Here is a 169,699-nt window from a genome sequence, read left to right as displayed (position 1 = left end):
GGGCAGCTGAAGGAACAGGCCGCCGTCAAGGCAGGGGAACTGAAGGCGAAGGCGGCCCAGGCGGGTCGCGTCTGGCAGGACAGGGCGCCCGACTCGGTGCGGCGGACGGCCGCTCAGGGGGCACGACTGGCGCAGGCCGACCGCAAGGTGCTGCTGGCGGTGGCGGGTGCGGCCGTCGTGGTGTGGGTGGCCTGCCGCCGCACGGAGGGATGAGCGGGTGAAGGTTTCGAAGATCGCTTACAAACCGGTGGGGCTGGCTCTCGGCATCGCCGGCGGGGCGGCCGCGGGAGCGCTGTTCAAACAGGCGTGGAAGCTGCTCGGCCACGACGAGGACGCCCCGGACGCCACCGACGAGGACCGGTCCTGGCGCGAGGTGCTGCTCGCCGCGATGCTCCAGGGCGCGATCTTCGCCGTGGTGAAGGCGGCCGTCGACCGTGCGGGCGCCACCGGGGTCCGCAACCTGACCGGGACCTGGCCCGGCTGACGCCCGGCACCCGCGCCGACGGCGAACGCCCCCGAACCCTCTGCGGGCCGGGGGCGTTCGGCGTGCCCGGGGTGACTTCCGGTCAGCCGCGCGGGCGTTCGAAGGTCAGCAGCAGGCCCTCCACGGCACCGGGACCTATGCGGCCCTTCACGTCGGCGGACGTGATGGCCTTGAGGGCCCAGCCGTCCTCGGCGTGCTTGTTGAGCACCTTCTCCAGCTTGTCGCTGTCCAGCGCGTCGCCGATCAGCGACTCCCGGAAGGTGACGACCTTGTATTCGTACGTGTAGGCGCTGCTCATGACTTCGGGGTCCTCCTGGCGGCCGGGCCGGGTCGGTGTGGAAGTGGCCAGGGCAAGACAATCATCCCGGGCGCCGCCGCGTACCGCTGGCCCCGGTTTTCCCGTCAGGGGCGGTCCACGCGGAAGTGGTAGCAGCCGTACTCGACGGCCCGCACGTGCACTTGTGCGGTCGTGGGGTCGGCGAAGGCTTCCGCCAGGGCGAGTTCGAGGGCCGCGTCGGCGTCGCCGGGCAGGTCCAGCATGCGCCCGCCCGTGATGTGTCCCCGGCTGTCGTAGCGGCGCAGGACGCGCAGGGCGCCGGGACGGGCCCAGGGATAGCCGGGGCTGTCGTCGGCCGGGCCGCCGCACTCCTCGGCGTGGATGAAGACCGGCCCCTGTTCGTCGTAGGCCCCCGGGTCGGCGTGCGTCCGCGCGGCCCAGCGGCGCAGGGGGGCGTACGAGACGAGGGTGATCCGCTCGCCGACGGTGCTGGAGCGCAGACAGCACCGCAGTGGTGCGTCGCCCTCGTCGTCCGTGTACGGGCGCGGCGGGCTTCCGGCGTCGTCCCGGATCCGGAGTTCGGCGAGGGCCGTCGGGGCGATGGGCTCGGCGTGGAAAGTGGTGGTCATGCCGTTCAGCCTGGCCCGGGGCGGTCCGGGGTGCTGGCGGGAACCGGACGTCGTCCTGCCTGCGGCCCCGGACCGGGTGACGGCCGGAGCTACTTGGCCGGGGGTGCGTCCTTCAGGCCGGTGGCCATGGACTTGGCGGCCGCGTCAAGGCCCGCCACGGCGGCCTTGGGCAGTGCTCCGGCCACCTTGGTGGCCAGGTCACGGGAGGGCGCGGGGGCGGTTCCGTCCGCGTGGGCCGGGGCGGCGACAGCGAGGCCCGTCAGAGCGAGCGCGGCGGCGGTGACGATCTTCTTCATGTCCTGAGGAACGACCGTCTCCGCCGTGGGACACGCCCCGGCAGCGCGGAAGCCCGACGCGGGCCCCAGGACCGGGGCTCCGCTGCCGTCGGGTTCCGGGGCCCGCCGGGGCTTGCCCGGGCCGGGGCGTGGCGCATGCTGGTAGGCACACGTCAGGGGCAGGGAGGTACGGGGATGCGGTGGTGGGCCGGTGGGTATGCGATCGCCGCGGTGCTGGTGCTGGCCGCGTGCGGCACGGCGGGCGGTGGCGGGGCGGCGGGCGGCCCGTCGAGCGACCCCTCGGCGGGGTCACCGGCCGGCACTCCGGGTCCCAGGTCCGCGCCGCCCTCGACCGCTTCCGCGTCCGCGCCGCACCCGTCCGGTCCCTCGTCGGCGAGTCCGGCCCCGGCCTCGCCCTCGCGGTCGGCGGCTCCTTCCGCCGGCGGCTGTGCGGCGGGGCGGGTGGAGGTCTCCGTCGCGCCGGGGGACGCGGTCCGGCGGCAGTTGTGTGTCCGGCCGGGAACCGTGATCTCACTGGTCCTGCGGCCCCGGACGGACGACAGGCGCTGGACGGGAGTGGCGAGTTCCGCGCCGGGCCTCCTCCTGGTGTCCGCCTGGCGGGTGGACGCGGACGGCACGGCCCACGCCTCGCTGCGGTCCGCGGGCACCCGGGGCGGCGGCGCCCGCGTCACGGCGGCGGCGAAGGCACCGGACGTGGCGGGTGCGGCGCGGGTCGCGTTCACGCTGGAGGTGACCGTCACCCCGTACCCGCGGGAGGGGTGACCCCGGCGGACCGGGGTCACCCCTCACCTCACCGCGGGGCGCGCGTCAGTGGCAGTCGCGCACCTTGACGGTGTAGATGCCCCGTCCGTGCGTGGCCGCGTACAGCGTGCTGCCGTCGGGGCCGAGCTTCAGCTGGAGCACGGCGACCGCCGGGAGCGAACCGACGCGCTCCCACCGGGTGCGGCCCGGAGCGCGGTAGACGACACCGAGGTCGGTGGCGACGGCGAGGCCGCCGTTCGGGGTGACCACGGCGGAGTTGGTCGGTACGTCGGGCAGGTTCGCCGAGATGTCCTTCCAGGTGGTGCCGCCGTCGGTGGACTCGAAGACGTGTCCGACGCCCGCGCCGGGGCCCTCGGTCCAGTGCCGGGAGAAGCCGTTGACGGCGAGATAGACGTGGTCGGCGTTCTTCGGGTCGACGGCGAAGCCGCTGAGGTAGCGGTTCGGCACGGTCCCGTCGACCGGCAGGGTGATGTCGTGCCAGCCGGTGCCGTCCGCGTTGCCGACCGAGATGCCGCGGGCGAAGCCCTGGTTGTTGCAGGGCCCGCACCAGGCCGCGTAGACCTTGCCGCCCGAGGCGGCGACGGCGGTCGCGGTGCGTCCGGCGCCGAGGTCGTACACGCTCTTCCACTCGGAGCCGCTGCGGATGGCGTAGCCGTGGGTCTGCACCCAGACGTGCCGGCCGCCCGCGATCCAGGTGTCGCTGTCCTTGGCGTCCGTGGCGAGCGGGGCGATGAACCGCGCCTCGCTGGTGGCGTTGTCGGCCGGGGCGACGTTGTACGACGTGGCCTTGGTGGCGTCGGTGGTCCAGCTGCCGTCGTTGACCGCGCAGTTCTGGGTCACCTGGACGGCGAGGTACACGTACTCCTCGGCCAGGTTGCAGCCGTTGGCGGGGTCGGTGAGGGTGTCGCCGCCGTCGCCGCCGAAGTCGGAACCCATGACCGTGTCGTTGCTGCGCAGGATCGACTGGCCGTTGTCCTGGAGGCCGCCGGTGACGGAGACCCCGCCGTGGGCCAGGTCCTTCCCGATGCCCACCGAGTAGTACTGGAGGGTGTCGATGGTGCCGTCGTTGAGGGAGGTCCAGTCGGTGGCGTGGCCGGAGGCGTCCTGGGAGCCGTTGACCGGGCGCTTGTAGACGCCGCCGTCGTTGCCGACGTACACGAAGCTCTTGCCGTGGTAGCGGCCGATGGCGACGCCGTGCTGGTCGGAGTGGGTGGTCTGGTTGCAGTCACCGGTCTGCTTGGCCGGGTCGATGGACCAGCAGGAGAAGCCGAAGTTCCAGTACGGGCCGACGGTGGACCAGGTGGTGCCGCCGTCCTTGGTCTCGTAGACCTCCTCCAGGCCCGCGTACACGTGCTTCGGGTCGCTCGGGTCGACGGTGAGGAACTGGTTGTACCAGGCCTGGACGCCCGGCATGTAGCCGCTGGAGGTCAACGCCGAGCCGTCCGCGGCCAGTTGCTTGTAGTCGGCGATCTTCGTCCAGGGCCCGGACGGCGAGGCGGCACTGTAGACGCCCTCCAGGCCGCTGTCGGGGTTGGTGTTCAGCTGCTCCGGCGACTGGTCGATCGCGTAGTAGCGGGAACCGTCGGCGGAGCGGGCGAAGGTGACGTTGCCGACGTCGTCCGGGTCGGTCGGCAGGTCGCCGAAGCCGCTGCTGATGCGGGTCCAGGCGCCGTTGACCTTGGTGTAGAAGCCGTTGTAGTCGTCACCGCTGCGCCATCCGACCGCCAGGATCACCTTGCCGGGGTCCTTGGGGTCGATCGCGATGTCGTTGGCGATGTTCTTGTACGCGGCGGAGTCGTCGTTCGCCTTCGAACCGCCGGGCAGGTAGTCGGGGTTGGGTGCGAACTCCAGTTTCCAGGCGCCCTTGAGGGTCTTCGTGGAGTGGCTCCACACGCCCTCGCTGGTGGCCGCCCACACCTTGCCGCCGCCGAAGCGGAGTTCGTGGATGGTGGTGGACTCCAGTTCGTCGCCGCCGACCCTGCCGCGGGACGAGAAGGTGCCGTGGTGCGGGTCGGACAGGACGTAGACGCCGCTGCCGAGGTAGGCGTCCGCGTTGGTGGTGGCCTCGCCGGTGCCCAGCCACAGCCGCCCCGACCCGTCGAGCGCGAGGGCGCCGGTGGACTGCGAGGAGAGCTTGTCGCTGATGGGCTTCCAGTGCCCGCCGCCCCGCTGGGACCGCCACACACCGCCGCCGGCGCTGCCGGCGTACACGTAACCGTCGTTGTCGGCCGCCATCGCGGCCATGCGGCCGGTGACATCGCCCGAACCGCCGCTGGAGTTGGAGTCGATGTCCCGGTAGCGGGAGTCGTCGGAGTTGTACGGCAGGTCGGTGATGTTGCGCCAACTGCCGCCGGTCGCGGGCAGGTCGGTCAGGCTGCTCCAGGCGGCGCCGTACGCGCCGGGTGCGACGACGCCGGGCGAGGTGCGGGCCTCGGCGTACTGGTCCGCGCCCTCCGCTATCTCGTCGGCCTCGTTGCCGTCATCGTCGTCCTCGGCCTTCACCTTGGGGTCGACCGCGCCCACCGACCGGTCGCGTTCGGAGGCGAGTCGAGCGAGGGTGCGGGCCCCGAACGGGGACGTGTTCCTGCCGGGCGCGGCGCCGGCGGGTGTCGCGACGAGTGCGGCGGACGCGGTGATGGCACAGATCGTGAGCCATCGTCTCTTGCGGGTTGGTGCTGACACCGGATCCTCCCGAAAGGGCCTTGATTCAGCCGTCGTGGGAGACCCGATCACAAGCGGGCGGAGGAGTCCGTCATTTGGACTGCCCTTGACTCGAACCTGTCATAACCGGCGGGTGCGGCTCCGGGAAGCGGGCGGCGCGCAGCAGGGACATCCGGACCTTCGTTGACGAGCGCCGCGCCCCGGCCGGGCTCGCCGACGTGCGGGAATCGGTGGGCGCAGACCTCGGACGCCCTGCGCCCGATCGCCGTCGAACAGCGCGTCAGCGGCGAGACGGTGGGCGTGGTGGGCGCGGCCTCCCTGAAAAACGGTCCGCCGCGCCGAAGGCGTGGGCCGTGGCGTGCCCTTCACCCACTCGCGCCTCACGCGCCGCCGCTCCTCCCACCACCGCATGGCCGACCGTGCATCCGGGAAGCAATCCGGCATTTCGACGCCACCGTCGGCCACCGAGGGAGCAACAAGTGAGCGATGTCGTCTTCACGGCCGATTTCACCTCCGAACGCCAGTGGGTCGCGGGACGTTCCTGGGCCTATCCCGACGGCGGCCCGACCAACCCGGGCGACAACAAGCTGGACTGGCTGACCACGGACCCCGCCTACTCCCGCTCCGGCACGTTCCGGGCCACCCGCCGGGCGGACGGCTGGTGGAAGAGCGGGCTGCTCACCACGGAGGGCAGCGCCGAAGGCTTCCAGGTCCGCACCGGGGACCAGCTCCGGGCCGAGGTCTGCCTGCCCACCGGAGCGGGTGCCTGGCCGGCGATCTGGACCTGGCGGGACGGCGGCAACGAGGTCGACGTGTTCGAGTACCACCCCGACAACCCCGACCTGCTGGAGCTCACCAACCACGTGCGCGACGGGCACACCTACCTCCGCCATCCGTCGGTACGCCCCGGTGCGACGGTCGTCCTCGGCGTGACCTTCGGCCGCCGCAGCGTCGTCTGGACGCTCGACGGCACCCAGGTCTTCGCCGACGGGCGTGGGGTCGGCTCCGGCTGGCACGCCTACCTGATCGTCAACCTCTCGGTGTGCGCGGGCCGTTACCACCCGCGTCCGGATCCGGCGGTCGCCGAGCTGTCCTTCCGGGTGTCGAACCTGGTGGTACGCCGTCCCGGGCTGTCGCATGCGACGGAGCCGCACGCGGAGACCGACTCGGAGACCGACTCGGAAGCCGACTCGGAAGCCGACTCGGCGGCCGACGCGGCGGCCGAGGCGGTGGGCGAGGCGGTGGGCGAGGCAGAGGTCGGCGCAGAGGCTGACGCGGTGGCCGGCGCGGCGGCCGAGGCGGACCCTGTCTGAGGCCCGGGGCGCCGGTGGGCTCCGCACCGTCAACCGGCGGGCGGCGGCGGGCTCATGGCCCAGCGGATGGTGCGGGTGAGCAGGTGGCCGGCCGGGCGGACCGTGACGTCCTCGACGACCCCGAGACGCGGCAGCCGCAGCAGGGACCGGGCCCAGGAGGGCAGCAGCGTCAGGGCGTTGGCGGCCAGGACGCCGTACAGGGGGCGGACGGGCAGCGGCAGCGGGGGTTCCAGGAGCAGGAAGCGGGCCGCCGCGCGCGCCTCGGGGGTGGCCCTGAGCTCGGGCCGGTAGGCGGCCAGCCGGGCGGACAGGGCGCGCCGGTCGCGCGGCGGGTCCGGCACGCCGAGCGCCTCGGCCACCCGCGCGGTGTCGGCGACGTAGGCGTCGTACCCGGCCGGATCCAGCGGGCCGGAGCCGTAGCGCTCGTGGGCGCGCAGGAAGCACTCCGTCTCGGCGGCGTGCACCCAGCCCAGCAGCCGGGGGTCGGCCGCGTGGTACGGCTCCCCCTCCGGGGTGGTCCCGCGCACCTGCTCATGGATGTGCCGCACCTGGTCCACGGCGGCCTGCGCGTCGTCCGCGACGCCGTAGGTCGTCACCGCCAGGAAGGCGCTGGTGCGTTGCAGCCGGCCCCAGGGGTCCCCGCGGTATCCGGAGTGCGCGGCGACGGCGGCCATGGCGAGGGGGTGCAGGGACTGGAGGAGGAGGGCGCCGAGTCCGCCGACGAACATCGAGGCGTCGCCGTGGACGACGCGGATCGGGCGCCCGGGGGCGAACCAGCGCGGGCCCGGTGTGTCGTGGATGCGGGCGCGGACCGCCGGTCCGTCGGGGCCCGCCACCCGGCGGAAGAGCATCGCGCCCAGGGACGCACGGACATCCGGCACCACGGCTGCCACCCTTCCTCACCTCCTGCATGCTTTCACCGGCCACCGGGCCTGTCACCCCCCGTCCGACGGTGCCCGGCTTGTGAAGGGGATGTGGGGGCAGACGGGATGCATGCTGCTGAGAGGAGACTGAATCATGCTCGGCCTGGTGGGGGCGGCGCTGTTCTTCATCGCCTTCCTGATCAACGCGGGGAACATCGGTACCAACGATGTGTTCACGTCCACGAACCTGATGCTGCTGGGACTGACCGCCCTGGCGCTGCACATGGCGGGCGTCGGCGCGGGGTGGAGGTACCGCGGCCGACGCTGACAAGGACGCAGGTCCCGTTGCGGATCCCGCCGGCGGGCTCAGCCGCAGCTGAGCCGGCCGGCGTTCGCCTTGGCCGTCAGGACGCGGTGCACGGAGGCCGCCACCTTGGCGCGGAAGGCCGCGTCCGTCGCCATCCTGGACTGCACCGCCTGCGCCATCGCCGGCACGGTGGACGGCTTGACCGTGAGGATCATGTCGCCGCCCGCGGACAGGAAACCGACCGCCCGCTGTGCCGGGGTGTAGGCACGTACCGCGACCGCCTGCCCGATGTCGTCCGAGATGACGACTCCCTTGAACCCGAACTGGGTGCGCAGGAGCTTGTTGATCACGGTCGGGGAGAACACCGCCAGGTGCGCCGAGTCGATCTTGGTGTACTTCGCCGAGGAGATCATGACGAAGGGCGCGCCGGCCGCGATGCCGCTGCGGAACGGCGTGAGGCTGGCGCTGGAGGTGGTGGTGACCGAGTCGACGACGTTCGCCGTGGTGTCGGTGTTCCCGATGACCTGGCCCAGCCCCGGGAAGTGCTTGAAGGTGGTCATGACGCCGGCCGCCGCGAAGCCTGCGGCGAACGCACCGCTGTGCGAGGTCACGACGGCGGGGGTGTACCCGAACTCACGGTGGTAGCGGCCGATGGGGGCGTTGCGGGTACCGAGGCCGGCGGGCACCACGTCGGCGACCGGCGCGAGGTCGAGATCGAGACCCGCCGCCTTGAGCTGCTTGGCCCAGGTGGTGGCGCGGCTGCGCAGGGTGGTCGTGCTCCAGGTGCCCTGGGTCAGGGCGGCGGGGATGACCGAGAAGCCGGGACCGTTGAGGACCTGGACCTGTCCGCCCTCCTGGTCGGTGGAGACGATCATCCCGACCTGCCGGCCGCCGACCGTGTCCGCCTGCTTGCGGATGTTGTCGACGATCTTCCTGGTGGCCGTGGTTCCGGCGGAGCTGCGCCCGGTCAGCATGACCGACCCCACGTGGTAGGTGCGCAGTGTGCGCAGGTCCGTGGCGCTGGGGGCGTTCGCGGCGACCCCGCCCATGAAGAGCTGGCCGACGCGCTGGGCCGTGGTCATCCCCGCGTAGACCGTGTCGGCGCAGGTGGCGGCGGCCGTCGCCGTCTTCTGGGGCGCCGCCCGCCCTGCCGGGGTGCCGGTGCGTGCCTCGGGAGCTCGGTGGGCGTCCTCCCCCGCGGCCGGCCCGGTGCACGCGCAGGTGGCGAGCAGGGTCGTGGCGAGGCCGACGGCGGTACGCCGGACCGCGGAGCGGCCGCCCGAGCGCCGACGGGCAGGTGTAACCATGGTGCGCTCCTGACTCCTGGGGGTGCAGGACACGGGCACGGCGGACCGGCACCGATCCGAGGCCGTACCCCGCCCGGCGCCACCGCCACGCTCCCACACGCTACGCCGAACGGGTGGCGTCTGCGCGCTGTGGCGGGGCCCGCCAGGCGCGCCCCCGGTGTACTCCCGGCGCGTCAGTAGGCGCGCCGGCCGGGGGCGTCCCCGTGCCGGTGGTTCACAGCGTGGCCGTCGTGCCCGATCCGGACGCGCTGCCGGCCAGCCACTGGGACCAGTCGACGTTGAAGTCGGCGTAGCCGTTGTCGGCGGGGGCCTTGCCGCGGGGGGAGCCGGTGATCGTGACGGGGTCGCCCTGCTTGATCTGGCCGTAGAACCACTTGGCGTCCGCCATGGACAGGTGGACGCAGCCGTGCGAGCCGCGCGCGCTGCCGCTGCCCGGGTAGGGGTCGCCGGTCGAGTAGTGCACGTACGTGCCGGACTGGGTCAGGTGGACGTCCCAGGGCAGCGTCAGGTCGTAGTAGTTCGGGCTGCCCTTGTCACAGCTGATGCCTACGCTGCACGAGGTCATGTGGACCTTCTCCTGCTTGTCGATGACGGCCATCGTGCCGTCCCACGTCGGGTACTCGGCGCTGCCCGCGTTGATCGACAGGGTGCGCAGCGTCTGGCCGTTCCGGGTCACCTTCATGGTGTGGCCGGTCACCGAGACGTCGGCGCGGACGTCGTCGCCGATCGTGAAGGTGTGCGTGTAACTGTGCACGCCGTAGCGGCCGTTGCCGTTGCTGACGCCGGTCATGTCGGCGTCGATCCGCACCTTCGTGCCCGACGGCCAGTAGGTCTTCGGCCGCCAGTCGGCGCGCTTGTCGCCCATCCAGTGCCAGGCGCCCTCCACCGACTGCGAGGCGCTGACCTTCATGTGCTTCTCGACGGTGGCCCGAGCCTTCTCCGCCACCGGGTTCGTGAAGATCACCGAGATCGGCATGGCCACGCCGACCGTGGTGCCGGTCTGCGGGGTGATCGTCTCCAGCAGCATCGGCGGCCCCGCCGGCTTCGTGGGCGAGGGTGACGTACTCGCGCTCGCACCCGGCTTGCCCGACGCCTTCGCGTCCTGCCCGCTCGCGTTGTCACTGCCCCCGCCGCAGGCGCTCACGCCCACCAGCATCGCGACCGTACCGAGTGCGATTCCTATGCCGCCCCTGCGCCGTCCCACGCCCTGCCTCACTGTTCTCGCTCATTTCGCTCCGCGGTCCCGGGAACCCCCACTGGTCCCGAAGACCCCCACTTTCTGTGGGACCCGCCGGCACGGGCCGCGGTTCCGTGCGGCGCGTAAAGCATGGATCAAGAATCCGTACGCGCCCCCGGAACGTCGACGGATGCCTGGGGCCCCCAGGGTGTGCGACGGCGCACTTTTCGCCCAATCCGCGCCACCCCGCGCTCCCATAATGCTTCATCACCTCCTCGGTGGAGATCCCACGGTCAGGTCCGCGTGCTGTGGATCGCCTGTGGCGACCCTGGTCGTACCTCTGGCGGCCGACGCCCACGCCGGGGACCATGGCGCCTGATCACCCACGTCGACGCGCGAGATGCCGTCCCGGACGACCGGCGCCACCGCCTTCTCCCCACTCGACCGTCGCACGGCGTCCGGTCGCCCGAACCGCTCTTCCCCGCACGCGGTCCGTCGCACGCCGGGCCCGGGCCACCGCAGGAGGTGCCGACATGTCCCCCGACTTCCCCGAGTTACCCGCGGCCCAGTCCTCGTACGACCGTCCGCTGCCCAGCTGGTCGAACGGCCAGGAGCCGGCCGGCGCCCTGGTGCCCCGGCCGCGTCCCGGGGCGCACCGCACGCTGCGGCTGCTGCGAAGGGCGTACCGGTGGCACCGGCGGGTGGCGGCCATCACCGCGCTCGGCTACTTCGTCGCCTTCCTCACCCTGACCGTGAAGGCCCCGGCCCTGATGGCCCGTCCGGGCCCCGGCGGCCTGCCGACCGGTCTCCTCCTGGCCCTGGCCCAGATACCCGTGACCTGGCTGGCGGTGCTCGTCCACGAGGCCGCCGCGCGCCGGTTCGTGGATCCCCTCGCGCGCCGGGCCCGCCGGCAGGCGCGGGTGGCGGTGCCGGACCGGGAGCAGGCGCTGTGACCGGGTTCAGCGGTCCGGCCCAGTCCTGGTCCCTCGTCGCGTTCTGCTCGGTCGTCGCCCTGACCCTGCTGCTGTGTGTGCTCACCGGCCCGGAGGCGGACGACCTCGCCGAGTTCTACACCGGTTACCGGACCCTCTCGCCGCTGCGCAACGGCCTCGCCGTCGCCGGTGACTACATCTCCGCCGCGACCGTCCTCACCATCGGCGGGATCATCGCGCTGTGCGGCTACGACGGGATCGTGCTGGCCCTCAGTGCCCTGCTCTCCCTGCTGTTGCTGATGTTCCTGCTGGCCGAGCCCCTGCACAACACCGGCCGCTACACCATGGGCGACGCGCTGGCCCACCGTCATCCGGCGCGTTCCGTACGCGTGACCGCCTGTCTGGTCACGCTCGCCGCGCTGGTGCCGATGATGGTCGTGCAGCTCGCCGGGGTCGGTGAACTCCTGGCCTACGTCCTCGGGTTCGACGACCCCGCCATGAAGGAGGGGTGCGTCGCCGGGGCCGGGGTCCTCATGATCAGTTACGCGGCGCTGGGCGGGATGCCCGGCACCGCGCTGGTCCAGATCTTCAAGACCGTGGCGCTGCTGGGCTCCGGGCTGGTGGTGAGTTTCCTGCTGCTGCGCATGTTCGACTGGCAGCCCCAGGCGCTGTTCCACGCGGCGGCCCGGCACAGCGGGGCCGGGCCCGCCTATCTGACCTGGGGTCTCCAGTACTCCAGCAGTCCGCATCCCGCACTCGACATGGCCAGCACCCAGTGCGCGGTCGTGCTGGGCGGTGCCTGCCTGCCGCACGTCACCATGCGGATGTACACCGCGGGCACCCCGCGCCAGGTCCGCCGGGCGATGTCCTGGGCGGTCTCCTCGGTGACCCTGTTCATCCTGATGCTCACGCTGATCTGCACGGGTGCGACCGCGCTGGTCGGCCATGAGCGCATCGCCGCCGCCGACGCGCACGGCACGACCGCCTACCTCCTGGGCGCCCGCGCCGCGTTCGGTACGACGCTGTCGCGGCCGGAGAGCCTGCTCTTCGCCACCGTCACCACCGCCGTCTTCCTCACCCTGCTCGCCTCGGTCGCGAGCATGACGCTGGCCTGCGCCAACACCCTCGCCCACGACCTGACCGCGTCCCGCGCGAAGCCCCTGGCACCGTCCAGGGAACTCGGCCTCGCCCGGTTCAGCGCCCTGGCCGTCGGAGTGCCCACGGTCCTGCTGGCCGCCCTCGCCCAGCACCGCAGTCTCCAGCCCCTGGCGACCGTCTCCTTCACCCTCGGGGCGTCCGCCATCGCCCCCGCGCTCCTCTACAGCCTCTTCTGGCGCCGCTACACCCGCAAGGCGCTCGTCGCCACCCTCGTCGTGGGCTCCCTGAGCGTCCTGGCCCTGACCCCGGGCACCACCCTGGTCTCGGGGACACCGCTGTCCGCCTTCCCCGACGCCGACTTCGCCTGGTTCCCCTACAACACACCCGCCCTGGCCTCCGTACCTGCGGGCTTCCTGGCCGGCTGGCTGACCACCGTGCTGTCCGGCCGGCGGGCCACCGAGCGCGAGCGCAGCCGCTACGAGGCACACGAACACCATCTCCTCACCGGCACGCCCCCACGGCCCTAGGCGACCGTGGAGGCGTCCGGCGGGGCCGTCACTGGTTGCTGAACGCGGCGTCGAAGGAGGCCTTCGGGGTGGGCCACAGCAGCGAGCGGACGAAGGTCACCGCCTCGGCGGCGCCGTGCAGGCGGTCCATGCCGGCGTCCTCCCACTCGATCGAGACGGGGCCGGTGTAGCCGATGGACTCCAGGGCACGGAAGGCGTCCTCCCAGGGGACGTCGCCGTGTCCGGTGGAGACGAAGTCCCAGCCCCGGCGCGGGTCGCCCCACGGCTGGTGGGAGCCGAGGACGCCGGCGCGGCCGTTGCGCGGCCGCAGCCGGGTGTCCTTGCAGTCGACGTGGTAGATACGGTCCTTGAAGTCGGTGATGAACCCGACCGGGTCGATGTTCTGCCACATCATGTGGCTGGGGTCCCAGTTGAAGCCGAAGGCCTCGCGGTGGCCGATCGCCTCCAGGGCGCGGACGCTGGTCCAGTAGTCGTAGGCGATCTCGCCGGGGTGGACCTCGTGGGCGAAGCGCACGCCCTCGGCGTCGAACACGTCGAGGACCGGGTTCCAGCGGGCGGCGAAGTCCTCGTAGCCGGCGTCGATGACGGAGGCGGGGACCGGCGGGAACATCGCGACGTAGGGCCAGATGGAGGAGCCGGTGAAGCCGACCACGGTGTCCACGCCGAGTTTGCGGGCCACCCGGGCGGCGCGCTTCATGTCCTCGGCGGCGCGCTGCCGGACCCCTTCGGCGTCGCCGTCACCCCAGACGTACGGGCGCAGGATCGCCTGGTGGCGGAAGTCGATGGGGGCGTCGCAGACCGCCTGGCCGGCCAGGTGGTTGGAGATGGCGTGCACCTGGAGGCCGTGCCGGTCGAGGATCTCCAGACGGGAGGCCGCGTAGGCGTCGTCCTCGTCGGCGCGCTTCAGGTCGAGGTGGTCTCCCGAGGCGGCGATCTCCAGGCCGTCGTAGCCCCATCCGGCGGCGAGCCGGGCGACCTCCTCGAAGGGCAGGTCGGCCCACTGGCCGGTGAACAGGGTGACGGGGTGGGTGGCTTCGGTGGCCGCGGTCATGCGGGGTCCTCCGTCTCGGGCGGGGTCTCGGTCCAGGTGCCGTGCCGGGCGGCGGAGGCGAGCACGGCCTCGGTGAGCCGGGCGGCGCGCAGGCCGTCGGCGAACGTCGGCATCCCCTCGGGGGTCTCGCCCCGGACGGCACGGTATACGTCGGTGACGAACGCGGTGAACGCGTCCTGATAGCCCAGGGCGTGTCCGGGCGGCAGGACCGACAGGCGCGCGGAGTCGGGGGCGGCGGTGGCGGGGTCGCGCAGGAGGAGCTGGGAGCCCTCGCGGCCGCCGATCCACAGTTCCTCGGGGCGTTCCTGTTCGAAGCGCACGCTCCGGCGGGTGCCGTGGAGTTCGAGGGTGAGGCTGTTCTTGCGGCCGGGGGCCAGCTGGCTGACGAGCAGGGTGCCGAGCGCCCCGTCGCCGAGTTCGACGAGGAGCGCGGCGGTGTCCTCGTTGGTGACCTCGGTGTCGCCGCGCCGGCCGAAGACGGTGCGGGTGCGGGCGGCGAGGCGGTGGATGCGCTGTCCGGCGACGAACTCGACCAGGTCGCACAGGTGGGAGCCGATGTCGGCGAAGGCCCGGGAGGCACCGCCGGCCCCCGGGTCGGCGCGCCAGTTGGTGTCGCCGGGGTCCAGGAGCCAGTCCTGGAGGTAGGCGGCGTCCAGCGTGAGGACGGTGCCGATCCGGCCGTCCGCCACGAGGGCGCGGGCCTGGCGTGCCATCGGGTGGTAGCGGTAGACGAAGGGGACCGCGCCGATCCGGTCGGCGGCGTGGGCGGCGCGGACCAGTTCCGCGGCGTCCGCGGCCGTGGTCGCCAGGGGTTTCTCGCAGATGACGTGGGCGCCGGCGGCCAGGGCCGCCAGGGTGTGTTCGCGGTGCAGGCTGTTGGGACTGCACACGTGGACGATGTCGAGGTCACCGGCCGCGGCGAGGCTGCGGGCGTCGGGTTCGGCCCGTTCGACGCCGAGTTGCCGGGCGGCCTGCTCGCCGCGTGCGGCCGTCGAGCTCGCGAGGGCGACCTGACGGCCGCCGGCGGCCCGGCTCGCGCGGGTGTGCACGGCCGCCATGAACCCCCCGCCGATGAATCCGGCGCGCACCGGCCCGGCCTGCGAGGGAACCGCAGGCGGCTGACCGGCGGGGCGCAGAGCGGCGGGTGGCAGGCCGGTGTGCGGCAGCTCCTCCCGCGGCGCACCGGCGGGTGGCAGGCCGGCCCCCGACGGGTCGGCTCGCGGTGGACCGGCGTTCGGGGAGCCGGGGTGCTGCGGCTCGGTCACAGGGTGGCTCCGTAGGGGTCTCGGTCCTCGGGGACGAGCGGTATCTCGGGGGCGGCGCTGGTGACTTGGACGCTCTCGCCGGAGCTGACGGCTTCGTCGATGGAGATCATGACGTCGAGGACGTGGTGGCCCAGGGCTCCGCTGGCGATGTGGGGATGTCCGCCGCGGACGGCCCGTGCCATGTCGAGGACGCCGAGACCGCGGCCCGCCTCGGTACCGACGGGCGTGAGGGTCTCCCACTCCGCGTCCCGGCCCCGCTCCGGCACCCGCGTGATCCGTACGTCGCCCGCGAAGGTGTTGGGGTCGGGCAGGACGAGCGTGCCCTCGCTGCCGGTGATCTCGACGAACCCGGTGCGGGTCAGCGGGGAGTCGAAGCTGAACACGCTCTGCCCGACACCGCCGCCCTCGAACTGCGTGAGCGCCGAGACGTGCGTGGGCACGGCGACGGTGAACTCGGTGCCGGCCCGCTCGCCACTGCGCACCGTACGGACCGTGCGGGCGGTCGAACCGAGCGCGGCGACCCGGGAGACCGACCCGAACAGGCAGACCAGGGTGGTGAGGTAGTAGGGCCCCATGTCGAAGAGGGGACCGGCACCCCTGGCGAACAGGAACTCGGGGTTCGGGTGCCACAGGTCGGGGCCCGCGTACTGCATGACGGTCTGCGCGGACAGCGGGGTGCCGATGTCGCCGCGGGCGATCGCCCGCAGGGCGGTCTGGAGGCCGGGGCCGAGGATCGTGTCGGGGGCGACTCCGACCCGCAGGCCGGCCGCGGCCGCCTGGTCGAGGACGGCGCGTGCGTCGGCCCGCTCGACGGCGAGGGGTTTCTCCGACCATACGTGCCTGCCCGCGGCCAGGATCGCCGAGCTGACCTCGGCGTGCACGGCGGGAACGGTCAGGTTGACGACGAGCTCGGTGTCCGGGTGGGCGAGGACGTCCGCGGCGGTGCCCCACCGTTCGACGCCGTACTTGCGGGCCTGGGTCTCGGCGCGAGCGGTGTCGAGGTCGCCCACGACGGTCACGCGCAGGTCGGGGAAGCGGGTGAGGTTGGCCAGGTACTGGTCGCTGATGTTGCCGGCGCCTATGACGCCGACTCCGACCGGGTGGTGTGCCGTCATCAGGCGATGCCCTTCCCGTTCAGGTAGGAGACACCGGTGGCGATGCCCTCGAAGACGTCACCGTCGTAGTGGTCGAACTCGAGGACGGCGTACTCGGCGTGCGGGGCCGCCGCCAGCGCGGCGGCCAGCGGGATCTGCCCCCGGCCCGCGGCGACCTGGCCGGTGTCGGCGGGGTCGAAGGGCGCTCCCGAGGTGAACGGGTCGTCGATGACGGGTCCGTCCTTCACGTGCAGGGCGCGGACCCGGGAACCCAGGCGGCCGAGGAGGGCGACGACGTCGTTGCCGCCGGCCGCGGCCCAGAACAGGTCGATCTCCAGGGCGACTTCCGGGGCGAGCAGACCGGCGAAGTGGTCGAAGGCGTTGACGCCCGCGACGGTGTGCACGAACTCCTGGGAGTGGTTGTGGTAGCCGACCCGCAGTCCGTGCTCGGCGGCCCGCTCGGCGGCCTCGTTCAGGAGCGCCGCGGTGCGGGCGATCTCCTTCTCGTCGGCCCACCGGGCCGCGGGCACGAACGGGTCGAAGAGGATCTCCACCCCCAGCCGCCGGGCGGCCCGGAACGTGTCGTCGAGGTCGGTCGCGGACGCGCCGTCGGGCGAGAGGAAACCGGCGTGTCCGGTCTTCGCGGCCAGGCCGTGCCGGGCGAGCGCGTCGGCGAGTTCGGCCGCGCGGTGCACGAAGCCGAAGGCCTCGACGGTGGTCAGTCCCAGGGCGGCCAGGCGGCCGAGGGCGGCGTCTTCGTCGGCCTCCAGGGCCTGGCGTACGGAGTAGAGCTGGACCGACAACTGTGGTGTCGACAAGGGGAACTCCTCTCGTGGCGGACGGCCGGGAACAGAATACCGACAGGGCTGATGGTTTCTATAGGTCGTTAGCATCTCGTTCATGGCAAGGGAAACAACGCGGGACGCGGCGGCTCCCCGGAACTACCCCAAGGGGGAGCGCCGGCGTGCCCAGATCATCGAGGCCGCGTTCGCCGCGTTCGGACAGGTGGGCTACCGCAACGCGAGCATGGTCCAGCTCGCCGCCGCCTGCGGAGTCTCGCGCGCGGGACTGCTGCATCACTTCCCGACCAAGGAGTCGTTGCTGGAGGCGGTCCTGGACGCACGCGACCGGCAGGACGGCGAGCACTTCCTCGAGTCGGGCGCGCTCAGCCAGGACGGCGTGGCGTACTTCGCCGCCATGATCCGGCTCGTCGCGCACAACCAGGCCAACCCCCTCATCGTGAGCCTGTTCGCGGTGCTGTCCAGCGAGGCCACCGCGACGGACCACCCGGCGCGTCCGTACTTCGTCGCGCGCTACGAACGGACCCGTCGCGAGATGCAGTCGGCCGTCGACGACCTGGTGCGGCGCGGGCTGCTGCGTCCGCACGTGGACGCGTCGCGGCTGGCGGCCGACCTGGTGGCGTTCCTCGACGGCCTCCAGGTCCAGTGGCTGCTCAGCCCGGACGAGATCGACATGCCGGAACACCTGCGCGCGATGCTGCGCAGCTTCATCAGCGTCGAACTTCCTTAGTGTCGAACTTCCTTGGTTCTGACCGCAGTTCCGCGAAAGGTGGAGTCGGCGTGGATGTGTACGAGGCGGTGGACAGCCGCCGGGCCGTACGGGCGTTCAGTGACCGGCCGGTGCCGCGTGAGGTCCTCGAACGGGTGCTGGCCGCGGCGGGGCGGGCGCCGTCGAGCGGGAACCTCCAGCCCTGGCAGGTGTACGTGGTGTCCGGGGAGCCGCTGGCCGAGCTGAAGCGGCGGGCGACGGCGAGAGCGCTGGCGGGCGACCCGGGCGACGAACGGGAGTTCCCGATGTACCCGGCCGAGCTGGCCGCGCCCTACCCGGAGCGGTTCGCGGCCGCGGCCGCGCAGCGGTACGCGGCACTGGGCATCGACCGCGACGACCCGGACCGGCCCGTGAGGATCGCCGCGCTGAACTCGGGGGCCTTCGGGGCGCCGGTCGTGCTGTTCTGCTACCTCGACCGGGCGATGGGCCCCGGCCAGTGGGCGGACGCCGGGATGTATGTGCAGACGGTCATGCTGCTGCTGCGGGCGGAGGGGCTGCACAGCTGTCCGCAGGTGATGTGGACGACGTACCGCAGGACGGTCGGCCGGCTGGTCGGCGCGGGGGACGGACCGGTGCTGCTCTGCGGGGTCGCGGTGGGGTACGAGCGGGAAGGGGCGCCCCGGGTGCGGACCGGGCGGGCCCGTCTGGCGGAGACGGTGACCTTCGTCGGATCGTGATCGCGGGCCCGTGAGCCCGGCGGCGGGGGTGTGTTTGAATGCCCGTCATGGACGGCTCCGCCCGCATCTGGATCGGCCCGATCCCCCCGCTGGACCCGGACGCCCGAGAGGTGGTCCTGGACCTCGACCGCACGTCCGCCGACCCGGCCGAACGCATGGTCTGCGTCCTGCTGAACCGAGGGCACGAGGGCGAGGAGGGAGTGTTCTACCTGCTGCCCGAGGACCTTTCGGCCCGCTACGAACGAACGGGCGACCGGCTCCGGGTCTCCCTGCTGGCCCGCCGTGACGCCCTCGCCGAGGATCTGGCGTCCTACCGGGACGATCTGCGCGCGCATCTCGACGGACTCCCCCGCGACCCCTTCGACGACGACCGGGTCGTGCTGGTGAGCCGTGCGACGGTCACCGACTTCGAGCCCGCCGAACAGGACGGCTGCCGGCAGCCCGTCGTGCTGATCGACCACACCGGCGGGCCGGCCGGCCTGAGCGAACTGGTCGCCCTGTTCGAGAAACAGGAGGCGGGCGTCATCGTCGTCGCCGCGCCCGCGTGTCCGCGGACCTGACCGCCACCGGGCGGCGCCCGCTCATATGCCGAACAGCCGGGCCGCGTTGTCGTGGCACACCGCGCGCAGCCACTCCGGCCCCAGGCCGAGGCGTTCCAGGGCGTGCAGCTGGTGCACGTACGGATAGGGGATGTTGGGGAAGTCGGTGCCGAGCAGGACGCGGTCGCCCAGCGCGGAGATCCTCGGCAGGGCCCGGCGCGGGAACGGCATGAACCCCTCGGTGAAGTCGGTGAACGCCATCGTCGTGTCCAGCCGCACCTGCTCGTACCGCTCGGCGAGGCCGAGGAACTCCTCGCACTCGGGCATCCCGAGGTGGGCGACGATCAGCCGGAGCCGCGGGTGCCGGGCCAGCACCCGGGCGATCGGCCCGGGTCCGGTGTGCCTGCCCGGAGCGGGTCCCGAGCCGCAGTGGACGACCACGGGAGTTCCGGTGTCGGCCAGCAACCCCCACGTCTTGTCGAGGAGTTCGTCGGCCGGGTCGTACGCCCCCACCTGGACGTGCGCCTTGAACACCCGGGCGCCCGCCTCGACGGCCTCGCGGACGTAGGTCTCGACGCCGGGCTCGGGGAACAGCGTCGCCGTGTGCAGGCAGTCCGGGGTGCGGCGGGCGAAGTCGGCCGCCCACGTGTTCAGCCAGGCGGCCATGCCGGGCTTGTGCGGGTAGAGCATCGAGGTGAAGGCACGGACGCCGAACTCCCGGAGGATGGCCGCCCGTTCCGCCTCCGCCCTGCGGTAGGTGATCGGCCACCGGAGACCGCCGATCAGTGGCCCGTTGGTGTCGAAGTAGTTCCAGACCTTGTGCAGGACCCGCTCGGGCATGAAGTGCGTGTGGACGTCGACCAGTCCCGGGAGACCGAGCCGTTCCCGGAAGCGGCGGACCTCGGCCGACTCCTCCGCCGAGGCGGCGTCGCTCACGGGTGTGTGCCGGGCAGCGCCGGCCGGTGCCGATCGGTGATCGTTCATGACACCCACGATCGACGCCGGGGGCGCCCCCGGTCCAGCCCCTGTCGGCCGGGCGCGGTTTTCAGGACAGGTAGCCCTCCACCTCGGACGCCGGACGGACGTTCGCCCCGCCCGGGTCCTGCCCCGCCTCGATCCTGGCCCGGCGCTGCCGCAGCAGATCCCAGCACCGGTCCAGTTCGGTCTCCAGGCCGGCCAGGCGGGCGCGCTCGGTCGGCTCGTCGATCTCCTGTCGCGCCAGCCGTTCGCGCAGGTCCTTCTCCTGGCTGATCATTTCCGTGATGTGGCCGAGGATCTTCCGCTCGGCCTCTGAACCTGACATGGCTGCCCCTCTCCGAACAACACGAGGCATCCCCCGTCTCCCCTCCCCACCTTCTCTCACCCGGGCCACAAACGCATCGGCCGACGGCCTCGGCACGGTGTACGGTGGCCCGCGGACCGATAGAAAGCGGTTGCTACAGGTCAGGGCAGGGGCAGGGCACGTCAGGGCAGTCAGGAACACAGGAGGATCACCACCGATGGCGTCGACGTCGGAACGGCCGCTCGACCACCGCTACCGGGGCGAACACCCCGTCCGGACCCTCGCCTACCTGCTGCGCGCGGACCGCCGCAAGCTGGTGGCCGCGGTCGGCGTGTTCACCGTCAAACACAGTCCCATCTGGCTGCTGCCGCTGATCACCGCCTCCGTCGTGGACACGGTCGTCCAGCACGGGCCGGTCTCCCGGCTGTGGACGTCCGTAGCCGTCATCATGGCGATCCTGCTGGTCAACTACCCACTGCACGTGCTGTACGTACGGCTCCTCTACGGCAGCGTCCGCCGGATGGGCACCACGCTGCGCTCGGCGCTGTGCACGCGGATGCAGCAGCTGTCCATCGGCTACCACTCCCGGGTCAGCGCGGGCGTGCTCCAGGCCAAGGTCGTCCGGGACGTCGAGACCGTCGAGCAGATGGTCCAGCAGACCGCCGAGCAGGGGCTGGGCGCACTGACCGTGCTGGCCGGCGGTCTGGTCATCATCGGTGTCCGCACACCGGAGTTCCTGCCGGTCTTCCTCGTCGTGGTGCCCGCGGCGACCCTGCTCGTGGCCCGGCTGCGGGCCCGGCTGCGGACCCACAACGAACACTTCCGGCACGAGGTGGAGACGCTGTCCTCACGGGTGACGGAGATGACGCGGCTCATCCCGGTCACCCGCGCCCACGGCCTGGAGGGCAAGGCGCTGCGCCGGATGGACGGCACCCTGAGCCGGCTGCTCACCTCGGGGATGCGCCTGGACCTGGTCAACGGCCGCTTCGGCTCGCTGGCCTGGGTGGTCCTGAACGTGATCGGCGTCGCGGTGCTGGCCGCCGCCGCGCTGGTGTCGTACTACGGCGTGTGGGGTGTCACGGCCGGCGACGTCGTCATGCTCAGCGCCTTCCTGACCACGCTCACCAACTCCACGACGACGCTGACGAGTCTGGCGCCCGTCATCACCAAGGGCCTGGAGTCGGTGCGTTCGGTGGGCGAGGTGCTCCAGGCGCCCGAACTGGAGGACAACGAGGGCCGGGAGCAGGTCACCGCCGTCCGTGGCGCGGTCACCTTCGAGCGGGTCGGCTTCGGCTACGAGGACGGCGGACGCCCGGCCGTGGCGGAGTTCAGCCTCGACGTGGTCCCCGGCGAGACGGTCGCCCTGGTGGGTGCCTCGGGGGCCGGCAAGTCCACCGTGCTCAACCTCGTGATCGGCTTCATCCGGCCCACCTCGGGCCGGCTGCTCCTGGACGGCACCGACATGAGCGGTCTCGACCTGCGCACCTATCGGCGGTTCGTGTCGGTCGTGCCGCAGGAGTCGATCCTCTTCGACGGCACGGTCCGGGAGAACGTCGCCTACGGCATGGAGGACGAGGCCGACGAGGAGGCGGTGCGGACGGCACTGCGGGACGCCAACGCCCTGGAGTTCGTGGACCAGTTGCCGCACGGCCTGGACACCGTGGTCGGCGAGCGCGGTGCCCGGCTCTCCGGCGGTCAGCGGCAACGCCTCGCCATCGCACGGGCGTTGATCCGGGACCCGCGCGTGCTGGTGCTGGACGAGGCCACCTCGGCGCTGGACACCCGCTCCGAGGCGCTCGTGCAGCAGGCGCTGGCCCGCCTGCTGCACGGCCGTACGACGTTCGTGGTGGCCCACCGGCTGTCCACCGTGCGGGGTGCGGACCGCATCGTGGTGATGGACGAGGGCCGGATCCGCGAGATCGGCACGCACGAGGAACTGCTGCGCCGGGGTGGTGCCTACACGGCGCTGCACGGCGGCCAGGTGGCCTGACGGTGACGGGAGGTCAGCGCCGGGCCGTGGCGTGCGACGGGCCGGCGGCGGGTGCCGGACCGGCGGCGGGTGCCGGACCGGCGGCGGGTGCCGGGCCGGCGGCGGGTGCCGGGCCGGCGGCGGGTGCCTGGTCATCGGCGGGTGCGTGGTCGTCGGCGGGTGCCTGGTCGTCGTCCAGGGAGACGTTCTTGGTCTCCTTGGAGAGGAGCAGCGCGACCAGGGTCAGGACGGCCATCGCGGAGAGGTAGACGCCGACCAGCCAGGGCGAGCCGTCGCCGGCCTTCCAGAGGGCGACCGCGATGAACGGGGCGACGGCGGCACCGAGGATCGAGCTGACGTTGTACGAGACGCCGGACCCCGTGTAGCGCACGCTCGTCGGGAAGAGTTCGGGCAGCAGCGCGCCCATCGGCCCGAAGGTCATGCCCATCAGGGTGAAGCCGAGCACCAGCCACAGCACCACGCCGGGCGTGCCCAGGCCGATCAGCGGCACCCAGACCAGCCCGAACACCACGATCGCGGCCGTGATCCAGATCAGGGTGGTACGCCGGCCGAACCGGTCCGCGAGCGGGCCCGAGACGAGGGTGAACACGGCGAAGAACAGCACACCGAAGATCATCATCAGGACGAACGTCGTGTAGCCGTAGCCCAGTCCGGGCACGGCCGCGTCCTCGGCGGTGCGGCCGTAGCTCAGCGAGAACGTGGTCATCAGGTAGAACAGCACGTAGGTCGCCAGCATGATGAAGGTGCCGAGGACCAACTGCTTCCAGTGGCCCCGGACCACCGTCGCCAGCGGCAGTTTCCGCACCTTCCCGGCCTCACGCGTCCTGGCGAACACGGTCGACTCCACGAGCCGGGAGCGCACCCACAGGCCGATCGCGACCATCACGGCGGAGAACAGGAACGGGACGCGCCAGCCCCAGTCGGTGAAGGCCTCGGAGGGCTGGGTGGGGTCGGAGCCGGCCGTGGACGGCAGCAGCGCGCCCATCACGAGGAACAGGCCGTTGCCGACGATGAAGCCGAGCGGGGCTCCGAGTTGCGGGAAGGTGCCGTACAGGGCGCGCTTGCCGGCGGGGGCGTTCTCGGTGGCGACCAGCGCCGCGCCGCTCCACTCGCCGCCGAGCGCGAAGCCCTGGGCGAGCCGGGCGAGGACGAGCAGCGCGGTGGCGGTCCAGCCGGCCTGCGCGTAGGTCGGCAGCACACCGATGAGGAAGGTGGCGACGCCCATCGTCAGCAGCGAGGCCACCAGCGTCTTCTTTCGGCCGAGCCGGTCTCCGAGGTGACCGAAGAAGACGGCCCCGATCGGACGGGCCACCATCGCGGCGCCGAAGACCGCGAACGACGACAGCAGGGCGGTGGTCGGGTCGCCCGCCGGGAAGAAGAGGGAGGGGAAGACCAGGACCGCGGCGGTCGCGTAGATGTAGAAGTCGTAGAACTCGATGGTGGTGCCGATGAGGCTGGCCATCAGGACCCGGGACCGCGGATTGACGGGTGCCTGGGAGGTGGGGCCGGTGGCTGGTGCGGGCATCGCTGGGTCTTTCGCGCGAGGTGCAGATCGGTCGTCGGACCCGCACGCGGCGCGCGTCCCCCTCGCGACAGGACGGCGATACATGTACGGGCCATGTAAACGATCTCAAGCCGTCTTGGTTTCCGGAAATCGGATACCACCATGTGAGACGAGCGGGCTAGCAGGGGGCAGCCGCCGGCCGGGGGCGCCGGCTGTTCGAAGGAGGCCGAAACGTCGGCGGCCGCTGGGCCCTGGCGCCGGTCGACGGCACGTCCGGACCGACGCTCGGATGATCCGAACGAGCGGCTTGGCCGCAGGATCCGAGCGAGCGGCCTGGCCGGATGATCCGAAGGAGCGGCTCAGCCGGACCCGCGGGCGCGGACCAGGAGGTACAGGAAGTACGGGGTGCCGATGACCGCCGTCGTCAGGCCGGCGCCCAGCTGGGCGGGGGCGATCGCGGTGCGGCCCACGAGGTCGGCGGTGCCGACCAGTGCCCCGCCCAGCAGCACCGCCACGGGCAGCACCCGGACGTGCCGGCGGCCGGCGAGCGCGCGGGCCGCGTGCGGCGCGATCAGGCCGACGAAGCCGATGGTGCCCGCCGCGGCCACGGCGGTGGCGCTCAGCAGCACACCGACGGCCAGGAACAGCAGCCGGGCCGGGGCCGGGCGCAGGCCGAGCAGCCGCGGGGTGTCCTCGTCCAGGGAGACGAGGTCCAGTTCGGTCCGCCGGGCCGTGGCGACCACGAGGCCGATCAGCAGCGCGGCCGCGACGGGCAGGCTGTCGGGCAGGGTGCGGCCGTAGGTGGAGCCGGACAGCCAGGTGAGCGCCTTCGTGGCGTTGAACGGGTCGGTGACCACGATCAGCAGGCTGACCAGCGCCGACGTGGCCGTGGAGACGCCCACGCCGACGAGCACCAGCCGGTGCCCCGCGAAGCCGCCCCGCGCGGCCAGGCCGAACACCACGACCGCGGCGCCGGCCGCGCCCGCGAAGGCGGCGCCCGCCACACCCCAGGAGCCCGCGGCGGGCACGGTGGTGACGCACAGCACCGCGCCCAGTGCGGCACCGCCGGAGACCCCGAGGGTGCCGGGCTCGGCGAGCGGGTTGCGGGTGACGGCCTGCACGAGGGTGCCGGCCAGCGCGAGGGCCGCGCCCGCGAGCACGGCGGCGAGGACCCGCGGGACCCGGGTGTCCAGCACGAAGGACACGGACCGCGCGGCCCGCCCCTGGACCCAGTTGGCCACGTCGCCCAGCAGCAGCACGGTGTCGCCCAGCAGCACTCCGGCGACCACCACGGCCGCCAGCAGGGCGCACAGGGCCCCGGTGGTGGCCAGGAAGACGGTCCGGCTCGGGACGCGCATCCGTTCGGCGGTGCCGTCGGCCCCGGGGTCGCGCAGCCGCACGGCCGTGACGACCAGGAACAGCGCGCCGAGGAGGCTGGTGACGACTCCGGTGGGCACGGCGACGGCGTCCTCGGCGGAGACCAGGGCGCGCAGCAGGACGTCCGAGCCGAGCACCAGAGCGGCACCGGCCAGCGCCGCCACCGGCAGGCCCGCCCGGACCCGGGTGAACGGCCGGACGCGGCGCGCGAGGGGCCGTACCAGCGCGGGGGCGCACAGGCCGACGAAGCCGAGGGGGCCCGCCAGGGTGACGGCCGCCGCCGAGAGGAGCGCGGCGCACATCACGGCGGTCGTACGGGTGGCGCGCACCGGGACGCCGATGCTGCGGGCGGCTTCGTCACCGAGCGCGAGGGCGTCCGTCCGGCGTGCCGCCGACAGCAGTCCCACGAGGCCCGCGAGGACCACGGGGGCCAGCTGGACCACACCGCCGAAGCCGTTCTGGGCGATGCTGCCCTGGCTCCAGGCGTAGAGGCCCTGGGTGCGCTCGGGGAACAACAGGAGCAGTCCCTCGGTGACGGCGGACAGGCCGAGGGTCAGGGCGCTGCCGGCCAGTACCAGTCGTACGGTGCCGGTGCCGGGGCCGGACAGGGCGAGGACCACGGCGGCCGCGCCGAGCGCACCGGCGAACGCGGCGCCGGAGGACGCGAGCAGCGGCACCGAGATGCCGGTGGCGGCCAGCAGGCCGAGCGCCAGGTACGAGCCGGCGTTCACGGCGAGGGTGTCCGGGGCGGCGAGCGGGTTGCGGCTGACCGTTTGCAGGGCGGCGCCCGCCGTGCCGAGCGCGGCGCCGACCAGCAGGCCCGCGGTCATGCGGGGCAGCCGGGAGGCGATGACCACGGAGGCGTCGGCGGGGTCGGCGTGTGCGGTGAGGGCCTTCCAGACCTCCGCGGGGCCGACGGCCGCCGTGCCCTGGGTGATGTCGGCGACGGCGAGGGCGGCCACGAGGAGGACGAGGACGGCCGTCACGGCCGCCGCGGCCGCCCTGCCGCCGGGGGCGGACGCGGCCTCGGAGGTGGCGGCCGGTGATGCGGTGAGGGTCATGGCGCTACTTGGTCAGCGCGGCGACGACGGCGTCGACGTACGCCTGCATGGACCTGGGGCCGCCGAACATCCAGATGCCGTCGGGCAGTCGGTGCACGTCGCCCTTCTTCACGAACGGCAGGGACCTCCACACGGCGTTGTCCTGGAGGTCGTCGGCGAAGGGGTCGTCGGCCTCCTCGCCGTTGCCGATGTAGGCGAACTCGACGTCTCCGAGGCCGGTGAGGCCCTCGACGTCGGTGGCGCCGAGGCCGTAGCTCGCGTCGCCCTTGAGGGTCCAGGCGTTCTTCAGGCCCATGGCCTCGTTGACGGCGCCGATGAGCGAACCTCCGGTGTAGGGGCGGACGGAGACCTGGTTGCCGGTGACCCAGCCGTCCGCGAACGCGATCCGCCGCCCGGCGAGGCCCGCGGCGGCCAGCGCCTTCTTCCCGTCGGTGACCTTGGCGTCGAAGGTCTCCTCGGCCGCCGCGGCCTTGGCGGTGGTGCCGGTGGCCTCGGCGATGAGGTCGAGGTTCTCCTTCATCTGCCCGATCTGGTCGGCGGACCTGGCGGAGCGCACCTGGAGCACCGGGGCGATCTTGCGCAGCTGCTTGACGGCGGCGGCGGACAGGTCGGTGGTGGCGACGACGAGGTCCGGCGAGAGGGCGGCGACGGTGTCCGTGCTGGGTTCGCCGCGGGTGCCGATGTCCTTGGGGGTGCCGGTCAGCGGAGCGGCGGTGTCCCAGCTCTTGTAGCCCTTGACGTCGGCGACGCCGACGGGGTCGACGCCGAGCGTGACGAGGCTCTCCACCACGTTCCACTCGGTGCCGACGACCCTCTTGGCGGGCCCGTCCAGCGTCACCTTCGTACCGCTCGCGTCGGTCAGGGTGATGGCCCTGGTGCTCGCTCCGGTGCTGCTCGCGGCCGGTTGCGTGGTACCGCAGCCCGCCAGGGCGACAGCTGCGGACACGGCGGCGAGGGCGATCAGGGGGCGTCTCATGAAGTGGTGCCGAGCCTTTCGGTGCGGGTGTGGTGGCGGCCGATCGCGCGGGTGCGCGGCCGGCCGGTCAGCGGGTCGGTGTCGGTCTCGATGCGGATGCCGTACGTCTCGGTGAGGCGTGCGGCGGTCAGGACGTCCTCGGGCCGCCCGTCGGCGACGATCCGGCCGGCGCGCAGCAGCGCGATCCGGTCGGCGACCGCGGCCGCCTGGTCCAGGTCGTGCAGGACGACGCCGACCGCGATGCCGTGGTCGTCGGCCAGATCCCGTACCAGGTCGAGGAGTTCGACCTGGTAGCGGAGGTCCAGGTAGGTCGTGGGCTCGTCGAGGAGCAGGACTCCGGTGTCCTGGGCGAGGCAGCCCGCCAGCCAGACCCGCTGGAGCTGGCCGCCGGAGAGCTGGTCGACGGGCCGGTCGGCGAGGACTTCCGTGTCGGTCAGCGCGAGTGCCCGGCGCACGGCGGCGGGGCCGCCCGGGTCGGGGCGGCCCCAGCGGCCCCGGTACGGGTAGCGGCCGAACTCCACGACGTCCCGTGCGGTCAGGCCGCCGGGCGCGGCGCGCCCCTGGGTCAGCAGGGCGACCCGGCGCGAGAACTCACGGGCCGTCAGGGCGAGTCCGTCGACGCTCACGCCGTCACCGGCGGCGAGTTCGAGCGTGCCCAGGCGGGCCCGCCGGAGTCGGGCCAGGCCACGCAGGAGCGTGGACTTGCCGCTGCCGTTGGGGCCGACGAGCACGGTCACCTCACCGGGCCGGAGGCTGAGCGCGGCATCGTGCACGACGTCCGTCCCGTCGTACGCCACGGTCAGGTTCCGGGCGGTCAGCCCCTGACCGCGGGCAGGGGAGGGCTCGGTCGTCTCTTCTCCAGAACTCACGAACTAAGGTTAGCCTAACCTTATAAAGACGATCACCGTGAGGGCACCCTGGAGAGCGCGGCGGCAACTCGCGAGCCATGTCGCCCGATTGAATCGTTGTCGTGACTATTGACCTCACCTCAGAGCCCGGATTACGGTTCCCGCGCCTACGGTGATTGAAACGATTCAACCGATGGCTCGTCCGTGACCACCCTTGGGACCACGTGGGGTTGAACCATGCTCGAATCCTCCTCTCGGCGCGGCGGCGTGACCCGTCGGTCAGTGCTCGCGGCCGGGCTGTCGGCCGGTGCGCTCGCCGCTCTCGGACCGGCGGCGGGCGCCGTCGCCGCACCCGGCGGTGCCGTCGCCGCCGGAGCCGCACCCGCCGCGGACTGGTTCACCGGACCGGCGAGAGCCGTCCGGCCGAGGTTCCGCTGGTGGTGGCCGGACGGACTGGTGGACCCGGCCGAGATCGCCCGGGAGATCGACCAGATGGCCGACGCCGGCTTCGGCGGCGCCGAGATCGCCGCCGTGCACCACAGCATCACCGACACCTCCGTGCTCGACACCGCCCACCACGGCTGGGGCAGCGCCGCCTGGCGCGACGGCGTGAAGGCCGCGCTGCGCCAGGCGGCCCGGCGCGGACTCACCGTCGACCTCACCCTCGGCCCGAGCTGGCCGGTCGCCGTCCCGGGCGTCACCCCGGACGACGACGCGGCGGTCAAGGAACTCGCCTACGGCAAGGTCACGTTGACGGCCGGGACCGGCTACGACGGTCCGGTGCCCGCCCCGGTCTACGCCGCCCCCTCCTCGGTGACGGTCCAGAAGCTGTTCGCGGTACAGGCCGCCCGCGTCAACACCGCCTACTCCAGCGGCAAGGCGACCGGCCTCGACGCCGACAGCGTCACCGATCTGACCGCCCAGGTGTCCGAGGGGAAGCTGGCGTGGACCCCGCCGGACACGGCGACCTGGGTGATCCTCTCCTACTGGCAGCGGGGTTCGGGCCAGCAGCCCGAGGCGGGACCGCACTCCTCCCCCGCCGCGTACGTCGTGGACCACTTCAGCGCGGCGGGGACCGCTGCCGTCACCCGCTACTGGGACCGCGAGATCCTCGACACCACCCTGCGCGGCCTGCTCCGGGCGGCGGGCGGCACCTTCTTCGAGGACTCCGTCGAACTGGAGACGAAGGGGCTTCAGTGGACGCCCGCGCTGCCGGACGCGTTCCGCGCGCACACCGGGCGCGACCTGCTGCCGTACCTGCCGGCCGTCGTCCTCGACAACGGCAACCAGATCTTCGCCTTCGAGGCACGGCTGACCCAGGAGATCCGGCACGACTTCTGGGAGACCGTGTCGAACCTGTTCAACGAGCACCACCTCGGGGCGCTGCGGGACTGGGCGCACGGGCACGGCATGAAGCTCCGCTCACAGCCGTACGGCCTCCAGACCGACGCCATCGCGTCGGCGGCCGTCCTCGACGTCCCCGAGGGGGAGTCGCTCGGCTTCAAGAACCTGGACGACTACCGCTGCCTGGCCGGCGGGCGGGACATGGCGGGACACCGCGTCCTGTCCTGCGAGGCGGGCGCCTACGCGGGCGGCGCCTACAACACGACCTGGGACAAGTTCCTGCGCACCATGGGCGGCGCGTACGCGGCGGGCGTCAACCAGACCGTGCTCCACGGCTTCTCCTACGCGACCGCGCCGGGCGTCGCCTGGCCCGGTTTCGCCGCGTTCAGCCCCTACAACGGGGCGGTCGGGTACGGCGAGTCGTGGGGACCGCGGCAGCCCACCTGGCGGCACGTCCCGGACATCGCCGGGTACCTCGGCCGGGTGCACCAGGTCCTCCAGTCCGGCACCGTCCGCGCCGACGTCGCCGTCTTCCGGCAGACCGGCTACACCGCGACCGGCATCGGGGCGTCCTGGCTGACCTCGACCGGTGTCCCGCTGGGCTGGACCCACCAGTTCCTCAGCGGACCGCTCCTCGACCTGCCGTCGGCCAAGGTGTCCGGGGGCCGGCTCGCGCCCGACGGGCCCGCCTACAAGGCACTGTTCCTCGAAGGCGACTTCTTCTACGGTTCCACCCCGACGCTGGCCGTCGCGGACGCCCGCAAACTCCTCGCGTTCGCCCGGGCCGGGCTGCCCACCGTGCTGTTCGGCGCCTTCGACCAGGCCCTCACCCCGGGCCTCCCCGACGACGGCGAGACCGCCGAACTGCGCTCCCTCACGGCCCGGTTGCTGGCGTTGCCGAACGTCCGCCAGGTCACCGACAAGACCCTGGTCGGCGCGGCCTTCGCGGACCTCGGCGTGACACCCGACGTCGCCTACGGTGCGTCCTCGACCCTCCTCAACGCACACCGGGCGACCGACGACGCCGACTTCTACTACTTCTGCAACGGCAAGCACGCCGAGACCGTCAAGCCTCCGGTGGCCGCCGTCGACCACGACGTCACCGTGCGCGGCACCGGGCGCTCGGCCGCCGGTACGGTCCCCTACCTGCTGGATCCCTGGAGCGGGCGGATCACGCGGCTCGCCCGGTACACCCAGGACGGCGACGCGTTCACGTTCCGGGTGACACTCCAGCCCGGTGAGACGCTCGTCGTCGCCCTGGCACGGCCCGCCGCGTTCGGGGACCGTACCGGAGCGCGTCCGCACGCGGTGTCGACCGAGGCGGACAGCGTGCTCTTCGCGGACGGTTCGCTCGCCGTGCGCGCGGCGACGGCCGGCACCTACGCCACCACCCTGTCGAACGGCCGCACGGTGGCCACGAAGATCCCCGAGGTGCCCGCGCCCGTCACCCTCGACCGGTGGACCCTCACCGTCGACGACTGGCGGCCCGGCGCCGACGCCACCAGCACCGACGTCGTGGGCCACACCCTCGCCCTCGACGCACTGCTGCCCTGGTCGCAGATCCCGGAGCTGGCCGACGTCGGCGGCATCGGCCGCTACCGGACGACCGTGACCCTGCCGGAGAGCTGGAGCGCGTCGACGGGTGCCGTACTGCGGCTCGGCAGTGTCACCGACACCTGCCGGGTCACCGTGAACGGTACCCGGCTCGACCCCGTGGACCGCCTCAACCCCGAGGTGGAGCTCGGCGGTTCGCTCCGTCCGGGTGCCAACACGGTCGAAGTGGAGGTCGCCACCCCGCTGTTCAACCGGCTGCGGGTCAGCAACCCGGCGGTGTTCGGGGCGGCGGCACGCCAGGCGTACGGCCTGCTCGGTCCGGTCCGGCTGGTCCCCTACGTCCAGCGGACGGTGGCCTGACCCGGGATAGGGTGACCGCTCGTGGAACGGATCCTGGTGGTGGGTGTCACCGGCGCGGGCAAGTCGACGCTCGCGCGGGCCCTGAGCGGTCGGCTGGGCCTGCCGTTCCACGAGCTGGACGCACTGTATTTCGACGGCCCCGGCTGGGCGGTCAACGGCGCCTTCGCCGAGGAGGTGTCGCGGTTCAGCGCCCGGCCACGCTGGATCGTGGACTCACTCGGCTATCCGGAGGTCCGCGATCTGCTGTGGGCGCGGGCGGACGCGGTGGTGTGGCTGGACTATCCCCGGCACGTCGTCATGCCCCGGGTGGTGCGCCGGTCCCTGCGTCGCTCCGCCCGGCGGGAGGTGCTGTTCGGCGGCAACAGGGAGACCTGGGGCGGATGGCTGAGCCGGGAGCACCCGGTGTGGTGGTCCTGGGCCCAGCACGCGGGCCGTCGCGAGGAGATCGCGCGGCGTACCCGGGACACGCGCTTCGCGCCGCTCGACACCCACCGCTTCAGCCGGCCGGCCGAGACCGCCGAGTGGCTGGCGGCGCTCTGAGAACGGCCGTGGCGGGCCGATGAAGTCGGCAGCGCAAAGGGCCCGTCCGGTTGCGGACGGGCCCTTTCGCGGAGCGCCGGGCAGGCCTTGCACCTGCATCTCCCCACAGGAAGCGGGGCGTCTTTCCTTGGACCACCAACGCGACACCGGGCGCCGGGACTTCACGGCGACCAGCTCGTGATCAATACTACCGCATCCGATCACCCGCTCATGACGGCCCCACAAGGAGGCCTCTCATGACGACCCCTCACGGCGGCCCCTCATGACGATCCCTCACGGCGGTCCCTCAAGGCGGTCCGTCAAGGCGGCTGTTCATCACGGCTCCTCGCTGCGGAGCTGTGGACCGGCAGTGCTTCCAGGGACCTGGCCCGGTCTCTGGGCGGGCAGGAGGTCGGCTTCGTGGCCGGGGCCCGCCGTCAGCACGAGGATCCGGTCCTCCGTTCGCCACACGCGCCGTTCCGCCTTGCCGGGGCAGAGCAGGACGCCGTCGTGCGGGCGGGCCGCCCGCGGATCGTGCGCATGGTAGCCGATCGCGCACTCGCCGCGCTCCAGCGCCGCCGCGGCGACCGTGGCGAACGCGGCCTCGTGGCCGGGCAGGACGTAGTGGGCGGCCGGCCTCAGGGCCAGTGCCCCGCCACGGACGGCGAAGATCTCCTCGAAGACGGCGGCGAGTTCGGGGTTCTGCGCGATCTGCGCCATGAGCAGGGCGGTGAGTTCACCCCGGACGACGGCGTGGGAGGCGGGCCCGAGCGGGGCTACGGTGCGGCCCCGGTGGTCGCGCAGCTCGGCCACCACGGGCAGCACCCGGCCGGTCCGTTCCTCCCAGGAGCGCAGGGTCAGCAGGGCCAGCAGGGTCCGCTCGTCGGGCCGTCCGGAGCCCGCCCCCTGGTCCGTACGGTCCGCGCTCAGGGCGATGACACTGTCGTAGGCGGCGAGGTCGAGGTCGTTCAGGGCCTCGGGAGCGGCCAGGTCGCGGACGTGGTGCGTGACGGTGAGCCGCGCGTCATGGGGACGGCCGGGCGACCGGGGCGAGCCGTGGCCCGCGGGGTCGGGCGCCGTGTCGGTGACCACGTCGAGGACCGAGCCGGGCCGCGCGGTCCTGCGCAGGGCGTCCACGATCAGCGGAGCCCGGCGGTTCCAGCCGAGCAGCAGCAGCCGTGCGGGCGGCTCCGGCAGCGGCGCGGGCGGCGCCAGGGCCGCGGTGTCGACACGTGCCCAGCGGTCCGCGAGGGGGGTGGTCCGGTCGTCGTGGGCGACGGTGACCAGTCGGTCGCCCGGCCCCAGCACGGTGTGCGGCGCGGGGGTGAGCAGCGGACGGCCGTCCGGGCGCAGGACCCCGACGACACAGGACGTCTCCAGGCGCAGGGCCACCTCCTCGAAGGAGAGGCCCACCGCCTCCGGGACGTCCGTCACGTGGAACTCGGCTCCGGAGAAGTCGAGCAGGTCGCGCAGCGCAGCCGGCATCCCGGGGCGCCGCGCCGCCTGGACGAGGAGCCGTGCCGAGGTCCGGTCGGTCTCCAGGACGGTGCCGCGCGGTCCGGCGGCGAGCCGTGCGGCGGGCAGGTACCGGCCGTCGTGCACGGCGGCGATCACGCGTGGGGCGCCCGGTCCTTCGTCGGCGCCGGGCAGGGCGCGCAGCGCCAACAGGGTGCGGACGACGGTGAGATCGCCGTCGGACTCGTCGGCGGGCAGCACCACCACCGCCCTGGCCGCGCCCGGGGTGACCAGGGCCAGCGCGTCGGGATCGGTGGGCACACCGGTGCGGCAGACGAGACGGACGCGGTCGGTGGCGCCCAGGGCGGCCGTGAGCGCCGCCTCCATGTGCGCGGGGTCCCGATCGGCGAGCACGGTGACGACATGCCGTCCGCCACCCGACCGCCCGCCGCCGGACCGCCCGCCGCCGGACCGGCCGGCGACGGATCCGCCGGCTCCGGCGCGTCCTTCGACCAGTTCGGCGACCACGGTGAAGATCTGGTCGGTCCAGCCGAGCACCACGTCGTGATCGCGCTCCAGGACCCGCGAGCGGCCGCGCCGGAGTTCGGTGAGCCGGTCGCCTAGGCCGGTGGTGACGACTCCGACGACCGTCGACACGCACAGCAGGGCGATGAGACCGAGCAGGACGGACAGCAGCATCCGCGCCGGGGTGCCCGCCACCGCGCCGAGCCGCAGCGTCTCCGCGCTGGTGCGCCACACCTGGGTGAGCCGGCCGGAGAAGGAGCGCGGCGCGGCCGGGTCCGTCCACACCAGCAGGGTGCTGACGGGCACGACGACCGCCAGGCAGCACACGGCGAGCCAGCCGAGCAGGGTTCCCGTGCTGCGGGCGAGCGTCCTGTCGAACAGGTACCGCGCCCGGTGCCGTAACGAGGTCCGCTCATGCCCTCGTGCCACATCCGCCCCCTGGTCTCCGTGCTCTTCGCATATGCCCCGGCGCGTTGCAGGGTGCCAGGCGCACGGGGCGCGACACGCCGTCCGACCGGGACGTTCATCCTTTCGGGCAGCCCACGCGCCGGAGACCCGGTCACGGGCCCAGACCCGGTCACGGGTTCAGGCGCGGTCCGTGGACAGGCGGGGTCCGGCGGTGACGATCGCGTGGACGGTCTCGGTGACCAGACGGCGGTCCAGGGGGGCGTCGGCGAAGGCGCGGTGCATCGGCCAGCCCTCGATCAGCGCGTCGAGGGCGCGGGACACGCCGGGCGTGAAGTGCAGGGCGAGACTGTCCCTGCTGCGTTCGAGCCAGGTGCGGGTCGTGACCGAGACCGCCGCGTTGTGGTTCGCGTAGGCGTACATCTCGAAGATGAGGGTCATGTCGCGTTCCGTGGCGTAGGCCGGACCGCAGATCAGCTCGACGACGGCGGCCTCCGCCTCGGCGGTGGAGCCGGCGGACAGCAGCGTCTGCCGGTAGAGCCGGGACATGGTGTCCGACAACCGGGCGAAGGCCTGGGCGAGCAGGTCGGCCATGCCGTCGAAGTAGTAGGTGAGCGAGCCCAGCGGAACGTCCGCCCGCGCCGCGATCTTCCGGTGGGTGGTGCTGTGCACACCGCACTCGGAGATCACGTCCAGGGCCGCATCGAGAATCCGCTCCTTGCGTCCGGGATCGTTCGGGATCTCTCGTCGTGTACCGCTCACGCCCTCAATGTGCCATGGGTTGCCTCCCTCGGAGTGTGTACAGACGTACAGACGAGTGTGTACGGTCGTACAGACTTGAGTACGATCCACTGGAGCCACCGCCCATGTCCCTTGATCCCGCCCGGCGCCGCACCGCCGTCTTCGTCCTGTTCTTCGCGCCAGGACTGACCATCTCCTCCTGGGTCACCCGCACCCCGGACGTACGCGACCTGCTCGGCGCCTCGACCGCGCAGATGGGCCTGATCCTGTTCGGGCTCTCGGTCGGCTCGATGCTCGGCATCCTGTGCTCGGGCACGGTCGTGGCCCGCTGGGGCGCCCGGCTGGTGATCCTCGCCGGTACGTCGGCCGTGGCCGCCGGAGCCGTGGTGGTCGGGGCCGGGGCCGCCGCCGGTTCGGGGACCACCGTCGCGCTGGGCCTCGGACTGTTCGGCCTCGGCATGGGCGGCGGCGAGGTGGCCCTCAACGTCGAGGGCGCCGAGGTGGAGCGGCTGCTCGGCCGCTCCACGCTGCCCGCGATGCACGGCTTCTTCAGCCTGGGCACGGTGCTGGGCGCGGTCGCCGGGATGTGTCTGACGGCGGTCGGCTTCCCGGTCCTCGTCCATCTGCTCGTCGTCGCCGCGGTGGTGCTCGGGGCGCTCGCGGTGGTCATCCGCCGGGTCCCGGCCGAGGTGGGCCGGCAGTCCGCAGGCGGCCGCCGGGAACCGGGCGCGGCGCGGCCCGCGGTGTGGAAGGACCCCGCCCTGCTGCTCATCGGCTGTGTCATCCTCGCGCTCGCCCTGGCCGAGGGCACCGCGAACGACTGGCTTCCGCTGGTCATGGTGGACGGTCACGGCTTCGACGCCGCGCTGGGCTCGGCCGTGTACGCGGTGTTCGCCGCCGCCATGACCGTGGGCCGCTTCGTGGGCGGGCGGTTCGTCGACCGGTTCGGGAGGGCGGCGGCGCTGTGCGGGAGCGCGCTCGTCGGGGCCGCCGGCCTGGCCCTGGTGATCTTCGTCGACAACCAGGCGGTCGCGGCGGCCGCCGCCGTCCTGTGGGGTCTCGGGGCGTCGCTCGGGTTTCCCGTCGCGCTCTCCGCGGCGGGTGACTCCGGCACCGACTCCGCCGCCCGTGTGGCGCTCGCCGCGACCGTCGGCTATGTCGCCTTCCTGGTGGGCCCGCCCTCCCTGGGCTACCTCGGTGAGCACTTCGGGCTGCGGCACGCGCTGATCCCGGTGCTCGTGCTGGTGCTGGCGGCCGCCTTCGCCACACCGGCCGCCCGTACGCGACGGGAGGCCCGCGACCCGGAACCGGCGGGCACCTGAGAACGGCGGGTGACCGGGACCCGGTTCGCCGCTCCGGAAGGCGGATCAGGTCGCGGAACCGGCCGCGGCGCCCGTCACCGGACGGATCCCTCTCATCGCCGGGCGTCCTCGTCGAACTCGGCGCGGTCGTATGGGCGTCCGCGTCTGACGGTGAGGGTGACGCTGCGCAGGTTGCCGATGTCCTGGAGGGGGTTCTCGTCCAGGACCGCGAAGTCGGCGAGCTTCCCGGCCTCGACACTGCCCATGTCCGCCTCGGCACCGGCGGCGCGGGCGCCGACGAGGGTGGCCGAGCGCAGCACGTCGGCGGCGGGGACACCGCACCGGTCCACGAGGAAGGCGAGTTCGCCGTACAGGGCGGGGAAGGGGTCGCCGGGGTCGGTCTCGTGGTCGGTGCCCGTGCACACGTCCACCCCGGCCCGGTACGCCTGGCCGGTGACGGCGGCCGCCAGCTCGGCGTTGCGGGCGGCCCGCTCGGCGGACTCGGCGCTGTCGCCGCGGAGTTCGTCGCTGGTCCACATGGAGGCGGTGGCGTCCAGGACCGTACCGCGGCGGCGCATCTCGGCGAACAGGGCGGCCAGGTGCGGGTCGTCGCCCGCGGCGAAACGGGCGTGGTCCACGGGCGGTTTGGTCTTGTATCCGGTCAGCGGCTCGGTGGTGGGGCCCTCGAAGGCGAGCAGGGTCACATGGGAGACGCTGTCGACGCCCGCCGCGACGACCTCGCCGGGCGCGGCCGGGAAGACGGTGGCGTGCGCCCAGACGGCGATGCCCTGGCGGTGCGCCTCCGCGGTGACGGCGGCGACGGTCGCGGCGTCCAGGTCGGCGTAGACCTTGATCGCGGCGGCGTGCGTGCCGCGGGCCAGGGCGACGGCGATCGGCAGGTCGGTGTCGGGGGTGACGGCCTGCATCCAGGGGACGGCGCCCGGTACCGCGCCGCGTGACACCTCGTGGGTCCGGGGGTCGTCGAAGAAGGATGGCCCGGCCATGAGGGCGGCGTAGCGGATCTCGGGTCCCGGGATCTCGCCGACCAGGGTGGCCCGGGCGAGGTCGCCGACGTGGCGCAGGTCGTCGGCCATGTCGCGGACGGCGGTGACCCCGCCGTACACCAGGCGCCGGAGCACCGCCTCGGCCGCCGGCCGGTCGGGCGGGGTGGCCAGGTGCTGGTGGGTGTCGACGAGGCCGGGCACGACGAACCGGCCGTCGAGGTCGACCCGCGGCGCCCCGGCGGCGTGCGGGGGCAGCGGGTCGCCGTCGCCGGTGACGGTGTGCAGGCGGGCCCCGTCGGTGACGATCGTGGTGTTCGGCCGGAGCGGGCGGCCGGTGCCGTCGAAGAGGGTGGCGCCGCGGTAGACCGTGACGGTCCCGGCGGGCGGAGCGGCCCAAGGGGTGGGGGCGCCGGGGGGCAGGTCGGTCATGGTCACCTTCGGTCCGCCGTGTTGTGAAAGCGTGCGTTGTAAACCGTGCGTTGTTACAGCGTGCGTAACATCTGTATCGTTCGATGAAAATGCAGGTCACTGTAGCGTGCGGTCGGCGGACCACCGCAAGGGTCCGTGCCGGCCCGGACGCGCCGGCTCGCGGCACGGGCCGCGCCGGGGACGAGAGGGAAGAGCCGCGTCATGCCCGACACACCCGTCGCCGCGGGCCCGCCCCGGTCTGCCGTGGACAAGGCCCTCGACCTGGTCGAGGCGGTCTCGCGCGCGCCGCACCCGGTGCGCCTGACCGACCTGGCCGCGGAGGTCGGCCTGCACCGCGCCACCGCGTACCGGATCCTGCTGGACCTGGTCCGGCGGGGCTGGGTACTGCGAGCCGGTGACCGCTATCTGCCGGGCGCCGCCGTGCTGCGGATGTCCGCGGCGGCCGCGGGCAACTCACTGACCACGCTGGCCCGTCCGGTGCTGGAGCGGCTGTCCGCCGCGACCGCGATGATGGCCAACCTCCAGGTGCTGGAGGAGGGCGGCGGCCGGGTGGTCGACGTGGTGCGGCCCGAACGGCTCGCCATGATCAGCCACTTGCGGGGCGAGCTGCTGCCGGTACGACGGTTCGCCGGGCCACTGGCCCTGGTCGCCGCGCTCGAACCGGAGGCGCGCGTGCGGTGGCTGGGCGCGGCGCCCGAGGACGGCACCGACATCACTCGGGAGCTGGCCGAGGTGGCACGGACCGGTGTCGCCGTGGAGCGCGGCCGTAACGACAGGCTCGTGGCCTCCGTCAGCCGGGCCGTGGTGCCCGCGCCGGGGGCGCCGGTGTGCGCACTGACGGTCGTGGGACCGGACATCGAGTTCGACGGACCGAAACTGGCCTTCGTGGAGCGGGAGTTGCGCGCCGCCACCGACGAACTGACGGCGGCGCTGACGGCCGACGGGGCGGAGGCGCGCCAGTGAGCGGCCTGCTGGTGCTGGACCGCGGGCGGACGGCCGCCGCACTGGAGCCGGCCGGCGTGCTCGACGCGGTGGGCCGGGCGCTCGTCGCCGTCGCCCGGGGCGAGGCGTCCGTTCCGCCGCGGATCGCCGCCCTGACCCCGACGGGCCTGCTCGGCGCGATGCCCGGCTACGTCGCCGGGCTCGGGCCGGCCGCGAAGCTGGTGACCGTGACCGCCGATCCGGAGCATCCCGGACGAAGCTTCCACCGGGGGCTCGTGGTGCTGTTCGACGAGCACGACGGGCGGCCCCTCGCCCTGGTGGACGCCGAGTCCCTGACCGCGGTCCGGACGGCGGCGTCCGCCACCCACGGCGCCCTGGCCCTGGCCGCCCGGCCGGACCTGGGACGGGTGACGGTGGTGGGGACGGGGGCCCAGGCGCGGGCCCAGCTGACGCTGCTCGCCGCCGTCCGGCCGACGGCACTGGTCACCGTCGCCGGCCGTGACCCGGCTCGGGCGGGCGAGGCGGCCGCGCTGTTCCCCGGCGCACGGGTCGCGGCGGGCATCGAGGAGGGGGTGCGCACGGCCGAGGTGGTGTTCTGCTGCACCGGCGCCACCGCGCCCGTCCTGCGCCGGGAGTGGCTCTCCCCCGGTGTCCACGTCTCCTCGGTCGGCGGCTCGCACGGACCCGAACTGGATCCCGGCACGGTCCGGGACGCCGCCCTGTTCGCCGAGTGGACCGGCGCGGCCACCGAGCCGCCGCCGGCGGGCGCCCACGAACTCCAGGACCTCGCCCCCGGACGGCGCGTCACCCTCCTCGGCTCGGTGCTCGCCGGGGACCGGCCGGGACGGGGCGGTGACACCGGGGCACTCACCGTCTTCAAGTCCACCGGGCACGCGGCCCTGGACGTGGCGGCGGTCCGGGTGGCCTACGACGCGGCGCTGGCACGGGGGTTGGGAGTCCGCGTGGACCTGTGACGGTCACCGCGGGCGCTCCGCCACGGGAAGTCCCCGCCCTCTTTGTTTCATAGTACATCTAGATGCATAATGCCGTTATGGATGACCGCGTCGAAGATCGGCAGGCCGACGGCGGACCGGGCGGCGAGGCGCCCGCCACCGGGACGCCGGACCAACTGATGATCGCTGTCGAGCAGTTGGTACGGCATGTACGGCACAGCGCCACCGCCGGCGGCCTGAGCACCGCGGCCTCCTCGGCGCTGGCCCGGCTGGGCCGGGAGGGCCCGCTGCGGCTGACCGACCTGGCCCGCGCCGAGGGCGTCTCGCAGCCGGGGACGACCCAGCTGGTGGGCCGGCTGGAGCGTGCGGGACTGGTGGCGCGCACCGCCGACAGCACGGACGGCCGCGGCGTCCTCGTGGAGATCACCGCGACCGGCCTCGACGTCTTCCGGCAGCGGCGCGCCGAACGCGCCGCCGCGCTGCGGGAACTGATCGAGGAACTGACCGAGCCCGAACAGCAGGCCGTACGGATCGCCCTGCCCGCCCTCGCCCGCGCGATCGAGGAACGCCGGGCCCGCGCCTGAGCCGCCACCGCCCCCCTCCCGGGACCACTCCCCCGCGCAGCCCCGCCCGTCCCACCCATGCCATCCGTCCCGTCCGTCCGCATCCGGAGAGAGGACCGTCGATGAGTACACCGCACCAGAGGCCCGCGAGCCCGTTCAGCCAGCCGAAGGCCGTGTGGGCCGTGGCGTTCGCCTGCGTGATCTCCTTCATGGGCATCGGCCTCGTGGACCCGATCCTGCCCGCGCTGGCCACGAGCCTGCACGCCTCCCCCAGTCAGGTCTCGCTGCTGTTCAGCAGCTACCTGATCGTCACGGCGGTCGCCATGCTGGTCGTCGGCTGGGTCTCCAGCCGGATCGGCGCCAAACGCACCCTCGTCACCGGTCTCGCGGTCATCGTGGTGTTCGCGGCGCTCGCCGGCACCTCGGGCTCGATCAACGGCATCGTCGGTTTCCGGGCCGGGTGGGGGCTGGGCAACGCCCTGTTCATCGCCACCTCCCTGGCCGTCATCGTCGCCTCGGCGAGCGGCGGCTTCGCCGGCGCGATCATCCTCTACGAGACCGCCCTCGGCCTCGGCATAGCCGTCGGCCCCCTGCTGGGCGGCGAGTTGGGGGCCATCAGCTGGCGGGGCCCGTTCTTCGGCGTCGCCGTCCTGATGGCCGTCGCCCTCGTCGCCACCCTGGCGTTCGTGCCCGCGCTGCCCAGGCCGGAGCGCCCCACCTCGCCGCTGGCGCCGATCTCGGCGCTGCGCCACCGCGGTCTGCTGACCATGGGGATCATGGCCCTGCTGTACAACTGGGGCTTCTTCACCATGCTCGGCTACGCGCCCTATCCGATGGAGCTGAACGCCCATCAGCTGGGTCTCGTCTTCACCGGGTGGGGCCTGCTGGTGGCCGCGTTCAGCGTGTTCTTCGCACCACGCCTCCAGGCCCGTTTCGGCACCGCCCCCGTGCTGTACGCCAACCTCGTCGGCCTCGGCGCGGTGATGGCCGTGATCGCCGCCGGGGTCGACACGCCCACGGTGGTGATCGTCGCCGTGATCGTGAGCGGTGTCTTCATCGGCATCAACAACACCCTCACCACGCAGGCGGTGATGGTGGTCTCGCCGGTGGAGCGCCCCGTCGCCTCCTCCGCGTACGGCTTCCTGCGTTTCATCGGCGGCGGCCTGGCCCCGTACGTGGCCGGGAAGCTCGCCGACGCCACGGATCTCAGCGTGCCGTTCTACCTGGGCGCGGGCACCTTCCTGCTCGCGATACCCGTGCTGGCCGGCGGGCACCGGCTGCTGCGGGAGGCGGAGTCCCGCCTCAGCGGCGGCGAGCCGGTCGCCCCGACCCTCACGCCCGTCGGCCGGCGGGTCGCGCCGGGTGCGGGACCGGTCGTGGTGGCGGTCGGAAACCACGGGCGGGCCGCCGCCATCGTCGACGCGGCCGCGCGGCTCGCCCGGGACACCGGCAGTCCGCTCGAGGTCGTCCACGTCCAGCGGACCGCCGTCGTGGAGGAGCAGGCGGCGGACACCGAGAGCGCCACCGAGGCCAGGGCCGCCGTCACCGCCCATCTGGACCGGCTCGCCGCACAGGGGTTCGCCGCCACCGGTCAGGTCCTGGACAGTGTCGGCGACCATGCCGCCGCCGGACGGGTGCTGGCCCGTCACGCCACCGAGGTGCACGCCCGGGCCGTCGCCGTCGGACGCTCACCGCGCGGACCGCTCGCCCAGTTCGCCGACGGCAGTCTCACCACGGCGCTCGCCCGTGCCGCGTCCTGCACGGTGGTCCTGGTCGACCCGGCCGACGCGCCCCTCAGGCTGACCGAGTCCGCACTCGTCCGCCTGCGCGACAGCCGGATCTGAGCCGGCGGCCCGGTCCGCGTCCGCCCGCACGGGCCGTCGTAACAGAGAGGCATACGAGACAGGGATACGAGAGAGGCATTCGCCCGGACGAGAGAGACCCACCGCCGCAAGACCGGTTCGCCCGGGCGGATCGCCCCGTGCCGTCCCGGAGCGCGGCGCCGACCGGCCGCGCCTGCGCACGGACGCGGGCAGCCTGCGCACGGACGCGCGCAGCCTGCGCACGGACGCGGGCCGGCCCGCCCGGGCGGCGGTCAGGCTCCCGCGGCCACCCTGCCCAGTTCGGCCAGCAGGCCGCGCATGAGCGGAGCCATGTCGGTCTCCTCCGCCGCCCTGATCCACCGTTCGAAACCGACCTTGAAGACGGCCACCCCGGTCTCCGCGGTCAGGGTCGCCGTGGGTTCCGGCACCCCGCGGTCCCGGAGGGCGCCGGCGAGGGCCGTCGCCAGCGCGGCCAGCTTGATCAGCTCGCGCTCCCGGAGTTCCTGGTGGGCCTCCACCACGGCCTGCCGGCGCAGGGCGTACTCGTGACGGCCCCTGAACATGCCCGAGGCCGCGTCGAGTCCGGCGCCGACCACGTCGAGCAGTGCCGCGTCCGGCGCGGCCTCCGCCACGGCGGTCACGAACAGCTCCTGGAGCGGGGAGCCGGCGAAGAGCACCTCGCGCTTGTCGGCGTAGTGCCGGAAGAAGGTGCGCTCGGTGAGGCCCGCCTGCCGGGCGATCTGCGCCACGGTCGTCTGCTCGTACCCCTGCTCGCCGTAGAGCCGCAACGCCGCTTCCGCCAGTCGCTGCCGCGCGTTCGGCTCCCATCTGCCCATGGCGGAATCCTACGCGATGACAGTGACTGACATCAGGTGCTACCTTCGATGTCAGTCACTGTCATCAACAGTCAGGAATCTCCCATGCGTGTTTTCGTGACCGGTGCGTCCGGCTGGCTCGGCTCCGCCGTCGTGCCCGAACTCCTCGACGCCGGGCACCAGGTGACCGGGCTGGCCCGCTCGGACGCCTCCGCCGCCGCGCTCACCGCCGCCGGCGCGGAGGTCGTCCGCGGCACCGTCGACGACCTGGACGTGCTGCGCACGGCGGCCGCCGCCTCTGACGGCGTCGTCCACCTCGCCTTCAAGCACGACATCGCCTTCAGCGGCGACTTCCGCGGGGCCGCCGAGGCGGACCGCCGTGCCGTGGACACGTTCGGCGAGGTGCTGGCCGGTTCCGGCCGGCCCCTCGTGATCGCCTCCGGCCTGCTCGGTCTCGCGCCCGGCCGGGTGGTCACCGAGCGGGACGTGCCCGCCGTCGACGGCTCACCGGCCTCGGTACGGCAGACCACCGCCCTGGCGGCGCTGGAGCTGGCCGGCCGCGGGGTGCGTTCCGCCGTGGTGCGCCTGGCTCCCACCTGCCACGGCGAGGGGGACAACGGTTTCATGGCGGCGCTGGTCGGCATCGCCCGGGAGCGGGGCCTCTCGGGATACGTCGGCGACGGCGCCAACCGCTGGCCCGCCGCCCACCGGCTGGACGTCGGACGGCTGTTCCGGCTGGCCGTGGAGAAGGCGCCCGCGGGTTCGGTGCTGCACGGGGCGGGCGAGGAGGGCGTCGCGATCCGTGACGTCGCCGAGGTGATCGGCCGGCAGCTGGGCGTGCCGGTGGTCTCGGTGCCGCCCGCCGACGCGGCCGGGCACTTCACCTGGCTCGGCGGCTTCATCGGCCTGGACAGCCCGGCCTCCAGCACGGCCACCCGGGAGCTGCTGGACTGGCGGCCGTCGCACCCGGGCCTGCTGGCGGACCTGGACAAGGGCCACTACTTCGGCCCGGCCGCCTGACTCAGCGGGGCAACCGGGGCACGCTGTCGATCAGCCGCCGGGTGTAGGGGTGCCCGGGCGCGCCCAGCACCCTTTCGGTGGCGCCCTGTTCGACCAGCCGGCCACGCTCCAGCACCGCGGTGCGCTCGCACAGCGAGGCGACCACCGACAGGTCGTGGCTGACCATGACCAGCGTGAGGTCGCGCTCCTGCTTCAGCTCCGCCAGCAGGTCGACGACCTTCACCCGGGTCGTGAGGTCGAGGGCGCTCACGGGTTCGTCCGCGAGCAGGACGCGCGGGTCGCACACGACGGCACGGGCGATGGCGATGCGCTGGCGCTGGCCGCCGGAGAACTCGTGCGGGTAGCGGGCGGCGGCGTCGGCGGGCAGCCCGACCCGTTCCAGGGCGGCGGCCACCTTCGGCGCGGCGGTCGCACGGCTGTCCAGGCCGAGGGAGCGCAGCGGTTCGGCGACGATGGCGGCCACCCGGCGGCGCGGGTCCAGGGAGGAGTACGGATCCTGGAAGACGCACTGCACGCCGCGCCGGAACCGGCGCAGCTGCTCCCGGTCGCGCGGGGCGAGAGGCGCGCCGTCGAAGCGGACCGCGCCGTCGCTGGGCCGGGCCAGGCCCAGCAGGAGCCGCAGCAGGGTGGTCTTGCCGGCGCCGGACTCGCCGACCAGCGCCAGCGACTGCCCCGGTTCGACGGCCAGGGACACCCCTTGGACGACGTCGGAGGCGGCGCCCCGGTAGCGCACGGACACGTCGTCGAGTTCGAGTACGGGGGTCATCGGGCGCTCCTCAGGTCCAGGGCGGCCTCCAGCTTGCGGGCACCGGTGACCAGCGTCCGGGTGTACTCGGCCGTGGGTGCGCCGATCACGTCCAGGACGGGGCCCTCCTCGACGGCCCGGCCGTCCTTGAGGACGAGGGCGCGGTCGGCGATCCTGGCGACGACGGCCAGGTCGTGGCTCACGAACAGCACGGCCATCGCGCGCTCGCGTACCAGGGTGTCGAGCAGGTCGAGCACCTCGGCCTGCACGGAGACGTCGAGGGCGGTGGTGGGCTCGTCGGCGATGAGCAGGTCGGGTTCGCAGGCGAGGGCCATGGCGAGGGCGACGCGCTGGCGCTGGCCGCCGGAGACCTCGTGCGGGAACGCGCGGGCGATCCGCCCGGGTTCGGGCAGCCGCACCCGGTCGAGGGCCTCCCCTACGGCGGCCCGCAGCTGCCTCCCCTTGAGGCCGGTGCGGCGGGCCAGCGGCTCGGCGATCTGGCGGCCCACCCGCATCAGCGGGTCGAGGGCGGTCAGCGGTTCCTGGAAGACCACGGCCGCCCGACGGCCGCGGACCGCCGTGAGCCGCTTCTCCGTTGCGCCGACGACCTGGGCGCCGGCCAGCTCCACGCTGCCCTCGGCGCGCATCCCGTCGGGCAGCAGGCCCAGCAGGGCGAGGGTGGTCAGGGACTTGCCGGAGCCGGACTCGCCGATCAGGCCGAGGCGTTCGCCCGCGTCGAGCCGGAAGGTGAGGTCGTCGACCAGGGTACGGCCGTCGGCGGTGCGCACGGTCAGGCCGTGTACGTCGAGGAGGGTCATGACCGCCTCTGTCGGGTCGCCGGGTCGAGGGTGTCGCGCAGTCCGTCGGCGATCAGGTTGACGCCGACGACGAGCAGGACCAGCAGGACGCCGGGGGCGAGCGCGCCGGCCGGGGCGGTGGTGAAGGTGGCCTGGGCCTCCTGGAGCATCCGGCCCCAGGAGGCGTTGGGCGGCGGCGCGCCGAGGCCGAGGTAGGAGAGCCCGGCCTCGGCCAGCACGGCGAGGCCGAACTGGAGGGCGAGGTTGACCACGAGGGTGGGCCAGATGTTGGGCAGTACGTGCCCGGCGACGGTGCGCGGCCAGGAGGTGCCCGAGGTGCGGGCGGCCGTGATGTAGTCCTGCGCGAGGACCCGTTTGACCAGGATCCGCACCAGCCGGGCGACGACCGCGCTCTGGGCCAGGCCGATGGCGAGGACGGCGGAGCCGAGGGTCGCCGAACGGGCGGCGACCACGAGCATCGCCAGCAGCAGCGTCGGGAAGGCGATCAGGATGTCGAGGAACGCGGCGAGGGTGTCGTCGAGCCACCCCTGCGCGAACGCGGCGAGCACGCCGAGGGTGACGCCGATCAGCGCGGCGGTCAGCACCGAGCCGAGGCCGGCCGCGAGGGCGATCCGCGAGCCCGTCATCAGCTGCGTGAACAGGTCCCGGCCCAGTTTGTCGGTGCCGAGGAGATGCCCGCCGCCGGGACCGGCGAGCCGGCCGCCGGAGGTGTCGTCGGTGGCGTAGGGCAGCCAGACCAGCGAGACGAGCGCGAGCAGCGCGATCAGGCCGGTGAGGGTGCAGCCGGCGAGCAGGGTCGCCGAGCGGCGGCGGCCGCCGCGGACGGGTGCGGCGGCCGGGGCCTTGTCCAGGACGTCGGTCGTGGTCATCGGGCTCCTCCCGACAGCCGGCCGCGCAGTCGCGGGTCGATGATCCGCTGGACGAGGTCGGCGGCGAACCCGATCAGCAGGACGGCGAGGGTGGAGACGAACAGGACGCCCTGGATCACCGGGTAGTCGTGCTGGGCGATGCCGGTGGCGAGCAGCGAGCCGAGGCCGGGCAGCGCGTACACGGACTCCACCACGACCGCGCCGAGCAGGGTCGAGGCGAGTTCGATGCCGAGGACGGAGATCACCGGGACGGAGGCGTTGCGCAGCCCGTGCCGCCACATGGCGGCCGGGAAGGAGGCGCCGAGGGCGCGGGCGGTACGCAGGTGGTCGCTGCCGAGGACGTCGAGGGTGGCCGAGCGGACGTACCGGATCAGGGAGGCGCTCATCACCAGGGCGATGGTGACCACCGGCAGTACGAGGGACCGCACGGCGTCGGCGGGCGCGGCCCAGCCGTCCTGCGGGAAGCCGCCGGACGGCAGCCAGCCGGCGTTCAGCGCGAACACCGCGATGAGGATCATGCCGAGCCAGAACACCGGTACCGCCATGCCCAGTTGGGAGATCCCGCTGAGCAGGGCGCCGTACCAGGTGTGCCGCTTGTGGGCGGCGACGAAGCCGACGGGGACGGCGACGAGGACGGCCAGTACGAACGCGGCCAGCGTCAGCGGGACGGTGACGTTCAGGCGGGCGGTCACCTCGGGGCCCACCGGCAGCGAGCTGACGAAGGAGGTACCGAGGTCGCCGCCGGCCAACTGCCCGAGCCAGTGGGTGAACTGCTCGGGCAGCGGCCGGTCGGAGCCGATCGAGTGGCGGGCCGCGGCGATCTGCTCCGGGCTCGCGCCCACCGAGGTGAGCGCGTTGGCCGGGTCGCCGGGCAGCAGGCGCAGCAGGACGAAGAGCACCACGCTCGCCAGCACCAGCGACACGGCCAGGAAGGCGAGGCGTCTGAGGAGGTAGCGCCCCATCAGTCCTTCTTCTTGATGTCGTAGGCGTAGAACTGGGAGTTCAGGCCGTTGAGCGGGTAGCCGGAGAGCTTGGTGCTCGCGACCACGATCTGCGGGTAGAGGTAGAGCCAGTCGCTGGCCGCGTCCTCGGCGGTCTGCCGGTTGACCTTCTTCAGCAGTTCGGTCTGCCGCGCGGTCGTGGTGGCCTCCTCGGCCTCCGTGACCCACTTGGTGACCTGCTTGTTGTCGTAGCCCCAGTAGAAGTCGGGGTTGCCGTACCAGACCAGGTCGCGGTCGTTGACGTGCTCCTGGAGCGTCGCCGTGAAGTCGTGGTTCTTGTAGATCTTGGTGTACCACTCGTCGGGCGTGATCGTGTTGATCCTGACGGTGATGCCGACCTTGGCCAGCTGCGCCTTGATGAAGGTCGCGGCCGTGGGGTGCGGGTCGTAGTTGGGGGTGTCGAGGGTGAAGGAGAAGCCCTTGGCGTAACCGGCCTCGGCGAGCAGCTTCTTGGCCTTGGTGACGTCGTAGGCGTTGACCTTGGTGAGGTCCTCGTACCAGGGGTCGGTGGGCGGCACCATCGAGCCGATGAGCTTGCCGTAGCCGCCCCAGACGGACTCCAGGAGCTTCTTGTCGTCGATGGCGGCGGAGACGGCCTGGCGCACCTTGACGTCGGTGAAGGGCTTGGCCTTGTCGTTGAAGGCGAGCAGCAGCTTGGTGGTGGAGTCGCCGTCGTTGACCTTGTAGCTCTGGTTGCTCTTGAACTGGTCGAGGGCGTCCGGCGACTGCTCGCTGGTGACCACGTCGACGGCGTTGGTCAGCAGGGCGTTGTTGAGGGCGGTGGCGTCCTTGAAGTAGTGGAAGACGACCTGCTTGTTGGCGGCCGCGTCGCCCCAGTAGCCGGCGAACCGGTTCAGGCTGAGCGCCGAGCCGCGCGTCCACTTGCCGAGCGTGTAGGGGCCGGTGCCGTCCTCGCTCGTCTTCAGGTCCTTCGCCTGGGAGTTGATGATCCAGACGTAGGAGAGGTTGTAGACGAAGGAGATCGAGCGCTGCGACAGGGTGACCTTGACGGTGTGCGCGTCGGGGGTGGCGATGTCCTTGACGACCTCCAGGTTGCTCTTGCGGGCCGACTGCGAGTCGTCGGCGAGCACCTTCTGGAGGCTGTACTTGACGTCGGCGCTGGTGAGTTCCCTGCCGCTGTGGAACTTCACACCGCTGCGCAGGGTGAAGGTGTAGGTGCGGCCGTCGGCGCTGGTCGTGTAGTCCTTCGCGAGGAGCTTGTCGACCTTGCCGTCGTCGGTGAGGCGGAAGAGGCCTTCGTAGACGTTGCCGTTGAGGGCCTCGGTGACGCCCTGGCCGCCGCCCGCGGTGTTGTCGAGGTTCTGCGGCTCGTACAGGGAGCCGATGTTGACGGTGGCGTTCTTGTCCCAGGTGCCGCCGGAGCCGCCGGTCGCGGAGCCGCCGCAGGCGGTGAGGGCGAGCGCGAGGGTGGCGGTGGTCGCGGCGGCGTACAGGGCGGGCTTGTTCAGTCTCATGGCGTGTGGGCGCTTTCGTGCTGCGGTACGGGGAGGGGGCTGCGGGCGATCAGTGCTGCGCGAGGAAGCCGTCGCGGAAGACGGGGCGCTTCTCGCCGGCCTCGACGGCCAGGTGGAAGCGGTTCTGCCGCGGCGGCATCGGACAGTTGTACTGATCGGAGAATCCGCAGGGCGGCACGAAGGCCCGGTTGAAGTCGAGGACGACCCGGCCCTCGTCGGCGGTGCGCTCGACGAACAGGAAGCGGCCGGCGCCGTAGGTGGTGTCCCCGTTGGTGGGGTCGCCGAAGACGAGCAGCAGGGTGCCGTCGTCGTCGAAGGCGCTGAGGGTGTACGCGCGGCCGTCGACGGTGAGCGTGATGTCGCCGGGTACGACCAGGTCGCGGCTGCCGCCGTTGTCCCGGATGTGCTCGAAGGCGATCCGGCGGGCGCCCGGCACCGGCGTGTAGGCGGCCTCCAGGACCCAGGCGGGGTCGTACGGAAAGGTGTCGACGCCCTCGAAGTGGCGGATGGCGGGCGCGTCCGCGTCCCAGAAGCGCAGGCCGTGCTCGGGTTCGCCGGTGGCGAGGTCGGTGCGGCTCAGCGTGGTGACCGCCACGGTGGCGGGCTGCCCGGCGCGGGCGGCCTCGGCGTCGGCGTGCTCGCCGGCCGGCAGCCAGCGGGTCTCGACGAGGGCGAGGTTGCCGGTCGGCGAGGTGAGCGCGCGCAGGCGCCCCGCACACCAGGCCTCCCACTCCTGCCGCGGGTCGACGGGGGCCGGAGAGGCGGAGGAGTGGGACACGGCGTACTCATTCGGCTAGCAGGGGAGGATCGCCACGGAATGTCATTGCATGGCCAAAGCATGTACTTTATCCACCATAAGATCGCCTAATGTCAAACAGCCGTCTCGATGACTGAGACGGCTGTCGGACGAGGTGAGCGGGGCCACGCGGGGCCACGCTCGGGAACGGCGAGGGGCTCAGCCCTGACGGCGCTCGGCCACACCCTCGGACACCGGTGCCGGCGCGGCGGCCTGGGCCGTGACCACCTTCGAGGCGCGGCCCCGGTCGAGGACGCCACCGGTGACCGCCAGGGCCAGGCCCGCCATGGCGAGGGCGGCGCCGACCAGGTTGGGGGCGGCCCAGCCCCAGCCCGCCGAGATGACCAGGCCGCCGAGCCACGCACCGGCCGCGTTGGCCAGGTTGAAGGCGGAGTGGTTGGAGGCCGCCGCCATGGTCGGGGCCTCCTTCGCGTTGATCATCAGCAGCATCTGGACGGGCGTGGTGATGAGCGCGCCCATGGCACCGATGAAGGTGACCGTGATCAGGGCCGGGACCGTGCTGTGCACGGTGAAGTAGAACGTCACCAGACCGGCCGCCAGCAGGATGATCCCGGCGTAGAGCGTCGGGCGCAGGGCACGGTCGGTGAGGGGGCCCGCGAGCAGGGTGCCGACGGTCATGCCGACGCCGTAGAGGGCGAGGACGACGGTGGTCGAGGCGTCGGAGATGCCCGTCAGGTGCGTCAGCATGGGCACGAGGTAGCTGTAGACGGCGAAGAAGCCGCCGAAGCCCACGACGGCGGTGGCCAGTCCGATGAAGACCTGCCGGTTGCCCATCGCGCGCAGTTCCTGACGGATGCCCGCCTGCGGGCCGCGCGGCTGGTGCGGTACGAGGAGGGCGAGCGCCGCCAGTGCCACCAGTCCGATGACGGCGACCGCGCAGTAGGCGTACCGCCACCCCAGGTGCTGCCCGAGGGCGGTGCCCGCGGGGACGCCGACGATGTTGGCGATGGTGAGGCCGAGGAAGACCTGGGAGACCGCGCGGGCCGCCCGGTCGGGAGCCACCAGGGAGGAGGCGACGACCGCGCCCACGCCGAACAGCGCGCCGTGCGGCAGTCCGGCCAGGAAGCGGGCGGCGAACAGGAGGCCGAAGTTCGGGGCCAGCGCCGACGCCGTGTTGCCGACCACGAACAGCCCGGTGAGCAGGAGCAGCAGCCGCTTGTGGGGCACCCGGGCGCCGATGCCGGTCAGCACGGGAGCGCCGACGACGACACCGAGGGCGTAGGCGGAGACGAGGTTGCCGGCGTGCGGCACGGACACCCCGACGCCGTCCGCGATCTGGGGCAGCAGCCCCATGGTGGCGAACTCGGTGGTGCCGATGCCGAACGTGACGACGGCAAGGGCCAGCAGAGCCAGAGGCATGGTGAGCGGGGAGACCTTTCGAAAGAGCGGTCGGGGGCGGGAACCGGGGACGGGGACGCGGCGGACGGAGTGTTCCGGCCTTTACGGAGGTGTTCCGGCCTTCCGCGGCCGGCCGCGCCGGGCACCCTTGCCCAGCAGACCCCAAGAACGTTGCAGCGAGATGACACGAGTACGCATTCCTGGATCGCCGCCGGCGGCCAGGTGAGCTGCGTCACTCGGGACGGGGCCGCGAGGCGGCGCCCGTCAGCCCGCGGGTGGCGCGGACGCGGTCCGGGCCGCGCGCATCCGGTCCGGGCGGGGGGCCGCCGGAAGCAGGTCGTCGTGCGGTGCGGGCAGGCCGTACAGCGCGTAGAGACGCCGGCGGACCGGCTCGGCCGGGAACTGGTCGCCGTAGACGGCCATCTTGAAGATCACGCCTTCGAGGACGCTGCGCAGCAGGGCCTCCTCGACCGCGGGATCCTCGGCGCCACGCGCCGCGAACAGGCCGCGCAGGCCGTCCTCCAGAGCGGCCACGCGCGCCTCCTTGCGGGCTTCGGCCGCCGCGAACTGCGGATGGGTCGCGGGATTGACGACCAGGCTGAGCGTGAGGCGCTGCACGGGCACGGTGGCAGCGGCCGTGGCGATCGCGCCGTCGATGACGGCGGCCAGCCGCTCGTCCGGGTCGCCGGGGACGTCGACGAGCGCGGTGACGCCGTCCAGGTAGCGGTCGAGCAGTTCGTCGACCAGGTTCTGCTTGCCGGGGAAGTAGTAGGTGAGCAGACCGCGCGAGACACCGGCGCGTGCGGTGATGTCCGAGATCGTGGCGTCATGGTAGCCCTTCTCGGCGAAGACCTCCAGGGCCGCCGCTAGGATCCGCTCCCGCGACTGCGCCCGCAGTTCCTCGTTGGCCTCGGCCGATCGCGGTGACACACGCCCCCCTGCCCGTCTCCGCGGCGCCCGCACCCGACGCGCCGCCGGCCGGTCCGACCTGGACCGACGCCCCCTATTCTCCCCGCCTTCCAGGGCGTTCACCGCACCGGTCCGTCCGAGACCCGAACTGCCGTACGCGGATCCGTACTTGGGTTTGGGAGTTTTGACTGGCTGGCTGTACAGTCAACGCTCGTCACGGGCCGGTGCCGGTCCGGTTCCACGAGAGGGAAGACACACAGTGGTGAGCAAGGAAGAGCTCAAGTCGGCGCTCCACGCGGCCTTCGACGCCGTAGTCCCCGACGGGGAGACCTACACCAAGGTCTACGCCTCGGACATGAAGCAGCGGAACTACGTCGTCTACCGGAGCACGACGGTCTACAACTACGCGGTCGGCTTCCGGCCGGGCAGCACCGAACTGGTGATCGTCCCGGTGGAGGAGAACGACGGCCGGGTCACCCCGGGCACCCCGGTCACCATCTCCGACGCCAACCGCGGTGCCGTGAAGAAGCGGGACCTCCAGGGTCGCTTCCACGTGTCCACCGCGGAGGGCGAGAAGTTCCGGCTGGTCGTGATCCCCTCGGTACCGAAGATCACCGCGGGTTTCTACCAGCTCCCGGTGGACCAGCGGGACGAGTACGAGGCCTTCCAGAAGGTCAAGGAGCTGATCTGCGCCTGAGGCGCGCCGACGGGGGCGCCCGACGCCCTCGGGTCAGCCCACGGGCTCGCGGCCCTGCTTCCAGTACCCGGTGAAGTCGATCGCCGCCTTCGGGACCCCCGCGGCGACGAGCGCCCGCCTGGCACCGGTGGCGAGCGCGCTCTCCCCGGCCACGAAGACGCTGACGGGCGCCGCCGGCAACGCCAGCTCCCGCACCCGCCGCAGTGCCAGCTCCCCCGGCTTCACGGCGGGGTCGTCACGGGGCAGCCAGTCCACCTCGACGTGCTCACCGAGGTCGAGGTCCTGGACGTCGTCCGAGGTGGGCACTTCGAGGAGCAGCCGGGTGGGCAGCGTGGCCCTGGTGGTCTCGGCGGTCGCCACCGCCGCCGCCAGGGCGCTCTCGTCCGCGATCAGCAGCTGCGAGGCGGCGTCCGCCGGGGGCCGGTAGCCACGCCCCTCGTCGAACACCCCGGCCGGGCTCCCCGCCACCACCGAGCGGACCCACACCGACAGCGGGGTGTCCCCGTGGACGGCGACGTCCATGTCGAGCTCCGGCACGTCCGCACGGAACGAACGCACCGTCATGTTCCGGACGTTCGGCCGCACCCGCCCCGGCATGGTGAGCAGCTGGGCGTACCAGCCGTTGTTCGCCAGGGTCGGCATCCGCAGCTCCCGCTGCCCCGGCCGCGGGAAGAACAGCCGGAAGCACTGGTCGCCGCCCTGGTGCACGAAGTCGGCGAGGTCCGCCCCGGTCAGGGTGACGCGGGCCAGATGCGGGCCCAGCCACTCCCGCCGGGCGACCTCGACGGTGAGCATGCGGCGGCGCACCCCCATGGGGAAACGCGCGTTCATCGATGACCCTCCCTGACATGGCACATCATGGTTAGTTAGGTAAGCCTAACTTAACCTGCCGCTCGATGATCAGTCGACCGTGCGACAGCGGATGACGACGTGCCCGTCCTCCTCCCTGGCGAGTCCAACGAAGACCGTCCGGCGAGCCACAGGTGCGCGGGCGCGTCGGTGCGGAAGACCTGCGCGGTCCGGAAGTAGCTCCCGGCCTCGGCGAGCCTGACGTCCCCGTCGTACAGGTCCGACGTGTCGCAACCCTCGTGGCAGTAGCCGCGGTTGACGATGCAGACGACGGCTCCGTCCGCGGCGCGCAGCAGAAAGCGGGCCGCGAGGTCGAGGTCGACGCCGTCGACGGCCGTGAAGTCACCGAAGGCCTTGCGCAGCCCGCTCACACGAGGGCGGCCCCGGGCGGTGCGTCAGTCATGGGTGTCACTCCTGTTCGCCGCCACCGCCTGACCCGGGTCCCGCCGGCCGGCCGGGTTCGCCGGCCGGCCGGGTTCGCCGGCCGGCCGGGTTCGCCGGCCGGCCGGGCGGCGCCCTGAGTGGCAGCCCCGGCCGGGCGGCCCCAGGCTGGAGGGCATGGGCGGACGCGGTCCCCGGTGACCCGCGTCCGTCCCCGGCCGTCGGGCCGCCGCGCGTTTACCGCGGGCGCCCGCGGTCACCCGGACCGCCGGAGCCCCGAGGCCCCTGACCCGAGCGACCCGAGCACTGCCCAGCGCGCGTGCGGAGAAAGGCAGATTCATGACCGAGAAACCGCCCTTCACCACCACCGACTCCGGCGCTCCCGCGGAGAGCGACGAGCACTCGCTGACGCTGGGGCCCGGAGGACCGATCCTGCTCCAGGACGCCTACCTGATCGAGCAGATGGCACAGTTCAACCGGGAGCGGATCCCCGAGCGCCAGCCGCACGCCAAGGGCAGCGGCGCCTTCGGCCGTTTCGAGGTGACCCATGACGTCAGCGCCTACACGAGGGCCGCGCTGTTCCAGCCGGGCACCCGTACCGACCTCGTGGTGCGCTTCTCGACCGTGGCCGGGGAGCGCGGCAGCCCGGACACCTGGCGCGACCCGCGCGGCTTCGCGGTGAAGTTCTACACCAGCGAGGGCAACTACGACATGGTCGGCAACAACACGCCGGTGTTCTTCGTCAAGGACCCGATGAAGTTCCAGCACTTCATCCGGTCGCAGAAGCGCCGCGCGGACAACAACCTGCGCGACCACGACATGCAGTGGGACTTCTGGACCCTCTCACCGGAGTCCGCCCACCAGGTCACCTGGCTGATGGGCGACCGGGGCATCCCGCGCTCCTGGCGCCACATGAACGGCTACACCTCCCACACGTACATGTGGATCAACGCGGCCGGCGAGCGGTTCTGGGTGAAGTACCACTTCAAGACCGACCAGGGCATCGAGTGCTTCACCCAGCACGAGGGCGACCAGATGGCCGCGGCCGACACGGACTACCACACGAGGGACCTGTTCGAGCACATCCGGGACGGCGACTTCCCGAGCTGGACCCTGTACGTGCAGGTCATGCCGTACGCGGAGGCGGCGGGCTACCGCTTCAACCCGTTCGACCTCACCAAGGTGTGGCCGCACGGCGACTACCCGCTGGTCCCGGTCGGCCGGATGACCCTCGACCGCAACCCGACCGACAACCACGCCGAGATTGAGCAGGCCGCCTTCCAGCCGAACAACCTCGTGCCCGGCATCGGGCCGAGCCCGGACCGGATGCTGCTCGCCCGGCTGTTCTCGTACGCGGACGCGCACCGCCACCGGATCGGCGGCAACTACCAGCAGCTTCCGGTGAACGCCCCCGTCGCCGAGGTCCACTCCTACTCCAAGGACGGGGCGATGGCGTACCGGAAGACCACCGATCCGGTGTACGCCCCCAACTCCAAGGGCGGCCCGGCTGCGGACTCGGCCCGGTACTCCCCGCCGAGCTGGGAGGCCGACGGCGAGATCGTCCGGGCGGCCTACGTCAGCCACCCCGAGGACGACGACTGGGGACAGCCCGGCACGATGGTGCGCGAGGTGCTGGACGACGCCGCCCGTGACCGTCTGGTCGACAACGTCGTGGGGCATCTCCTCAACGGCGTGACGGAGCCGGTGCTGCAACGGGCGTTCGCCTACTGGAAGAACATCGACAAGACCGTCGGCGACCGTATCGAGCAGGGCGTGCGGGCCAAGGCCGACGAGCGGGACCCGAAGGCGGCCGAACAGGGCAGCCCCGCGCGGCGCAGCATGCAGGACAAGGCCTGACGGCCGCGAGACGAGTACACGCCCCCGTCGGCCGGTTCAGGCGGGGGCGGCGCCCTGGCACCCCGCGCACAGTCCCCACCAGGTGATCTCGGCCTCGTCGACCGCGAACCCCTTGTCGGTCCCGGGGGTCAGGCAGGGTGCCGCGCCCACGCCGCAGTCGACGTCCTCGATCAGGCCGCAGCGGCGGCAGACGAGATGATGGTGGTTGTCGCCGACGCGGAGTTCGTAGCGGGTCGGCGATCCGGCCGGTTCGATGCAGCGCACCAGTTCGGCCTTGGTGAGGTCGTCCAGCACGTTGTACAGACCCTGCCTGGAGAGTCCGCCGGCCGCGCCGACGCGGGCCTCGAGATCCGCCGCCGTGGAGTGCGGATGGCCCTGGAGCGCGGTCAGAACGGCCCTGCGCTGGGCCGTACTGCGCAGCCCCTTGCGCTTGAGCAGGTCGCCCGCGAGCTGGTCCATGGCCGTTTCACTCCTCCGGGGCGTCGGTGCGCCACCGCGCCCACGATACAACCGAGAGTTGACTCGGTCAGTTCTGGAGCAGGGCTCCGCCTAGGCGGCCTCGGCCGTACGGCAGGAGCCGCATACCAGGCGCCGGGCGGGCCGGACGCTCGTCATCGGGATGACCCCGATCGGGCGCTGGACGGTGGCGTGCACGATCCGTGAGTGATCGGCGCAGGTGAACAGTCCGCAGCGCGTGCAGGCGCCGATCCCGGTGTTCTCGTTTCGCCCCTCTTGGGCGCAGTCGTAACAGTGCATGGTGCTTCCCGATGAGATGGCCCACCTGTCTGGCGAGGCGGGGTTCGCGGCTTTCGGTGGCTCGAACATAGCCCGCTAGTTTTGACAGAGTCAACTCTAGGTCGACCTCTGGACCGGACGCGCTTGTTCACCTACTGTCTAGACATGCCTGGACAGGTACACAAACACCATCGCATCGCCCGCGTCCTCGCCGACGAGATCAGGGCCGGGGTCCACGCCGACGGCAGCCGGCTCCCCGGGGAGCACGCGCTGAGGGAACGGTTCGGCGTCAGCCGCACCACTCTTCGCCAGGCCCTCCAGGTCCTCGGCGAGGAGGGCCTCATCGCCACCCACGCGGGCATCGGCTCCTTCGTCACCTTCGACGGGGCGCCGCTCGACAACCGTCTGGGCTGGACCCGTGCCCTGGCCGAGCAGGGCACCGAGCTGACGACCGAGGTCCTCCGCTTCGAGGAGGTCGAGGACCCGGAGCTGGCCGCCCGGCTCGGCCTCGCGTCCGCTGCGTTCATCGCCCTGGACCGGGTCAGGCGGCTGTCCGACGGGCAGGGCGTGTCGCTGGAGCGCAGCCGGGTCCCGGTCACCGGATCCCTCGCCGGGCTGCCGGAGCGCGGCCTCGACGGCGGCTCGCTCAGCCGGACGCTGATCGCGGCGGGCCGGGTCACCGACGCCGGCGAGGGCGTCGTCTCGGTACGCGGGCTCACCGAGGACGAGGCCGCCGTGCTGCACCGCTCCCCCGGCGAGTCCTTCCTCCGGCTGGACCAGGTGTACCGGGCCGCCGACGGCTCGGTGATCGAGCAGGTGGGGAGTCTGCTCGACCCCGCCCGCTTCGAACTGCACGTCCGCTCGGGCAACGGAGGCCGCTCGTGACCGACCGACTCGACCGAGCCCTGGGCGCCTTCTACGGTCTCGCCCTGGGCGACGCCCTCGGCATGCCCACCCAGGTGATGTCCCGACAGGACGTCGTCCGGGTCTACGGCACCCTCACCGGCTTCGAACCGGCCCGCCCCGACAACCCGGTCAGCGCCGGCATGCCCGCCGGGTCGGTCACCGACGACACCGAGCAGGCCGTCATCGTCGCCCGGCTCATCGACGAGGGCCACGGCCGGATCGATCCGCTGCGTCTGGCCCACGAACTCCTCGACTGGGAGAAGGAGATGAAGGCCAAGGGGTCCTTCGACCTGCTCGGCCCGTCCACCAAGGCCGCGCTGGACGCGGTGGCCCGCGGTGTCCCCCCGCGCGAGGCGGGCCGCAACGGCACCACGAACGGCGCCGCGATGCGGGTCACCCCGGTGGGCATCGCCTTCGCCGCCGATCCGCTCGACACCTTCGTCGACCGGGTCGTGGAGTCCTGCCAGGTCACCCATGACACGACCGTCGGCATCGCCGGGGCGGCCGCGGTGGCTGCCGCGGTCAGCACGGGAGTCGACGGCGGCTCGCTCGACGCGGCCGTCACCGCCGCGGTGACCGCGGCCCGTGCCGGAGCGCGGCGCGGGCACTGGGTCGCCGGGGCCGACATCGCCGCCCGCATCGAATGGGCCCGGGAACTGGTGCGCGGCCTCCCGCGGGCCGAGGCGCTGGACCGGGTCGTGTCGCTGGTCGGCACGAGCGTGGCGAGCCAGGAGTCGGTGCCGGCCGCGTTCGCGGTGCTCGCCCTGGCGGACGGCGATCCGTGGCAGGCCGCGCTGCTCGCCGCCAACCTCGGCGGTGACAGCGACACCATCGGCGCGATCGCCGGCGCCGTCGCGGGCTCGGTCGCCGGGCTCCGCGCGCTGCCCGCCGACGCCGTCCGCACCCTGCGGACCGTCAACGCCCTCGACCTGGAGCCACTGACGACCCGCCTGCTCGCCCACCGCTGACCCATCCGGCCGCCGACCGCCGAACCCACCGCGCAAACCGTTCGGCACCCGACCCACCGCACAAGCCACTCGGCACCAGAACCCGCTGGGTCCACGCCCCAGTGCAGAAGCCGCTGGGTCCCCGGCCCACACCAGAACCCGCTGGGTCCACGGCCCACCGCAGAACCCGATGGGTCCACGGCCGAGCGCTGCACCGCCCGTCAACAGACTCACCGCTGCACCACCCGGCAACAGACTCACCGCTGCACCACCCGTCAACCGGTGTCAGGGCGGGGCTCCCAGCCCGTCGCCCCGCCCGGCCCGCTCACGCACCCTGCAAGGAGGTCCCGTCATGGCCGTTTCGAAGACGAACGATCGCGTCGGTGCCATCGAGACCCGGGGGATCGAACCGGTCCCCGACGGTGAACGCCACGGCCACGCCGGCCAGATGTTCTGGACCTGGTTCGCCGCGAACATCAGCATCCTCGGACTGCCGCTCGGTGCCACCCTGGTGGCCTTCCGCGGCCTGGACATCTGGCAGTCGGTGCTCGTCGCCGTGCTCGGCTCCTTCGGGTCCTTCGCGCTGGTGGGCGCCCTCAGCCTGGCGGGCAAGAAGGGCGGCGCCCCCGCGCTCACCCTGTCCCGCGCGGTCTTCGGCCAGCGCGGCAACGCGGGTCCGACACTGATCACCTGGCTGAGCCGGGTCGGCTGGGAGACCATCTCCACGACCACCGCGGCGTACGCGCTCCTCGCGCTGCTCGACACGGCGTTCGGCATCCGGCGCAACACCGTGCTCACCCTCGTCTGCCTGCTGGTCTTCATCGCCTGCACGCTGCTGATCAGCGGCCTCGGGCACGCCACCATCATGTGGATCAACAAGTGGGCCACGGTCGTGTTCGGACTGCTGAACCTGGTCGTCATGGGCTTCCTGATCTCGACCGTCGACTGGTCCGAGGTGCTCGACGCCCCGGCCGGGCCGGTCAGCGCGGTGGTCGCCGGGGTGGGCTTCATCGCTTCCGGCACGGGCATCGGCTGGGCCAACGCGGGTGCGGACTACGCCCGTTACCTGCCCCGTACGATCCCGGGCCGACGGCTCGTGGTGGCCTCGGCGTTCGGCGCCGGCATCCCGCTCGTCCTGCTGATCTCGCTCGGCTCGCTGCTCTCGGCCGGCGACCGGACGCTGGCCACCGCCTCCGACCCGGTCGCGGCGATCAACGCGATGCTGCCGACCTGGATGGCGGTCCCCTACCTCGTCGCGGCGTTCGGCGGACTGCTGATGTCGAACCACCTCTCCACGTACTCCGCGGGACTCACGATGATCACCCTCGGCCTGCGGGTGCCGCGCGCGTACGCCGTCGCCCTGGACGTCGTGGTGATGTTCGCGGGCGGCGTCTACTTCATGCTGGTCGCCGACGACTTCTACGGGCCGTTCTCGACCTTCCTGACCCTGCTGGCCGTGCCCATCTCCGCGTGGATCGGGGTGGTCGCCGTGGACTCGCTGCGCGGCCGCGTCTACGACCCCGACGCCCTCATGGACACCAGCCGCTCCAGCGCCTACTGGTACACGGGCGGGCTGCGGCTGCCCGCCGTCGCCGGCTGGGCGCTCGCCATCGTGGCCGGGCTGCTCTTCACCAAGGCCGCCACCAGCGCGAGCGACGTCTGGTTCGCCGGTCCGCTCGCCGACACCTGGCTCGGTGTCAACGGTCTCGGCTGGGCCGTCGCGATGGCCGTCGGAGCCGCGGTGTACGCCCTGTTCGGCCGCGGTGACACAGCGGTCCGGGACGGCGCCGGATCCACTGCCGCCCGCCTCCAGGGAGCCGGCCGATGACCGGCCGGGTGGTGCTCGCCGGGAACGTGCTCGCCGATCTGGTGATCGAGGTCCCCGCGCTGCCCGAGCGGGGCGGCGACGTCCTCGGCACCCGTACCGAGACGACCGCGGGCGGCGGCTTCAACACCCTGGTGGCGGCCCGCCGGCTGGGCACCGAGGCCGTCTACGCCGGACTGCACGGCACCGGACCCCACGGCGACCTCGTCCGCGCGGCGCTGGCCGCCGAGGACATCGGGACCCTGCTGCCCGCCCGCACGGACCTGGACACCGGATTCACGGTGGCCCTGGTCGACGCCGGCGGTGAACGCACCTTCGTGACCAGCTTCGGGGCGGAGGCCACGCTCGCCCCGGCGGACGTGGCCGCGATCACGGCGCGACTGCGTCCCGGAGACCTCGTCCAGCTCTCCGGGTACGGCCTCGTCCTGCCCGGCAACGGCCCGCTGCTCTCCGGACTCACCGCCACGCTGCCCGCCGGCGCCACCCTCTGCCTCGATCCGGGGCCCCTGGTCGCCGACATCCCCGAGAGCGTGCTCGCGCCCGTCCTCGCCCGTACCGACTGGCTCAGCGCCAACGCCCGCGAGGCCCGCCTCATGACCGGCCACGAGGATCCCCGTAGCGCGGCGGCGGCGCTGGTACGGCTCCTGGGCCCCGGTGCGGGTGTGCTCGTCCGGGCCGACAAGGACGGCTGCTGGCTGGCCGCGCCCGACAGGCCGCCCGTGCACGTACCGGGGTTCCCGGTCACCGCGGTGGACAGCAACGGCGCGGGGGACGCCCATGTCGGTGCGTTTCTCGCCCTGCTCGGGCAGGGGTTCGACCCGCTGACGGCCGCCCGGGGCGCCAACGCGGCGGCGGCCTGCGCCGTGACCCGCCGCGGGCCGGCCACCGCACCCGGCAGGACGGAGCTCGCCGCCTTCCTGGCCGGTGACCCGCTGGCCGAGCGGCTGTCGGGCACCTGGAACGGCTGAGCCGGTCGCGGGGCCGTCCGTGACCGCCCCGCCCGCGCCGCCCTTGACCCGCACAGGTGACGGGTCATCACATATCCCTGGCGGAACAGGAATTCAGCCCGAACGACTGGCGCGACACACCTACCAACGGGTATCTCATGCCTCTGACAGCGAGGGCACTCCGTGCCCTGCCAGAGTGAAGGGAATTCCCGTGCGTCTGCGCCCCCTGCGCGTCCTGTGCTGTTCCGCCGTGCTCGCCCTGTCGGCGCCCGTCCTGCTGCCGGGCACCGCGTCGGCGGCGGTGCCGGCCTCCTCGGTCTACCTCCAGAACTACGTCACCGGCCTCGACGCGGCCGACAGCGGCGGCACGGTCGTCGCCCACAACCCCAAGGGGAACGAGGACCACCAGCAGTGGACGCCGGTCGCGGTCGACGGCGGCTACCAGCTGCGGAACGCCGACGAGTCCGGCACCTGCCTGGGACGCAGCGGCACCGCCGCGGTGACCGCCGCCTGCGGCGCCGACGGCACCACCTGGACCGTCACCGCGGGTGCCGACGGCACCTACTCCGTCACGGTCCCCGGCACCTCGCAGTACCTGACCGGTTCCGCCTCGGACACCGGTGCCGTACAGGTCGGCTCCGCGGGCGACCTCGCCCGCTGGTACCTCACGCCGGTCTCGTACGCGACCACGGCGATGCCCTCCGCCGACACCCGCACCCTCGACCAGGTCACCTTCCTGACCGCGCACAACGCCTTCGCCAACGGAGCCGACGGGAACTTCGCCTCGTTCCCCGTCAGTCTGTTCCCCAACCAGAACTACGGCATCAGCCAGCAGCTGAGCGACGGCGTACGCGGTTTCATGCTCGACGACTACACGGTCTCCGGCCAGGCCGTCCTCTGCCACAACAGCTGCGACGGCGTCAGCAGCCCCGTGCCGCTCGCCACCGACCTCCAGCGCATCGTGGACTTCCTCAAGGCCCGTCCCGGCCAGTTCGCGACCGTCTTCCTGGAGGACTACGCCTCCTCCGACGTGCTGAAGTCGTCCCTCGCGTCCGTCAGCGGCCTCTCCGACGTGCTGTACCGGCCGGACCAGGAAGGGGTGGCCACCAAGGGCTGGCCCACGATGGCCGATCTCGCCGCCCGGGGCAAGCAGCTCCTGATCTTCAGCGACCGCACCCGGGCGAGCGACACCGCGAACGGCTGGACCACCCGTGACACCTTCGGCGTCATGTACCAGCGTGAGTGGACCGTGGAGAACTACTGGTCCATGGGCGGCGGAATCGGTGACTCCGACTGGTCCTGCTACAGCCGCTGGGGCACCGGCAGACCGCTCACGACCGACTCGTCCGCCTTCCACCCGCTGTTCGTGATGAACCACTTCCGGGACTACCCGATCGCCTCCACCGCCGCCACGGACAACGGCAAACTCCTCAACCGCGCCCAGAGCTTCTGCACGCCCGCCGCCCGCAAGAAGCCCAACTACCTGGCCGTGGACCGCTACGACACCGGCTCCCCCACCCCGCTCACCACCGTGGGCACCCTCGACACCTACATACTCGCGCCGGGCCAGTGACCGCACCCGGCGGAGCCCTTGGGGCCGTCCGGGGACCACAGTGAACGGCGGCCCGTCCGCACGGACGGGCCGCCGTCACCTCCGCAGAGGATCTCTCCCCCCGCGAACCCCGGAAAGGGGCCACCATGGCCGAGCCGACCCGCCGCAGACTCCTCGGTTCCGCCGCCGGCGTGCTCGGCGGCGCCGCCGCCCTCTCCCTGCTCCCGCCCAGCGTCCGGAAGGCGGTCGCCGCCGAACCCCCGCGCGGCGGCTCCCTGCACGACATCGAACACGTCGTCATGCTGATGCAGGAGAACCGGTCCTTCGACCACTACTTCGGCACGCTCGCCGGTGTCCGCGGCTTCGCCGACCCGCACGCGCTGAAGCTGGACGACGGCCGCTCCGTCTTCCACCAGCCCGACGCCGGCAACCCCAGGGGCTACCTGCTGCCGTTCCACCTCGACACGCGCCGGTCGAGCGCCCAGGCGATCCCCTCCACCAGCCACGCCTGGTCCGTGCAGCACCAGGCCTGGAACAACGGCAGGATGGACCGGTGGCTGCCGGCCCACCGCAAGGCCGACGGCGCCAACGGCCCCTACGTGATGGGCTATTACACCCGCGAGGACATCCCCTTCCAGTTCGCCCTCGCGGAGACGTTCACCGTCTGCGACCACTACTTCTGCTCCGTCCTGGGGCCCACCTGGCCCAACCGGCTGATGTGGATGACCGGGAGCATCGATCCGGGCGGTACCCGGGGCGGCCCGATCACCGGCAACGTCGCGCGCACGCCGTACCGGTGGACCACCTATGCCGAGCGGCTGCAAACCGCCGGCGTCAGCTGGAAGGTCTACCAGCAGGAGGACGACTACAGCTGCAACGTGCTGGAGCAGTTCGCCACCTTCAGGGAGGCGCCGCCCGGCAGCGACCTGTACGAGCGCGGGGTCCGCCCGCAGCCCGAGGGCACCTTCGAGGACGACGCCCGCAACGACCGCCTGCCGACGGTCAGCTGGATCATGCCGACCAGCCACCAGTCGGAGCACCCGGACTACCTGCCCGCCGCCGGGGCCGCCTTCGTCGCCGCCAAGATCGAGGCGATCGCCGCCAACCCGAAGGTGTGGCGCAAGACCGCGTTCATCCTCAACTACGACGAGAACGACGGCCTGTTCGACCACGTGCCGCCGCCCACCCCGCCCGCCGGCACACCGGACGAGTTCGTCCAGGGCCTGCCGATCGGCGGCGGGTTCCGGGTCCCCGCGATCATCGTCTCCCCCTGGACCGTGGGCGGCTGGGTCGCCTCCGAGGCCTTCGACCACACCTCCGCCCTGCGGTTCCTCGAACGCTTCACCGGTGTCGAGGAACCCAACGTCAGCCAGTGGCGCCGCGCCACGTTCGGCGACCTCACCACCGCCTTCCGGTTCCGTGACGCCCGCCCGCGCCCGCCGCGCCTGCCCCACGACACCGCCGAGCAGCTGGCGAGGGCGAGGGAAGAGGTGGCCACCCTCCCCGGGCCCACCCTCCCCGGTGCCGACCAGACCTACCCTCGCCAGGAGGAGGGTCACCGCCCGCACACCTGATCTACGCCGTGGGCGAAGACACCCCCGGACCACGCCCGGCACCGTCACCGTGTACCCATGACATCGACGCGGGGAGGCACGGTGACGGGGCGATGAGGGCGGTCCGGTTCCACGGGTACGGCGGGGTCGAGGTGTTGCGGGTCGAGGAGGTGCCACGGCCGGTGGCCGGCCCGGGGCAGGTGCTGGTCGAGGTGCGGGCCGCCGGGATCCAGCCCGGTGAGGTGATGATCCGCGAGGGAGCCCGGCACGGGCGGTGGCCGGCCACGTTCCCCTCCGGGCAGGGCAGCGACCTGGCCGGTGTCGTGGCCGGGACCGGGCCCGAGGTGCGTGGTTTCGCGGTCGGCGACGAGGTACTGGGCTTCACGCACAACCGGGCCAGCCACGCGGAGTTCGTCGTGGTCGACGACGTGAACCTGGTGTCCCGTCCGCGGGACCTGTCCTGGGAGGTGGCCGGGGCCCTGTACGTGGCCGGCACCACCGCCTACGCCACCGTGTTCGCGGTGGACCCGCAGCCGGGCGACACGGTCGTGGTGTCCGGCGCGGCCGGGGGCGTCGGATCGCTGGCCGTCCAGCTCGCGCGGCGGCGCGGTGCCACCGTCATCGGGCTGGCGGGCGAGCGCGACCACGCCTGGCTGACGGATCACGGCATCGTCCCGGTCGCCTACGGCGCGGGCGCGGCCGAGCGGGTCCGGGAGGCCGCGGGCGGGAAGGTCGACGCGTTCATCGACACCTACGGTGACGGCTACGTGGCCATGGCCGTGGAACTCGGTGTGCGGCCCGACCGGATCAACACCATCCGTGACTGGTCCGCCGCGGGCGAGGTCGGCGCGCGGACCTACGGCGAGGGCTCGGCGGCGTGCGCGGTCGTCCTCGGCGAGCTCGCCCGGCTCGCGGCACGGGGGCAGCTGGAGGTCGCGATCGCCCGCACCTATCCGCTGGACCAGGTGCGGGACGCGTTCCGTGATCTCGAGGGCCGGCACGCCCGAGGCAAGATCGTCCTGCGGCCGTAGGACGCCGGAGGGCAGTGGGCGGGGAGCGCGGGGCATGCTGGAACCATGATGGTGCTCGCTCTGCTCTTCGCCGTCCTGGGTGCCGTCAGCAATGCGACGGGCACGGCCTTCCAGCGCAAGGCCGCCGCCACTCTGCCCGGCCGCTCCGGCCTGCGTCTGCTGCTCGCGCTGGTACGGCGGCCCGCCTGGGCCATCGGGATCGCCGGGGTCACCGGAGCCGCCGTCTTCCAGGCGCTGGCGCTGGTCAACGGCCCGATGGCGCTGGTGCAGCCGCTGTTCATGCTGGAGCTGCCGTTCGCCCTGCTGATCGCCATGCCGTTGCTGCACCGCCGGCCGAACCCGGCCGGCTGGTGGGCGATCGCGGGAGTGGTGGCCGGTCTCGCCGTGCTCCTGGCCTCGGCTGCTCCGCACGGCGGCCGGCAGCAGGCCCCGATGACGCGCTGGATCCCGGTCCTGGTGTTCACGCTGGGCGCCATTACCGTGGCCGTGCTGCTCGTCCGGTCCTCCTCGTCGCCGCTGTTCCGCGCGGCGGCCCTCGCCACGGGGGCCGCGATCGGCAACGCGCTGGCCGCCGCGCTCATGAAGTCGGCCACCGGCCGTCTCGCCGACGCGGGCCTGCCCGCCTTCCTGACCACCTGGCAGACGTACGGCTGCGCGCTCGCCGGCATCGGCGCGCTGATGCTCCTGGAGAACGCCCTCCAGGCCGGTCCGCTCGTCGCCTCCCAGCCGGCCCTGACGATCGGCGACGCGGCGGTGAGCCTGGCGCTGGGTGTCCTCCTGTTCGGTGAGTCGGTGCGGACGGGCTGGTGGCTGCTGGCGGAGGCGTTCGGGGCCGGTCTGATCCTGTGGGGCGTGGTCCGGCTGACCCGGGTCGTACCTCGGCTCATGGACGCCGTGCGGTGACTCGGGCCGTACCCGGCTCGTGGACGCCGTGCGGTGACCCGGGCCGTACCCGGCTCGTGGACGCCGTGCGGTGACCCGGCCGGACGGGTTCGGCACCGTTCGGTCTCCGGCAGTTCAGTGGCTGTTACAAGAACCCGCCGTCCGTCGCCCGTCGGGATGGTGAGATGATCGTCCGGTGGGGTGGAAGCACTCGTTCGGCGCCGGACGCGCCGACCCGACACGCCGTGATCCGGCGTCCCTGATCACCGAGTGGTCCTTCCGCTCCCCCGGAAGGGGAAACAAGAGTGTCCGTGTTTCAGCGCATCCTGGTCGCCGTCGACCCCAGCCCCGCCCGCCACTCCGCCGTGCGGCTGGCCGGTGAACTGGCGCAGCTGACGAACGCCGAGGTCCGCGTCGTGCACGTCATCACGTCCGCCGTCTCCGTGTCCGCGGTCGTCGCCCTGGAGGACGACACCGAGGCGAAGGCCGTCCTGGACGAGGCGCTGGCGGCCCTGCGCGAGCAGGGGGTCAAGGCCGAGGGGACCCTCGTCCGGGGACTCACGACGCAGGTGGCGCAGGCCATCTCGGAGACGGCCGAGGAGTTCGGCGCCGATCTCATCGTGCTCAGCCCCCACCACCGCGGCGCCGTCGAGGCGCTGTTCGACCCGCGGGTCAGCGACGCCGTCGCGCACCGCACCGGCACGGCGGTCCTGCTCGCCCCGGAGGGCGACGCCAAGGCCTGACCGGCACGGTCCGTCACGCACCACGGGCCCGCCGCGGACGTCTCGTCCGGGGCGGGCCCGTCGGCGTGCGCTACCGCCGCCGCCAGGGCAGCGCCTCCTGCCGGTCGCCGTCCGCGTCCATGCGCTGGAGGGCCGCGTTGATCGCCTCGCCGATCTCGGCGAGCTGGGTCACCTGCTCGGGGGTGAGGGCGTCGAAGACGGCGCGGCGGACCGCCTCGACATGGCCGGGGGCCTCGCGCTCCAGGAGGCTCACACCGGCCGGGGTCAGGACGGCGTACTGGTTGCGGCGGTTGGCGGGGTCCTCGCGGCGGTCTACGTAGCCGGCCTCCTGGAGCCGGTTCACGGCGTGGGTGAGGCGGCTGCGGGTGATCTTCAGGCGTTCGGCCAGCTCGGACATGGTCAGACTGTGGTCCTTGACCGAGGAGAGGTGCGCCAGCAGGGTGTAGTCCGCGTGGGTCATCCCGGCGTCGCGCCGCAGCTGGCGGTTCAGGTGGTCGGACAGGTGCGTGGAGAACTGGACGTAGGCGAGCCACGCCCGTCGTTCCTCGGGATTCAGCCAGCGTGGCGTCGTCGTCATGCGCGTACCCTAACGATCTTCGTTTGAATGTTCAAACTTTGGGGTGGGTCCGCTCATCCATGGCGTGGATGAGCCGGATACGCGATTCGGATCGCGCCGGGGATGGCGAGCGTACTTCGGCACACCTCATAGTCGTCCGTACCCCGCACGTCGCTGTCCGGACCGGTCGCCGGTGCGCGGTTTCTCCCTCGCATGCCGTGCGCCCCCGCGGTGCCTCCGCCGGCATGCCCGCTCCGTCCGTCCACCGTCCCTGGAGTCGCCATGCCCGGATCCGTGCCCCCGTCCCCCGCCGCGGTGGACGACGCTCCCCCGTCCCTCGCCGTGTCGGGGCCCGCGCACCTGCTGCGGGTGACCCTGCTGATGGCGGGGAGTTGCCTGCCGATCCTGGGTGCGGTGCTGATCGCCCCCGTACTGCCCAGGATGCAGGACCACTTTGCGTCCGTACCGGGGGCCGAGGCGCTCGTGCCGCTCGCGCTGACCGTGCCGGCGCTCTCCCTTGCGCTGCTCGCGCCGTTCGCCGGGGTGATCGTGGACCGGCTGGGCCGCAAGCGCCTGCTGGTCGTGGCGACGCTGTTGTACGCCGTGTTCGGGACCGCCCCGCTGTGGCTCAGCTCGCTCGGCGCGATCATCGCCAGCCGTGCGCTGGTCGGGGTCGCCGAAGCCGCGATCATGACCTGCTGCACCACGCTGATCGGCGACTACTACACCGGGCGGCGGCGGGTGCGGTACCTCGCCCTTCAGACCATGTGCGCGTCCGCGTCGGCCACCGTGTTCTTCGTGCTGGGCGGTGCGGCGGGGTCGGCCGGCTGGCGGGTGCCGTTCTGGGTGTACGCCGTGAGTCTCGTCCTCGCGCCGCTGATGGCCACCGCGCTGCCGGGGCCGGCGGTTCCGGGCGCCGCGGTACCGGGCACGGTCGCCGGGGGCGGGGCCGCCGTGGGCCGACGGGCCTTCCCCTGGCGGCGGTTGGGCGGGATCTGTGCCCTGACCTTCTTCGGCGCGATGGTCTTCTACACGGTTCCGGTCGAGATGTCGTACCTGCTCGACGACCTCGGGGTGACGAGCTCCGCCGTGATCGGGCTGGCCACCGCCGTGGCGAGTGCGGCCACGGTGGGGGGTGCCGTCACCTTCGCCCGGCTGCGGCGCGCCCCCGACCGGATGCTGCCCGCCGTGCTCGCCGTCTGCGCGGCCGGGTTCGGGCTGATGTTCCTCGCGGGAAGCGCTCCGCTGCTGGTCGTCGGGGCGGTCGTCAACTGCGTCGGTACGGGGATGCTGTTGCCCGCGCTGCTCACCGGCGCGATGTCGCGGCTGGCGTTCGAGGACCGCGGGCGGGGGACGGGGCTGTGGACGGCGGCGTTCTTCGGGGGCGAGTTCGTGTGTCCCCTGGTGCTGCTGGGTGGGGAGGCGGCGGTGGGTTCCCTTGCCGGTGCCGTGGGCTTGCTGGGGCTGGCCTCCGCGCTGGTGGCGGCGGGGCTCTTCGCTGTTCGGCGGAGGGCGGAGGCGGTGGACACACGGCCGTCGCCCGAGCAGCCGGCCTGAGACGGAAGGCGCCCGCGTGAGACGGAAGGCGCCCGCGGATGTGCCGCACACGCGTGTGTGGCGACCGCGGCGCCGTGGGGGTTGATCGCGCGGTTCCCCGCGCCCCTAGCGGGGCGCTGTGGCCGACGTCAGCGTCGCCCCCACCTCGGCCGCCTTCTCGCGGAGCCAGATGTGGGCGGCGTCCTGGGCGTGGACCGGGTGCCACCACATCGCCTCCTGGACCGGGACCGCCTCGAAGGGGCAGGGCAGGACGCGTACCGCGGCCGAGCGGACCACCTTGCGGGCCAGGCGTTCCTGGATCATCGCCACCCTGCGGGTGCCCTCGACCATGTACGGCAGCAGCTGGAAGGTCTGCACCGAGACCTCCACCCGTGGGCTGATGCCGAGCATGCTCAGCTGACGGGCGGCGGGCGCGTCGTACGGACGCTGGTAGACCGCCCACGGCAGCTCGGCCAGGTGGTCGAGGGTGAGGGCGGCGCCGACCTCGGGGTGGTCGTCGGCGACCATGCACAGCCAGCGGTCCTGGTGAAGGTCGACGGCCGGGAAGCCGTCGATGATGCCGTACGGGAGCAGCAGGCCGTCGATGGTGCTCAGGGTGGTGGCCGGGTTCTCCTCGACGTTCGGCGGGGTGTGCCGGAAGGTCAGCCGGATACCGGGGGCCTCGTGGTGCAGGGCGCGGGCCAGCGGGGCGCCGAAGACGGCCGCGCCGTAGTCGGAGGCGAGCAGCGTGAACTCCCGGGTCTCGGCCGCCGGGTCGAAGTCGGGCTGGCTGGAGAAGACCCGGTCCAGCAGGTCGCAGGCGGTGGCGCTGCGGTCGCGCAGGGAGGCGCCGAGCGGGGTCAGTTCGTAGCTGTTGCCGCTGCGGGCGAGCAGTTCGTCGTCGAAGTGCCGGCGCAGTCGGGCCAGTGCCGCGCTCATGGCGGGCTGGCTCAGCCCGATACGCTCGCCGGCCCGCGTGACGTTGCGTTCCTCCAGGAGCGCCCGGAGGGCGACGACCAGGTTGAGGTCGAGTCGGGACAGGTTCACCGGATACCGCCTAGCCAGTCGAGAGCACCGCACGCCCTGGAGTCATCCACGGCATGGATTCGGCGCATCCACAGGATCTATTTCCGTGATCCGCCGATCAGGGCCACAGTAGACCGCAACCCAGCGGGAGGAAATCTGATGGCAACACTCGCGCAACCTGCCGGCCCGTTCGCGCTCGGCACGTTCTCCGCCCCGGACCGGGAGCCGTTCCCCGGTCTGCTGGCCCGGGAACAGGTGCTCGACCTGAGCAGAGCGCTGGACTGGGCGCCGGCCGGCCTGCGCGCCGTGGTGGAACGCTGGGAGGAGACCCTCCCCGTACTGCACGCCCTGGCGGACGACGTGACCCTGGACTGGCGGCCGCTGGCGGGGCTGCGGGTGCACGCGCCGGTCGAGCCCCGGCAGATCTTCCAGTCCGGTGCCAACTACCGGCAGCACGTGATCGACCTGGAGGTCGCCCACCGCTCCCCCGACGACCCGCGTACGGTCGAGGAGGCACGGGCGGAGATCGCCGCGGTGATGGACCGGCGGGCGGCCGAGGACCTGCCGTACGTGTTCATCGGGCTGCCGAGCACGATCGCCGGGCCGTACGACGACGTCGTGCTCCCCGACTGGGCCGAACAGCCCGACTGGGAGCTGGAGCTGGCGGCCGTCATCGGCAGGCCCGCGTACCGGGTGTCGGTCGCGGAGGCCCTGGAGCACGTCGCCGGGTACACGATCGCCAACGACCTCACCGACCGGGCCACCGTCTTCCGCCGGGACATGAAGGCCATCGGCACCGACTGGCTGCGCTGCAAGAACGCGCCCGGGTTCACGCCGCTGGGGCCCTGGCTGGTACCGGCCGGGTCGGTCGCCGACCCGGGGGACCTGCGGGTGACGCTGAAGCTGAACGGCGACACCATGCAGGACGAGTCGACGAAGGACATGCTCTTCGGGGTGGCCCGCCTGGTGTCGTACATCTCACGGACGGCCCGGCTGCTGCCCGGGGACCTGGTGCTGACCGGCAGCCCGGCCGGGAACGGCATCCACTGGGGGCGGTTGCTGCGGGACGGCGACGTCATGGAGGGGTCCGTCACCGGGCTCGGTACCCAGCGCACCCGTTGCGTGAAGGAGACGTCGTGAACCGGCGGGACCCCGAGGGCGCGATCGCCGAGGCCGCCAAGGCGTACTCCAACTGGGGGCGTTGGGGCGAGGACGACGTGCTCGGCACCCTGAACTTCCTCGACGAGGCCAAGCGGCGCGAAGGTGCCGCGCTGGTGAGGCGGGGCGTCAGCTTCTCGCTGTCGCAGGCCTTCGACATGAACGGCCCGCAGAAGGGCTGGCGGCGGCGGACCAACCCGGTACACACGATGCTGGACACCGGTACCGACGCGGCCCTCGGCAACCAGGGCTTCCCGCACGGCATCGGCGGCGCCGACGACGTGATCGCGATGCCGCTCCAGTGCTCCACCCAGTGGGACGGGCTCGGGCACATCTTCGACCACGGCAAGGCCTGGAACGGACGGGACGCGGCCCGTACCGTCACCTCCGACGGCGACCTCGTCACCGGTATCGAGCACATGGCGCCCCACGTCGCGGGGCGCGGTGTGCTGCTCGACGTGGGCCGGGTGGTCGGCACCGACGGGGAACTGCCCGACGGCTTCGCCGTCACCACGGAGCACCTGACGGCGACCGCCGAGGCGCACCGGGTGGCCGTGGGCCGCGGGGACATCGTCCTCGTACGGACCGGGCGGCTGGCCCGGGCCCGGCGGGAGGGCTGGGGCGAGTACGCGGGCGGGCCCGCGCCCGGGCTGTCGTTCACGACCGCCGGCTGGCTGCACGGCACCGAGATCGCCGCGATCGCCACCGACACCTGGGGGTTCGAGGTGCGGCCGAACGAGTTCGAGAACGCCTTCCAGCCCCTGCACCAGGTCGCCATCCCCAACATGGGTCTGCTCATCGGTGAGATGTGGGACCTCGACGCCCTCGCCGCCGACTGCGCGGCCGACGGTGTCCACGAGTTCTGGCTGACCGCCGCGCCCCTGCCCATCACCGGGGCGGTCGGGTCGCCGGTCAACCCCCTCGCGGTCAAGTAACCCGCACCCGGTCTCCGCCCGCCCGCGGGCGACCGCGCCGCATCCACGCCGCCCGAAGTCGCGCGGCCCAACCCGGGAGGTATCCCCCGACATGGCTGACCGCCCCACCCCTACCGTCCTCGTCGTCGGCGGAGGCACCTCCGGCAACGCCCTGACGGTGCTGCTGCGCCGGGCCGGGATCCCCGTCGATCTCGTCGAGGCGAGCCCCGACTGGAAGGCCTCCGCCGGTTCCGGCATCACCCTTCAGGGCAACGCGCTGCGCGTGCTGCGCGAGGTCGGCGTCCTGGAGGACATCGAGAAGGACGGGTTCGCCGCCAACGGTGTCGCCGTCCTCGCCCCCGACGGCACCGTGATCCACGCGCACGAGGAACTGCGCACCGGCGGAGACCGGTTGCCCGCCCACATCGGCATGCAGCGGCCCCGGCTCCAGCAGCACCTGATCGCCCGGGTACGGGCCTCGGGCGCCGACGTCCGGCTCGGCACCACGGCCACCGCCTTCGAGCAGGACGAGCGGGGCGTGGACGTCACCTTCTCCGACGGCACCAGCCGCCGTTACGACCTGGTGGTGGGCGCCGACGGCCTGAACTCCGCGACCCGCCGCATGATCGGCGTGACCGACGAGCCCGAGCACGTCGGCATGGGCATCTGGCGTGCCCCGGCGCCCCGCCCGGCCGGCGTGGACCGCACCGAGATGATCTACGGCGGCCGCTGCTTCATAGCCGGTTACTGCCCGACCAGCGAGGACACGGTCTACACCTACCTCGTGGAACCGGCCCGGGACCGCGCCACCATCGACCCGGCCTCCTACGCCGACGAGATGCGGACGCTCAGCGAGGGCTACGGCGGCGCGTGGCAGGAGCTGCGTGAAGCGTTCACCGATCCCACGGTCGTCAACTACACGTGGTTCGACCGGCACCTGGTGGAGGGCCCCTGGCACCGCGGCCGGGTGGTGCTCGTGGGCGACGCCGCCCACGCCTGTCCGCCCACCTTCGCCCAGGGTGCCGCGATGTCCCTGGAGGACGTCCTGGTCCTGGCCGAACTGCTGACCGGCCTGGCCGACTGGGACGCCGGGTCCCTCGACGGGGCGCTCACCGGCTACCACGCCCGCCGGCTGCCCCGGGTGCGCCTGGTCGTCGACGCCTCCTGCCGGCTCACCGACTGGATGCTGGAGGGCCGGCGGGACGCCGACGTGCCCGGGCTCATGGGCCGTACCCTCACCGCCCTCAGGGAACTGCCGTGACCGATTCCCCGTCGACACCCACGATCGACGTCCACGCCCATCTCCTGCTCCCGGACGTGGAGGAGGCCGTGGCCGGGCAGCCGGGGCTGGCCGAGGCCCGGGCCCTGGACGCCCGCCGCAACGGGCCGGCCGCGCTGGCCGTGAACGGGCCCATGGTCGGGCAGCGGGTGCCCCGGCTGACCGATGTCGCCGTGCGGCTGGCCGCGATGGACGCGCAGGGCGTGGACGTACAACTGGTCAGCCCCTCACCGTCGCACTACCACTACTGGGCGGACGCACAACTGGCCCACCGCGTCTGCCGGTTGGCCAACGAGGGCACCGCCGGGCACTGCGCGAAGGCCCCCGGGCGGCTGTTCGGGCTCGGGCTGGTCCCGCTCCAGCACCCCGAACTGGCGCCGGAGTTGCTCGACCACGCACTGGCGCAGGGGCTGCGGGGTGTGGAGATCTCCTCGCACGCGCCCGGCCGTGAGTTGTCGGACCCGGCCTACGAGCCCTTCTGGGCCCGGGCCGAGGAGACGGGGGCGCTGGTCTTCCTGCACCCGTTCGGCTGCACGCTCGACGAGCGGCTCGACCGGTGGTACCTGTCCAACACCGTCGGCCAGCCCGCCGAGAACGCCGTGGCGCTCTCGCACCTGGTCTTCTCGGGTGTCCTGGACCGCCGTCCCGGCCTGAAGCTGATCGCGGCGCACGGCGGCGGCTACCTGCCGACCCACCTGGGCCGCTCCGACCACGCCTGGCGGACCCGCCCCGACGCCCGGGGCTGCGCGCGGGAGCCGAGCAGCTACCTGAAGCAGCTGTACTTCGACTCCCTGGTCCACGACCCGCACGTGCTGCGGGAGCTGGTCCGGGTCGCGGGCGCGGACCGGGTGCTGCTCGGCTCCGACTTCCCCTTCGACATGGGCACCGAGGACCCGCTGGGCGCCCTGGGGGCGGCCGGCCTGCCCGACACCGACTTCCACGCCGTCCGCGGCGGTACCGCCGCCGCCCTGCTGAACCTGATCTGAGGAGGAACCCCCCATGGGCAACCGTCTGCTCACCCACCTCCGGCACGTCGACCTCGCCGTGCCCGACTACGACAAGCAGCTGGACTTCTACGCCGGTGTCTGGGGTCTGACCAAGGTCGCCGAGGACTCGGGCATCTCGTTCCTGGCCGCCGAGGGCTCACCGGAGCAGTACGTGGTCCGGCTGCGCCAGGCCGACGAGAAGCGGCTCGACCTGGTGTCGTACGGCGCCGCCTCCGCCGCGGACGTCGACACCCTGGCCGAACAACTCCTCTCCGGCGGAGTGCAGTTGATCTCGCGGCCGGGCAAGGTCGACACGCCCGGCGGCGGTTACGGCTTCCGGTTCTTCGACGTGGACGGCCGCACCATCGAGGTCTCCGCGGACGTCGAGGTACGGCGGCACCGGAAGATCGAGGAGAAGGAGTCGATCCCGGTCAAGCTGTCGCACGTGGTGCTCAACTCGCCCGACCTGGACCGGACCCGCGCCTGGTACGAGGAGCACCTCGGCTTCCGGCTCTCGGACACGCTGAGTTCGCCGCACATGGGCGAGGTCATGCACTTCATGCGGATCTCCAGCCAGCACCACTCGATGGCCCTCGCCAAGGGTCCGCACACCTCGCTGCACCACGTCTCGTTCGAGATGCGCGGCATCGACGAGTACATGCGGGGCTCCGGCCGGGTCATCCGGGCCGGCTTCAGGAAGGTGTGGGGGCCGGGCCGGCACATGGCGGGCGACAACACGTTCACGTACTTCCTGGACCCGCACGGCAACACGGTCGAGTACACGACCGAGTTGGAGCTCCTCGACGAGGACACCTGGCACCCGAGCGTCTACGACTTCTCCAAGCCCGAGGTCACCGACCAGTGGGGCACGGCGAACCCGATGAACGAACTGGTCGCCAAGGAGTCGTTCAACGACGTCGACCGCGGCGTCTTCGTGGCCCCGCCGGTCTGACCGCCCCCCCCCGATCCGCACCCCCCGACCACAGGACCTGCCATGCGTTTCGCCACATACGAGTACCGCACCCGCCAACAGGTGGCCGTCGTCGACGAGGACGGCACGCTGTATCCGATGCCCGGGGTCGGCTCGCTGGCCGGGCTGCTCGCCGGGGGCGGCGGACTGCCCGCTCTGCTGGAGGCGGGGGCGGCCACGCTCGACGTCCCGGCCGGGCCGAACGTCTCCGAGGTGCGGCTGCTGCCGCCGCTCCAGCCGCCCACGGTGCGGGACTTCGTCACCTTCGAGGAGCATGTCGAGGGCGTACGACGCTCCGTCGACGGCAGCGCGGGCGTACCGGAGCAGTGGTACGCGGCGCCGACCTTCTACTTCACCAACCCCTACGCGGTGTACGGCCCGTACGACGACATCCCGGTGCCACCGGGGGCGCGGGTGCTCGACTTCGAGCTGGAGGTCGCCGCCGTGATCGGCCGTACGGGCCGGGACCTCACCCCCGAGCAGGCCCGTGACCACATCGTCGGCTACACCGTCTTCAACGACTGGTCCGCCCGTGACCTCCAGTCCGCCGAGATGAAGGTGAACCTCGGCCCCTGCAAGGGCAAGGACACCGCCACCACGCTGGGTCCGTACCTGGTCACGGCCGACGAAGTGGACGAGTACCGGGACCCGGACGGGTTCCTGCGGCTCGCGCTGACCGCCTCGGTCAACGGCGAGGTGGTCGGTGAGGACCTGCTGTCCAACATGAGCTGGACCTTCGAGGAGATGGTCGCCTACGCCTCGCGCGGCACCTGGGTGCGCCCCGGTGACGTGCTCGGCTCGGGCACCTGCGGCAACGGCGGCTGCCTGGCCGAGCTGTGGGGCGTGCGCGGCACGCAGGACCCGCCGCCGCTGAAGCCGGGTGACACGGTCACGCTCACCGTCGAAGGCATCGGCAGCGTCTCCAACACGGTGGTGGCCGGGGCGGCGGTGGTGCCGGTGCCGGCGGCCCGGCGGCGGGACCGACAACGACCCTGACCGGCGCTCCGCACACAGCACGCGGCACGCGGCACACAGCACACAGCACACAGCACACAGCACACAGCACACAGCAACAGAAAGGCCCTCATGGACAAGGTCTGTCCGGGCGCCGCGGCAGCGGTCGCCGACATCCCCGACGGCGCGTCGCTGGCCGTCGGCGGCTTCGGTCTCAGCGGCATCCCGGCCGTCCTGATCCAGGCCCTGTACGACCAGGGCGCGAGCGGGCTGCGGATCGTCTCCAACAACTGCGGCGTGGACGGGCAGGGGCTCGGTGTGCTGCTGGGCGCGGGCCGTATCGCCCGGGTCACCGGCTCCTACGTCGGTGAGAACAAGGAGTTCGCCCGGCAGTACCTGTCGGGCGAGCTGGAGGTGGAGCTGGTGCCGCAGGGCACGCTGGCCGAGCGGCTGCGGGCGGGCGGCGCGGGCATCCCCGCCTTCTACACCCCGGCGGGCGTGGGCACCCAGGTCGCCGACGGCGGGCTGCCCTGGCGGTACGCCCCCGGGGGCGCGGTCGCGCTCGCATCGCCGGCGAAGGAGATCCGCACCTTCCAGGGCCGCCGGCACGTGCTGGAGCACGCCATCACCACCGACTTCGCGCTGGTGCGGGCCTGGCGCGGCGACCGGCACGGCAACCTCGTGTTCCGCAAGGCGGCGGCCAACTTCAACCCCCTGGCCGCGACGGCCGGCCGGATCACCGTCGCCGAGGTCGAGGAACTGGTGGAACCAGGCGAGCTGGCACCGGACGAGGTCCATCTGCCGGGCATCTACGTGCAGCGGGTGGTGCGGCTGACCGCCGGCCAGGCGGACGCCAAGGGCATAGAGAAAAGGACCGTACGCACATGAGCTGGACCCGCGACCGGATGGCCGCCCGCGCCGCCGCCGAACTCACCGACGGCTCCTACGTCAACCTGGGCATCGGGCTGCCCACCCTCGTCCCCGGTCACCTCCCGCCGGGCGTCCACGTGGTCCTGCACTCGGAGAACGGCATCCTGGGCACCGGCCCCTACCCGTACGAGCACGAGGTCGACCCGGACCTCGTCAACGCCGGCAAGGAGACCGTGACCGTGCTGCCCGGCGCCTCCTTCTTCGACTCCGCCCAGTCGTTCGGCATGATCCGCGGCGGCCACGTCGACACGGCCGTGCTCGGCGCCATGCAGGTGTCGGCCGCCGGTGACCTGGCCAACTGGATGGTCCCCGGCAAGATGGTCAAGGGCATGGGCGGCGCCATGGACCTCGTCCACGGCGCCCGCCGGGTGATCGTGCTGATGGAACACACCGCCAAGGACGGCACCCCGAAGATCCGCAAGGAGTGCACGCTGCCGCTGACCGGCGAGCGCTGCGTCCACCGGGTCATCACCGACCTCGGCGTCCTCGACGTCACACCCGAGGGGCTGGCACTCGTGGAGTGCGCGCCGGGGGTGACGCCGCGGCAGATCGCGGACCGCACGGACGCGCCGCTGCTGCGGTAGGCGGTCAGGCGCCGACGTACTGCGCGAGGTGTTCGGCGGTGAGGGTGGTGCGGGCGGCGACGAGGTCGGCCGGGGTGCCCTCGAAGACGATCCGGCCGCCGTCGTGGCCGGCCCCCGGACCGAGGTCGATGATCCAGTCGGCGTGGGCCATGACCGCCTGGTGGTGCTCGACGACGATGACGGACTTGCCGGAGTCCACCAACCGGTCGAGCAGACCGAGGAGTTGTTCGACGTCCGCGAGGTGCAGGCCCGCGGTCGGCTCGTCCAGGACGTAGACGCCGCCCTTGTCGGCCATGTGCGTGGCCAGCTTGAGGCGCTGCCGCTCACCGCCGGACAGGGTGGTGAGCGGCTGGCCGATGGTGAGGTAGCCGAGACCCACGTCGGTGAGCCGCCGGAGGATGCGGTGGGCGGCCGGGAGGGGCGCCCCGCCCGCGCCGAAGAACTCCTCGGCCTCGGTCACCGGCATCGCCAGCACCTCGCTGATGTCACGGCCGCCGAGGCGGTATTCGAGCACCGACGCCTCGAACCGCTTGCCGTCGCACTCCTCGCAGGTGGTGGCGACCCCGGCCATCATCGCCAGGTCGGTGTAGACGACGCCGGCGCCGTTGCAGGTCGGGCAGGCGCCCTCCGAATTGGAGCTGAACAGCGCGGGCTTGACGCCGTTCTCCTTGGCGAAGGCCTTGCGGATCGGTTCCAGCAGTCCGGTGTACGTCGCCGGGTTGCTGCGCCGGGAGCCGCGGATGGCGCCCTGGTCGACCGAGATCACCCCGGCGCCGGCCGGGATCGACCCGTGCACCAGGGAGCTCTTGCCGGAACCGGCGACACCGGTGACCACGGCCAGCACCCCGAGCGGGATGTCGACGTCGACACCCTGGAGGTTGTGGGCGGCCGCGCCCCGGATCTCCAGGGCCCCGGTGGGCTTGCGGACCGTCTCCTTGAGGGAGGCCCGGTCGTCGAAGTGACGGCCGGTGATGGTGCCGCCCTTGCGCAGCCCTTCGACGGAGCCCTCGAAGCAGACGGTGCCGCCGCCCGCTCCGGCCCCGGGGCCGAGGTCGACCACGTGGTCGGCGATCGCGATGACCTCCGGCTTGTGCTCCACGACGAGCACCGTGTTGCCCTTGTCGCGCAGCCGCAGCAGCAGGGCGTTCATCCGCTGGATGTCGTGCGGGTGCAGGCCGGTGGTGGGCTCGTCGAAGACGTAGGTGACGTCGGTCAGCGAGGAGCCGAGGTGGCGGATCATCTTGGTGCGCTGGGCCTCGCCGCCGGACAGGGTACCCGCCGACCGGTCGAGCGAGAGATAGCCGAGGCCGATCTCCACGAACGATTCGAGGGTGTGCCGGAGCGTCTCCAGCAGGGGTGCCACCGATGGTTCGTCGAGGTCCTTGACCCAGGCGGCCAGGTCGCTGATCTGCATCGCGCAGGCGTCCGCGATGCTGATCCCGTCGATCTTCGAGGAGCGGGCGCCCTCGCTGAGGCGGGTGCCGTCGCATTCGGGGCAGGTGGCGAAGGTGACCGCCCGTTCCACGAACTCGCGGACGTGCGGCTGCATCGACTCCTTGTCCTTGGCGAGCATCGACTTCTGGATGCGCGGGATCAGACCTTCGTAGGTCATGTTGATGCCCGCGATCTTCATCCGGGTCGGCTCGCGGTGCAGGAAGTCCTGGAGTTCCCTCTTGGTGAACCTGCTGATCGGCTTGTCCGGGTCGAAGAAGCCGGACTCGGCGTAGAGACGGGAGTTCCAGCCGCCGCCCTTGTAGCCGGGGACGGTGATCGCACCCTCGTTGAGGGACAGCTTCTCGTCGAAGAGCTGGCCGAGGTCGAGGTCGGTGACGGCGCCCCGGCCCTCGCAGCGCGGGCACATGCCGCCGGTGATGCTGAAGCTGCGGCGCTCCTTCACCTGCTGCCCGCCGCGTTCGACGGTGACGGCTCCGGCGCCGCTGATCGAGGCGATGTTGAAGGAGAACGCCTTGGGCGAGCCGATGTGCGGCTCGCCGAGCCTGCTGAAGAGGATGCGCAGCAACGCGTTGGCGTCGGTGGCGGTGCCGACGGTGGAGCGGGGGTCGCCGCCCATCCGCTGCTGGTCGACGATGATCGCGGTGGTCAGTCCGTCGAGGACGTCCACCTCGGGGCGGGCCAGGTTCGGCATGAAGCCCTGGACGAAGGCGGGGTACGTCTCGTTGATCAGCCGCTGGGACTCGGCGGCGATGGTGTCGAACACCAGCGAGCTCTTGCCCGAGCCGGAGACGCCGGTGAAGACCGTCAGCCGGCGCTTGGGGATCTCGATGCTGACGTCCTTGAGGTTGTTCTCGCGGGCACCGTGCACACGGATCAGACCGTGTGTGTCGGCCACGTGCGGCGTGGACGTCTGTGTCCCGGTCGTTCTGGCCATGCTCAAATCCGTCTCCATCCACTGCGCGGTGCCGGCGTCGCTGGCCGCCACGCTAGCGGGGCGGGAAGGCCGGTGCTTCTCCATTACTGATCGACCGGCGATCGTGCGCGACGCGCCCGGCGGCCCGGCGGTGGCTAGGCTGGCAGTCCCGGGGAAAGGCGGTGCCATGGATGCCGAGTCCCGGATCAGGGCCGCGATCGAGGAGCACTGGCGGGCGTCGGAGCGCGGGGACGTCGCGGCCGAGCACGCCGTCTACGCCGCCGACGCGGTCCTGGACTATCCGCAGTCGGGCGAGCGCTTCCGGGGCCGGGAGAAGATCGCCGCGCAGCGCGGCGGACACCCGGCCGACCGGCATTTCACCGTGCTGCGCGTCACCGGCCACGCGCGGTGGTGGGTGAGCGAGTGCGTCATCACCTACGACGGTGTGCCGTCGTACTCGGTGAGCGTCATGGAGTTCGCCGACGGCCAGGTGGTGCATGAGACGCAGTACTTCGCCGGGCCGTTCGGCGCGCCCGAGTGGCGGGCCGCGCTCGCGGAGCCGATGCCGGGGCGGACCGTCGAGGAGGCCTGACCTGCCGGGTACCGACGACCGATGTACGGTCGTTGTACGGCGTAGGTGCGGACCTCCCAGCCGACACACGGGCCGGCGCCCCGCGCACGCCCGGGAGTGCCCATGGCGCAGCAAGCGAACATCGCCGCACAGACCGCTTTCGGCGAGGCCGTCGTCGCCGGGAACCTCGACGCGCTGGACGACATCGTCGCACCCGATTCCGTCGATCACGACCCCGCCCCGGGACAGGGCCCGGGACCCGCCGGGTACAAGGCCATGTTCAACGACCTGCGCGAGGCCTTCCCCGATCTGCGGGTCGAGGTGGAGCACCTGCTGGCGACCGACGACGAGCTGGCCTTCGCCTACCGGATCAGCGGGACGCATCTGGGGCCGCTCATGGGGCGGCCCCCGACCGGCCGGAAGGTGCGCTACCGGGGCATGCAGATCAGCCGCTTCGACGGTGACGGCAAGCTCGTCGAGCGCTGGGGCAGCAGCGACGAACTGGGCATGCTGCGTCAGCTGGGCCTGGCCGAGGGGCCGTGACCACCGGCGGGAGCGGCAGGCCCCGCCCGGCCAGGTGACCCGGAGACCAGCCGGTACCGGTCGCCGTCGCGGGCGACCGGGTGGCTGCCACGTGACTCCCCCACGGTGACGCCGTAGGTGTATCGCGTCACCGTCGATACCTCGTGCCCGCGCAGCACGGGCACGCCGGCCTCCTCGACGACGGCCTGAGCAGGCGGCCCGGGTCCCGCCCGGCCCCGGGCGTCCGGGCCTCGCACACCCACGGGACGCCCGCCACCGAGCACCCCCGCTCGCCCGGCTACGAAGATTTTGCGTTCTCGCGGGACGCCCATGAACCGGCCGCCACCTGCCCGGAGTCCGCTTTGTCCGGCCGTCCGGGCCGCCGGTAACTGTGAGTTCACCCGGCCTGTCTTCCTCGGCAGTCTACGCGCGTGGTGTCATGCGCACGCTCACCCACCCCCCACGTGAGCGTCCATCGACTAGGAGTCACGCATGCTGTCGAAGCTTCTCGGTCGCGCGGGAGTCGCCCTGGCGGCCGGTGCCACCGTCGTAGCCACCGCGGTCCCCGCGAACGCCGCGAGTTACACCGCCTTCGCCTTCTCGCTCAGCAGCAGCGAGCCCACGATCTACGACTTCATCAACTCGGCCACCAGCTCGCTCGACATGACCATGTACGAGCTGGAGGACACCACGGCCGTCAACGACCTGATAGCCCTGGAGAACAAGGGCGTCACCGTTCGGGTCGTGCTCGACCGCCAGCACACGAGCGCCAACAACTCGGCCTACACCTCCCTCACCAACGCCGGTGTGGGCGTGGTCTGGTCGTCGTCCAGCTTCGTCTACACGCACCAGAAGACGATCACGGTGGACGCCACCAAGTCGCTGGTCCTGACCGGCAACCTGACCTCGCAGTACTACGCGACGGGCCGGGACTACGGCGTCTTCACCGACGACACCAGGGACGTCGCCGCGATCGAGAAGGTCTTCGCCGCCGACTACGCCGGCACCTCGGTCACCCCCACCGACGGCGACCACCTGCTCTGGTCCCCCACCGACTCGCGCAGCCGCCTGCTGTCCGTGATCAACGCCGCCACCAAGACGCTCGACGTCGAGGAACTGGAGTTCAGCGACAGCACGGTGGTCGACGCGATCGCCGCCAGAGCCGAGGCGGGCGTGAAGGTGAGGGTGGTCCTGGAGACCCCGGGCGACTACTCCAGCGAGGTCTCCGAGATCGAGGACGCCGGCGGCACGGTGGTCGGCTACTCCGACCCCGACGGCTTCTACATCCATGCCAAGGCCATGGTCGCCGACTACGGCCTGTCCACCCAGGAGGTGGAGGCCGGCTCCATGAACATCAGCAGCAACTCACTCTCCAGCAACCGCGAGTTGGGCATCATCCTCACGGGCACGGGGGTGGCGCAGTCGGTGGCCACGACCATCGAGACGACGTTCGCCAGCGACTACTCGGGCGGTACCGCCGCGTAGCGAACCGCCGCAAGCAGGGGCGGGCCGGGGCGGAGGTCGGCGGAAGCCGCCCCCGGCCCGCCCGTGGATGAGCTCGGCGGAAGCCGCGCCCGGCCCGCCCGTGGATGAGCTCGGGGGCACGGCCGACACGCCTGACATTTGTGCGCATTCTTGACGCACATCAAGGCCCCGCCTAACTTCGCGGCGTCAGTCCCCCCACCTGGCGCAAGGAGTCCGAGTTCGTGCCGCACCGCACCCGCCGTCGTACCCTCACCGCCCTCGCGGCCCTGCTGCTCGCCGCCTCCCTGACCCCCACGGCTCGGGCCGCCGAAGCCGTCCGCGTCGAGGGCACGTTGCCGTCCGGCGCGGCCTACGTCATCGACATGCCGGACAGCTGGAACGGCACCGTCCTGCTGTACAGCCACGGCTACACCCCGGTCGGCGTCCCCAACCCGGCACGGGACGCACCGGACGACGCCACCAAGTCGCTGCTGATGAAGCAGGGTTACGCGCTGACCGGCTCCTCGTACGCCACCGCCGGCTGGGCGGTGGCCGACGCGGTGCCCGACCAGCTCGCCACCCTCGACGCCTTCACCGGCCGCTTCGGCGCGGCCCGGCGCACCCTCGCGTGGGGCACCTCGTACGGCGGCCTGGTGACCACCATGATCGCCGAACGTCACCCGGACCGCGTCTCCGGGACGCTGTCGATGTGCGGTCTGGTGCAGGGCGGGGTCGCCACCTGGAACAGCATGCTGGACACCGCCTTCGCGCTGCGCACCCTGCTCGGCGGAACCGGCTCGGACATCCGGCTCACCGGGCTGCGCGACACCGCCGACGCGGCCGCCCAGGCCGCAGCCATGACCGAACTGGTCGAGAGGGCGCAGACCACCGCCACCGGCCGGGCCCGGATCGCGCTGGCCGCGGCCCTGTACGACGTCCCCGGCTGGAACGACGACGCCGTCCCCCGGCCCGCGCCGGCCGACTGGGACGCGCAGCAGGCCGGTCAGTACCGGGCCGTCGTCGGTCTGATCGGCCTCCCGGCCTTCGTCTGGCGGCAGGAGGCGGAGCGCCGGGCGGGCGGCAACATGTCCTGGAACACCGGCGTCGACTACCCGGCCATGCTGCGCAAGTCGCCGAATTCCAAGGAGGTTTCGGAGCTCTACCGCGAAGCGGGACGATCCTTGCGGACGGACCTCGGCGACCTGAACAGGGCAGCGCGCGTCGTCGCCGACCGGCAGGCCGTCGACTGGATGGACCGCACCAGCGTGTTCACCGGCCGGCTCCGCGGACCGCAGCTGGACATCCACACCACCGGCGACCCGCTGATCCCGGTCCAGGCCGAGAGCGCCCACCGGCGTGCCGCCACGGCCGCCGGCTCCGCCGCCCTGCTCCGGCAGGGTTACGTCGGCAACGCCGGCCACTGCACGTTCAGCCCCGGCGAACAGGTGGCCGCGCTGCACACCCTGGAGGACCGCATCGCCTCGGGCCACTGGCGGGGCGCCGATCCGGCCTCCCTCAACGCCCGCGCCCGCGCCGCCGACCCCGCCTCGGCGGCGCGCTACACCCCGTACGAACCGGGCCCCTACCCCCGTCCGTACGACCTGGCCCACCCGCGCGACCGGCAGCGGAGCCCAGGACACGCGGGCCGTCGTACGTCCCCCGGGTGGCCGTAACCTTGCGCACGTGAACGCCGAGATCGCACCGGAGGCCCCGGACTCCCCGCAGCCCCGCCCGCAGTCGCTCCTGCTCACCTTCTTCGGCAACCACGTACTGGAGCTGGGCCCGCTGGGCGTCTACTCGGGCAGCATCATCACGGTCCTGGGCCGGGCGGGCGTCGGCGAGCAGGCCGTACGCTCCACGCTCACCCGGATGGTCAACAGGAACCTGCTGCGACGCCAACGGCAGGGGCGCAGGATGTACTTCGGGCTGACGCCGCTCGCCGCGCAGATCCTGCACGACGGCCGCCGTCGGATCTGGGAGACCGGCGCCGTCAACGACGACTGGGACGGGTCCTGGACGCTGCTCGGCTTCTCGCTGCCGGAGTCCTGGCAGCGCCAGCGGCACGATCTGCGCTCGCAGCTCGGCTGGTCGGGTTTCGGGCCGCTCTACAGCGGACTGTGGATCGCGCCCGGCCGGGTCGACGTCTCCGCGGTGGTCGCCGAACTCGGGCTCTCCGCGCACGTGAAGATCTTCCACGCGCTGGCCGACGAGGCGACGGACATCGACGTGATGATCCGCGACACCTGGGACCTGGAGTCGATCGCCGCCCGCTACGCGGACTTCCGCGCCCGCTGGGAGGCGTGGCGGCCCGGACCCGACGGCGACGCCGTCGTCACCCGGCTGCGGCTGGTCAGCGAGTGGCTGGACATCATCCGCACCGATCCGCGGCTGCCGGCCCGGCATCTGCCCGCCGACTGGCCGGCCCACGCGGCGGAGTCGACGTTCCACCGGATCGCGGCCGAGACCGAGGCGCCGGCCCGCCGGATGGCCGCGGACCTGCTGGACACCACACCCCTGTGACCCTCCGGACCAGCACGGATCGGCAAGCGATCTATGCTGCCGGTAGCGGGCAGGTCGCCGGACCACAGGAACGGGTACCCGTGCCCGGCGTCGCTGCCGTCCGGCATCCGCACCCCGTCCGTCTCTCCCGAGGAAGCCCCGTTGAACTTCTGGTCGATCTATGAGCACGGTTTCGCGCGCGTGGCAGCCTGCACGGGCCACACCGTCATCGCCGACCCGCGCGCCAACGCCGAGGCCGTCCTGCGCCAGGCCCGCCGCTGCGCCGAGGAGGGCGTCGCGGTGGCGGTCTTCCCGGAACTGGGTCTGACCGGCTACTCGATCGAGGACCTGCTGCTCCAGGACGCGGTGCTCGACCAGGTCGAGGAGGCCCTCGCGACGGTGGCCGCCGGTTCGGCCGAACTGCTGCCGGTCCTCGTCGTCGGCGCGCCGCTGCGCCACCGCAACCGGATCTACAACTGCGCGGTGGTCGTGCACCGCGGCCGGATCCTCGGGGTCGCGCCCAAGTCCTACCCGCCGAACTACCGGGAGTTCTACGAGCGCCGGCAGCTCGCCGCGGGCGACGACGAGCGGGGCGGGACGATCCGGGTCGGCGGCGAGAGTGTGCCGTTCGGGGTGGACCTGCTGTTCGAAGCGGCCGACGTGCCCGGTCTCGTGGTGCACGCCGAGGTCTGCGAGGACATGTGGGTCCCCGTGCCGCCGAGCGCGGAGGCGGCGCTGGCCGGTGCCAGTGTCCTGGTCAACCTGTCCGGCAGCCCGATCACGGTCGGCCGCGCCGAGGACCGGAAGCTGCTGTGCCGCTCGGCGTCGCAGCGCTGCCTGGCCGCGTACGTCTACGCGGCGGCCGGACTCGGTGAGTCGTCCACGGACCTGTCCTGGGACGGGCAGACCATGATCTACGAGAACGGTCAGCTGCTGGCGGAGACGGACCGGTTCCCGCTCGACGACCAGTACGCGGTGGCCGACGTGGACCTGGACCTGCTGCGGCAGGAGCGGGCCCGGATGGGTTCGTTCGACGACAACCGCCGGACCCACGCGGCGCGCACCGGCGACTTCCGGACCGTCTCCTTCCGCCTCGACCCGCCCACGGCCGACCTGGGCCTGCGCCGCCGGGTGGAGCGCTTCCCGTTCGTGCCGGCCGACCCCGAACGACTCGCCCTGGACTGCTACGAGGCGTACAACATCCAGGTCGCGGCGCTCCAGCAGCGGCTGGCCGCGATCGGCGGCCCGAAGATCGTCATCGGTGTCTCCGGCGGGCTCGACTCCACGCACGCGCTGATCGTCGCCGCCCGCGCCATGGACCGCGCCGGCCGCCCGCGCAGCGACATCCTGGCCTTCACGCTGCCCGGCTTCGCCACCGGCGAGCACACCAAGGGCAACGCGCACCGGCTGATGAACTCGCTCGGCGTGACCGCGGCCGAGCTGGACATCACACCGACCGCGCGGCTGATGCTCGAGGAGATGGGCCATCCGTTCGCCGCCGGTGCGCCGGTGTACGACGTCACGTTCGAGAACGTGCAGGCCGGGCTGCGCACCGACTACCTGTTCCGGCTGGCGAACCAGCGTGGCGGCATCGTCCTCGGTACCGGGGACCTGTCGGAGCTGGCGCTCGGCTGGTCGACGTACGGCGTCGGCGACCAGATGAGCCACTACAACGTCAACTCCGGGGTGCCGAAGACGCTCATCCAGCATCTGATCCGGTGGGTGATCAGCAGCGAGCAGTTCGACCCGGAGACCGGCCGGACGCTGGCCGCGATCCTGGACACGGAGATCAGCCCGGAGCTGGTGCCCGGCGAGGAACTACAGTCCACCGAGTCGAAGATCGGTCCGTACGCGCTGCACGACTTCACCCTGTACCAGGTGCTGCGGCACGGCTTCCGGCCGTCGAAGATCGCCTTCCTGGCCTGGCACGCCTGGCACGACCGGGCCGCGGGCGCCTGGCCGCCCGGCTTCCCGGACTCCGAGCGGAAGGCGTACGGCCTGGCGGAGATCCGGCACTGGCTCGACTACTTCTGCCGTCGCTTCTTCGCCTTCGCCCAGTTCAAGCGCTCGGCGATGCCGAACGGCCCGAAGGTCTCGGCGGGCGGCTCCCTCTCCCCGCGCGGCGACTGGCGTGCGCCGTCCGACAGTTCGGCGCGGGCCTGGCTGCGCGACCTGGAGCGGGTACCGGAGCAGTGATCCGTGGCCCCGGTGGGGGAACGTCCGCGCGATTTGGCGTGCGTCCCCCTGCCGGGGTAGGCTCGATCTTGAGCGAGGCACTCAAGTCCGAGTGACGCGCGATGCGTTGGTGGTCCAAGGAAAGACGCCCCGCTTCCTGCGGGGAAATGCAGGTGCAAGGCCTGCCCGGCGCTCCGATCGAAGAGTCCCGCCCCTGATCCGTCGGGGGCGGGACTTTTCGCGTGCCGGGAACCGCGTCGGGTGCGGCGCCCGGCGGCGGTGGGACGCACTCTGACGGGTGAACATCCGGCCGGAGTCGACCGATGGTACGAACGGGCTGGTCAAGGCCTTCGCCGCGGCACGACGAGCACCGCGCGCGACCCGGGAGCGGTTGCGGTGACCTGTGCCGCTTTCCACGGTGGGGACAAGGACAGCAGTCTCGAAAGGAACCCCATGCGCACCCTGGTCTCCCGTGGCTTCCTCATCTCGCCCCTGGTCTGTGCCGCTCTGGTCCTCGGCCCGGCCGCCGCAACCGCCGCCGCCGACGCCGGCCGAGACGCGCCGGGACGCGGTGCCGCGCAGCGGGTTCCGGCGTCCGGCGCCGACCTCGACACGCTCCTGGACCGGTTCGAAGCGACGCACGACTCCCGACTCGTCAGCCCGTTCCTCAGCACGGTGCCCGGCGCCACGCTCGACCCGGCCGGAGCCGCCGCCTACGCGCAGGCGGTCCGGAAGTGGAGCGACACCGTCCAGCAGCACCTCAAGGCCACCGGCACCCGCGACTCCGCGCACCGGGCCGGGACCCGGGCGGCCGACCCGGTGTCGGACCTGGTGAACGCGATCCAGGCCGCCGTCACCAAGCTGCTGAGCGCGGTGACCTCGCTCGACCTCGGCGGAGTGGTGAGCGCCGTCACCGGGCTGCTCGCCCCCGTCCTCGCCGCGGTCACCGGACTTCTCGGCAGTGCCGTACCCGCGCTACCGGCACTGCCCACCACGGACGCCGCCGCCACGACGACCGTGACTCCGTGAGCGTCTGACACACCGCCACCGCGGCCGGTTCGGCCGCCCGGCTCAGCCCTCGTCCCAGCCCGGTGCGGTCCGCAGGACCCGCTCCGCGACCCGGAGGAGGGCTGTGTCGTCGGGCAGTACGTCGTCCTGGCGCCAGAGCGCGACCTCGAAGGCCCCCTTCCCGTCGTCCTTGGCGTGCTGCGAGACCAGGACGCAGCGCGCCGTGCCGCCGGGACCCGAGGTGGCCTTGCCGCCGCCGAGGTCGAACCCGATCGAGAAGGTCGGGCTGGAGTAGACGACGGCCGGATGCCCCAGCACCTTCGTCCGCCTGGTGCCGGCGAGCAGGTCGCCCGTCTCCGCGACGCGCAGGTCGTCGTACGCCGCCGAGAGCTTCACGGAGTACGTCTCCAGGGTCACCGTCGCGTCCGGTGAGGGGATCTTCGTGCCGCCGGAGAGGGTGATCCAGTCCCCGTTACCGCTGGCGGTCTCGATCCGCTCGTGGGGCGTACCCAGCAGCGCCGGCAGGTCCGGGCGGTTCAGCAGCGCGCACAGCCGGGCGCCGGAGACGTACCGGGCGGGCAGCCGGTCGTGCGAGGTGGTGCAGGTCGCCGGTTCGCCGCTGGTGTCCTTCTGATGGACGAACTGCTTCTGCGCCCACAGCGCGCCCACCACGACCGCCAGCAGGGCCACCGCCGCGAGTGCCTGTAGCACCGGTCTGCCGTGCTTTTCGGGCTCGCCGAAACCTTCGCTCATGTCCCCCACCCCCGCTGTGCGTCCCCTGTGCGCGTGGAGCCTAACGGATGTTCACGGCGTGGGCACACGCAGCACGACCCCTCGGTGGCCGTGGCCTCCTCCGGGCGTGTTTGATGGCGGCAGCACGCTGTTCGATGGCGGCAGCACGCTTCGTCCCGGAGGAAGGCAGAGGTGGACACGGTGGCCGACGGACGGGTCTTCGAGGCGGACGGGAGCGCCCTGGTGGTGCGTCGCGCGCCACGGGAGCGGGCCCGCGCGGCGGTACTCGTCCTGCACGGCGGGCAGGAGCACGGGACGGGTCCGGCGCGCCCCTGGCAGCCGGCCGCCCTGCGGATGCGGCCCTTCACGGGTGTCGCGGCCTCCGTCTCCTCGCCGCGAGACGTGCTGGTGGGCCAGGTGCGCTACCGCTACCGGGGCTGGAACGACACGGCCGACCCGCTGCACGACACCCTGCGGGCCCTCGACGAACTGCGCGGACTGGCCGGGGACGTACCGGTGGTGCTGGTCGGGCACTCCATGGGCGGGCGTGCCGCGCTCCGTGCCGCCGCCGATCCCGCGGTGCGCGGCGTGCTGGCGCTGGCGCCCTGGTGTCCGGCCGACGACCCGGTGGACGACCTCGACGGCACGCGGATCCTCGTACTCCACGGGGACCGGGACCACACCACCGAGCCCGGTGAGTCGGCCGCGTACGTACGGCACGCCCGTGAGGCCGGCGCCGAGGCCGGGATGGTGCTGCTCCGGGGGTGCGATCACGCGATGCTCCGGCGCAGCCGGGACTGGCACCGCGCGTCCGCCGCCGCCATCAGGCGGTTGCTGCGTCCCGAACGCGATCTGGACGGCTGGACGGCGGAGGCCTGCGCGGCGGACGGACCGCTTCTGCGCTGAGACCCGCCCTGGTAGGGTGCCGCCGCCGTGCCGTGCGACACCCCCCACCGGCTCCACACAGAGGACTGCTGATGCCGATCAGGCACTCGCTCAAGATTGTCACGTACCTGACAGCCGTGTTCCTGGTGCTCACCCTGTTGCCCACCGCCCTGGCACGGCCGGCCGCCGCGGCCGACACCTGGCGGGGACCGCTCTCCACCCGGGGCCGCTGGATCGTGGACGCCGACGGGAACCGCTTCCGGCTCAAGGCGGCCAACTGGGACGGCGCACAGGGTTCCTGGACCGGCAGCGGCAGCGTCGCCGACCCGGCGAACCACCACGCCGGCCAGGACTCGTACGGCATCCCCCTCGGCCTGGACCGCGCGCCCCTGACCCAGCTCCTCGCGGACTTCACGGCGCTGGGCATCAACAGCGTGCGGCTGCCGTTCTCGAACGAGATGATCCACACGACGGCCGCGGTGCCGGACGCCGCCGTCACGGCCAATCCCCAACTGCGCGGCAGGACACCCCTGGAGATCTACGACGCGGTCGTCGCCGCGCTCACCGGGGCGGGCTTCGCCGTCATCCTCAACAACCACACCAACACCTCGCGTTGGTGCTGCGGCGTCGACGGCAACGAGCGCTGGAACAGCGGCCAGTCCACTCAGCAGTGGGCCGACGACTGGGTCTTCATGGCCCGCCGGTACGCCGGCAACTCCCGGGTCGTGGGCGCCGACCTCTACAACGAGGTACGCCGGGACGTGCTGGACGACCCCAACTGGGGCCTGGGAGACGCCCACGACTGGTACGCGGCGGCCCAGTTCGCCGCCGACCGCATCCTCACCGAGGCCGACCCGAACCTCCTCATCGTCGTCGAGGGCATCAACTGGACCGGACTGCCCGTCGACGGGTTCCCGCACGGCCGCCCCGTGCTCACCCCCGTCCGCACTCTGTCGAACACCCTCGTCGACGCCCACAAACTCGTCTACTCGGCCCACTTCTACGGCTACACCGGCCCCCGGCACAGCGGCGCCACCGGCATCGGCGAGACCAGCGACCCCCGTTACCAGGACCTGACCCGCGACGAGCTGTACCAGGCCCTCGCCGACGAGGCGTTCTTCGTCACCACCGAGGGCAAGCACTACACCGCCCCCGTGTGGGTCAGCGAGTTCGGCGTCGGCGCGAACGAGACGGGTACGGCGGCCCGCGCCTGGTTCGGCAACATCACCGACTACTTCGCCGACCACGACACCGACTTCGCCTACTGGCCGCTGGTCGGCTGGGAGGGGCACGACGACTGGGCGCTGCTGCGCTACGACACCGCCGGGCACCGTTCCGGCATCCTCGACGGCGGGGACTGGCGGGCCACGGCCTGGGCCCACCTCATGACCTCGGCCGGCCGCACGGGGTACGTCGAGCCGGGGACGACCTGGCGGATGCTGTCCACCGACCACGGCGACCAGGTCGAGTCCCTGCGGGTGCGCGCGGGCGGCGACTGGGACTCGGGCGCCTACAAGGCGGCCTGCCCGGACGGGCTGCGGCTGATCGGTCTCGCGCACTCCGGCGGGCGCGGCCTGTGCACCGACGCGCGGGCCGGTGATCTGCGGGCGACGGACGGCGTCCAGACGGTCGTCACGGACGAGCGGTACGTCCCGGCGGGCGGCGACTGGGCGTCCGGCTACACCAAGTTCCAGTGCCCGGCGGGCCGTTTCGTCGTCGGCTACAGCCGTCGCGGGGAGCGGGTGTCGGCGGCGCTGTGCGTGCCGGCCCGCACCGCGCTCGGCACGGGCGGCCGGACGGTGTGGTTCGACCGGTCCGACAGCCGGCCCGCCGACGGGGCGGGCGACGACTTCGCGTCCGGCGCCTACAAGGGACAGTGCGACGCCGGCGAGTACATCGCGGGCGTCGCCTTCACCACCCGGGTGGGAAGCGCACAGGGACCCGCCGCCGTGCTGTGCGTGGCGTTGTAGCCGGCCGGAGGACTCACGTTCCTCAGCCGAAGTCGGTCATCTGCCCGCGTCCGGCCGACGCGTCGGCCCCTGTCAGGTCGTCGTGGTGCGGCGGGGAGCCGGGGGTGTCGGCGGCGGCCCGGAGGATGGACTGCTGGAGGCGGCGCAGGCGCGCGGACGGTTCCAGCCCGAGGTCCCTGACGAGCAGGGTCCGCAACCGCCGGTAGACCTCCAGTGCCTCGCCGCGGCGGCCGGAGCGGTAGAGCGCGAGCATGAACTGCGCGTGCAGGTTCTCGTGGGAGCGGTAGCGGCTGGTCAGGACGGTGAGTTCGGCGAGCAGCTCACGGTGCCGGCCGAGCCGCAGATCGGCCTCGATCCGCCGGTCCAGCGCGCACAGCCGGCTCTCCTCCAGCCGGCGCGCCTCCATGGCCAGATGGGCTCCGGTGGAGACGTCGGCGAAGGGCTGGCCGCTCCACAGGTCCAGCGCCTGACGCAGAGTACGGGAGGCGTCCGCGTGATTCTCCTCGTCCATGGCGCGACAGCCCAGTTCATGGAGCCGCTCGAACTCGCGGATGTCGTTGCGGCCACCCCCGGCGGCGAGGAGATAACCGCCGGGCAGCGTGGTCAGGACGTCCTTCGCGGACCGCGTGCCGGGGCCGCCCGGCCCGGCGGGCCGGCGCAGTGCCGTCGCGATGAGCTCCCTGAGCTGGAGCACATAGGTCTGGAGCGTGGTGCGGGCGCTGCGCGGCGGGGTGCCCGCCCAGAGCTCCTCGACCAGGGTTGCGACGGGTACCACCTGGTCGGCGCGCAGGGCGAGCAGGGCCAGCAGCTGGCGCGGCTTCGGCGCGGTCGGGGCGATGGAGACCCCGTTCTCCGTCACGTCCAGCGCGCCCAGCAAACCGATGTCCACACGCGTCTCCCTGTTCCTCTCACCTGGCACTCCGCCAGTAGAAAACAGCACGACCGGTCTGTCAACCGACCGGCGACTGGGCGGTTTCCAAGGAACCGTCCGACAGCGACCGCGGCTCGCCGACCGGTCCGGCACAGGACGAAAGCCCAGTACAGCAGCGCCACTTGACAGGCCGGCGAACAGCCGTGGCACCGACGGCGCCACCCCGGCCGGCCTTCGAGCCGGGAAGACCCGCCCGCTCGAAGACCGACCGGATCAGACCATCCGGTCTGTTATTTGACGGTGCCCCAGGTCAGCCGACGCGCCCACGGAAGCGGGAGGGGACGGGTACGGCGAGGAGGACGATGCCCAGTGCCAGTACCCCCAGTCCGCACCAGGACGCCGCGGGCAGCCGTTCACCGAGCGACGCGACGCCCAGGACCGCGGCCACGGCCGGTTCGGCCAGCGTCAGCGTCGTCGCGATCTGGGCCGCGGTGCGGCGCAGGCCGTGTCCGAAGAGCCGGTAGCAGAGGAAGGTGGTGACCGCGCCGAGGTACACGACGACCAGGGCACCGCGTACCGACGGCAGCCAGGACCCGGCGTTCCACAGCACGACGGGCAGCACCAGGAGAGCCGCTCCCCCGAACAGCACGCCCATCACCGTGTCGGAGCGGTGTCCACGGGCGATCAGCTCTCCGCCGACCAGGGCGTACCCGGCGTACGACAGTCCCGCGAGCCCTGCCAGCAGGACACCCGGTACGTCCACGGGGGCGCCGTCACCGGTGAGTTCGGGCCCGAGGACGAGCACCGCGCAGCCGAGGACGGCCGCCGTGGTCGCCGCCGCCCAGCGGCCCGTGGGCCGGGACCGGCCGGTGAGCAGGCCGAGGAGACCCGCGAGGACGGGGGCGCCGCCGAGCGCGATCACGGTGGCCGCGGCCACTCCGGTGCGGGCCACCGCGGGATAGAACGTGAGTGGATAGCCGGCGACCGCGAGAACACCGAGGGCGAGCAGCCGGCGTTCGCCGCCGGTGCAGGTCCGGGGCAGGGTGCGGGCGCCGGGTGCGGTCAGGAACAGCAGGAGGCCGCCGAGGACCAGGCCGGCGGCTCCCACCGCGGCGGCCGGCGCCCCGGCCGGCGCGAGGGAACTGGCGGTCCCGGTGGTGCCCCACAGCACGGCGGCGGTGAGGATCGGGACCGGCCCGGCGAGCGGACCGGTGCGGCGGGGGCGCGGAGCCGCGGCCGCGGCCAGGCCGGAAGAAGAGGAGGGGAATGAGGTGTCGTTCGGCACAGTCGTGAACTTCCGTCGTCGAATACCGTCTGCGGACTGGTTTCGAAACGGGCGCACGACACCTGCCCCGAGCCGCCTGCGAGGCAGGGCCGGGACCGTGGATCAAGCCGTCGGTGAGTGCGCCCGGTCAGGCGCAGAGCGGCGGCAGGACGACGTGCCAGTAGGTGTTCACGCCACGACGGTATCCGCACCGGCCACGGCGACACGGTTCCGTCCGCATTTCGGGACCCGCACCCGTCGCCGGCTCCGGGGCACCCGCTCCGGCGCGGAGCACGACCGGGGCCCCGCCGGGCGTACGGCCGCCACTGACCGGTCCTGTCGGATCGGTGACCGCGGACATCCACCCGGCGCACACCGATGACACCCCCGACGTCACTTGTCGTATGATTCGACCAAGTTTTGTCCAACGTGCGCCGATATCGTTTCCAGCCGGGTGCCGGTGGGACAGACTCACCCGCGGAGGGGGGACGGGCACGGCCGTTTCACGCCGGACGTGCCATCCCGCAGTGTCGCGTCGTCTTGGGGAAGGCGGCGAACAGACCAGCGGAGGAATGCATGACGCAGTCGCTTCCGGGGCAACGCCCTGCCCAGGAGCAGGCGTTGACCGGGCGCGGGCGCCCACCGGTCGTCGTGATCGGCGCCGGGCCGTACGGACTGTCGGTGGCCGCCCATCTGCGGGCGGCCGGGGTGCCGGTCCGGGTCTTCGGTGAGGTGATGGGCAGTTGGCGGCACGCCATGGCGACCGGGATGTTCCTGAAATCGACGCCGGACGCCACCGACCTGTCGGCGCCGGAGCCCGGCGGCCGGCTGGCGGACTTCCGGCGCGTGCACGGCGAGCCGGAGCTGACCGAGCTGACCCCGATCCCGTGCGATGTCTTCGTACGGTACGGGCAGTGGTTCCAGAAGCGGTACGTCGGCGAGGTCGAGCCCGCCCGGGTGACGGCGGTCGAGCGCGCCGCGTCCGGACCCGGCTTCCTGGTCCGGGCGGACGACGGGCAGGAGACGGCGGCCGCCGGGGTGGTGGTGGCGACCGGGCTGAACGGACTGGCCCATGTCCCGGCGGAGTTACGGCACCTCGCGCCGGAGGGACCCGGCCCGGACGCGGTCGTGTCGCACACCAGCCACCACACCGACCTGTCCGGGTACGCGGGGCGGCGGGTCGCGGTGGTCGGCGGTGGCCAGTCGGCGCTGGAGAGCGCGGCGCTGCTGCACGAGGCCGGCGCCGAGACGCAGGTCCTGGTGCGCGAGCGGACGGTGCTGTGGGGCATGCCCCCGGACCTGGCCCGGCCCTGGACGCAGCGGCTGGCCAAGCCGGCCTCCCCGCTGGGCACGGGCTGGATCCTCGCCGCGGTGTGCGCCGCGCCGGGCGGGGTGCGGTGGCTGCCCGCGACGGCCCGGCTGCTGCTGTTCCGGCGGGCGCTCGGCCCGTCGGGCGGCTGGTGGCTGCGGGACCGGGTGACGGGCGTCGTACCGGTGCACACCTCGCGGCGGGTCACCGCTGCCGTGGTGCGCGGGCCGGAGGTGCACCTGGAGGTCGCCGGGCCCAGGGGCCGGCGCGAGACCCTGGCCGTCGACCATGTGCTGGCGGCCACGGGGTACCGGCTGGACCTGGCCGCGCTGCCCTACCTGTCTCCGACGGTACGGCGTGCCGTGGTCTGCGTGCCGGGGTCACGAGCGCCCGCGCTGCGGGGGACGTTCGAGTCGTCGGTGCCGGGCCTGTACTTCACGGGCTCGCTCGCGGCCCCGATGTTCGGGCCGATGATGCGGTTCGTGGCGGGGACCGAGTTCGCGGCCGTGCGCATCGCACGGCATCTCGCGAAGTCCTGACGGTCCGTCTGCCTCCGTCGCGACGGTGGGTGCCGGCCGTCCTGGAGTCCGAGTCGAAAACGGCACGGACGGTTTGTCGGACCGGCACCGGCCGGCGGGCGTGGTCTCCCGGACCCGGGTCAGGAGTCGGACCGCGCGGCGCCCGCGAACTCGTGTGTGGGAGAGGCGAGCTGGGGAAGCACCAACGACCAGAACTGTTCGACGTGCTGGGGCGAGATCCGGTCGCCGGCACCGATCAGTTCGAAGCCTACGGTCGCGGCGACTATCACCGCGGCGACCCGGTCCGGGGACACCCCCTCGGCCAGTTCGCCCTCGCGCTGTGCTCGCAGCAGCTGTTCGCAGACCCAGGCGCGCCACCAGCAGCCGAAGCCCGGTGCGCTCTTGCGCGAGGGATCGACGCTCAGCCGGAAGCCCGCGCGGACGACGACGTCGGCGGCGACCGCGACCAGCAGATCCCGGGTGACCGTCACCACCAGGTGCAGCGCGGAGGCGGCGGACTGCCGCCGGTCCGCCACCAGTTGCTCGACGGAACGGCGGGCCTCGCTCTCCACCTCGATGGCGAGGGCGTCCTTGCTGGCGAAGTGGAAGTGCAGCGCTCCGGCGCTCACTCCCGCCCGCCGGCTTATCGCGGGCAGCGAGGACAGCGCGTAACCGTCCTCGGAGAAGATCTCCGCGGCTGCGAGAACGAGGGCCTGGCGGGTTCTGGCCGCCCGGAGTTGCTTGACCATCGCGTCCCCCTGTTGATCCGGGCGAATGCGGAATTGGACGGTCCGATTCCCCCTGGGCCTGCAACATTGCGATTCGAAAACCCTAGCAAACAGCACACTTGGCAGGTTTGCCGTCCTTCGGAGCACGGCAGGCCTCCCCCACCGCCCCTCGTATGCCTTCGGAAGCGTTGTTCGCCCTGCATGCAAACCGGGTCGACGGTTTGGTCCGAGGCGGGTCAGGCCTCGGTGGGCACCAGCGCTTCCTGCCGACGGCGCTCGACTTCCTCGACCACCCGGGCGCCCCGGTCGGGCGCGGTGTCCAGCCTGATCAAGGCCGCGGGAGTGGCTATGGCCGGCAGTACATGGTTGTAGAGGACGGAGATCCGGTCGTTGAGATCCGTCCAGTCGGAGACCACCTCGGACATGAACTGGGTGCCGATCCAGGCACCGAGGAAGCACTCCGCGGTCTCCTGGGGGTCGACGTGCGGCAGCACCTCACCGCGCTGCTTGGCCTCCACGAGCTTCTCGGTCACCACCTCGGTCCAGGCGGGCCAGGCACTGCCGAACAGCGAACGCCCCTGGAGGTCGGCGGACAGCCGTATGCCGGCGAGCAGGATGACCTCCTTGGGGATCCGGTAGGCCAGCGTCATGCCGATGTCCACCCACTCCTGGAGCTTCAGCTCGCGCGGCACCCAGTAGTCGTCACTGATCTGGGCGCTGATCACACCGCGCGCGAGGGCTTCCTTGGAGTCGAAGTGGAAGTAGAGGGCACCCTTGGTGACTCCGGCCCGGTCGAGGATCTCGGCGATGGTCGCCGCCGTGTACCCGCGCTCGGCGAAGACCGCGGCGGCGGCCTCGACAACAGCGCGTCGGGTCCGAATCGCACGCTCCTGACGCGCCATGGGGACCCCTCCTCGGTCAAAACAAAACCGGACGTGACGTACCTTACCCCAAACGGGGGTCGGTATTTCGGCCGCAGAGGGCCGATTCCCGGTCGGTCCCGCACCGGTGCCGCCGCGCCGAAGCGGGATCCTTCGGGCAGTTCACCAGGCGGTGCGTCCGCCGTCCACGGTAAGTGTGGCACCCGTGACGAAGCTCGCCCGGTCACTGCACAGCCAGGCCGCGGCCTCCGCCACCTCGACCGGGTCGGCGGCGCGCGCCTGCGGTGCGGAGCGGTAGGCGCGGGCCTCGTTCTCGGGCGACTTGGCGAACCAGTCGTCGATCATCTCGGAGCGGGTCAGCCCCGGGGCGATGGCGTTGACACGGATGTGGTGCGGAGCGTACTCGACGGCGGCGGCCTTGGTCAGTCCGATCACCGCGTGCTTGGAGGCGATGTAGGGGGCCGCCGTCGAGGAGGCGACCAGGCCGCCCACGCTGCTGGTGTTGACGATCGCGCCGCCACCGCTCTCCAGCATGGCGGTGATCTCGTGGCGCAGGCAGTTCCACACACCCCGCACGTTGGTCTCGGTGACCCGTTCGTAGTCGGCGTCGTCGATGAGGTGCATCGGGGTCTTCGGCAGGGCCACGCCGGCGTTGTTGAAGGCCGCGTCGAGACGGCCGTACCGCTCGACGACGAACTCGACGGCGCGGCGCACGTCCTCGCCGTCGCGCACGTCCAGGGTGCGGTGACTCGCCTCGGCACCCTCGGCGCGCAGCGTGTCCGCGAGGTCGCGGAGCTTGTCCTCGCGGCGGGCGGTGACGACGACGGTGGCGCCCAGCCGGGCGAACACCCGGGCCGCGGCGGCGCCGATACCGCTGCTGGCGCCGGTGATCAGGGCGACCCGGCCGGCGAGTTCCGTGTCCAGCGCCGCGGTCACCCGGCCACCTCGGTGAGCGAGCCGGCGTCCTGCCAGACGGTGCCGAGGCGGGCCTCGCGGTCGAGGGCGCGCAGGCGCGGTTCGTCGATCTCGGCGAGACCGCCGACCAGGTGCCGGACGCCGAGCTCGCGCATCAGCTCGCGCTGGAAGCCGTGTTCGAAGGTGCTGGGGTGACCGATGAAGGGCACGTCGAGCTCCCTGGCGTGGGCGGCGAAGCGGGCCACGTCGTCGATGAAGAGGACCTCGTGGAAGTCCAGTCCGAAGTGGTCCCGGGTGATCTCCCGGATGCCTGGGCGGAAGTCGTCGGTGCAGATGTAGTGCGGGGCGGTGAACAGCCCCTCCCAGGCGCCGAGATGGCGGCGGAAGTGGTCCTCGTCGAGGCCGCCGTAGCAGACGACGTCCAGGCCCAGGGCGCGCAGCCGGTGCAGGAGCTCCTCGGCGCCGTCGAGGGTGTGGACCGGGTGGGCGCGCAGGTGGTCCTCGCGCTCGGCGAAGTAGTCGGCGATGGCCTCCTGCTCGCCCACGGCGGCGCCGGTCTCCGCCAGCAGGACGCGGGCGGCCGCGAGCCGGGACTGCGAGAAGAGCCGCTGCTCCAGCTCGCGGGTGTACTCACCGCCGTACTTGAGGACGAGCCGGTGCAGGACGGGGCTGAAGCTGTCGTTGAGCAGGACGCCGTCGATGTTGACGGCGGCGAGGCGCAGGGTGCGCAGTGGTTCCATGGGGTCTCCCTCCCGCTGACCGTCCGACAATCATGCAGGCGTTGTCGGGACCTCGGGGTCGCGGGTACGGCCAACTCCCCGCCGCATGGCCAAAAGAGACCGGTGGCCAGGTTTCGCCGAAGCGGCCGCGCGCGTCACTCCCGGGGAACCAGCCGACGACATCTGCCAGTTAGTCCGTTTTTCGCCGTGCCTTCCTGATGATTGAGCGCGAAAATACTTGGCCAAACCACTACGGAGCGGAGTCATGCATGGATCGAGTCGAACCACGCTTGGTGAATCCTTTACCTGGTGGCCGACCCGAGAAAACCGGTAGGTCCGTATCTTATAGGCGTCGAACAGAGCTTCCAGCCAACGAAGAGCTTTCCGACGGGGGGTCATCGATGAGCCTGTCCGCCAGCGAGATCGGAGTCGGTCTGCCCGCACTGCCCCGGCTGACCACCACGGTTCCCAAGGAGTACGTCCACCGGGCGTCCCTGGCCGAGGTGTTCCTCACCGGTTGTACCGCCCAGGACGACGGGGTGCGGTTCTCCCTCACCGGACAGTGGCCGCGCGCCCACACGTTCTTCAACAGCACCGACGGCGCGAGTCACGATCCGCTACAGGCGGCAGAGACTTTTCGGCAGGCCGGCATGTTCGTGACGCACGCGGAGCACGGGGTACCGCTCGGCCATCACTTCGTGCTGTGGTCGCTCAGCTGCCACACGGACCTGGAGCAACTGCGGATCGCCTCCCGGCCCACGGACTTCGAGCTCGAGGTGACCTGCCCGGACTCCGCGCCGCGCGGCAGGTCGTCCGCGCGCCGGATGGGCATCGGGTTCGCACTGCGCAGGGACGGCCTGCCGGTGGCCCGCGGAGACGGGCTGTACTCCATCGTCAGCCCGGCCGTCTACGCCCGGCTGCGCGCCAACCGGTCGGAAGTGGACGGGACTTCGGCTCGGACGGTGGCGGCCTCGGAACCGATGGAACCGGCCGCCGTCGGCCGTACCTCCCCAGCCGACGTGGTGCTCACGCCCACGAGCACCCCGGACCGCTGGCTGCTCACCCCCGACCTCGGTCACCCCATCCTGTTCGACCACGGCGGCGACCATCTGCCCGGCATGGTGCTGCTGGAAGGGGCCCGGCAGGCGGCCTGTGCGCGGCTGGCGCCACGCACGCTGATACCGGCGATCACGGCCACGGAGTTCAACCGTTACGTCGAACTCGACAGCCCCTGCTGGGTCGACGTGACGGATGTGACACCCGGCGACGACGGCACGGCCACCGTGAAGGTCGTCGGCCGGCAGGACGGCGAGACCGTCTTCTCGTCCACCGTGAGCGGGCCCGTCGTCTAGGTCCCGCCGGACGCGGTCCACGCCCCGGGGGGTGACGGCGACGCGGCGGCCCGCGCGTCCCGTCAGGGAGGCGCGGGCCGCCGTCAGGCATCAGCCGCGGGTGTGTCGGCCCTCGTCGCCGCGGTGGTTGCCGCCACGCTCGTCCCCGCGGTGGTCGTCACCGCGCCGGTCGCCGCGGTGGTCCCCGCGGTGGTCGCCGCCGCGCTCGTCGCCACGGCGCCGGTCGCCGTCACGGTGACGGTGGCCCCAGGAGACGGAGTCGACCAGTCCCCGGTGGTCGTCGCGCAGGGTCACGGTGTCGGCGTTGCGGTTCCACACGGAGTCACGCCGGTCCTGGTACAGGTCCTTGTCGGTGTCCCGGCCGACCCCGGTGTGGACGCGGACCGTGGCACGGCCTGCCAGCCGGTAGTGGTGGAAGGTGTAGGTGCGACCCGACGCGTCGGACAGCGTCCAGCCGCTCAGGTTGACGTCCCGGCGGGCGGTGTTGGTGACGTCCACCCACTCCCGGTTCAGGGCCCGGTTGGAGTGGACCTCACGGCCCTGGACCTCGTGCTGGACAGCGCTGATGAAGACCGGGCCGCGGTGCGGGGCGGAAGCCGCGGCCGGCAGGGCAAGCGCTCCCACCAGGGCGGCCGCGACGGCGGTCGCGGAGCCGAGACGGCGGGCGGTCACGGTAACGGAAGCGGACACTGAGTCCCCCTTGCAGGGTTCGAGTACACCCCGGCGGCGGCCGACGGCGGACCGCGGGCCACGCGGGATGCGTTGTGCGAGGTGGCGACCGGTCGGCCGCGCAGTCACACCCTGCAACCCGACCGCGTGAGATGTGGGACACACACCTGACCCATTACAGATCCAACACTTTGTCATGACTCTCGGTTGCAACATGCATTTAAAGGGTGAATGTACGGAATTGACGCCTCATCGGGTATGAAAAGCCCGCAGACAAAGGCCGACGCCCACCTTCGTGCATCACAACGCACCAGGACATCCGAGGGCACGTCACCCGAAAGTGAGTAACAGGCGTCTCTCCCGGCATACCGAAGTCGATCTTCTGGGCGTTACCTGGAGTTCGCCGATTCATAGGTCACCGAAGGGGTGCGGGGAAAGCGTTTACCGCTACGTTTTGGCTTGCCATTTTTGGCATGCTCACAACCCCTCAGCGCACCCCTCCCCGTAGGAGACACCCCCATGCGCAGACTCGTTGCCTGTCTGGCGGCCGCGGTCGCCGCCCTCGGCGGGCTCACGGCGACGGCCGCTCCGGCCGCGGCGGCCGGCTCGGGCACGTTCAGCGTCCTCACGTACAACGTCGCCGGGCTCCCCGAAGGCCTGTCGAGCGCGCCCACGCCGCGTGACACCAGCACCACCGAGATCGGCAAGCGGATCGCGCCGTACGACATCGTCAACGTCCAGGAGGACTTCAACTACCACGCGTATCTCTACGCCACCGACACCCACCCCTACCGCACCGCGACCAGCGGCGGCGCGGGCATCGGCAGCGGCCTCAACACCGTCTCGAACTACGCCTGGGACGGCGACGACTTCGAGCGCGTCGGCTGGAACTCGTGCCAGATCGACTCCGGCGACTGCCTCACGCCCAAGGGCTTCACCTTCATGCGCGAGCGGCTCGCCGAGGGTGTCTACGTCGACTTCTACAACCTGCACACCAACGCGGGCACGAACGACGGCGACGAGGCGTCCCGGGCCGACAACCTCAGCCAGCTGACCTCCTTCATCAGCACCCACTCGGCCGGCAACGCCGTCGTGGTCATGGGTGACACCAACACCCGCTACACCCGCTCCGCCGACACGATCGCGGAGTTCGCCTCGAACAACGGGCTCACCGACGCCTGGGTGCAGCTGATCCGCGGCGGCAGCGCGCCGGCCAAGGGCAGCGACGCGCTGGTCTGCGACGACACCGCGGCGACCGTGCCCAACACCTGCGAAGTCGTGGACAAGGTCCTCTACCGCAGCAGCAAGCTGGTGAACCTGACCGCGACCTCGTACAACAACGAGCACGCGAAGTTCCTGACGAGCGACGGTCTGATGCTCTCCGACCACGACCCGGTCACGGTCGGCTTCTCCTGGTCGCAGAACGCGAACTTCCAGCTGAGCGACCAGTTCGGCGGTCCGCACGGCGACTACTACCAGGACATCGACAAGGTCGCCGCCGGCGCCCGGGCCACCAGCGTCTCGCTGCGCTCCGGCTCCCGTGTCGACCAGGTCGGCATCACCCTCGCCGACGGCACCACGCTCACCCACGGCGGAACCGGCGGCACCGCGTCCTCACTCACCCTGGGCAGCGGCGAGTACGTGACCTCGGCGTACCTGTGCGAGGGCGTCAAGGACAGCCACACCCGGATCTTCTACGCCAAGTTCACCACGAACCTGGGCAACACCCTCGCGGGCGGTACGACGACCTCGGACTGCGTGACCCGCACCGCGCCGTCGGGCTGGCAGATCGCCGGCTTCCACGGCCGCGCCGGCGACGAGCTCGACAAGGTCGGCTTCATCTACACCAAGCGCTGACCGCCGCAGCGAGCGCCGACCACGCCCGGCCGGCCGGTGAACCCGCACGAGCGGTCCGCCGGCCGGCACCCGGGCGGGTCAGGTGCCGTACGTACGCAGCTTCCGGTAGAGCGTCGCGCGGCCGATGCCGAGGGCGGCCGCCGTGCGGGCCTTGTTCCCGCCGTGGCGGCGCAGGGCCTCCAGGATGGCGGTGCGTTCGGCCCGCTCCATGGGGCTCAGCCGGCGCCCCGCGGGCCCCTCACGCACGGGATCGGGCAGTTCGGACCGGCGCACCGGCCCCGTCACCTGGCGACGCTGCGCCAACGACCGTACGACGTGGGCGAGTTCGGTGACGTTACCGGGCCACGGATACCCCTCGACGGCGCGCCGGGCGTCGAGGGTCCAGGTGAGCGGGGGCTGGCCGGGCGCCGGTGGCGGGCTCACGGCGGTGAGCAACTCGCCGATGTCCTCCGGCCGTTCCCGCAGCGCGGGCAGGGTGACCGAGCGGGCGGCCAGGGTGTCGAGGAGCCGCTGGAGGCACGGGCCGGGCGGTGCGCCCGGGGTGTAGGTGACCAACAGCGGTGTGGCGGGCCGGGCCTCGAGAAGGGCGACGATCGCGGCCACGTCCGGCTGGGCCAGCCGTTCGGCGTGGCGCAGCACCAGGCCGTCCCGGGGTCGGCCCGGCAGCATCTGGCTCACTTCCCCCTCGGCCGCGTCGACGACGAGCGGGTCGGGGTCACCGAGCAACGCGCGGGCCAGCGAGGTCTTTCCGGTGCCCCGTTCACCGACGAGCAGCAACGGGGCCGGTACGGCGGCCAGTTCGGCGGCGCGTCGGGTGGCGTGCCGCCACGGCAGCGAGTGCCCGGCCAGCGTGGTCGGCGGCGGCCCGGCGGTGGCGGCGCTCGCGCGGCCGAGGACCGGTTCGAGGACGGCGACGGCGCCGACGGTCTCGCCGAGGTGCCGGACGGGTTCGACCACGGCGCCGTACGGGAGCCGGATGCCGGAACCGTCCTGGCGCAGCGCCGTGCGGACCGCGCGTTCCAGGTCGTCGAGGTCCCGGGTGGACAGCAGCCGTCCCGCCGCCTCGCTCACCAGCCGGCTGTGGCCGCTGAAGGCCACCACCGGCCGGTCCGGTCCGTCGCATGCCGTGAGGTAGGCGTCGAGCAGGAGGTGCTCCGGCGGCCGGGCGTGGGCACGCAGTTCGGCCTCCACCGCCGCGGCCGCCGCCTCGGCGAGGGTGGCCTGCGGGTGCGGTGCGCGGCCGGCGCACAGGGCCGACGCCACGGTCACCGTACCGACCGGCCTGCCGTCGCCGGGGGTCCGCAGCGGCACGCTCACCGCGGAGACCTCCTGCCAGACGTCGAGGAAGTGCTCGGGTCCGTGCACCTCGGCGCGGCGGCCCGTGCGCAGGGCCAGAGCGGCGCTGTTGGGGCCGACGCACTGTTCGGAGAGGTCCGGGCAGCGGGTGCCGAACGGGGCGGGGCCGGCCGCCCACAGCACCCGCAACCGGGCGTCGGTGAGGACCAGGGTGGCGCGCTGCCGGTCGAGCGGCGGGCCGAGTCGTGCCAGCACGGGCCGGGCGGCCTCCAGGATCGCGGGGTCGGGCGGCCGGGGGGCCGGGGCGGCGAGGTGGGCCGCGCAGTCGTGTCGTACGCCGTGGAAACGGGCCCGGCGCCAGGCCGCGGCGACCTCGTCCGGTATGTCCTCCGGCAGCGGGCGTCCGGCGAGGAAGCGGGCGCGGGCCCGGCGCAGGTGACCGAGGGCGGGGCGGACGGGCGGCTGCCGGTCGGCCGTGGGGTGCTGCTCTGCGGTGGTCATGGCGCCCTTCACCGTACCGGGGACGGTTGAAGAGGCAACGACCGGTGCGCCCCGGCGGGTTCCGTCGTACCGGGGTGTCTCGCATTGAGACACCCAGGACGGCCGGGACCGTTTCATGATCTTGCTCGGTCGGTTTCCGTCCTTACCCCCACCGGAGCGTTCCCCGTGCACACCGATGTCGTCACCGACGTCCTGATCGTGGGCAGCGGCCCGGCCGGCGCCTCCGCGGCCCTGGCCCTGAGCACCTACGGCGTACCGAACATGGTCGTCACCCGCCACGGGAGTCTCGCCGACACCCCGCGCGCCCACATCACCAACCAGCGCACGATGGAGGTGCTGCGCGACCTCGGGGTGGAGCGGGAGGCGCTCGCCCGGGCCACGCCACAGCACCTCATGGGGAACACCACCTTCTGCACCAGCCTGGCCGGCGAGGAGCTGGGACGGGTCCGGTCCTGGGGGAACGAGCCGCTGGTGCAGGCCGCGCACGAGCTGGCCAGCCCCACCTCGATGTGTGACATACCGCAGCACCTGATGGAGCCGGTGCTGGTGGACGCGGCGACGAGCCGCGGCACCGTGTTCCGCTACAGCACCGTCTACAAGTCGTTCACGCAGGACGCCGACGGGGTGACCGTCACCGTGGCGGACCGGGTGCGCGGCGACGAGTACACGATCCGGGCCAGGTACCTGATCGGCGCGGACGGCGGGCGGTCGCAGGTGGCGCAGGACGCCGGGCTGCCGATGGGCGGTCAGATGGGGGTCGCGGGCAGCGTCAACATCGTCTTCGACGCCGACCTGAGCAGGTACACCGCGCACCGCCCGTCCACCCTGTACTGGGTACTGGCCCCCGGCGCGACCGTCGGCGGCATCGGCGCGGGACTGGTGCGGTGCGTCCGCCCGTGGACCGAGTGGCTGATCGTGTGGGGGTACGACGTCACGGCGGGCGCCCCCGACCTGACCACCGAGTACGCGGAGTCCGTCGTCCGCCGGCTGATCGGCGACGACGAGATCCCGGTGACCGTCAGGTCGTCCTCGGCGTGGACGGTGAACGAGATGTACGCCGAGACCTACTCCAACGGCCGGGTCTTCTGCGCCGGCGACGCCGTGCACCGGCATCCGCCGTCCAACGGGCTCGGGTCGAACACGTCCGTCCAGGACTCCTACAACCTGGCCTGGAAGCTGAAGCTGGTCCTCGACGGCACCGCCGGCCCGAGTCTGCTGGACAGCTACACGGCCGAACGCGCGCCGGTCGGCAGACAGATCGTCACCCGCGCCAACAAGTCGATCGGCGAGACCGCGCCCGTCTTCGAGGCGCTCGACGGTCTCACCCCGGGGACCCCCGAACAGCTCTGGGCCAACATCGCGGCCCGCAAGGAGCCCACCGCGACGGCCGAGCGGCAGCGGGCCCGGCTGCGGGACGCGATCGCCCACAAGGTGTACGAGTTCAACGCCCATGGTGTCGACCTCAACCAGCGTTACGACTCCGGTGCGATCGTCCCCGACGGCACCCCCGACCCCGGCTTCGCCCGCGACCCGGAGCTGTACCACCAGCCCAGTTCCCGCCCCGGAGCGAAGCTCCCGCACGCCTGGCTCACCTCGGGGACACGCACGGTGTCCACCCTGGACACCGTCGGCCGGGGCCGCTTCACCCTGCTGACGGGGATCGGCGGCGAGGGCTGGCTGCGCGCGGCCGAGGCCCAGGACCTCGACATCGCCACCGTCGTCGTCGGCCCGGGGCAGGACTACGAGGACCCGTACGGCGACTGGGCCCGGCTCAGCGAGGTCTCCGACTCGGGTGCCCTGCTGGTACGGCCCGACGGCTACGTCGCCTTCCGGCACCCGGCCGCCGCCGGGAACGCGGCCGAGCTGCTGGGCGCAGCGCTCCGGCGGATCCTCGGTCGCGCCGTCGAGCCACGACCCACGCAACACGAAAGGTGAACAGCATGGCCCTCGGGCTGCTCAGGCGCCGGTGGTCCAAGGACGCCCCGGCCCGTACCGCGGGACTGACCCTGCCCGTACCGCCGGGTGCGGGCGGCGTCGCCCGCACCGTCCTGGACCCGGTGGACCAGCCGCTGGGCGGCGCCGACGTCACGGTCACCGCGCTGGACAGCCACCAGGTGGCCGCGCGGGGCATCACGGACCCCTTCGGCTGCTTCATGGCCGTCCTGCCGCCCGGCCGTTACAGCATGCTGGTCTCGGCCGAGGGGCTGGAGCCGCACCGGGAGACCGTCGAGGTGGTCGCCGACGCGGGACCGGTGCCCGGACACATCCGGCTCACGCCGGCCCGGCAGCTGCCGTTGCCCCCGACCGGCGGCTGGGTCTTCGATCCGCCGCACACGGCGATCCGGTTCATCGCCAAGCACGTCGGCATGGCCCATGTGCACGGTCGCTTCGAGCGTTTCGACGGGGCGATCAACGTGGCCCCGGACATGACCCGGTCGACGGTCCGGGTCCGTATCCACGCGTCGAGCATCAACACCGGGAACACCACCCGCGACAACCACCTGCGTTCCGGCGACTTCCTGGACGTCGAGCGGTATCCGTACATCGAGTTCAGCAGTACGCGCTTCGCCTATCGAGGCGGCACCAAGTGGACCCTGCTCGGCAGCCTGACGATGCACGGGGTGAGCCGCTCGGTCTCGCTCGACACCACCTATCTGGGCACCGTCAACGGCGGGTACGGCGAGGAGCTGCGCTGCGCCGCGCTCGCCACGGCCGAGCTGCACCGGGAGGACTACACCCTCAACTGGAGGTCGATGCTGGCCCGAGGCATCGCGGTGGTCGGCCCGACGGTGCAGCTGGAGCTGGACGTCCAGGCGATGTACCGCTCGCCGGACACCCCCACTCCCCCGGAGTGACACGGACACCACGCGGCACCGCCCACCCGGACAAGAGGTTTGCGCAAGTTAACAACACTTTGTGATCTTCTGTCGCCTTTTGCCCCTTCGGTGGGCAGCATATCTGTGCTACCCATGAGATGTGCGGTGCGGGATCTCGGGGCCCGGCCGCGCGGACTCGGGCACACCGTCCGGCGCGCGCCGGAGTCAGCGAGCTGTGTGAGCTGCATGGATCCCACCTCCTCGTCCTCCAACGGTTCGCCGTTCGACATGGTCAGCGGCGCCCTGGCGGGCTACATCCCGGGGGCCGGGCTGCCGACGGCCCGGCCTTCGGGCGCCGACGGGGAGAGCGACGACCAGGAGCAGATCCTCGGCGTGGTCAGCCTCGATCCCGAGCTGAGGGTCACCGGCTGCAATCTGGAAGCGACCCCCTTCGCGGGAGTGAACACCCGGCCGGGGGACGCCTTCGCCGAGCTGCTGCCGACCGCGGACGTCCCGACGGTCACCCAGCGGTTGCGGAGGGTGCTCGCCACGCGGGAGGCGCACGTCGCCCGGGTCCAGCGCCTGCGCCGGGACGACGGGACGGAACTGGTGGTCTCGATGAGCATCCTGCCGGCCGCGCCGCCGCAGGTGGGTCTGACGGTCTCCCTGATCGCGATGGCCAAGCGGCTGCACCTGTACGCCTCCGCCACCGCGATCGGGACCTCGCTGGACGTCGGGGAGACCGCGCAGTCCCTCGCCCAGTCACTGCTGGCGTGGGGGGACGTGGCGGCCGTCGACCTCGACTACGCGGTGTGGACCGGCGAGGCGGTCACGGAGCAGGCGCAGGAGCGCATCCGGCTGCGGCGTGCGGCCCTGGTGCCGGACCGGGCCTGGCCCGAGGGATATCTGACCCCCGGGGACAACCTGCCCCGGGAGGCGAGCCGGCTGCTGGCCGGCGCGGTCATGCGGGACGACGTTCCGCGGGCCGTCGTCCTCCAGGACCGGGAGGCCATCGAGCGGGCGCTCGGCGATCCGCGGCTGATGCGCGCCCTGGTGCCGGGCGACCGGCCGGTGAGCGTCGCCTGCATCCCGCTGGTCGTGGAGGGACCGGAAGGCGCCACGGGGCCCATCGTGCTGGGGGTGACGGAGGTGTGGCGGCGGCCGGACCGGGTCTTTCGCGTCGGCGAGCTGCTGGACCTACAGGAACTGGTGGCCAAGACCGCCCGGCACGTGGACCTGGCCCGCCAGCACCAGCGGGAACACGCCCAGGTGCTGGCACTGCAACGGCGGCTGCTGCCGCGGACCGGCAGCGACACCATCGAGGTCGCCAGCGTCTACCAGCCCACCACTCCCGACAGCGCGGGCGTCGGCGGTGACTGGGTGAACAGCTTCCCGCTGCCGGGTGACCGCACCGCGCTGGTGGTGGGGGACGTGGTCGGGCACGGCCTGGGGGCCGCGGCGGCGATGGGCCAGCTGAGCATGGAGGCCCGCGCGCTGCTGTCGGCGGGGCTGGGTCCCGGGGAGGTGCTGGAGCGCCTGGACGAGACGGTCACCCTGCTGGACGACACGGACGCGGGCCTGGCCGCCGGGTACAGCGCGCTGGGCTCCACGTGCTGCATCGCGGTCTACGACCCCGTCGACCACCGGGTGGCGATCTCCAACGCGGGTCACCTGCCCCCCGTCCTCGTGCGTCCCGACGGGTCCGCCAACACGGTCGCGGGGCAGCCGCACCCGGCCCTGGGAGCGGAGTTCGTGGTGCGGGAGCAGTTCGACGTGCACGAGTTCGCCGTGCCGCCCGGCTCCCTCCTCGTCCTGTACACCGACGGCCTGGTGGAGGATCCGGCGGCCTCGATCGACGACGGCATCGGCCGGCTGACCGACCTGGTGCGGGACGTGCACCCCTGGGACGACCTGCACGTGGCCGCGCGTCGCGTGGTCGCCGGCCTGGCTCCGCAGGGGCGGCTGCGCGACGACGTGACGCTGCTGCTCGCCCGGATGACCGGCCGGCGCGGCCGGGACGCGGCCACCTGGCACCTGCCCGCCCGCGCCGGCTCCGCCGCCCGCGCCCGCGCCCTGGCCGGGCCCCTGCTGCGGCGGTGGCACCTGACCGACCAGGGCAGGGACAGCGCGCTGCTCGTACTCGGCGAACTGGTGGCCAACGCCGTCCAGTTCGGTGCCGGCCCGGTCTCGGTACGGCTGGTGAGGTCAGGAGGCCGCCTGACGTGCGAGGTCGGCGACACCGGAAACGGCCGCCCCAGGCCGCGTCACGGCGGTCCGCTCGACGACAGCGGGCGGGGGCTGCACGTGGTCCACAAGCTCACCACCCGCTGGGGGGTGCGCTGGACCGACACCGGCAAGGCCGTCTGGGCCGAACTGGAGACATGACGGCCGCACGCGCCGGCTCCCCGCCCGCGTGAGGGCCGCACCCGCCGGCTCCCCGCCCGCGTGAGGGCCGCACCCGCCGACTCCCCGCCCGCGTGCGCCCGCTCCCCGCGGTGACGGCCGCGTCCGCCCTCCGCTCGGCCCGCGTGACGGCTACAGCCATTCCCCCTCCACGGCCGTGGCGGTGAGGCCGGGCGCGGCCGCGTAGAGCACCGTGCGACTCCCGGCCTTCTGGCCGGCGTCGTACGCCCGCCGCAGGATGTCGAGCACGGCGGCGCCGCCGCGGTTGCCCGTGGTGTAGCTGTCCCGGCTGTAGGCCAGCAGCCCCGTGGGCCACCCGTCGGGCATCGTCTCCTCCATGTACTCCAGCACCCGGGTGCCGCCGGGATGGGCGAGCAGCAGGTCGGGGTGCCACGGCCGGGCGTCGTCCTGGTGGCGCTCGCGCAGCCACTGCCACATCCCGGCCACCGTCTCCTGCACGGCACGCGGCCCCCGGCGGTCCATCACGAAGTGCGTGCCGTCGTCCCGGGTGTCCAGCCGGTGCAGGTCCGTGGTGCCGGGCAGGGTGTGGTGCCAGACCGCGTCCAGGCGCAGGGTGGACTCCGCCCGGGGGCGCCCGGTGATCACGACGGCGACGGCGGTGTCGGCGAACAGCAGCCGGACGATGAGCGATTCGAGCGTGTCGTCGGCGGGCTGGTAGGTGGTGCTCAGCGCCTCCGATATCACGACCAGCACCACCCGGTCGGGGTCCGCGGCGACCAGGTCGGCCGCCAGTGCCAGTGACCGGGTGCCGGCTATGCAGGCCCACTGGGTGGCCGGCAGCAGCAGCACGTCACGGCGCAGCGGAAGGCGGTTGAGCAGGGCGAGGTCCAGGCCCGGCAGAGCCGGGGTGGTGGAGTTGCTGGTGATCACGGAGTCGACGTCGCCGGCGTCCAGGCCGGCGCCGCGGAGGGCCTCGCGTGCCGCGCGCTCCCCGTACGCCTGTACGGCGGCCCAGGCGGGCGCGGTGCGCTCCTGGACGGTCTGCGGCGCCGGAATCGCCTCCAGCGCGGCGATCGCGCGGTCCACCTCGGCGTCCGTGAACCCGTCGTGGGCCAGTGCCTCACGCGCCGGTCCGGCAGCGGGAGTTCGCAGGCCCGGCCCGCGGCCGGGTGCGGCGGCGGCCGCCAGCGGCAGCATCCATCCACGCCCGGCGATGCCCGTGCTCGCGGCGATGCCGTCGATCCGGGACGCCCACGGCGCGTGCGGATGCCGGTGCCGCACCTCGGCCACTATCTGATCGGTCCGCACGACGTGTTCGCCGTGCACCACGGCCGGGGGACACAAGTAGGCGCCCATAGCACGCATCTTTCTCAGACAACCCATGAATGACGTCGGGTGTCTGAAATCTGCCTGATCCGGGAGATCAGGTCAAGAAGCAGCCATCACAACGGAGTTCACATTCGCCTCCTTTTCGTACATATTGCAAAAGAAGTCACGCGGACCCCGGCGCGACGGCGTTGACGGACGGGCGCTCGGCACGACGGAACACACCGGGCAAGCGCTGACCGCACGGCCGCTCCGGCGCGACGACCACGGGGCCGTGGTACGTGCGTTGACCACCGATGGTTTTAATTGAGTTTTGTACCACTTCGGAGAAACCGCTTCACTCAAAGTGCAGTCGAAGCCGATCGCAGGGTGTTAGAACTTGGCCACATAACGTCGGGCCGTGAACGGCCCTGCGCACCCTCCCTGTTGTGAAATGGGACGATCTTGTCCAAGCTCAGACCCTTGACCGGCAATTGGCGCGTCGCGAGACGCCTCCAGGCCATCCTGCTCATCCCCGTGCTCGTCGCCCTCGGACTCGGCGGCATCCGGGTGAAGACCTCGGTCGACACCCTGCGGGACGCCCAGGACGCGGTGCGCGTGGCGGAGTTGGTACAGGCGGCGAACACCTACGCCAGTGACGCGATCAACGAACGGGACGTGTCGGTGATCCCGCTCCTGGAGGGCAAGCGCAACGCTCCGGCGGTGCTCGCGGCGCGCAAGGTCACCGACGCCGACGCGCAGGCCTTCGACCGGGCGGTGGAGCGCGCGCCCGGAACGGCCGGTCTGAACCGGCGCATCGCGTTGGTGCGCGCGGGCGAGAAGCAGCTCCCGACCGTGCGGGCGGCCGCGTTCACGGCCAGGATGTCGGGGGTGCAGACGGAGGAGAGCTACCACGCCGTCCAGCACCCGCTGATGGAGATCTCGAACGAACTGGGCTTCGGCAGCAGCAACCAGGCGAGCTTCGGCCGCTCCCTGTACGCCCTCGCGCTGACCCAGGCCGCCGAGTCGCTGGTGCGCTCCATCGGCACGCACCTGCTGGTCGAGGACCGTGCGGCCCTGGCCGAGGGCGAACTCCAGAACCAGCTCAGCTCGTTCAGCTCCTACGCCTACCTGGAGCAGGTGGCGTTGCAGGAGTACGCGGGCGCCGGCACCACCGGGGACATGACCCGGCTCCGAGCCGCGCTGACCGAGGCGCAGAAGACGGGGGCCGCGCAGACGGCCAAGGCGGCCGAGCAGGCCAAGGCGGCCGGCGAGGCGTTCGTGCCCCCGCCCGGCCGGGCCAAGATGATCAGCGAGATCGTCAGCGGGAAGCCGACGGATGAACTCGCCGCCGAGGGCATCACCCCCGAGTCGTTCTTCGCCGCGCACGCGCTGGTCTTCGACGCCTACCGCGGAGTCGAGGTCCACCTCGCGGCCACGGCGCTCGCCGATGCCCGCGGCATCGCCGACAGCGCCCGCAGGGACGCGATCGTCAACGGCACGCTCGCGCTCAGCGCCGTACTCGCGGCGTTCCTGCTCGCCGCCTGGGTGGCCCGCTCGATGAGCCGCGGGATGCGACGGCTCAGCGCCTCGGCGATCGAGATCGCCGAGCAGCGGCTGCCGGCGGTCATCACCCAGCTCTCCCAGGCCGTGCCCGGCCAGGTGGACACCAAGGTGACGCCGATCCCGATCACCACCACCGACGAGATCGGCGAGGTGGCCCGCGCCTTCGACCATGTGCACCGGGAAGCGGTCCGGCTCGCCGCCGAGCAGGCCCTGCTGCGCGGCAACGTCAACACGATCTTCACCAACCTGTCGCGCCGCAACCAGTCGCTGATCGAGCGCCAGCTCGCCATGATCACCGACCTGGAGGAGCGCGAGGCCGACCCCGACCAGCTGGCGAACCTGTTCCGGCTCGACCACCTGGCCACCCGGGTGCGCCGCAACGGCGAGAACCTCCTGGTGCTCGGCGGCGAGCGGCCCACCCAGCAGTGGGACCACCCGCTCCCCCTCGTCGACGTGATCCGGGCGGCCGCCTCCGAGGTGGAGCAGTACGAACGGATCGAGCTGGCGGGCGTCCCGGAGTCCGAGATCCACGGGCGTGCCGTCACCGACCTGGTGCACCTGCTCGCCGAACTGCTGGAGAACGCCACCGCGTTCTCGTCACCGCGCTCCACGGTCCGGGTCACCGCGACCCGGCTGCCGGACGCCCGGATCATGGTCGAGATCCATGACAAGGGCATCGGCCTGATGCCCGAGGACTTCGCGCAGATCAACCACAAGCTGGCGAATCCGCCGACCGCCGACGCGGGCGTCTACCAGCACATGGGGCTGTTCGTGGTGGGCAGGCTGGCCGACCGGCACGGCATCCGGGTGCAGCTGCGCCCGGCCGCCGGGGAGTCCGGCACGACCTCGCTGGTCATGCTCCCCGGCACCGTCACCTGGCGCAGCGGCGCCGAGTCCGACTCCGACACGCTGGCCCTGGCGGCCTTCAAGGCACGCGCCGGGTCCGGACTCGACGCCCTGCTGGCACAGGGGCCCGCCGACCCGTTCCAGGCGCACGAGGCGTGGGACGACGGCATCGCGGTCCCCGGTCCCGCCACCGCACAGGCCGGCCTCCCCGGCCCGGCCGGACCCGACGGTCCGCCGAGGGCCCACGCGACGGGCGGCGGCTCCGATGTCCCTGCGCCGTCCGGTCCGACCGGTCCGTCCGTGCCCTCCGGTCTCCCCCGCCGTACCCCGAGGCGCGGCCGCCGGCCCGCCAAGGACGGCTGAACCCCGGGAGCACGCCCGGTGTCCGGAGGCCGGAGGCCGGTCAGGGGGGTGGTGCGGGCCGCAGGGCCCGCACCACCGCCCAGATCACCGAGATGAACGGCACGGCCACCACCGCACCGATCACCCCCGCCACGATGCTGCCGGCGATGACGGACACGGCGACGACCAGGGGGTGCAGACGTACCGCCCAGCTCATCACCAGCGGGTGCAGCACGTGCCCCTCCAGCTGGCCGATGACGACGATGAGGACCAGGACGGCGGCGGCCGTGAACGGTCCGCGGCCGGCCAGCGCGACCACGGTGGCCACGCCCAGCGCGACCGGTGAGCCCACCAGCGGGACGAACGCGGCGAAGAACTCCAGCAGGGTGAGCGGGAGCGCGAGCGGCACCCGCAGCACGAGCAGGGCGACGCCGACGAGTACGGCGTTGGTGGCGGCCACGATGATGATGCCGCGGGTGTATCCGGCGAACGTCAGCCAGGCCGCCCGGCCCGCACGGTCCCAGGCGGGACGGGCGCCGGCGGGCAGCAGTTCGCGGCTGGTCCAGGCCCACAGCCGTTCACCGGAGTGGATGAAGAAGACCGAGGCGAACAGGGCGAGCGCGACCCCGGTGACCAGTTCGACGAGCGTGCCGAAGCCGCTGAGCGCCCTGCTGACCAGGTTGGAGCGGTGGGCCTGGACGTAGTCCACGATCTGCTGCTGGAAACGGGACAGGGCGCCAGGGCCGAGCCGGAAGGGCGGGTGCTGGAGCCAGACCTCGATCCGGTGGATGCCGCCGCGGAACTCGTCGGTGAGCGTCGCCGACTCCTGCGCGACCGCGTTGCCGACCAGGGCCAGCAGTCCGCAGAACAGGAAGATGCTGCCGACCATGCTCACGGCCACGGACAGCGGCCTGGGCAGCCACCGGCCGATCAGGTCGGCGAGCGGACGCAGGACCGAGGTCACCACCAGGGCCAGGAACAGGGCCACGGCGATCAGCTGGAAACGGCCGAGGATGATGAAGACGCCGTAGACGACGATGCCGACCACGATGAGCCGCCAGGCGTAGGCGCCGGCGATCCGCAGGGCGGGGACGACGATCGCGCTGACGGACGCGGAGGCGCGCGGGTCGCGGGCCCGCTTCGGGATCCACACCGCGCGTACCGGCCGGTTGCCGGCCGTCGCGCCGCGCGCCCGGCGCGGGCGGCGCGGGCGGCCCCGCCCGGCCGCCAGTCCGCCCGCACCCGCCACCACGCCTCCCGCTGCCGACCTCCGCCTTCAGTGCACGTTAGGCGCAATTCGGACACCAGGCGGCATGCACTGGGCCAAGGGGGTCAGCACCGGGCCGGCCCAGGACCGGCCGGGACGGCGTGGGCCTCGTGGGGCGGCACGGGAGCAGCCGGGGCGGTACGGCCCGGCCGGGGTGGCACGGGAGCGGCCGGGGCGGTACGGGGACGGCCGGGGCGGTGCGGAGACGGCCAGGGCGGTGCGGAGACGGCCAGGGCGGTGCGGAGACGGCCGGGGTGGTGTGGGGACGGCCGGGGCGGTGCGGAGACGGCCAGGGCGGTGCGGAGACGGCCAGGGCGGTGCGGAGACGGCCGGGGTGGTGTGGGGACGGCCGGGGTGGTGTGGGTCAGCCGGTCGCTGTCGTGGTGACGGCTGTGCGGGCGGCGCGTTCGACCAGTTGTACGCCGTCCGGCATCGACGCGTTGCCGTCGGAGAGGACCGCGACGAGGTAGTGGTGTCCGCCGGCCGTGACGCGTCCGACGCTGTTGATGTCCCACAGGCCGGTGGCGGTGCGCATCAGCCAGCCGTTCTTGAGGGCCCACCCGGAGTCGGCGGCGGCCGACACACCCCAGGACTGGTCGGCGGCGATCTGGGTCATCAGGGTGCGGATCCGGTTCTGGGACGGCGCGTCGAGCACCGTGCCGCCGGTGTCGAAGATCGCGCGCAGCAGTCGTATCTGGTCGCCCGCCGTGGTCCGGGTGAGCCCCCACCTGCCGTCCGGGCCGCCCGTGGTCGAGGTCAGGCCCAGCCGTCTGTTCGCCGAGTCCAGACCGGGGGCCTGGCCGATGGCCCGCCACAGGGCGCTGGCCGCGGTGTTGTCACTGTCGCGGATCATCACGTCCGCCTGGGCGCTCTCCCGCGCGGTGAGGTCGCGCCGGTGGTCGCGCGCGTGCAGCAGCAGCGCCGCGAGGATGTCGACCTTGACGATGCTGGCGGTGTCGTACGGCGTGTCGTCGCCGTAGACGGCCGGGTCCCGTCCGGTGCCGTCGAGGTCGAGTACGGCGGCCGTGACCCGTGACCCGCCCCGCGCCCCCACGGCGGTGCGGAAGTCGGCGGTCGTCGTGCCGGTGCCGGTGCCACTGCCGGCGGCCATGGCCGCCGGCGCGGCTCCGGCGAGCAGGGTCACCACCGTGGCCAGGACGGACAGGGTTCGGTTGAGCATCGCGGGGCGCCTTCGCAGTTCGGGTCGCAGGGGCACAGGACTGCGAACGTAGACAAAATGCCCGGCTCGCGACATGACGGCCGCCACGCCGCGGCCGGTTTGTGAGCAGGACAACAGGAGCGGACCCGTACCGGCAGTGCCGTGCCGTGCCGTGTCGTGCTGTGTCCTGCCGTGTCGTGTCGTGCCGGTGTACGGAACAGGGATTCCGGATGCCTCATCCGGGCCCGTACGGGGGAAGAATGTGACCAGAGTGGCGGACCAGCCCTGGGAGGTGCCATGAGCACATCGGCGGAACCGCGGGTGGGCGGCCTGGAGGTCCGGTCCATCGACTACGTGCCGCTGGACGAGCGGCACGGCAAGCTGTGGCACCTGGGCCCGTTGTGGTTCATGTCCAACGCGCAGATCGCCACCCTGGCCGTGGGGCTGATCAGCATCACCGAGGGCGGCAACCTGATCTGGTCGCTGCTGGCGATCGTCGCCGGCACCCTGATCGGCACGTTCTTCATGGCGTTCCACTCCGCGCAGGGTCCGCAGCTGGGCCTGCCGCAGATGATCCAGTCGCGGCCGCAGTTCGGCTACGTCGGCGCGCTTCTGGTGTGGCTGTTCGCGTATGTGCAGTACGCGGGCTTCAACGTGTTCAACACCATCCTGGCGGGCGAGTCCCTGCACGCCACGATCCACGGCGGGGTGAAGCTGTGGGTGGCCGTCGTCACGGTGATCGCCCTGGTCGTCGCGCTGGTGGGCTACGACATCATCCACAAGGCCGAGCAGGTCCTGACGTACGCCTTCCTGGTCATCTTCGGGATCTTCACCGTCGGGGTGCTGGTCACCCTGCACTACCCGGCGGGCTCCTTCGACCTGGGCGCCTTCAAGGCCACCCCGTTCCTGGCCCAGTTCGGCGTGGTCGCCGGGTACCAGATCAGCTGGGCCATCTACGTCTCGGACTACTCGCGCTACCTGCCGCCGGACGTGACCGTCCGCAAGACGTTCTACTGGACGTACTTCGGTTCGGCGCTCGGCGGCATCTGGCTGATGGTGCTCGGCACGCTGCTGGCGGCCTGGGCGGGCGACGGCTTCGACACGATCTCCTCGATCAACGCCGCCGGCGACAAGGTCTTCGACGGCTTCGGCGCGATCGTGCTGCTGTTCGCCGCGCTGGGCCTGATCTCGGTCACCGCGCTGAACATGTACGGCGGTTCGCTCACCCTCATCAGCGCCCTGGACTCCTTCAGACGGATCCGGCCGACCCTGAGCGTGCGGCTGGTCACGCTGATCGTGACGGCGGTGCTCTCGCTGATCGGGGCGCTGGCGGCGACGGCGAACTTCCTGACGAACTTCAACAACTTCCTGCTGCTGGTGCTGTATCTGTTCATCCCGTGGACCTCGGTGAACCTGATGGACTACTACGTGGTGCGCCGCGGGCACTACGCGATCGCCGAGATCTTCAAACCGAACGGCATCTACGGCCGCTGGGGCTGGCAGGGGATCATCTCCTACCTGGTGGGGTTCGTCGTGATGATCCCGTTCTTCTCCGTCGGCACGCTCTACGTGGGCCCGGCCGCCAAGGCCCTGGACGGCGCCGACATCTCCCTGTTCATCGGGTTGCCGGTGTCGGCGGTCCTGTACTGGGTGCTGACCCGCTCCGTCGACGTCGAGGAGGAGACCCGCATCGCCGAGGCGGAGGCCGCGGCCCTGGAGCAGGCGGCGCACGAGCACCGCGAGCCGTAGGGCGTCCGCCGGACCGGCCGCGCGGCCGTCAGTACGCGGAGTTGACGTTGTCGATGGAGCCGTAGCGGTGGGCGGCGTAGTTGGCGGCCGCGGTGATGTTGGCCACCGGGTCGGTGACGTTCTGCGCGGTGCCGGCGACGTGGTAGGCCTTGAAGGTGGGGTCGATGACCTGGAGCAGGCCCTTGGAGGGGGTGCCCTGCTGGGCGTTGACGTCCCAGTTGTTCTGGGCGGCGGGGTTGCCGCCGGACTCGCGCATGATGTTGCGCTTGAGGCCCTCGTAGCTGCCGGGGATGCCCTTGGACTTCATGATCTGAAGCGACTGCTTGATCCAGCCGTCCAGGTTGTTGGCCTTGCCGGTCTGCCGGGCGGCGGTGCTGCTGTCACCGGAGGCCGAGGCCACGGTGGCGGTGTGCGCCTGCGTCAGCTCGGCGGCCTGCGCGTTGGCCGGCATCAGGGTGAGCGCGGCGGCCGCGGCACCGGTGGTGGCGAGGCCGGCCAGGCCGAGACGGGCGATGCGGGTGCGGTTGGTCATGATCATGTGAAGGAAACTCTCCGGTGGGGGACGGCGTCGGCGCCGGCCGCGTGAGCGGCGGCGTGGGGGCGGGGCCCCGGGCTGCCGGCGGGAGTGGACGGACCCGGCGGGGATCCGCTCGGTCCGCCGCCTCGCTCCCGGCGACGACAGCAATGGTTAGCGGCGCCCGCGGCGGGACGCAATGATGTGACGTACTACGCCACTTCGTACGAATGAGGCGAAATGTCCGCTATATGATGCTTGGCGGCTGTTCAGTGGCATCCGTGGCTACGACGGCGCATAGGATGTGATCTGGCCCCTATGGGTGGCGTCACGCTCCTGAGCCGTCCACAGCTCCCGTACAGCCCTTCGCGAGAGCATCCGCTCATGTCTGACACCCCCACAGCGGCACCGGGCGCGATCCGGGTGCTGATCGTCGACGACGAACCCGAGCTGACCGAGCTGCTCTCCGTGGCCGTCACCGCGGCGGGCTGGCGGCCGTACGTGGCCCAGAACGGGTACGGCGCGCTGCGCGCCGCCCGCAGATGCGGCCCCCACGCGGTCGTGCTGGACGGCATGCTCCCCGACCTGGACGGGATCCAGGTGCTGCGCCGGCTGCGGTACGAGAACACCAGGCTGCCCGTGCTCATGCTGACCGCCCGGGACGCCGTGGAGCACCGGCTCGACGGGCTCTCCTCCGGCGCCGACGACTACGTGACCAAGCCCTTCTCCGTGGAGGAGGTGATGCTCCGGCTGCGCGGACTGCTGCGCCGTTCCGGGGCCGGCGAGGACGCCGAGGACGGGGTGCGGGTCCTCGGCGACCTGGTGCTCGGCGAGCGGACCCGCGAGGTGCGCCGTGGCGACACGGCCATCTCGCTCACCGCGAAGGAGTTCGACCTGCTGCGGTTCCTGATGAGCCACCCCCGCCAGGTGCTCAGCAAGACACAGATCCTCGACCACGTGTGGAACAGCTCCTTCGACGGCGGCGGAAACCTGGTCGAGGTGTACGTCTACGGCCTGCGCGCGAAGATCGACAAGGAACGCCGGCCGATGATCCACACCGTGCGCGGCGCCGGATACGTCATCAGGCCGGCGGAAGACGAGGTATGAGGTCCCCGCGCCGGGTCCTGGCCGCGCTCCGCGGGCGCTCACTGCGGGCCCGTATGGTCCTCGTGCACTCCCTGACCCTGGCCGCCGTGTGCACGGCGATGGCCGTCGCCACCGTCCTCGTCCAGCGCTCCTACCTGATCACGGACCTGGACCAGCGGGTGACCGACGCCGCCGAGCACAGCCAGGGCGGCCGGGAGCACGGACCGCCCGGCGGGAACCTCGGCTTCCTCAACGAGCGCGGCCAGCACACCGGCACCCTGGCCGCCCTCGTGGACGGGAACCGGATCACCACCGCCGAGGTGGTGACCGACGACGGCCCGCGCACCCTCACCGCCGCCCAGCGCGCCGCCCTGGCCGGCATCCCTGCCGACGGCGCCCTGCGCACCCGTACGATCCCCGGTCTGGGCGCCTACCGGCTGACGGCCGTCACCGAGGACGGCACCACCATGCTGGCCGGGCTGCCCGTGGGCAGCGTGCAGCAGATGATCGACTCCCTGGTCGTGGTCGAGGCCGGCATCGCAGGGGTGGGGCTGGTGCTCGCGGGTTCCGTGTCCGCGATGTCGGTCCGGCGCCAGCTGCGGCCCCTGCGGCGGGTCGCCACCACCGCCGTCGAGGTCTCCCGGGCACCGCTCGACCGGGGCGAGGTCACCGGACTCACCCGGGTCCCGGCGCCGGACACCGATCCGCGCACCGAGGTGGGCCAGGTCGGGGTCGCGCTCAACCGGCTCATCGACCACGTCGAGTGGTCCCTGTGCACACGCCAGCGCGCCGAGGAGCACATGCGACGCTTCCTCGCCGACGCCAGCCATGAGCTGCGCACCCCGCTCGCCTCGATCGCCGGGTACGCCGAGCTGATGCTGATGGGCGTGGACACTCACAAGATCGAACCGGACCTGGCCTGGCGCCGGGTCTCCGCCCAGTCGGCACGCATGACCGGACTGGTCGAGGACCTGCTGCTGCTCGCCCGCCTGGAGGAGGGCCGGCCCCTGGAGTCGGCGGAGGTGAACCTGGCCACCCTGGTCGGCGACGCGGTGTGGGACGCCCGGGCCGCCGGTTCCGGCCACCACTGGCAGCTGGTGCTGCGCCTGGACGCGCCCGCGACCGTGCTCGGCGACGCCGCCCGGCTGCACCAGGTGGTGGCGAACCTGCTGGCCAACGCGCGCACCCACACCCCCGCCGGCACCCGCGTCACCGTCACCGTGGAGACCGCCGACGGACACTGCGTGATCCGCGTGCACGACGACGGCCCCGGCATCCCGCCCGACCTGCTGCCGACCGTCTTCGAACGCTTCACCAGGGGGGACGCCTCACGCTCCCGTACCCCCGGCACGGCGGGCGGGGCGGGTCTCGGACTGGCCATCGCCGCCGCGATCACCCAGGCCCACGGCGGCCGAGTCGAGGTGACCGGCGCGCCCGGCGGCACCGAGTTCGCCGTCACCCTGCCGCTGGCGCCCTCGGCCGCCCACCTCACCCTGAGGCTTTCCTGAATCCACAGCGTCCCCACATAACCCCAGGTCACCGGAGGCTTTTCGGGGCCATCGGGCAACTTGCCTCAGCTCAGCCTCAGTCGGGCGCAGCACGCTGGTCGTCCGGTGGCCGTCCGCGAGGGACGCGCCCACGACGAAGGGAGCCGCATGCCCGAGATCGACACCGGTGACGGCCCGGTGCGCGTACCGGAGCGGACCGAGGCGAGCCGCCGCAACTTCATGCGCAAGGTGTTCTTCGCGTCCGGGGCGACCGCCCTGGTGACGATGGGCAGCGCCGGGGCCTGGACGGCGCTCGCCGACGACAGCACCGGCACGGCCGACGCGTCGGCCAGCCCCTCCCCCAGTGCCGCGCCGAGCGGCGGCCCGGGCGGCGGCGCCGGCGGACCGGGCAACCAGTCGCTGACGGAGGAGTTCTTCGGCCTCACCACGGACGGCAGGCGGATCGACGACCTGTTCACCGTCCACTCCACCAGGGTCGACACCGCGCCCGTCATCACCGCGGCGAACGCCTTCCTGGCCGGTCTGACCGACACCCAGAGGTCCGCGACCCAGTTCACGGTCCACTCCACCGAATGGCGGCTGTGGAGCAACGTCGACTCCTACAGCCGGCAGGGCGTGTCGCTCGCGGACCTGAGCGACACGCAGAAGGACCTGGGCACGGCCCTGCTCAAGTCCGCGCTCAGCGCGGACGGCCTGGAGACCACGGAGAAGATCCGCCGGATCAACCAGGCGGCCGGCGAGGCGATCGGCAACACGAAGTCCTTCAACGAGGACGCCTACTACTGGACCCTCATGGGCACCCCGTCGGCCACCGAGCCCTGGGGCTTCCAGTTCGACGGCCACCACTGTGTGATCAACTACTTCGTCCTCGGTGACCAGGTCGTCATGAGCCCCTGCTTCTGGGGTTCGGAGCCGACCTCCATGGAGATCGACGGCGAGACGGTCACCGTCTGCCACGAGGAGGTGCTGGCGAGCCTCGCCTTCGTCGACTCGCTCTCCGCGGACCAGCGGGCGGTCGCGATCGTCTCGGCCACCAAGACCAACGAGTCGATGAAGGCGGGCGCCTTCTCCGACAACGCCGTCCAGGCGTACGAGGGTCTTCGCGGCGACGCCCTCACCCGCGTCCAGAGGCAGCAGCTGCTCGGCATCGTCGAGGCGTTCGTCGACCGGGCCAGGGCCGATGCGGCGAGGGTGCGGATGGCCGAGGTCCGGGCGCATCTCGACGACACGTACGTGACCTGGGCCGGCGGCACGGGCGCCGACGACGCGTTCTACGTCCGCGTGCACAGCCCCGTGGTCTGGGTCGAGGTCGACTGCCAGGCACCCGGTCCACTGCGCGGCGCGTACGGCGGCGCCGAGGGCGTTCCGACGCAGATGCACGTCCACTCGATCATCCGCACGCCCAACGGCAACGACTACGGCAAGGAACTGCTCCGCCAGCACTACCTGACGTCACCGCACCACCGGTAGCCCCTCCCCCGCCGGCTTCCACCGCAGGTGGACGCTCTCCCCCGTCCGGTCCGCCCGGAGCAGCGACAGGCGGGGGCGTACGGCGTCGGTGCGTGAGGTGGGCGGCTTGCGGCGGCCGGCCCGGAACTGCACCGGCCACTCGGCGGCCGGGCCCCGGTACTCCTGGTCGGCGGCCGCGTGCAGGGTCCAGTGCGGGTCGTAGAGATGGGTACGGCCCACCGCGCACAGGTCGGCGCGTCCGGCCAGCAGGATGGAGTTGACGTCGTCGTAGGAGGCGATGGCGCCCACCGCGATCACGGCGGTACCGCTGGCGGCGGCCACCTCGTGGCGGATCCGGTCGGCGAACGGGGTCTGGTAGGAGCGGCCGTAGGCGGGCTGCTCCTCCTTGGTGACCTGGCCGGTGGAGACGTCGATGGCGGCGGCGCCGTGGGCGACGAAGGCGCGGGCGATCTCGACGGCGTCGTGTTCGGTGTTGCCGTCGGGGGCCCAGTCGGTGGCGGAGATCCGCACGATCACGGGGCGTTCGGCGGGCCAGGCGGCGCGGACGGCGTCGAAGACCTCCAGCGGGTAACGCAGCCGGTTCTCCAGGGATCCGCCGTACTCGTCCGTGCGGTGGTTGGCGATCGGGGACAGGAACGACGACAGCAGGTAGCCGTGCGCGCAGTGGAGTTCGAGGAGGTCGAAACCGGCCTCGGCGCCTCGGCGGGCCGCCGCCACGAACTCGGCCGTGATCCGGTCCAGGTCGGCGCGGATGAGTTCGCGGGGTACGGGCAGGCCGGGGCCGTACGGCAGTTCGGACGGGCCGACGGTCTCCCAGTTGCCGTCGGGCAGGGGTTCGTCGATGCCCTCCCACATCAGGCGGGTGGAGCCCTTGCGCCCGGAGTGGCCGAGCTGGAGGCCGATGCGGGCGCTGCTGTGGGTGTGGACGTAGGAGACCACGCGCCGCCAGGAGTCGCGCTGTTCGTCGTTCCACAGCCCGGTGCAGCCGGGGGTGATGCGGCCCTCGGGCGAGACGCACACCATCTCCGTCATCACCAGCCCCGCCCCGCCCATGGCCTTGGAGCCGAGGTGGACCAGGTGGAAGTCGCCGGGGACGCCGTCGACGGCGGAGTACATGTCCATCGGGGAGACGATCACCCGGTTCTTCAGCTCCAGCTGCCCGATGCGGAACGGCTGGAACATCGCGGGGGCCCTGGTGCCCAGCCCCTGTGCCGCGGCGAAGGCCTGGTCGACGAGGTCGGCGAACTCCTGGTCCCGGGTGCGCAGGTTGTCGTAGGTGATACGGCGCGAGCGGGTGAGGAGGTTGAAGCAGAACTGGGCCGGTTCCTGGCGGGCGTACATGCCGATGTTCTCGAACCACTCCAGCGAGGCCTGCGCGGCCCGCTGGGTGGACTCCACCACGGGGCGGCGCTCGGCCTCGTACGCCGTCAACGCACCCTCCACGTCCGGGTGTTCGTGCAGGCAGGCGGCGAGGGCGAGGGCGTCCTCCATGGCCAGCTTGGTGCCGGAGCCGATGGAGAAGTGGGCGGTGTGGGCGGCGTCGCCGATGAGGACGAGGTTGCCGTGGTGCCAGTGCCGGTTGCGGACCGTGGTGAAGTTCAGCCACTTCGAGTTGTTCGCGAACACCTCGTGGCCGCCCAGCTCCTCGGCGAACAGCTCGCGGATCCGGGCCACGGCCTGCTCGTCGGAGACGCCCGGCGCGAACACCACGTCCTCGGTGGCGTCGAAGCCCGCCCGGCGCCAGACGTCCTCGTGCATCTCCACGATGAACGTCGAGCCGCTGTCCGAGTAGGGGTAGCCGTGGACCTGCACGACACCCCACTCCGTCTCCTTCACGAAGAACTGGAAGGCCTCGAAGACCCGGTCCGTGCCCAGCCACATGTACTTGCTGTGCCGGCGGTCCAGTCGGGGACGGAAGACGTCCTCGTGGGCCGCGCGGACGCCGGAGTTGACGCCGTCCGCGCCCACGACGAGGTCGTACGACGCCCGCAGTCCGGCCACGTCGGGGGCGGGGGCGGAGAAGCGCAGGTCGACGCCGAGTTCGCGGCAGCGCTCCTGGAGGAGGTGCAGGAGTTCCTTGCGGCTCATGGCGGCGAAGCCCTGGCCGCCGACGGTGTGGGTCTCGCCCCGGTAGTGGATGTCGATGTCCGTCCAGCGGGCGAAGCGGCGGGACATCGCCTCGGAGAAGACGGTGTCGGCGTTCTCGATGCCGCCGAGCGTCTCGTCGGAGAAGACCACCCCGAAGCCGAAGGTGTCGTCGGGGGCGTTGCGTTCCCACACGGTGATCTCGTGGGCGGGGTCCAGCTGCTTCATCAGGGCCGCGAGGTAGAGACCTCCCGGGCCACCGCCGATGATCGCGATCTTCAAGGGAGTTCCTCTCACTGCTCAGCGGCCTGCTCAGCGGCCAGCTCTGCTTCGATGATCTTGCGGAGCGCGAACCGCTGGAGTTTTCCGCTGGTGTTGCGCGGCAGGACGTCGTGGAAGCGGACGTCCCGCGGGTACTTGTAGGGCGCCAGGACCCGCTTGACGTGGTCCTGGATCTCCCTGGCCTTCGCCGGGTCCCCGGTGACGCCCTCGCGCAGCACGACGAAGGCGCAGACGACCGAGCCGCGTTCGGGGTCCGGGCGGGCCACGACGGCCGACTCGACGACGTCGGGGTGGGTGTCGATGGCCGCCTCGACCTCGGGACCGCCGATGTTGTACCCGGAGGACACGATCATGTTGTCGCTGCGGGCGTGGTAGTAGAAGTAGCCGTCCTCGTCGCGGTGGAAGATGTCACCGGTGACGTTCCAGCCGCCCACGACGTAGTCGTGCTGGCGCCTGTCGTCGAGGTAGCGGCAGCCGACCGGGCCGATGACACCGAGCCGTCCGGGCTCGCCGGGGCCGAGCTCCTCGCCGTCGAAGCCGAGTATCGTCGCGCGGTACCCCGGGACGGGGCGGCCGGTGGCACCCGGCCTGATGTCGTCGCCGGCGGCGGAGATGAAGATGTGCAGCAGCTCGGTCGCGCCGATGCCGTCGATGACTTTCAGGCCGATGCGCTCCCGGAGCTCCTCCCAGGTGGTGAGCGGTATGTGCTCACCGGCCGACACGCCGGCGCGCAGGCCGGCCAGTTGCCGTTCCCCGCCGTCGCGGGTGATCGCCTTGTAGGCGGTGGGGGCGGTGGCGAGGACGGTGACGCCGTGTTTCTCGACGAGGCCGGCGAGTTGGGCGGGGGTCGCCGTCTCCGTGAGCAGGGCGCAGGCGCCGGCCCGCAGCGGGAAGACGACCAGCATGCCGAGGCCGAAGGTGAAGGCGAACGGCGCGGTGCAGGCGACCACGTCGTCCGGCCGCAGCCGCAGGATGTGGCGGCCGAAGGTGTTGTCTATGGACAGGATGTCCCGGTGGAAGTGCATGGTGATCTTCGGGACGCCGGTGCTCCCGGAGGTGGGACCGAGCAGGGCCACGTCGTCGGCGGCGGTGTCGACGGCGGTGAACTCACCCGGTTTGGCGGCGCACCGGGCGATCAGGTCGTCGGCGCCGGTGCCGCCGTACGCGACCACGCGCAGGCCGGGCAGCGCGGTGCCGCGGACCGTGTGGACGTCCTCGGTGAAGCGGTGGTCGACCAGGGCGACGGACGGCTGTGTCCGTTCGGCGATCGGGACGATCTCGCGGGCGCGCAGTGCGGCCATGGTGGTCACCACGACCCCGCCGGCCTTGAGGACGCCGAGCCAGCAGGCCACCGCCCAGGGGTTGTTGGGTGCGCGCAGCAGGACACGTTGTCCGGGGACCAGGCCCAGGTCCTCGGTGAGGACCCGGGCGACCTGGTTGGCGCGGGTGCGCAGGTCGCCGTAGGTCCACAGCTCCCCGGCCGGGGTGCGCAGGGCGGGCCGGTCCGGGCCGTGCCGTTCGACGGCCGCGTCGATGAGTTCGGCCGCGGCGTTCAGGCGGGCCGGGTAGGCCAGTTCGGGTGTGGTGAACTCGATGACGGGCCACTGTCCGGCGGGCGGGAGGTGGTCCCGGGCGAAGGTGTCCACGTGCGAGGTGGGAGAGAGCGGAAGAGCCAACGTGAGGTTCCTTCCGGGAGCCCGCCGGTGGCGTACGGCGGACGGCTCAGGCGGGGCGGATCATGCCCTCCTGGACCACGGTGGCCAGGTGGCGGTGGTCGCGGGTGAAGAAGCGACCCGTGCCCAGTCCGCGGCCCGCGTCGGCGGCCACCGCTTCCTGGAGGTAGAGGAGCCAGTCGCCGACCGGACCGGGCCGGTGGAACCACATCGCGTGGTCGAGGCTGGCGGTGACCAGGCCGGGGTCCGCCCAGGCCAGATCGAGGACCCGCAGGACGGGTTCGAGGATGGTGTAGTCGCAGACGTAGGCGAGGGCGGCGACGTCCCGCTGGGCGTCGGCGAGTCCCTCGACGGGACGCAGCGCGTCGAACGGCCGTACCCAGACGGCCTGGTGGGGCTGACGCCGGCCTTCGACGGTGAGGTAGACGGGGCCGGGGACGTGGCGCATGTCGAAACCGCGGCCGCCGCACCAGTAGGCCTTGGACTCGGCTGTCATGGTGCCGCCGGTCCGGTCGGCGAGGTACTCGGCCGAGCCGGGGAGGTCCTCGGGATCCGGGACGCCCTCGGCGAACTCGGCGTGGAACGACGAACCGGGCTCCCCCGCCGCGAAGTTGGCGAGGCAGACGTAGAGCACCTTGCCGTTCTGGTAGCCGCGTACCTGGCGGGTGCTGTAGCCGCGGCCGTCGCGCAGCACCTCCACCTCGTAGCGGACCTCGGCCCCGATGTCCGCGGGGCGCAGGAAGTAACTGTGCATCGAATGCAGGGACTTGCCGTCGGGCACCGACCGCATCGCCGCGGCCGCGGCCTGGGCGACGAGGTCGCCGCCGTAGGCCTTGGGCCAGGGGCAGGGCTGGGTGGTGGCGGTGAAGGCGAGGTCGAAGTGCTCCGCCGGTGCGGGCTTCAGGGTGAGGGCCGCGGTGACGATCTCGGAGGTCGGGGCGGCCGGCGCGGCGCTCACCGGGTCAGCCAGTCGCGCAGGTCGGCGTCGGCCACGTCGGTCAGGTTCACCACGATGTTGTCCGGGGTCCGGGTGGTCATCCACACCAGCGGTTCGGTCCGGGAGAGGTTGCACTCGACGTGCGGCATGAAGGGCGGGACGAAGACCCAGTCGCCCTCCTCCATGTCGACGTAGTCCTCGAACTTCTCGCCGAAGTAGATCCGGGCCCGGCCGGACAGGACGTAGCCGCCGGTCTCGGCCTCGCCGTGGTGGTGGGTGACCGAGCGGTATCCGGGCTCGTTGCTGACCTTGCCGTACCAGAGGCGGCGCGCCGGGGTGTGCTGGGCGCTGACGCCCGACACGCGGACGGCGCCGCCCGAGTCTGCGGTGTTCACGTCCTCCAGACCGGCCCGTGTCACCACGGGGGCGACGATGCCGCTGGGCAGGCGGTACATCGTGTTGTCGCCCTCGAGTCGGTACTCACTGCTGTGCTCGGCATGCGGCTGCCGCCGCGGGGCGGGCTCCATGGAATCGGCTCCGTTTCCGTGGGCTTGCGGGGGTCCGGAACAGGACCGCGCTCTATCTCGTATTTTTCACGGTCGTCATTTATTGTCAATATGCCTGGCCGTACGGCAGGCGCCGGACACCACCGAACGGAGGCCTCATGACTCCCGTCGCCGTGAACCCGCCCGAACTGCCCGCCCCGAGCGGCTACTCGCATGGCACGCTCGCGGGGAACACGCTCCATCTGGGCGGCCAGACCGCTCTCGACGCCGATATGAAGATCGTGCCGGGCGGCATCGTGGAGCAGTTCCGCCAGGCGTTCGGCAATGTGCTCGCCACGCTGCGGGCGGCGGGAGGTGAACCGCGGGACCTGGTGAGCGTGACGATCTACCTCACCGACATCCCCGACTACCAGGCGCACGGCAAGGAGATCGGCAGGGTGTGGCGGGAGCTCGCGGGGCCGGTGTATCCGGCGATGGCGGGCATCGGCTGCACCGCGCTCTGGCAGCCGGAGGCGATGATCGAGATCCTGGGTGTCGCCGTGATCCCGGAGGAACGCCTGATCAGGCCGTAGCGCCCGGCGAGCACGGGGTGCCGGGGTGCCGGAGGGACCGCAGGGGCGTGCGCGGGTGCGGAAGGGGGCTGGAGGTTCCGTCGGGGCGTGCGCGCAGCGGAGAAGGCCGAAGGGTCCGTCGGGGCGTGCGCGGGTGCGTGGCGCCTAGGGGGTGGTGCGGATGACCGCCAGGGCGTGCTCGCGGGCGGGCTCGCTGAGCGTCTTGTCGAGTTCCTCGAAGAGCGCGCCGGCGGTCTCGCCCTTCCAGCCCGGCGGCAGCAGGGTCAGCGGCAGCCCGGGGTCGCGGTACGGGAGCCTGCGCCATTCGGTGAGCATCGGCAGGTAGATCCCGAACGCCTCCCGCGGAGGGATCGCGCCCCTCGCGGCCCGCTCACTGACCTGGCGGTAACGGTCCAGGAAGTCCGCGTAGAGCGCGGTGAGCTCGTCGAGGTCCCACCACTCGCGGACCTTCGCCGCCAGGTCGCCGAAGGCGAAGTGGTCGCCGGTGAAGATGTCCACGTACGGCGTCAGTTCGAGGCGTCGCAGGGTGCGGCGGGTCTCGTCGGCGAGGATCCCCGGGGCCACCCACACCCCGGGGGCCGCGGTGCCGAAGCCCAGCCGGGTGAGGGCGGTGCGCAGGGCGTGGCGCTTGTCGCGTTCGGACTCGGGCACCGAGAAGACGACGACGAGCCAGCCGTCGCCGGCCGCGGCCCGGTGCCGTTCGAAGATCCGGACGTCGCCCTCCTCCAGCACCTCCAGGGTGCCCGCGGAGAGGGCGTACCCGGCGGCGCCTTCGTGCCGCTCGCCGTGCAGCACCCCGCGCCGCTTCAGGCGGGAGACGGCGGAGCGCACGGCCTGTCCCTCCACGCCGAGGTCGGCCATGAGACGTATGACGGAGGCGACGGAGAGCCAGTTGTGCTCACGGCGCGCGTACAGCGCGAAGAGGCTGATGATCAACGGGCCCAGCCGGCTGTCCCGCCCGCCGGTGCCGACGGCGGCGGGCGACGGGGAATCGGCTTCCGCTGTCATGTTCCCCCACCTCCGGTCGTCGTGACCCCACGCGGACCCTTCGGAACCCTTCCGGAGCCTTCGGGGTCTTCTGATCGCGCAGCAGCCTATCGCGCCCGGCGGGACGCCACCGGCGGTGGTGCGGCCGGCGGACGGAGCACCACGGGGCGGCCGATCGGGCATCGAATCCGGCCGTGCCACGGTTGTCACCCAAGTCTCTGGTAGTTCTGGTGCCTGCGTTGTCTCTGCCGTCACAGTTGGGGAGCCCGACATGACCACACCCCGGGACCTGTTCCTCGTCACCGTGTACGACGCGGCCGCCCGGCCCGTCGAGCAGGGCGACCTCTCGCTGGCACTGGCGGGAGCCGAACTGGTCGATCTCATCGACGCCGGGGCGGTCACGCTCGACGGCGACCTCCTGGTGCCCGCTCCGCAGGGCGCGACGGGAGACCGGCTCCTGGACGAGGCGGCGGCGGCGCTGAAGCGGGAGGCTCCTTACGAGTCGGTGGAGGACTGGCTGTGGCGCCGGGGGCGTGGCCTGGGCGCCGCCTATCTGGACGCCCTGGAGGCGGACGGCACGGTGGTGGCCCGGCAGCCGCGGCGGCGCTGGCTGCCGCTGCCGACCGGGCGGACCGAGCCGTCCGACTCTCCCGAGCGGGCCGGGGCGCACGAGCGCTGGACCTCGGGCGAGCCCGTGCTGGCCGCCCTCGCGGCCGCCGTGGGGGTCCGGGACGAGGCGGCCAAGGACCTGGCGGGGGTGGCCCCCGACGCGACCGTGACGGTGGTGGCCGCCGTGAACGACGCGGTGACGGAGCTCGCCGCCGTGCGCCAGCGGCGCGAGATCGAGGACGCGGCCTTCGACAACGTCTGGCGGGGCCTGTGACGGTCGCCGCCCGGACGCGGTCCGCGCGGGAGGCCGGGGATCCCGGCCTCCCTTCGGTCCGGGGACGCCCTCACTTGAGGCCGCTGAGCATCACGCCCCTGATGTAGTGCTTCTGGAGCAGCAGGAAGAGGGTCAGGATCGGCAGGGTGCTCAGGACGAGACCGGCCATCACGATGGGCATCGTGCGGGTCGGGTCGACGTAGTCCTGGAGGAGCTGGATGCCGACGGGCAGGGTCATCACGTCCGGGTCGGCGGTGGAGACGAGCAGCGCCCAGATGTACTCGTTCCAGGCGTCGACGAAGGTCAGCAGGCCGAGCGTGAGCAGGACCGGCCTGGTCTGCGGGACGACGATCCGCCACCACACGGTGAACTCGCCCGCTCCGTCGATGCGGGCGGCCTCCAGGACCTCGTCCGGGATCGAGATCATGAACTGCCGGGTCAGGAAGATCCCGAAGCTGCTGACCAGGAACGGCATGGCGAGCGCCACGATGCTGACGGTGAGTCCCGCGCCGCCGCGCCCGAGCAGGTCGTTGCCGCCCGCCAGCGGCCAGTGCACCAGGATCAGGAAGTGCGGGATGAAGAAGAGGAACGGCGGGAACATCATCGTCGACAGCACCAGACGGAAGACGAGGTCCCGGCCGGGGAAGCGGAGTTTGGCGAGCGCGTAGCCGGCCAGCGAGGACGTGAGCAGCACCGAGCCGGTGATCAGGGCCGTGGCCACGACGCTGTTGCGGAAGAGCACCGGCAGGTCGAGCTGGTGGACGGCCGCCCGGTAGTTGGACAGGTCGAACGCCCTGGGCAGGAACCGGTACGGCAGCGTGCCCGCCTCGGCCGGCCCCTTGAAGGACGTCATCACCATGTCGGCGAACGGCACCACCGTCAGCACCGCCCCGGTGACCACCAGCAGGTACGACAGCCACGGGAAACGGCGGCGGTTCATACGTCCTCTCCTCTGCGCCGGAAGAACCACAGCTGCGCCAGCGTGACCGTGAGGACGACGGCGAACAGCACGAAGGCGGCGGCGCTCGCGGTGCCCCAGTCGCCGTAGGAGAAGGCCTGCCGGTACATCTCCAGCGCCGCCACCTCGGTCGCGTCGCCCGGTCCGCCCTTGGTCATCACGATGATGAGCGCGAACGACTGGAGACCGGTGAGGAACTGGGTGACACACACGAACACCAGGGACGGCCGCAGCAGGGGCAGCGTGATCCTGAGGAAGACGGTGCCGGGGCCGGCGCCGTCGAGGGCGGCGGCCTCGTAGTACGTCTCGGGGATGGACTTCAGTCCCGCGGTCAGGACGAGGATCGCCGAACCGACCGAGGCCCAGGCCTGCACGACGACGACCGAGGGCAGCGCGGTGTCCGGGTCCTGGAGGAACGCCACGGAGCCGAACCCGAGCGCGTTGAGGACGCCGTTGACCAGACCGCCCGGCTCGTACATGTACTTCCAGACGTTGCCGACGGCGACCACGGTCGTGACGATCGGCAGGAAGTACAGGGTGCGCCACAGCCCCTGGAACCGCAGGTTGTCGATGCAGGTGGCGACGAGCACGGAGCCGGCGAGCGCGAGGGCCACGGTGCCGAGCGCGAACAGCAGCGTGTTGGTGAGGACCGGCGTCAGGAACGTGGAGCCGTCGGCGAACAGGGCGGCGAAGTTGTCGAGTCCGACCGGCTGGATGTCGCCGAGGTCGAACCCGGCCCACCGGGACGTCGACAGCAGCACCGCGAAGCCCAGTGGGAGGACCAGGAAGACGGCGAAGAACAGCAGTGCCGGTGCCAGGAACAGGTAGGCGACGACGGCCTGCCGACGGCCGCGGCGGTCCCGGCCGTGGATGCCGGTGGCGGGCGCGCCGGGCGCCGCCCGCCGGGTCGTCTCCGGTGTCAGGGTGGCGTTCACCATGACCGGGCCACCTCCTGGTCGACCTGGCGGCGGGTGGTGCGCAGCGCCTCGTCGACCGACTGCCGGCCGGTCCACAGCGCCTCGATGTTCTTGCGCAGCAGCGACTTGGCCTGCTGCGCGCCCGGCATGTTCGGCTCCGGCACCGCGTACCCGAGCGCGTCCAGGAACGGCCGCAGGTTGGGGTCGGCGCCCGCCCCGAGCAGGGTCCGCATGTCGTCGGCGCGGCCGGTCAGGGAGCCGACCGACACCTGAAGGGCGCTCATCCGGGTCGTGCCGCGCACCTTGTCGGTGTTGAGCCAGCGCAGGAACTCCCAGGCCTCGCGGGGATGCCGGGCCGCGGTGTTGACGCCCAGCATGAACCCGGTCGCGAGGGTGGCCCGTTCGCCGCCCGCCTCGGGGAGCGGCACGGGTACCACCCCGACATCGCGGTAGGCACGGCCCATCAGGGACTTCAGGTCGGCCGTCCACCAGCCGGCGCTGATCACCATGGCCACCTGCCCGGACGCGAACGCGCTGTAGACGTTGACGCCGGGGTCGCTGGCGCCCCTGGCGACGAGGCGCCGCTCCAGGTCGAACACGGCCCGGCCGGCCGCCGAGTCGAGGTCGGTCCGCCTGCCGTCCGGCGAGACGAACCGTCCGCCGGCGGTGCTGAGCAGCGCGAGGGTCTGCCCGACGGTGGTGGAGTCGTCGAAGGCCGACAGGCCGAACCCCTGGACCAGCGTGTTGCCGTACCGGTCCCGCCGGGCCGTGCGGTAGGCCGTGTCCTCCAGCTCCCGCCAGGTACGCGGCGGTCCGCCGACGCCGGCCTCGCGCAGCAGCCGTTTGTTGTAGTAGAGGGCGTACGTCTGGAGTTCGGTGGGGTAGCCGTAGACCGTGCCGTCCACCGAGGCCGAGCCGACCGCGGCGGCCCCGTAACCGCGTCTGATCTCGGCGGCGTGCGGGGCGGGCGCGGGCCGCAGCACGCCGGCCCGGACGAGCTGGCCGTTCCACAGGCAGTACGGGTGCAGGAGGTCGGCGCCCTGGCCCGCGGCCTGCCGGACCATGACCGTGGTCAGCAGGTCGGTGAACTCCACGGCCTTCGTGGCCACCTTGACCCGGTCGTGGGTGGTGTTCCACTCGTCCACAGGTCCGCGCAGCGCCTCCTTGAGCGCGCCGCTCGCGTAGTGCGAGAGCAGGGTGAGGACGATCGGGTCGCCGGTCCTTCCGGTGCCCCGGGAGGGTGCGGCGCAACCGGCCGCGAGCAGCGCCGAGGGAAGCGCGAGCGCGACGTGGCGGCGGCGCGGTGTCCGGGTCACCGGGCCGCTTCCCGGCGCATCACCTGGAACACCCGGGTCGTGGTGAAGCCGGTCTTGCGGTAGAGGTGGCCGGCCGGGGACTGCGCGCCGGTCCACAGGAACCACGCGGAGTGTGCCCGGCGGGCCCGCATCCGTTCCAGGACCAGGTGCAGGAGGACTTCGCCGAGTCCGGTGCCGCGCATCTCCTCCAGCACCCCGATGGGGCCGAACCGCTCGTCCACCGCGTCGAACGCGCCGTGCATCGCCCAGCCGACCATGCGGCCGTCGGGGTCCCGGGCGGTGACGATCCGGTCGAGTGGGGTGCCGGCCGTCAGGCACGCCCGGATGGTGCAGGCCCAGTCCGGACCGAAGCGGCTGCCGGCGAGGCCGAGGAGGTCCACCAGGTCGTCGTCGGTGGGGGTCGCGAACCGGTGCCCGCGCGCGGTCAGTTCACGCACGCGCCGCACGACGTCGTCCGGCATGCGGTAGCCGACCAGGGTGCGGTCCATCGCGGCCGCCTCGTACAGCGTGCGAAAGCCCAGCGAACCGAGGAGCCCGGCCGCCTCCGGGTAGGCCTCGGCGTCCAGCCCGGGGAAGACGTAGTTCGGGGTGTACGAGGAGAAGTCCACCCGGGTACGGCCGTGACCGGCCAGCCAGTCCAGGGCCTCGGTCAGCAGCCGGCGGCCGAGACCCCGGCGGCGGTGGTCCGGGGCGACGAAGAAGAACGGGATCCAGCCCTGCTCCGGCTCCACGTCGGTGCCGGCCATCGGGGTCAGCCGGCGCACCGCGTAGGCGGCGCCGACGACCCGGTCACCGTCGACGGCGACCCGCAGGCCGTCCGGATCGAAGTTGGGGTCGAGCAGCACCAGGGAGCGGAAGCGGTCCGGGGTGACGGGGTCGGCGGGCGCGCTCCGGGCCCACGCCGCCACCAGCCGCGGGCCGTCGCCCGACCGGAAGCCGCGGATCCCGGCGCGGGATGTCGTCGTCGTGCCGTCGGTCATGGCCGGGTCGTCCTTCCGGAGCGGGGATCTCAGGGGTAGAGCAGCACGTCGTCACCGGCCCACCGGGCGGGCGGGGCGGGCGGCGCGCACAGCGGCAGCGGGTCGTCGCCCGCGTCGACGGCACGCCGCAACCGGTCGGACCCCCACAGCAGGTCGATGAAGCGACGGCGACCGCACGCATCGGCATCGGGCCCGCCGGCGTCGAACTCGTCGGCACCGGGCCTGCCGGCATCACGCTCGCCGACGTCGAGCTCGTCGGCACCGGGCCCCCCGCCGTCCGCCGGGCGCCAGGCGAAGTCGTCCGGGTACAGCCGCCGGAGGGTGGCGAGCATCGCTACGGCGGTGCGTACCGGCATGAACGTCTCGCGGTCGGTGATGTGCAGCTGGACCCCGCGCAGTTGCCGTCCGGCGTGCCCATGGGAGGCCGGTACGAACCGCAGGTCACGGAAGTGCACGCCGGGCAGGGCGAGTTCGGCCAGGGCGGGCGCGAACCGCCGGTCCAGGTACGGGGCACCGACGATCTCGAAGGGCTGTGTGGTGCCCCGCCCCTCCGAGAGGTTCGTCCCCTCGAAGAGGCAGGTACCGGGATAGACGAGAGCGGTGGTGGGCGTCGGGATGTTGGGAGAGGGCGCCACCCAGGCCGAACCGGTGGCCTCCGCGGTCATGGCGCGCCGCCAGCCCAGGGCCTCGATCACCGTCAGGTCGACGGCGCCGCCCGCGGCACGGGGCACCGCCGCCGCGTTGAGATGCCGGGCGAGTTCACCGCAGGTGAGGCCGTGCCGGACGGGCACGGGGGCGCGCCCGACGAAGCTGGACCAGCCGGGTTCGAGCAGGGGGCCCTCGCTGACGAGTCCGCCGAGCGGGTTCGGCCGGTCGGCGACGACGAACCGGACGCCCGTACGGGCCGCCGCGGCCATCAGGTCGAACATGGTCCACACGTAGGTGTAGTACCTGGCCCCGATGTCCTGGAGGTCGTACACGAGGGTGTCCACACCGCTGTCGATCAGCAGTTTGTCGAGGCGTTCCCCGGCGCGCCCGTAGGTGTCGTACACCGGCAGTGCGGTGTCCGGGTCCCACCGGACGGTCTCGCTCTCGCCTGCCTGACCGGTTCCGTACAGTCCGTGTTCCGGACCGAACAGGGCGACCAGCGGCACTCCGGCGGCGAGCAGCGCGGGCGCGGCGGGACGGAGATCGGGCAGGACTCCGGTGTGGTTGGTGACCAGCCCGAACCGGCCGGACCCGGCCAGCGCGGGCGTCGCGTGCAGTCGTGCGATCCCGGTCGTCACCGCGCCGCGGTCGTGCGTGTTCATCCCTTGCCCCGTCCGCCGGTGACGTCCCGCTTCAGCAGTGGTCGGGAATTTACCCTTACGTCCCGTAATTCGCGCAGTGAATCGCCGACGGGTCCGGGGGTCTGAGGGGGCGGGTCTCCTCCGGACACCGATTGCCCCGATGGTGTGACACGCCTGCCGGTGCCGACTCCCCCGCGGGCCAGGGACGTTGAAGCAGACATGCGCCTCTGTGACACCCCCCGCTTCACCTGGCGGACCGCGATGGTCGGCCTGTCGGCACTCACCGTCGCGGTCGCCGTGGTCGTGGCGCTGGTGTGAACCTCCGGCCGGGCGGCAACAGGCGTCCCGACACGCCGACAGGAGTCGCCCGCACGTGGGACGTCTCCGTGTCGCCCGGCCGTCCGGACGCGGTGGCGGTGTGTGATGGCAGCGCTTTTCCGTTGTCACCGCTCACGAAGGACATCACGATGCGCCTCTGTCGTCCGCTCGCCGTCGCCCTCGGCGGGCTCGCCCTCAGCGTCCTCACCATGGGCCCGGCGGCCGCCGCCCAAGGGACCTTCGTCTGGGTGGGGCCGAAGGGCAAGGCGTACGCCATCCAGAACCCGCCGGACCGCAAGTGCCTCGGCATGGCGCAGGAGGCGCGTGGCCCGCAGAACGCCACCAAGAAGGCGCTCGTCGTCTACGCCAAGCCGAAGTGCAAGGGCGCCTCGCACCGGCTCGCCCCCGGCCACTCGGCGTCCGGCAGCGTCCACTTCGCCAGCGTGATCTTCAACCCCCGCTAGCGGCGCCGCCGTTGCGGTGGCCGGCGGGATCACACCGCCCCGGCCACCGCGAGGACCCCCGCCTTCGGATTGCCCAGGGTGGTCGCCAGGCCCGCCCGCGCCGTACGCGCCCCGTAGTCCGGTACGGCCCGGAGCCGCCGGACCCGGACCCGGACCGGCATCGAAACCGGCGTCGGGGCACCGGCACCGGCACCTGCGGGCCGCTTCGCCGCCGCCCGTAGGGTGTTGATCCCCAGCACCGGCAGCACCGCGCCGCCCACGAGGCGTACGGCGAGGGAGGCGTGCCTGTCGGCGAGGAGCACCGCCGACAGGCCCACCGCGGCGGCGGTCGACCAGACGAGCAGGCCGGTGGCGTTGCCCGCCATGGTGGCCGGGCTGCGCGCCACCTGGGCCGCACAGCGGTGACGGCCGCTCACCGAGTCGGCCGCGGCCCTCACAGGGGTGCGCGGGCCACCGTCATCACGTAGGCGCCGAAGAGCAGCGACACGGCGGTGAGCGCGCCGACGACGAGGGCGGCCTGGGCCGGTCGCGGGCGCCGGCTCCTGACCAGGGCGCGGGCGAGCGGGATCAGCAGGGGGAACGCGGGCAGCAGGAAGCGCGGTTTCGAGGAGAAGGAGCCCGAGCCGCCCACGACCACCAGGATGAGCACCCCCGCGAAGACCACCAGGGGCAGCGGTGCCCGGTCCAGGCAGAGCAGGCCGAACAGCAGGACGCCGGACGCCACGATCACCAGGTCCGCGGCGTAGACGAAGCCGCCGCCGTGCAACAGCAGGCTCTTCACGAACTTCCAGGCCCCCTCCCCGAAGTCGAACCGGGAGTTCCACGCCTGCTGCACCTCGAAGTAGCCGTGCAGCAGGTCGCCGGTCCGGTGCCCCACCCACAGGACGTAACCGAGCCAGCCGAGCGGGGCCGCCAGGCACCCGGCCCACAGCCGCCAGGGGACGTGCCCTCGTCGCCGTACCGCCTCGTGCGCGCCGGCGGCGATGACGGCCGCCGCGACCGCGAAGCCGGTGGGCCGGGACAGCCCCGCCAGCGCGGCCAGCGAGCCGGCCCACAGCCAGCGGCCCTTCAGGACGCTGTACAGGGACCAGGCCGCGAGCGCGCAGAAGAGTGACTCGGTGTAGGCGATGGTCAGTTCGACCGACTGGGGCAGTACGGCCCACAGGACGACGAGGGCGGTGGCGACACCCCGGCCGTACAGGAGGTCGCCGACGCGGTGGACGCCCCACGCCGACACGACGGCCGCGGTACCGGCGACGAGCAGGGCCGCCTTGCCTGGGGTCACCGGCACGACCGTGACCAGGGCGCGGATGAGCCCGGGGTACAACGGGAAGAACGCCCAGTCGGTCTGCACGGCTCCCCTGCGCGTGATCTCGATCAGGTCGCCGTAGCCGTGGACGGCGATGTGCTGGTACCAGCGGGCGTCCCAGGCGTGCGCGAGGCTCCGGAAGAGGGGGCGTCCCGTGGCGTGGTCGGCCAGGGCGACGGCGGCGACTCCGGCGAGCCGGACGGCCACGAAGAGCGCGAGGGCGGGTCCCGGTCCGGACAGGGTCCGGCGCGGGGATGCGGGGCGGGCGGGGCCCGGCTGTGCCACGGGGCCGGGCCGTGGGACGGAGGACGTGCTCACGCTCCGACCATCGGCAGGAATGCGCGACGGCGCAACGCGACACGGAGGTTTCTCACGGTCTTCCGCACCCGTTCAGACCCGGGCGACCCGCGTCACACCCGGACCCCCTTGATCGATCATTCATCGGTCTGTTTACCATATGAGCGCCACCCAGCTCGATCGAGAGATTCAGGTCTGTGACTGTCAACGACGACTCGTTCACCAACTGGAAGAACCGCGAGGAGATCGCGGAGTCGATGATCCCGCTCATCGGGAAGCTGCACCGGGAGCGGGACGTGACGGTCCTCCTCCACAGCCGCTCCCTGGTGAACAAGTCGGTGGTCAGCATCCTCAAGACCCACCGCTTCGCCCGCCAGATCGACGGGGCCGAGCTCTCGGTCACCGAGACCATGCCCTTCCTCCAGGCGCTCACCACGCTCGACCTCGGGCCGTCCCAGATCGACATCGGCATGCTCGCGGCCACCTACAAGGGTGACGACCGCGGCCGGACGGTGGCGGAGTTCACCGCGGAGGCGGTCGCCGGCGCCACCGGCGCCGACAAGATCGAGCGGCGCGAGCCCCGCGATGTCGTCCTGTACGGCTTCGGCCGCATCGGCCGTCTGGTCGCCCGGCTGCTGATCGAGAAGTCCGGCTCCGGCAACGGCCTGCGGCTGCGGGCCATCGTGGTGCGCGGCGCCGGTGGCGAGGACATCGTCAAGCGCGCCTCGCTGCTGCGCCGGGACTCGATCCACGGCCAGTTCCAGGGCACGATCACGGTGGACGAGGAGAACAGCACGATCCTCGCCAACGGCAACGAGATCAAGGTGATCTACGCCGACGACCCGTCCGCCGTGGACTACACGGAGTACGGCATCCGGGACGCGATCCTCATCGACAACACGGGCAGGTGGCGGGACCGCGAGGGCCTGTCGAACCACCTGCGCCCGGGCATCGAGAAGGTCGTCCTGACCGCGCCCGGCAAGGGCGACGTCCCGAACATCGTGCACGGCGTCAACCACGACACCGTGAAGCCGGACGAGCAGATCCTGTCCTGCGCGTCCTGCACCACCAACGCGATCGTGCCGCCACTGAAGGCGATGGCCGACGAGTACGGGGTGCTGCGCGGCCATGTGGAGACGGTCCACTCGTTCACCAACGACCAGAACCTGCTGGACAACTACCACAAGTCGGAGCGTCGCGGCCGGTCCGCGCCGCTCAACATGGTGATCACCGAGACGGGTGCCGCCTCCGCCGTCGCGAAGGCGCTGCCCGACCTCAAGGCACGCATCACCGGCAGCTCGATCCGGGTCCCGGTGCCGGACGTGTCGATCGCCATCCTCAACCTCCAGCTGGCCCGGGAGGCGTCCCGCGAGGAGGTCCTCGACTACCTCCGCGAGGTGTCGCTGACCTCGCCGCTCAAGCGCCAGATCGACTTCATCACCGCCCCGGACGCGGTCTCCAGCGACTTCATCGGCTCGCGTCACGCGTCCATCGTCGACGCCGGCGCCCTCAAGGTGGAGGGCGACAACGCGATCCTCTACCTCTGGTACGACAACGAGTTCGGCTACTCCTGCCAGGTGGTCCGGGTCGTCCAGTACGTGTCCGGCGTCGAGTACCCCACGTTCCCGGCGACGGCGGTCTGACGCTCCCCGCCTCCTCCGGCCCGGCCCCGCGACATGGGGCCGGGCCGTCCGCGCTCTTGACGCGCCCACGGCCCGATGGCAGCTTTTTATCGATACAACCGATCTTGCGGACGCCGTTCCACATATCGAACAACACGAGCCGGTCAGGAGTGCCCCCGTGCCCACAGCCACCGCGATCATCAACCTCGACATCGAGGGCCCGACGATCAGCCGTCACCTCTACGGCCACTTCGCCGAGCACCTGGGCCGGTGCGTCTACGGCGGCTTCTGGGTCGGCGAGGACTCCCCGATCCCCCACGAGGGCGGCATCCGGCTCGACGTCGTCGAAGCGCTGCGCGCCCTCGACATCCCCAACCTCCGCTGGCCCGGGGGCTGTTTCGCCGACGAGTACCACTGGCGGGACGGCATCGGCCCGCGTGAGCAGCGGCCCCGGATGGTCAACACGCACTGGGGCGACGTCGAGGAGAACAACCACTTCGGCACCCACGAGTTCCTGGCCCTGTGCGAACTCCTCGGCGCCGAGCCGTACATCAGCGGCAACGTCGGCTCCGGCACGGTCCGCGAGATGAGCGAGTGGGTGGAGTACCTCACCCGGGACGGCGACAGCCCCATGGTCCGGCTGCGCAAGGAGAACGGGCGCGCGGAGCCCTGGCGGGTGAAGTACTGGGGCATCGGCAACGAGACCTGGGGCTGCGGCGGCAACATGCGCGCCGAGTACTCCGCCGACCTGGCCCGCCAGTACGCCACCTACTGCCGCGACCACGGCGACAACAAGCTCTACCGCATCGCCTCCGGCGCCTCCGACGCCGACTACAAGTGGACCGAGACCCTGATGCAGCAGATCAGCTGCTTCGGCTGCGAGGCCACCCCGAAGACCTTCTTCCAGGGCCTGTCCGTCCACTACTACACCCTCGCGGGCCCCTGGGAGGCCAAGGGCAGCGCCACGGAGTTCGACACCGAGGACTACTACCGCACGATGGTGTCGGCCCGCCGGATCGACCGCATCCTCACCGGCCACTCCACGGTCATGGACGTCTACGACCCGCACCGCACGGTCGGCCTCGTCCTGGACGAGTGGGGCACCTGGTGGGACGTCGAACCCGGCACCAACCCCGGCTTCCTGTTCCAGCAGAACACCCTGCGCGACGCGCTGGTGGCGGGCGCCCACTTCGACATCTTCCACAAGCACGCGGCCCGGCTGCACATGGCCAACATCGCGCAGACGGTCAACGTGCTCCAGGCCATGCTGCTCACCGACGGCGACAGCCTGGTCCTGACCCCGACCTACCACGTCTTCGAGATGAACAAGGGCCACCAGGACGCCACTTCGCTCCCGGTGCACCTGCGCGCCGAGGGCGCCCGGCGCAGCGTCGGGGACACCGAGCTCGACACACTGTCGGCCTCCGCCAGCGTCAAGGACGGCACGGTCCTGATCTCGCTGAGCAACCTCGACGCCGAGGAACCCGCCGACATCACCCTCGACCTGCGCGGTGGCGCCCTCGGTGAGGCGACCGCCCGCATCCTCACGGCGGACCGGCTCCAGGCCCACAACACCCCGGAGGCGTCGACCACGGTCGCCCCACGGCCCTTCGACGGGCTCTCCGTGACCCCGGACGGACTGCGGCTCACCCTCCCGCCCCACTCGTTCGCCACCGTCCAGGCCCCCCTGAACCAGCGCTGACCTCGAGGAGTGCGTACATGACCCGACCCGCGCGTCCGCTGCCCGCCCGCCGGCTGCGCCCGCCGATGGGCTGGAACAGCTGGGACTGCTACGGCACCACCGTCACCGAGGAAGAGGTCCTCGCCAACGCCGCGTTCATGCGCGACCGCCTGCTCCCGCACGGCTGGGACACCGTGGTCGTGGACATCCAGTGGTACGAACCGACCGCCCGCGCGCACGGCTACAACCCGGACGCACCGCTCGTCCTCGACGCGTACGGCCGTCAGCTCCCCGCGCCGAACCGGTTCCCCTCCGCCGCGGACGGGGCCGGCTTCGAACCGCTGGCCGCCCGGGTGCACGCCATGGGCCTGCGGTTCGGGGTGCACATCATGCGGGGCATCCCACGCCGGGCGGTCGAGGCGGAACTCCCGGTGCTGGGCACGGAGTTCACCGCCGCCGACGTGGCCGACACCGACTCGGTGTGCCCCTGGAACTCCGACAACTTCGGCCTGGACCACGACCACCCCGGCGCCCAGGCCTACTACGACTCCCAGCTCGCCCAGTTCGCCGAGTGGGGCGTCGACTTCGTCAAGGCCGACGACATGCTCTTCCCGTACCACGAACGGGAGATCGCCGCCTACGCGCGGGCCGTCGAACGCAGCGGACGCCCGATCGAGCTGAGCCTGTCCCCCGGCACGGACATGTCGGTGGCCCGGCTGGACCATCTGCGGGAGCACGCCACCATGTGGCGGGTCTGCGACGACCTGTGGGACCGCTGGGAGGACGTCGAGGCGCAGTTCGCGCGGATGGCGCGCTGGGCGCCCTGGCAGGGCGAGGGCGGCTGGGCGGACGCGGACATGCTGCCGCTCGGGCACATCGGCATCCGCGCGGAACGCGGCGCGGACCGCCAGTCCCTGCTCACCCGCCCCGAGCAGATCAGCCTGCTCACTCTCTGGCTGATCTCCCGCTCCCCGCTGATGATGGGCGGCGACCTGCCCACCAGCCCGCCCGAGACGATCGAACTGCTCTCCAACGACGAGGCGCTCGACGTCCTGTGGCACAGCACCGGCAACCGGGAGGTGCTGCGGGAGCGGGACCTGGTGCTGTGGACGGCCCGGGACACCGACGGGCACACCCGGTACGCGGCGGTGTTCTCCCTGGCGGACGAGGCGCGCCGCGTCGAGGTGCCCCTGGGCTCGGTCGGAGCCGGCCCGCGCGACCGCGTCCGCGAGCTGTGGACCCGTACCGACACCGCTCACGACGGCCGGTACCTGGTCGCCGAGCTGCCCGCGCACGGAGCCGCCCTCTATCGTCTTGCCGAGGACGGCAGACGGGAGTGAGCGTGGCGACGATCCAGGACGTGGCGAAGGCGGCCGGCGTCTCGGCGATGACCGTCTCCAACGTGATCAACGGGCACCCCAACGTGCGCCCGGCCACCCGGGACCGCGTCCTGGCGGCGATGACCCGGCTCGACTACCGGGTCAACGTCGCCGCCCGCAACCTGCGCAAGGGCCGTACCGGGACCATCGGCCTCGCCGTCCCCGAGGTCAACCGCCCGTACTACGGCCGGCTGGCCGCCGCCATCATCGCGGCGGCCGGCCGGCACGGCCTGCGGGTGAGCATCGAACAGACCGGCGCGCGCCGCGAGGACGAACTCGCGGCCCTGTCCCTGTCCCGCAACCGGCTCTACGACGGCCTCATCCTGTGCACGGTCGGGATGGGACAGGCCGATGTCGAGGCGCTGGAGGTCGACCACCCGGTGGTGATCCTCGGCGAGCGGATCTTCGGCGGGCCCGTCGACCACGTCGCCATGCCGAACGAGGCCGCCTCGGAAGCGGCGACGCGTCATCTGCTCGAACGGGGCTGCCGGCGCGTCGCCCTCGTGTGCGGACGCCTGGACGGCGAGGTCGACGTGTCGAGCCTGCGCCACGCCGGATACCTGCGGGCGCTGACGGGCGCGGGACTGGCCGCGGACCCGGAACTGGTGGTGACGGCGGAGTCGCTCACCATGCGTGAGGCGGCCCGTCACCTGCGCGGGAAGGTGGCGGACGGCCTCGACTTCGACGGGGTGTTCTGTGTGACGGACACGGTGGCCATGGGCGTGCTGCGCGCGCTCGCCGACGCCGGGATCCGGGTGCCGGAGCAGGTCAGAGTGATCGGCTTCGACAACGTCGACGAGAGCGCGTACCTGGTGCCGTCCCTGTCCACCGTCGACCCGGACCACGACCTGATGGCCGAACGCGCGGTCGCCCTGCTGGCGGCCCGCGTCGACCGGGCCGGGCCCGGGCCGGGACGGGAGGAGTTCGTCGGCCCGTTCCGGCTGGTGGTGCGGGAGTCGACGGGCGGCTGACGCGACTCGTCAGCCTCCCTGCGCCCGCGGCCGCACCTTCATCACGAGGGTGCGCGGCCGGACCGTCGCCCGGGCCACCGGCCGGACCGTTCGGCCGGGCGCGAGTTCGAACCGCACCCGCCGGAGCATGGTCGCGAGGGCGGTGATCAGCTCGGTCACCGCGAAACGGTCGCCGATGCACTTGTGCTTGCCGGCGCCGAACGGCAGGTAGGCCCCCTGAGGAAACGTTTGTTCAGAGTCCAGCCAGCGGTCCGGGTCGAAGGTGAGGGGGTCGGGGAAGAAGGCGGGGTCGCGGTGCAGGGCGTGCTGGCAGTAGGCGAGTTCGGTGCCGGGCGGCAGGGTCCAGTCGCCCAGCCGGGTCTCGGTGACCGTGCGACGGGTGACCAGCCACCCGGTGTGGTGCAGGCGCAGCGCCTCCTTGATCACTCGGTCCAGGTAGGGCAGCCGGGTGACGTCCGCGAAGGACACCGGGCGCTCGTCCAGCACCTCGGCGAGTTCGGCGAGGACCCGGGACTCGATCCCGGGGTCGCGGGCGACCTCGTAGAGGACCCAGGACAGGACGGACGCCGTGGTCTCGGTTCCGGCCACGGCCAGGGTGAGGATCTCCGAGCAGATCTGGTCCTCGGTCAGCGGCAGTCCGGTCGACTCGTCGGTGGCGGCCATCAGCAGGGAGAGCATGTCCCCGGTGCCGTGGCCGGCCGCCTGGAGTGCGGCGATGGCCCCGTTGATGGTGGCGCGCGCGTCGTCACGGGCGCGGTCGAAACGGCGGTTGAAGGGGAGGGGAAGGCGCTCGAACCAGTCGGGCAGCATGATGCGCACCCCTACCCCGTTCATGACGACGGAGAGGTCGCGACGCAGCTGCGCAAACGTTTCAGCATTGATGCTGCCCGAGAACACCGTCTTCACGAGCATGTCGAGCGACAGTTTCACCATGGCTTCACGGACGTCCAGGTCCGCACCGGGCGTCCACCCGTCGACCGCGGAGTCGACCTCGCCGCGCATGAGGTCGACGTAGCGGGCGATCTCGGCGCGGCCGAAAGCGGGCTGGAGCTGCCGCCGTTTCCGGACGTGCTCCTGTCCGGCGACGGTGACCACCGAGTCGCCCATGAGCTGGCCCATCTTCTCGAAGAACCGGCCCTTGTCGAGGCTCGGGCCGAGGTCGGTCAGCATGGTGCGGATGAGTTCCGGGTCCTGTACGACGATGGTGCGGGTGCCCGGCTGGAGGGTGATCTCGACCAGCGGGCCGTAGTTCTCGCGGAGTCCGGCGATGAAGGCCAGGTTGTCCCGGCCGAGTTGTACGGCGTGACCCAGCAGCGGGAGCGAACCCGCCGCTCTGGGTATGGGGGGAGGCGCCACAAGCGTCATGAGACTCATGTCCCTTCACGGCGATCATGACCTCGCTTATGGCTGCCCATCCCAGGCCGTGGCTCAATCTGTGCTGTCCGACACGCGATCAGGCGTTCGATATCAGACGAGGTGGCCGAAGACGACCAGATTCTCCGTGTAGTCCTTGACGTCGTGGTCGTAGTCGCCGGCGCAGGTGATCAGCCGGACCTCCGGGCGACGGGTGTCCGCGTAGACGCGGTCGCTGGGGAAGTCGTCCTTGGGGAAGGTCTCCGCGTCGTCGACCACGAAGTCCGCCCTGATGCCGTCGGCCCGGTCCACCGTGAAGCGGTCGCCGCGCTCCAGTTCGTCCAGCCGGACGAAGACGGCCGCCGAGACCTTGGTGTCGACGTGGCCCGCGATGATCGAGGTGCCCGCCTCGCCGGGCGCGGCGCCCTTGGAGTACCAGCCGACCAGGTTGGTGTTGTCGGCGGGCGGCGGTTCGAGCTGGCCCGAGGGGCTGATGGTGAGGGCGGTGAAGGGGGCGTCGACGGAGATCTTCGGGATGAGCAGGCGGGTCGGTACGGACCGGGGCAGCGCCTCGCCGGTCAGCTGCGGATCGGCCGAGGGAACGGTGCCGGTGCGCTCGGCGGGCGCCCCGCCGCTGGCGTCGGAGGCCTTGCCGTGTCCGCCGACCAGCGCCACGACCAGCAGCACCACGGCCACGCCCCACACGGGCAGCAGTCCGCCGCGCCGGGCTTCGTCCGGAGTGCCCGGGCCGTCGCGGTCGTCGCGGCCGTCGGGATTCCCGGCGTTCTCGGGGTTCGGGGAGGAGGAGCCGGCTGCCATCGCGGGTCACCTTTCTGGAGCACGGCAGCGGGAGGGGCCGGAGACGGGACCCGCGGTGCCGTCGGCGTGTGGAGCGCCGGCGGCGGCCGCGGCCCCGTATTCGTATGCCCATCAGGACACGGGCCCGGCGACCCTCCTGCGTCGCAGCGCGTAGGCACCGGAGGCCGCTACGCCGAGCACGGCCAGCCCGCCGGCCGTGACACCGGGCGAGGCGAGGGCGCCGCCGCCGGTGTGCATACCGCCGTGCGGGCGGTCGCTGCCCTCGTCGTCACCCCACGAGCCGCCGCCCTCGTCCTTTCCCCTGTCGCCCTTGCCCCCGCTGTCTTCCTTGTCGCCCTTGCCCCCCTGTTCGTCGTCGCCCTTGCCCTTGTAGGTCTCGGGGTCGAACTTGCTGTCGCTGCTGCTGTAGGAGGAGTCGTCACGGCCCCCGTCGTCACGGTCCCCCGAACCCGCGGCCTGGGCTGCGGGAGCGGCGAACGCCAGGGCGGCGGTGGCTGCCGTCGTCGCGATGATCATGCGGGCAGAACGCATCTCTTTGTCCTTCCGCCGTGGCCGGGCGCCGACACTCCATCAGCGATACGACCCGGCTCCGACATGAACCACCGTCAGTCAGCCCCGCGCCTCGCACCATCCGGACCGCCCATCCGGGGTGACGACACGCCCAACACCGCCCGGCTGGGTCAATCCGTCGCGGGCGCGCACCGCCATTCGGGCGGCGGTGGACCCGTCGTCGGCGTGTCGCCGTCCACCGGGCCCACCGCCGTGTCAGTAGCCCACGGAGAAGGTGGCGTCGGCCTGCTCGGTGCTGGTCGAGATGGGGTCGATGCGCAGGACGTAGTTCGAGTGGCGGATGTACCGGGTCGGGTAGTTGTACGACCGGAACGACGACCAGGAGGAGTCGGCGAGGCCGGCCGTCCGGTAGAACGTGGCGTCCTGGGCGAACGCGGTCGTGCTGTCGTTCACGTCCAGTTGCAGCTGGTAGTTGTAGTGGCGCAGGTAGCGGGTCGGGTAGTTGACCGACTGGAAGGACACCCCGGCGCTGTCGGCGAGGCCGGGTACCAGCTTCCACATGCCGTCGGTGTACGGGTCGAAGGCGTACTCGTCGATGCGTCCGACGTAGTTGCTGTGCCGGACGTACCGGGCCGGGTAGTTGTAGGACTTCAGCCGGTTCCAGGACGGCGTGCCCCACTTGGCGACCAGGTTGCTGTACTCGGTGGCGGTGATGGGCTGGATGCCGCAGTGCTTGGAGTTGAGCGGCTGGGTGTAGGTCTTCTGGTCGAGGGCCGTCCAGGTGCCGGCCGACAGGTCGTTGGTCCCCCAGGCGTAGAACACGCCGTTCGGCGACCAGGTGTCGCCCCAGAGGTACCAGGTCGAGCTCGACGTGAGGGACTTGACCAGCTCGGGCGCCTCGGTGCCGTTGTGCGAGACGGCCGTGCTGAACTCGGTGAAGCTGCCCGGGTCGAGTGAGGTGGAGCGGGCGCCGACGAGGGTCGAGTTCTTCTTGAAGTAGAGGTAGTTGACACCGTTCACGCCCACGGCCAGGTCGCCGTCGATGACGTCGTAGCCCGGGTCGAAGAAGACCTGCGGGTCGCCGGCGGTGACGAAGTCACCGGTGTAGTTGATCATGATGACGTTGTGGCCGCTGGAGTTCACGGCGGAGTAGATGATGCCGTACTGGCCGCGCCCGGCGTCCCAGAACGCCTCGGGCGCCCAGGCGTGGGTGTCCATGTCGTGCAGCTTCACCCGCCGGTAGCCGGTGAAGGTGCGCAGGTCGGTGGAGTCCCAGACGTGGATGTACTGGCTGACGTAGGTCCAGTCGGTGCCGTTGAGGTCGGTGGCGAGGACCACGAAGGTGCCGTCCTGCTTGCGCAGGATGAACGGGTCGCGCAGGCCGAGGGAGCCCGCGGTGGGGGTGGCCACGGGGTCGTTCTGGTTGAGCGGGGTCCACTGGAGACCGTCGGTGCTGACGGCCAGGTGCAGGCCGTAGTTGGCGGCCAGCATGTCCGGGGATTCGGTGAAGTAGCACATCACGTAGGCCGAGTTGGTGGCGGCCTGGGCGCTGCCGGCGCCGAGGGTGAGGGCGCCGGCGGTGGCGAGGGGGACGGTCGCGGCCATGCCGAGGAAGTGACGGCGCGACAGGGGGGTGCCGTTCATGTGCGCTCCAGACGGGGGGAAGTGTCCGGGATTTCGGACATGGTTCGGGAAACCGATCAGAAACTAGAGGGACGCGTGGGGCGCGTCAATGCTTGCGCAACAAGGGAGTTGCTCGGTTTCTCGCTCGGCTCACCGGAGCACGGGGAGCGTGCGGGCGGCGGGCCGCGGACCGGAGGCCGTTGCTGTGAGACCGATGTGACCTGGCTGTTCCCGGAGACACAGGACGGCCGGCCGCGCGGGTCGAGCGGCGCGCGCTCACCACGGTGGGCGTCGGACCGGTGAGGTCGATGACGCCTCTTCAGCCGCGCGGCCACTCTGACGGTGGAAAACCATCTGCTTTCGGGTGAGGAAGGCGGGACTCTTCGCTATGGTCCGATCAGTACCGCAGGGGGAGGAATAACCGTAGTGAACCGTATGCGTACATCCGCCGGAGTCCTGACCGTCGTCGGCGTCGTCACAGCCGCCCAACTCGGCCTCGCCGCAGGCGCGTCCGCGCGAACCGAGGTGCCGCAGAGCGCCGGCTGCCCCGTCGACATCGTCTATCCGAGCCGCTTCTACGTGAACTCGGACCACTGGGTGACCGAGGGCGGCCTGTACTTCGCCGTCAGGAACAAGAGCGCCACCAAGAGCTTCACGAAGGTCACGTTCACCGTGACGGACGTCAACAACATCCGCTTCGGCACCGCCAGGGCCACCGGCGGCAAGGTCACCCACCGGACGTCGAAGACGGTGTCCGTGTACACGGCGACACTGAAGAAGAAGACCAGCCTCGGGGTGCGGGTGCAGACCCATCTGCTGAACACCCACACCTACAAGGTGAGGTTCGCGCTGCACGGCACGGGCTGGAACTGCGCCGTCGACCAGGGCACCTGGGGTTCCTGACACCGGCCCGTACGCTGGAGCGGTGGTCGACGGCGGCGAGAGTCCGGGTGCGGTGGCCGCCCGGCTCACCGGGCGGCGGGCCTCGGCCGAGCATGCCCTGTCCGGCGGCCTCACGGAGGTCGCGCTGGCCGACGGCGGTGCCGTCGTGGTCAAGCACGGCGACGGCTCCGGCGCGGTACGGGCCGAGGCGGCCGGACTGCGCTGGCTGGCCGCGGCCCGGGCGGTCCCGGTTCCCGAGGTGCTGGGACACGACGAGCGGTGGCTGGTGACCGAGCTGGTCGCCACCGGCCGGCCGGGCACCGAGGCGGCCACGCGGTTCGGCCGCGCGCTGGCCGCCCTGCACGCCGGCGGGGCCCCGGCCTTCGGAGCGGCCCCGCCGGACGGCCCTCGCGACGCCTGGATCGGCCGCGCCCCGATGCGCAACGAGCCGGGCACCGACTGGCCGCACTGGTACGCCGAGCACCGGGTGCTGCCCTACCTTCGCGCGGCCGTCGACCGCGGCACCCTGCGTCCCGGCGAGGCCCGGGTGGTGGAACGGGTCTGCGAGCGGCTGCCGGAACTCGCGGGACCGGCCGAGCCGCCCGCCCGGCTGCACGGCGACCTGTGGAACGGCAACGTGCTGTGGGGCGCCGACGGCCGGGTCCGGGTGATCGACCCCGCCGCGCACGGCGGACACCGCGAGACCGACCTCGCGATGCTCCGCCTCTTCGGCTGCCCGCACCTGGACCGGATCCTGGACGCGTACCAGGACGCGGCGCCGCCCGCCGCCGGCTGGGCGGAGCGCGTCGGACTGCACCAGCTGTTCCCGCTGTTGGTACATGCCGTGCTCTTCGGGCGGAGCTACGCCGAACAGGCGCTCACGACATCTCGGGAATTCGCGGGCATTTGACGCTGTCATGTGCCGGACGGGCATGTGAAATCGGCCACTCGGGGCGGCGACAGGCCGCTGTTTCCTTAACAAGCCCTTAATTGGCGCTGAGATTACGCAGAGTAAGGAAACCAACCACGCGTTCGAATCGTATAAGTGCATGGAAGAACGAAACAGGGAGAGACCATGCAACCGTTCGCGCTCAACTACGCACGCCCCGCAGTGCAGTTGGACGTCACCACTCCGTACGCGTATGACTCCGGAATGCAGTTGAACGTTCTCCTCGATGGCCGGATCGCAGCCACCGATCACGCAACGCTGAGAGCCCTGGGGACCACGACCTCCACCGCGGGCTCCAAGACGCACTTCGACGACTGAACGCGGAACCCGACGATGACCGTGCTCATCCTGACCAGTGACGAGGACGTGACGGCGGACATGGTGGTCCTCCGGCTGCACGAGGCCGCCGTGCCCGTCGTCCGCCTCGACCCTGCCGATCTGACCAGCGGTGTGGCCCTGTCGGGCGAGTATGTGCAGGGCGTCAGCCGCGGCCACCTGTCCGTGAACGGACGTCTGGTGAGCATGGACGGCCTGCGCTCCGTCTGGGTGCGCAGGCCCGGGGTGGCGGCCGCCCGGGCCGCCCAGCCGTCCGCCTGGCTGACCGAGGAATCCGCGCAGGCGCTGTACGGCATGCTGCGCGGGACCGACGCGCGCTGGATGAACCACCCGGACGCGGCCCGCCGGGCGCGTCACAAGCCGTGGCAGCTGCGGCTGGCGCAGCGCAGCGGGCTCGCCGTGCCCGCGACGCTGATCACGACGTTCCCGCAGGCGGCCCGGGAGTTCGCGGCACGGTTCCCGGACCTGGTGGTGAAGCCGGTGTCGGGGGCGCATCCGCAGGAGCCGCCGCGGGCGGTGCCGACCAGCCGGGTGGCGCCGGACGCCGACTTCGCGGCGGTGGCGTTCGGGCCGACCCTGCTCCAGCGGCGGGTCGCCAAGCGGGCCGACATCCGGCTGACGGTGGTCGGCGAGCGGCTGCTGGCGGCCCGCAAGCCGGTGCATCCGGACGCCCATCCCGACGACGTGGACGTCCGGTTCGCCCCGTCCGTCGCCCCCTGGCAGGAGACCGAGGTGCCGGTGCGAGTCGCCGAGGCCGTTCTCACGTATATGAAGGACGCCGAGCTGGCCTACGGTGCCTTCGACTTCGCGGAGGACGCCGACGGCATCTGGTGGTTCCTCGAGTGCAACCAGTCGGGTCAGTTCGGGTTCGTCGAGATGGACACCGGGCAGCCCATCGCCGAGAGCATCGCCGGGTGGCTGGCGGACGGCACCGGGCGGTGCCGTACCCATGCCGACGGCGGGCGGAGCAGGATGCCCTGACCGGCTGGGCGGCGGTGTGGAGCAGAGCACGGAGAGAGGAACGGGACATGCGCATCGGACTGCTGGGGACCGGGCCCTGGGCACGGGCGGCCTACGCCCCCGCGCTGGCGGGGCACGGGTCGCTGGACTTCGCCGGGGTGTGGGGCCGCCGCCCGGAGGCGGCGGCGGAGCTGGCGGAGGAGCACGGCGTCCGGGCGTACGACGACGTGGACGCGTTGTTCGCCGACGTCGACGCGGTGGCGTTGGCGCTGCCGCCGGTCGTACAGGCGGACCTGGCGGTACGGGCCGCGCGGGCGGGGTGCCACCTGCTGCTGGACAAGCCCCTCGCGATCGGGGTCGCCGAGGGGCAGGCGGTGGTGGCGGCGGCCGAGCGGGCGCGGGTCGCCTCGGTGGTGTTCTTCACCACCCGCTTCCAGCAGGAGCCGGAGCGGTGGATCGGGGAACAGGCCGCCACGGCCGGCTGGTTCACGGCTCGGGCGCAGTGGCTGGGCTCGGTGTTCACCGGCGACAGCCCGTTCGCCGACTCGCCGTGGCGCCGGGAGAAGGGGGCGCTGTGGGACGTGGGTCCGCACGCCCTGTCGGTGCTGCTGCCGGTGCTGGGCGACGTACGGCGGGTGGCGGCCGCCGTGCACGGCCCCTCCGACACCGTCCATCTCGTCCTCGACCACGCCACCGGGGCGTCCAGCGCGGTGACGCTGAGCCTCACCGCGCCTCCGGCGGCCGCCGGGGCGGACGTGGAACTGCGCGGTGAGGCGGGGGTGACGCTGCTGCCGAGGAGTGCGGAGGGAGCGGTCCCCGCCCTGACCCGGGCCGCCGACGCCCTGCTCGCCGCCGCTCGCACGGGCCGCGCGCACCCGTGCGACGCCGCGTTCGGGCTCCGGGTGACCGAGATCCTGGCCGAGGCAGAGACCTTGCTGGGCAAGGACATCGGCTAGCGGACCCGGCCCGTGGACCGGGTTCCGCCGTCCGCCGCCGGTCACCGCCCCCCCTCGGCGGGTCACCCGGCGGCGGGCGCCGCCCAGAAGTTCAGCCGCTCCCGGACCACCGGGTATCCCGCCCGCGCGAAGTGCGCGGCCATCGGGAAGTTGCCCTGGTCGGTGGCGGCGGCGATGAACTCGGCGCCCTGTCCGGCCAGGAAGCGGGTGCACTCCACCAGCAGATCGTAGGCGTAGCCGTGGCCGCGTCGCTCGGGCAGGACGCCGATGAACCCGACGCAGGGCCCGCCCGGGTTGCGGCCGGGGATGTGGATGCCCACCGGCTCGCCGTCGGGGGTACGGGCGACCTGCCACCACTCGCGGGGCGAGGGCATCCAGCGGAAGAAGTCCATCTCCTCCTGGGCCGCCTGGTCCACTCCGCCTTGCCCGATGGCACGGCGGGCGTGGGCGTCCAGGGTGACGGAGTGGATGCGGCGCAGGGCGTCGAAGAACACACCGTCGTCGGGCTCGGCGGCGAAGCGGAGCCGGCCGGGCCGCTCCGGCAGCCCGCACTCGGGGGTCCAGCGGTAGTTGTAGCGCTCCACCAGCAGTTCGTACCCCGCCTTGCGGGCGGCGGTGAACCGGGCCTCGGCGGCGGTGCGCAGTTCGGCGGAGTCACGCCAGCCGGTGGGCAGGTCGAGCTCCAGTTCGGCGGTCCGCCAGGGCGCACTGCTCAGCAGCTCGGCGCCGGCCTCCTCCTCCCCCTCGGCCACGTCGAACCAGTTGACGAGGAGCGGTTCGGTGTCCTCGGGGCCTGCCCACCAGGCGGCCCGGGCCACCACCCGGCCGTCGCGCAGGGCGACGCGCTTCCAGTCGGGACGGTAACGGGTGTGCCGGTTCCGCTCGCGCAGGCGCAGCGGGTCGGGCAGGTCGTCGAAGAGGTGAGCGGTGGTGTCGTCGAGCGTGCGGATGACCGGATCGGTCACGGATTCCTCCGGGATGTCGCGTGCTGCGGGGCGCGCTCCCGGGTCAGCTGGGACCTGTCACGCCCGGAATTCGGGGAGGGAGCGCTGGCTGGGTGTGGTGATCACGGCACTCGCCTCCTTCCGTCCGGTCTCGGGCGTGTGCCCACACGGTAGGGAACCGGGGCGGTCCGCGTCCACGGGTTTTCGGCGCCGCCTGGCGGGGCCGGTGCCGGGGCACGGGCGTAGCTTGGGGATGTGACTTCGGTGCGCGGCTGGTCGCCGCGTGGCTACCGGGACGGTCGTGGCTGGTTGCAGGGTGCGCCTCCGCCGCGCTGGGTGCGGGTGCTGCCCGTCGCGCTGCTCGTGGCGGTGACGGTGGCGACCCTGGTCAGCCCGCACGGCCACGACTTCGGCTTCCTCCTCGGCGCCATCCCGCCGCTGGCCGTGCTGTCCTACGGGCCGCTGGCGACGGCCCTGCTCAGCTCCCTGGTGGTGGTGCTCCTCAACGTGCCCGCCACCCACCTCAACCGCCCCGGCAACACCGACCTGCTCACGATCACGTTCGTGGCGGTCCTGAGCGTCTTCGTGTCGTACGTGCGCAGTCACCGGGACGCCCAGCTGGTCACCGAGCGGGCGGTGGGCGAGGCGGTGCAGCAGGCCGTGCTGCCGCCGCTGCCCGAGCGGGTCGGCGCGGTGGGCTGCGCGGGGCTGTACCGGGCCGCCCAGCGCGGCACGCTGGTCGGCGGGGACTTCTTCGACGTGCGCGACGGGCCGTACGGCGTGCGGGCGGTGATGGGGGACGTACGGGGCCACGGGCTGGCCGCCGTGTCCACCGTGGTCGCGCTGCTCGGGGCGTTCCGGGAGGCGGTGCTGGACCAGCCGGACCTGGAGGCGGTGGCGGCCCGGATGGACCGCAGGATGCGGGTGGACTCGGCGGACGTGCCGAACGCGGAACTGTTCGCCACCGCCCTGTTGCTGGAGTTCTCGGCCGACCTGCGGACCGTGCGGATCGTGGCCTGCGGCCATCCGGCTCCGGTGCTGCTGCGCGACGGCCGGGCCCGGGAGCTGGGCGTGGCGCCGGCCGCGCCGCTGGGGCTCGGGCTGGCGAAGGCGGAGGCTCCGAAGGAGGTCACGGTCGAGCTGGGCCGGGGCGACCGGCTGTTCATCGCCTCGGACGGGGTCTGGGAGGCGCGAGACCCGGCGGGGCGCTTCTACCCGCTCCCGGAGCGGCTGGCCACCTTCACCGGCACGGACGGGGCCGGACTCACCGAGGCGGTGTGGGCCGACCTGTCCGGGCGCTGCGAGGTGCGGGACGACGCCACCATGCTCGTCCTGACGCCCGGCATCGGCTGAGGCTCAGCCGACGTCCCACAGGAACCGGTGGGTGTGGATGCCGAAGTACGGGAAGGGCTGGACCTCGCGTACGCCCTCGATCGGGCGGACCACGTCGTTGACGAAGTCCAGCAGGTCCTTCGGGCCTGGCGTGACCACTTCGGCGAACAGGTCGAAGCCGCCCGAGGTGAAGACGGAGTAGACCACTTCGGGGTGGGCGGCGAGCGCGTCCGCGACGGCGCGCGGGTCACCGTCCGTGCCGATGCCGAGCAGGGCCATCGCCTGGCCGCCCATGGCCATCGGGTCGGTGACACCGACGACCTGCACGGCCCGTGAGTCCAGCAGCCGCTGGAGCCGCTGCCGGGCCGCGGAGGCGGAGAGACCGACCCGGGGCCCGAGGTCGGCGTAGGCGATCCGGCCGTCGGTCTGAAGCTCGCGCAGGATGGCCCGGTCGATGTCGTCCATGTGCACGTCGGTGCCCTCTTCCTCTCTGGTTCGGCCGGCTGCGGTCGGGCCGGCGGTCAGCCGAGCAGTTCGAGCAGGGCGGCCCCGAACACCTCGGTGTGGGTGTCGACGTCCTGCTCGGTGGTGTCGGGGCACATCAGGGCCATGTTGTGGAACGGGGTGAGCAGGATGCCCCGGTTGGCGAGGTAGAGGTGGAGGAAGTCCTCCAGCTCGGGGTCGGCGGCGGCCGCGGACTCGGTGCCGGTGCGCGGGGCCGGGTCGGCGAACCGGTACTCGGTGCGGGCCCCGAGGCGGCTGACCGACCAGGGCAGGGCGTGGGTCCGGACGGCCGAGCGAACCCCGGTCTCGAAGCGTTCGGAGAGCTTGGCCATGCGGTCGAACGCCTCGTCGGTGAGCACGTGCTCCAGGGTGGCCCGGGTCGCGGCGACCGACAGGGCGTTGCCCGCGAGGGTGCCGCCGACCCCGCCCATGTCCACCAGGTCCAGGTCGGCGCGGGCCAGCAGGCGCTCGGCGAGGTCGTCGGAGAGACCGTAGGCGCCGGCCGGGATGCCGCCGCCGATGGCCTTGCCGATGGTCAGCATGTCCGGCTCCAGGTCCCAGGCGGCGGTGCAGCCGCCGGGGCCCGCCGAGAAGGTGTGCGTCTCGTCGTTGATCAGCAGGGTGCCGTACCGCCGGGTGAGGGCGCGCACGCCCGCCAGGTAGCCGGGTTCCGGCAGCACGATGCCGATGTTGGTGAGCGCGGGCTCCATGAGGACGGCGGCCACGTCGCCGTGGGCGAGTTCGCGCTCCAGCTGGTCCAGGTCGTTGAACTCGGCGACCCGGCTGGTCAGGGTGACGTCACAGGGCGCGCCGACGTTTCCGGGGCGGGGCGCTCCCGTGCCGTCGGGGCCGACCACGATGAGGGACTCGTCGACGCTGCCGTGGTAGCTGTAGCTGTTGAAGAGGATCTTCGGGCGGCCGGTGACGGCCCGGGCCAGCCGGATCGCCCACCGGTTGGCGTCGGTCGCGGTGAGCGAGAAGCTCCAGCGGGCCAGCCCGAAGCGGCGGGTCAGCTCGGCGCCGACCCACTCCGCGTCCTCCGTCGGCAGCATCGCCGTGGCGCCGCCCAGCTCGCCGAACCGGCGTTGCACCGCCTCGGTCACCACGGCCGGCGAGTGCCCGGCCATCGCCCCGGTGTCGCCGAGGCAGAAGTCGATGTACGAGTGCCCGTCGACGTCGGTGACCCGGGCACCGCGCGCGGTCGCCAGGTAGCGCGGGAAGGCCCCGGCGGTCTTGTTCATCCACGTCATCGGGACCCGGCCGAAGAGATGGCCGGCGTTGGCATATGCCGCTCGGGAGCGGGGGTTCTGGCGCTGGGCCTCGGCGCTCTCCCGGGCCAGGAGGGCGAGCAGTCGGGTGCGGTCCATGAGGTCCCCCAGGTCGGAAGCGGCGGCGACGGAACGAGGGGAGCCTACGACCGATACGGAGGTGATTTCAATATCCGACGATCGATTCGTGTGCGACAGCGCTTGATTCGTGTGCGACGACGATCGAATCGAGCGTCGCTCCCACCCACGGCACGTTCCGCCCCGCCGCCGCGGACAGCACGCGTGACCGGTGTTCGCACATCAGGCCTCAAACGCCAGGGTTCGCCACCCCTTCCGCCACTTAGAAATATCTACCAGCATGCATATGCCGGGTTGGCGTACCGATGTACCAAGTGCCGGAGCGGTAAATGGCGAACAGGATGTGGATGCAGGGCGTGGAATGGCTCGCGGCCGCCTCGGCGGACCCCCGGGCGTGCAAGTGGGAATGGGACCACGGTGAGGGCGTCTCGCTCCTGGAGGCCGGCCGTTTCTGGGATGTGCTCAGCGTGCCGGACCGGCTCGGTCTGCTGACGCTGGATCTGCTGTGGCGGCCGTCGCTGCCCGTCCCCGGGCCGACCCTGGTGGACACCGACGCGCGCCGGGTCGGTTTCTTCCTGCCGCCCGACCCGTCCGGCGGCTGGATCGGCGCCGGGCTGCGCTACGCGACCAAGGGGGCGTGGGTCGCCGTGCCGCCGCCGTACCGGCCCGGGGGCTGCCTGGAGTGGCTGGTGCCGCCCGACGGAAGCGGCGCCCTGCACACGCCGGGCCTGCTGGAGCTGGCGCTGCGCGAGGCCAACGGCACGCTGGCGGTGCTGCGGCCCGCTGGGCAGGAGTAGCGCGGCCGGCCGACGGGCGCCTTCGGGTGCCCGCTCGTATCCTGTGATCTCAGGGTTCTGACGTCCGACCCCACCGCACGGTCCCTCTCACGTGCTTGGAGTCAGCCCATGTCCTGTCCACCCGCCCTGCTGCGCGCGGGCGCCGCCGTCGCCGTCCTCCTGGGGACGCTGACGGGGCCGCTCGCCACCGCGCCCGCCGCCGCGCCGGCCACGTTCGCCGTGCCCTCGGCCTCCCCCTCGACCTCGCGGACCGCCCCGCCCCCGCCGTCACCGTCCGGGAGCCCGGACGTCCGCCCGATGACCCCGGCCGTGGCCGCCGAACTCGACGCGGCCGTGCGGAAGGTCATGCGCGAAGCCCAGGTGCCCGGCGTGACCGTCGGCGTCTGGACACCCGGGCAGCCCGACTACGTTCGCTCGTTCGGGGTCGCGAACAAGGCGACCGGGCAGCGGATGTCGTCCGACCTCTACATGCGGATCGGCAGCGAGACCAAGATGTTCACCGTCACGGCGGTGCTGCAACTGGTCGACCAGGGCAAGGTGGGCCTGGACGACCCCATCGGCAAGTACCTCGACGGCGTCCCGAACGGCGACCGGATCACCGTGCGCGACCTGGCGGGGATGCGGAGCGGACTGTTCAACTACTCCGAGGACGACGCCTTCTTCAAGGCACTGACGTCCGACCCGCAACGCCCCTTCACCCCGCAGCAGTTGCTGGCCTACTCCTTCAAGCACCCGGTGATGTTCCAGCCGGGGCGGAAGTTCTACTACTCCAACACCAACCTGATCCTGCTCGGCCTGCTCGTCGAGAAGGAGAGCGGGCAGCGGCTGGGCACGTACCTCGCGCGGCACGTCCTCGCCCCGGCGGGCATGAAGCAGACGCTGTTCCCGACCGGGAACGAGTTCCCCACCCCGCACGCCCAGGGCTACACCGACCAGACGGCGGACGGGAAGGTCGCGGAGACGGCCGACTGGAACCCGTCCTGGGGCTGGGCGGCCGGCGCGATGATCTCGACCCTGGACGACCTGCACACCTGGGCGCCCACCGCGGCCACCGGGGTCTTCCCCGACGGCCGCACGATGGTCGCCCCCGCCACCCAGAAGCAGCGGCTGACCACTCCCCCGACCGGGATCACCGGCGCCGGGTACGGCCTCGGCATTTTCGACGTGCAGGGCTGGATCGGGCACAACGGCTCGCTGCCGGGCTACGAGGCCCTGACGGTGTACCTGCCGTCGACACGGACGACGGTGGTGGTGCTGCTGAACACCGACATCAGCTACCACGGCGACATCGAGCCCAGCACGCTGTTCGGCCGGGCGATCACCCGGACCGTCTCCCCGGCCCACGTCTTCGACCTGCCGGCACCGGCGTCCGCCACCCGGTGACGGCACGGAGCACGTTCGGACCCCAACTCCCCTTGCTCGCACGGCATTTCCGACACTTGACACAGAAGCGAACAGTCATCGAACGGATTCGAAGCGATGTAACGATTCACCGTGCGGGGCCGGTCAATGACGGTGTGTACTGTGCTGCGAGTGCCACATGGGAGGGGCCCTGGGCTCCCCCTGCCCACTGCTGCCCTACTCCCCCTGGAAACCGACTCCATGACCCAATTACCGGAACTGGTGGCCGGTGGTCTCGCCGCCGGAACGCTTTGCGCGCTCGCCCTCGGCGGCACCCTGGTTCGCACCCGGCGCCGGAACGCGGCGCTGCGGGCCGAGGTGGTGGAGTTGCGCGCCCGACTGGACGGCGCGGAGGGCGCGTTCATCACCGAGATCGAGCATCTCGCGGCCCGTCGGATGCCCGCGGCGGCGGCCCAGCTCGCCCATCCGCACCTCAGGGTGCCGGGACCGGCCCGCGAGCACACGCCCGGGACCCCCACCGGGATCGCCCTGGAGTACGTGCTCACCGCGCTGCGCGAGGAGCTGACCGCGCAGCGGGTCCGGATCGACGCCGCCGCGCAGGCCGGACTGCGCGGCGCCACCCGGGAGATCCAGGCCGCCCTGTACCGCCTCCAGGACGCCCTGCGCGGCCTTCAACAGCGCTACGACGAGCCGGAGTTGGCGCAGACCCTGTTCGCACTCGACCACGAGAACGAGCAGTCGCTGCGGCGGGCCCAGGTGGCCGCCGTGGTGTGCGGGGCCTGGGTGGGGCTGGCCCGCGAGGAGTCCCACGTGGTGGACGCGGTGACCGGCGGCCAGGCCCGGCTCGCCGGCTACCACCGGGTGAAGGTGCACAACCATCTGGAGCCGGGCACCGCCCTGGTGTCGCACGCGGTCGAACCGGTCGCCATCATCGTCGCCGAGCTCCTCGACAACGCGCTGCGCCATTCGGCGCCGGACACCGACGTCGTGGTCAACCTGGAACACGTCCACCACGGGGTGTGCGTCACCGTCGACGACGCGGGCCTCGGGATGACGCAGGACGAACGGGCCCGCGCCCAGCGGTTGGTGGCGGGCAGCGACCCGGTCCTGCTGACCGATCTCGGCGACCCGCCGCGCATGGGCCTGGCCGCGGTCGGCCAGCTGACCCGCCAGTTCGACCTGCATGTCGACGTCACCTCCCCGTCGCCCTACGGCGGGGTACGGGCGGTACTGCGGGTGGACAGCCGGTTGCTGGCCCGGATCGACCCCGGCGAACGCCCGCCGTCGGCCAGCGCGCCCCGCTCGACCCGGGAACCCGCGGTACGGGAGCGCACCGCGGGCCGGGAGCAGCCGGTCGCCGAGACCGACGCCCGCGAGACGGCCGGGCAGGGAACCGCGGTGCGCGCAACGGCCGTACACGGGACGGCTGTACACGAGACGGCCGTACACGGGACGGGCGTCGACGGAACCGGGGCCAGTGAGTCCGCGCCCACCGCGCCGCCCGCACCTGACGCTCCCGCCGTGGGCGCCGCGCCCGCTCCCGGCGTGGGCAGCGCGACGGCCGTGGGCGCGGCGGCCGGTCCCGTCGTGGGCAACGCGACGGCCGTGGGCGCGGCGGCCGATCCCGGCGGATCCGGTCCCGACGGATCCGGTCCCGGCGGATCCGGTCCCGGCGGCGCCGAGCACGCGCGGGCCGGCGCTCCGGCGCCCGGTCGCCAGGAGCCGGTCACCCCGGCCGGTCTGCCGCAGCGGCGCCGCCGTACCCGTGCCGCCGAACCCGGCACACCCCCGTCGCGGCCGGCCGCGCGCCGGCCGGAGGAGGCGGCCGCCGCGCTCGCCGCCCTCCAGTACGGCACCGCGGCGGCGCGCACCCCCAAGCGGGCGAGCACGCCCGACCCCCACCGGACCGACGACGAAGGAGGAGCGGCCAGATGACCAGCCGCGACGCGGGCGACACGGCATGGGTGCTGGAACCCGTCCTACAGGTACCGCATGTACTGGCCGCCGTCCTGCTCACCCGGGACGGTCTGGCGACCGGCTACACCGACGGCCTGTCCCGGGCGACCGCCGAGCGGGTGGCGGCGATCACCAGCACCGTGCAGGGCGCCTGCCGGGCGGCGGCCGCCACCTTCGCGGACCGGGACCGGGCCGAGGTGCGGCAGGTGGTCATCGAGTCGGACCACGGCTACGTGCTGATCGTGCCGACCGACCACGGCACCTGTGTGGCCGCCTACGGCGACCCGGAGGTGCGGCTGGACCTGCTGGCGCACCGGGTGCACTCACAGGTCGCCCGGCTGGGCGAGAAGACGATGGCGGCGGCGCCCAGAGGCTCCGACGGCGGCGCACCGGCATGACCGGCCGCCGTGGTGGCCGTCCCCTGGTCCCCGCGTATCTGTCCACCGGCGGGGTGGCCCGGCCCAGCCGTCCGCATCTGGAACGGCTGACGGTGCTCACCCGCGACGGGGCGCCGCTGCCCGCCGGTCTGCCCGCCGCCGAACTCGCGCTCCTGGAACTGCTGTCCGGCGGCGCGCTGACGGTGGTGGAGGCGGCGGCGCTGCTGCGGCTGCCGTTCTCAGCCGTCCGGGTGCTGGCCGCCGATCTGGTGGACCGCGGCCTGGTCCGGGCCCGCGCGCCGATCCCGCCCGCCGAACGGTTCGACCCCGACCTGCTGAAGAGAGTGGCCGATGGCCTCCGCGCCCTCAAGCACCGGTGAGCTGCCCCGCTCGGGCGGCCCCCATCTTCCCGACTCCGCCCGCGACCTGGTCAAGATCCTGGTCACCGGCCCGTTCGGGGTCGGCAAGACGACCCTGATCGACGCGGTGTCGGAGATCCGCCCGCTGCACACCGAGGAACACCTCACCGAGGCCTCGGCGCACGTCGACGACCTCGACGGGGTGCGGGAGAAGGAGACCACGACCGTCGCCATCGACTTCGGGCGGATCAGTCTGTCCGGCGGGGTCGTGCTGTACCTGTTCGGGACACCTGGGCAGGACCGCTTCCGGACGCTGTGGGAGGACATCTCCTACGGGGCGCTCGGCGCCCTGGTCCTGGTGGACAGCCGCCGCATCGACGCCTCGTTCGACGTGCTGGGCCTGATCGAGGACGCGGGGCTGCCGTACGCGGTCGCCTTCAACACCTTCCCGGACGCGCCGGACCACTACACGGGCGAGCAACTGCGCACCGCGCTGGACCTGGCGCCGGACACCCCGATGGTGACCTGCGACGCCCGGGACGCGCACTCCTCGGTGGACGCGCTGCTCGCCCTCGTCCAGCACCTGATCGACGACCGGCCCGCGGAGGCCCGATGACCGCGCAGCACTCCTTCACCATGACCGGGCCGGTACGCCTGTGGGAGGACGGCTTCGCCCGCAACCCGCACGGCTACTACGCGGCCCTGCGCGCCCAGGGCCCGGTCGGCTGGGCCGAACTCGCGCCGGGCACGCCCGCGTACGTCGTCACCGAGCGCCGCGCCGCCCTGGACGTGCTGCGGGACGTCGAGACGTTCTCGCACGACCCGCGGGACTGGGAAGGAACGGTCCCCGAGGACTCCCCGCTGCTCGGCATGATGCGCTGGCGGCCCAACGCGCTGTTCTCCGACGCCGACGCGCACCTCCGCTACCGCACCACCCTCATCGACGTGTTCGACCTCATCGAGCCGCACGACCTGCGCTCGCTGGTGCACCGTGCGGTACGGCTGCTGGTGGACCGTTTCGCGCCGCGGGGCGAGGCGGACCTCGTCACCGACTTCACCCGTCCGCTGATGGCGCTGGTCTTCAACAACCTGTTCGGGTTGCCGGACAGCCAGGGCGACCGGCTCAACGACGGCCTCCTGAAGATGATGGAGGGCGGTGCGCAGGCCGCCGAGGGCGAGGCCGAGTTCGCCGACTACGTACTGCGGCTGATCGCCGCCAAGGTGGCGGAGCGCGGCGAGGACCTGCCGAGCATGCTCCTCGACCATCCCGCCCGGCTCACCCCGGAGGAGGTCACCTGGCAGGTGTTCCTCACCCTGGGGGCCGGTTACGAGCCGACCACCAACCTGGTCTCCAACGCGCTCTCCCGGATCCTCGGCAACCCGCTCTACTACTCCACGCTCACCAGTGGCGCCCGCCCGGTCATGGACGCGGTGGTGGAGGTGCTGCACCACGAGACACCGCTGGCCAACTACGGCGTCTACTACGCCCGCCGGCCGGTCTCCTTCCACGGGGCCTGGGTCAGACCGGCGGTCCCGGTGGTGGTGTCCTTCGGTGCCATGGGGCTGTTCGCCGAGCGGGAGGTCACCTCGGGGCGGCGCGCCGGGGACGCCTCGCACCTGTCGTGGGGCGCGGGCCCGCACGCCTGCCCGGTGCGGCACCACGCGCTGCTCATCGCGACCGAGGCGATCGAACGGCTCACCCTGTGGCTGCCCGACCTCGACCCGGTCCTGCCCCGCGAGCGGCTCAGCTGGCGGCCCGGCCCGTTCCACCGCTCCCTGACGTCCCTGCCCGTCCGGTTCAGCCCCCGCTCCCCCGACCAGCCTGGAGAGACGCCGTGACCGTCACCGACCGCATCGCCCTCGACCCGTTCGGCTCCGACATCGCGGCGGAGAGCGCGCGGTTACGCGCCCTCGGCCCCGTCGTGCCCGTCGAACTGCCCGGCGGCATCCCCGCGTGGGCGCCGACCGGCCACGACGTGCTCAAGGAACTCATCCTCGATCCCCAGGTCAGCAAGGACCCGCGCAAGCACTGGCGGTTGTGGCCGGAGATCGCCGAACACCCCTCCTGGGGCTGGATCCTGGGCTGGGTCGGCGTGGTCAACATGCTCTCCACCTACGGTCCGGACCACACCCGGCTGCGCAGGCTGGTGGCACCGAGCTTCACCCGCCGTCGCACCGAGGCGATGCTGCCGCGCGTCGCGGCGATCACCGCGGAACTGCTGGACGCGGTCGCGGCGGCGGGCGCCGACGGCTCGACGGTGGACCTGAGGGCAGGTCTCGCGCACCCGCTGCCGATGCGGATGATCTGCGAACTCTTCGGTGTTCCTGACGAGTTGCGGGACGACACCGGCGAGCTGATCGCGGCCATCATGGACACCTCCGACCCGAGCCCGGAGCACGCCGCCTTCGTGCAGGAGCGGATCGGCTCGGTCCTCGGCGCGCTCATCGCGTACAAGGCCGCCCACCCGGGCGACGACATGACCACGGAGCTGATCCGGGTCCGTGACGAGGACGGCGACCGGCTCGCCGACGACGAACTCCTGTACACACTGCTGCTGGTGATCGGCGCCGGTTTCGAGACCACGGTCAACCTGATCGGCAACGCGGTCGTGGCGCTGCTGACGCAGCCCGTGCAGCTGGCCGGGGTGCGCTCCGGGACGATCGGCTGGGACGCGGTGATCGACGAGACGCTGCGGGTGCATCCGTCGATCGCCTCGCTGCCGCTGCGGTTCGCGGTGAGCGACCTGAAGGTCGGGGACGTGACCGTGCCGGCCGGGGACGCGGTCATCACGACGTACGCTGCGGCGAACCTGGACCCGGCCCGGTACGGTCCGGACGCCGCCGTGTTCGACGCCGCGCGGGGCGCCGACGACCATCTGTCCTTCGGGATCGGCGTGCACCGCTGCATCGGCGCGCCGCTGGCCCGGGCGGAGGCGCTGGCCGCGCTGCCCGCCCTGTTCGACCGCTTCCCGGGGCTGCGGCTGGCGGTCGGCGAGAAGGAACTGCGCCAGGTACCGTCCTTCATCGCGTTCGGCTGGCAGGAAATCCCCGTCCGACTGGGACCGTGACCGTCGGAGAGAAAGCCGGTCCGCAGTTGTCACCCGTCGGCGGTCCGCCGTTCCCGCCCATAGCGGTCCCCCGTTCCCGCCCCGCAACGGTCCGCCGTTCTCGCCCGGCGGGCGGTCGGTCCCCTCGCCGGGCAGAGGTGCGGTGCATCGCCCGGCCGGAGGCGGTCATCGCCCGGCCGGATGGCGGTGCGTTGCCGTGACGGGTGGCGGTGCGTTCCGGCCGGATGGCGGTGCGCTGCCGTGACGGGTGGCTGGCGTTGCCGTGACGGGTGGCGGTGCCCGGCATTCGGCGGGCAGTGGGAGGGGCGCAGGGGCGGCGACCGGTCCCCCGTTCCGGTCGTGCCCCCGCGCGCAACGTGAACTTACGTGCGGATCCGGCCGTTGGGTACCGCGCCGATGCCCGTTCGGACAGGCGGAGGGCTCACCTGTGCACAGGTGAGTCCGGTTGACCCTGATTCGCCCGGAGCAGCACGGGAGCGGCGAGGTCACCGAGGGCGAGGTGGGCGAGGACGACCTCGTAGAGGTCGGTGCCGCCGGCCAGCAGCTGGCGCTCCAGGACGGGTTCGGCGCCCCGGACGTGTTCGCGGACCGTCTGCGCGTGCACCCCGAGGTCCTGGGCGGCCCGTTCGGCGTTCCCGCCGGCGGCGATCCAGGCGCGCAGGGTGCCGCGCAGGTCCCGGCCGTCGTGGACCAGCCGGTCCAGCAGGTCCCGCGCCCAGGCCCGCAGCGCGGGGCCGGCCAGCAGGTCACCGAGGCGGACCGCGGACGGCTGCGACACCCCGCCGACGAGGTCTTCCGTGCGGGCGGCCTCGGTGTTGAGCGCCAGATGGGCGGTGGCACGCACGGCGAGGTCGGAGAAGTCGGCGCCGAGCAGGGTCTCCACGCGGTCCATGCGGGCGCGGACGGTGTTGCGGCTGACACCGAGGACCTTGGCCGCGCTGACCGCGGTGAACTCCAGGCCGAGGCGGGTGGTGGCGAGGAGTTCCGCACGGGTGTGGTGCGGCAGGCGGTCGAGGGGCCGCAGCACGGCGGTGGACCAGGCATGAAGCGCGGCCGGCTCCATCAGCCGTGCCGGCAGCGTGCGTTCGGCGTAGACGGCGGCCTGGTCGGGGCGGAAGCGGGCGACGGCGAGGGCGCTGATCGCCTGGCCGTAGGCGGTGGCGGTCTGGGCGAGGCTCTGCCGGACGCTGCCGCCGAGGAAGGTGTCGGGCCGGCCGTCGACGAGCGTGCGCAGTCGCTCGCCGGTGGCCGCGGCCGGGCTGAGGACGATGACATGGCCGTCCATGGCCGGACAGCGTACGACGAGGGCCTGGCCGTGGGTCACGTCGACGCAGTCGTCGGCGAGGCCGTCGCGTTCCGCCGGGTGCCCCTCGACGATGTACACGCAGGCGCCGTCGGTGTCGAGGAGGCCGGGCCACAGCCCGGCGGCCACGCGGCGGGCGGAGACGGTGTCCTGCACCATCAGCAGTTGCAGGATGGCCAGGCGCAGGTCGGCGGCGGCCCGCCGGAGCCGGCGGCCGGCGGCCGTCAGTTCGCGTTCGCGCAGGAGGAGTTCGACGACACCGGCGGTGTGGGTGACGATCTCGGCGGCGCGCCGGTCGAAGGGGGCGGAGCGGGCCACGGCGAGCAGTCCGGCGGCCGCCGGACGCGGGCCGGGGGCCTGGACGGCGACCAGGCGCAGGTTGCGGTCGCCGTCCTGGACGGCGGCGGACGAGATCCGGCCGGCGGCCACATCGGCCACCAGGGTGTCGTCGAGGGGGACCCGGGTGCCGGCGATCAGGGTGCCGTCGGCGTCCTGGAGACAGACGGTCGCCTGCACTGCCTGGGCCAGCCAGGCGACGACCCGGCGCGGGTCGCGGGCGCCGGGGCGCAGGTGGTCGAGGAGCCGCGCGGCCCAGCCGTCGCCGTCGGGTGTCGGGTGGTGGGGGCCCTGGTCAGCTCGGCCTGCCATCTCGCCCTGCTCCTCGTCCGTCGCGTCCGTCTCGGTTCAGGGACGTTACCCGATGAGCCCCGCGGGGTCCCGGTCGCCGGCCACCGGACACGACTTCGCCGGCGGCCCTCGGGGGAAGGGCCGCCGGCGAAGGACGCCTCACCCGGAGCCGGGGGGAGGGCCCCGGGCGGCTGAATGGTCGGGTGCCCCGGATGACACGGAGCATGCGCACCGATTCCAAAATCTTTTCGACGCGCGCGGCCGTCGCATGAACTCGCCGGTCCGAGCGCCACTCCGGCGCTGATCCGAGGGCCGGGCCGAGCTCCGGTACGAGCCCCGGTACGGGCGCTGATCCGAGGGCCGGCACGAGCGCCGGGCCGAGCGCCGGGCCGGTGGGGTGCCCGCCGTGCCGGCGCCCCTGCCGCGCCCTCGTCGGCGGTCCCGCCCACGCCTGGGCGGGGCCTGCGCGGCCGGTCCGTGCCGGACGGCATAAGCTCGGCGGATGGCGAAGTACTTCGACGTGCACCCCGACAACCCGCAGCCGCGCAGCATCTCCCAGATCGCCGACTCGGTACGGTCGGGCTCGCTCATCGCATACCCGACCGACTCCTGCTACGCGCTGGGCTGCCAGCTCGGCAGCCGCGACGGCATCGACCGGATCCGCACCATCAGGCACCTGGACGACCGGCACCACTTCACGCTGATGTGCCGCGACTTCGCCCAGCTCGGCCAGTTCGTGCGAGTGGACAACGACGTGTTCCGGGCCGTGAAGGCGTCCACCCCCGGCAGCTACACCTTCATCCTCCCGGCGACCCGCGAGGTGCCGCGGAAACTGCTGCACCCGAAGAAGAAGACCGTCGGGGTCCGTATCCCGGACCACGTGGTCACCCAGGCCCTGCTGGCGGAGCTCGGCGAGCCCCTGCTGTCCAGCACCCTGCTGCTCCCGGACGAGGCGGAGCCGCTGACCCAGGGCTGGGAGATCAAGGACCGGCTCGACCACTCGGTGGACGCGGTGGTCGACTCCGGGGAGTGCGGCACCGAGCCGACCACGGTCATCGACTTCTCCGGCGGGGAGGCGGAGATCGTCCGCCGGGGCGCCGGGGACACCTCGCGCTTCGAGTGACCACTTCCGGCTCCCCAGGAACGGTCCCCGCGCCTTCGCGTGCCACGATGATCAGGACATGCCGCGCCGGGTGTCCCGCACCCCGACGCCGACTCCACAGAGAGGCACTTGCGCCATGACCGCCGTACAGGGAACCGACGTGGACATCACCACCGCGGACGGTGTCGCCGACGCCTACCTGGCACACCCGGCCGACGGACTCCCCCACCCGGGTGTGCTCTTCTACCAGGACGCCTTCGGGATCCGACCGCACCTGAAGTCGATGGCGGACCGGCTCGCCGGCGAGGGCTACACGGTGCTGGTCCCGAACGTCTTCTACCGCCACGGCCGTACCCCGGTCATCGACCTCCCCGAGTTCATCGACCCCTCCGTGGACCCGACCATCTGGCAGCGGATCATGCCGATCATGATGTCGCTGACCCCGGACCTGGTGGACCGGGACTCGGCCGCCTACCTCGACTGGCTGGCCGGGAGCCCGCTGGTCGCCGACGGGCCGGTGGCGATCACCGGTTACTGCATGGGCACCCGGCTCGCGATGCGGACCGCGGCCGCGTTCCCCGACCGGGTCGCGGCCGTGGGCGGCTTCCACGGCGGCCGGATGGTCAGCGACGACGCGGACAGCCCGCACCTGCTGGCCGACCGGGTCACCGCCGAGCTGTACTTCGGCTTCGCGGACCAGGACCAGTCGATGACCGAGGAGCAGATCCGGACCTTCCAGGAGGCGCTCGACGCCGCCGGGGTCCGCAACACCTGCGAGATCTACCGGGGCGCGGCGCACGGCTACACCCAGGCCGACACCCCCGCCTACTCCGCCGAGGCGTCCGAGCGGCACTGGGACGCGCTGCTCGGCCTGCTGAAGCGCACCTTCTGATCCGATCGCGTCCGCGTCACGGGGCCCTCGCCGACCGGCGGGGGCCCCGATTTCGTCCCCCGCATTGACATGTACCCACCCCGCCACGCACTCTGAGAGCGCTCTCAGAATTGGTCCGGACCAATTTCCGTACCAACCCCGACCCCACACGGAGGTGGAGAGTGCGCACAGGACTCGCACGCCGGACGCTGCCCTTGGCGGCCACGGCGGCGCTGCTCGGCGGGGCGCTCACGCTGGGCACCCCGCACCAGGCCGACGCGGCGGTACCGGACACGATCCCGCTGAAGATCACCAACAACTCGGGCCGCGGCGACCAGGTGTACGTCTACGACCTCGGCACCCAGCTCTCCTCCGGGAAGCAGGGCTACGCCGACGCGAACGGCGCCTTCCACGCCTGGCCGGCCGGCGGCAACCCGCCGACCCCCGCCCCGGACGCCTCGATCACGGGCCCGGCGGCGGGTCAGTCCAAGACGATCCGGATCCCCAAGTTCTCCGGCCGGATCTACTTCTCCTACGGCCAGAAGCTCGACTTCCGGCTGACCACCGGCGGACTGGTGCAGCCCGCCGTGCAGAACCCGACCGACCCCAACCGCAACATCCTCTTCAACTGGTCCGAGTACACGCTGAACGACTCGGGTCTGTGGATCAACAGCACCCAGGTGGACATGTTCTCGGCGCCGTACGCGGTCGGGGTGCAGCGTTCCGACGGCAGCACGGCCTCCACCGGGCACCTCAAGCCGGGCGGCTACAACGGGTTCTTCAGTGCCCTGCGCGGACAGGCCGGCGGCTGGGCCAACCTGGTCCAGACCCGCTCCGACGGCACCGTGCTGCGCGCGCTCTCCCCGCTGTACGGCGTGGAGACCGGGGCGCTCCCGTCGACCGTGATGGACGACTACGTCAACCGGGTCTGGTCGAAGTACGCCTCGTCGACCCTGACCGTCACCCCGTTCGCCGACCAGCCGAACACCAAGTACTACGGCCGGGTGTCGGGCAACGTCATGAACTTCACCAACTCCTCGGGGGCGGTGGTGACGAGCTTCCAGAAGCCGGACGCCGGCAGCATCTTCGGCTGCCACAACCTGCTGGACGCACCCAACGACCAGGTGCGCGGCCCGATCTCCCGCACCCTGTGCGCGGGCTTCAACCGTTCGACCCTGCTGACGAGTTCCAGCCAGCCGGACACCAACCCGGCGGACTTCTACCTCGACACCGTCACCAACCACTACGCGCGCAAGATCCACGCGCAGATGGCCGACGGCAAGGCCTACGCCTTCGCCTTCGACGACGTCGGCAACCAGGAGTCGCTGGTCAACGACGGCAACCCGCAGCAGGCGTATCTCACCCTGGACCCGCTGAGCTGACAGCACCGCCGTGCCCCAACGGAGCGGCCCGCGACCGGAGTCCGGTCGCGGGCCGCTCGACTGCCGTGCGTCAGCCGGTCGTGACGGCGGTGTCGTCGAG

Annotated in this window: 151 protein-coding genes and 1 pseudogene; 82 read left to right on the top strand and 70 right to left on the bottom strand. The window is 72.5% G+C overall.

What is annotated here, in order from left to right; translation table 11 throughout:
- Together AAW13_RS46200 and AAW13_RS37985 are read left to right on the top strand one after the other, a co-directional pair.
- Nucleotides 1-213: pseudogene (locus AAW13_RS46200) on the top strand (DUF3618 domain-containing protein); the annotation flags it as partial.
- Nucleotides 214-217: 4 nt separating this feature from the next.
- Complete coding sequence (locus AAW13_RS37985; RefSeq protein WP_046728803.1) at nucleotides 218-484, top strand: DUF4235 domain-containing protein; 267 nt, start codon at nucleotides 218-220, stop codon at nucleotides 482-484.
- 82 nt (nucleotides 485-566) lie between these two features.
- Here AAW13_RS37985 and AAW13_RS37980 read toward each other — a convergent pair whose 3' ends face one another.
- The 5 genes from AAW13_RS37980 to AAW13_RS37960 all read right to left on the bottom strand — a co-directional run bounded on the left by AAW13_RS37980 (nucleotide 567) and on the right by AAW13_RS37960 (nucleotide 5,130).
- The gene (locus tag AAW13_RS37980; protein ID WP_046728804.1) at nucleotides 567-782 is read right to left on the bottom strand and encodes a DUF4177 domain-containing protein; all 216 of its coding nucleotides are present in this window, start codon (nucleotides 780-782) and stop codon (nucleotides 567-569) included.
- 104 nt (nucleotides 783-886) lie between these two features.
- On the bottom strand, nucleotides 887-1,390 hold the full coding sequence (locus AAW13_RS37975; RefSeq protein ID WP_046728805.1) for a DUF1203 domain-containing protein: 504 nt from the start codon (nucleotides 1,388-1,390) through the stop codon (nucleotides 887-889).
- A gap of 89 nt (nucleotides 1,391-1,479) precedes the next feature.
- Nucleotides 1,480-1,686, bottom strand: coding sequence for a hypothetical protein (locus AAW13_RS37970; RefSeq protein WP_046728806.1), 207 nt, complete (start codon nucleotides 1,684-1,686; stop codon nucleotides 1,480-1,482).
- 152 nt (nucleotides 1,687-1,838) lie between these two features.
- Nucleotides 1,839-2,408 (bottom strand): hypothetical protein, encoded by a 570-nt coding sequence (locus AAW13_RS46195; RefSeq protein WP_167391780.1) that lies wholly within the window; start codon nucleotides 2,406-2,408, stop codon nucleotides 1,839-1,841.
- An 85-nt stretch (nucleotides 2,409-2,493) separates the two neighbouring features.
- Nucleotides 2,494-5,130 (bottom strand): WD40/YVTN/BNR-like repeat-containing protein, encoded by a 2,637-nt coding sequence (locus tag AAW13_RS37960; protein WP_046728808.1) that lies wholly within the window; start codon nucleotides 5,128-5,130, stop codon nucleotides 2,494-2,496.
- A 458-nt stretch (nucleotides 5,131-5,588) separates the two neighbouring features.
- Between AAW13_RS37960 and AAW13_RS37955 the strand changes: the two genes are divergently transcribed.
- Nucleotides 5,589-6,422 (top strand): LamG domain-containing protein, encoded by an 834-nt coding sequence (locus tag AAW13_RS37955; protein ID WP_338059079.1) that lies wholly within the window; start codon nucleotides 5,589-5,591, stop codon nucleotides 6,420-6,422.
- Between the two features lie 29 nt (nucleotides 6,423-6,451).
- On the opposite strand, the gene AAW13_RS37950 is transcribed toward AAW13_RS37955, so the two are convergent.
- Complete coding sequence (locus tag AAW13_RS37950; RefSeq protein ID WP_046728942.1) at nucleotides 6,452-7,273, bottom strand: oxygenase MpaB family protein; 822 nt, start codon at nucleotides 7,271-7,273, stop codon at nucleotides 6,452-6,454.
- A gap of 166 nt (nucleotides 7,274-7,439) precedes the next feature.
- Between AAW13_RS37950 and AAW13_RS46190 the strand changes: the two genes are divergently transcribed.
- Entirely contained in the window at nucleotides 7,440-7,613 is a 174-nt protein-coding gene (locus AAW13_RS46190) for a hypothetical protein (RefSeq protein WP_167391779.1), read from the top strand.
- Nucleotides 7,614-7,651: 38 nt separating this feature from the next.
- Here the strand turns inward: AAW13_RS46190 and AAW13_RS37945 are convergent, their stop codons facing one another.
- Together AAW13_RS37945 and AAW13_RS37940 are read right to left on the bottom strand one after the other, a co-directional pair.
- Entirely contained in the window at nucleotides 7,652-8,899 is a 1,248-nt protein-coding gene (locus AAW13_RS37945; RefSeq protein ID WP_046728809.1) for a glycoside hydrolase family 3 N-terminal domain-containing protein, read from the bottom strand.
- Between the two features lie 214 nt (nucleotides 8,900-9,113).
- Nucleotides 9,114-10,055, bottom strand: coding sequence for a L,D-transpeptidase (locus AAW13_RS37940; RefSeq protein ID WP_046728810.1), 942 nt, complete (start codon nucleotides 10,053-10,055; stop codon nucleotides 9,114-9,116).
- Nucleotides 10,056-10,609: 554 nt separating this feature from the next.
- Here AAW13_RS37940 and AAW13_RS37935 point away from each other — a divergent pair.
- A complete protein-coding gene (locus AAW13_RS37935; protein ID WP_046728811.1) occupies nucleotides 10,610-11,029 on the top strand; it encodes a DUF485 domain-containing protein in 420 nt (139 codons plus the stop codon).
- A complete protein-coding gene (locus AAW13_RS37930; RefSeq protein WP_046728812.1) occupies nucleotides 11,026-12,633 on the top strand; it encodes a sodium/solute symporter in 1,608 nt (535 codons plus the stop codon). Before AAW13_RS37935 ends, AAW13_RS37930 begins: the two co-directional genes overlap by 4 nt.
- Nucleotides 12,634-12,661: 28 nt before the next feature.
- Here AAW13_RS37930 and AAW13_RS37925 read toward each other — a convergent pair whose 3' ends face one another.
- From AAW13_RS37925 to AAW13_RS37910, 4 genes are read right to left on the bottom strand one after another with little or no spacing between them, the layout of a single operon-like run.
- The gene (locus AAW13_RS37925; RefSeq protein WP_046728813.1) at nucleotides 12,662-13,684 is read right to left on the bottom strand and encodes a sugar phosphate isomerase/epimerase family protein; all 1,023 of its coding nucleotides are present in this window, start codon (nucleotides 13,682-13,684) and stop codon (nucleotides 12,662-12,664) included.
- Nucleotides 13,681-14,949, bottom strand: coding sequence for a Gfo/Idh/MocA family protein (locus AAW13_RS37920; RefSeq protein ID WP_240528857.1), 1,269 nt, complete (start codon nucleotides 14,947-14,949; stop codon nucleotides 13,681-13,683). The genes AAW13_RS37925 and AAW13_RS37920 overlap by 4 nt, the downstream gene beginning before the upstream one ends.
- On the bottom strand, nucleotides 14,946-16,064 hold the full coding sequence (locus tag AAW13_RS37915) for a Gfo/Idh/MocA family protein (protein WP_046728814.1): 1,119 nt from the start codon (nucleotides 16,062-16,064) through the stop codon (nucleotides 14,946-14,948). Before AAW13_RS37915 ends, AAW13_RS37920 begins: the two co-directional genes overlap by 4 nt.
- Nucleotides 16,064-16,861: a sugar phosphate isomerase/epimerase family protein gene (locus AAW13_RS37910; RefSeq protein WP_046728815.1), complete on the bottom strand. Its 798-nt coding sequence runs from the start codon at nucleotides 16,859-16,861 to the stop codon at nucleotides 16,064-16,066. The genes AAW13_RS37915 and AAW13_RS37910 overlap by 1 nt, the downstream gene beginning before the upstream one ends.
- A gap of 82 nt (nucleotides 16,862-16,943) precedes the next feature.
- On the opposite strand from AAW13_RS37910, the gene AAW13_RS37905 reads away from it, so the two are divergent.
- From AAW13_RS37905 to AAW13_RS37895, 3 genes are read left to right on the top strand one after another with little or no spacing between them, the layout of a single operon-like run.
- The gene (locus AAW13_RS37905) at nucleotides 16,944-17,573 is read left to right on the top strand and encodes a TetR/AcrR family transcriptional regulator (RefSeq protein WP_046728816.1); all 630 of its coding nucleotides are present in this window, start codon (nucleotides 16,944-16,946) and stop codon (nucleotides 17,571-17,573) included.
- Between the two features lie 50 nt (nucleotides 17,574-17,623).
- The gene (locus AAW13_RS37900) at nucleotides 17,624-18,289 is read left to right on the top strand and encodes a nitroreductase (protein WP_046728817.1); all 666 of its coding nucleotides are present in this window, start codon (nucleotides 17,624-17,626) and stop codon (nucleotides 18,287-18,289) included.
- Nucleotides 18,290-18,327: 38 nt separating this feature from the next.
- Nucleotides 18,328-18,849, top strand: a complete 522-nt coding sequence (locus tag AAW13_RS37895) for a hypothetical protein (protein ID WP_240528856.1) — start codon at nucleotides 18,328-18,330, stop codon at nucleotides 18,847-18,849.
- 21 nt (nucleotides 18,850-18,870) lie between these two features.
- Here AAW13_RS37895 and AAW13_RS37890 read toward each other — a convergent pair whose 3' ends face one another.
- Nucleotides 18,871-19,812: an amidohydrolase family protein gene (locus AAW13_RS37890; RefSeq protein ID WP_046728819.1), complete on the bottom strand. Its 942-nt coding sequence runs from the start codon at nucleotides 19,810-19,812 to the stop codon at nucleotides 18,871-18,873.
- A gap of 61 nt (nucleotides 19,813-19,873) precedes the next feature.
- The gene (locus AAW13_RS37885) at nucleotides 19,874-20,131 is read right to left on the bottom strand and encodes a DUF2630 family protein (RefSeq protein ID WP_046728820.1); all 258 of its coding nucleotides are present in this window, start codon (nucleotides 20,129-20,131) and stop codon (nucleotides 19,874-19,876) included.
- Between the two features lie 196 nt (nucleotides 20,132-20,327).
- Here AAW13_RS37885 and AAW13_RS37880 point away from each other — a divergent pair, with 196 nt between their 5' ends.
- A complete protein-coding gene (locus tag AAW13_RS37880) occupies nucleotides 20,328-22,100 on the top strand; it encodes an ABC transporter ATP-binding protein (RefSeq protein ID WP_046728821.1) in 1,773 nt (590 codons plus the stop codon).
- 13 nt (nucleotides 22,101-22,113) lie between these two features.
- On the opposite strand, the gene AAW13_RS37875 is transcribed toward AAW13_RS37880, so the two are convergent.
- The 4 genes from AAW13_RS37875 to AAW13_RS37860 form a co-directional block, all read right to left on the bottom strand.
- A complete protein-coding gene (locus AAW13_RS37875) occupies nucleotides 22,114-23,625 on the bottom strand; it encodes an MFS transporter (protein ID WP_240528855.1) in 1,512 nt (503 codons plus the stop codon).
- 338 nt (nucleotides 23,626-23,963) lie between these two features.
- Nucleotides 23,964-26,042 carry an iron ABC transporter permease gene (locus AAW13_RS37870; protein ID WP_046728822.1) on the bottom strand — a complete coding sequence of 693 codons (2,079 nt, stop codon included), beginning with the start codon at nucleotides 26,040-26,042 and terminating at the stop codon, nucleotides 23,964-23,966.
- 4 nt (nucleotides 26,043-26,046) lie between these two features.
- On the bottom strand, nucleotides 26,047-27,018 hold the full coding sequence (locus AAW13_RS37865; RefSeq protein WP_046728823.1) for an ABC transporter substrate-binding protein: 972 nt from the start codon (nucleotides 27,016-27,018) through the stop codon (nucleotides 26,047-26,049).
- On the bottom strand, nucleotides 27,015-27,887 hold the full coding sequence (locus AAW13_RS37860) for an ABC transporter ATP-binding protein (RefSeq protein WP_046728824.1): 873 nt from the start codon (nucleotides 27,885-27,887) through the stop codon (nucleotides 27,015-27,017). The genes AAW13_RS37865 and AAW13_RS37860 overlap by 4 nt, the downstream gene beginning before the upstream one ends.
- Nucleotides 27,888-28,103: 216 nt before the next feature.
- On the opposite strand from AAW13_RS37860, the gene AAW13_RS37855 reads away from it, so the two are divergent.
- Nucleotides 28,104-31,124, top strand: coding sequence for a glycosyl hydrolase (locus tag AAW13_RS37855; RefSeq protein WP_046728825.1), 3,021 nt, complete (start codon nucleotides 28,104-28,106; stop codon nucleotides 31,122-31,124).
- Nucleotides 31,125-31,145: 21 nt separating this feature from the next.
- A complete protein-coding gene (locus AAW13_RS37850) occupies nucleotides 31,146-31,664 on the top strand; it encodes a P-loop NTPase family protein (protein WP_046728826.1) in 519 nt (172 codons plus the stop codon).
- Between the two features lie 315 nt (nucleotides 31,665-31,979).
- Here the strand turns inward: AAW13_RS37850 and AAW13_RS37845 are convergent, their stop codons facing one another.
- Nucleotides 31,980-34,052: a CASTOR/POLLUX-related putative ion channel gene (locus AAW13_RS37845; protein WP_046728827.1), complete on the bottom strand. Its 2,073-nt coding sequence runs from the start codon at nucleotides 34,050-34,052 to the stop codon at nucleotides 31,980-31,982.
- A 156-nt stretch (nucleotides 34,053-34,208) separates the two neighbouring features.
- The gene (locus tag AAW13_RS37840; RefSeq protein ID WP_046728828.1) at nucleotides 34,209-34,790 is read right to left on the bottom strand and encodes a TetR/AcrR family transcriptional regulator; all 582 of its coding nucleotides are present in this window, start codon (nucleotides 34,788-34,790) and stop codon (nucleotides 34,209-34,211) included.
- Between the two features lie 104 nt (nucleotides 34,791-34,894).
- Between AAW13_RS37840 and AAW13_RS37835 the strand changes: the two genes are divergently transcribed.
- On the top strand, nucleotides 34,895-36,091 hold the full coding sequence (locus tag AAW13_RS37835) for an MFS transporter (protein ID WP_046728829.1): 1,197 nt from the start codon (nucleotides 34,895-34,897) through the stop codon (nucleotides 36,089-36,091).
- A gap of 92 nt (nucleotides 36,092-36,183) precedes the next feature.
- Here AAW13_RS37835 and AAW13_RS37830 read toward each other — a convergent pair whose 3' ends face one another.
- Entirely contained in the window at nucleotides 36,184-37,503 is a 1,320-nt protein-coding gene (locus AAW13_RS37830) for an amidohydrolase family protein (RefSeq protein WP_046728830.1), read from the bottom strand.
- A gap of 201 nt (nucleotides 37,504-37,704) precedes the next feature.
- Here AAW13_RS37830 and AAW13_RS37825 point away from each other — a divergent pair, with 201 nt between their 5' ends.
- From AAW13_RS37825 to AAW13_RS37810, 4 genes are all read left to right on the top strand, one after another.
- Nucleotides 37,705-38,466, top strand: coding sequence for an IclR family transcriptional regulator (locus tag AAW13_RS37825; RefSeq protein ID WP_046728831.1), 762 nt, complete (start codon nucleotides 37,705-37,707; stop codon nucleotides 38,464-38,466).
- Complete coding sequence (locus tag AAW13_RS37820) at nucleotides 38,463-39,419, top strand: ornithine cyclodeaminase family protein (RefSeq protein ID WP_046728832.1); 957 nt, start codon at nucleotides 38,463-38,465, stop codon at nucleotides 39,417-39,419. Before AAW13_RS37825 ends, AAW13_RS37820 begins: the two co-directional genes overlap by 4 nt.
- Before the next feature lie 158 nt (nucleotides 39,420-39,577).
- Nucleotides 39,578-39,982 (top strand): MarR family winged helix-turn-helix transcriptional regulator, encoded by a 405-nt coding sequence (locus AAW13_RS37815; RefSeq protein WP_046728945.1) that lies wholly within the window; start codon nucleotides 39,578-39,580, stop codon nucleotides 39,980-39,982.
- 101 nt (nucleotides 39,983-40,083) lie between these two features.
- Nucleotides 40,084-41,805, top strand: a complete 1,722-nt coding sequence (locus tag AAW13_RS37810; protein WP_046728833.1) for an MFS transporter — start codon at nucleotides 40,084-40,086, stop codon at nucleotides 41,803-41,805.
- Nucleotides 41,806-42,056: 251 nt separating this feature from the next.
- Here the strand turns inward: AAW13_RS37810 and AAW13_RS37805 are convergent, their stop codons facing one another.
- Nucleotides 42,057-42,620, bottom strand: coding sequence for a TetR/AcrR family transcriptional regulator (locus tag AAW13_RS37805; protein ID WP_046728834.1), 564 nt, complete (start codon nucleotides 42,618-42,620; stop codon nucleotides 42,057-42,059).
- An 84-nt stretch (nucleotides 42,621-42,704) separates the two neighbouring features.
- Between AAW13_RS37805 and AAW13_RS37800 the strand changes: the two genes are divergently transcribed.
- Nucleotides 42,705-43,619, top strand: coding sequence for an SDR family oxidoreductase (locus AAW13_RS37800; protein WP_046728835.1), 915 nt, complete (start codon nucleotides 42,705-42,707; stop codon nucleotides 43,617-43,619).
- A gap of 1 nt (nucleotide 43,620) precedes the next feature.
- Here the strand turns inward: AAW13_RS37800 and AAW13_RS37795 are convergent, their stop codons facing one another.
- From AAW13_RS37795 to AAW13_RS37760, 8 genes are all read right to left on the bottom strand, one after another.
- Nucleotides 43,621-44,385 (bottom strand): ABC transporter ATP-binding protein, encoded by a 765-nt coding sequence (locus AAW13_RS37795; RefSeq protein ID WP_046728836.1) that lies wholly within the window; start codon nucleotides 44,383-44,385, stop codon nucleotides 43,621-43,623.
- Nucleotides 44,382-45,182: an ATP-binding cassette domain-containing protein gene (locus AAW13_RS37790; protein WP_046728837.1), complete on the bottom strand. Its 801-nt coding sequence runs from the start codon at nucleotides 45,180-45,182 to the stop codon at nucleotides 44,382-44,384. Before AAW13_RS37790 ends, AAW13_RS37795 begins: the two co-directional genes overlap by 4 nt.
- Entirely contained in the window at nucleotides 45,179-46,051 is an 873-nt protein-coding gene (locus AAW13_RS37785) for an ABC transporter permease (protein WP_046728838.1), read from the bottom strand. The genes AAW13_RS37790 and AAW13_RS37785 overlap by 4 nt, the downstream gene beginning before the upstream one ends.
- The gene (locus AAW13_RS37780) at nucleotides 46,048-47,013 is read right to left on the bottom strand and encodes an ABC transporter permease (RefSeq protein ID WP_046728839.1); all 966 of its coding nucleotides are present in this window, start codon (nucleotides 47,011-47,013) and stop codon (nucleotides 46,048-46,050) included. Before AAW13_RS37780 ends, AAW13_RS37785 begins: the two co-directional genes overlap by 4 nt.
- Nucleotides 47,013-48,527 carry an ABC transporter substrate-binding protein gene (locus tag AAW13_RS37775; protein ID WP_046728840.1) on the bottom strand — a complete coding sequence of 505 codons (1,515 nt, stop codon included), beginning with the start codon at nucleotides 48,525-48,527 and terminating at the stop codon, nucleotides 47,013-47,015. Before AAW13_RS37775 ends, AAW13_RS37780 begins: the two co-directional genes overlap by 1 nt.
- A 49-nt stretch (nucleotides 48,528-48,576) precedes the next feature.
- Complete coding sequence (locus AAW13_RS37770; protein WP_046728841.1) at nucleotides 48,577-49,305, bottom strand: DUF1684 domain-containing protein; 729 nt, start codon at nucleotides 49,303-49,305, stop codon at nucleotides 48,577-48,579.
- 177 nt (nucleotides 49,306-49,482) lie between these two features.
- Nucleotides 49,483-50,703 (bottom strand): MFS transporter, encoded by a 1,221-nt coding sequence (locus tag AAW13_RS37765; protein ID WP_046728842.1) that lies wholly within the window; start codon nucleotides 50,701-50,703, stop codon nucleotides 49,483-49,485.
- A 243-nt stretch (nucleotides 50,704-50,946) separates the two neighbouring features.
- Nucleotides 50,947-51,612, bottom strand: coding sequence for a TetR/AcrR family transcriptional regulator (locus tag AAW13_RS37760; protein ID WP_046728843.1), 666 nt, complete (start codon nucleotides 51,610-51,612; stop codon nucleotides 50,947-50,949).
- Nucleotides 51,613-51,853: 241 nt separating this feature from the next.
- Here AAW13_RS37760 and AAW13_RS37755 point away from each other — a divergent pair, with 241 nt between their 5' ends.
- Nucleotides 51,854-52,288, top strand: a complete 435-nt coding sequence (locus tag AAW13_RS37755; protein WP_206306348.1) for a hypothetical protein — start codon at nucleotides 51,854-51,856, stop codon at nucleotides 52,286-52,288.
- 33 nt (nucleotides 52,289-52,321) lie between these two features.
- Here AAW13_RS37755 and AAW13_RS37750 read toward each other — a convergent pair whose 3' ends face one another.
- Entirely contained in the window at nucleotides 52,322-53,119 is a 798-nt protein-coding gene (locus AAW13_RS37750) for a siderophore-interacting protein (protein WP_046728845.1), read from the bottom strand.
- 50 nt (nucleotides 53,120-53,169) lie between these two features.
- Nucleotides 53,170-53,508, bottom strand: a complete 339-nt coding sequence (locus AAW13_RS37745; protein ID WP_052768522.1) for a DUF3237 family protein — start codon at nucleotides 53,506-53,508, stop codon at nucleotides 53,170-53,172.
- Between the two features lie 349 nt (nucleotides 53,509-53,857).
- On the opposite strand from AAW13_RS37745, the gene AAW13_RS37740 reads away from it, so the two are divergent.
- Nucleotides 53,858-55,375 carry a catalase gene (locus tag AAW13_RS37740; protein ID WP_046728846.1) on the top strand — a complete coding sequence of 506 codons (1,518 nt, stop codon included), beginning with the start codon at nucleotides 53,858-53,860 and terminating at the stop codon, nucleotides 55,373-55,375.
- A 36-nt stretch (nucleotides 55,376-55,411) separates the two neighbouring features.
- Here the strand turns inward: AAW13_RS37740 and AAW13_RS37735 are convergent, their stop codons facing one another.
- Nucleotides 55,412-55,834, bottom strand: a complete 423-nt coding sequence (locus AAW13_RS37735) for a Fur family transcriptional regulator (RefSeq protein WP_046728847.1) — start codon at nucleotides 55,832-55,834, stop codon at nucleotides 55,412-55,414.
- A 90-nt stretch (nucleotides 55,835-55,924) separates the two neighbouring features.
- A complete protein-coding gene (locus AAW13_RS37730) occupies nucleotides 55,925-56,131 on the bottom strand; it encodes a DUF2180 family protein (protein WP_046728848.1) in 207 nt (68 codons plus the stop codon).
- Nucleotides 56,132-56,275: 144 nt separating this feature from the next.
- Here AAW13_RS37730 and AAW13_RS37725 point away from each other — a divergent pair, with 144 nt between their 5' ends.
- The 9 genes from AAW13_RS37725 (at nucleotide 56,276) to AAW13_RS37685 (ending at nucleotide 66,496) form a co-directional block, all read left to right on the top strand.
- Nucleotides 56,276-56,995 carry a GntR family transcriptional regulator gene (locus AAW13_RS37725; protein ID WP_046728849.1) on the top strand — a complete coding sequence of 240 codons (720 nt, stop codon included), beginning with the start codon at nucleotides 56,276-56,278 and terminating at the stop codon, nucleotides 56,993-56,995.
- A complete protein-coding gene (locus AAW13_RS37720) occupies nucleotides 56,992-57,984 on the top strand; it encodes an ADP-ribosylglycohydrolase family protein (protein ID WP_046728850.1) in 993 nt (330 codons plus the stop codon). The genes AAW13_RS37725 and AAW13_RS37720 overlap by 4 nt, the downstream gene beginning before the upstream one ends.
- A 331-nt stretch (nucleotides 57,985-58,315) precedes the next feature.
- Nucleotides 58,316-59,791 (top strand): purine-cytosine permease family protein, encoded by a 1,476-nt coding sequence (locus tag AAW13_RS37715; protein ID WP_046728851.1) that lies wholly within the window; start codon nucleotides 58,316-58,318, stop codon nucleotides 59,789-59,791.
- Entirely contained in the window at nucleotides 59,788-60,756 is a 969-nt protein-coding gene (locus tag AAW13_RS37710) for a PfkB family carbohydrate kinase (RefSeq protein ID WP_046728852.1), read from the top strand. The genes AAW13_RS37715 and AAW13_RS37710 overlap by 4 nt, the downstream gene beginning before the upstream one ends.
- 196 nt (nucleotides 60,757-60,952) lie before the next feature.
- Entirely contained in the window at nucleotides 60,953-62,308 is a 1,356-nt protein-coding gene (locus tag AAW13_RS37705; RefSeq protein ID WP_046728946.1) for a phosphoinositide-specific phospholipase C-related protein, read from the top strand.
- Nucleotides 62,309-62,433: 125 nt separating this feature from the next.
- Nucleotides 62,434-63,861, top strand: a complete 1,428-nt coding sequence (locus tag AAW13_RS37700) for an alkaline phosphatase family protein (RefSeq protein ID WP_046728853.1) — start codon at nucleotides 62,434-62,436, stop codon at nucleotides 63,859-63,861.
- A 92-nt stretch (nucleotides 63,862-63,953) separates the two neighbouring features.
- Nucleotides 63,954-64,871 carry an NADP-dependent oxidoreductase gene (locus AAW13_RS37695; protein WP_046728854.1) on the top strand — a complete coding sequence of 306 codons (918 nt, stop codon included), beginning with the start codon at nucleotides 63,954-63,956 and terminating at the stop codon, nucleotides 64,869-64,871.
- A gap of 45 nt (nucleotides 64,872-64,916) precedes the next feature.
- Nucleotides 64,917-65,774, top strand: coding sequence for a DMT family transporter (locus tag AAW13_RS37690; protein WP_046728855.1), 858 nt, complete (start codon nucleotides 64,917-64,919; stop codon nucleotides 65,772-65,774).
- A gap of 290 nt (nucleotides 65,775-66,064) precedes the next feature.
- A complete protein-coding gene (locus AAW13_RS37685) occupies nucleotides 66,065-66,496 on the top strand; it encodes a universal stress protein (protein ID WP_046728947.1) in 432 nt (143 codons plus the stop codon).
- A gap of 70 nt (nucleotides 66,497-66,566) precedes the next feature.
- Here AAW13_RS37685 and AAW13_RS37680 read toward each other — a convergent pair whose 3' ends face one another.
- A complete protein-coding gene (locus AAW13_RS37680) occupies nucleotides 66,567-67,073 on the bottom strand; it encodes a MarR family winged helix-turn-helix transcriptional regulator (RefSeq protein ID WP_046728856.1) in 507 nt (168 codons plus the stop codon).
- A gap of 261 nt (nucleotides 67,074-67,334) precedes the next feature.
- Here AAW13_RS37680 and AAW13_RS37675 point away from each other — a divergent pair, with 261 nt between their 5' ends.
- Nucleotides 67,335-68,609 carry an MFS transporter gene (locus AAW13_RS37675; protein WP_046728857.1) on the top strand — a complete coding sequence of 425 codons (1,275 nt, stop codon included), beginning with the start codon at nucleotides 67,335-67,337 and terminating at the stop codon, nucleotides 68,607-68,609.
- 105 nt (nucleotides 68,610-68,714) lie between these two features.
- Here the strand turns inward: AAW13_RS37675 and AAW13_RS37670 are convergent, their stop codons facing one another.
- Entirely contained in the window at nucleotides 68,715-69,635 is a 921-nt protein-coding gene (locus tag AAW13_RS37670; protein ID WP_046728858.1) for a LysR family transcriptional regulator, read from the bottom strand.
- Nucleotides 69,636-69,773: 138 nt separating this feature from the next.
- On the opposite strand from AAW13_RS37670, the gene AAW13_RS37665 reads away from it, so the two are divergent.
- The 8 genes from AAW13_RS37665 to AAW13_RS37630 all read left to right on the top strand — a co-directional run bounded on the left by AAW13_RS37665 (nucleotide 69,774) and on the right by AAW13_RS37630 (nucleotide 77,389).
- Nucleotides 69,774-70,754 (top strand): fumarylacetoacetate hydrolase family protein, encoded by a 981-nt coding sequence (locus AAW13_RS37665; protein WP_046728859.1) that lies wholly within the window; start codon nucleotides 69,774-69,776, stop codon nucleotides 70,752-70,754.
- The gene (locus tag AAW13_RS37660) at nucleotides 70,751-71,707 is read left to right on the top strand and encodes a cyclase family protein (RefSeq protein WP_046728860.1); all 957 of its coding nucleotides are present in this window, start codon (nucleotides 70,751-70,753) and stop codon (nucleotides 71,705-71,707) included. Before AAW13_RS37665 ends, AAW13_RS37660 begins: the two co-directional genes overlap by 4 nt.
- A gap of 91 nt (nucleotides 71,708-71,798) precedes the next feature.
- The gene (locus AAW13_RS37655) at nucleotides 71,799-72,947 is read left to right on the top strand and encodes an FAD-dependent oxidoreductase (RefSeq protein ID WP_046728861.1); all 1,149 of its coding nucleotides are present in this window, start codon (nucleotides 71,799-71,801) and stop codon (nucleotides 72,945-72,947) included.
- Nucleotides 72,944-73,951, top strand: coding sequence for an amidohydrolase family protein (locus tag AAW13_RS37650; protein WP_046728862.1), 1,008 nt, complete (start codon nucleotides 72,944-72,946; stop codon nucleotides 73,949-73,951). The genes AAW13_RS37655 and AAW13_RS37650 overlap by 4 nt, the downstream gene beginning before the upstream one ends.
- Before the next feature lie 13 nt (nucleotides 73,952-73,964).
- Nucleotides 73,965-74,903: a VOC family protein gene (locus AAW13_RS37645; protein WP_046728863.1), complete on the top strand. Its 939-nt coding sequence runs from the start codon at nucleotides 73,965-73,967 to the stop codon at nucleotides 74,901-74,903.
- A 42-nt stretch (nucleotides 74,904-74,945) separates the two neighbouring features.
- A complete protein-coding gene (locus tag AAW13_RS37640) occupies nucleotides 74,946-75,917 on the top strand; it encodes a fumarylacetoacetate hydrolase family protein (RefSeq protein ID WP_046728864.1) in 972 nt (323 codons plus the stop codon).
- Between the two features lie 90 nt (nucleotides 75,918-76,007).
- Nucleotides 76,008-76,763 carry a CoA transferase subunit A gene (locus AAW13_RS37635; protein WP_046728865.1) on the top strand — a complete coding sequence of 252 codons (756 nt, stop codon included), beginning with the start codon at nucleotides 76,008-76,010 and terminating at the stop codon, nucleotides 76,761-76,763.
- On the top strand, nucleotides 76,760-77,389 hold the full coding sequence (locus AAW13_RS37630; RefSeq protein WP_046728866.1) for a 3-oxoacid CoA-transferase subunit B: 630 nt from the start codon (nucleotides 76,760-76,762) through the stop codon (nucleotides 77,387-77,389). Before AAW13_RS37635 ends, AAW13_RS37630 begins: the two co-directional genes overlap by 4 nt.
- 4 nt (nucleotides 77,390-77,393) lie before the next feature.
- Here the strand turns inward: AAW13_RS37630 and AAW13_RS37625 are convergent, their stop codons facing one another.
- On the bottom strand, nucleotides 77,394-79,778 hold the full coding sequence (locus AAW13_RS37625) for an ATP-binding cassette domain-containing protein (protein WP_046728948.1): 2,385 nt from the start codon (nucleotides 79,776-79,778) through the stop codon (nucleotides 77,394-77,396).
- A 166-nt stretch (nucleotides 79,779-79,944) separates the two neighbouring features.
- Here AAW13_RS37625 and AAW13_RS37620 point away from each other — a divergent pair, with 166 nt between their 5' ends.
- The 7 genes from AAW13_RS37620 (at nucleotide 79,945) to AAW13_RS37590 (ending at nucleotide 88,017) form a co-directional block, all read left to right on the top strand.
- Nucleotides 79,945-80,349, top strand: a complete 405-nt coding sequence (locus AAW13_RS37620; protein ID WP_046728867.1) for a nuclear transport factor 2 family protein — start codon at nucleotides 79,945-79,947, stop codon at nucleotides 80,347-80,349.
- 102 nt (nucleotides 80,350-80,451) lie between these two features.
- Complete coding sequence (locus AAW13_RS37615) at nucleotides 80,452-80,871, top strand: ester cyclase (protein WP_046728868.1); 420 nt, start codon at nucleotides 80,452-80,454, stop codon at nucleotides 80,869-80,871.
- 471 nt (nucleotides 80,872-81,342) lie between these two features.
- On the top strand, nucleotides 81,343-82,335 hold the full coding sequence (locus tag AAW13_RS37610) for a phospholipase D-like domain-containing protein (RefSeq protein ID WP_046728869.1): 993 nt from the start codon (nucleotides 81,343-81,345) through the stop codon (nucleotides 82,333-82,335).
- 221 nt (nucleotides 82,336-82,556) lie between these two features.
- The gene (locus tag AAW13_RS37605; protein ID WP_052768523.1) at nucleotides 82,557-83,987 is read left to right on the top strand and encodes an alpha/beta hydrolase family protein; all 1,431 of its coding nucleotides are present in this window, start codon (nucleotides 82,557-82,559) and stop codon (nucleotides 83,985-83,987) included.
- Between the two features lie 10 nt (nucleotides 83,988-83,997).
- Nucleotides 83,998-84,834: a PaaX family transcriptional regulator gene (locus tag AAW13_RS37600; protein WP_046728870.1), complete on the top strand. Its 837-nt coding sequence runs from the start codon at nucleotides 83,998-84,000 to the stop codon at nucleotides 84,832-84,834.
- Between the two features lie 141 nt (nucleotides 84,835-84,975).
- Nucleotides 84,976-87,009, top strand: a complete 2,034-nt coding sequence (locus tag AAW13_RS37595) for an NAD(+) synthase (protein ID WP_046728871.1) — start codon at nucleotides 84,976-84,978, stop codon at nucleotides 87,007-87,009.
- Nucleotides 87,010-87,441: 432 nt separating this feature from the next.
- The gene (locus AAW13_RS37590) at nucleotides 87,442-88,017 is read left to right on the top strand and encodes a hypothetical protein (RefSeq protein ID WP_046728872.1); all 576 of its coding nucleotides are present in this window, start codon (nucleotides 87,442-87,444) and stop codon (nucleotides 88,015-88,017) included.
- A 42-nt stretch (nucleotides 88,018-88,059) separates the two neighbouring features.
- Here the strand turns inward: AAW13_RS37590 and AAW13_RS37585 are convergent, their stop codons facing one another.
- The gene (locus tag AAW13_RS37585; protein WP_046728873.1) at nucleotides 88,060-88,749 is read right to left on the bottom strand and encodes a DUF6215 domain-containing protein; all 690 of its coding nucleotides are present in this window, start codon (nucleotides 88,747-88,749) and stop codon (nucleotides 88,060-88,062) included.
- 171 nt (nucleotides 88,750-88,920) lie between these two features.
- On the opposite strand from AAW13_RS37585, the gene AAW13_RS37580 reads away from it, so the two are divergent.
- Both AAW13_RS37580 and AAW13_RS37575 read left to right on the top strand, forming a co-directional pair.
- The gene (locus AAW13_RS37580) at nucleotides 88,921-89,634 is read left to right on the top strand and encodes a dienelactone hydrolase family protein (RefSeq protein WP_240528853.1); all 714 of its coding nucleotides are present in this window, start codon (nucleotides 88,921-88,923) and stop codon (nucleotides 89,632-89,634) included.
- Nucleotides 89,635-89,705: 71 nt separating this feature from the next.
- Nucleotides 89,706-91,583: a glycoside hydrolase family 5 protein gene (locus tag AAW13_RS37575; protein ID WP_046728874.1), complete on the top strand. Its 1,878-nt coding sequence runs from the start codon at nucleotides 89,706-89,708 to the stop codon at nucleotides 91,581-91,583.
- 22 nt (nucleotides 91,584-91,605) lie between these two features.
- Here the strand turns inward: AAW13_RS37575 and AAW13_RS37570 are convergent, their stop codons facing one another.
- Together AAW13_RS37570 and AAW13_RS37565 are read right to left on the bottom strand one after the other, a co-directional pair.
- Complete coding sequence (locus AAW13_RS37570) at nucleotides 91,606-92,472, bottom strand: AfsR/SARP family transcriptional regulator (RefSeq protein ID WP_046728875.1); 867 nt, start codon at nucleotides 92,470-92,472, stop codon at nucleotides 91,606-91,608.
- Nucleotides 92,473-92,764: 292 nt separating this feature from the next.
- Nucleotides 92,765-93,739, bottom strand: a complete 975-nt coding sequence (locus AAW13_RS37565; RefSeq protein ID WP_079179127.1) for a DMT family transporter — start codon at nucleotides 93,737-93,739, stop codon at nucleotides 92,765-92,767.
- A 555-nt stretch (nucleotides 93,740-94,294) separates the two neighbouring features.
- Here AAW13_RS37565 and AAW13_RS37560 point away from each other — a divergent pair.
- Nucleotides 94,295-95,566, top strand: a complete 1,272-nt coding sequence (locus AAW13_RS37560; RefSeq protein WP_079179126.1) for an FAD-dependent oxidoreductase — start codon at nucleotides 94,295-94,297, stop codon at nucleotides 95,564-95,566.
- A gap of 119 nt (nucleotides 95,567-95,685) precedes the next feature.
- Here the strand turns inward: AAW13_RS37560 and AAW13_RS37555 are convergent, their stop codons facing one another.
- The 4 genes from AAW13_RS37555 to AAW13_RS37540 all read right to left on the bottom strand — a co-directional run bounded on the left by AAW13_RS37555 (nucleotide 95,686) and on the right by AAW13_RS37540 (nucleotide 98,809).
- On the bottom strand, nucleotides 95,686-96,294 hold the full coding sequence (locus AAW13_RS37555) for a ScbR family autoregulator-binding transcription factor (RefSeq protein WP_046728876.1): 609 nt from the start codon (nucleotides 96,292-96,294) through the stop codon (nucleotides 95,686-95,688).
- Between the two features lie 215 nt (nucleotides 96,295-96,509).
- Complete coding sequence (locus tag AAW13_RS37550; protein ID WP_046728877.1) at nucleotides 96,510-97,175, bottom strand: ScbR family autoregulator-binding transcription factor; 666 nt, start codon at nucleotides 97,173-97,175, stop codon at nucleotides 96,510-96,512.
- Nucleotides 97,176-97,316: 141 nt separating this feature from the next.
- Nucleotides 97,317-98,090 carry an SDR family NAD(P)-dependent oxidoreductase gene (locus AAW13_RS37545; protein WP_046728878.1) on the bottom strand — a complete coding sequence of 258 codons (774 nt, stop codon included), beginning with the start codon at nucleotides 98,088-98,090 and terminating at the stop codon, nucleotides 97,317-97,319.
- Nucleotides 98,087-98,809, bottom strand: coding sequence for an HAD family hydrolase (locus AAW13_RS37540; protein ID WP_046728879.1), 723 nt, complete (start codon nucleotides 98,807-98,809; stop codon nucleotides 98,087-98,089). The genes AAW13_RS37545 and AAW13_RS37540 overlap by 4 nt, the downstream gene beginning before the upstream one ends.
- Nucleotides 98,810-99,189: 380 nt before the next feature.
- On the opposite strand from AAW13_RS37540, the gene AAW13_RS37535 reads away from it, so the two are divergent.
- Entirely contained in the window at nucleotides 99,190-100,140 is a 951-nt protein-coding gene (locus AAW13_RS37535) for a ScbA/BarX family gamma-butyrolactone biosynthesis protein (RefSeq protein ID WP_046728880.1), read from the top strand.
- Between the two features lie 90 nt (nucleotides 100,141-100,230).
- On the opposite strand, the gene AAW13_RS37530 is transcribed toward AAW13_RS37535, so the two are convergent.
- Entirely contained in the window at nucleotides 100,231-100,830 is a 600-nt protein-coding gene (locus tag AAW13_RS37530) for a lamin tail domain-containing protein (RefSeq protein WP_063777053.1), read from the bottom strand.
- A gap of 498 nt (nucleotides 100,831-101,328) precedes the next feature.
- Here AAW13_RS37530 and AAW13_RS37525 point away from each other — a divergent pair, with 498 nt between their 5' ends.
- Entirely contained in the window at nucleotides 101,329-102,666 is a 1,338-nt protein-coding gene (locus AAW13_RS37525) for a jacalin-like lectin (RefSeq protein ID WP_046728882.1), read from the top strand.
- Nucleotides 102,667-102,744: 78 nt separating this feature from the next.
- On the opposite strand, the gene AAW13_RS37520 is transcribed toward AAW13_RS37525, so the two are convergent.
- A complete protein-coding gene (locus AAW13_RS37520) occupies nucleotides 102,745-104,463 on the bottom strand; it encodes a helix-turn-helix domain-containing protein (protein ID WP_046728883.1) in 1,719 nt (572 codons plus the stop codon).
- A 165-nt stretch (nucleotides 104,464-104,628) separates the two neighbouring features.
- Here AAW13_RS37520 and AAW13_RS37515 point away from each other — a divergent pair, with 165 nt between their 5' ends.
- The 3 genes from AAW13_RS37515 to AAW13_RS37505 all read left to right on the top strand — a co-directional run bounded on the left by AAW13_RS37515 (nucleotide 104,629) and on the right by AAW13_RS37505 (nucleotide 109,664).
- Entirely contained in the window at nucleotides 104,629-106,398 is a 1,770-nt protein-coding gene (locus AAW13_RS37515; RefSeq protein ID WP_046728884.1) for an FAD-dependent oxidoreductase, read from the top strand.
- A 5-nt stretch (nucleotides 106,399-106,403) separates the two neighbouring features.
- On the top strand, nucleotides 106,404-107,318 hold the full coding sequence (locus tag AAW13_RS37510; RefSeq protein ID WP_046728885.1) for a YceI family protein: 915 nt from the start codon (nucleotides 106,404-106,406) through the stop codon (nucleotides 107,316-107,318).
- A 207-nt stretch (nucleotides 107,319-107,525) separates the two neighbouring features.
- On the top strand, nucleotides 107,526-109,664 hold the full coding sequence (locus tag AAW13_RS37505) for an ATP-binding SpoIIE family protein phosphatase (RefSeq protein WP_046728886.1): 2,139 nt from the start codon (nucleotides 107,526-107,528) through the stop codon (nucleotides 109,662-109,664).
- A gap of 150 nt (nucleotides 109,665-109,814) precedes the next feature.
- Here AAW13_RS37505 and AAW13_RS37500 read toward each other — a convergent pair whose 3' ends face one another.
- On the bottom strand, nucleotides 109,815-110,999 hold the full coding sequence (locus AAW13_RS37500) for a beta-ketoacyl-[acyl-carrier-protein] synthase family protein (protein ID WP_046728887.1): 1,185 nt from the start codon (nucleotides 110,997-110,999) through the stop codon (nucleotides 109,815-109,817).
- A gap of 432 nt (nucleotides 111,000-111,431) precedes the next feature.
- Between AAW13_RS37500 and AAW13_RS37495 the strand changes: the two genes are divergently transcribed.
- A complete protein-coding gene (locus AAW13_RS37495) occupies nucleotides 111,432-113,723 on the top strand; it encodes a nitrate- and nitrite sensing domain-containing protein (protein ID WP_240528852.1) in 2,292 nt (763 codons plus the stop codon).
- Between the two features lie 40 nt (nucleotides 113,724-113,763).
- Here AAW13_RS37495 and AAW13_RS37490 read toward each other — a convergent pair whose 3' ends face one another.
- Both AAW13_RS37490 and AAW13_RS37485 read right to left on the bottom strand, forming a co-directional pair.
- The gene (locus tag AAW13_RS37490; protein ID WP_079179123.1) at nucleotides 113,764-114,951 is read right to left on the bottom strand and encodes an AI-2E family transporter; all 1,188 of its coding nucleotides are present in this window, start codon (nucleotides 114,949-114,951) and stop codon (nucleotides 113,764-113,766) included.
- A 382-nt stretch (nucleotides 114,952-115,333) separates the two neighbouring features.
- The gene (locus AAW13_RS37485; protein ID WP_046728888.1) at nucleotides 115,334-116,149 is read right to left on the bottom strand and encodes a serine hydrolase; all 816 of its coding nucleotides are present in this window, start codon (nucleotides 116,147-116,149) and stop codon (nucleotides 115,334-115,336) included.
- A gap of 276 nt (nucleotides 116,150-116,425) precedes the next feature.
- Between AAW13_RS37485 and AAW13_RS37480 the strand changes: the two genes are divergently transcribed.
- Nucleotides 116,426-117,877, top strand: a complete 1,452-nt coding sequence (locus tag AAW13_RS37480) for a purine-cytosine permease family protein (RefSeq protein WP_206306347.1) — start codon at nucleotides 116,426-116,428, stop codon at nucleotides 117,875-117,877.
- A 28-nt stretch (nucleotides 117,878-117,905) separates the two neighbouring features.
- Here the strand turns inward: AAW13_RS37480 and AAW13_RS37475 are convergent, their stop codons facing one another.
- On the bottom strand, nucleotides 117,906-118,415 hold the full coding sequence (locus tag AAW13_RS37475) for a transglycosylase SLT domain-containing protein (RefSeq protein WP_046728890.1): 510 nt from the start codon (nucleotides 118,413-118,415) through the stop codon (nucleotides 117,906-117,908).
- Nucleotides 118,416-118,775: 360 nt separating this feature from the next.
- Between AAW13_RS37475 and AAW13_RS37470 the strand changes: the two genes are divergently transcribed.
- The 3 genes from AAW13_RS37470 to AAW13_RS37460 all read left to right on the top strand — a co-directional run bounded on the left by AAW13_RS37470 (nucleotide 118,776) and on the right by AAW13_RS37460 (nucleotide 122,455).
- Entirely contained in the window at nucleotides 118,776-119,498 is a 723-nt protein-coding gene (locus AAW13_RS37470; protein ID WP_046728891.1) for a response regulator transcription factor, read from the top strand.
- A complete protein-coding gene (locus AAW13_RS37465) occupies nucleotides 119,495-120,985 on the top strand; it encodes a sensor histidine kinase (RefSeq protein WP_046728892.1) in 1,491 nt (496 codons plus the stop codon). The genes AAW13_RS37470 and AAW13_RS37465 overlap by 4 nt, the downstream gene beginning before the upstream one ends.
- Nucleotides 120,986-121,132: 147 nt before the next feature.
- Nucleotides 121,133-122,455 (top strand): DUF3500 domain-containing protein, encoded by a 1,323-nt coding sequence (locus tag AAW13_RS37460; protein ID WP_046728893.1) that lies wholly within the window; start codon nucleotides 121,133-121,135, stop codon nucleotides 122,453-122,455.
- On the opposite strand, the gene AAW13_RS37455 is transcribed toward AAW13_RS37460, so the two are convergent.
- From AAW13_RS37455 to AAW13_RS37440, 4 genes are read right to left on the bottom strand one after another with little or no spacing between them, the layout of a single operon-like run.
- Nucleotides 122,438-124,822, bottom strand: a complete 2,385-nt coding sequence (locus AAW13_RS37455; protein WP_046728894.1) for a bifunctional salicylyl-CoA 5-hydroxylase/oxidoreductase — start codon at nucleotides 124,820-124,822, stop codon at nucleotides 122,438-122,440. The two genes, AAW13_RS37460 and AAW13_RS37455, sit on opposite strands and share 18 nt — an antisense overlap.
- A gap of 11 nt (nucleotides 124,823-124,833) precedes the next feature.
- A complete protein-coding gene (locus AAW13_RS37450; RefSeq protein ID WP_046728895.1) occupies nucleotides 124,834-126,498 on the bottom strand; it encodes an AMP-binding protein in 1,665 nt (554 codons plus the stop codon).
- A gap of 46 nt (nucleotides 126,499-126,544) precedes the next feature.
- On the bottom strand, nucleotides 126,545-127,453 hold the full coding sequence (locus AAW13_RS37445) for an acyl-CoA thioesterase (RefSeq protein WP_046728896.1): 909 nt from the start codon (nucleotides 127,451-127,453) through the stop codon (nucleotides 126,545-126,547).
- Nucleotides 127,450-127,959: a cupin domain-containing protein gene (locus AAW13_RS37440; protein ID WP_046728897.1), complete on the bottom strand. Its 510-nt coding sequence runs from the start codon at nucleotides 127,957-127,959 to the stop codon at nucleotides 127,450-127,452. The genes AAW13_RS37445 and AAW13_RS37440 overlap by 4 nt, the downstream gene beginning before the upstream one ends.
- 137 nt (nucleotides 127,960-128,096) lie before the next feature.
- On the opposite strand from AAW13_RS37440, the gene AAW13_RS37435 reads away from it, so the two are divergent.
- A complete protein-coding gene (locus tag AAW13_RS37435; RefSeq protein ID WP_046728898.1) occupies nucleotides 128,097-128,510 on the top strand; it encodes a RidA family protein in 414 nt (137 codons plus the stop codon).
- A 144-nt stretch (nucleotides 128,511-128,654) separates the two neighbouring features.
- Here AAW13_RS37435 and AAW13_RS37430 read toward each other — a convergent pair whose 3' ends face one another.
- On the bottom strand, nucleotides 128,655-129,518 hold the full coding sequence (locus AAW13_RS37430) for a PaaX family transcriptional regulator (protein WP_046728899.1): 864 nt from the start codon (nucleotides 129,516-129,518) through the stop codon (nucleotides 128,655-128,657).
- Between the two features lie 250 nt (nucleotides 129,519-129,768).
- On the opposite strand from AAW13_RS37430, the gene AAW13_RS37425 reads away from it, so the two are divergent.
- Nucleotides 129,769-130,380 carry a GOLPH3/VPS74 family protein gene (locus tag AAW13_RS37425; protein ID WP_046728900.1) on the top strand — a complete coding sequence of 204 codons (612 nt, stop codon included), beginning with the start codon at nucleotides 129,769-129,771 and terminating at the stop codon, nucleotides 130,378-130,380.
- Nucleotides 130,381-130,450: 70 nt separating this feature from the next.
- On the opposite strand, the gene AAW13_RS37420 is transcribed toward AAW13_RS37425, so the two are convergent.
- The 5 genes from AAW13_RS37420 to AAW13_RS37400 are packed head-to-tail and all read right to left on the bottom strand — an operon-like array spanning nucleotide 130,451 to nucleotide 135,861.
- A complete protein-coding gene (locus AAW13_RS37420) occupies nucleotides 130,451-131,320 on the bottom strand; it encodes a carbohydrate ABC transporter permease (RefSeq protein WP_046728901.1) in 870 nt (289 codons plus the stop codon).
- Nucleotides 131,317-132,276, bottom strand: a complete 960-nt coding sequence (locus AAW13_RS37415; protein ID WP_046728902.1) for a carbohydrate ABC transporter permease — start codon at nucleotides 132,274-132,276, stop codon at nucleotides 131,317-131,319. The genes AAW13_RS37420 and AAW13_RS37415 overlap by 4 nt, the downstream gene beginning before the upstream one ends.
- Nucleotides 132,270-133,571 (bottom strand): extracellular solute-binding protein, encoded by a 1,302-nt coding sequence (locus tag AAW13_RS37410; RefSeq protein WP_046728903.1) that lies wholly within the window; start codon nucleotides 133,569-133,571, stop codon nucleotides 132,270-132,272. Before AAW13_RS37410 ends, AAW13_RS37415 begins: the two co-directional genes overlap by 7 nt.
- Nucleotides 133,568-134,551, bottom strand: coding sequence for a GNAT family N-acetyltransferase (locus AAW13_RS37405; protein WP_046728904.1), 984 nt, complete (start codon nucleotides 134,549-134,551; stop codon nucleotides 133,568-133,570). The genes AAW13_RS37410 and AAW13_RS37405 overlap by 4 nt, the downstream gene beginning before the upstream one ends.
- Before the next feature lie 29 nt (nucleotides 134,552-134,580).
- Entirely contained in the window at nucleotides 134,581-135,861 is a 1,281-nt protein-coding gene (locus AAW13_RS37400; RefSeq protein WP_046728905.1) for an exo-beta-N-acetylmuramidase NamZ family protein, read from the bottom strand.
- Between the two features lie 446 nt (nucleotides 135,862-136,307).
- Here AAW13_RS37400 and AAW13_RS37395 point away from each other — a divergent pair, with 446 nt between their 5' ends.
- Nucleotides 136,308-136,622 carry a hypothetical protein gene (locus AAW13_RS37395; RefSeq protein ID WP_046728906.1) on the top strand — a complete coding sequence of 105 codons (315 nt, stop codon included), beginning with the start codon at nucleotides 136,308-136,310 and terminating at the stop codon, nucleotides 136,620-136,622.
- 29 nt (nucleotides 136,623-136,651) lie between these two features.
- On the opposite strand, the gene AAW13_RS37390 is transcribed toward AAW13_RS37395, so the two are convergent.
- Both AAW13_RS37390 and AAW13_RS37385 read right to left on the bottom strand, forming a co-directional pair.
- On the bottom strand, nucleotides 136,652-137,038 hold the full coding sequence (locus AAW13_RS37390) for a LysE family transporter (protein WP_143145070.1): 387 nt from the start codon (nucleotides 137,036-137,038) through the stop codon (nucleotides 136,652-136,654).
- Nucleotides 137,039-137,055: 17 nt separating this feature from the next.
- A complete protein-coding gene (locus tag AAW13_RS37385; protein WP_206306346.1) occupies nucleotides 137,056-138,249 on the bottom strand; it encodes a hypothetical protein in 1,194 nt (397 codons plus the stop codon).
- Nucleotides 138,250-138,425: 176 nt separating this feature from the next.
- Here AAW13_RS37385 and AAW13_RS37380 point away from each other — a divergent pair, with 176 nt between their 5' ends.
- From AAW13_RS37380 to AAW13_RS37365, 4 genes are all read left to right on the top strand, one after another.
- Nucleotides 138,426-139,871, top strand: coding sequence for a glyceraldehyde-3-phosphate dehydrogenase (locus tag AAW13_RS37380; RefSeq protein ID WP_046728908.1), 1,446 nt, complete (start codon nucleotides 138,426-138,428; stop codon nucleotides 139,869-139,871).
- Between the two features lie 157 nt (nucleotides 139,872-140,028).
- Entirely contained in the window at nucleotides 140,029-141,552 is a 1,524-nt protein-coding gene (locus tag AAW13_RS37375; RefSeq protein WP_046728909.1) for an alpha-N-arabinofuranosidase, read from the top strand.
- 17 nt (nucleotides 141,553-141,569) lie between these two features.
- The gene (locus AAW13_RS37370; protein WP_240528851.1) at nucleotides 141,570-142,871 is read left to right on the top strand and encodes a glycoside hydrolase family 27 protein; all 1,302 of its coding nucleotides are present in this window, start codon (nucleotides 141,570-141,572) and stop codon (nucleotides 142,869-142,871) included.
- Between the two features lie 2 nt (nucleotides 142,872-142,873).
- A complete protein-coding gene (locus AAW13_RS37365; protein ID WP_071659813.1) occupies nucleotides 142,874-143,881 on the top strand; it encodes a LacI family DNA-binding transcriptional regulator in 1,008 nt (335 codons plus the stop codon).
- Between the two features lie 9 nt (nucleotides 143,882-143,890).
- On the opposite strand, the gene AAW13_RS37360 is transcribed toward AAW13_RS37365, so the two are convergent.
- The 4 genes from AAW13_RS37360 to AAW13_RS37345 all read right to left on the bottom strand — a co-directional run bounded on the left by AAW13_RS37360 (nucleotide 143,891) and on the right by AAW13_RS37345 (nucleotide 148,207).
- The gene (locus AAW13_RS37360) at nucleotides 143,891-145,246 is read right to left on the bottom strand and encodes a cytochrome P450 (protein WP_046728910.1); all 1,356 of its coding nucleotides are present in this window, start codon (nucleotides 145,244-145,246) and stop codon (nucleotides 143,891-143,893) included.
- 102 nt (nucleotides 145,247-145,348) lie between these two features.
- Nucleotides 145,349-146,053: a class F sortase gene (locus AAW13_RS37355; RefSeq protein ID WP_079179121.1), complete on the bottom strand. Its 705-nt coding sequence runs from the start codon at nucleotides 146,051-146,053 to the stop codon at nucleotides 145,349-145,351.
- 111 nt (nucleotides 146,054-146,164) lie between these two features.
- Nucleotides 146,165-146,584, bottom strand: a complete 420-nt coding sequence (locus AAW13_RS37350) for a hypothetical protein (RefSeq protein ID WP_046728911.1) — start codon at nucleotides 146,582-146,584, stop codon at nucleotides 146,165-146,167.
- Nucleotides 146,585-146,818: 234 nt separating this feature from the next.
- Nucleotides 146,819-148,207 (bottom strand): glycoside hydrolase family 43 protein, encoded by a 1,389-nt coding sequence (locus AAW13_RS37345; protein ID WP_046728912.1) that lies wholly within the window; start codon nucleotides 148,205-148,207, stop codon nucleotides 146,819-146,821.
- A gap of 414 nt (nucleotides 148,208-148,621) precedes the next feature.
- On the opposite strand from AAW13_RS37345, the gene AAW13_RS37340 reads away from it, so the two are divergent.
- The 5 genes from AAW13_RS37340 to AAW13_RS37320 all read left to right on the top strand — a co-directional run bounded on the left by AAW13_RS37340 (nucleotide 148,622) and on the right by AAW13_RS37320 (nucleotide 152,269).
- Nucleotides 148,622-149,089, top strand: a complete 468-nt coding sequence (locus AAW13_RS37340; RefSeq protein ID WP_240528850.1) for a hypothetical protein — start codon at nucleotides 148,622-148,624, stop codon at nucleotides 149,087-149,089.
- Nucleotides 149,090-149,111: 22 nt separating this feature from the next.
- Nucleotides 149,112-149,978: a fructosamine kinase family protein gene (locus AAW13_RS37335; RefSeq protein ID WP_240528849.1), complete on the top strand. Its 867-nt coding sequence runs from the start codon at nucleotides 149,112-149,114 to the stop codon at nucleotides 149,976-149,978.
- Nucleotides 149,979-150,143: 165 nt separating this feature from the next.
- A complete protein-coding gene (gene tgmA / locus AAW13_RS37330; protein WP_046728914.1) occupies nucleotides 150,144-150,335 on the top strand; it encodes a putative ATP-grasp-modified RiPP in 192 nt (63 codons plus the stop codon).
- Between the two features lie 15 nt (nucleotides 150,336-150,350).
- Complete coding sequence (gene tgmB / locus AAW13_RS37325) at nucleotides 150,351-151,334, top strand: ATP-grasp ribosomal peptide maturase (protein ID WP_046728915.1); 984 nt, start codon at nucleotides 150,351-150,353, stop codon at nucleotides 151,332-151,334.
- A gap of 47 nt (nucleotides 151,335-151,381) precedes the next feature.
- Complete coding sequence (locus AAW13_RS37320; protein ID WP_046728916.1) at nucleotides 151,382-152,269, top strand: Gfo/Idh/MocA family protein; 888 nt, start codon at nucleotides 151,382-151,384, stop codon at nucleotides 152,267-152,269.
- A gap of 62 nt (nucleotides 152,270-152,331) precedes the next feature.
- On the opposite strand, the gene AAW13_RS37315 is transcribed toward AAW13_RS37320, so the two are convergent.
- Nucleotides 152,332-153,234, bottom strand: a complete 903-nt coding sequence (locus tag AAW13_RS37315; RefSeq protein WP_046728917.1) for a GNAT family N-acetyltransferase — start codon at nucleotides 153,232-153,234, stop codon at nucleotides 152,332-152,334.
- 234 nt (nucleotides 153,235-153,468) lie between these two features.
- Between AAW13_RS37315 and AAW13_RS37310 the strand changes: the two genes are divergently transcribed.
- Complete coding sequence (locus AAW13_RS37310; protein ID WP_046728918.1) at nucleotides 153,469-154,566, top strand: PP2C family protein-serine/threonine phosphatase; 1,098 nt, start codon at nucleotides 153,469-153,471, stop codon at nucleotides 154,564-154,566.
- A gap of 3 nt (nucleotides 154,567-154,569) precedes the next feature.
- Here the strand turns inward: AAW13_RS37310 and AAW13_RS37305 are convergent, their stop codons facing one another.
- Both AAW13_RS37305 and AAW13_RS37300 read right to left on the bottom strand, forming a co-directional pair.
- On the bottom strand, nucleotides 154,570-155,010 hold the full coding sequence (locus tag AAW13_RS37305) for an Lrp/AsnC family transcriptional regulator (RefSeq protein ID WP_046728919.1): 441 nt from the start codon (nucleotides 155,008-155,010) through the stop codon (nucleotides 154,570-154,572).
- Nucleotides 155,011-155,066: 56 nt separating this feature from the next.
- Entirely contained in the window at nucleotides 155,067-156,416 is a 1,350-nt protein-coding gene (locus tag AAW13_RS37300; RefSeq protein WP_071659812.1) for a transaminase, read from the bottom strand.
- Between the two features lie 308 nt (nucleotides 156,417-156,724).
- Here AAW13_RS37300 and AAW13_RS37295 point away from each other — a divergent pair, with 308 nt between their 5' ends.
- The 8 genes from AAW13_RS37295 (at nucleotide 156,725) to AAW13_RS37260 (ending at nucleotide 164,314) form a co-directional block, all read left to right on the top strand.
- Nucleotides 156,725-157,192 (top strand): hypothetical protein, encoded by a 468-nt coding sequence (locus tag AAW13_RS37295; protein ID WP_046728920.1) that lies wholly within the window; start codon nucleotides 156,725-156,727, stop codon nucleotides 157,190-157,192.
- A 108-nt stretch (nucleotides 157,193-157,300) separates the two neighbouring features.
- Nucleotides 157,301-158,575, top strand: coding sequence for a serine hydrolase domain-containing protein (locus tag AAW13_RS37290; protein ID WP_046728921.1), 1,275 nt, complete (start codon nucleotides 157,301-157,303; stop codon nucleotides 158,573-158,575).
- Between the two features lie 219 nt (nucleotides 158,576-158,794).
- On the top strand, nucleotides 158,795-160,489 hold the full coding sequence (locus AAW13_RS47190; protein ID WP_046728922.1) for an ATP-binding protein: 1,695 nt from the start codon (nucleotides 158,795-158,797) through the stop codon (nucleotides 160,487-160,489).
- Nucleotides 160,486-160,908 carry a roadblock/LC7 domain-containing protein gene (locus AAW13_RS37280; protein ID WP_046728923.1) on the top strand — a complete coding sequence of 141 codons (423 nt, stop codon included), beginning with the start codon at nucleotides 160,486-160,488 and terminating at the stop codon, nucleotides 160,906-160,908. Before AAW13_RS47190 ends, AAW13_RS37280 begins: the two co-directional genes overlap by 4 nt.
- Nucleotides 160,905-161,267, top strand: coding sequence for a DUF742 domain-containing protein (locus tag AAW13_RS37275; RefSeq protein ID WP_046728924.1), 363 nt, complete (start codon nucleotides 160,905-160,907; stop codon nucleotides 161,265-161,267). Before AAW13_RS37280 ends, AAW13_RS37275 begins: the two co-directional genes overlap by 4 nt.
- Complete coding sequence (locus AAW13_RS37270) at nucleotides 161,239-161,862, top strand: GTP-binding protein (protein ID WP_046728925.1); 624 nt, start codon at nucleotides 161,239-161,241, stop codon at nucleotides 161,860-161,862. Before AAW13_RS37275 ends, AAW13_RS37270 begins: the two co-directional genes overlap by 29 nt.
- The gene (locus AAW13_RS37265) at nucleotides 161,859-163,085 is read left to right on the top strand and encodes a cytochrome P450 family protein (protein ID WP_046728926.1); all 1,227 of its coding nucleotides are present in this window, start codon (nucleotides 161,859-161,861) and stop codon (nucleotides 163,083-163,085) included. The genes AAW13_RS37270 and AAW13_RS37265 overlap by 4 nt, the downstream gene beginning before the upstream one ends.
- Nucleotides 163,082-164,314, top strand: coding sequence for a cytochrome P450 family protein (locus tag AAW13_RS37260; RefSeq protein ID WP_046728927.1), 1,233 nt, complete (start codon nucleotides 163,082-163,084; stop codon nucleotides 164,312-164,314). Before AAW13_RS37265 ends, AAW13_RS37260 begins: the two co-directional genes overlap by 4 nt.
- A gap of 421 nt (nucleotides 164,315-164,735) precedes the next feature.
- Here the strand turns inward: AAW13_RS37260 and AAW13_RS37255 are convergent, their stop codons facing one another.
- A complete protein-coding gene (locus AAW13_RS37255) occupies nucleotides 164,736-166,265 on the bottom strand; it encodes a helix-turn-helix domain-containing protein (RefSeq protein WP_046728928.1) in 1,530 nt (509 codons plus the stop codon).
- A 481-nt stretch (nucleotides 166,266-166,746) separates the two neighbouring features.
- On the opposite strand from AAW13_RS37255, the gene AAW13_RS37250 reads away from it, so the two are divergent.
- From AAW13_RS37250 to AAW13_RS37240, 3 genes are all read left to right on the top strand, one after another.
- Nucleotides 166,747-167,367 carry an L-threonylcarbamoyladenylate synthase gene (locus tag AAW13_RS37250; protein WP_046728929.1) on the top strand — a complete coding sequence of 207 codons (621 nt, stop codon included), beginning with the start codon at nucleotides 166,747-166,749 and terminating at the stop codon, nucleotides 167,365-167,367.
- A gap of 115 nt (nucleotides 167,368-167,482) precedes the next feature.
- A complete protein-coding gene (locus AAW13_RS37245; protein ID WP_046728930.1) occupies nucleotides 167,483-168,238 on the top strand; it encodes a dienelactone hydrolase family protein in 756 nt (251 codons plus the stop codon).
- A 194-nt stretch (nucleotides 168,239-168,432) separates the two neighbouring features.
- Nucleotides 168,433-169,599 carry a glycoside hydrolase family 64 protein gene (locus AAW13_RS37240; RefSeq protein ID WP_420855517.1) on the top strand — a complete coding sequence of 389 codons (1,167 nt, stop codon included), beginning with the start codon at nucleotides 168,433-168,435 and terminating at the stop codon, nucleotides 169,597-169,599.
- Nucleotides 169,600-169,699 lie beyond the last annotated feature (100 nt).

Origin of the sequence: Streptomyces humi (assembly GCF_001005085.2) — a bacterium.
Classification (GTDB): Bacteria; Actinomycetota; Actinomycetes; order Streptomycetales; family Streptomycetaceae; genus Streptomyces; species Streptomyces humi.
Note: the sequence above shows the minus strand (reverse complement) of the source record. Positions and strands in the feature narration are given on the sequence as shown.

What these genes read in the sequence shown, in the direction of transcription:
- AAW13_RS37695 (WP_046728854.1), top strand. Translation starts at nt 63,954, where the DNA reads ATGAGGGCGGTCCGGTTCCACGGGTACGGCGGGGTCGAGGTGTTGCGG.
- AAW13_RS37465 (WP_046728892.1), top strand. Translation starts at nt 119,495, where the DNA reads ATGAGGTCCCCGCGCCGGGTCCTGGCCGCGCTCCGCGGGCGCTCACTG.
- AAW13_RS37905 (WP_046728816.1), top strand. Translation starts at nt 16,944, where the DNA reads ATGGCAAGGGAAACAACGCGGGACGCGGCGGCTCCCCGGAACTACCCC.
- AAW13_RS37630 (WP_046728866.1), top strand. Translation starts at nt 76,760, where the DNA reads ATGAGCTGGACCCGCGACCGGATGGCCGCCCGCGCCGCCGCCGAACTC.
- AAW13_RS37885 (WP_046728820.1), bottom strand. Translation starts at nt 20,131, where the DNA reads ATGTCAGGTTCAGAGGCCGAGCGGAAGATCCTCGGCCACATCACGGAA.
- AAW13_RS37300 (WP_071659812.1), bottom strand. Translation starts at nt 156,416, where the DNA reads ATGGACCGCACCCGACTGCTCGCCCTCCTGGCCCGGGAGAGCGCCGAG.
- AAW13_RS37540 (WP_046728879.1), bottom strand. Translation starts at nt 98,809, where the DNA reads ATGGAACCACTGCGCACCCTGCGCCTCGCCGCCGTCAACATCGACGGC.
- AAW13_RS37635 (WP_046728865.1), top strand. Translation starts at nt 76,008, where the DNA reads ATGGACAAGGTCTGTCCGGGCGCCGCGGCAGCGGTCGCCGACATCCCC.
- AAW13_RS37730 (WP_046728848.1), bottom strand. Translation starts at nt 56,131, where the DNA reads ATGCACTGTTACGACTGCGCCCAAGAGGGGCGAAACGAGAACACCGGG.
- AAW13_RS37555 (WP_046728876.1), bottom strand. Translation starts at nt 96,294, where the DNA reads ATGGTCAAGCAACTCCGGGCGGCCAGAACCCGCCAGGCCCTCGTTCTC.
- AAW13_RS37975 (WP_046728805.1), bottom strand. Translation starts at nt 1,390, where the DNA reads ATGACCACCACTTTCCACGCCGAGCCCATCGCCCCGACGGCCCTCGCC.
- AAW13_RS37265 (WP_046728926.1), top strand. Translation starts at nt 161,859, where the DNA reads ATGACCGCGCAGCACTCCTTCACCATGACCGGGCCGGTACGCCTGTGG.
- AAW13_RS37980 (WP_046728804.1), bottom strand. Translation starts at nt 782, where the DNA reads ATGAGCAGCGCCTACACGTACGAATACAAGGTCGTCACCTTCCGGGAG.
- AAW13_RS37475 (WP_046728890.1), bottom strand. Translation starts at nt 118,415, where the DNA reads ATGATCATGACCAACCGCACCCGCATCGCCCGTCTCGGCCTGGCCGGC.
- AAW13_RS37440 (WP_046728897.1), bottom strand. Translation starts at nt 127,959, where the DNA reads ATGGAGCCCGCCCCGCGGCGGCAGCCGCATGCCGAGCACAGCAGTGAG.
- AAW13_RS37255 (WP_046728928.1), bottom strand. Translation starts at nt 166,265, where the DNA reads ATGGCAGGCCGAGCTGACCAGGGCCCCCACCACCCGACACCCGACGGC.
- AAW13_RS37710 (WP_046728852.1), top strand. Translation starts at nt 59,788, where the DNA reads ATGACCGGCCGGGTGGTGCTCGCCGGGAACGTGCTCGCCGATCTGGTG.
- AAW13_RS37550 (WP_046728877.1), bottom strand. Translation starts at nt 97,175, where the DNA reads ATGGCGCGTCAGGAGCGTGCGATTCGGACCCGACGCGCTGTTGTCGAG.
- AAW13_RS37805 (WP_046728834.1), bottom strand. Translation starts at nt 42,620, where the DNA reads ATGGGCAGATGGGAGCCGAACGCGCGGCAGCGACTGGCGGAAGCGGCG.
- AAW13_RS37925 (WP_046728813.1), bottom strand. Translation starts at nt 13,684, where the DNA reads ATGACCGCGGCCACCGAAGCCACCCACCCCGTCACCCTGTTCACCGGC.
- AAW13_RS37535 (WP_046728880.1), top strand. Translation starts at nt 99,190, where the DNA reads ATGAGCCTGTCCGCCAGCGAGATCGGAGTCGGTCTGCCCGCACTGCCC.
- AAW13_RS37825 (WP_046728831.1), top strand. Translation starts at nt 37,705, where the DNA reads ATGCCCGACACACCCGTCGCCGCGGGCCCGCCCCGGTCTGCCGTGGAC.
- AAW13_RS37520 (WP_046728883.1), bottom strand. Translation starts at nt 104,463, where the DNA reads ATGACCACCGCAGAGCAGCACCCCACGGCCGACCGGCAGCCGCCCGTC.
- AAW13_RS37970 (WP_046728806.1), bottom strand. Translation starts at nt 1,686, where the DNA reads ATGAAGAAGATCGTCACCGCCGCCGCGCTCGCTCTGACGGGCCTCGCT.
- AAW13_RS37345 (WP_046728912.1), bottom strand. Translation starts at nt 148,207, where the DNA reads ATGAACGGCACCCCCCTGTCGCGCCGTCACTTCCTCGGCATGGCCGCG.
- AAW13_RS37485 (WP_046728888.1), bottom strand. Translation starts at nt 116,149, where the DNA reads ATGCTCAACCGAACCCTGTCCGTCCTGGCCACGGTGGTGACCCTGCTC.
- AAW13_RS37875 (WP_240528855.1), bottom strand. Translation starts at nt 23,625, where the DNA reads ATGCCCGCACCAGCCACCGGCCCCACCTCCCAGGCACCCGTCAATCCG.
- AAW13_RS37395 (WP_046728906.1), top strand. Translation starts at nt 136,308, where the DNA reads ATGCGCCTCTGTCGTCCGCTCGCCGTCGCCCTCGGCGGGCTCGCCCTC.
- AAW13_RS37915 (WP_046728814.1), bottom strand. Translation starts at nt 16,064, where the DNA reads ATGACGGCACACCACCCGGTCGGAGTCGGCGTCATAGGCGCCGGCAAC.
- AAW13_RS37775 (WP_046728840.1), bottom strand. Translation starts at nt 48,527, where the DNA reads ATGAGACTGAACAAGCCCGCCCTGTACGCCGCCGCGACCACCGCCACC.
- AAW13_RS37700 (WP_046728853.1), top strand. Translation starts at nt 62,434, where the DNA reads ATGGCCGAGCCGACCCGCCGCAGACTCCTCGGTTCCGCCGCCGGCGTG.
- AAW13_RS37715 (WP_046728851.1), top strand. Translation starts at nt 58,316, where the DNA reads ATGGCCGTTTCGAAGACGAACGATCGCGTCGGTGCCATCGAGACCCGG.
- AAW13_RS37460 (WP_046728893.1), top strand. Translation starts at nt 121,133, where the DNA reads ATGCCCGAGATCGACACCGGTGACGGCCCGGTGCGCGTACCGGAGCGG.
- AAW13_RS37590 (WP_046728872.1), top strand. Translation starts at nt 87,442, where the DNA reads ATGCGCACCCTGGTCTCCCGTGGCTTCCTCATCTCGCCCCTGGTCTGT.
- AAW13_RS37405 (WP_046728904.1), bottom strand. Translation starts at nt 134,551, where the DNA reads ATGACCGACGGCACGACGACGACATCCCGCGCCGGGATCCGCGGCTTC.
- AAW13_RS37680 (WP_046728856.1), bottom strand. Translation starts at nt 67,073, where the DNA reads ATGACGACGACGCCACGCTGGCTGAATCCCGAGGAACGACGGGCGTGG.
- AAW13_RS37830 (WP_046728830.1), bottom strand. Translation starts at nt 37,503, where the DNA reads ATGACCGACCTGCCCCCCGGCGCCCCCACCCCTTGGGCCGCTCCGCCC.
- AAW13_RS37430 (WP_046728899.1), bottom strand. Translation starts at nt 129,518, where the DNA reads ATGACAGCGGAAGCCGATTCCCCGTCGCCCGCCGCCGTCGGCACCGGC.
- AAW13_RS37575 (WP_046728874.1), top strand. Translation starts at nt 89,706, where the DNA reads ATGCCGATCAGGCACTCGCTCAAGATTGTCACGTACCTGACAGCCGTG.
- AAW13_RS37890 (WP_046728819.1), bottom strand. Translation starts at nt 19,812, where the DNA reads ATGAACGATCACCGATCGGCACCGGCCGGCGCTGCCCGGCACACACCC.
- AAW13_RS37420 (WP_046728901.1), bottom strand. Translation starts at nt 131,320, where the DNA reads ATGAACCGCCGCCGTTTCCCGTGGCTGTCGTACCTGCTGGTGGTCACC.
- AAW13_RS37640 (WP_046728864.1), top strand. Translation starts at nt 74,946, where the DNA reads ATGCGTTTCGCCACATACGAGTACCGCACCCGCCAACAGGTGGCCGTC.
- AAW13_RS37895 (WP_240528856.1), top strand. Translation starts at nt 18,328, where the DNA reads ATGCCCGTCATGGACGGCTCCGCCCGCATCTGGATCGGCCCGATCCCC.
- AAW13_RS47190 (WP_046728922.1), top strand. Translation starts at nt 158,795, where the DNA reads ATGACCCAATTACCGGAACTGGTGGCCGGTGGTCTCGCCGCCGGAACG.
- AAW13_RS37415 (WP_046728902.1), bottom strand. Translation starts at nt 132,276, where the DNA reads ATGGTGAACGCCACCCTGACACCGGAGACGACCCGGCGGGCGGCGCCC.
- AAW13_RS37855 (WP_046728825.1), top strand. Translation starts at nt 28,104, where the DNA reads ATGCTCGAATCCTCCTCTCGGCGCGGCGGCGTGACCCGTCGGTCAGTG.
- AAW13_RS37795 (WP_046728836.1), bottom strand. Translation starts at nt 44,385, where the DNA reads ATGACCCCCGTACTCGAACTCGACGACGTGTCCGTGCGCTACCGGGGC.
- AAW13_RS37270 (WP_046728925.1), top strand. Translation starts at nt 161,239, where the DNA reads ATGGCCTCCGCGCCCTCAAGCACCGGTGAGCTGCCCCGCTCGGGCGGC.
- AAW13_RS37470 (WP_046728891.1), top strand. Translation starts at nt 118,776, where the DNA reads ATGTCTGACACCCCCACAGCGGCACCGGGCGCGATCCGGGTGCTGATC.
- AAW13_RS46190 (WP_167391779.1), top strand. Translation starts at nt 7,440, where the DNA reads ATGCTCGGCCTGGTGGGGGCGGCGCTGTTCTTCATCGCCTTCCTGATC.
- AAW13_RS37655 (WP_046728861.1), top strand. Translation starts at nt 71,799, where the DNA reads ATGGCTGACCGCCCCACCCCTACCGTCCTCGTCGTCGGCGGAGGCACC.
- AAW13_RS37435 (WP_046728898.1), top strand. Translation starts at nt 128,097, where the DNA reads ATGACTCCCGTCGCCGTGAACCCGCCCGAACTGCCCGCCCCGAGCGGC.
- AAW13_RS37940 (WP_046728810.1), bottom strand. Translation starts at nt 10,055, where the DNA reads ATGCTGGTGGGCGTGAGCGCCTGCGGCGGGGGCAGTGACAACGCGAGC.
- AAW13_RS37780 (WP_046728839.1), bottom strand. Translation starts at nt 47,013, where the DNA reads ATGGGGCGCTACCTCCTCAGACGCCTCGCCTTCCTGGCCGTGTCGCTG.
- AAW13_RS37355 (WP_079179121.1), bottom strand. Translation starts at nt 146,053, where the DNA reads ATGGCAGCCGGCTCCTCCTCCCCGAACCCCGAGAACGCCGGGAATCCC.
- AAW13_RS37880 (WP_046728821.1), top strand. Translation starts at nt 20,328, where the DNA reads ATGGCGTCGACGTCGGAACGGCCGCTCGACCACCGCTACCGGGGCGAA.
- AAW13_RS37865 (WP_046728823.1), bottom strand. Translation starts at nt 27,018, where the DNA reads ATGAGACGCCCCCTGATCGCCCTCGCCGCCGTGTCCGCAGCTGTCGCC.
- AAW13_RS37870 (WP_046728822.1), bottom strand. Translation starts at nt 26,042, where the DNA reads ATGACCCTCACCGCATCACCGGCCGCCACCTCCGAGGCCGCGTCCGCC.
- AAW13_RS37340 (WP_240528850.1), top strand. Translation starts at nt 148,622, where the DNA reads ATGCGTACATCCGCCGGAGTCCTGACCGTCGTCGGCGTCGTCACAGCC.
- tgmB (WP_046728915.1), top strand. Translation starts at nt 150,351, where the DNA reads ATGACCGTGCTCATCCTGACCAGTGACGAGGACGTGACGGCGGACATG.
- AAW13_RS37815 (WP_046728945.1), top strand. Translation starts at nt 39,578, where the DNA reads ATGATCGCTGTCGAGCAGTTGGTACGGCATGTACGGCACAGCGCCACC.
- AAW13_RS37750 (WP_046728845.1), bottom strand. Translation starts at nt 53,119, where the DNA reads ATGAACGCGCGTTTCCCCATGGGGGTGCGCCGCCGCATGCTCACCGTC.
- AAW13_RS37370 (WP_240528851.1), top strand. Translation starts at nt 141,570, where the DNA reads ATGACCCGACCCGCGCGTCCGCTGCCCGCCCGCCGGCTGCGCCCGCCG.
- AAW13_RS37790 (WP_046728837.1), bottom strand. Translation starts at nt 45,182, where the DNA reads ATGACCCTCCTCGACGTACACGGCCTGACCGTGCGCACCGCCGACGGC.
- AAW13_RS37275 (WP_046728924.1), top strand. Translation starts at nt 160,905, where the DNA reads ATGACCGGCCGCCGTGGTGGCCGTCCCCTGGTCCCCGCGTATCTGTCC.
- AAW13_RS37250 (WP_046728929.1), top strand. Translation starts at nt 166,747, where the DNA reads ATGGCGAAGTACTTCGACGTGCACCCCGACAACCCGCAGCCGCGCAGC.
- AAW13_RS37525 (WP_046728882.1), top strand. Translation starts at nt 101,329, where the DNA reads ATGCGCAGACTCGTTGCCTGTCTGGCGGCCGCGGTCGCCGCCCTCGGC.
- AAW13_RS37245 (WP_046728930.1), top strand. Translation starts at nt 167,483, where the DNA reads ATGACCGCCGTACAGGGAACCGACGTGGACATCACCACCGCGGACGGT.
- AAW13_RS37610 (WP_046728869.1), top strand. Translation starts at nt 81,343, where the DNA reads ATGCTGTCGAAGCTTCTCGGTCGCGCGGGAGTCGCCCTGGCGGCCGGT.
- AAW13_RS37675 (WP_046728857.1), top strand. Translation starts at nt 67,335, where the DNA reads ATGCCCGGATCCGTGCCCCCGTCCCCCGCCGCGGTGGACGACGCTCCC.
- AAW13_RS37800 (WP_046728835.1), top strand. Translation starts at nt 42,705, where the DNA reads ATGCGTGTTTTCGTGACCGGTGCGTCCGGCTGGCTCGGCTCCGCCGTC.
- AAW13_RS37510 (WP_046728885.1), top strand. Translation starts at nt 106,404, where the DNA reads ATGGCCCTCGGGCTGCTCAGGCGCCGGTGGTCCAAGGACGCCCCGGCC.
- AAW13_RS37765 (WP_046728842.1), bottom strand. Translation starts at nt 50,703, where the DNA reads ATGCCTCTGGCTCTGCTGGCCCTTGCCGTCGTCACGTTCGGCATCGGC.
- AAW13_RS37620 (WP_046728867.1), top strand. Translation starts at nt 79,945, where the DNA reads ATGGATGCCGAGTCCCGGATCAGGGCCGCGATCGAGGAGCACTGGCGG.
- AAW13_RS37290 (WP_046728921.1), top strand. Translation starts at nt 157,301, where the DNA reads ATGTCCTGTCCACCCGCCCTGCTGCGCGCGGGCGCCGCCGTCGCCGTC.
- AAW13_RS37425 (WP_046728900.1), top strand. Translation starts at nt 129,769, where the DNA reads ATGACCACACCCCGGGACCTGTTCCTCGTCACCGTGTACGACGCGGCC.
- AAW13_RS37320 (WP_046728916.1), top strand. Translation starts at nt 151,382, where the DNA reads ATGCGCATCGGACTGCTGGGGACCGGGCCCTGGGCACGGGCGGCCTAC.
- AAW13_RS37935 (WP_046728811.1), top strand. Translation starts at nt 10,610, where the DNA reads ATGTCCCCCGACTTCCCCGAGTTACCCGCGGCCCAGTCCTCGTACGAC.
- AAW13_RS37505 (WP_046728886.1), top strand. Translation starts at nt 107,526, where the DNA reads ATGGATCCCACCTCCTCGTCCTCCAACGGTTCGCCGTTCGACATGGTC.
- AAW13_RS37740 (WP_046728846.1), top strand. Translation starts at nt 53,858, where the DNA reads ATGACCGAGAAACCGCCCTTCACCACCACCGACTCCGGCGCTCCCGCG.
- AAW13_RS37735 (WP_046728847.1), bottom strand. Translation starts at nt 55,834, where the DNA reads ATGGACCAGCTCGCGGGCGACCTGCTCAAGCGCAAGGGGCTGCGCAGT.
- AAW13_RS37500 (WP_046728887.1), bottom strand. Translation starts at nt 110,999, where the DNA reads ATGGGCGCCTACTTGTGTCCCCCGGCCGTGGTGCACGGCGAACACGTC.
- AAW13_RS37835 (WP_046728829.1), top strand. Translation starts at nt 34,895, where the DNA reads ATGTCCCTTGATCCCGCCCGGCGCCGCACCGCCGTCTTCGTCCTGTTC.
- AAW13_RS37480 (WP_206306347.1), top strand. Translation starts at nt 116,426, where the DNA reads ATGAGCACATCGGCGGAACCGCGGGTGGGCGGCCTGGAGGTCCGGTCC.
- tgmA (WP_046728914.1), top strand. Translation starts at nt 150,144, where the DNA reads ATGCAACCGTTCGCGCTCAACTACGCACGCCCCGCAGTGCAGTTGGAC.
- AAW13_RS37625 (WP_046728948.1), bottom strand. Translation starts at nt 79,778, where the DNA reads ATGGCCAGAACGACCGGGACACAGACGTCCACGCCGCACGTGGCCGAC.
- AAW13_RS37360 (WP_046728910.1), bottom strand. Translation starts at nt 145,246, where the DNA reads ATGACGCTTGTGGCGCCTCCCCCCATACCCAGAGCGGCGGGTTCGCTC.
- AAW13_RS37945 (WP_046728809.1), bottom strand. Translation starts at nt 8,899, where the DNA reads ATGGTTACACCTGCCCGTCGGCGCTCGGGCGGCCGCTCCGCGGTCCGG.
- AAW13_RS37615 (WP_046728868.1), top strand. Translation starts at nt 80,452, where the DNA reads ATGGCGCAGCAAGCGAACATCGCCGCACAGACCGCTTTCGGCGAGGCC.
- AAW13_RS37950 (WP_046728942.1), bottom strand. Translation starts at nt 7,273, where the DNA reads ATGCTCTTCCGCCGGGTGGCGGGCCCCGACGGACCGGCGGTCCGCGCC.
- AAW13_RS37585 (WP_046728873.1), bottom strand. Translation starts at nt 88,749, where the DNA reads ATGAGCGAAGGTTTCGGCGAGCCCGAAAAGCACGGCAGACCGGTGCTA.
- AAW13_RS37665 (WP_046728859.1), top strand. Translation starts at nt 69,774, where the DNA reads ATGGCAACACTCGCGCAACCTGCCGGCCCGTTCGCGCTCGGCACGTTC.
- AAW13_RS37690 (WP_046728855.1), top strand. Translation starts at nt 64,917, where the DNA reads ATGATGGTGCTCGCTCTGCTCTTCGCCGTCCTGGGTGCCGTCAGCAAT.
- AAW13_RS37645 (WP_046728863.1), top strand. Translation starts at nt 73,965, where the DNA reads ATGGGCAACCGTCTGCTCACCCACCTCCGGCACGTCGACCTCGCCGTG.
- AAW13_RS37305 (WP_046728919.1), bottom strand. Translation starts at nt 155,010, where the DNA reads ATGGACGACATCGACCGGGCCATCCTGCGCGAGCTTCAGACCGACGGC.
- AAW13_RS37295 (WP_046728920.1), top strand. Translation starts at nt 156,725, where the DNA reads ATGGCGAACAGGATGTGGATGCAGGGCGTGGAATGGCTCGCGGCCGCC.
- AAW13_RS37350 (WP_046728911.1), bottom strand. Translation starts at nt 146,584, where the DNA reads ATGCGTTCTGCCCGCATGATCATCGCGACGACGGCAGCCACCGCCGCC.
- AAW13_RS37400 (WP_046728905.1), bottom strand. Translation starts at nt 135,861, where the DNA reads ATGAACACGCACGACCGCGGCGCGGTGACGACCGGGATCGCACGACTG.
- AAW13_RS37560 (WP_079179126.1), top strand. Translation starts at nt 94,295, where the DNA reads ATGACGCAGTCGCTTCCGGGGCAACGCCCTGCCCAGGAGCAGGCGTTG.
- AAW13_RS37280 (WP_046728923.1), top strand. Translation starts at nt 160,486, where the DNA reads ATGACCAGCCGCGACGCGGGCGACACGGCATGGGTGCTGGAACCCGTC.
- AAW13_RS37725 (WP_046728849.1), top strand. Translation starts at nt 56,276, where the DNA reads ATGCCTGGACAGGTACACAAACACCATCGCATCGCCCGCGTCCTCGCC.
- AAW13_RS37785 (WP_046728838.1), bottom strand. Translation starts at nt 46,051, where the DNA reads ATGACCACGACCGACGTCCTGGACAAGGCCCCGGCCGCCGCACCCGTC.
- AAW13_RS37810 (WP_046728833.1), top strand. Translation starts at nt 40,084, where the DNA reads ATGAGTACACCGCACCAGAGGCCCGCGAGCCCGTTCAGCCAGCCGAAG.